At 62.8% G+C, this 163,311-nt stretch carries 149 protein-coding genes, 1 other RNA gene and 1 pseudogene (1 of these 151 only partly in view); 55 read left to right on the top strand and 96 right to left on the bottom strand.

Going from position 1 to position 163,311, the window contains the following annotated elements; all coding sequences use genetic code 11:
* The 3 genes from ACFY68_RS01735 to ACFY68_RS01745 all read left to right on the top strand — a co-directional run.
* On the top strand, positions 1–1,660 hold the 3' portion of the coding sequence (locus ACFY68_RS01735; RefSeq protein ID WP_387522819.1) for a primosomal protein N'. 560 nt of this gene lie to the left of the window's left edge; only the last 1,660 of its 2,220 coding nucleotides appear in the window; its start codon lies beyond the left edge, outside the window; its stop codon occupies positions 1,658–1,660.
* A 108-nt stretch (positions 1,661–1,768) separates the two neighbouring features.
* A complete protein-coding gene (gene argS, locus ACFY68_RS01740) occupies positions 1,769–3,505 on the top strand; it encodes an arginine--tRNA ligase (protein WP_387522821.1) in 1,737 nt (578 codons plus the stop codon).
* 1 nt (position 3,506) lies between these two features.
* Complete coding sequence (locus tag ACFY68_RS01745) at positions 3,507–4,205, top strand: SPOR domain-containing protein (protein WP_346614160.1); 699 nt, start codon at positions 3,507–3,509, stop codon at positions 4,203–4,205.
* Between the two features lie 47 nt (positions 4,206–4,252).
* Here ACFY68_RS01745 and ACFY68_RS01750 read toward each other — a convergent pair whose 3' ends face one another.
* Positions 4,253–4,672, bottom strand: coding sequence for a TM2 domain-containing protein (locus ACFY68_RS01750; RefSeq protein WP_346614161.1), 420 nt, complete (start codon positions 4,670–4,672; stop codon positions 4,253–4,255).
* Positions 4,673–4,848: 176 nt separating this feature from the next.
* Here ACFY68_RS01750 and ACFY68_RS01755 point away from each other — a divergent pair, with 176 nt between their 5' ends.
* Entirely contained in the window at positions 4,849–5,478 is a 630-nt protein-coding gene (locus tag ACFY68_RS01755; protein WP_387522823.1) for a C40 family peptidase, read from the top strand.
* Positions 5,479–5,621: 143 nt separating this feature from the next.
* Here ACFY68_RS01755 and ACFY68_RS01760 read toward each other — a convergent pair whose 3' ends face one another.
* Positions 5,622–6,620: a type IV pilus twitching motility protein PilT gene (locus ACFY68_RS01760; RefSeq protein ID WP_387522824.1), complete on the bottom strand. Its 999-nt coding sequence runs from the start codon at positions 6,618–6,620 to the stop codon at positions 5,622–5,624.
* A 65-nt stretch (positions 6,621–6,685) separates the two neighbouring features.
* On the opposite strand from ACFY68_RS01760, the gene ACFY68_RS01765 reads away from it, so the two are divergent.
* The 9 genes from ACFY68_RS01765 to ACFY68_RS01805 all read left to right on the top strand — a co-directional run bounded on the left by ACFY68_RS01765 (position 6,686) and on the right by ACFY68_RS01805 (position 13,256).
* Positions 6,686–7,372, top strand: a complete 687-nt coding sequence (locus ACFY68_RS01765) for a YggS family pyridoxal phosphate-dependent enzyme (RefSeq protein ID WP_387522825.1) — start codon at positions 6,686–6,688, stop codon at positions 7,370–7,372.
* Between the two features lie 38 nt (positions 7,373–7,410).
* Positions 7,411–8,229 (top strand): pyrroline-5-carboxylate reductase, encoded by an 819-nt coding sequence (gene proC / locus ACFY68_RS01770; protein WP_387522827.1) that lies wholly within the window; start codon positions 7,411–7,413, stop codon positions 8,227–8,229.
* Between the two features lie 10 nt (positions 8,230–8,239).
* Positions 8,240–8,830, top strand: coding sequence for a YggT family protein (locus ACFY68_RS01775; RefSeq protein ID WP_012053960.1), 591 nt, complete (start codon positions 8,240–8,242; stop codon positions 8,828–8,830).
* Between the two features lie 88 nt (positions 8,831–8,918).
* Positions 8,919–10,058, top strand: a complete 1,140-nt coding sequence (locus tag ACFY68_RS01780) for a homoserine O-acetyltransferase (RefSeq protein ID WP_346614166.1) — start codon at positions 8,919–8,921, stop codon at positions 10,056–10,058.
* A gap of 7 nt (positions 10,059–10,065) precedes the next feature.
* Positions 10,066–10,686 (top strand): methionine biosynthesis protein MetW, encoded by a 621-nt coding sequence (metW, locus tag ACFY68_RS01785; RefSeq protein WP_008092977.1) that lies wholly within the window; start codon positions 10,066–10,068, stop codon positions 10,684–10,686.
* Positions 10,687–10,708: 22 nt separating this feature from the next.
* The gene (locus ACFY68_RS01790) at positions 10,709–11,143 is read left to right on the top strand and encodes a DUF4426 domain-containing protein (RefSeq protein WP_346614167.1); all 435 of its coding nucleotides are present in this window, start codon (positions 10,709–10,711) and stop codon (positions 11,141–11,143) included.
* Positions 11,140–11,736: an RdgB/HAM1 family non-canonical purine NTP pyrophosphatase gene (gene rdgB, locus ACFY68_RS01795; RefSeq protein ID WP_387522829.1), complete on the top strand. Its 597-nt coding sequence runs from the start codon at positions 11,140–11,142 to the stop codon at positions 11,734–11,736. Before ACFY68_RS01790 ends, rdgB begins: the two co-directional genes overlap by 4 nt.
* Positions 11,733–12,920 carry a radical SAM family heme chaperone HemW gene (gene hemW, locus ACFY68_RS01800; RefSeq protein ID WP_387522830.1) on the top strand — a complete coding sequence of 396 codons (1,188 nt, stop codon included), beginning with the start codon at positions 11,733–11,735 and terminating at the stop codon, positions 12,918–12,920. Before rdgB ends, hemW begins: the two co-directional genes overlap by 4 nt.
* Positions 12,921–12,929: 9 nt before the next feature.
* On the top strand, positions 12,930–13,256 hold the full coding sequence (locus tag ACFY68_RS01805; protein WP_346614170.1) for a DUF3392 family protein: 327 nt from the start codon (positions 12,930–12,932) through the stop codon (positions 13,254–13,256).
* A 630-nt stretch (positions 13,257–13,886) separates the two neighbouring features.
* On the opposite strand, the gene trmB is transcribed toward ACFY68_RS01805, so the two are convergent.
* The 4 genes from trmB to ACFY68_RS01825 all read right to left on the bottom strand — a co-directional run bounded on the left by trmB (position 13,887) and on the right by ACFY68_RS01825 (position 16,158).
* Positions 13,887–14,609 (bottom strand): tRNA (guanosine(46)-N7)-methyltransferase TrmB, encoded by a 723-nt coding sequence (gene trmB, locus ACFY68_RS01810; RefSeq protein ID WP_346614171.1) that lies wholly within the window; start codon positions 14,607–14,609, stop codon positions 13,887–13,889.
* A 9-nt stretch (positions 14,610–14,618) separates the two neighbouring features.
* A complete protein-coding gene (locus ACFY68_RS01815) occupies positions 14,619–15,431 on the bottom strand; it encodes a thiazole synthase (protein WP_346614172.1) in 813 nt (270 codons plus the stop codon).
* Positions 15,432–15,482: 51 nt separating this feature from the next.
* Positions 15,483–15,683 (bottom strand): sulfur carrier protein ThiS, encoded by a 201-nt coding sequence (gene thiS, locus ACFY68_RS01820; RefSeq protein WP_313297868.1) that lies wholly within the window; start codon positions 15,681–15,683, stop codon positions 15,483–15,485.
* Positions 15,684–15,786: 103 nt separating this feature from the next.
* A complete protein-coding gene (locus ACFY68_RS01825) occupies positions 15,787–16,158 on the bottom strand; it encodes a DUF423 domain-containing protein (protein WP_387522833.1) in 372 nt (123 codons plus the stop codon).
* 64 nt (positions 16,159–16,222) lie between these two features.
* Between ACFY68_RS01825 and mtgA the strand changes: the two genes are divergently transcribed.
* On the top strand, positions 16,223–16,933 hold the full coding sequence (gene mtgA, locus ACFY68_RS01830) for a monofunctional biosynthetic peptidoglycan transglycosylase (RefSeq protein WP_387522834.1): 711 nt from the start codon (positions 16,223–16,225) through the stop codon (positions 16,931–16,933).
* A gap of 48 nt (positions 16,934–16,981) precedes the next feature.
* Here mtgA and rpoH read toward each other — a convergent pair whose 3' ends face one another.
* From rpoH to ftsY, 4 genes are all read right to left on the bottom strand, one after another.
* Complete coding sequence (gene rpoH, locus ACFY68_RS01835; protein WP_346614175.1) at positions 16,982–17,836, bottom strand: RNA polymerase sigma factor RpoH; 855 nt, start codon at positions 17,834–17,836, stop codon at positions 16,982–16,984.
* Positions 17,837–17,947: 111 nt separating this feature from the next.
* Positions 17,948–18,973 carry a permease-like cell division protein FtsX gene (gene ftsX / locus ACFY68_RS01840; protein ID WP_387522836.1) on the bottom strand — a complete coding sequence of 342 codons (1,026 nt, stop codon included), beginning with the start codon at positions 18,971–18,973 and terminating at the stop codon, positions 17,948–17,950.
* Positions 18,970–19,641 carry a cell division ATP-binding protein FtsE gene (gene ftsE, locus ACFY68_RS01845; RefSeq protein ID WP_060480077.1) on the bottom strand — a complete coding sequence of 224 codons (672 nt, stop codon included), beginning with the start codon at positions 19,639–19,641 and terminating at the stop codon, positions 18,970–18,972. Before ftsE ends, ftsX begins: the two co-directional genes overlap by 4 nt.
* Positions 19,638–21,251 (bottom strand): signal recognition particle-docking protein FtsY, encoded by a 1,614-nt coding sequence (gene ftsY, locus ACFY68_RS01850; RefSeq protein WP_387522839.1) that lies wholly within the window; start codon positions 21,249–21,251, stop codon positions 19,638–19,640. The genes ftsE and ftsY overlap by 4 nt, the downstream gene beginning before the upstream one ends.
* Positions 21,252–21,483: 232 nt before the next feature.
* Between ftsY and ACFY68_RS01855 the strand changes: the two genes are divergently transcribed.
* The 6 genes from ACFY68_RS01855 to ACFY68_RS01880 all read left to right on the top strand — a co-directional run bounded on the left by ACFY68_RS01855 (position 21,484) and on the right by ACFY68_RS01880 (position 28,768).
* Positions 21,484–22,839, top strand: a complete 1,356-nt coding sequence (locus ACFY68_RS01855) for a pitrilysin family protein (protein WP_346614178.1) — start codon at positions 21,484–21,486, stop codon at positions 22,837–22,839.
* Positions 22,832–24,316: a M16 family metallopeptidase gene (locus ACFY68_RS01860; protein ID WP_387522841.1), complete on the top strand. Its 1,485-nt coding sequence runs from the start codon at positions 22,832–22,834 to the stop codon at positions 24,314–24,316. The genes ACFY68_RS01855 and ACFY68_RS01860 overlap by 8 nt, the downstream gene beginning before the upstream one ends.
* Entirely contained in the window at positions 24,316–24,918 is a 603-nt protein-coding gene (gene rsmD / locus ACFY68_RS01865; protein WP_387522843.1) for a 16S rRNA (guanine(966)-N(2))-methyltransferase RsmD, read from the top strand. Before ACFY68_RS01860 ends, rsmD begins: the two co-directional genes overlap by 1 nt.
* Before the next feature lie 71 nt (positions 24,919–24,989).
* Positions 24,990–26,321, top strand: a complete 1,332-nt coding sequence (locus tag ACFY68_RS01870) for a M16 family metallopeptidase (RefSeq protein ID WP_387522845.1) — start codon at positions 24,990–24,992, stop codon at positions 26,319–26,321.
* Positions 26,318–27,715 (top strand): M16 family metallopeptidase, encoded by a 1,398-nt coding sequence (locus ACFY68_RS01875; protein WP_387522847.1) that lies wholly within the window; start codon positions 26,318–26,320, stop codon positions 27,713–27,715. The genes ACFY68_RS01870 and ACFY68_RS01875 overlap by 4 nt, the downstream gene beginning before the upstream one ends.
* Positions 27,716–27,775: 60 nt before the next feature.
* On the top strand, positions 27,776–28,768 hold the full coding sequence (locus tag ACFY68_RS01880; protein ID WP_387522849.1) for a hydrolase: 993 nt from the start codon (positions 27,776–27,778) through the stop codon (positions 28,766–28,768).
* A 41-nt stretch (positions 28,769–28,809) separates the two neighbouring features.
* On the opposite strand, the gene ACFY68_RS01885 is transcribed toward ACFY68_RS01880, so the two are convergent.
* Both ACFY68_RS01885 and ACFY68_RS01890 read right to left on the bottom strand, forming a co-directional pair.
* Positions 28,810–29,664 (bottom strand): sulfurtransferase, encoded by an 855-nt coding sequence (locus ACFY68_RS01885; protein WP_387522851.1) that lies wholly within the window; start codon positions 29,662–29,664, stop codon positions 28,810–28,812.
* Between the two features lie 35 nt (positions 29,665–29,699).
* Complete coding sequence (locus ACFY68_RS01890; RefSeq protein WP_387522853.1) at positions 29,700–30,365, bottom strand: TetR/AcrR family transcriptional regulator; 666 nt, start codon at positions 30,363–30,365, stop codon at positions 29,700–29,702.
* A gap of 150 nt (positions 30,366–30,515) precedes the next feature.
* Here ACFY68_RS01890 and ACFY68_RS01895 point away from each other — a divergent pair, with 150 nt between their 5' ends.
* The 3 genes from ACFY68_RS01895 to ACFY68_RS01905 all read left to right on the top strand — a co-directional run bounded on the left by ACFY68_RS01895 (position 30,516) and on the right by ACFY68_RS01905 (position 32,964).
* Complete coding sequence (locus tag ACFY68_RS01895) at positions 30,516–31,946, top strand: coniferyl aldehyde dehydrogenase (protein ID WP_387522855.1); 1,431 nt, start codon at positions 30,516–30,518, stop codon at positions 31,944–31,946.
* Positions 31,947–32,125: 179 nt separating this feature from the next.
* Positions 32,126–32,605 (top strand): pantetheine-phosphate adenylyltransferase, encoded by a 480-nt coding sequence (coaD, locus tag ACFY68_RS01900; protein ID WP_119146559.1) that lies wholly within the window; start codon positions 32,126–32,128, stop codon positions 32,603–32,605.
* A 107-nt stretch (positions 32,606–32,712) separates the two neighbouring features.
* Positions 32,713–32,964, top strand: a complete 252-nt coding sequence (locus ACFY68_RS01905) for a YfhL family 4Fe-4S dicluster ferredoxin (protein ID WP_016502084.1) — start codon at positions 32,713–32,715, stop codon at positions 32,962–32,964.
* Between the two features lie 57 nt (positions 32,965–33,021).
* Here ACFY68_RS01905 and mutM read toward each other — a convergent pair whose 3' ends face one another.
* Positions 33,022–33,834 (bottom strand): bifunctional DNA-formamidopyrimidine glycosylase/DNA-(apurinic or apyrimidinic site) lyase, encoded by an 813-nt coding sequence (gene mutM, locus ACFY68_RS01910; protein WP_346614185.1) that lies wholly within the window; start codon positions 33,832–33,834, stop codon positions 33,022–33,024.
* A gap of 3 nt (positions 33,835–33,837) precedes the next feature.
* A complete protein-coding gene (locus tag ACFY68_RS01915; protein WP_387523037.1) occupies positions 33,838–34,656 on the bottom strand; it encodes an HDOD domain-containing protein in 819 nt (272 codons plus the stop codon).
* A gap of 215 nt (positions 34,657–34,871) precedes the next feature.
* Between ACFY68_RS01915 and ACFY68_RS01920 the strand changes: the two genes are divergently transcribed.
* Positions 34,872–36,068 carry a class I SAM-dependent rRNA methyltransferase gene (locus tag ACFY68_RS01920; RefSeq protein ID WP_346614186.1) on the top strand — a complete coding sequence of 399 codons (1,197 nt, stop codon included), beginning with the start codon at positions 34,872–34,874 and terminating at the stop codon, positions 36,066–36,068.
* 465 nt (positions 36,069–36,533) lie between these two features.
* Positions 36,534–38,375, top strand: coding sequence for a dihydroxy-acid dehydratase (gene ilvD / locus ACFY68_RS01925; RefSeq protein ID WP_387522858.1), 1,842 nt, complete (start codon positions 36,534–36,536; stop codon positions 38,373–38,375).
* 173 nt (positions 38,376–38,548) lie between these two features.
* Here ilvD and ACFY68_RS01930 read toward each other — a convergent pair whose 3' ends face one another.
* A complete protein-coding gene (locus ACFY68_RS01930; RefSeq protein WP_387522860.1) occupies positions 38,549–39,604 on the bottom strand; it encodes a haloacid dehalogenase-like hydrolase in 1,056 nt (351 codons plus the stop codon).
* Positions 39,605–39,845: 241 nt separating this feature from the next.
* Between ACFY68_RS01930 and ACFY68_RS01935 the strand changes: the two genes are divergently transcribed.
* Complete coding sequence (locus ACFY68_RS01935; protein ID WP_387522862.1) at positions 39,846–41,237, top strand: L-cystine transporter; 1,392 nt, start codon at positions 39,846–39,848, stop codon at positions 41,235–41,237.
* Between the two features lie 34 nt (positions 41,238–41,271).
* Here ACFY68_RS01935 and ACFY68_RS01940 read toward each other — a convergent pair whose 3' ends face one another.
* Positions 41,272–41,787: a dihydrofolate reductase gene (locus ACFY68_RS01940; RefSeq protein ID WP_387522864.1), complete on the bottom strand. Its 516-nt coding sequence runs from the start codon at positions 41,785–41,787 to the stop codon at positions 41,272–41,274.
* A gap of 54 nt (positions 41,788–41,841) precedes the next feature.
* Between ACFY68_RS01940 and ACFY68_RS01945 the strand changes: the two genes are divergently transcribed.
* Together ACFY68_RS01945 and ACFY68_RS01950 are read left to right on the top strand one after the other, a co-directional pair.
* Complete coding sequence (locus ACFY68_RS01945; protein WP_387522866.1) at positions 41,842–43,233, top strand: DUF2868 domain-containing protein; 1,392 nt, start codon at positions 41,842–41,844, stop codon at positions 43,231–43,233.
* Positions 43,226–44,590, top strand: a complete 1,365-nt coding sequence (locus ACFY68_RS01950; protein ID WP_346614193.1) for a GTPase/DUF3482 domain-containing protein — start codon at positions 43,226–43,228, stop codon at positions 44,588–44,590. The genes ACFY68_RS01945 and ACFY68_RS01950 overlap by 8 nt, the downstream gene beginning before the upstream one ends.
* 95 nt (positions 44,591–44,685) lie before the next feature.
* Here the strand turns inward: ACFY68_RS01950 and ACFY68_RS01955 are convergent, their stop codons facing one another.
* The 5 genes from ACFY68_RS01955 to ACFY68_RS01975 form a co-directional block, all read right to left on the bottom strand.
* Entirely contained in the window at positions 44,686–45,711 is a 1,026-nt protein-coding gene (locus ACFY68_RS01955) for a putative 2-aminoethylphosphonate ABC transporter substrate-binding protein (RefSeq protein WP_387522868.1), read from the bottom strand.
* Positions 45,712–45,741: 30 nt separating this feature from the next.
* Positions 45,742–47,466 carry a putative 2-aminoethylphosphonate ABC transporter permease subunit gene (locus tag ACFY68_RS01960; RefSeq protein ID WP_387522870.1) on the bottom strand — a complete coding sequence of 575 codons (1,725 nt, stop codon included), beginning with the start codon at positions 47,464–47,466 and terminating at the stop codon, positions 45,742–45,744.
* A 1-nt stretch (position 47,467) separates the two neighbouring features.
* Complete coding sequence (locus ACFY68_RS01965; protein ID WP_387522872.1) at positions 47,468–48,526, bottom strand: putative 2-aminoethylphosphonate ABC transporter ATP-binding protein; 1,059 nt, start codon at positions 48,524–48,526, stop codon at positions 47,468–47,470.
* 216 nt (positions 48,527–48,742) lie between these two features.
* Entirely contained in the window at positions 48,743–49,612 is an 870-nt protein-coding gene (locus tag ACFY68_RS01970) for a LysR family transcriptional regulator (protein ID WP_387522874.1), read from the bottom strand.
* Between the two features lie 9 nt (positions 49,613–49,621).
* A complete protein-coding gene (locus ACFY68_RS01975; protein WP_387522876.1) occupies positions 49,622–51,874 on the bottom strand; it encodes a heavy metal translocating P-type ATPase in 2,253 nt (750 codons plus the stop codon).
* Positions 51,875–51,957: 83 nt separating this feature from the next.
* Between ACFY68_RS01975 and cadR the strand changes: the two genes are divergently transcribed.
* From cadR to ACFY68_RS01990, 3 genes are all read left to right on the top strand, one after another.
* Positions 51,958–52,401: a cadmium resistance transcriptional regulator CadR gene (gene cadR / locus ACFY68_RS01980; RefSeq protein WP_387522878.1), complete on the top strand. Its 444-nt coding sequence runs from the start codon at positions 51,958–51,960 to the stop codon at positions 52,399–52,401.
* 91 nt (positions 52,402–52,492) lie between these two features.
* On the top strand, positions 52,493–52,636 hold the full coding sequence (locus ACFY68_RS01985; protein WP_387522879.1) for a hypothetical protein: 144 nt from the start codon (positions 52,493–52,495) through the stop codon (positions 52,634–52,636).
* Between the two features lie 19 nt (positions 52,637–52,655).
* Complete coding sequence (locus ACFY68_RS01990; protein WP_346614201.1) at positions 52,656–52,853, top strand: hypothetical protein; 198 nt, start codon at positions 52,656–52,658, stop codon at positions 52,851–52,853.
* Positions 52,854–52,904: 51 nt separating this feature from the next.
* Here the strand turns inward: ACFY68_RS01990 and ACFY68_RS01995 are convergent, their stop codons facing one another.
* Genes ACFY68_RS01995 through ACFY68_RS02005 form a run of 3 tightly spaced genes read right to left on the bottom strand, consistent with a single transcriptional unit; the run spans position 52,905 to position 55,533 of the window.
* A complete protein-coding gene (locus tag ACFY68_RS01995; RefSeq protein WP_387522881.1) occupies positions 52,905–53,876 on the bottom strand; it encodes a thymidylate synthase in 972 nt (323 codons plus the stop codon).
* 48 nt (positions 53,877–53,924) lie between these two features.
* The gene (gene lgt / locus ACFY68_RS02000; RefSeq protein WP_012312269.1) at positions 53,925–54,734 is read right to left on the bottom strand and encodes a prolipoprotein diacylglyceryl transferase; all 810 of its coding nucleotides are present in this window, start codon (positions 54,732–54,734) and stop codon (positions 53,925–53,927) included.
* 16 nt (positions 54,735–54,750) lie between these two features.
* Entirely contained in the window at positions 54,751–55,533 is a 783-nt protein-coding gene (locus ACFY68_RS02005; protein WP_387522883.1) for a sulfite exporter TauE/SafE family protein, read from the bottom strand.
* A gap of 130 nt (positions 55,534–55,663) precedes the next feature.
* Here ACFY68_RS02005 and ACFY68_RS02010 point away from each other — a divergent pair, with 130 nt between their 5' ends.
* On the top strand, positions 55,664–56,410 hold the full coding sequence (locus ACFY68_RS02010) for an NRDE family protein (protein ID WP_387522885.1): 747 nt from the start codon (positions 55,664–55,666) through the stop codon (positions 56,408–56,410).
* 107 nt (positions 56,411–56,517) lie between these two features.
* Here ACFY68_RS02010 and ptsP read toward each other — a convergent pair whose 3' ends face one another.
* Both ptsP and ACFY68_RS02020 read right to left on the bottom strand, forming a co-directional pair.
* Positions 56,518–58,797 carry a phosphoenolpyruvate--protein phosphotransferase gene (gene ptsP, locus ACFY68_RS02015; RefSeq protein ID WP_346614206.1) on the bottom strand — a complete coding sequence of 760 codons (2,280 nt, stop codon included), beginning with the start codon at positions 58,795–58,797 and terminating at the stop codon, positions 56,518–56,520.
* A 22-nt stretch (positions 58,798–58,819) separates the two neighbouring features.
* Complete coding sequence (locus tag ACFY68_RS02020) at positions 58,820–59,299, bottom strand: RNA pyrophosphohydrolase (protein WP_003249017.1); 480 nt, start codon at positions 59,297–59,299, stop codon at positions 58,820–58,822.
* Between the two features lie 141 nt (positions 59,300–59,440).
* Between ACFY68_RS02020 and ACFY68_RS02025 the strand changes: the two genes are divergently transcribed.
* A complete protein-coding gene (locus ACFY68_RS02025; RefSeq protein ID WP_387522888.1) occupies positions 59,441–60,097 on the top strand; it encodes an HAD family hydrolase in 657 nt (218 codons plus the stop codon).
* 68 nt (positions 60,098–60,165) lie between these two features.
* Here ACFY68_RS02025 and ACFY68_RS02030 read toward each other — a convergent pair whose 3' ends face one another.
* Positions 60,166–60,591, bottom strand: a complete 426-nt coding sequence (locus ACFY68_RS02030) for a DUF2269 domain-containing protein (protein ID WP_387522890.1) — start codon at positions 60,589–60,591, stop codon at positions 60,166–60,168.
* 87 nt (positions 60,592–60,678) lie between these two features.
* Positions 60,679–62,193 (bottom strand): threonine ammonia-lyase, biosynthetic, encoded by a 1,515-nt coding sequence (gene ilvA / locus ACFY68_RS02035; protein ID WP_387522892.1) that lies wholly within the window; start codon positions 62,191–62,193, stop codon positions 60,679–60,681.
* A 134-nt stretch (positions 62,194–62,327) separates the two neighbouring features.
* Between ilvA and rpiA the strand changes: the two genes are divergently transcribed.
* A complete protein-coding gene (rpiA, locus tag ACFY68_RS02040; protein ID WP_387522894.1) occupies positions 62,328–63,002 on the top strand; it encodes a ribose-5-phosphate isomerase RpiA in 675 nt (224 codons plus the stop codon).
* A 103-nt stretch (positions 63,003–63,105) separates the two neighbouring features.
* Here the strand turns inward: rpiA and ACFY68_RS02045 are convergent, their stop codons facing one another.
* The 4 genes from ACFY68_RS02045 to ACFY68_RS02060 form a co-directional block, all read right to left on the bottom strand.
* Entirely contained in the window at positions 63,106–64,017 is a 912-nt protein-coding gene (locus ACFY68_RS02045; protein WP_387522896.1) for an SdiA-regulated domain-containing protein, read from the bottom strand.
* A 90-nt stretch (positions 64,018–64,107) separates the two neighbouring features.
* Positions 64,108–65,028 (bottom strand): SdiA-regulated domain-containing protein, encoded by a 921-nt coding sequence (locus ACFY68_RS02050; RefSeq protein WP_387522898.1) that lies wholly within the window; start codon positions 65,026–65,028, stop codon positions 64,108–64,110.
* A gap of 157 nt (positions 65,029–65,185) precedes the next feature.
* Positions 65,186–65,851, bottom strand: coding sequence for a fumarylacetoacetate hydrolase family protein (locus ACFY68_RS02055; RefSeq protein WP_387522900.1), 666 nt, complete (start codon positions 65,849–65,851; stop codon positions 65,186–65,188).
* A gap of 25 nt (positions 65,852–65,876) precedes the next feature.
* Positions 65,877–67,274, bottom strand: coding sequence for an FAD-binding oxidoreductase (locus ACFY68_RS02060; protein ID WP_387522902.1), 1,398 nt, complete (start codon positions 67,272–67,274; stop codon positions 65,877–65,879).
* A 170-nt stretch (positions 67,275–67,444) separates the two neighbouring features.
* Between ACFY68_RS02060 and serA the strand changes: the two genes are divergently transcribed.
* Complete coding sequence (gene serA / locus ACFY68_RS02065) at positions 67,445–68,674, top strand: phosphoglycerate dehydrogenase (protein ID WP_346614215.1); 1,230 nt, start codon at positions 67,445–67,447, stop codon at positions 68,672–68,674.
* 129 nt (positions 68,675–68,803) lie between these two features.
* On the opposite strand, the gene ACFY68_RS02070 is transcribed toward serA, so the two are convergent.
* On the bottom strand, positions 68,804–69,280 hold the full coding sequence (locus ACFY68_RS02070; protein ID WP_387522904.1) for a DUF4399 domain-containing protein: 477 nt from the start codon (positions 69,278–69,280) through the stop codon (positions 68,804–68,806).
* A 198-nt stretch (positions 69,281–69,478) separates the two neighbouring features.
* Here ACFY68_RS02070 and ACFY68_RS02075 point away from each other — a divergent pair, with 198 nt between their 5' ends.
* Complete coding sequence (locus tag ACFY68_RS02075) at positions 69,479–69,967, top strand: substrate-binding periplasmic protein (protein WP_387522906.1); 489 nt, start codon at positions 69,479–69,481, stop codon at positions 69,965–69,967.
* A 124-nt stretch (positions 69,968–70,091) separates the two neighbouring features.
* On the opposite strand, the gene ACFY68_RS02080 is transcribed toward ACFY68_RS02075, so the two are convergent.
* The gene (locus ACFY68_RS02080) at positions 70,092–70,595 is read right to left on the bottom strand and encodes a DUF523 domain-containing protein (protein WP_387522908.1); all 504 of its coding nucleotides are present in this window, start codon (positions 70,593–70,595) and stop codon (positions 70,092–70,094) included.
* Positions 70,582–71,217 carry a 2OG-Fe(II) oxygenase gene (locus ACFY68_RS02085; RefSeq protein WP_346615299.1) on the bottom strand — a complete coding sequence of 212 codons (636 nt, stop codon included), beginning with the start codon at positions 71,215–71,217 and terminating at the stop codon, positions 70,582–70,584. The genes ACFY68_RS02080 and ACFY68_RS02085 overlap by 14 nt, the downstream gene beginning before the upstream one ends.
* Before the next feature lie 110 nt (positions 71,218–71,327).
* Here ACFY68_RS02085 and ACFY68_RS02090 point away from each other — a divergent pair, with 110 nt between their 5' ends.
* Positions 71,328–72,080, top strand: coding sequence for a DUF2059 domain-containing protein (locus tag ACFY68_RS02090; protein ID WP_346615291.1), 753 nt, complete (start codon positions 71,328–71,330; stop codon positions 72,078–72,080).
* Here ACFY68_RS02090 and ACFY68_RS02095 read toward each other — a convergent pair whose 3' ends face one another.
* Positions 72,081–73,007, bottom strand: coding sequence for an alpha/beta hydrolase (locus tag ACFY68_RS02095; RefSeq protein WP_387522910.1), 927 nt, complete (start codon positions 73,005–73,007; stop codon positions 72,081–72,083).
* A 209-nt stretch (positions 73,008–73,216) separates the two neighbouring features.
* Here ACFY68_RS02095 and ACFY68_RS02100 point away from each other — a divergent pair, with 209 nt between their 5' ends.
* Positions 73,217–73,783 carry a DUF6436 domain-containing protein gene (locus ACFY68_RS02100; RefSeq protein ID WP_387522912.1) on the top strand — a complete coding sequence of 189 codons (567 nt, stop codon included), beginning with the start codon at positions 73,217–73,219 and terminating at the stop codon, positions 73,781–73,783.
* Here the strand turns inward: ACFY68_RS02100 and ACFY68_RS02105 are convergent.
* A complete protein-coding gene (locus tag ACFY68_RS02105) occupies positions 73,762–74,328 on the bottom strand; it encodes a sugar O-acetyltransferase (protein WP_387522914.1) in 567 nt (188 codons plus the stop codon). The genes ACFY68_RS02100 and ACFY68_RS02105 overlap by 22 nt on opposite strands.
* An 86-nt stretch (positions 74,329–74,414) precedes the next feature.
* Between ACFY68_RS02105 and ACFY68_RS02110 the strand changes: the two genes are divergently transcribed.
* Complete coding sequence (locus ACFY68_RS02110) at positions 74,415–76,802, top strand: penicillin acylase family protein (protein WP_387522915.1); 2,388 nt, start codon at positions 74,415–74,417, stop codon at positions 76,800–76,802.
* Positions 76,803–76,879: 77 nt separating this feature from the next.
* Here the strand turns inward: ACFY68_RS02110 and ACFY68_RS02115 are convergent, their stop codons facing one another.
* The 21 genes from ACFY68_RS02115 to ACFY68_RS02215 all read right to left on the bottom strand — a co-directional run bounded on the left by ACFY68_RS02115 (position 76,880) and on the right by ACFY68_RS02215 (position 100,315).
* Complete coding sequence (locus tag ACFY68_RS02115) at positions 76,880–77,665, bottom strand: MetQ/NlpA family ABC transporter substrate-binding protein (RefSeq protein ID WP_346615286.1); 786 nt, start codon at positions 77,663–77,665, stop codon at positions 76,880–76,882.
* 174 nt (positions 77,666–77,839) lie between these two features.
* Entirely contained in the window at positions 77,840–78,670 is an 831-nt protein-coding gene (locus ACFY68_RS02120) for a sigma 54-interacting transcriptional regulator (RefSeq protein ID WP_387522917.1), read from the bottom strand.
* A gap of 64 nt (positions 78,671–78,734) precedes the next feature.
* Positions 78,735–79,316 carry an alpha/beta hydrolase gene (locus ACFY68_RS02125; RefSeq protein WP_387522919.1) on the bottom strand — a complete coding sequence of 194 codons (582 nt, stop codon included), beginning with the start codon at positions 79,314–79,316 and terminating at the stop codon, positions 78,735–78,737.
* A 589-nt stretch (positions 79,317–79,905) separates the two neighbouring features.
* Positions 79,906–80,307 carry an ExbD/TolR family protein gene (locus tag ACFY68_RS02130; RefSeq protein ID WP_387522921.1) on the bottom strand — a complete coding sequence of 134 codons (402 nt, stop codon included), beginning with the start codon at positions 80,305–80,307 and terminating at the stop codon, positions 79,906–79,908.
* 1 nt (position 80,308) lies between these two features.
* The gene (locus tag ACFY68_RS02135; protein ID WP_346615282.1) at positions 80,309–81,028 is read right to left on the bottom strand and encodes a MotA/TolQ/ExbB proton channel family protein; all 720 of its coding nucleotides are present in this window, start codon (positions 81,026–81,028) and stop codon (positions 80,309–80,311) included.
* A gap of 43 nt (positions 81,029–81,071) precedes the next feature.
* Positions 81,072–81,866, bottom strand: coding sequence for an energy transducer TonB (locus tag ACFY68_RS02140; RefSeq protein WP_387522923.1), 795 nt, complete (start codon positions 81,864–81,866; stop codon positions 81,072–81,074).
* A gap of 336 nt (positions 81,867–82,202) precedes the next feature.
* The gene (locus tag ACFY68_RS02145) at positions 82,203–83,192 is read right to left on the bottom strand and encodes a sulfate/molybdate ABC transporter ATP-binding protein (protein WP_387522925.1); all 990 of its coding nucleotides are present in this window, start codon (positions 83,190–83,192) and stop codon (positions 82,203–82,205) included.
* A 3-nt stretch (positions 83,193–83,195) separates the two neighbouring features.
* Positions 83,196–84,068, bottom strand: coding sequence for a sulfate ABC transporter permease subunit CysW (gene cysW, locus ACFY68_RS02150; protein WP_346615279.1), 873 nt, complete (start codon positions 84,066–84,068; stop codon positions 83,196–83,198).
* Positions 84,069–84,081: 13 nt separating this feature from the next.
* Positions 84,082–84,900, bottom strand: a complete 819-nt coding sequence (gene cysT, locus ACFY68_RS02155; RefSeq protein WP_012274724.1) for a sulfate ABC transporter permease subunit CysT — start codon at positions 84,898–84,900, stop codon at positions 84,082–84,084.
* 199 nt (positions 84,901–85,099) lie between these two features.
* Positions 85,100–86,104, bottom strand: coding sequence for a sulfate ABC transporter substrate-binding protein (locus ACFY68_RS02160; RefSeq protein ID WP_346615278.1), 1,005 nt, complete (start codon positions 86,102–86,104; stop codon positions 85,100–85,102).
* A gap of 48 nt (positions 86,105–86,152) precedes the next feature.
* Complete coding sequence (gene oscA / locus ACFY68_RS02165) at positions 86,153–86,335, bottom strand: sulfur starvation response protein OscA (protein ID WP_003248957.1); 183 nt, start codon at positions 86,333–86,335, stop codon at positions 86,153–86,155.
* 231 nt (positions 86,336–86,566) lie between these two features.
* Positions 86,567–89,626: an efflux RND transporter permease subunit gene (locus ACFY68_RS02170; RefSeq protein ID WP_387522928.1), complete on the bottom strand. Its 3,060-nt coding sequence runs from the start codon at positions 89,624–89,626 to the stop codon at positions 86,567–86,569.
* Positions 89,623–90,690, bottom strand: a complete 1,068-nt coding sequence (locus ACFY68_RS02175; RefSeq protein ID WP_387522930.1) for an efflux RND transporter periplasmic adaptor subunit — start codon at positions 90,688–90,690, stop codon at positions 89,623–89,625. Before ACFY68_RS02175 ends, ACFY68_RS02170 begins: the two co-directional genes overlap by 4 nt.
* Complete coding sequence (locus ACFY68_RS02180) at positions 90,687–91,775, bottom strand: efflux RND transporter periplasmic adaptor subunit (RefSeq protein WP_387522932.1); 1,089 nt, start codon at positions 91,773–91,775, stop codon at positions 90,687–90,689. Before ACFY68_RS02180 ends, ACFY68_RS02175 begins: the two co-directional genes overlap by 4 nt.
* A 239-nt stretch (positions 91,776–92,014) precedes the next feature.
* Positions 92,015–92,908, bottom strand: coding sequence for an ABC transporter permease subunit (locus tag ACFY68_RS02185; RefSeq protein ID WP_387522934.1), 894 nt, complete (start codon positions 92,906–92,908; stop codon positions 92,015–92,017).
* Complete coding sequence (locus ACFY68_RS02190) at positions 92,905–93,825, bottom strand: ABC transporter permease subunit (RefSeq protein WP_346615272.1); 921 nt, start codon at positions 93,823–93,825, stop codon at positions 92,905–92,907. The genes ACFY68_RS02185 and ACFY68_RS02190 overlap by 4 nt, the downstream gene beginning before the upstream one ends.
* Positions 93,822–94,964, bottom strand: coding sequence for a polyamine ABC transporter ATP-binding protein (gene potA / locus ACFY68_RS02195; RefSeq protein ID WP_346615271.1), 1,143 nt, complete (start codon positions 94,962–94,964; stop codon positions 93,822–93,824). The genes ACFY68_RS02190 and potA overlap by 4 nt, the downstream gene beginning before the upstream one ends.
* Before the next feature lie 60 nt (positions 94,965–95,024).
* Positions 95,025–96,119, bottom strand: a complete 1,095-nt coding sequence (locus ACFY68_RS02200) for a polyamine ABC transporter substrate-binding protein (RefSeq protein ID WP_387522936.1) — start codon at positions 96,117–96,119, stop codon at positions 95,025–95,027.
* A gap of 159 nt (positions 96,120–96,278) precedes the next feature.
* Positions 96,279–97,376 carry a polyamine ABC transporter substrate-binding protein gene (locus ACFY68_RS02205; RefSeq protein WP_346615269.1) on the bottom strand — a complete coding sequence of 366 codons (1,098 nt, stop codon included), beginning with the start codon at positions 97,374–97,376 and terminating at the stop codon, positions 96,279–96,281.
* Between the two features lie 169 nt (positions 97,377–97,545).
* On the bottom strand, positions 97,546–98,907 hold the full coding sequence (locus tag ACFY68_RS02210) for an aspartate aminotransferase family protein (RefSeq protein WP_387522938.1): 1,362 nt from the start codon (positions 98,905–98,907) through the stop codon (positions 97,546–97,548).
* Positions 98,908–98,956: 49 nt separating this feature from the next.
* Positions 98,957–100,315 carry a glutamine synthetase family protein gene (locus tag ACFY68_RS02215; RefSeq protein WP_346615267.1) on the bottom strand — a complete coding sequence of 453 codons (1,359 nt, stop codon included), beginning with the start codon at positions 100,313–100,315 and terminating at the stop codon, positions 98,957–98,959.
* 574 nt (positions 100,316–100,889) lie between these two features.
* Between ACFY68_RS02215 and ACFY68_RS02220 the strand changes: the two genes are divergently transcribed.
* Complete coding sequence (locus ACFY68_RS02220; RefSeq protein ID WP_346615266.1) at positions 100,890–102,266, top strand: glutamine synthetase family protein; 1,377 nt, start codon at positions 100,890–100,892, stop codon at positions 102,264–102,266.
* A 72-nt stretch (positions 102,267–102,338) separates the two neighbouring features.
* On the opposite strand, the gene argA is transcribed toward ACFY68_RS02220, so the two are convergent.
* Both argA and argE read right to left on the bottom strand, forming a co-directional pair.
* Positions 102,339–103,637: an amino-acid N-acetyltransferase gene (argA, locus tag ACFY68_RS02225; RefSeq protein WP_387522941.1), complete on the bottom strand. Its 1,299-nt coding sequence runs from the start codon at positions 103,635–103,637 to the stop codon at positions 102,339–102,341.
* 125 nt (positions 103,638–103,762) lie between these two features.
* On the bottom strand, positions 103,763–104,905 hold the full coding sequence (gene argE, locus ACFY68_RS02230) for an acetylornithine deacetylase (protein WP_387522943.1): 1,143 nt from the start codon (positions 104,903–104,905) through the stop codon (positions 103,763–103,765).
* Positions 104,906–105,020: 115 nt separating this feature from the next.
* Here argE and ACFY68_RS02235 point away from each other — a divergent pair, with 115 nt between their 5' ends.
* Positions 105,021–106,397 carry an inorganic triphosphatase gene (locus tag ACFY68_RS02235; protein ID WP_387522944.1) on the top strand — a complete coding sequence of 459 codons (1,377 nt, stop codon included), beginning with the start codon at positions 105,021–105,023 and terminating at the stop codon, positions 106,395–106,397.
* A 61-nt stretch (positions 106,398–106,458) separates the two neighbouring features.
* Here the strand turns inward: ACFY68_RS02235 and ACFY68_RS02240 are convergent, their stop codons facing one another.
* Positions 106,459–106,929 (bottom strand): Lrp/AsnC family transcriptional regulator, encoded by a 471-nt coding sequence (locus ACFY68_RS02240; RefSeq protein WP_346615262.1) that lies wholly within the window; start codon positions 106,927–106,929, stop codon positions 106,459–106,461.
* Between the two features lie 126 nt (positions 106,930–107,055).
* Between ACFY68_RS02240 and ACFY68_RS02245 the strand changes: the two genes are divergently transcribed.
* The 3 genes from ACFY68_RS02245 to ACFY68_RS02255 all read left to right on the top strand — a co-directional run bounded on the left by ACFY68_RS02245 (position 107,056) and on the right by ACFY68_RS02255 (position 109,561).
* On the top strand, positions 107,056–107,373 hold the full coding sequence (locus ACFY68_RS02245; protein WP_387522946.1) for a hypothetical protein: 318 nt from the start codon (positions 107,056–107,058) through the stop codon (positions 107,371–107,373).
* Between the two features lie 98 nt (positions 107,374–107,471).
* Entirely contained in the window at positions 107,472–109,157 is a 1,686-nt protein-coding gene (locus tag ACFY68_RS02250) for a GspE/PulE family protein (RefSeq protein ID WP_387522948.1), read from the top strand.
* Between the two features lie 89 nt (positions 109,158–109,246).
* Positions 109,247–109,561, top strand: coding sequence for a DUF2388 domain-containing protein (locus ACFY68_RS02255; protein ID WP_387522950.1), 315 nt, complete (start codon positions 109,247–109,249; stop codon positions 109,559–109,561).
* A gap of 84 nt (positions 109,562–109,645) precedes the next feature.
* On the opposite strand, the gene gcvP is transcribed toward ACFY68_RS02255, so the two are convergent.
* From gcvP to ACFY68_RS02305, 10 genes are all read right to left on the bottom strand, one after another.
* A complete protein-coding gene (gcvP, locus tag ACFY68_RS02260) occupies positions 109,646–112,519 on the bottom strand; it encodes an aminomethyl-transferring glycine dehydrogenase (protein ID WP_387522952.1) in 2,874 nt (957 codons plus the stop codon).
* Positions 112,520–112,695: 176 nt separating this feature from the next.
* Positions 112,696–113,079 carry a glycine cleavage system protein GcvH gene (gene gcvH / locus ACFY68_RS02265; RefSeq protein WP_387522954.1) on the bottom strand — a complete coding sequence of 128 codons (384 nt, stop codon included), beginning with the start codon at positions 113,077–113,079 and terminating at the stop codon, positions 112,696–112,698.
* A 47-nt stretch (positions 113,080–113,126) separates the two neighbouring features.
* Positions 113,127–114,209, bottom strand: a complete 1,083-nt coding sequence (gene gcvT / locus ACFY68_RS02270; RefSeq protein WP_387522955.1) for a glycine cleavage system aminomethyltransferase GcvT — start codon at positions 114,207–114,209, stop codon at positions 113,127–113,129.
* 123 nt (positions 114,210–114,332) lie between these two features.
* Positions 114,333–115,955 carry an ABC transporter permease gene (locus ACFY68_RS02275; protein ID WP_387522957.1) on the bottom strand — a complete coding sequence of 541 codons (1,623 nt, stop codon included), beginning with the start codon at positions 115,953–115,955 and terminating at the stop codon, positions 114,333–114,335.
* Positions 115,956–116,098: 143 nt separating this feature from the next.
* Positions 116,099–117,100 carry an extracellular solute-binding protein gene (locus tag ACFY68_RS02280; RefSeq protein ID WP_387522959.1) on the bottom strand — a complete coding sequence of 334 codons (1,002 nt, stop codon included), beginning with the start codon at positions 117,098–117,100 and terminating at the stop codon, positions 116,099–116,101.
* A 97-nt stretch (positions 117,101–117,197) separates the two neighbouring features.
* On the bottom strand, positions 117,198–118,415 hold the full coding sequence (locus ACFY68_RS02285) for a 2-octaprenyl-3-methyl-6-methoxy-1,4-benzoquinol hydroxylase (RefSeq protein WP_387523040.1): 1,218 nt from the start codon (positions 118,413–118,415) through the stop codon (positions 117,198–117,200).
* A 9-nt stretch (positions 118,416–118,424) separates the two neighbouring features.
* A complete protein-coding gene (locus ACFY68_RS02290; protein ID WP_387522960.1) occupies positions 118,425–118,907 on the bottom strand; it encodes a DUF4442 domain-containing protein in 483 nt (160 codons plus the stop codon).
* Positions 118,904–120,103 carry a 2-octaprenyl-6-methoxyphenyl hydroxylase gene (ubiH, locus tag ACFY68_RS02295; RefSeq protein ID WP_387522962.1) on the bottom strand — a complete coding sequence of 400 codons (1,200 nt, stop codon included), beginning with the start codon at positions 120,101–120,103 and terminating at the stop codon, positions 118,904–118,906. Before ubiH ends, ACFY68_RS02290 begins: the two co-directional genes overlap by 4 nt.
* The gene (gene pepP, locus ACFY68_RS02300) at positions 120,100–121,434 is read right to left on the bottom strand and encodes a Xaa-Pro aminopeptidase (RefSeq protein ID WP_387522964.1); all 1,335 of its coding nucleotides are present in this window, start codon (positions 121,432–121,434) and stop codon (positions 120,100–120,102) included. The genes ubiH and pepP overlap by 4 nt, the downstream gene beginning before the upstream one ends.
* 22 nt (positions 121,435–121,456) lie before the next feature.
* A complete protein-coding gene (locus ACFY68_RS02305; RefSeq protein WP_346615250.1) occupies positions 121,457–122,011 on the bottom strand; it encodes a YecA family protein in 555 nt (184 codons plus the stop codon).
* Positions 122,012–122,193: 182 nt separating this feature from the next.
* Here ACFY68_RS02305 and ACFY68_RS02310 point away from each other — a divergent pair, with 182 nt between their 5' ends.
* From ACFY68_RS02310 to ACFY68_RS02325, 4 genes are all read left to right on the top strand, one after another.
* Entirely contained in the window at positions 122,194–122,376 is a 183-nt protein-coding gene (locus tag ACFY68_RS02310) for a TIGR02449 family protein (protein ID WP_042112137.1), read from the top strand.
* Positions 122,373–122,693 carry a cell division protein ZapA gene (locus tag ACFY68_RS02315; protein ID WP_346615249.1) on the top strand — a complete coding sequence of 107 codons (321 nt, stop codon included), beginning with the start codon at positions 122,373–122,375 and terminating at the stop codon, positions 122,691–122,693. The genes ACFY68_RS02310 and ACFY68_RS02315 overlap by 4 nt, the downstream gene beginning before the upstream one ends.
* A gap of 17 nt (positions 122,694–122,710) precedes the next feature.
* Positions 122,711–122,890: non-coding RNA, 6S RNA (ssrS, locus tag ACFY68_RS02320), on the top strand.
* A 69-nt stretch (positions 122,891–122,959) separates the two neighbouring features.
* Entirely contained in the window at positions 122,960–123,568 is a 609-nt protein-coding gene (locus ACFY68_RS02325) for a 5-formyltetrahydrofolate cyclo-ligase (RefSeq protein ID WP_387522966.1), read from the top strand.
* A gap of 17 nt (positions 123,569–123,585) precedes the next feature.
* Here ACFY68_RS02325 and ACFY68_RS02330 read toward each other — a convergent pair whose 3' ends face one another.
* The gene (locus tag ACFY68_RS02330; protein ID WP_346615247.1) at positions 123,586–123,735 is read right to left on the bottom strand and encodes a hypothetical protein; all 150 of its coding nucleotides are present in this window, start codon (positions 123,733–123,735) and stop codon (positions 123,586–123,588) included.
* Between the two features lie 177 nt (positions 123,736–123,912).
* Between ACFY68_RS02330 and ACFY68_RS02335 the strand changes: the two genes are divergently transcribed.
* On the top strand, positions 123,913–124,365 hold the full coding sequence (locus tag ACFY68_RS02335; RefSeq protein ID WP_387522968.1) for an EVE domain-containing protein: 453 nt from the start codon (positions 123,913–123,915) through the stop codon (positions 124,363–124,365).
* A gap of 69 nt (positions 124,366–124,434) precedes the next feature.
* On the opposite strand, the gene ACFY68_RS02340 is transcribed toward ACFY68_RS02335, so the two are convergent.
* Positions 124,435–124,839 (bottom strand): flagellar basal body-associated protein FliL, encoded by a 405-nt coding sequence (locus tag ACFY68_RS02340; protein ID WP_387522970.1) that lies wholly within the window; start codon positions 124,837–124,839, stop codon positions 124,435–124,437.
* Between the two features lie 157 nt (positions 124,840–124,996).
* On the opposite strand from ACFY68_RS02340, the gene ACFY68_RS02345 reads away from it, so the two are divergent.
* On the top strand, positions 124,997–125,974 hold the full coding sequence (locus tag ACFY68_RS02345; protein WP_387522972.1) for an NADPH:quinone oxidoreductase family protein: 978 nt from the start codon (positions 124,997–124,999) through the stop codon (positions 125,972–125,974).
* 110 nt (positions 125,975–126,084) lie between these two features.
* Here ACFY68_RS02345 and ACFY68_RS02350 read toward each other — a convergent pair whose 3' ends face one another.
* From ACFY68_RS02350 to trxA, 5 genes are all read right to left on the bottom strand, one after another.
* Positions 126,085–126,735, bottom strand: a complete 651-nt coding sequence (locus tag ACFY68_RS02350) for a gamma-glutamylcyclotransferase (RefSeq protein ID WP_387522974.1) — start codon at positions 126,733–126,735, stop codon at positions 126,085–126,087.
* Positions 126,736–126,980: 245 nt separating this feature from the next.
* Positions 126,981–127,949: a CDP-6-deoxy-delta-3,4-glucoseen reductase gene (locus ACFY68_RS02355; RefSeq protein WP_387522976.1), complete on the bottom strand. Its 969-nt coding sequence runs from the start codon at positions 127,947–127,949 to the stop codon at positions 126,981–126,983.
* Positions 127,949–129,415 (bottom strand): 4-hydroxy-3-polyprenylbenzoate decarboxylase, encoded by a 1,467-nt coding sequence (gene ubiD, locus ACFY68_RS02360; RefSeq protein WP_387522978.1) that lies wholly within the window; start codon positions 129,413–129,415, stop codon positions 127,949–127,951. The genes ACFY68_RS02355 and ubiD overlap by 1 nt, the downstream gene beginning before the upstream one ends.
* A 204-nt stretch (positions 129,416–129,619) precedes the next feature.
* The gene (rho, locus tag ACFY68_RS02365) at positions 129,620–130,879 is read right to left on the bottom strand and encodes a transcription termination factor Rho (RefSeq protein WP_003253661.1); all 1,260 of its coding nucleotides are present in this window, start codon (positions 130,877–130,879) and stop codon (positions 129,620–129,622) included.
* A gap of 227 nt (positions 130,880–131,106) precedes the next feature.
* A complete protein-coding gene (gene trxA / locus ACFY68_RS02370; RefSeq protein WP_009684153.1) occupies positions 131,107–131,436 on the bottom strand; it encodes a thioredoxin TrxA in 330 nt (109 codons plus the stop codon).
* A gap of 243 nt (positions 131,437–131,679) precedes the next feature.
* Here trxA and ppx point away from each other — a divergent pair, with 243 nt between their 5' ends.
* Positions 131,680–133,182, top strand: a complete 1,503-nt coding sequence (gene ppx, locus ACFY68_RS02375; RefSeq protein ID WP_387522981.1) for an exopolyphosphatase — start codon at positions 131,680–131,682, stop codon at positions 133,180–133,182.
* On the opposite strand, the gene ppk1 is transcribed toward ppx, so the two are convergent.
* On the bottom strand, positions 133,169–135,409 hold the full coding sequence (gene ppk1 / locus ACFY68_RS02380) for a polyphosphate kinase 1 (RefSeq protein ID WP_387522983.1): 2,241 nt from the start codon (positions 135,407–135,409) through the stop codon (positions 133,169–133,171). The two genes, ppx and ppk1, sit on opposite strands and share 14 nt — an antisense overlap.
* A gap of 215 nt (positions 135,410–135,624) precedes the next feature.
* Here ppk1 and ACFY68_RS02385 point away from each other — a divergent pair, with 215 nt between their 5' ends.
* On the top strand, positions 135,625–136,269 hold the full coding sequence (locus ACFY68_RS02385; protein ID WP_346615238.1) for a DedA family protein: 645 nt from the start codon (positions 135,625–135,627) through the stop codon (positions 136,267–136,269).
* A 501-nt stretch (positions 136,270–136,770) separates the two neighbouring features.
* On the opposite strand, the pseudogene ACFY68_RS02390 reads toward ACFY68_RS02385, so the two are convergent.
* Positions 136,771–137,397, bottom strand: a pseudogene (locus ACFY68_RS02390) (sterol desaturase family protein); the annotation flags it as partial.
* A gap of 113 nt (positions 137,398–137,510) precedes the next feature.
* Between ACFY68_RS02390 and elbB the strand changes: the two are divergent.
* Positions 137,511–138,176 (top strand): isoprenoid biosynthesis glyoxalase ElbB, encoded by a 666-nt coding sequence (gene elbB / locus ACFY68_RS02395; protein ID WP_387522985.1) that lies wholly within the window; start codon positions 137,511–137,513, stop codon positions 138,174–138,176.
* Here elbB and ACFY68_RS02400 read toward each other — a convergent pair whose 3' ends face one another.
* The 4 genes from ACFY68_RS02400 to ACFY68_RS02415 all read right to left on the bottom strand — a co-directional run bounded on the left by ACFY68_RS02400 (position 138,177) and on the right by ACFY68_RS02415 (position 141,416).
* Complete coding sequence (locus ACFY68_RS02400) at positions 138,177–138,629, bottom strand: YaiI/YqxD family protein (RefSeq protein ID WP_387522987.1); 453 nt, start codon at positions 138,627–138,629, stop codon at positions 138,177–138,179. It abuts the gene before it with no gap.
* Positions 138,630–138,763: 134 nt separating this feature from the next.
* On the bottom strand, positions 138,764–140,704 hold the full coding sequence (locus ACFY68_RS02405) for an FTR1 family protein (RefSeq protein WP_387522989.1): 1,941 nt from the start codon (positions 140,702–140,704) through the stop codon (positions 138,764–138,766).
* Positions 140,705–140,904: 200 nt separating this feature from the next.
* Positions 140,905–141,120, bottom strand: a complete 216-nt coding sequence (locus ACFY68_RS02410) for a DUF3077 domain-containing protein (RefSeq protein WP_346615297.1) — start codon at positions 141,118–141,120, stop codon at positions 140,905–140,907.
* Positions 141,121–141,152: 32 nt separating this feature from the next.
* Positions 141,153–141,416 (bottom strand): hypothetical protein, encoded by a 264-nt coding sequence (locus tag ACFY68_RS02415; RefSeq protein ID WP_387522991.1) that lies wholly within the window; start codon positions 141,414–141,416, stop codon positions 141,153–141,155.
* A gap of 527 nt (positions 141,417–141,943) precedes the next feature.
* Between ACFY68_RS02415 and ACFY68_RS02420 the strand changes: the two genes are divergently transcribed.
* A complete protein-coding gene (locus ACFY68_RS02420; RefSeq protein ID WP_387522993.1) occupies positions 141,944–142,399 on the top strand; it encodes a transposase in 456 nt (151 codons plus the stop codon).
* A 157-nt stretch (positions 142,400–142,556) separates the two neighbouring features.
* Here ACFY68_RS02420 and ACFY68_RS02425 read toward each other — a convergent pair whose 3' ends face one another.
* The 6 genes from ACFY68_RS02425 to ACFY68_RS02450 all read right to left on the bottom strand — a co-directional run bounded on the left by ACFY68_RS02425 (position 142,557) and on the right by ACFY68_RS02450 (position 148,619).
* The gene (locus tag ACFY68_RS02425; RefSeq protein WP_387522994.1) at positions 142,557–143,975 is read right to left on the bottom strand and encodes an efflux transporter outer membrane subunit; all 1,419 of its coding nucleotides are present in this window, start codon (positions 143,973–143,975) and stop codon (positions 142,557–142,559) included.
* Positions 143,972–144,847, bottom strand: a complete 876-nt coding sequence (locus ACFY68_RS02430; RefSeq protein WP_346615232.1) for an HlyD family secretion protein — start codon at positions 144,845–144,847, stop codon at positions 143,972–143,974. Before ACFY68_RS02430 ends, ACFY68_RS02425 begins: the two co-directional genes overlap by 4 nt.
* Entirely contained in the window at positions 144,844–145,056 is a 213-nt protein-coding gene (locus ACFY68_RS02435; RefSeq protein ID WP_274908143.1) for a DUF1656 domain-containing protein, read from the bottom strand. The genes ACFY68_RS02430 and ACFY68_RS02435 overlap by 4 nt, the downstream gene beginning before the upstream one ends.
* On the bottom strand, positions 145,053–147,140 hold the full coding sequence (locus ACFY68_RS02440) for an FUSC family protein (RefSeq protein ID WP_387522997.1): 2,088 nt from the start codon (positions 147,138–147,140) through the stop codon (positions 145,053–145,055). The genes ACFY68_RS02435 and ACFY68_RS02440 overlap by 4 nt, the downstream gene beginning before the upstream one ends.
* Positions 147,137–147,589, bottom strand: coding sequence for a MarR family transcriptional regulator (locus ACFY68_RS02445; RefSeq protein ID WP_346615230.1), 453 nt, complete (start codon positions 147,587–147,589; stop codon positions 147,137–147,139). The genes ACFY68_RS02440 and ACFY68_RS02445 overlap by 4 nt, the downstream gene beginning before the upstream one ends.
* A 235-nt stretch (positions 147,590–147,824) precedes the next feature.
* Positions 147,825–148,619 carry a tetratricopeptide repeat protein gene (locus tag ACFY68_RS02450; RefSeq protein WP_387522999.1) on the bottom strand — a complete coding sequence of 265 codons (795 nt, stop codon included), beginning with the start codon at positions 148,617–148,619 and terminating at the stop codon, positions 147,825–147,827.
* 206 nt (positions 148,620–148,825) lie between these two features.
* Between ACFY68_RS02450 and ACFY68_RS02455 the strand changes: the two genes are divergently transcribed.
* Entirely contained in the window at positions 148,826–149,383 is a 558-nt protein-coding gene (locus tag ACFY68_RS02455) for a WYL domain-containing protein (RefSeq protein WP_387523000.1), read from the top strand.
* A gap of 117 nt (positions 149,384–149,500) precedes the next feature.
* On the opposite strand, the gene ACFY68_RS02460 is transcribed toward ACFY68_RS02455, so the two are convergent.
* The 6 genes from ACFY68_RS02460 to ACFY68_RS02485 form a co-directional block, all read right to left on the bottom strand.
* Positions 149,501–150,364, bottom strand: coding sequence for an ABC transporter permease (locus ACFY68_RS02460; protein WP_387523002.1), 864 nt, complete (start codon positions 150,362–150,364; stop codon positions 149,501–149,503).
* 14 nt (positions 150,365–150,378) lie between these two features.
* Entirely contained in the window at positions 150,379–151,242 is an 864-nt protein-coding gene (locus tag ACFY68_RS02465; RefSeq protein ID WP_387523004.1) for an ABC transporter ATP-binding protein, read from the bottom strand.
* A 6-nt stretch (positions 151,243–151,248) separates the two neighbouring features.
* Complete coding sequence (locus ACFY68_RS02470; protein ID WP_346615225.1) at positions 151,249–152,268, bottom strand: ABC transporter substrate-binding protein; 1,020 nt, start codon at positions 152,266–152,268, stop codon at positions 151,249–151,251.
* A gap of 17 nt (positions 152,269–152,285) precedes the next feature.
* Positions 152,286–153,185: a TauD/TfdA dioxygenase family protein gene (locus ACFY68_RS02475; protein WP_387523005.1), complete on the bottom strand. Its 900-nt coding sequence runs from the start codon at positions 153,183–153,185 to the stop codon at positions 152,286–152,288.
* 222 nt (positions 153,186–153,407) lie between these two features.
* Positions 153,408–153,749 carry a tryptophan synthase subunit beta gene (locus ACFY68_RS02480; RefSeq protein ID WP_387523042.1) on the bottom strand — a complete coding sequence of 114 codons (342 nt, stop codon included), beginning with the start codon at positions 153,747–153,749 and terminating at the stop codon, positions 153,408–153,410.
* Between the two features lie 154 nt (positions 153,750–153,903).
* The coding region (locus ACFY68_RS02485) for an immunoglobulin-like domain-containing protein (RefSeq protein ID WP_387523007.1) at positions 153,904–163,311 on the bottom strand (9,408 nt) is incomplete at its 5' end.

Raw genomic sequence — 163,311 nt, forward strand, 5'->3', positions numbered from 1 at the left:
GCCGGCGCAGCGCCATGAGCATTGGCTGGCCCAGCCGGAGCTGCCGCTCAACGACGAACAGCGCGAAGCTTTTGACACCGTGCGCGAAGGCTTTGACAGCTTCAATGCCTTCCTGCTGGCCGGCGTCACCGGCAGCGGCAAGACCGAAGTCTACCTGCAGCTGATTCGCGAAACCCTGGAAGCCGGCAAGCAAGCGCTGGTGCTGATCCCCGAGATCAACCTCGGCCCACAGACCCTGGCGCGCTTCGAGCAGCGCTTCAACGCCCGCATCGCCCTGCTGCACTCGGCGGTGAATGACCGCGAGCGCCTCGACGCCTGGCTGGCGGCGCGTGATGGCGAGGCGGATATCATCATCGGCACGCGCTCGGCGCTGTTTACACCGATGAAAAACCCCGGCCTGATCATCATCGACGAAGAGCACGACGGCTCCTATAAACAGCAGGAAGGCCTGCGCTACCACGCCCGCGACCTGGCGCTGGTGCGTGCCCATCAGGAAAACATCCCGATCCTGCTCGGCTCGGCCACCCCGTCGCTGGAAACCTTGCACAACGCCCTGACCGGCCGCTACCGCCTGCTGCGCATGAACCAGCGCGCCGGCGGTGCAAGGCCGCCGCGGATGATCCGCCTGGATGTAAAAAGCCTGCCGCTGGACAGCGGTATCAGCGGCCCGCTGCAGCAGGCCATACGCCAGACCTTGGAGGCCGGCCAGCAGGTACTGGTGTTCCTCAACCGTCGCGGCTTCGCGCCGACCTTGCTGTGCCATGACTGCGGCTGGCTTTCGGAATGCCCGCGCTGTGACGCGCGCATGACCGTGCACCAGCGCTCCGGGGTGCTGCGCTGCCACCACTGCGGCTACGACGAACGCCTGCCGCACCAGTGCCCCAAGTGCAACCACGTTGACCTGCGCGCGGTGGGCGCGGGCACCGAACGTGCCGAGGAACGGCTGAAGGTGCTGTTCCCCGACTACCCGATTCTGCGGGTGGACCGCGACAGCACGTCGCGCAAGGACGCCATGCACAACCTGTTCAGCACCATCCAGCGTGGCCAGCCAAGCATCCTGGTCGGCACGCAGATGCTGGCCAAGGGGCACCACTTCCCGCGGGTTACCCTGGTTGCCATCCTCGATGCCGATGGTGGCCTGTTCTCCGGCGATTTCCGCGCCACCGAGCGCATGGCCCAGCTCATCGTGCAGGTGGCGGGGCGCGCCGGGCGGGCCGAAGAGCCCGGCAAGGTGGTGATCCAGACCCACCTGGCTGACCATCCACTGCTGGTACAACTGACCGAGCAAGGCTACTTCGCCTTCGCCGAGCAGGCCCTGGACGAGCGCCGCGCCGCCGGCTTGCCGCCCTTTTCCCACCTCGCCCTGCTGCGCGCCGAAGCGCACAAGCCAGGGCAGGCCGAGGGCTTCCTCGACGAGGCCTGCAACGCAGCGGAACGGCTGGTGGCCGAGCAACGCCTGCCCGGTATTGAACTGTTGGGCCCGGTACCTGCTCCGATGGAGCGCAAGGCCGGGCGCTTCCGCGCGCAACTGTTGATCCAGGCCAACACGCGGGCACCCTTGCATCGACTGATCAGTGCCTGGTTGCTAGTGTTGGAGCAGCTGCCAAGCGGGCGGCAAGTACGCTGGTCGCTGGACGTCGACCCAGTCGACCTTTATTGAGCTTGCCGCCCAAAGGTTGGCAACCCGGCCCCGGAAACGGATAATGCCCAGTTTTTCCACCTGCGCACCCAGGCGCTCCACCGCGCTAGCGGTCGAAAAGAGATCCCCATGAAAGACACCATTCGCCAGCTGATCCAGCAAGCCCTCACCCAACTCGTCACCGACGGTGTGCTGCCTGAAGGGCTGTCGCCGGCGATCCAGGTGGAAAACGCCCGGGACAAGACCTACGGCGACTTCGCCAGCAACATCGCCATGATGCTGGCCAAACCGGCCGGTATGAAGCCGCGCGACCTGGCCGAAAAACTGATCAACGCCCTGCCGGCCAGCGCCGACATCAGCAAGGTCGAGATCGCCGGCCCCGGCTTCCTGAATTTCTTCCAGAACACCGACGCCCTGGCCAACCGCCTGGACGCAGCCCTGGCCGACGGCCATTTGGGCGTGCGCAAAACCGGCCCGAGCGAAAAAGTCGTGATCGACATGTCGGCGCCGAACCTGGCCAAGGAGATGCACGTCGGCCACCTGCGCTCGACCATCATTGGTGACAGCGTCGCGCGCGTACTGGAGTTCCTGGGTGACAACGTCATCCGCCAGAACCACGTGGGCGACTGGGGCACGCAGTTCGGCATGTTGATGGCCTACCTGCAGGAAAACCCGATCACCAGCGACGAGCTGTCGGACCTGGAAAACTTCTACCGCGCGGCGAAGAAGCGCTTCGACGAATCGGAAGAGTTCGCCACCCGCGCCCGCGGCCTGGTGGTCAAGCTGCAGGCTGGCGACCCCGACTGCCTGGCCCTGTGGACGCGCTTCAAGGATATTTCCCTGTCCCACTGCCAGAAGACCTACGAGCTGCTCAACGTCAAGCTGACCATGGCCGACGTGATGGGCGAGAGCGCCTACAACACTGACCTGGCCAACGTGGTTGCCGACCTCAAGGCCAAGGGCCTGCTGGTCGAAGACCAGGGCGCGCAGTGCGTGTTCCTCGAAGAATTCAAGAACAGCGAAGGCGAGCCACTGCCGGTGATCGTGCAGAAGGCTGACGGCGGCTACCTGTACGCCACCACCGACCTGGCTGCAGTACGCTACCGCAGCAACGTGCTCAAGGCCGACCGCGCGTTGTACTTCGTCGACCAGCGCCAGGCCCTGCACTTCAACCAGGTGTTCGAAGTAGCGCGCCGCGCCGGTTTCGTCGGCCACCCGATGCAGATGGAGCACATGGGCTTCGGAACAATGAACGGCGCCGACGGCCGCCCGTTCAAGACCCGTGACGGCGGCACCGTAAAGTTGATCGACCTGCTCACCGAGGCCAAGGAGCGCGCTTATGCCCTGGTCAAGGAGAAAAACCCGAGCCTGACCGAAGACGAACTGCGCCACATCGGTGAAGTGGTTGGCATTGGCGCGGTGAAATACGCCGACCTGTCCAAGCACCGCACCAGTGACTACAGCTTCAACTTCGAGCAGATGCTCAATTTCGAAGGTAACACCGCGCCATACCTGCTGTACGCCTACACCCGTGTGGCCGGCGTATTCCGTAAGCTGGGCAAGGGCTTCGACGAAGTCGAGGGCAATATCGTCCTGCAAGCGGCGCACGAGCAGGACCTGGCCGCACGCCTGGCGCAATTCGGCGAAGTGCTCAACAGCGTCGCCGACAAAGGCACCCCGCACGTGCTGTGCACATACCTCTACGACCTGGCCGGCCTGTTCTCCAGCTTCTACGAGAACTGCCCGATCCTCGCCGCCGAAACCCCAGAGCAGCAGCAGAGCCGTCTGCGCCTGGCTGCCCTGACCGGTCGCACCCTCAAACAAGGTCTGGAACTGCTCGGCCTGGAAACCCTGGAGCGCATGTAAGTTGGCAGCCAAGAAAAAACCAGCACCCAAGCGCGGCGCCAGCCGCACTCAGGCACCGGCCAAACAGCCGATCCCAGGCTGGGTATGGTTGGCGGTCGGCCTGACCGTCGGCGCGTTCATCGTCTTCCTGATGAAGCTCGAGCCGGGGGGTGGCGATATCAAGCGCACCAAGCCCGAGCAGCAGAAGCCGGAGAAGGTCGCCGAGGCCAGCAAATCCACGCCTGCCACCGTGCAGCAACCGGTGAAGCCGAAGTACGACTTCTACACCCTGTTGCCAGAGTCGGAAGTGATCGTGCCACCAGAGGCAGTGCCTGAGAAGACGCCACCTGTGCCAGCACAACCGGTGACCCCGGTGACGCCAGCAGAAGCGGCGAAGATCGACACGGCACGTGCCCAGGCCGCCCTGCTGGGACAAACACCACCACCTGCGCCGCCGGTGATCAAGCCTGCAGCCACTACGCAGTTCTTCCTGCAGGCCGGCTCGTTCCGCAAGCAGGCCGATGCCGACAAGGTGCGCGCGCAGATCATCCTGCTCGGCCAGGCGGTGAAGGTGGAGTCGGGGACCGTCAAGGATGAGACCTGGTACCGCGTACTGGTGGGGCCGTTCAGCAATCGAGAACAGCTGACCGGGGCGCAGAAGCAGCTGGCGGGGGCAGGGTTCAGCAACCTGCTGCTACAGCAGCGACAGACCCGTCAGTAACAAAAAAAAGGCCTTGCCGCTCAGCGCGACAAGGCCTTTTTTGTGCCTCAGCGGCGCTCGGCGTTGGCCTGCGAGATCTGCCCGTTCAGGGTCCAGAAGTCATACAGCACGCCCACCAGGAACAAGCCACCGGTGAAGAAGTAGATGATCGCGGTGATCCATTTGCCTTGGTACAGGCGATGCACGCCGAAAATGCCCAGGAAGGTCAGCAGAACCCAGGCGATGTTGTAATCGATGCGCCCGGAATGGAATCGCAGATCAGCCTCCCGGTCCATGGCCGGGATGAGGAACAGGTCGATCAGCCAGCCGATGCCGAGCAGGCCCAGGGTAAAGAACCAGATAGTCCCGGTGATGGGCTTGCCGTAGTAGAAACGGTGCGAGCCAGTGAAGCCGAAAATCCACAGCAGATAGCCGATCACCTTGCTGTGGGTGTCGTGCAGCGGCGCCCCCTGTTCATAACTGTTCATTCGTAGCCCTCGTGGGTTATCCAAAAATTTTCTAAAAAAAAATGTGACTTTTCTGGCGAAGGCCGACGTACGGCAGCATGACAATCGACCAACGGATCAGAAATTGATCAAAAAGCTGTTATAAAGTTGCGCGCCAACACCAAAACCAAAATCAAAACTTCACAAGAGCTTCATCTATGCCGCCTTTGTTCAAGACATGGCTGACCCTCTGCCTATTATTGCCCCTGGCCGCCCACGCCACCAACCGTGAGCAACGTCTTCCCAACGGTTTCACCGGCTATACCACCAATGCCTCGGTGAAACACGCGCCTAGCAAGCACAGCCCGCTACGCGCACGCCCGAGCAGCAGCGCTGCCAAGGCTCACAATCTGCCTGTTGCGGCCATGTCGCCGAAACAGAGCAGCGATGTGCTCAGCCGTGCCGTCAATGTGCTCGGTACCCCATATGTTTGGGGCGGCAGCAGCCCTAAAAAAGGCTTCGACTGCAGCGGGCTGGTGAAATACGCCTTCAACGATGTGGCCGATGTCGACCTGCCGCGCACCTCCAATGCCATGGCCCAGGGCCACGGCGTGAAGGTGGCCAAAAGTGACCTCAAGCCGGGCGACCTGATCTTCTTCAACATCAAGAGCCGCCGGGTAAACCACGTTGCCATCTACCTGGGCAACGACCGCTTCATCCACGCACCGCGCCGCGGCAAGCGGGTGAGCATCGACAACCTGAGCAAGCCCTACTGGCAGAAGCACTATGTGGTGGCCAAGCGGGTGTTGCCGAAGGAACAGCAGCAGTTGGCGCTGGCCAAGCGGTGATCGTCCGGGCTGTTCTGGCCTCTTCGCGGGGCAAGCCCGCTCCCACAGTGGTTATGTGGCCATCATGCCAAGCACACTCCCACAGTGACCAAGCACATTACTTGTGGGAGCGGGCTTGCCCCGCGAAGAGGCCAGAGCAGGCACTACAAAGTCCCGATCACACCCCTGTCACGTAGCCTCTGCATCGCCCCCTCCATCGTCAGCATCCCCTCCGCCGCCCCCGTCTGCATCACTGAACACAGCTGCGCCATGCGCCCTTCGCGGATCAGGTTACGCACCGCAGGGGTGGCCACCAGCACCTCTCTGGCAGCCACCCGCCCACCGCCCACGCGCTTGACCAACACCTGTGCCACCACCAGGCGCAGCGACTCCGCCAACATCGCCCTCACCAACGGTTTCTCCTCAGCAGCAAACACTTCGACCAGCCGATCAATGCTCCCCGCAGCAGAACGCGTATGCACTGTCGCCAGCACCAGGTGCCCCGTTTCGGCGGCCCGCAGGGCCAGGCGAATCGTCTCCAGGTCACGCAATTCGCCGATCACTATCACGTCCGGGTCCTGTCGCAGCGCGCTGCGCAAGCCTTGGGAAAAGTCGCGACAATGCCGACCGATCTCGCGCTGGTTAACCAGGCTGCGCTGGCTGCTGTGGATAACCTCCACAGGGTCTTCAAGCGTGATGATGTGCGCAGATCGCTGGCGACTGAGCTGATCGATCAGCGTCGCCAGCGTGCTGGACTTGCCACTGCCGGTGGGCCCGCCGATCAGAATTAGCCCATCCGTGCACTGCGCAACAGCTAGAAACAATTCTTCAAGGTCAAGTTGGTCCAACGTCGCGATTCGGCTTGGGATCAGGCGCAGGGTGGCCGCCGGGCCATTGAGCTGACGGAACAGGTTCAGGCGAAAGCGGCCAAGTGAAGGCAGCTCCAACGCCAGATCCAGCTCATCGCCTTGTGCCCACTGCTGGCGCTGTCGGTCATCGAGCAGCGGCGCCAGGCTATCGGTCAATGACGCCGGCACTAAATTCGGCAGGTCCATGCGGCACAACTCGCCATCCACGCGCAGCATCGGTATCTCGCCCGCGGCCAGGTGCAGGTCACTCGCCCCTGCATCACGGGCCCGGGCCAACAGGTCGGTCACGTCCATGAGACTCCCCAACGGCCATCAAGCAGGTAGAATGCCGCAGACCCCAGAGCCGACGGCATCGATCCATGTCCACCATAGCAGACAACCTTTCCGCCCTCGCCGCCCGCATCCAACGTGCAGCCGAGGCCGTCGGGCGCGACCCGGCCAGCGTCCACTTGCTGGCGGTGAGCAAGACCAAACCGGCAAGTGCCATCCGCGAAATTCATGCAGCAGGCGTGCGCGATGTCGGCGAAAACTACCTGCAGGAAGCCTTGGGCAAACAGCAAGAGCTGGGCGACCTGCCCTTGATCTGGCACTTCATCGGCCCCATTCAGTCGAACAAGACCAAGGCCATTGCCGAGCATTTCGACTGGGTACATTCCGTGGACCGCCTGAAGATCGCCCAACGCTTGTCCGAACAGCGCCCTCAGGGCTTGCCGCCCCTGAACATCTGCCTGCAGGTGAACGTCAGCGGGGAAGACAGCAAGTCAGGCTGCGCCGCGGCCGACCTTCCCGCGCTGGCCCATGCCGTGGCCGCCCTGCCCAATCTGCGCCTGCGCGGTTTGATGGCAATCCCCGAGCCGAGCGAAGACCGCGCCGAGCAAGAAGCCGCCTTTGCCACCCTGCGCCAGTTGCAAAACACCCTGAATCTCGGCCTGGACACCTTGTCCATGGGCATGAGCCACGACCTGGAAGCCGCGATTGCACAGGGCGCGACCTGGGTTCGCATCGGCACCGCCTTGTTCGGGGCGCGCAACTACGGCCCCGTCTGATCCCATGCTTTACTCACTCTTTCCCTCAAGGACCTGACATGAGCAAGACACGTATTGCCTTCATCGGCGCCGGCAACATGGCCGCCAGCCTGATCGGCGGCCTGCGCGCCCAGGGCCTGGACGCCGCGCAGATCCGCGCCAGCGACCCTGGCGCCGATACCCGCACCCGGGTCCAGGCCGAACACGGCATCGAGGTTTTCGAAGACAACGCGCAGGCCATCACCGGGGCCGATGTAATCGTCCTGGCGGTCAAGCCGCAGGTAATGAAGGCCGTCTGCGAAACGCTGCAGCCAAGCCTGCAAAATGGCCAGTTGATCGTGTCCATCGCTGCCGGCATTACCTGTGCCAGCCTGCAAGCCTGGCTCGGCGCCCGCCCGGTGGTGCGCTGCATGCCCAATACCCCGGCACTGCTGCGCCAGGGCGTGAGCGGCCTGTATGCCACTGCCGAGGTTTCCAGCACACAGCGCGAGCAGGCCGAGCAGCTGCTGTCGGCTGTCGGCACCGCCCTGTGGCTGGATGAAGAACAACAGCTGGATGCAGTCACCGCCGTTTCCGGCAGTGGCCCGGCGTATTTCTTCCTGCTGATCGAGGCCATGACCGCCGCTGGCGAAAAACTCGGCCTGCCACGCGAGACCGCCTCCAAGCTGACCCTGCAGACTGCGCTGGGTGCAGCACACATGGCCGTGGCCAGTGATATCGACGCCGCCGAACTGCGCCGCCGGGTGACATCGCCGGCCGGCACCACCGAGGCAGCGATCAAGTCGTTCCAGGCTAACGGTTTCGAAGCCATCGTAGACAAGGCACTGGCAGCAGCGGCGACGCGTTCCGCCGAGCTGGCCGAGCAATTGGGCAAATAAGGAGTTCCAGATGAATGCACTGTCCGGCGCCGCGATCTTCGTGGTGCAAACCCTGGTCAGCCTGTACCTGGTGATCGTCCTGCTGCGCTTCGTACTGCAGCTGGTAAAAGCCAACTTCTACAACCCGCTGTGCCAGTTCGCAGTCCGCGCCACCCAGCCGCTGCTCAAGCCAATCCGGCGCATCATCCCAAGCGTCGGCGGCCTCGACACCTCGTCGCTGCTGCTGGCGGTGGTCATCCAGGCACTGCTGATGGGCTTTGTGCTGATGGTCACCTACGGCACCTTCGGCGACGTCCTGCACCTGCTGATGTGGGCGATCATCGGCATTACCTCGCTGTTCCTGAAGATATTCTGGGTGGCGATGATTGTCATGGTGATCGTTTCCTGGGTGGCGCCGAACAGCCACAACCCAGCAGCCGAGCTGGCCTACCAGATCAGCGAACCGGTATTGGCGCCGTTCCGCCGCCTGGTACCTAACCTGGGCGGCATGGACATCTCGCCGATCTTCGCCTTCCTGGCGATCCAGGTGATCCAGTCGTTCGTCATGCCCCCGCTGGCCGCCTACGCCGGTATGCCACAAGAACTGTGGCGGATGATCTGACCCCTGTTGTTCCCAGCGGCAAGCCTTTGCTTGCCGCTGGGGGTAGCGCTCTTTAGACTTACGCCTCCGTCAAGCGTGAGCAGGGTCGATGTCCACTGTCCTTCCCGAAGATTCCGTCGGTCTGGTTACACCGCAAACAGCCCAATTCGATGAACCGCTGGCCCTGGCCTGCGGCCGTTCGCTGGCCAGCTACGAGCTGGTTTACGAAACCTATGGCACCCTGAACGCCAGCGCGAGCAATGCCGTGCTGATCTGCCATGCCCTGTCTGGCCACCACCATGCCGCCGGCTACCATGCCGCCACCGACCGCAAGCCGGGCTGGTGGGACAGCTGCATCGGCCCAGGCAAGCCGATCGACACCAACCGTTTCTTCGTGGTCAGCCTGAACAACCTCGGCGGCTGCAACGGCAGCACTGGCCCGAGCAGCGTCAACCCCGCCACCGGCAAACCCTATGGCGCGGACTTCCCGGTACTGACCGTGGTGGACTGGGTGCACAGCCAGGCGCGCTTGGCCGATCGCCTGGGCATCCGGCAATGGGCCGCCATCGTCGGCGGCAGCCTGGGTGGCATGCAGGCCCTGCAATGGACCATGACCTACCCCGACCGCGTGCGCCATTGCGTGGATATCGCCTCGGCGCCCAAGCTTTCGGCGCAGAATATCGCCTTCAACGAAGTGGCACGCCAGGCAATCCTCACAGACCCCGAATTCCACGGCGGTTCGTTCCAGGACCAGGGGGTGATCCCCAAGCGCGGCCTGATGCTGGCGCGTATGGTCGGGCATATCACCTACCTGTCCGACGACTCGATGGGTGAAAAATTCGGCCGTGAGCTCAAGAGCGACAAGCTCAACTACGACTTCCACAGCGTTGAATTCCAGGTCGAGAGCTACCTGCGCTATCAGGGCGAAGAGTTCTCCGGCCGCTTCGACGCCAACACCTACCTGCTGATGACCAAGGCGCTGGACTACTTCGACCCGGCCGCGGCCAATGGCGGGGACCTGGCCGCAACCCTGGCCAATGTCACGGCGGACTACTGCATCATGTCGTTCACCACCGACTGGCGCTTCTCGCCGGCCCGTTCGCGCGAGATCGTCGACGCCCTGATGGCAGCACGCAAGAACGTCTGCTACCTGGAGATCGACTCGCCTTACGGGCACGATGCCTTCCTGATTCCCACGCCTCGCTACATGCAGGGTTTCTCGAACTACATGAACCGCATCGCCATCTGAGGACAGCATGAGAGCCGACCTGGAAATCATCCACGACTGGATTCCCGCCGGCAGCCGGGTACTCGACCTGGGCTGCGGCAGTGGCGAGCTGCTGGCTTCGCTGCGTGATCGCAAGCAGGTCACCGGCTACGGCCTGGAGATCGACGCCGACAATATCGCCGCGTGCGTGGCCAAGGGCGTCAACGTCATCGAGCAAGACCTCGACAAAGGCCTGGGTAACTTCGCCAGCAACAGCTTCGACGTGGTGATCATGACCCAGGCCCTGCAGGCCGTGGAGTACCCTGACCGCATCCTCGACGAGATGCTGCGGGTGGGCCGTCAGTGCATCATCACCTTCCCGAATTTTGGCCACTGGCGCTGCCGTTGGTACTTGGCGACCAAAGGCCGGATGCCGGTTTCGGACTTCATGCCGTACACCTGGTACAACACGCCGAACATTCACTTCTGCACCTTCGCCGACTTCGAAGAGCTGTGCCATGAGCGCCACGCCAAGGTCCTCGACCGCCTGGCTGTCGACCACCTGCACCGCAACGGGTGGGGCGGCCGGCTTTGGCCTAATCTTCTGGGTGAAATCGGCATTTACCGCGTCAGCAGCCCAGGCTTGCAGGAGCACCAACTGGCGGTCTGACGCTCAGCAGAGGAATCGCACCATGCGTCGCCTAACCCTGTTCCTGATCAGCCTGTGCCTGGCCCTGCCGGTACTGGCTGCCGATGCCGCCAAACCCGAGCGCAAGGAAGTTTTCGGCGACGTGACGGTGCACTACAGCGCCTTCACCTCAAGCATGCTGCAGCCGGATATCGCCGCCGCCACGGGGCTGACCCGCAGCAAGAACCAGGGGGTGCTCAACGTTGCCGTGCTCAAGGCCAGCAAGCCCGCGATGGCGGTGGTCAGTGGCACGGTGCAGGACCTCACCGGGCGCAGCAACCCGCTGTCGTTCAGGCAAATCACCGACCGGGGTGCGGTGTACTATATCGCCCAGTTCAAGATCGAACAGGCCGAGACGCTGACCTTCGACCTGAATGTCGAAACCGGCGGGGTCAGCCATAAACTCAGCTTCAACCAGGAAGTGTTCCCAGGCGAATGATGAATTTCCAGCAACTCGTATTGGCCAGCCACAACGCCGGCAAACTCAAGGAACTCCAGGCCATGCTCGGCCAGGCCGTGCAACTGCGCTCGATTGGCGAGTTCAGCCAGGTAGAGCCTGAAGAAACCGGCCTGTCGTTCGTCGAGAACGCCATCCTCAAGGCGCGCAATGCCGCTCGTATTTCCGGCCTGCCGGCACTGGCCGACGATTCGGGCCTGGCGGTGGACTTCCTGGGTGGCGCACCGGGCATCTACTCGGCGCGTTACGCCAATGGCCAGGGCGACGCAGCGAACAACGCCAAGCTGCTAGAAGCACTCAAGGACGTACCGGAGGATCAACGCGGCGCTCAGTTCGTCTGCGTGCTGGCGCTGGTACGCCATGCCGACGACCCGCTGCCGATCCTGTGTGAAGGGCTGTGGCACGGGCGCATCATGACCGCAGCCAGCGGCGAACATGGCTTCGGCTATGATCCACTGTTCTGGGTGCCTGAACGCAGCTGCTCCAGCGCCGACCTCGCCCCGGCCGACAAGAATCAGCTCAGCCACCGCGCCCGCGCCATGGCCCTGCTGCGCCAACGTCTGGGCCTGGCATGATCGAAACGTTGTCCACCCAGCCGCGCCAGCCAGGCGTGGCGGGTTTCGCCACGCTGCCGCCTTTGTCGCTGTATATCCACATTCCGTGGTGCGTGCGCAAATGCCCTTATTGCGACTTCAATTCCCACGCTGCCGGGCCTGAGCTGCCAGAAGAGGCCTATGTCGATGCCTTGCTGACCGACCTCGACCAGGAGCTTCCAGCGGTTCAGGGCCGGCCGATTTCGTCGATATTCTTCGGCGGCGGTACCCCGAGCCTGTTCAGCGCCAATGCGCTTGGCAGGCTGCTGCGCGGTGTGGAGCAGCGCATTACGTTCGCACCGGATATCGAGATCACCCTCGAAGCCAACCCCGGGACGTTTGAGCAGGATAAGTTCAAGGCCTACCGGCAAACCGGCATCAATCGCCTGTCCATCGGCGTGCAGAGCTTCCAGCCAGCCAAACTGGAAGCGCTGGGCCGCATCCACAATGGCGACGAGGCGGTTCGCGCAGCCGGCATGGCGCGCGCGGCAGGTTTCGACAACTTCAACATGGACCTGATGCACGGCCTGCCTGACCAGTCGCTGGACGACGCGTTGGGTGACCTGCGCCAGGCCATCGACCTGGGGCCTACTCACCTGTCCTGGTACCAGCTGACCGTCGAGCCGAACACGGTGTTCTGGAACCAGCCGCCGGAGCTGCCCGAAGACGACATCCTGTGGGACATCCAGGAAGCCGGCCAGGCACTGATGGCGGCGAATGGCTTCAAGCAGTATGAAGTTTCGGCCTATGCCCAGCCAGGCCGCCCTGCCCGGCACAATCTCAACTACTGGCGCTTTGGCGATTTCATCGGCATTGGCGCCGGCGCACACGGTAAGCTGACCTTCGCCGACGGCCGCATTCTGCGCACCTGGAAGACCCGCCTGCCCAAGGACTACCTGAACCTGGCCAAGCCGTTCAAGGCTGGCGAGAAATTGCTGCCGGTCGACGAGCTGCCGTTCGAATTCCTGATGAATGCACTGCGCCTTACCGATGGCGTGGAAGCCGAGCTGTTCAGCCAGCGCACCGGTTTGCCACTCGCGCAACTCGCCGAGGCACGCCGTGCAGCCGAACAAAAAGGCCTTTTGCAGGTCGAACCGGATCGATTGGCGGCCACGCCGCGCGGCCAGTTGTTCCTCAATGACCTGCTGCAGTATTTCTTGACCTAAGGATGACCCATGGATCTGGTACTTGATCTGCTGGCGACGGTTTCCCGCTGGAGCCGTAGCAACCTGTCTGAGATTTCCCTGGCCCTGGTAGGCTGCCTGCTGGTGCTGTTCGGCACCGATATCAAGGCCTGGGTGGAGCAACGCCTGGGCGGCCTGGCCGGTGCCCTGCGCGTTCCGTTCATGGCGGTGCTGGTGATGATCGGCAGTGGCGCGGCGCTGATCTATGCCACACCGTGGGTGGTGAAGGGGCTGAGCCAGTTCAACAACTATGCGCTGGCACCGGTGCTGTTGGTGGTGCTGGTGTTGATCGGCGTGGTGGCTGATCGGCGGGGATGAGATAGCTAAAAGCTGCCCCGGAGAACCAGGGCAGCCCTATCGCTCCGGCTATCCCTTAAAGGGAATCGTCGAAGTGATCACGCATGAAATCCATTGCGGTCTTTAATACGAACAAGATCCGAATGAGCTTCCATACGTGGCTCAGCGCATCAAGCAAACGCTTCATATGCCTTGGCCTCCGTGATGGCGGGCCAATCTTCCAGCATCTAACCGGTACTTCGATGCCTTCGAAAACTATGTGGGTGATTTCGGTGAAGTGGCCGGGTTAATGGCCCTTCGAAGTCAACAACCGGCACGGTTCTCAGGCCATGTCGAAGGGGCCGGAAAGCAGAATTCTTCTCTCTACCCGGCCCATCACCGCTTTGACCCACACAGGAGCAGCGCGATGATACTTGGGATACACGGCCTAAGCTGTTAACTGCTCCGACACACATGATGCTGAATATTTCTCATCATTGACGCAAACTTTCGGGCTGCCTATGATCCACTGACTGTGTGGGGATTTTCGGTGAAGTCCCGGAGCGAAGGATACTCAGTCCTGTCGCTCGCATAAAAAAACCGCTCTTGTCAGAGCGGTTTTTTTTCGCCTTCAGTTGTGAAGACATCACTACATCGATGGCTCAATTCGCCTCAACCCACCTTCTCGAACTTCAAATCCCACACCCCATGCCCCAAGCGCTCACCACGGCGCTCGAACTTGGTGATCGGACGCTCTTCGGGACGCGGCACATAAGCCCCATCCGCCGCCTGGTTGCGGTAACCCGGCGCGGCGCTCATCACTTCCAGCATGTACTCGGCATAGGGTTCCCAGTCGGTCGCCATGTGGAACACGCCACCCGGTTTGAGCTTGCGCCGTACCAGCTCGGCGAACTCCAGCTGCACGATGCGGCGCTTATGGTGGCGCGCCTTGTGCCATGGGTCGGGGAAGAACAGCATCAAGCGGTCGAGGCTGTTGTCGGCCACGCAGCGGTTGAGCACCTCGATGGCGTCGCAGTCGTATACCCGCAGGTTCTTCAGGCCCTGGGTCAGCACGCCGTTGAGCAGCGCGCCAACACCCGGACGGTGCACTTCAACACCGATAAAGTCCTGCTCCGGCGCGGCAGCGGCCATTTCCAGCAGGGAATGGCCCATGCCGAAGCCGATTTCCAGGGTGCGCGGTGCCGAACGGCCGAATACCTGGTCGTAGTCCACCGGGCTCTCAGCCAGCGGCAGGATGTACAGCGGGCCGCCCTGGTCCAGGCCGCGTTGCTGGCCTTCGGTCATGCGCCCGGCGCGCATCACGAAACTCTTGATGCGGCGGTGTGGGCGCGCTTCGCCGTCGGTGGTGGTCGGCGTATCTTGCGATTCAGTCATCAGGGGCTCTTACTTGATCAGACCATCCAGCGGCGAAGAGGCGCTGGCATAGAGTTTCTTCGGCATGCGGCCGGCCAGGTAGGCCATGCGCCCGGCGAGGATTGCGTGCTTCATGGCTTCGGCCATCATCACAGGTTGTTGGGCGTGGGCAATGGCCGAGTTCATCAGCACAGCCTCGCAGCCCATTTCCATGGCGATGGTGGCGTCGGAGGCGGTGCCTACGCCGGCATCGACCAGCACTGGCACCTTGGATTCTTCCAGGATGATCTGCAGGTTGTACGGGTTGCAGATACCCAGGCCGGTGCCGATCAGGCCAGCCAGCGGCATGACCGCGATGCAGCCCGCTTCGGCCAGCTGACGGGCGATGATCGGGTCATCGCTGGTATAGACCATTACGTCGAAACCGTCCTTGACCAGCACTTCGGCGGCCTTGAGGGTTTCAATCACGTTCGGGAACAGGGTCTTCTGGTCGGCCAGGACTTCCAGTTTCACCAGCGTCCGCTCTTCATGCGACTTGCGGCCATCGAGCAGCTCGCGGGCCAGGCGGCAGGTACGGACCGCTTCGACCGCGTCAAAACAGCCTGCAGTGTTCGGCAGGATGGTGTACTTGTCGGGTGACAGCACGTCGAGCAGGTTCGGCTCGCCCGCATTCTGGCCAAGGTTGGTGCGGCGCACGGCGACAGTGACGATTTCGGCACCCGAGGCCTCGGTGGCCAGGCGGGTTTCTTCCATGTCACGGTACTTGCCGGTGCCGACCAGCAGGCGCGACTGGAAAGTGCGCCCGGCCAGGATAAAGGGCTTGTCGCTACGAACGTTGCTCATCGTTGTTCCTCGGGAAAGATTGCTGGGCTTAAATGAATCGCCAGGGCGGGATCAACCGCCACCGATGGCGTGGACCACTTCGACCTGGTCGCCGTCATTCAGCTGCGTGCTGTCGTGCTGGCTACGCGGCACGATATCCAGGTTGAGTTCCACCGCCACCCGGCGCCCTGCCAGCTCCAAGCGGGTCAGCAGGGCCGCGACGCTTTCGCCAGCGGGCAATTCGTAAGGCTCACCGTTCAGTTGAATGCGCATGCGCACGGCCACCATTATGCTTTTCGGGCCCGCATTCTAGCGCCGATCAACGCGTTAACCCAAGGGCAGTGCGCGCCATTAGTCGCGATTGTGGACCGGTTGGTCAGCCCAAGCGCCAGGCTGCCAGGCCCAGGCACAGCCAGCCGGCGAGGAAGCACAAGCCGCCGATGGGGGTAATGATGCCAAGCTTGCTGACCCCGCTCAGGGTCAACAGGTACAGGCTACCGGAGAACAATACGACACCCACGGCGAACAGACCGCCGGCCCAGCCCACCAGGCGCCCCGGCAAATGCGCAGCGAGCAGCGCAACACCGAAGATCGCCAGCGCATGCACCAGCTGATAGGTCACGCCGGTGTGAAAAATCGCCAGGTAGTCGGCTGTCAGGCGGTTTTTCAGGCCGTGGGCGGCAAATGCGCCAAGGGCGACACCGGTAAAGCCGAAAAAGGCGGCGAGCATCAGGAAGCTGCGAAGCATGGGACGACTCCTCGTATCGGGTCTGTATAATGGCCCGTTCCAACGGTCCGGCCAAGCCATCGCCATGCTGTCATCCCTTATACGTCGCCTCGCTCGCGCCCTGCTCTGGTTCGCTGCCGGCAGCATCGTCGTGGTGCTGGTGTTCCGCTGGGTCCCACCGCCCGGCACGGCATTGATGGCCGAGCGCAAAGTGCAGTCGTGGTTCAGCGGCGAACCTATCGACCTGCAGCGCGACTGGGAACCGTGGGAAAAAATCTCCGATGACCTCAAGGTGGCGGTCATCGCCGGCGAGGACCAGAAGTTCGCCAACCACTGGGGTTTCGACATCCCGGCTATCCAGGCTGCGCTGGCCTACAACGAGCGTGGCGGCAACATTCGAGGCGCCAGCACCCTGACCCAGCAGGTCGCCAAGAACCTGTTCCTGTGGTCGGGCCGCAGTTGGTTCCGCAAGGGGCTGGAGGCCTGGTTCACGGCGCTGATCGAGCTGTTCTGGTCCAAGGAGCGCATCCTTGAGGTGTACCTGAACAGCGCCGAGTGGGGTAAGGGCGTTTTTGGCGCCCAGGCGGCGGCGCGCCACCACTTCGGCATCGATGCCAGCCGGCTGAGCCGCCAGCAGGCCGCTCAGTTGGCGGCGGTGCTGCCCAGCCCGATCAAGTGGAGCGCCAGCCGGCCAAGTGCCTACGTCGCCAGCCGGGCCGGTTGGATTCGGCGGCAGATGAGCCAACTGGGTGGGCCGAGCTACCTGATGCAGCTGGATGCTTCACGCAGGCAATAAAAAACCGTGCCCTGCAGGGCACGGTTTTTAAATTCAGCCAGGCACCAATCAGGCGGCAATCAACGCCTTGACCTTGTTCATCGCATTCTTCTCCAGCTGACGAATACGCTCAGCCGAAACGCTGTACTTGTCCGCCAGCTCATGCAATGTCGCTTTTTCCTCAGCCAACCAGCGCTGGTAGAGAATATCGCGGCTACGATCGTCCAGGCCTTGCAGAGCTTCATGCAGGTTGCTGGTGGAATTGTCGCTCCAGTCAGCGTCCTCAAGCTGCACAGCCGGGTCGTAACGGTGGTCTTCCAGGTAATGCGCAGGCGACTGGAAGGCGCTGTCGTCGTCAGCCTCGGCTGCCGGGTCGAAGGCCATGTCCTGGCCGCTCAGGCGGCTTTCCATCTCGCGCACTTCACGCGGCTCGACGCCGAGGCTTTCGGCCACACGATGCACTTCATCGTTGTTCAGCCAGGCCAAACGCTTCTTCTGGCTGCGCAGGTTGAAGAACAGCTTGCGCTGAGCCTTGGTGGTAGCCACCTTGACGATGCGCCAGTTGCGCAGGATGAATTCGTGGATTTCAGCCTTGATCCAGTGCACGGCGAAGGACACCAGGCGCACACCCATTTCCGGGTTGAAGCGCTTGACTGCCTTCATCAGGCCGACGTTGCCTTCCTGGATCAGGTCGGCCTGGGCTAGGCCGTAGCCTGCATAGCTACGGGCGATGTGTACGACGAAACGCAGGTGTGCCATCACCATTTGCCGAGCGGCCTCGAGATCCTGCTCATAATAGAGACGCTCGGCCAGATCACGCTCCTGCTCGACAGTCAGCAGCGGGATGCTGTTGACCGTGTGCACATAGGCTTCCAGGTTTGCACCGGGTACCAGGGCATAGGCAGGTTGCAACGATGTGGTCATTCAAGAACCTCCGACTTACTAAACTCGCGCCTTGTGAGCACTGCCAACATTGACCCGGAACGACGGTACGAGTTCCAAAATGAAAAAAATGTCAATGCTGGCACAGAAAAACTATCGTGGTGCCAACTCGTTCAAGTGACGAGCGACCGCGATCCATGCACCGATATACCCCAACAGCACCGCCCCGATCAAGAGCGACAGACCATCGGATGCTGGCACCCCGCCCAAGGCGAAGTCACTGCCATACAGCCCGGACAGCCCTACCACGGCCTCGTTCAGCCAGTTCAGGCCGAATGCGAGAATACCCCAGGCCAACAAGCCCGCACCCAGGCCGTACAAGGCGCCCATGTACAGGAAAGGCCGGCGTACGTAGCTGTCGGTGCCGCCAACCAGCTTGATCACTTCGATCTCGGTACGGCGGTTTTCAATATGTAGACGAATTGTGTTACCGATTACTAACAGCAAGGCAGAAATAAGCATCACAGCCAGCCCGAAGACGAACCGGTCGCCCAGTTTGAGGATGGCTGCGAGGCGCTCCACCCACACCAGATCGAGCTGGGCGTTTTCTACCCGTGGCAATTGAGCCAGGCGTTGACGCAAGGCTTCCAGGGCCGGCTTGTCGACTTCTGTCGGGGTCACCACTACCACGCCAGGCAGCGGGTTGTCGGGCAGCTCACGCAAGGCCTCGCCCAACCCGGACTGCTGTTGGAACTCCTCCAGCGCCTGCCCAGGGCTGACGTATAGCGCGTCGGCCACGCCGGGCATGCCCTTGATCTCTTCGCGCAGCGCCTCGCCCTCCTTGCTGCCCGCATCGAGCTTCAAGTACAGCGAAATCTGCGCCGCGCGCTGCCAGGAGCCGCCCAGTACCTCGACATTCTTCAGCAGCAGCGACAGCCCCATGGGCATGCTCAGCGCGACGGCCATGACCAGGCAGGTGAAGAAGCTGCCGATCGGCTGCTTGCCCAGGCGGCGCAGGCTGTCGGCCAGGCTGGCCCGATGGCTCTCCAGCCAGGCATTGAGCAGCGTGCGGAAGTCTGGGCCGTCATCGTCATGCTCGCCGCGTTTTTTCCTGGTATCGGCGTCGGCGGCCTTGGGCGCAACCCGCTCGGAAACCTTGGGTGTACGTGTAGTGCTCATTGCCCGGCCTCCCCATCGCCGATCAGTCGGCCGCGCTGCAGGGTCAGCATGCGGTGGCGCATGCGCGCGATCAGTGCCAGGTCGTGGCTGGCGATCAATACCGTGGTGCCCAGGCGGTTGATGTCTTCGAACACGCCCATGATCTCGGCGGCCAAGCGCGGGTCGAGGTTACCGGTCGGTTCGTCGGCCAGCAGCAAAGCCGGCTGGTGGACGATGGCACGGGCGATACCGACACGCTGTTGCTGGCCGGTGGACAGGTCGGCCGGAAACAGCTCGCCTTTGTCTGCCAGCGACACACGCTCCAGCGCCGAATCCACCCGCTTGGCGATCTCGGCCTTGGACAGGCCGAGAATCTGCAATGGCAGCGCAATGTTGTTGAAAACGGTCCGGTCGAACAGCAACTGGTGGTTCTGGAAAACCACGCCGATCTGCCGACGCAGGAACGGGATCTGCGCGTTGCTGATCTGGCCCAGGTCCTGCCCTGCCAGCAGCAGTTTGCCGCTGGTCGGGCGCTCCATGGCCAGCAACAGGCGCAGCAAGGTGCTCTTGCCGGCGCCAGAATGGCCGGTGACGAACAGGAATTCGCCCCGGCGCGCCCGGAAACTCAGCTCATGCAAGCCGACATGGCCGTTGGGATAGCGCTTGGCAACCTGTTCGAATCGGATCATGGATGCTCTCGCTCGGCGAACAGAGCCTTGACGAACGGCTCGGCTTCGAAGGTGCGCAGGTCGTCGATGCCTTCACCGACACCGATGAAGCGGATCGGGATATTGAACTGCTTGGCCAGGGCAAAGATCACCCCGCCCTTGGCGGTGCCATCCAGCTTGGTCAGGGCCAGGCCGGTCAGCTCGACGCTCTGGTTGAAGTACTTGGCCTGGCTGATAGCGTTCTGGCCGGTACCGGCATCGAGCACCAGCAGCACCTCGTGCGGCGCCTCGGCGTCGAGTTTGCCCATGACCCGGCGAACCTTTTTCAGCTCTTCCATCAGGTTGTCTTTGGTGTGCAGACGGCCGGCGGTATCGGCGATCAGCACGTCGGCACCACGTGCCTTGGCGGCCTGCACGGCATCGAAGATCACCGACGCGGAATCGGCACCGGTGTGCTGGGCGATCACCGGGATCTGGTTGCGCTCACCCCAAACCTGCAACTGTTCGACGGCAGCGGCACGGAAGGTGTCGCCTGCTGCCAGCATGACCTTCTTGCCTTCAAGCTGCAGTTTCTTGGCCAGCTTGCCGATGGTGGTGGTCTTGCCGGCGCCGTTCACGCCCACCACGAGGATCACGTAGGGCTTGTTCTGCGCTTCGATTTTGAGAGGGCGCTCGACCGGGCGCAGCAATGCAGCCAGCTCGTCCTGCAGGGACTTGTACAGGGCATCGGCGTCTGCCAGCTGCTTGCGGGCGACCTTCTGGGTCAGGTTCTGGACGATGATCGAGGTCGCTTCCACACCGACGTCGGCAGTCAGCAGGCGGGTTTCGATTTCGTCGAGCAGGTCGTCATCGATGACCTTCTTGCCCAGGAACAGGCTGGCCATGCCTTCGCCAATGCTGGCGCTGGTCTTCGACAGGCCCTGCTTGAGGCGGGCGAAGAAGCCGGGTTTGGCCTGTTCGCTGGCGGCCTGGGGGGCAACGACCGCGGCTGGCTGGGCTTCTGGCTCTGGCTCGACAAGCGTTGAGACTGTGGCAGGTTCTGGCGCCGGGCGCTCGGGGATCGCAGGCGGGGCCTTGGGTTCCAGGTCCGGGACCAGGGCGACGGGCTCTTCGGCTACGGGCAGGACCAAGTTGCTGACCGGGGGCTCGACCGCTTCGATTACCGGGGCCTCGGGGGATACGGCAACCGGAGCAGGGTTTTCGGATTGCGGGACGGCAGGCTCGCCATTCGCAGGCAAGCCCGCTTCCACAGGGGCCGGAGTAGGCTCAGCAACCCGCACAGCCTCGGGGGCCCGGGCAGGTTCAGGAACCCCTACAACCTCGGGGGCTGGAACAGGTTCTGGGGCCGGGGCGGGCTCAAGGGCAGGGGCGGATTCGGGCGCCGGTGCAGGCTCGACGGGGCGTGGGGCCTCGGCGGCTGGCACAGGGGCTTGGGCGGCGTCCGGCTCAGCCGGAGCAGCTTCAGGCTGCTCGACGGCCGGCTGCGGCGCTAGCGGCTCTGCAGGCTGCTCATCGGGGGCTTGTGGCTGTTCGGCGACAGGTTGCTGCGGCTTCTTGCGAAACCAGCTGAACAGGCCTTTTTTCTCGCCAGCCTCTGCCGGCGCTTTTTTGTCGTCGTTGGAACCAAACATGGAAGACGGCTATCTCAGGGTAGCGATGGGCCAGCAGCGGCACATCGGGAATTCTCTTAACGCAGAACAGACTATTTTGAATCCGGCTGGTTCATGCGCAATGTTTTGTCTTGATAGACCTGTGGGCCAGAACGGCGACAGGCATGGTCGCCAGGCAACCGGATCAGTATCCTAGCACCTCCTGGCCCGCCGACGCTAAACCCAGCGGGCCGCCGAACAGGTTAAACACCTTATGAATGCTCTAGCCCGCCGCGCCGCTGGCCTGTTGCTCAGCACGCTCTGCCTGCCGCTCGCGGCTTTCGCCGCCGATGTGCAACCCACCCATGAATTCATCCTCGACAATGGCCTGAAGGTCGTCGTGCGCGAGGACCACCGTGCGCCGGTGGTGGTTTCGCAGATCTGGTACAAGGTTGGCTCGAGTTACGAAACTCCAGGCCAGACCGGCCTGTCCCACGCCCTGGAACACATGATGTTCAAAGGCAGCGCCAAAATCGGCCCAGGCGAAGCCTCGCGCATCCTGCGCGATCTGGGCGCTGAGGAAAACGCCTTCACCAGCGATGACTACACCGCTTATTACCAGGTGCTGGCCCGCGACCGCCTGCCGGTTGCCTTCGAGCTTGAGGCCGACCGCCTGGCCAGTCTGCGCCTGCCGGCCGACGAGTTCGCCCGCGAAATCGAGGTAATCAAGGAAGAGCGCCGCCTGCGCACTGACGATCAGCCCAGCTCCAAAGCCTTCGAGCTGTTCCGCGCCATGGCCTACCCTGCAAGCGGCTACCACACGCCGACCATCGGCTGGATGGCCGACCTCGAGCGCATGAAGGTCGAGGAGCTGCGCCACTGGTACGAGTCCTGGTATGCGCCGAACAACGCCACCCTGGTGGTCGTAGGCGATGTCACTGCCGATGAGGTCAAAGGCCTGGCGCAGAAGTACTTCGGCAGCATCCCCAAGCGCAGCGTGCCGCCTGCCAAGCTTCCACTGGAACTGGCCGAGCCGGGCCTGCGCCAGCTGACCTTGCACGTACGCACCCAGCTGCCCAGCCTGATCTACGGCTTCAACGTGCCAGGCCTGGCAACCGCCAAGGACCCACGCACCGTGCACGCCCTGCGGCTGATCTCGGCCCTGCTCGACGGCGGCTATAGCGCCCGCCTGCCGGCCCGCCTGGAGCGTGGTCAGGAGCTGGTGGCCGGCGCGTCGTCCAGCTACAACGCCTTCACCCGCGGCGACAGCCTGTTCCTCGTTTCGGCCACGCCGAACGTGCAGAAGCAGAAGACCCTCGCCGATGTGGAGAAAGGCGTTTGGCAGCTGCTCGACGAACTCAAGACCACCCCGCCAAGCGCCGAAGAGCTTGAACGCGTCCGCGCCCAGGTGATCGCTGGCCTGGTCTACGACCGCGACTCCATCAGCAGCCAGGCCACAACCATCGGCCAGCTGGAAACAGTCGGCCTGTCCTGGAAGTTGATCGACAGCGAACTGGACGAGCTCAAGCGCGTGACCCCCGAAGACATCCAGAACGCCGCGCGCACCTACTTCACCCGCGAACGCCTGAGCGTTGCCCACGTACTGCCTGAGGAGTCCGCTCATGAGTGATCGCAGCGCACCACGCTACACCCTGATCGGCACGGGCCTCATCGCGCTGGTAGTGGCCGTCGCCGCGGTACTCGCGCGCCCGGCCCATTCCGAGGCCGACAGCACCGCAGCGCGGCCGGCCAATACCCTGCAGTCGCTGGCCGACCTGGACGGCAAAGCCCCTAGCCGGCGCCAGCTGAACATCCAGAACTGGACCACCGCCGAAGGCGCGCGCGTACTGTTTGTCGAAGCCCGCGAGCTGCCGATGTTCGACCTGCGCGTGACCTTTGCCGCCGGCAGCAGCCAGGACGGCAATACGCCGGGCTTGGCCACCCTGACCAACGCCATGCTCAACGAGGGCGTGGCCGGCAAGGACGTGACCGCTATCGCCGAAGGCTTCGAAGGCCTCGGTGCGGACTTCGGTAATGGCTCTTACCGCGACATGGCCGTGGCCTCGCTGCGTAGCCTCAGCGCGAAAGACAAGCGCGAACCGGCCCTCAAACTGTTCGCGGAGGTGGCTGGCAAGCCGACTTTCCCGGAAGACGCGCTCAAGCGCATCAAGAACCAGCTACTCGCCGGTTTCGAATACGAAAAGCAGAACCCCGGCAAAATTGCTGGCAAGGCGCTGTTCGCCAAGCTTTATGGCGACCACCCGTATGGCCAACCCAGTGATGGCACTGCTGAAAGCATCCCGGGCATTACCCTGGACCAGCTGCGCGCCTTCCACGCCAAGGCTTACGCGGCTGGCAATGCGGTAATTGCCCTGGTCGGCGACCTCAGCCGCGAAGAGGCCGAGGCCGTCGCCGCCCAAGTCTCCGCCGCCCTGCCCAAAGGCCCGGCGCTGGCCAGCCCAGCCCAACCGGTCGAACCGAAAGCGGGTGCCAGTCACATAGACTTCCCGTCCAAACAGACCCACCTGATGCTCGCCGAACTGGGCATCGACCGTCAGGACCCGGACTGGCCTGCGCTGTCGCTGGGCAACCAGATTCTCGGTGGCGGCGCCTTCGGTACTCGCCTGATGAGCGAAGTCCGCGAGAAGCGCGGCCTGACCTACGGCGTATACTCGGTATTCAGCCCGATGCAGGTAAGCGGCCCGTTCATGATCAACCTGCAGACACGCGCCGAGCTCAGCGAAGGCACCCTGAAACTGGTCCAGGGTATTCTCGCCGATTACCTGAAGAGCGGCCCGACCCAGCAAGAGTTGGACGACGCCAAGCGCGAACTGGCCGGCAGCTTCCCGCTGTCCAACGCCAGTAATGCGAGTATCGTCGGGCAACTGGGCGCCATTGGCTTCTACAACCTGCCATTGACCTGGCTGGAAGACTTCATGCAACAGTCCCAGGCGCTGACCGTCGAACAGGTCAAGGCCGCGATGAACAAGCACCTGACAGCCGATAAACTGGTGATCGTCACCGTCGGCCCGAGCGTGCCGCAGAAACCGCTGCCGGCCCCCACTGACAAACCCGCCGAGCAACCGCTCGGCGTACCGGAGCACTAATGCCTAGATCCACCCCTCCCGCCCGCCCGCAGCAGGGCCAAAGCAAGGGCCAGGGTCACCTGCGCATCATCGCCGGCGAGTGGCGCAGCCGCCGCCTGGCGGTGCCTGAAGGCGACGGCCTACGGCCCACCACCGACCGCGTGCGCGAAACCGTATTCAACTGGCTGGCGCCCTACATCGAAGGCGCCAGGGTGCTGGATGCCTTCACCGGCAGCGGTGCTCTGGTACTGGAAGCGTTGTCCCGCGGTGCCGAAGATGCCGTGGCGCTGGACAGCAACGCAGCGGCAATCAGCAACCTGAAGAACAACCTGGAAATCCTGCGCTGCCCGCGCGGGCAAATCCTCCAGACCGACGCCCTGCGCTACCTGCAAGGCCCGGCCAAGCAGCAGTTCGACGTCGTATTCCTCGATCCGCCGTTCCACCAGGATCTGCTGGCCAACACCTGCAACCTGCTGGAACAGAACCAGTGGCTTCGCGACCAAGCCTGGATCTATACCGAAAGCGAAGCGGCACCGTCGACCCTGCAACTACCGGGTAACTGGCGCCTGCACCGCGAGAAGAAGACCGGCCAGGTGCACTACGCGCTCTGGCAGCGGGGCTAACTATGTAGCGCTGCCTGCATGGGCATTTCGCTGAAGCTGTTGCGGTTCACTGCAACCGGAGCACTTCAGCGATGACTTTACCTTCTCTAGGCCTCGATCAGGTCTCGGCAGGCTTGGCTTCTGTGGTTTCAGCCGCGCCCCTGCCACTGCAACACTTCACCCTGGACAACGGGTTGTCCGTTTACCTGCGGGCAGATCACAGCAGCCAGATGGCCGCCGTGCAACTCTGGTATCACGTGGGTTTCAGTGATGAGCCTGCGGGCCACAGCAACCTGTCCCACCTTCTGGAGCATTTGATTTTCGAGGGCAGCAGCAAACTGGCCGCAGGCCAATACTCACGGGTGATCGCTCGACTTGGCGGCAATGCCAATGCCAGCACCCATGAAGATGCTACTGCGTACGAGATAGCGCTACCGACCTCTCGATTGCCCATCGCCCTGGAGATCATGGCCGATGCCATGAGCAGCGCAACTTTCGGCCAGGCAGAACTGAATCGGGAAAAGAAAGCGGTCGAAGACGAACGACGACTTAAATTCGATAATCAGCCAGATCAACAGGCTTTTGATAGTCATTGCGCGCTGGCCCTTGGCAGCAATCCCTATGGGCAACCGAACTTCGGCCTCCCGGAAGACCTTGGCAATATCCAGCTGGAGGCGCTACGCACCTGGTATCACACCTGGTACCGGCCCAATAACGCCACGCTTGTAGTGGTTGGCAACATCGACCTGCCAACGCTCCGCCAGCAGATAGAACCGTACTTCGCCAGCTTGCCGAGTGCGCCATTGCCGGAGCGGCCCATACCGCGGCAAGACGTGCGGTTGCAGGAGCGCGAGCAAACCGTCAGCCTGCCGGGCTTACGCGACGGTTTATTCATGTCGTTCAATGTCCCTGGCAAGGCCACCGCCGCTGACGCGGCCACCGCACCGGCCCTGGAGTTGATCCGCGAGCTGCTTGCAGAGGGGTTCAGCGCCAGGCTCTACAGTGACCTGGTGAGGAACAAACGCCTGCTTGCCAGCATCAGAATCGACTATCAGCCGCTGGTGCGCGGTGACACTCTGCTGACCATTTCCGCATATGTAAACAGCACGAACAATTCGCCGGAACAGGCTGCGCAAGCCGTCTATGAGCACCTGGACGAACTGCGCAATACGCCAGTGCCCATGGCAGACCTCGAGCGCGCAAAACTGCGCATGCTCGCACGCCGACTGTTCGCTGACAGCCTGGTATCCCAGGCTGAGCAGATAGGTGCAGCCGCTGCTGCAGGCTTACCCGTCGAAGTTATTGACCAAGATGCCCAAATCATCCGCGACCTCGATTGCATCAAGGTGCAGCAAGTGGCACTTGCCTACCTGGGGCGCGAGCGGTTGACCACCACCTACCTACGGCCAGGAGCATCAGCATGAACCAGGCACATTCCCCGGCCCCATCGCCGCTGACCTGTAACGGCCCCGCTGAAGACACCGCTCTCGCGGCCATGGCTAACCTCCAATCAGCGCAGGGTACGGAACTTGGCAAACTTCCGCCCCTGCAAGCCGTCCCGGAGCAGTGGCAAACTGCCGAAGGCAGTAACGTCAGCTTCCTCGCACGCCATGACCGCCCGATGTTCGACCTGGCACTGCGCTTTCGCGCGGGTAGCGTGCTCGACGGCACCACGCCGGGGCTTGCGGCACTTGTCCTGTACAGCCTCGATCAAGGCACCGGGCAGCTGGATGCCACTCGATTCGCCGAAGAACTGGCAGGGGTCGGCGCGATATTGGGAAGGAAAATCAGCGACGACTGTGCCCTCATCACACTACGCGCCCTCAGCCTGCCTGCGCTACGTGCTGGCGTGATGCAGCTGCTGACCGACATGGTGGCGCGCCCGGCGTTCAGGCCGGCCGATGTGGCCAAAATCGGCGAACGGCTGGTGTTCAGTCACGCCAGATACGGCAACCACCCGATATGGCGGATTAACAAGGCAACAACGGCGCATATCTTCAATGCCCACCCCTACGCTGCCACTCTGACTGCAGAAACCATCGGCAATATCAGCGAGGATCAGATCAGGGATTTTCACAAGCGGGCGTACTCGGCCAACAACCTCGACATCGGCCTGGTGGGAGACCTCACTCGCGAAGCAGCAGAGCAGCTTGTCAATGATCTGGTTGGGGCTCTGCCGCAAGGCTGGGCGGCGCAAACCACGCCCCCCCTACCTGAATACCAGCCACTGGACCAGAACCTCGTGGCCGCTAGCAGCGCCACTCAGTCAGCGCTAACCCTCGCAACCAAAGTGTCACCGCACGACCCGGTATTCCCCGCATTGCATCTGCTCAACACGATTCTTGGCAGTAGTTATGAATCGCGTCTGACTCAAGAATTGCGCACGCTACGCAACTTGACCTATGCCATATCCTCCGATCTGAGACCGCTGGACGCCGCCAGCCAGCTGCAGATCCATTGGGATATCGCGCCCCAATATCGCGATGCTTCTGGCGCGCTGGTGTCGGGGATACTGGCGTGCCTGGGTGAGCGAGGCCCCAGCCAGGCAGAATGCGATATGGCGGTAAACCAGATTGCCGGAAGGCTGCACGAACGCCTGGCAGACAGTGGCGCACTGGCCGTGGCGCTGGCGAAATACAACCACCAGGGCCTACCGCCGGATCATCTTGCCACCTTCATCGACAAACTGTCGGTACTGACGCCGGCCGAACTACGTGAAGCGGCGCAAGTGTGGTTGAGTGCCCCACAGGTATTCATCACCACAGGTCCGGCTACCGAACAGTTGCCGTTGCCCACCCCGCCTCCGCTCGACCAATAGCGCAGGTACAAGGGCGCTGTTTCATGGCACTCTAGGCTGGCACATCACGAGTCGCCCAGTATGCCCAGCACCAGCGCCCCTTTCCGTCCGGCCGTCGGCCTTTCCAATCCTCACCTGCAAACGCTGTGGGGGCCACTGTGGCGCAAGCTGCCGGAACTGCAGCGCAACCGGGAGCGCTTGTGGCTGGCCGATGGGGACTTCCTTGACCTCGACTGGCATGGGCCGCACCAGCCGGATGCACCCCTGGTGCTGGTGCTGCACGGTCTGACCGGGTCCTCGCATTCGCCTTACGTCAAAGGCCTGCAACAGGCGTTACAGCACCGTGGATGGGCTAGCGTCGCAGTGAACTGGCGCGGCTGCTCGGGAGTACCGAACCTGCTGGCGCGCAGTTACCACTCCGGTGCCAGCGAAGACCTGGCTGAGATCATCACCCACCTGCGCGCCCAGCGCCCATTGGCGCCGTTGTACGCGGTGGGCTATTCGCTGGGTGGCAATGTGCTGCTCAAGTACCTGGGCGAGACTGGGGTCGCCAGCCAACTGGAGGCGGCGGTGGCGGTATCGGTGCCGTTTCGCCTGGACCACTGTGCCGACCGTATCGGTCAGGGGTTTTCCAAGGTTTACCAGGCGCACTTCATGCGCGAAATGCTGGCGTATGTGCAACTCAAGCAGCGGCACTTTCACGACAACGGTCAGCATGAAAGGCTGGAGGCGCTCACTCGCCTGGGGCCGCTGACCCGCTTACGCACGTTTTGGGACTTCGATGGCAAGGTTACTGCGCCGCTGAACGGCTTCCGCGACGTGCACGACTACTATCGCCGCTCATCGAGCCATTTCTTCCTGGGCCAGAACCGCACACCCACACTGATCATCCACTCCAGCGATGACCCGTTCGTCGCCGGCCATAGCCTGCCTACCGCCAGGGAACTGGCCCCACAGACCCGTCTTGAACTGCACAGCCACGGCGGCCATGTGGGCTTTGTCGATGGCAGCCTGCGCAACCCCGGGTATTACCTGGAGCGGCGCATTCCGAGGTGGTTGGTCGAGGGCCAGTAGCGAACCGGCTCCCCGGCACGCTCCTTGAGCAATCCGAGCCGCTACTCGCCGGTGGCAACACCATGCGCGGGGTTGTTGATCCACTCACTCCACGACCCGGCATACAGCTTGCCCAACGGGTACCCTGCCAGCGCCAACGCGAACAGGTTATGGCAAGCCGTCACGCCAGACCCGCAATAAGACACCAGCTGCTCCGGCGCCCGCCCCGCCAGCTTCTCGGCAAAGCGTTGCTTCAACTGGTCCGCCGGCAAGAAGCGCCCGTCAGGGCCCAGGTTGTCGGTAAACGCTGCACATTGGGCCCCAGGGATATGCCCCGCCACCGGGTCGATCGGTTCTACTTCACCACGGAATCGCGGCAAGGCGCGCGCATCGATCAGGGTCATTTCGGCTTTGCCCAGCTGCTTGGCCAAGTGTTCGCCGTCGATCAGCAACTTTGCGTCCGGTTCGCCGCTGAACGAGCCTTCACGCCGTGCTGGCGCATCCAGGCTCAATGGCAGGTGCGCGGCGTGCCAGGCCTTGAGGCCGCCGTCGAGGATGGCCACGCCGCTGCGCTTGCCCAGCCAGGCCAGCAGCCACCAGGCACGCGCGGCAAATGCACCGGGGCCGTCATCGTAAAGCACCACTTCGCTGTCGTTATCCACCCCCCAATCACGCAGGCGCTCGACCAGGTCATGCGGATCAGGCAGCGGATGGCGCCCCGTCCTGCCCTTGCTTATCGGGCCACTCAGATCACGCTCCAGGTCGGCAAAGTGCGCCCCGGCGATATGCCCCTGCGCATAGCTGCGTTGGCCGTAATCCACGTCTTCCAGGGCAAAACGACAATCGAGGATCACCAACTTGGGCGAGTTCAGACGCTCGGCCAGCTGCTGCGGGGTGATCAATTGCGCAAGGGGCATGACAATCTCCTGATCGATGGCACGAAGGCCCTGGGCTATGGCTCGAGGGCCTGGTTGAACGGAACATGGAATTCCTGGCATAGCGCATCCACGGCACTGCGGGCCTTGGCGGTGACGAAGCCGAGCTCCAGCACCAATACCTGATAGACGCCGCGCTTGAAGGCTTCTTCGCCCAAATGGGCGGAATGCTCGCGGGTGGTGCTGAGAAAACGCACCCAAGAGGTCAGGACGATCCAGGCATTGATAGTCAGCGATTCGATCTGAGCAGGCGCCATGGCCAGGATCCCGGCCTCGATGAAGCCGCGGTAGATCGCCTGGCCTTGGTGCAGGCAACGTTCGGAAAAACGCCGGTAACGGGCGGCCAGCTCGGCATCGCTGTCTAGCAGGTGCTCAAGGTCGCGGTGCAGGAAGCGGTAGTTCCACATCGCCGCGAGCAGCGCCTTGAGGTAGAAACGCTTGTCTTCGACCGTGGCGGCGCGGCCTTGCGGCGGGCGCAGAAAGCTGTCCACCAGTTCTTCGTACTGGTTGAACAAAACGGCGATGATCGCCTGCTTGTTGGGGAAGTGGTAGTACAGGTTGCCGGGCGAAATTTCCATGTGCGCGGCAATGTGGTTGGTACTGACGCTACGTTCGCCCTGCTGGTTGAACAGCTCCAGGCTGTTCTGCACGATGCGCTCTCGGGTTTTCATGCGCGGGGCCATGCTTAGCTCCCAGTCTGCAGGCTTGCGGTAATGGCCCATCTTACGGCGTAAAGCGGCCTGGATGCACGGTTCGCACAGGTGAAAAAGTCGCACCATCGTGCTAGTTAGCGTATAGGCTCGAGGTGTCCTCAGCCCACTCAGGGAGCCTCCGTGACCACGCCCATCGCCCTGCCTCTCATGCATTCCGACAACGAACTGGCGGCCATGTTCGCCACCCAGCGCAAGGCATTTGCAGGCAACCCCATGCCGCCAGCAGCGCAACGCCGGCAGTGGTTGGCAAGCCTGCGCGAGGCCTTGCTGGCAGATCAGCAGCGGCTGATCGAGGCGATTGATGCGGACTTCGCTGGCCGCAGCGCCGACGAAACCCTGCTGGCCGAACTGCTGCCCGCAGTGCAGGGCATTCGCCACGCCGAGCGCCACCTGCGACGCTGGATGCGCCCGGCCAAGCGTACCGTCGGCCTGGCCTTCCAGCCCGCCAGCGCACGCGTGCTGTATCAGCCATTGGGCGTGGTTGGCATCATCGTGCCGTGGAACTACCCGCTATTTCTCGCCATCGGCCCGCTGACCTGCGCCTTGGCCGCTGGCAACCGGGTCATGCTCAAGCTCAGCGAGTCCACGCCCGCCACAGGCCTGGCGCTGAAAGCGCTGCTTGAGCGGGTGTTCCCGAATGACCTGGTCAATGTGGTGCTGGGCGAGGTGGAAGTCGGTCAGGCCTTCGCCAGCCTGCCTTTCGATCATTTGCTGTTCACCGGCGCCACCAGCGTCGGCCGCCAAGTCATGCTGGCTGCCGCGCAAAATCTCACACCTGTGACCCTGGAGCTGGGCGGCAAGTCGCCGGCCATCGTGTCGGCCAGCGTGCCGCTGGCCAGCGCCGCCGAACGCATCGCCTTCGGCAAGGGCCTGAACGCCGGCCAGACCTGCGTCGCCCCTGACTACGTGCTGGTGCCCCGCGAGCGTCTGGGCGCCTTCTGCGATGCCTATCGCAATGCCATGCGCCGCCTGTACCCGCGGATCGCCGACAACCCCGACTACAGCGCCATCATCAACCCGAGGCAGCTACAGCGCTTGCAGCGCCTGCTGGACGACGCCCGCGACAAGGGCGCGCAAGTCATCGACCTGTACCCCGACGAACCCCGTGAGGGCCGGCGCCTGCCGCCACAGCTGCTGCTGGAGGTGAGCGATGGCATGCTGGTAATGCAGGACGAGATCTTCGGCCCGCTGCTGCCCGTAGTGCCCTACGACAGCCTCGATGGCGCCCTGGACTACATCAATCAGCGCCCACGCCCGCTGGCCCTGTATTACTTCGGCTACGACCGCGCCGAGCAGGAACATGTGCTGCAACACAGCCACTCCGGCGGCGTCTGCTTGAATGACACCTTGCTGCAGGTAGCCCAGGACGACCTGCCATTCGGTGGTATCGGCCCCTCCGGCATGGGTCACTACCACGGCCACGACGGCTTCCTGACCTTCAGCAAAGCCAAGGCGGTGCTGGCCAAGCAGCGCCTGAATGCAGCCCGGTTGATCTACCCCCCGTACGGCAAGGCCTTGCAGCGCCTTGTCTACAAATTGTTCATCCGCTGAGGCCGGGGCAACCATCCGCGCCACGCTCACCGACGCCCTGCTCGCACGGCTGGCACACAGTGCATGACAACAAATGCCCGCGCTGTCTATAGTGCCATCAGCTGGCCGCATGACTTGGCCGGGCGCTATCGCTGCGCTAACATCCGACTCCCCAACGCACTCCAAGCCAGGATGACGCGATGAACCGAGTGTTGTACCCGGGTACTTTCGACCCCATTACCAAAGGCCATGGCGACCTGGTCGAGCGCGCCTCGCGGTTGTTCGACCACGTGATCATCGCAGTGGCGGCCAGCCCGAAGAAAAACCCCCTGTTCCCGCTGGAACAACGGGTAGCGCTAGCCCGTGAGGTCACCAAGCACCTGCCCAATGTCGAAGTCATCGGCTTCTCTTCGCTGCTGGCGCATTTCGCCAAGGAACAGGGCGCCAACGTCTTCCTTCGTGGCCTGCGCGCGGTGTCCGACTTCGAATACGAGTTCCAACTGGCGAACATGAATCGGCAACTGGCGCCCGACGTCGAAAGCCTCTTCCTTACGCCGTCGGAGCGTTATTCGTTCATTTCCTCGACCCTGGTCCGGGAAATTGCTGCGTTGGGGGGCGACATCACCAAGTTTGTCCACCCGGTGGTGGCTGAGGCACTGACTGAACGCTTCAAGAAGTAAGCCAGACTGCTGATTATCGCGCCCGCGTGCACTGCGGGCGCGAATGCGGCACAATTGTGCCCATTGCGTTGAACATGCCCGGGCCGAGAGCCCCGGCCGGAGTCCCCATGTCCCTGATCATCACCGACGATTGCATCAACTGCGACGTCTGCGAACCCGAGTGCCCGAACGAGGCTATCTCCCAAGGCGAAGAGATCTACGTGATCGACCCTAACCTGTGCACCCAGTGCGTTGGGCACTATGACGAGCCGCAGTGCCAGCAGGTCTGCCCGGTCGACTGCATCCCGCTGGATGAAGCGCACCCGGAAAGCGAAGAACAGCTGATGGCCAAGTACCGCCGGATTACCGGTAAGGACTGAACCCTTCTGGCTTGCGATGGCCCTGTCACCGGCTTGCCGACGACAGGGCCAGTTGCTTCAGCGCTGGCAGCGCGGGCAGTAGACACTGGCCCGCTGGCCCAGCTTAACTTCGCGCAAGGTCGTCCCGCATAACTTGCACGGCATCCCGCCGCGGCCGTACACGAACAGTTCCTGCTGGAAGTACCCCGGCTGCCCGTCGCCGCCAATAAAGTCGCGCAAGGTCGTGCCGCCCTGCTCGATGGCGGCTGCCAGCACGCGCTTTATTTCGATGGCCAACTTCAGGTAACGCGCCCGCGAAATGCCTCCCGCTTCCCGGCGCGGGTCGATACCGGCGGCAAACAAGGCCTCGGTCGCGTAGATGTTGCCCACCCCCACCACCACCGCGTTATCCATGATGAACGGCTTGACCGCCATCGAACGCCCACGTGACAGCTGGAACAGGCGCTCACCGTCGAACAGGTCGGTCAGCGGCTCTGGCCCCAGGCGCAACAGCAACTCGTGGTTGAGCGGGTCGAGGCTCCAGAGCATGGCGCCGAAGCGGCGCGGGTCGGTGTAGCGCAGCATCAACCCCGACTCCAGTTCGATGTCGACGTGCTCATGCTTGGCAGCTGGCACCCCCAGTTCCACCAGGCGCAGGTTGCCCGACATCCCCAGGTGGCTGATCAAGGTACCCACCTCGGCATTGATCAGCAGGTACTTTGCGCGCCGCTCGACGCTGACGATCCGCTGCCCGGACAACCGGATATCCAGGTCTTCGGGGATCGGCCAGCGCAAGCGCCGGTCACGCACCACCACACGGCTGACGCGCTGGCCTTGCAGATGCGGCGCGATCCCGCGCCGGGTCGTTTCGACTTCAGGTAATTCCGGCATGAATCAATGCCCACCCAGTTCGCGAATATTCTGTTTGAGGTTCTCGAAGTCGTACTCCGACAAACCGATATAGTCGAGTACCAGCGGGCCGACTGCGTTCCATTCGTGGTCGACGCCCTGGTTGCCCAACACCCGGTACGACGCGCAGATGTGTTCAGCCATCTTCAGCACCGCGAGCAGGTGCTTCAGTTGGCTCTGGGCGTTGCGCGACGATTCCTCGCGGAACACCGCCAAGGCGTTGTGGTGGTTGGCAATGGCCGAGCTGATGTGCTCCGGCAGGCGCCAGGACTTGGCTGTGAAGTAGCCGACCACCGAATGGTTGGTGTTGAAGGTACGGTTCTCGGTATCGACCACACGGGTATCTGCATCGGCCTTGGCGTAGGCCTCTTCCAGCACCTCCATATAATTGGGGAAGCGCTTGAGCATCAGCGGCACGCCACAGTCATGGAACAGCCCCAGGGTGTAGGCCTCGTCGGCCGCCTGCAGCCCCGTGCGCTTGGCCAGCGTGAGGCAGGTCATGGCCACGTCCTGGGCGGTGTCCCAGAAGCGGTTGAGGGTGACGATGGTCTCGTCGCACATCTCGCCCTTGATCGACTGGGCATTGATCAGGTTGATGATCGAGCGGCTGCCCAGCAGGTTTACCGCGCGCTGGATCGAGCCGATCTTGTTGGCCAGGCCGAAATGCGGCGAGTTGACCAGCTTGAGCAGTGCACCGGACAGGCCCGGGTCTTGGGAAATCAGCTTGGCGATGGTTTCCAGGTCCGGGTCGGGCATGTACTGCTCGAACTGCAGGTCGACCATGATCTGCGGCTGCGGCGGAATGGTAATGCCTTGCAAGGCTTGCTGGATCTGTTCGGCGCTGAGTTCTTGGGACATACGTACACACTCGTTGGGGACCGGGGATTCTAACCCAGGGGCTGTACTGCAGTCCCCGTGAACGCACGCTTGCCAGCGCAGGTGCCAGCACTTTGTCGTGCCCTGCCCCGATCCACAGGCCAACACGCTATACTCCCGCTCTTTTTTCCCGGAGCGACGTCATGTCCCTGCCCAGCCTTCGCCTCAAAGCCAATGCCGACCGCCGCCTGCGCGCCGGCCACCTGTGGGTCTACAGCAACGAAGTCGATGTCACCGCGACCCCGCTGCAAGGCTTCCAGGCCGGCCAACAGGCGGTTCTCGAGGCCGCCAACGGCAAGCCGCTGGGTATCGTGGCACTGAGCCCGAACAACCTGATCTGCGCCCGCCTGCTGTCGCGCGACATCAAGCTGCCACTGGACAAGTCCCTACTGGTGCACCGCCTCAACGTCGCCCTGTCACTGCGTGAGCGCCTGTTCGACAAGCCGTGCTACCGCCTGGTCTACGGCGACTCCGACCTGCTGCCGGGCCTGGTGGTCGACCGTTTCTTCGACATTCTCGTGGTCCAGCTGGCCTCGGCCACCATGGAACTGCACAAGGACGACGTGATCGCCGCGCTGGTCCAAGTCCTCAAGCCGAGCGGCATCCTGTTCAAGAACGACTCCGCCGCGCGTGATGCCGAAGGCCTGCCGCGCTATGTCGAAACCGTCTATGGCGAAGTGCCGGACTGGGTCGCCCTGGAAGAGAACGGCGTCAAGTTCGAAGCCCCGGTACGCGAAGGTCAGAAAACCGGCTGGTTCTATGACCACCGCATGAACCGTGCGCGCCTGGCACCCTACGTCAAGGGCAAGCGTGTGCTCGACCTGTTCAGCTACATCGGTGGCTGGGGCGTGCAGGCCGGCGCTTTCGGCGCCAGCGAAGTGTTCTGCGTGGATGCTTCGGGCTTTGCCCTGGACGGCGTCGAGCGCAACGCCACGCTCAACGGCATCAGCGAAAGAGTGACCTGCATCGAAGGCGACGTGTTCGAGGCGCTGCGCGAGCTGAAGGCCGCCGAAGAGCGCTTCGACGTGATCATTGCCGACCCACCCGCGTTCATCAAGCGCAAGAAAGACCTGAAAAACGGTGAAGCGGCCTACCGTCGCCTCAACGAACAGGCCATGCGCATGCTGACCAAGGATGGCATCCTGGTCAGCGCCTCGTGCTCCATGCACCTGCCTGAGGACGACCTGAACAACATTCTGCTGACCAGCGCCCGCCACTTGGACCGCAACCTGCAGCTGCTCGAGCGCGGTGGTCAGGGCCCGGACCATCCGGTACACCCGGCCATCGCCGAAACCCGTTACATCAAGAGCATCACCTGCCGGTTGCTGCCCAACAGCTGATCAGCGAACCCTGGGGGCTGCCGTGCAGCCCCCAGGGTCATCTCAGATATCCCTGGCGGCGGCGCGCTCAGTGCCAATTTGCGAGTTCGGTATGAACTGAAACTGGGAAGGTCCATTGAGTTTGTGTCTCGTGACGCCGCACATGCGGCGGGCGGATCATAGTCAGTCTGGGCCGGCAGGTTAGCCGTTGGCACAGCGTTTCAGAACCGTCCTACACGCTACCGGCCATGCGGCCAAAGCCACCGCCCAGACACATCGCCATTCCCTCGCCGCGCCAGCGGTGTAGAATCGGGCTATTCATCGCCAGTCATCCCCCGGCGGGTTTATGAGCTCTGGTCGAGCACACGGCGATCCCGTGATGTCTTCGGCCCCATCCGTGCCAGTGGCAACCGGCCTAAGGCGCATAGGACAAGAGAAGCTCACTTCCCTTTTTTTGTGACCTGATCAAGCCGCCAGGAGTGCTTCATGCCTGATTATCGTTCCAAGACTTCCACACACGGCCGCAACATGGCCGGCGCCCGTGCCCTGTGGCGCGCCACCGGCATGAAGGACGACGATTTCAAGAAACCGATCATCGCCATCGCCAACTCGTTCACCCAGTTCGTCCCAGGGCACGTGCACCTGAAGGACCTGGGCCAGCTGGTTGCCCGCGAGATCGAGCGCGCCGGTGGCGTGGCCAAGGAATTCAACACCATTGCGGTCGACGACGGCATCGCCATGGGCCATGACGGCATGCTGTACTCCCTGCCCAGCCGCGAAATCATCGCCGACGCAGTGGAATATATGGTCAACGCGCACTGCGCCGACGCCATCGTGTGCATTTCCAACTGCGACAAGATCACCCCCGGCATGCTGATGGCCGCCCTGCGCCTGAACATCCCGGTAATCTTCGTCTCCGGCGGCCCGATGGAAGCCGGCAAGACCAAGCTGGCCAGCCACGGCCTGGACCTGGTCGACGCAATGGTGATTGCCGCCGATTCCACGGCGTCCGACGAGAAGGTTGCCGAGTACGAGCGCAGCGCCTGCCCGACGTGCGGTTCCTGCTCGGGCATGTTCACCGCCAACTCGATGAACTGCCTGACCGAAGCACTGGGCCTGGCCCTGCCGGGCAACGGTTCGACCCTGGCCACCCACTCCGACCGTGAGCAGTTGTTCCTTACTGCCGGCCGCACCATCGTCGAGCTGTGCAAGCGCTACTACGGCGAGAACGACGAGTCGGTACTGCCGCGCAGCATCGCCAACTTCAAGGCGTTCGAAAACGCCATGATGCTCGACATCGCCATGGGCGGTTCGACCAACACCATCCTGCACCTGCTGGCCGCAGCCCAGGAAGGCGAGGTGGCATTCGACCTGCGTGACATCGACCGCCTGTCGCGCAAGGTGCCGCAGCTGTGCAAAGTGGCGCCGAACATCCAGAAGTACCACATGGAAGACGTCCACCGCGCCGGCGGCATCTTCAGCATCCTCGGCTCGCTGGCCCGTGGCGGCCTGTTGCACACCGACCTGCCGACCGTACACAGCGCCAGCATGGAAGAAGCCATCGCCAAGTGGGACATCACCCAGACCGATGACGAAGCCGTGCACACCTTCTTCAAGGCAGGCCCGGCGGGCATCCCGACCCAGACGGCCTTCAGCCAGTCAACCCGTTGGGAAACCCTCGACGACGACCGTGAAAACGGCTGCATTCGAAGCTTCGAGCACGCCTATTCGCAAGAAGGCGGCCTGGCCGTGCTGTACGGCAACATTGCCCTCGACGGCTGCGTGGTGAAAACCGCCGGTGTGGATGAATCGATCCACGTGTTCGAAGGCAACGCGAAGATCTTCGAAAGCCAGGACAGCGCCGTGCGGGGCATTCTCGCCGACGAAGTCAAAGCTGGCGACATCGTCATCATCCGTTATGAAGGCCCGAAGGGCGGCCCGGGCATGCAGGAGATGCTCTACCCGACGTCGTACCTGAAATCCAAAGGCCTGGGCAAAGCCTGCGCCCTGCTCACCGACGGCCGCTTCTCGGGCGGTACTTCCGGCCTGTCGATCGGCCACGCTTCGCCAGAGGCCGCTGCTGGCGGCGCCATCGGCCTGGTGCGCGACGGCGACAAGGTGTTGATCGATATCCCTAACCGTTCGATCAACCTGCAGGTCAGCGACGAAGAGCTGGCTGCACGCCGTGCCGAGCAGGACAAAAAAGGCTGGAAACCAGCCGAAGTACGCCCGCGCAAGGTGACCACCGCACTGAAGGCCTACGCGCTGCTGGCGACCAGTGCCGACAAGGGTGCTGTGCGTAACAAGGCGATGCTCGAAGGGCTGTGAGGCCTTCTGGTGTGAATGAAGAACCGGCGCCCTGAGCGCCGGTTTTTTTATGCCTGTGCCGGCCCCATCGCCGGCAAGCCGGCTCCTACAGGCACTCCACAGCCTTCAAGTACTGTGATTTACCTGTGGGAGCCGGCTTGCCGGCGATGGGGCCGCTACAGGCGGCAAACGGCCTACTGAATCTGCTCCGGCGTCACGATCACCCAGTTCTTGTCGGCCGTCACCGGCAACCCTTCCTTCGCCTGGGCTGCTGCGTTCTTGGCGATCATCCCGTTCAACTGGTCCATGTACTTGGCCTTGCGGTTTATCCACAGGTGGATGCCGCCCTTGCCCACATCCACACCATGGAATTGCATATAGCCATCGCTGGTCGGGGTGTCCCCGCCAACCAGCACGGGCTTTTTCCATTCATCGATGTAGGTGAGGATTGCCGCCTGCTTGCCCGCCATCCAGGTCGCCGGGGTCCACAGATAAGGGGTCAGTTCCAGGCCTTCGTTGGCTTTGGCATCGTAATGCCCCGCAGTAATCTGCTTGCGTGCCGTGGTCAACTGGCCGCTGGCGCGGTCCTTGAGCAGCAGGCTGACGCCGATCACGTTCTCAGGCTTCACGTTGTAGCCGTATTTGGGGTCCGAAGCGACCATGCGCACCAACTCTTCGGAGGCAGCAGAGATCACATAGACCTCGATGCCGTTCTCCATCAGTTTGTTGAACAGCTCGGCCTGGCCGGTGAAGACCTTGGGTGGCTGCACTTCGATGGGTTTGACCTGATCCCCTTCTGAGTAGGTGGTGGGGATTGGCCTGGTAGAAGCCATCAGCTCATCGACCTGAACTTTGAGTTCTTTGAGGGTAAAACCCGAAAAAACCTGGGCAACCCACGGGTAGCAGACCATGTCGTCGAGTTCGCACAGGCGGTAGTAATAACTGAACAGACTCTCCTTGTGCTCCGCGGTGTCCTTGAACGGGATCAGCTTCAGCGACGGGTCGAGCTTGTCCCGGCTCAGCAGCCCTTTGTTTTCCATGAACGGCAGCAGCGCTTCCTCCAGGTCGTAGCGGTAGCTGGTGTTGTCCATGTCGAAAACCGCGTAGTTACCCTTGTTGGCGTTGGCGGCAATCATCGTGCCGAGCTGATTGGCCGCCTCAGCAGGCCAATGTGTAAGTTCGGCCGCCCAGATTTCGATACTGAACAGCAGCGACAAAGCGCCGGCCAAGGCTTTCGGAGCGAACGTCATGTGCGAATCTCCTGAAATGATCGGGAAAAACTAGACCAATCTTTCAGGCAAGCGGGACGCCACAGCGACGTTCATAAAGTTGTAAACGTCGTGTGCATTGCTATCTGCGACAACTTGTTATTCCATAAACGACTAAGCAAATTACTTTTGGGTATAAATTCGTTTCTTTTCAGGCTGTTAGCATTTCCGTTCGCAATCGCTCACAGAGGCGATGCCTCTTCTGCTTTTTCCTGGAGCTTCAATGAACCTGCCGCTGTCTCTCAACCTGCTGGCGTTCCTGGCCCTGCTGCTGGGCCTGGCGCAAACCCGCCGTACCGACTGGAGCCTGGCCAAGAAGGTCCTGCTCGGCCTGGCACTGGGCGTAGGTTTCGGCCTGGTGCTGCACACCGTCTACGGTGCTGGCCACCCGGTGCTGAAAGCCACCATCGGCTGGCTGGACCTGGTCGGTAACGGCTACGTCGGCCTGCTGCAGATGATCGTCATGCCGCTGATCTTCGCCTCGATCCTCAGCGCCGTGGCGCGCTTGCACAATGCTTCATCGCTCGGCCGCATCAGCGTGCTGAGCATCGGCACACTCCTGCTGACCACCGCCATCGCCGCGCTGATCGGCATCGTGCTGACCAACCTGTTCGGCCTTAGCGCCGAAGGTTTGGTCGCCGGCGCCCAGGAAAGCGCGAGGATGCAAGTTATCCACAGTGATTACGCGGGCAAGGTCGCAGACCTCAACATCCCGCAATTGCTGCTGTCGTTCATCCCGAGCAACCCGGTGGGCGACCTGGCACGGGCCAAGCCAACCTCGATCATCAGCGTGGTGATCTTCGCCGTGTTCGTCGGCCTGGCCGCGCTGCAACTGATCAAGGACGATGCCGAGAAAGGCCAGCGCGCCCTGTCGGCCATCGACACCCTGCAAGCCTGGGTAATGCGCCTGGTGCGCGTGGTGATGAAACTGACCCCGTACGGCGTGCTGGCGCTGATGACCAAGGTCGTGGCCAGCTCCAACCTGGATGACATCCTCAAACTGGGCAGCTTCGTGGTGGTGTCGTACATCGGCCTGGGCCTGATGTTCGTGGTGCACGGCATCATCCTCGCCGCCACCGGCGTCAGCCCGCTGCGCTTCTTCCGCAAAGTGTGGCCGGTGCTGACCTTCGCCTTCACCAGCCGCTCCAGTGCGGCCAGCATCCCGCTGAACATCGAGGCCCAGACCCGTCGCCTGGGCGTGCCTCAGTCGATCGCCAGCTTCAGCGCATCGTTCGGTACGACCATTGGCCAGAACGGCTGCGCGGGCCTGTACCCGGCGATGCTAGCGGTGATGGTGGCCCCGGCAGTGGGCATCGACACCTTCGACCCGCTGTGGATCGCAACCCTGGTGGCCATCGTCACACTCAGCTCGGCAGGCGTTGCCGGCGTGGGCGGTGGTGCAACCTTCGCGGCGCTGATCGTGCTGCCAGCCATGGGCCTGCCGGTAGAACTGGTGGCCCTGTTGATTTCGGTCGAGCCGTTGATCGACATGGGCCGCACGGCGTTGAACGTCAACGGTTCGATGACTGCAGGCGTGGTGACCAGCCAACTGCTCAAGGAGACCGACAAGGCTGTGCTGGCTGACGATGAGCACGCCGAGTTGAGCCACTCCTGAAACAGCTGGGGCCGCTGATGCGGCCCCAGCATCATCACACCTTGTTCCACACCTCGAAGTGATACGCAGGCTTGTCCGCCTCTGCCTGCGCTTCACTCGACGCCAGTTGCCACTGCCTCTTGTCGAACTCGGGGAACCAGGCATCGCCTTCCGGCTCAAGCTCCACCCGAGTCAGGTACATGCGGCTCACCAAGCCCTTCTCCAGCGCCTGTGCATACAGCTGCGCGCCGCCGATCAGCATCAGCTCAACCACGCCCTGCTCGCGTGCCCACTGCTCGGCGCGCACAATTGCGTCTTCCAGCGAGGCGAAAACCTCGGCGCCGGCCAGTCGCAGGCCCGGTTGGCGGCTGACCACGATGTTCAAACGCCCCGGCAGCGGTCGGCCGAGCGAGTCCCAGGTCTTGCGGCCCATGATGATCGGCTTGCCCAGGGTGGTGGCCTTGAAGTACTTGAAGTCCCCCGGCAAGTGCCAGGGCATGGAGTTGTCGATGCCGATCACGCGGTTCTCGGCGAGCGCCGCAATCAGGCTGAGGGGAAGTGAAGTAGTCATGCCGGCGAGGATAGCAAACCCGCGGTGGGTTATGCTTCTGCCCTGAACCGTGCAATGGAAGACCTTGTGACTGGACCGACTCCACTGGACACGCGCTGGCTCACCGAAGCGGTACGCCTGCGCGAGGAACACGCCGGCCCCCTTGAGGACCAGGAAGCCAACCGCCACGCACGCCAACAGGGTGGCGACCTGGCCACGCGCATAGAGGCGCGCGCACTGTTCCTGGCCGAACGTGACGGCATGACCACCGCCCTGCTTCACTGGAAGCAAGGCGCGCGCCTGGCGCTGCTGGCGTTGCTGCTGCTGGCCGTGCTCAGCGGCGCGGGCCTGGCCTTTGCCGCCCTTGGCGATGGGCAGCGCCCGGTCAACGTATTCTGGGCGTTGGGCAGCCTGCTCGGGCTGAACCTGCTGATGCTGCTGGGTTGGGCTGCGGGCCTTGTCTTGAGCGGCGAACACGGCGCCAGCCTTGGCCGCCTGTGGTTGTGGCTGAGCGAACGTTTTGCCCGCGACGCCAAGGCCGCGCATCTGGCGCCAGCACTGCTGGTGCTGTTGCAACGCCAGCGCCTGAACCGTTGGCTGTTGGGCCTGCTGGTGCACAGCCTATGGGCCCTGGCCATGCTCAGTGCGCTGGCGCTGCTGCTGGCGCTGCTCGCCACCCGGCGCTATGGCTTCGTCTGGGAAACCACCCTGCTCGCTGCAGAGCCCTTTGTGCACCTGACCCAAACCCTCGGCGCGCTGCCCTCGCTGCTCGGCTTTGCCGTGCCGGACGAGAGCATGATCCGCACCAGCGGCGACACCCTGCCGGCTCTGGATGTGGCCCGCCAGGCCTGGGCCAGTTGGCTGCTCGGCGTGGTACTGGTGTATGGCCTGCTGCCGCGCCTGATACTGGCCGGGCTGTGCCTGTGGCGCTGGCGCCAGGGCCGTGAACGCCTGGCCCTGGACCTCAGCCTGCCCGGTTACGCCCAACTGCGCGAAGCATTGATGCCACGCAGTGAGCGTATCGGCGTGCAGGACGTAGCCCCGCAAACCCTGCCGCAGTTCCAGGCCGGCCAGTTGGAAACCGGCAGCAGCGGTGCCCTGCTGGTCGGGCTGGAGCTGGACGACCAGCGCCCATGGCCCCCTGCTCTGCCCAAAAGTGTGACCGATGCCGGCGTGCTCGACAGCCGCGAATCGCGCAATCGCCTGCTGGAACAGCTCAGCCGCTTCCCCCCGGCGCGCCTGGCCATCGCCTGCGACCCCCGCCGCTCGCCCGACCGTGGCAGCCTGGCATTGCTGGCGGAGTTGGCGCGCAACGCCGCGGCCACGCGCATCTGGTTACTGCAGGCGGCACCCGGCCAGGCCCTGGACGCCGAGCGGCTGGGCGACTGGCACGAAGCACTGGACCGCCTCGGCCTGCCCCACGCTGACACCTCACCGCTGACCTGGCTGGAGCATGGCCATGACTGAGCCGCTGAAACTGGCCGTGGTCGGCCACACCAATGTCGGCAAAACCTCGTTGCTGCGCACGCTTACCCGCGATGTGGGCTTCGGCGAGGTCTCCCATCGCCCGAGCACCACCCGCCATGTCGAAGGCGCACGCCTGTCGGTGGACGGCGAAGCGCTGCTCGAGCTCTACGACACTCCTGGCCTGGAAGATGCCATCGCCCTGCTCGATTACCTGGAGCGCCTTGAGCGCCCGGGCGAGCGCCTCGACGGCCCGGCCCGCCTGGAGCGCTTTCTGCAAGGCAGCGAGGCGCGCCAGCGCTTCGAGCAGGAGGCCAAGGTGCTGCGCCAGTTGCTGGCCAGCAACGCCGGCCTGTATGTGATCGACGCCCGCGAGCCGGTGCTGGCCAAGTACCGCGACGAACTGGAAGTGCTGGCCAGTTGCGGCAAACCACTGCTGCCGGTGCTCAACTTCGTCGCCAGTAGCCAGCACCGCGAGCCCGAATGGCGAGATGCCCTGGCCCGCCTGGGCCTGCATGCGCTGGTGCGGTTCGACAGCGTGGCGCCCCCGGAAGATGGCGAACGCCGCCTTTACGAAAGCCTGGCCTTGCTGCTGGAGGACGCCCGCCCGGCCCTGCAACGGTTGATCGACGACCAACAGGCGCAACGCCTCGCGCGCCAACAAAGCGGCAAGCGGCTGATCGCCGAGTTGCTGCTGGACTGCGCCGCTTGCCGGCGCAGCGTTGCAGCCGAACCTGCCGCCGAGGCACAGGCTATCGAAGCACTGCGCCAGGACGTACGCCAGCGTGAACAGCGCTGTGTAGAAGCGTTGCTCAAGCTCTATGCGTTCCGCCGCGAGGATGCCAATGCCGCTGACCTGCCGTTGCTGGATGGGCGCTGGGGCGATGACTTGTTCAACCCCGAAACGTTGAAGTTGCTCGGGGTGCGCCTGGGCAGCGGCGTGGCGGCGGGTGCTGCGGCCGGAGCGGGCGTCGACTTGCTGGTCGGTGGCCTGACGCTAGGTGCTGCCGCACTGGCCGGCGCCATTGCCGGGGGGGCGCTGCAGACCGCACGCAATTATGGCTCACGGCTGATGGGGAAACTGAAGGGGCAGCGGGAGCTGACAGTTGACGACACCGTGCTGCGCTTGCTCGCCCTCCGCCAGCAGCAACTGATGGCAGCGCTGGATAGCCGCGGGCATGCGGCGCAGAACAGCATCCGCCTGGGTGAGTTGGATGAAAAAGCCTGGCGCGAAGGCAAGCTGCCCGAAGCTTTGAACAAGGCGCGGGCGCATCCGCAGTGGTCGACGCTCAACCCGGGGGCGCGGGTGAATCAGGCTGAGCGGCAGGAACAGCTGGAGGCACTGGTTTTGCAGATTTGAGGGTGCCTGTCAGGGCCTCTTCGCGGGCAAGCCCGCTCCTACGGGAGCACGCGAAGAGGCTGGCTCAGGCAGCCGGGGTATCGTCCATCGGCCAATTACTGCTGAGCGACCTTCTCCGACTTGCCGTCATAACGCTTGCGCCACTCGGCCAGGATCTCGTCACGGTTCCTGGAGGCCCAGGCAAAGTCGTTCTTGATCAGCCGCTGTTCATAGTCGGCCGGCAGCTCGGTCTGCGGCTTGGCGATGCCCGGTGCGGCGAGCACGGCGAAGTTTTCCTTGTACAGCTCCATGGCCGCAGGGCTTGCCGAGAAGTCGGCCAGGCGCTTGGCGGCTTCAGCCTTCGGCGAGCCTTTGATCAGCGCGGTCGCCTCGATCTCCCAGCCTAACCCTTCTTTGGGCAATACGATGTCCAACGGCGCACCCTGGCGCTTGAGCTGCACGGCGGGGTACTCGAACGAAATACCGATGGGGAATTCGCCCGCCGCCGCCAGCTTGCACGGTTTGGAACCGGAGTGGACGTACTGGCCGATGTTCTGATGCAGAGCGTCCATGTAGGCCCAGCCCTGCGGTTCGCCGAAGGTCTGCAGCCAGGCGCTCACGTCCAGGAAGCCGGTGCCGGACGATGCCGGGTTGGGCATGACGATCTTGCCCTTGTACTCCGGCTTGGTCAGGTCCTGCCAGCTCACCGGTTTGCTCAGGCCCTGCTTCTCGGCCTCGATGGTGTTGAAGCAGATGGTCGCGGCCCACACGTCCATGCCGACCCAGGCCGGCGGGTTGGCGGCGTCGCGGTAGTTGCCGGAGATCTTGCCAAGGTCCTTCGGTGCGTAGGCTTCGAGCATGCCGTTCTGGTCGAGAATGGCCAGGCTGGAGGCGGCCAGGCCCCACACCGCGTCAGCCTGCGGGCGGTCTTTCTCGGCCAGCAGCTTGGCCGTGATGATGCCGGTGGAGTCACGCACCCACTTGATCTCGATGTCCGGGTTGGCCTTTTCGAAGGCTTGCTTGTAGCTCCTGAGCTGCTCGGCTTCCAGGGCGGTGTATACGGTCAGCTGCGTGCTGGCGGCCGAAGCCTGCAGGCTGAATACGGCGGATACGGCAGCGGCAAGTGCGAGGGGCTTGAACATGATGCGGTTCCTGTCAGTGTGGGCAGTCGGTCAATGGCCAGGCGCGCGCTGGCGCCAGGCCTGGGAGCGGCGCAGCAGGCCGCGGGAGGCACCGGCCAGCAACAAGGAGGCAGCGGCGCTGGTCAGCAGGATCAGGGTGGACATGGCGGCAGCGCCGCCGACGTTGCCGGCATCGTCCATATTCAGCACGGCGACGGCGGCAAGGATGGTGTCGGGGCTATACAGGAAGATCGCTGCCGAGACGGTGGTCATCGCCGAGACGAACAGGTAGCGGATGATGTCCAGCAACGCGGGCAGGCAGATCGGCACGGTGACCCGCACGAAATGCTTGTATAGCGGCACCTTGAGCGACAGCGCGGCGGCCTCGAACTCACCGTCGAGCTGGCGCAACGCGGTGGTGGCGGTCATCTGCGCAGTGGTCAGGTAATGGGCGATGGTGCACACCACCAGCAGCCCCATGCTGCCGTAGAACACGTGCAACGGGTTGCCGTTGAGGTTGAAGAAGAAGACATAACCCAGGCCCAGCACCAGGCCGGGCACCGCCATGGGGATGAAGCTGAGCAGGCGCAGGGCTTGGTTGAGCAGGCGCTGGCCCTGGGTCTTCTCCATCAGGTAGGCACCCGCAAAGATCACGAGGCTGCCGATCAGCGCCGTGCCGATGGCCATGGTCACGCTGTTGCGATACGCCAGCCAGCCACCCCCTGCGGTGTCCTCGAACATGTAGTGCTTGAGCGACAAGGTCATGTTGTAAGGCCAGAAGGTCACCAACGACGAGTACACCGCCATGCCGATCACCCCGAGCAGCACTGCGCATACCAGCATCACGATGGCCAGGTAGCAGGCATCACGGCTGCGCGAAGGCTTGGGCTCGAATGCCTGGGCACGGCCGCTCAGGGCGTCGCCTTGGCGGCGGCGCAGCCAGGCGTCGACGGCAAAGCTCAGCAAGGCTGGCACCAGCAGCACCATGCCGATCAACGCGCCACGGCCGAACTGCTGCTGGCCGACCACCGCTTTGTAGGCCTCCAGCGCCAACACCTGATAATCGCCACCGACCACCACAGGTACTCCGAAGTCGGTGATGGTGAGGGTGAACACCAGGCAGAACGCCGCGAACACGGCCTGGCGCGTAGCCGGCCAGGTAATGCTGCGAAACGCCCGCCAAGGCCCGGCGCCCATGCTGGAGGCAGCGTCGAACAGGCGGGCATCGGCCAGCGACAAGGCCGAGAGCAGGATCATCAGCGCATGCGGAAAGGTGTAGATGGCTTCGCCCAGGACGATGCCCCAAAAGCCATAGATGTTGTCGCTGAGCAGCCCGCGCAACAGCCCTTGGTTACCGAACAGATAGACCAGCGCAATGGCGGGCAACATCGATGGCGCCAGCAGCGGCAGCAGCGAGATCCCCCGCCACACGCCCTTGGCTGGGATCAGCGTACGCTGCAGGGCGTAAGCGAACAGATACGCCAGCGGTACCACAATCGCGGCAACGGTGAAGGCCACCGACAGGCTGTTGCCGAGCAGCCAGTGGAAGTTCTCGCTGGCAAACAGTTCACGGGCCGCCAGCAGGCCGCCGCCCTGGCCGGCGTCGCCACTGAAGCCACGCCAGAAGATCGCCAGCAATGGCATCAGCACTGCCAACAGCAGCAGAATCAGCAGCAGGCTCTTGCCACCGACGACGAACAGCCGATCACCCAGCGCGACATCACTGCGCGCTGCGGGCTTGGCCTGGCTGAGCGGCAGCGAAATTGGCGCGGCCATCTCAGGCAAACACCTGCAGGCTCTGCGGCGGCAGCGCCACCCAGATGTCCTGCGAGCCCAGGCGCGGCATGGCTTCTGGGGTCAGCTCGGCCAGCAGGGAATGCCCTGGCAGGGCTTCGAGCTCGAAGCTCATGCGGCAGCGGTTACCGAGGAAAGTGATTTCGTGGACCTTGGCCGGGAACAGGTTTTCTTCGTGCATCACCGGGTTGACGGTGATCGCCTCCGGGCGGCAGAACAGGCGGCCGCTGCTGGCACGCGGCGCACCGGGGGCCAGGCGCATGCGCATGGCGCCAACTTGGGCATGGCTGTCGCCATTGCGCTGAAACGGTAGCCAGTTGCCCTGGCCGACGAACTCGGCAACGAACGGCGTAGCCGGTTGATCGTAGATCTCCTGCGGCGTGGCGTATTGCTCGACCTGGCCGTTGTTCATCACTGCGATGCGGTCGGCCATGAGCATGGCTTCGTCCTGGTTGTGGGTGACCATCAGCGTGGTAATGCCCAGTTGGCGCTGCAACTGGCGCAACTCGGTGCACAGGTGCTCACGCACACGCGCATCCAGCGCCGACATCGGCTCATCTAGCAACAGCAGCGAAGGCGACGGAGCCAGCGCGCGGGCCAGGGCCACGCGTTGCTGCTGGCCACCAGAGAGCTGGCCGGGGTACTTCTTTTCGCTGCCGGCCAGGCCCACCAGTTCGAGCATTTCGGCCACACGCTGGCGGCTCTGGTCACGGCTACTGCCGGCCAGGCCGTAGGCGATATTGGCTTCGACGGTGAGGTTGGGGAACAGCGCGTAGGACTGGAACAGGATGCCGTAGTCACGGGCCTGGGGCGGCAGTTCGGAGATATCGCGCTCGCCGATGTACAGCTCACCACGGTCCTGGCGCTCAAGCCCGGCGATGCAGCGCAGCAGGGTGGTCTTGCCGCAACCCGAAGGGCCGAGCAGGCAGACCAGTTCGCCGGCGGCGATATCCAGGGAGACATCGTTCAGCGCCGTGAAGGCGCCGAAACGCTTGTGGATGCCGCGCACTTTCATGTGTGCGCCTGGGGTAGCGGGGTTCATGGCAAGGCCTCATCGAACGGATGGGGCCATGCTAGGAAGGCTGTGCGAAGGTTCTGTGGCGTTCAGGCAAAAGCGGGTGATAGTGGTATAGGCAGACTTTGTAGTGGCCTGGAGGCCCTATCGTCGGCAAGCCGGCTCCTACAGGTTCGCCACAGGTCTCCAAGCCAGTGGGCTACCTGTGGGAGCCGGCTTGCCGGCGATAGGGCCGCCGCACATCTAGAACCGTGAACCCACCACTTCCTGCGCCACCCCTAGGAAAGCCGCCGGCAGACGGGCCTGGCGCCGCTCCTTCAGGCAGTACAGGTACTCGTGCATCAGCGGTGCATTATCCAGCGTCAGCACTCGCAACTCCGGGTTGTGCGGCACCTCGTGCCGGGCAATCACGCTGATGCCGATATTGCGCAACACCGCCTCGCGGATCGACTCGCGGCTGCCGATCTCCAGCAACGCCGAGGCCTTCACACCGGCATCCGCCATCATCTGTTCGGTGAGCTTGCGAGTGGTCGAGCCCTTTTCGCGCATCAGCAGGCAGTGCCCCGCCACCACGTCGATGGACACCGCCTGGCGGTGCGCCAACGGATGATTGCGATGCATGGCCACCACCAGTGGGTCGGTGCCCAGCACGCGCCGTACCAGGCGGGCGTCTTCAAGCAACTGCGACGATGCGGCGATATCCACACGGTAATCCTCGAGCATCTCCAGCACCTGCTGCGAGTTGCCGATCTCAACCGCCACTTCCACCTGGGGCAGGCGCTCGCGGAAGATCTTGACCAGGTCGAGGATGTAATAAGGCGCGGTGGCGGCAATACGCAGGCTACCCTGGGAGTGGCCGCTGTTGCGCAGTTCGAACTCGATGTCGGCCTCCTGCTGCAGCAGCGCCTTGACCATCGGCAGCAGGCGCACGCCCTGCTCGCTCAACACCAGGCGCCGGCCACCGCGGTAGAACAGCTCTACCGCGTACTGGCTCTCCAGGTTACGGACCTGCGTGGTCACCGTCGGCTGGCTCAGCCCAAGCTTCTTCGCCGCCAAGGTGATACTGCCCAGGCGGGCCACCATGTAGAAAGCTTTGAGCTCGGCGCTCAGCATTGCATAACCTCATTTGCGCAACAGGCGCAGACCGTTGAACACCACCAGCAGGCTGACGCCCATGTCGGCGAACACCGCCATCCATAGGGTGGCCATGCCGGCAAAGGTCATCGCCAGGAATATGGCCTTGATGCCCAACGCCAGAACGATGTTCTGCGTCAGGATCGCCGCACTTTGGCGCGACAGCCTGACGAACGCCGGGATTTTGCGCAAGTCATCATCCATGAGCGCCACGTCGGCAGTCTCGATGGCGGTGTCGGTCCCGGCAGCGGCCATGGCAAAGCCGATCTCGGCACGGGCCAGGGCCGGCGCATCGTTGATGCCGTCCCCCACCATGCCCACCCGGTGGCCCTGGGCATACAGCTGCTCGATGGTGGTCAGTTTGTCAGCAGGCAGCAAGTTGCCCTCGGCCCGGTCGATGCCGACCTGGGCAGCGATGGCCTGGGCGGTATGCGGATTGTCGCCGGTCAGCATGACAGTCTTGATGCCCAGCGCGTGCAACTCAGCGATGGCCTGGCGACTGGTGTCCTTGACGGTGTCGGCCACGGCAAACAGCGCCAGCGGGCCAGAACGGTCGAGCAACAGCACCACGGTCTTGCCCTGACGCTCAAGTTCATCCAGTTGCGCTTCGAGCTGCGGCGAGCACAGGCCCAGCTCCTCCACCAGGCGATGGTTGCCCAAGTGGTAGGTGTGGCCGTCGATGTCGCCGCGCACGCCCCGCCCCGCCAGGGCGGCGAAGCCGCTGACCTCACTCAGGGCCAGCCCCTGCGCCTTGCCAAACTGGGCAATTGCAGCTGAAACCGGGTGGTCGGAGCGGTCGGCCAGGCTGGCCGCCAGTGCCTGGGCGCGGCCTTCGAACAGCGGGTCGAGTACCTTGGCATCGGTTTGCACCGGCTTGCCGTGGGTGAGGGTGCCGGTCTTGTCCAAGGCCAGGAAGTCCAGCCTGCGGCCCCCTTCCAGGTAGACGCCGCCCTTGATCAGGATACCCTTGCGCGCGGCAGCAGCCAGGCCGCTGACGATGGTCACAGGAGTGGAAATCACCAGCGCACACGGGCACGCCACCACCAGCAGTACCAGTGCGCGGTAAACCCAGTCGAACCAGGCGCCGGCCAGGAACAGGGGTGGGATGATCGCCACCGCCAAAGCCAGGGCGAACACCACCGGGGTATAGATGCGCGAGAACGTATCGACGAAACGCTGGGTAGGTGCACGGGCCCCCTGCGCTTCTTCGACGGCTTTGATGATCCGCGCCAAGGTGGAGTGCCCTGCGGCAGCAGTGACACGGTATTCCAGCGCGCCGGCCTGGTTGATGGTGCCGGCGAACAGCTTGTCGCCTGCAGCCTTCTCGACCGGCAGGCTTTCGCCGGTAATCGGCGCCTGATCGACGCTGGATTGCCCACTGGTCACTTCGCCATCCAGGCCGATACGCTCGCCGGGGCGTACCCGTACCTGCGCACCGAGCGCCACCTGGCGCACTTCAACCTCGCGCCACTGGCCATCGGCCTGCTGCACCGTGGCCATGTCCGGCGTGAGCTGCATCAGCCCGCCGATGGCATTGCGGGCGCGGTCCAGGGAGCGCGCTTCGATCAGTTCGGCGATGGTGAACAGCACCATGACCATCGCCGCCTCCGGCCACTGGCCGATCAGCACGGCGCCGGTCACGGCGATGCTCATCAGTGCGTTGATGTTGAGGTTACGATTCCTCAGGGCAATCCAGCCCTTCTTGTAGGTGCCTAAACCACAACCGAGGATCGCCGCCAGCGCCAATGCCGCCACCACCCACTCAGGTGCCAGGGCGCTGAAGTGGACGATTTCGGCAGCGACCGCCGCAGCGCCGGACAGCGCCAGCGGCAACCAACGGGTTTTGACCGGTAGTGGCGCTGCAGCGCTGTCTTCCTGATCATCGGCCAAGGGTTCAGCCTTCATGCCCAGGCTGTCGATGGCCCGCTCGATGTCGACGGTGCCGGCCAAGGTGTGGCGCACGCCGAGCACGCGGTTGATCAGGTTGAACTCCAGCTGCTCGATACCGGCCAGCTTGCCCAGCTTGTCCTGGATCAGCGTCTGCTCGGTGGGGCAGTCCATGGCCTGAATACGAAAACGGCTGAGCCGGGCCGTATCGCTGGCCTTTTCGCTCAGTTGCACGAGGGCCGGTGCGGCACTGGAGCCGCAGCAGCTGTGAGCATGGGCGTCGTGGCAGTGGCTCTCGCCGCCATGCGCGTGGTCGTGCTCGTGCGAATGGTTGGGGCTGACAGGCTGGTTCATGGGGTCATCCTTAATGTGCGCCTGTTGCCAAGTGAACACCCTGTAGCCACTATAGGGTCAAGCCACTTGCTGGAGATTTCGCAATGAAGATCGGAGAACTGGCCAAAGCCACCGACTGCGCCGTGGAAACCATCCGCTATTACGAGCGTGAACAGCTGCTGCCGGAGCCGGCGCGCACCGACGGCAACTATCGGCTGTACACCCAGGCCCACGTCGAGCGCCTGACATTCATCCGCAACTGCCGCACCTTGGACATGACCCTGGACGAAATTCGCAGCCTGCTGCGCCTGCGCGACAGCCCGGAAGGCTCGTGCGGCAGCGTCAATGCGTTGATCGACGAGCACATCGAGCATGTGCAGGCGCGCATCGACGGGTTGGTCGCATTGCAGGAACAACTGGTGGAATTGCGTCGGCGCTGCAATGCCCAGGGCACAGAATGCGCGATATTGCAGCAGTTGGAGGTAAACGGCGCGGTCACGGTGCCTGAGGGCGAGCCCTCCCACGTCGGCCGCAGCCACGGCCACTGATAGCACTGTGCTTCTAGGGCATCAGCCCTACAGTCACGTGTGGGTGATGGGCAGATAATCGGGGGGCTTTTCTCAACAGGGAGTACTACCGATGAGCACAACCCTTGGCGCACTACGTGAACTGAGCGAAGAGGAAGCCGAACAGGCAAGCGGCGGCGAGCATCGCCCCAGCGACCCGCCGCTGCAGTTTCCCGAATGGCCTGACGAGCTGTTCGGTTGGACCGGCGACCTCTGACTACACAGGAGTGACAACCATGCCTTGCGAAACCCTGCCTACCCCACGCACGCTCAGCAGCGAAGAGCTGGAGCTGGTCGCTGGCGGCCATGACGCGACCATCATGCCGGTGGTTCCACCAGTGACCCTCAAGCCTGACGTGCCACCACCGCACCTGCCGCGGGTACCGGATGTACCACCGCCGAATGACATCAGAGGGCCGAACATTCCGCTCTGAAGGATGCCCCCGCAGCCCATCACCGCTGGCGATGGGCTGCCGGCGTGTCAATCAAACCGCCATCGGCGCCGTCATCGGCGCGTGGTGCTCATACCCTTCCAGGCTGAAGTCACTCGGTTCGATCTTCTCCAGCCACTCCGGCTCGTACTTGCCGGTCTCGGCAAACGCCGGCACGCGGTCGCTGATCACCAGCTTCGGCGCTTCCAGCGGCTCGCGCTTGAGCTGCTCGTTGAGCATGTCCAGATGGTTTTCGTACACATGGGCATCGCCGATGAAGTAGGTGAACCAGCGCGGTGTATAACCGGTCAGGCGGCCGAACAGCGACAGCAGCGCCGCGCCTTCGGTGAGGTTGAACGGCGTGCCCAGGCCCAGGTCATTGGAACGGATGTAGAGGGTCAGGGAGATTTCCCTGGTCTCGACGTTAGGGTGGAACTGGTACAGCAAGTGGCACGGCGGGAGCGCCATTTCGTCCAGCTGGGCGCAGTTCCAGCCGTGGAACAGAATGCGGCGGCTGCCAGGGTCGTTGGCAATGGTGTCCAGGCACTGACGTACCTGGTCGATGGCCTTGTACAGGATGACGAACGCCTGGCCGTCTTCCTCGTCCTGGGCAATTTTGCGGAAACCGGCTTTTTCAGCCATCGCGATAGCTGCCGGGTTGTTCAGCGGAACGCGCTTGTAGCCCGGCCACTGGCGCCATTGCACGCCGTAGATTTCGCCGAGGTCGTCATGGCCCTGGCGGAACGGGTTGGCCAACCACTGGGCATTCTCGTTGGCGTTCTGGTCCCAGACCTTGCAGCCCAGCTCGCGGAACTCACCGGCGTTTTTCACGCCCCGCAGAAAGCCGACCATCTCGCCGATTGCCGACTTGAACGCCAGTTTGCGTGTGGTGATGGCCGGGAAGCCCTTCTGCAGGTCGAAACGCAGCATGGCACCTGGCAAGCTGATGGTACGGATGCCGGTGCGGTTTTCCTGCAGGGTGCCGTTTTCGATGACGTCGCGGACCAGATCTAGATACTGTTTCATGACTTTCCTGTAACAAGAACGGCAGGGGGATCGCCCCTGCCGTGAAAATCATACGGCTGGTTTTGCCGTAGGTTTGCGGTTGTAGGCCAACCAGATCAAGAACAGGCCACCGACGATCATCGGCACGCAGAGTAATTGACCCATGGTCAGCCAGCCGAAGGCAATGTAGCCAAGCTGGGCGTCAGGCACTCGCACGAACTCCACAATAAACCGGAAAATCCCGTAGAACAGCGCGAACATGCCGGAAACGGCCATGGTCGGGCGCGGTTTGCGCGAGTACAACCAGAGAATCACGAATAATGCCACACCTTCCAGGGCAAACTGGTACAGCTGCGACGGATGACGGGGCAACTGGGCCGGGTCGCTGAACGGCGGGAAGACCATCGCCCACGGCACGTCGGTTGCCTTGCCCCACAGCTCGGCATTGATGAAGTTGCCGATACGCCCTGCACCCAGGCCAATCGGCACCAGCGGGGCGACGAAGTCCATCAGCTCGAAGAACGACTTGTTGTTGCGCTTGCCGAACCACAGCGCTGCCAGCATCACGCCGATGAAGCCACCGTGGAACGACATGCCGCCCTTCCACACCTCGAAGATCAGCGTCGGGTTGGCCAAGTAGGCGTGCAGGTCGTAGAACAGCACGTAACCCAGGCGCCCACCGACGATCACCCCCATCGACAACCAGAACACCAGGTCGGAGAGCTTTTCACGCGACCAGGTGGGGTCGAAACGGTTGAGCCGGCGCGAGGCAAGCAACCAGGCGCCGCCGATGCCGATCAGGTACATCAGGCCGTACCAGTGGATTTTCAGTGGCCCGAGGGCCACGGCCACGGGGTCTATCTGCGGGTAAGGCAGCATGCATATTCCTCTCGATTCAAATCAGAAAGCTCAGGCCAACGCAGAACAGCAGCGCGGCGAACAGACGCTTGAGCAGGCGCGGCGACAGCTTGTGCGCCAGGCGCGCGCCGAAGCGGGCAAAAAACATGCTGGTCAGGGCAATGCCGACCAGCGCTGGCAGGTACACGTAGCCCATGCTGTGGGCAGGCAGGTGTTCTTCATGCCAGCCCAGCCACATGAAGCTCAGGGCGCTGGCGATGGCGATCGGCAGGCCGCAGGCCGACGAGGTGGCCACTGCCTGCTGCATCGGCAGGCTGCGCCAGGTCAGGAACGGCACGGTCAACGAACCGCCGCCGATACCGAAGATCGCCGAGGCCCAGCCGATGACCCCACCGGCACCGATCAGCGCAGGCTTGCCAGGGATGCCACGGCTGGCCTTGGGCTTGAGGTCCAGGGCCATCTGCGCCGCGATGATCAGAGCGAATACGCCAATGATCTTCTGCAACTGCGGGCCCTGGATCAGCGAGGCGGTCTTGGCCCCCACACCGGCGCCGAGCAGGATGCCGACGGTCATCCAGGCGAAGATCGGCCATTGCACCGCGCCCCGGCGATGGTGCTCGAGCACGGCGTTGATGGAGGTGAAGACGATGGTTGCCAGCGAAGTACCGACCGCCAGGTGGGTAAGCACCGAGGCGTCGAAGCCCTGCAAGGTGAAGCTGAACACCAGAACCGGCACGATGATGATGCCGCCGCCCACGCCGAACAGCCCTGCCAGCACGCCTGCGCAGGCGCCCAACAGCAGATAGAGTGCGAACTCCATTCGTCGTCCCCGAGAAAAACAATCCGGCATGGTAACGGAAGCCGGGCTCGAGGCTCTAGTGAACTCTGTGACAGGATGGATCGCCACCGTCGCAGTGGGTAGAGTGGCAGAAAACACAGAGGCCCAACCGATGTGCCTGATCGTATTCGCCTGGCGGCCGGGGCATGCCCTGCCGCTGATCGTGGCGGCCAACCGCGACGAGTTCTATGCCAGGCCCACTCAAGCGCTGACGGCCTGGGAAGATGCGCCCGGCGTGCATGCCGGGCGCGACCTGGAGGCTGGCGGCACGTGGCTGGGCGTGGGGCCGCAGGGGCGTTTTGCCGCGCTGACCAACATACGCGACCCGGGGCAACCCTTGGGTCCGCGCTCAAGAGGCGAACTGGTGGCCGGGTATCTGCAGGGTGAACTTGGCGTCGAGGCCTACCTGGACCAGGTCGCAAGCCGCAGCAAGCAGTATTCGGGGTTCAACCTGCTGGTGGGCGATGGGCGCCAGCTGGGGTATTTGCATGCCCGCGAAGCGGCGCCACGCCTGCTGGAGCCTGGGGTGTACGGGCTTTCCAATGCCGGGCTGGATACGCCGTGGCCGAAGCTGGTCAAGGCGCGCGATGGGCTGGAGAGGTTGCTGGGCTCAGCTGAACCGCAGCAACTGCTGGCGTTGCTGGCTGATGCTGAGCCGGCGTCGGACGGGGAACTGCCAGAAACTGGCGTGGGCCTGGCAACGGAAAAGCTGTTGTCGAGTGTGTTTATTGCCAGTCAGAACTATGGAACAAGGGCCAGTACAGTGCTGATTGTGGATGATCAGGGGAATAGACGGCTGATCGAACGCAGTTTCGGGCCGTTTGGCGGGCATCTTGGCGAGGTAGAGCTGCGGGTTTGAGGTGTTTGTTCCGGCCCTTTCGCGGGGCAAGCCCGCTCCCACAATGTTCGGTGTTGGCAGAGCCATAGTGGGAGCGGGCTGGCCCCGCGAAGGGGCCGGTAACGATCTCAAAGGGTCTTGTTGGCTCCAGGCCCGATCATCCGCGCCAGCCCAAGGTTTTTCAGCGCCAGCTGCAGGGAGCTGTGGATAACCTGAGGGTTGTCATGGCTCATGGCATCGGCCAGCAACTCCTTGGCCTTGCTCATGTTGATCTGGCGCAGCATCCACTTCACCTTCGGCAGGTTGGTGGCGTTCATCGACAGGCTGTCGAAACCCATGGCCATCAACAGGATTGCCGCGGCGGGGTCACCGGCCATCTCGCCGCAGATACTCACCGGCTTGCCTTCGCCGTGGGCATCGCGCACCACGGTATTCAAGGCCTGCAAAACGGCCGGGTGCAGGTAGTCGTACAGGTCGGCTACCCGCGGGTTGTTGCGGTCGACTGCCAGCAAGTACTGGGTCAGGTCGTTGGAGCCGACCGACAGGAAGTCCACCTGCCGCGCCAGTTCCTTGGTCTGGTACACCGCAGCCGGAATTTCGACCATCACCCCCACCGGCGGCATCGGCACGTCGGTGCCCTCGTCGCGCACCTCGCCCCAGGCACGGTGGATCAGGTGCAGCGCCTCTTCCAGTTCGTGAATGCCAGAAATCATCGGCAGCAGGATGCGCAGGTTGTTCAGGCCCTCGCTGGCCTTGAGCATGGCGCGGGTCTGGACCAGGAAGATTTCCGGGTGGTCGAGGGTGACGCGGATGCCGCGCCAGCCCAAAAACGGGTTTTCTTCCTTGATCGGGAAGTACGACAGCGACTTGTCACCGCCGATATCGAGGGTGCGCATGGTCACCGGCAGCGGGTGGAAGGCCGCCAGTTGTTCGCGATAAATCGCCAGCTGCTCTTTCTCGCTCGGGAAGCGCTGGTTGATCATGAACGGCACTTCGGTGCGGTACAGGCCGACGCCTTCGGCGCCACGCTGCTGGGCACGGGCCACATCGGCGAGCAGGCCGGTGTTGACCCACAGCGGCATGCGGTGGCCGTCCAGGGTGACGCACGGCAGCTCACGCAGCGCGTCGAGGCCCTGGGCCAGCTGGCGCTCTTCTTCGACCACTTCGCTGTATTGCTTGCGCAGTACATCGCTGGGGTTGGTAAACACCTCGCCCTTGTAACCGTCGACGATCAGCTCTATGCCGTCGACCTTGGAATACGGCAGGTCGACCAGGCCCATGACCGTTGGAATGCCCATGGCACGGGCCAGGATGGCAACGTGAGAGTTGCCCGAACCCAGCACCGACACCAGGCCGACCAGCTTGCCTTCCGGCACTTCGCCGAGCATTGCCGGGGTCAGTTCTTCGCTGACCAGAATGGTGTTGTCGGCATACACCAACGACTGCGAGCGGGCTTCCTGCAGGTAGGCCAGCAGGCGGCGGCCGAGGTCCTTGACGTCCGAGGCGCGCTCGCGCAGGTAATCGTCGTCCATCAATTCGAAGCGGTTGACGTGCTCGCCAACCACCTGGCGCAAGGCGCCCTGCGCCCACTGGCCGGTCTTGATGACTTCGGTCACCTCACCGCCCAGGGCTGCGTCTTCGAGCATCATCAGGTACACGTCGAACAGCGCACGCTCTTCGGGGCGCAGCTGGGTAGCCAGCTTGGCCGAGAGCTTGCGCATGTCGGCGCGCACGCCTTCGAGGGCGTTGTTGAACAGTTTGAGTTCGGCGTCGATGTCTTCGACAGTCTTGTCTGGCACCACTTCCAGATCGGCCGGTGGCAGCATGACCACCGCACGCCCGACAGCGGCACCCGGCGAGCCGGGCACGCCAACGAAGCGCGCTTCCTGGATGCCCTTGCCCTGGCGGCCCAGGCCACGAATGGAGCCGGTAGCCTCGGCGTGGGCGATAACCCCGGCGAGCTGAGCACTCATGGTCACCAGGAAGGCTTCTTCGCCCTCGTCGAACTGACGGCGTTCTTTCTGCTGGATAACCAATACGCCGACCACGCGGCGGTGGTGGATGATCGGCGCACCGAGGAATGAGGCAAATTTCTCTTCACCGGTTTCGGCAAAATAGCGATAACGCGGGTGGTCCGCAGCGTTTTCCAGGTTCAGCGGCTCTTCCCGGGTACCGACCAGGCCCACCAGGCCCTCGTTGGGGGCCATGCTGACCTTGCCGATGGAACGCTTGTTCAGGCCTTCGCTGGCCATCAGCACGAAACGGTTGGTTTCCGGGTCGAGCAGGTAGACCGAGCAGACCTGGCTGCCCATGGCTTCCTTCACGCGCAAGACGATGATGCCCAACGCCGTCTTGAGATCTTTGGCGGAGTTCACTTCCTGGACGATCTTGCGCAGCGTATTGAGCATGGCTCGGGGTCGAACTCCGTCGTCAGTCGCGCGTCAAAAGACGCGGTGCAAGCTCTTTCAGGGCACGGCGGTACACTTCACGCTTGAAGGTCACCACCTGGCCCAGCGGATACCAATAGCTGACCCAGCGCCAGCCGTCGAATTCGGGCTTGCCGGTCAGGTCCATCCGCACCCGTTGCTCATTGCTCACCAGGCGCAGCAAAAACCATTTCTGCTTCTGGCCGATGCACAGCGGTTGGCTGTGGGTACGGACCAGTCGCTGGGGTAAACGATAACGCAACCAGCCGCGGGTGCAGGCAAGAATTTCCACATCATCGCGTTCAAGGCCAACTTCTTCGTTCAGCTCGCGGTACAGGGCATCTTCCGGCGTCTCGTCAGGGTTGATACCACCCTGCGGGAATTGCCAGGCATCCTGGTTGATCCGCCGAGCCCATAGCACCTGCCCGGCATCATTCGTGAGAATGATCCCGACATTTGGGCGAAAACCATCCGGGTCGATCACGGCAGCAACCTCGCAAACGCATGTCACCGCATTGTTCCACAAAGCCTGCGAGCGCAGCAACGCGCCCACCAAGCTTATGTGCAGCGCGGTGAAAACTCCGTATTCTGCGGGCCTACCCTGTGGCTGATGCGAGTGACCACGATGCGCCTGGCTTTATTCGACCTGGACAATACCCTCCTTGGTGGCGACAGTGACCACGCCTGGGGTGATTATTTGTGCGAACGGGGCATTCTGGACCCGATCGCCTATAAACAACGCAACGACGCCTTCTATCAGGATTACCTGAACGGCACCCTGGACCTGCAGGCCTACCTGGCCTTCTCCATGGAAATTCTCGCGGCGACCGAGCCGGCCCAGCTCGACCAATGGCACCGCGAGTTCATGCGTGACTGCGTCGAACCGATCATTCTGCCCAAGGCATTGGCCTTGCTGCAGCAGCACCGCGATGCCGGCGACCAGCTGGTAATCATTACGGCCACCAACCGCTTCGTCACTGCACCGATTGCCCGCCGCCTGGGCGTGCGGGTGCTGCTGGCGACCGAATGCGAGATGCAGGATGGCCGCTATACCGGGCGCAGTACCGATATACCGTGTTTCCGTGAAGGCAAAGTGACGAGGCTTGAGCGCTGGATGCTGGAGAACGGCTTCGATCTGGAGGACAGCTATTTCTACAGCGATTCGATGAATGACCTGCCCCTGCTGGAGCGCGTGACGCATGCGGTGGCGGTGGACCCGGACCCTAACCTGCAGGCCGAGGCCGAACGGCGCGGCTGGCCGGTGGTTTCTTTGAGAGATTGAGGCAGTTCTGTTCAGGCCTCTTCGCGGGCTTGCCCCGCGAAGAGGCCGGCCGGTGTAGCAGAAGGCTGTCAGACCGGCTTGGCGCCCATCAACCCGGCAATGGACAGAAAGCAAACACCGCTGAAAACGGCCAGAGCCAGGGTAAACCGCAACCCTACCGCTTCGGCCTTGCGCAGCCGATTGAGGCGCACCAGCAACCACCACACGGCAAACGCGCCCACCGTATAGATGACGCTTGAAGCCAGCACCCAGGTCTGCCCCAATGGCCAGCCCACCAGGTGCACCAGCCACCAGCCGGTGAACGGCATGCTCACCAGGCACGCGCCCATCACCAGCCAGACAAACACCAGCGGCCGGCGCAGCAGTTTTGCATAGGCCTCGGCATCGCCCTGGCGGCGCGCGCGAACGGTCCAGATCGCCAGGCCCAGCGCGCCCAGAAGCAGCAGCGCGGTAGCGACGATGTGCAAGGCCTTGATGGTGGTCAGGTGTTCCATCTTCAAATTGTCCTTAAGCAGGCTATTTCGCGTCGCCCCTTTCGCGGGTAAGCCCGCGAAAGGGGCCATCAGCCCAAGCTTAGCCGCTTAACCCAGGAACAGCCGGTAGGCCGGGTTGTCGGTTTCATCCCAATACGGGTAACCGATCTTGGCCAGCGCTGCCGGCACCAGGTGGCGCTCGTCTTCTGGCACCTGCAGCCCAGCGACCACACGGCCGTCAGCCGCACCATGGTTGCGGTAGTGGAACATCGAGATATTCCAGCGCCCGCCCAGCTTGTTGAGGAAGTTGAACAACGCCCCCGGCCGCTCGGGGAATTCGAAGCGCAGCACGATCTCGTCGCTGGCACCGGCCGAATGGCCGCCGACCATATGGCGGATGTGCAGCTTGGCGAGTTCGTTGTCGGTCAGGTCGGTGACCGGGAAACCCTGATCGATCAACTGTTGCACCAGTGCAGCGCGCGGGTCGTTCTCCGGGTGGGTCTGCACGCCAACGAAGATGTGGGCTTCGTCGGAGGTGTGCTTGCGGTAGTTGAATTCGGTGATCTGGCGTTTGCCGATGGCCTCGCAGAAGGCCTTGAAGCTGCCCGGGCGCTCTGGGATGGTCACAGCAATGATTGCTTCGCGCTTCTCGCCCAGCTCGGCGCGCTCGGCGACATGGCGCAGGCGGTCGAAATTGACATTGGCGCCCGAATCGATGGCGACCAGGGTCTGCCCGCTCACACCGGTGAGCTCCACGTACTTCTTGATACCGGCGACGCCCAACGCGCCGGCAGGTTCGGTGATCGAGCGGGTATCGTCGTAGATATCTTTGATTGCGGCACAAATTTCGTCAGTACTGACAGTAACCACGTCATCTACATACAGCCGGCAGATATCGAAGGTATGCTGGCCAATCTGCGCCACCGCCACGCCATCGGCAAACAGCCCGACCTGCGGCAGCACCACGCGCTCGCCAGCGGCCATGGCCGCCTGCAGGCAGTTGGAGTCATCCGGCTCGACACCGATCACCTTGATTTCCGGGCGCAGGTATTTCACGTAGGCAGCGATGCCGGCGATCAGGCCGCCGCCGCCCACCGGCACGAAGATCGCGTCCAACTGGCCTGGGTGCTGGCGCAGGATCTCCATGGCCACGGTGCCTTGGCCGGCGATAGTGTGCGGGTCGTCATAAGGGTGGACATAGACCAACCCCTTCTCATCGACCAGCTTCAGCGAGTAGGCCAGCGCCTCCGGGAACGAGTCGCCATGCAAGACCACCTTGCCGCCCCGCGAACGCACACCTTCGACCTTGATCTCCGGCGTGGTCTTGGGCATCACGATGGTGGCCTTGATGCCCATTTCACGCGCGGCCAGGGCCAGGCCCTGGGCATGGTTGCCGGCCGAAGCAGTAACCACGCCACGCGCCAACTCTTCAGGGCTCAGTTGCGCCAGCTTGTTGTACGCCCCACGGATCTTGAAGGAGAACACCGGCTGCAGGTCTTCACGCTTGAGCAGAATATGGTTGCCCAGGCGCTTGCTCAGCTGCCCGGCGTTCTGCAGCGGGGTTTCGACAGCGACGTCGTAGACGCGCGAGGTGAGGATCTTCTTGACGTACTGTTCGAGCATCGGGAAAGCATCACTGGCCGCGGGACAAGGGCTGCGAGTCTACCCCAGCGCTACGTCGGGCGACCACAGCAAAGCCGCCCGAGCCGTTATACTAGGCAACTTTGAAAACCGCCCTGCCCCTTTTCGGAGCCCGCATGACCCAGGACCAACTCAAACAGGCCGTCGCCCAGGCCGCTGTCGACTTCATTCTGCCCAAGCTGGATGAAAAGAGCGTTGTCGGCGTCGGTACCGGTTCGACCGCCAACTTCTTCATTGACGCCCTGGCCCAGCACAAGACCGCCTTCGACGGTGCAGTCGCCAGCTCCGAGGCCACTGCCCAGCGTCTGAAGGGCCATGGCATCCCGGTCTACGAGCTGAACAGCGTCAGCGAGCTGGAGTTCTATGTGGACGGCGCCGACGAAAGCGACGCCCACCTGAACCTGATCAAAGGCGGCGGTGCGGCGCTGACCCGTGAGAAGATCGTCGCGGCCGTGGCCAAGACCTTCATCTGCATCGCCGATGGGAGCAAGCTGGTGCCGGTGCTGGGCGCCTTCCCGCTGCCAGTGGAAGTCATCCCGATGGCCCGCAGCCACGTGGCGCGCCAACTGGTGAAGCTGGGCGGCGACCCGGTGTACCGTGAGGGTGTGGTCACCGACAACGGCAACGTGATCCTCGACGTTCACAACCTGCAGATCACCAACCCGGTGGAGCTGGAAGCGCAAATCAACGCGATTGTCGGCGTGGTCACCAACGGCCTGTTCGCGGCGCGGCCGGCGGACTTGCTGCTGCTGGGTACTTCGGAAGGCGTAAAGAACCTTACTGCCGAGTAAAGCCATCGCCGGCAAGCCGGCTCCCACAGGGTCTCCACGGCCTTTGATAACTGTGGATTACCTGTGGGACCCGGCTTGCCGGCGATTGGGGCCAGAAGAACACTCAATCAACCGGCTGCTTGAACACATAAAACAGGTTCGGCTCACTGACCAGATAAATGGTCCCCGCTTCATCCATCGCAATCCCCTCCGCCTGCGGCACAGTCTGTTTCAGCCCCTGATACCCCTTGCGCAACGACAGGGTACTCAGCGGCTTGCCTTTCACGTCCAGTTCAATCACCAGCCGCGACTCATCCGACAACGCCAGCAAATGTCCACTGCGCTCGTCGAACTGCAGGCTCGAAAGATCCCTCACGAACAACCGCGCATCACGTTTGCGATCCTGCACCACATGCACCGCATAGGGTTGCTGAGGGTTGGAATGGGGAAACCCGTGAATCTCGTAGATCACCATCGGGTCGCGCTCCTTGGCCACAAACAGGCGCTTGCCCGCAGAATCGTAGGCCAGGCCCTCGAAGCCCTTGTTGCCGTTCAGGCCGATCCCCAGGCTCAGCTGCTCGGCATCCTGGGCATCGAGAAACAACGTGTCGTCATCCAGGCGCACGCGGATCAGCCGCTGCGTGCGCTCGTCGGTGATCACAAAGCTGTTGGGGCCGACATACTCCACCGCCTCCGGGTCGCCAAACCCGGTCAGCGGAACGCGGCGCAGAATGCGCCCGTCCAGGGACAGTTCGATCAGCTCGGAACGCTTGTTGGTGACCGTGAACAAGGTCTTGCGGTCGGGGTCGTAGGTCAGTGCCGAAATATCATCGTCCAGCCCTTCCACCGGCTGCGCCTCGATCACCACCCGGTAGCGGTCCAGGCCCATGCTTTGCTCAGCAGGCTGCCACCAGGTCTTGAGGTTGAACCAGCCGCGCTCGGCCAGGCGAAACTGCTGCTCGGCCACGCCCAGAGCGAGCACGGCGAGCAGGCCACAGGCAGCCAGGACAAGGGGCAAACGGACATAACGACGCATAGAGGCAGACTCGGTTTGAGGACGGCGAATCTAACCACGAACAACTGAAGTAAAGCTTAATGCCAGCATCAGAATGATCTGATTCTGATATCAGTTTTTTCTGAAGCGGTAGAACAACGCGGGCTCGCTGACCATGTACAGGTTGCCTTTGTCATCCATGGCCACGCCTTCGGCGCGTGGGATGGTGTCCTTCAGGCCGTTGAAGCCGCCCAGCAGCGTCATGAAGCTGACCTGCTGACCCTGCTCATCGAGCTCGAGCAGCATGTTGGAATCGGCCGAAAGCACCAACAGGTGGCCCGTGCGCGGGTCTACACCCAGGGCCGACAAGTTGCGCAGGTCGAGTTCGTCGCTGGCCAGCACCTGCTTGCCACCCTTGAGTGGGCTGCGCCCATCGGTGCTCCAGGTGTAGAGCTTCGGCGGGCGCTCTTCGCCAATCACCAGGCGCTGGCGCAGCGGGTCCCAGGCTATGGCTTCGAAGCCTTTGTTGCTCTTTACCGACGTGCCCAGGTCATGGCTCGGGAAATCGGCATGGTTCAGCGATCGGGTCTGCGCATCTACCTTGACCACGGTCAGGTCATGCAGGCGCTCATCGGTGATTGCCAACTGGCCATCTTCCAGTACGGCGACACCTTCCGGGTTGTTCCAGCCCACCAGGGGGATCTGCCGCAGCACATCGCCATCGAGGTTCAGCTCGACGAGGAACGGGTTTTTGCCCATTACCACGAACAGGGTGCGGGTATGCGGGTTGAAGGCCACGTCTGAGGCTTCGTCATCTTCCATGCCGGGCATAGGCTTGGCATCGATGTCGACCTGGTAATCCGGCAACCACACGCTTTCGCTACGTTCGGCGCTGGTTTCAAAGCTCTCTTTCATCCACAGCAGGCCACGGTCGTCCCAATGCATCGCCACGGCCACGCCATAGCCGATCACCGCAGCCACGGCCAGGCCAAACGGCCAGCGCAGGTAGAAGCGGCGCTTGGGGGATGCGGGAGCGGTGGAAGGCGATGGCATGCAGGGGTTCCTGAAGATTGGGCGAAGGTTCGCGCATTATCCGGATGGGTTGTGAAAAATCGGTAAATTGCGTTGCCTTCATCGCGGGCAAGCCCGCTCCTACAGGCGGCACTGTACGAGTAGGAGCGGGATTACCCGCGAAGGGCGCGGTATCAGATCAGAGCACGCGGCTTTCGAAGCGGCTCACACCCGGCAATTCCAGCACCAGCTCATCACCGACGTTGAACGGACCGACGCCTGCCGGCGTACCGGTGAGGATCACATCGCCCGCCTGCAGCGAGAAATGCCGGGCCATGTACTGGATGATCGGGACGATCGGGTTGAGCATCATCGAGCTATTACCCTCCTGACGCACTTCGCCGTTGATGGTCAGGCGCACCGGGATATCGGTCACATTCTCGAACGCGGCAGCCGACACGAACGGCGGCAGCACGCAGGCACCGTCGAAGCTCTTGGCCAGTTCCCACGGCAGGCCCTTTTCCTTCAGCTTGGCCTGCAGGTCGCGCAGGGTCAGGTCCAGCGCCGGGGCATAACCGGAGATTGCATCCAGCACTTCCTCTTCCGAGGCGTGGGCAGACAGCGACTTGCCCAACAGCACGGCGATTTCCGCTTCGTAGTGTACCGAGCCACGGTCGGTCGGGATCTTGAACCCACCTTCCAACGGCACCACGCAGCTGCCCGGTTTGATGAACAGCAGCGGTTCACTCGGAATAGGGTTGTCCAGTTCCTTGGCATGCTCGGCATAGTTACGGCCGATGCATACCACCTTGCCCAGCGGGAAGTGAATGCGCGTGCCGTCTACGTACTGGTGCTGGTAACTCATGGCCGACTCCTTTGCTTACTGCTTTTTATTCAGGAGCGAAGATCTTACCCGGATTCATGATGCCGTTAGGGTCGAAGACGGCCTTAATTGCCTTCATGCAGGCAATTTCATCCGGCGAGCGGCTGTAGCCCAGGTAGTCGCGTTTGGTCATGCCCACGCCATGCTCGGCAGAGATCGAACCGTTGTAACGCTGGACGATCTCGAACACCCACTTGTTGACCTTGGTGCACGAGGCGAAGAAATCATCCTTGCTCATGTGCTCGGGCTTGAGGATGTTCAAGTGCAGGTTGCCGTCGCCGATGTGCCCGTACCAGACCACCTCGTAGTCGGGGTAGTGCTGGCTGACGATGGCATCGATGTCGCGCAGGAACGCCGGCACCTTGGAAACCGTGACCGAGATGTCGTTCTTGTAGGGCGTCCAGTGCGAGATGGTCTCGGACAGGTATTCGCGCAGCTTCCACAGGTTTTTCAGCTGGGTCTCGCTCTGGCTCATCACCCCGTCCAACACCCAGCCCTGCTCGACACAGTGTTCGAAAGTGGCCAGTGCTTCGTTGGCCACGTCCTCTGTACTGGCTTCGAATTCCAGCAACGCGTAGAACGGGCAGTCGGTGGAGAACGGCGCCGGCACGTCGCCACGGGCCATAATCTTGGCCAGGCCCTTGTCGGAAAAGAATTCGAACGCAGTGAGGTCGAGTTTGCCCTGGAAGGCATGCAGCACGGGCATGATCGAGTCGAAGTCCGGCGTGCCCAGCACCATCGCAGTGAGGTTGCGCGGGGCGCGGTCCAGGCGCATGGTCGCCTCGACCACGAAGCCCAGCGTACCTTCGGCGCCGATGAACAGCTGGCGCAGGTCATAGCCGGTGGCGTTCTTGATCAAGTCCTTGTTCAGCTCCAGCAACTCGCCCTTGCCCGTGACCACCTTCAGGCCGGCAACCCAGTTGCGGGTCATGCCGTAGCGGATCACCTTGATGCCGCCGGCATTGGTGCCGATGTTGCCGCCGATCTGGCTGGACCCGCTGGAGGCGAAATCGACCGGGTAATAAAGGCCCTGCTCTTCGGCGAAGTTCTGCAACTGGCGGGTGATGACGCCTGGCTGGCAGACCACGGTGCGGTCGAAAGCATTGAAGTCGACAATCTGGTTCATGTAGTCGAAGGCAACCACCACCTCGCCATTGGCCGCCACGGCACCGCCGGAGAGCCCGGTGCGGCCACCGGATGGCACCAGCGCTACGTGATTGCGATTTGCCCAGCCGACGATGGCCTGCACCTGCTCCACGCTTTTGGGGAACACGATGGCGCTGGGTGCGGGCGGGTAATGCTTGGTCCAGTCCTTGCCATAAGCTTCCAAGGAAGCCGCGTCAGTCAGGACCTTGCCAGGGTCGACAAGGGTCATCAGTTCATCAATTACAGCGGGGTGGGTCATCGCTGGAACTCTCGACTTATTCATAGTCACCCTGAGCACTCTTCACCTGTCGGGATAAGCTCAGATTGTGTCGCGTATGCTAGCATAGCCCTCCCGCTGTTCATGCTAAGGCCCACGCCGCGCCTAGCATCACCCCTCGCCATTTTTCTCCGGGATACAGGTTTACGCAGATGAGCAAGACTTCTCTCGACAAGAGCAAGATCCGCTTCCTTCTTCTTGAAGGTGTGCACCAGAACGCGGTCGATACTCTCAAGGCTGCCGGCTACACCAACATCGAATACCTCACGGGTTCGCTGCCGGAAGCCGAGCTGAAGGAAAAGATCGCCGATGCCCACTTCATCGGCATCCGTTCGCGCACCCAGCTGACTGAAGAGATCTTCGACTGCGCCAAGAAACTGGTCGCTGTGGGCTGCTTCTGCATCGGCACCAACCAGGTCGACCTGGAAGCTGCCCGCGAGCGCGGTATCGCCGTATTCAACGCCCCGTACTCGAACACCCGTTCGGTAGCTGAGCTGGTGCTGGCCGAAGCCATCCTGCTGCTGCGCGGCATCCCCGAGAAAAACGCCTCCTGCCATCGTGGCGGCTGGATCAAGAGCGCGGCCAACTCGTTCGAAATCCGTGGCAAGAAGCTGGGCATCGTCGGCTACGGCTCGATCGGTACTCAACTGTCGGTACTGGCTGAAAACCTCGGGATGCAGGTGTACTTCTTCGACCCGCTGACCAAGCTGCCGCTGGGTAACGCCGTTCAGGTCGCGAGCCTCAACGAGCTGCTGGGCCTGGCCGACATCGTTTCGCTGCATGTGCCTGAGCTGCCATCCACCCAGTGGATGATCGGCGAGAAAGAAATCCGCGCGATGAAGAAGGGCGCGATCCTGATCAACGCCGCCCGTGGCACAGTTGTCGAGCTGGACCACCTGGCCGCCGCGATCAAGGACAAGCACCTGATCGGCGCCGCCATCGACGTGTTCCCGGTAGAGCCGCGTTCCAACGACGAAGAGTTCGAAAGCCCGCTGCGCGGCCTGGACAACGTGATCCTGACCCCGCACATCGGTGGTTCCACCGCCGAAGCCCAGGCCAACATCGGCCTGGAAGTGGCCGAAAAACTGGTCAAGTACAGCGACAACGGTACCTCGGTATCCTCGGTCAACTTCCCTGAAGTGGCCCTGCCGGCGCACCCAGGCAAGCACCGCCTGCTGCACATCCACGAAAACATCCCAGGCGTGCTCAGCGAGATCAACAAAGTCTTCGCCGAGAACGGGATCAACATCTCCGGTCAGTTCCTGCAGACCAACGAGAAAGTGGGTTACGTGGTCATCGACGTCGATGCCGAGTACTCCGACCTGGCGCAAGAAAAACTGCAGCACGTCAAGGGCACCATCCGCTCGCGCGTACTGTTCTGAGCTTGATTGCGGTATAGAAAAGGGAGGCCCAGGTGGCCTCCCTTTTTCGTTCTTCTGTGAACCCCTGGGCCCGCTTCGCAGGCCTTTCGCGACGCAAGGTCGCTTCTACAGAAGATAGGGTCGCAATGGTTACTTCACCTCAACGGTGATCTTCTTCGATTCGACGCTTGGCTTGAACGGCACGTGATACTGGTCGCCCAGCACCAACTGCAAGGTGTGCTTGCCCGGCGTCAGGGTAATGGTGGCCTCGGTCTGTGCCTTGCCGAAATGCAGCACCTGTGGGCCCGCCGGCAGCGCAACACCGCTCTCGGGCATCAGGCTGGTGGGCAGTGGCTGGTCAGCCAACGGCTCCTTGTCGACATCCACCAGCAGGTGGTGGTGGCCGGTGTGTGGCGTCTGGTCGCCCGCAGGCTTGAGCCCCATGCCTTCGATGCCGAACTTGACGGTGAAGGTCTTGTCGACCGTTGCACCATCGGCGGGGGAAACGATGAAGACCTTGGCATCCTTGGGCGGCTCCTGGCTCTTCAGCGCATCCGCAGCGCTGGCCAATAGCGAGGCCCCCATCAGCAGACCGGCAACGGCAGCACGCGAAAATAGGCTGTTCATTCACTTCTCCTGTGATTCACTTGAAAGCCGCCGCCAGAAAATTCCTACGGCGGCGGCTGTTCACCATAGCCCACAAAGAGAAATATTTCAGTTAGGGTTAAACCTCGCCAAGGCTTCAAGGTCATAGGCTGCGCTCGACCACGACGAGGAAGAAAGTCGTGGCGAAAGTTATTCATTTGCCAAAGAAAGGGGCTTTACATGCGTTCGACCATAGGCGTACTGCTGGCAGTACTCATCACGCCATTGGCTCAAGCCGAGCTGATAGACGAAATAGCCGACCGGGGCGAACTGCGCATTGCCGTGCAGGCCGACAACTCGCCATATGCCTTCAAGGAAAACGACCACCTGACCGGTTTCGACATCGAGTTCGGCCAGGAGCTGGCCAAAGAGCTGGACCTGCGGGCCGAATTCATCGAAACCCCTGCCGCCGAAGCGTTGCCAGGGGTGCAAAGTGGAACCTACGACATCACCCTGACGCCGGCAGAAAGCGCACCCAAGGCCGACACCCCGTTCGATGTCAGCCAGCCATTCGGCGAGAAGAAACTGGTGATCCCGTTCCAGAAAGGCAACCCCGCGTTCGAGGGCGCAGTGAACAATGCGCTGCAGCGGCTCAAGGACAGTGGCCGTACTGCAGAGCTTGAGCAGAAGTGGTTCAAGGGTGTGCAGGAGACTGCTGCCGGGCAATAACTGATTTGTCGCCTGTACCGGCCCCTTCGCGGGACAAGCCCGCTGCCACAGATATGTCACAGTTCGCCAGAATTGCGCGGTATTTGTGGGAGCGGGCTTGCCCCGCGAAGAGGCCGGAAGAGAATTAAGCTAAAAGTCCAGCCAGCGCTCGCTGCGCTTCTTCCAGCTCCAATTCGCTGAACACCAGCACTCCCTCGCGCCGCAACAGCGCCGTAGTCACCCCTTCACCCGGCACCTTCACCCCGGCAAACGCGCCGTCGTAGGTCAACCGGTTGCCACACGAAGGGCTGCCAGCCTTGAGCACCGCCACCCGGATACCATGCCGACGCACCAGCGCCAGCGCCTGCTGCGCACCGGCCAGGAACGCAGCACTGACAACCTCGCCACTCACCGTGATCACCTGCGCGCCACCGTCGAGCACAGCGCCACCCTGCCCTCCCGGGATTTCCGCCGCCGGGCGCGGTGTCGGCAAACCGCCAGCCACTTCAGGGCACAACGGCACCACACGCCCTTCGGCCTGCCAGCGCTGCAACAGATCAGGATGGCCGCTGGCTCGGCCGTCATAACGCACCGGCTGCCCTAGCAGGCAAGCGCTGACCAGCACCCTGGGCAAGTCAGAACGGGTCATTGCCACGGCGCCGGAACCAGCCCGTCAGCGATAGCCTTTCGCGTCCGGCCGGCAAGACTTCGTGCGGCACCTCGCCCGACAGGAAAATCACCAGGCTGCCGGCCACCGGCTGCACGTCGTGCACCACATCGTCAGCCAGGAACATGCGCAACTGGCCGCCATCCTCCGGCTGCCAGTCTTCATTGAGGTAAAGCACCGCCGAAACCATGCGCCGGTCGTCATCGCGAAAACGGTCCAGATGCCGGCGATAAAACGCCCCCGGTGGATACAGGGCGAAATGGCACTCAAAGTCTTCAAGCCCGAGGAACAAGCCCTGATTGATGGCCAGCCGCACGTGGTCCATAGCCGCCAGGTATTGGTCGCACGCCTCGGCCTGGCCGGGGTCGATCCACTCGATCTGGTCGCCACGGATCGCCTCGCGCACCTCCTGGGAAACGCCGCGCCCAACCCCGGCAGGGTTAAGCTGGCCTTCTGCATCACGGCGCCGACATTCGGCCGCTAGCGCACGCACCAGTTCACCAGGCAGAAAAAGGGCCTGCTGCGACCAGCCATGGGTGGCCAGATCGTCGACGACGGCCGCAAGCATCGGGTGTTCAGGGGATATGTGCATGGCGCGCATCATATCCATTAGCCCTGCACTCGCACAGCGCCACTTGGCCGAGAATCACGCGCGTATCTCGACAAACCGACGCCGAGCCAAGGACAATAGCCATCTGCCGACAGGAGTCCTGAATGCGCCGTCTGTTTTCCCTGCTTCTGCTGATGATCTGCACCATGCCTGTCTGGGCAGACAGCCTCGATCAACTGTACAAGGCCGCCGGCTGGCCCGACCAGCGCGCCCATTTCAATGATGCCGTGAGCGCCGCCCAGCAGCGCTACCGCAACAGCCTGCCGCCTGCCGTTTACCAGGCGCTGGTCAACAACAGCAACCAGCGCTTCCAGGCCGAGGGTATGGATCGCCGTGCCCTGGCGCAGCTGCGTAGCGCCTTGCCCAACCCTGCGCCGGCGCTGGCCTTCTTCCAGTCGCCGCTGGGGCGCAAGATCGTCGCCGCCGAATTGCTGGCCACGCGCAAGGACCAGTTGGCCAAGAACGCCAAAGGCCTGCCGAAGATCCAGGCCAGTGACAACCGCCTGCTGATCATCGGCCACCTGGCCCAGGCACTCCCGGCCCGCGAAGCCGGTGCCGAGGTTAGCCTGGCGATCGCCGGGGTGGCTGCCGACAGCTTGAGCTCGATGATCCCCGGCCTGTTCGGTGGCGGCCAGGCCCAGGGCCTGCTCGACGGCCAGCGCCAGCGGCTGATGAGCCAGATTGGCGAAGACCTCAACAACACCTTGCTGTACGTCTACCGAGACTTGTCAGACGCCGAACTCGAGCAGTTCGCTACCTTTGCCGAATCGCCGGAAGGCAAGGCGTATTACCAGGCTGCCGTGGCTGCCGTGCGCGCAGGGCTGGCGGTCGGCCAGAACGGCGCCAACCTCAAGTAATCAGCCCAGGCGCTGATCGATGAAGTCGAAGTAGCGCTGGCGAATGCCCGGCAGCTCGTTGGCCAGGTGGTGGCGAGCCTCGGGCAGCATGAGGATCTGCGCTTCGCTGAACTTGGCCTTGAGCACCTTGAGGTTATACGGCCAGTCCACGGTGCCATCCGCCTCTCCCTGAATGATCAAAGGCTGCCGCGTGCTGCACGGGGCGGCTTCGATACGCTTGACCCAGGCCATCAGCGCGCCAACCCAGGCGGTGGGCAAGCGACGCGGCTGCAGCGGGTCGGCCTGCAGAAACGGCAAGAACGCCGGGTCGTTGGTGTTTTCGCTGAAGCGCCGTTCGATGCCATTGACGAAATGGCGCAGCACCCGATAACTGACTTTCGACCACAGCCAGGCACGTGGGCGCACCAGCGGCGCCAACAGGATCACCTGGCCATCGATCGGACTTTTTGCGCCCTGGTGCAGCAGGTGGTCCACGGCAATCGCCCCGCCCGTGCTTTGCCCGCACATGTGCCACGGTCGCGGCAGGTCAAGGCTCCGCGCCTGCTCGAACAAAGCGTCCAGCACCTGCTGGTACAGCGCGAAATCAGTGATGCTGGCGCGCTCGCCGCTGGACAACCCATGCCCAGGCAGGTCGCAACTGATGACCGTGTAGCCCTGCTTCAACGCCCATTCGATCACATGCCGGTACAGGCCCATGTGGTCGTAATAGCCATGCAGCAGAAACAGCGTCGCAACAGGCTGCGGCGGCAGCCAGGCTTGCCCGACCAGCTCGAAACCCGCTGCCTGGAAGCCACCCAGCCAGCTCTGCGCCGACAGGTTCAGGCCATAGAAACGCTGGTAGTCCTGGGCCGGCGCAGACAGGGGCTGGCGAGCGCTCAAGGGCTCGAGGGTGGGGCGCAGGCGGTCGGGCTGAAAAGCAACAGGCATCAGGTACATCCAAAGCGAAGCGAGTATTGATCTGGGATATTCAGCTCTTGGCCCCATCGTGGCAAGCTTGGGCACTTTTATTGCCTGAACTGGCCTCATCGCCGGCAAGCCGGCTCCTACAAGGGCCGCATGTTTTCCACAGCCGCCGCTGTACCTGTGGGAGCCGGCTTGCCGGCGATGAGGCCAGCAAAAACAACAGCGAATTCTTCATGCAGACGCCAATCAAACGGGTAATCATGGCCACCGCGGTGCTGCTCGGCGCCGCCGTGCTCTGGTGGGCCTATGACAATTTCCAGTCCCGCTACCTGCGCCCCTTCGACAACCAGGCCACCCTGTTCGACGGCAGCCAGTTGCGCCTGCCCGCGGCACTCGCAGGCCCTGGCCCGATCCGCGTGGTGCATTTCTGGGACCCGGCCTGCCCCTGCAATGTCGGCAACCAGCAGCACCTGGCCGACCTGGTCAGCCACTTTGCAGGCGCTGATGTAACGTTCCACTTCGTGCAAAAACCCGGTAGCCACGGCCAGTTGCCGGCCAACCTCACACGCTTGCAACCCATCGCCAACCTGCCTGGTAGCGAGCATCTGCCCGCCTCCCCCGCCGTGGCGATCTGGGACCGTCAGGGCAACCTTGCCTATTTCGGCCCCTACAGCGAAGGCGCGGTGTGCAATGCCAGCAACAGCTTCATCGAGCCGATCCTCAAAGCGCTGCTCGATGATCGCCAGGTCAGCGCATCCAATACGCTTGCAGTTGGCTGTTACTGCCCTTGGGCCGGCTGACGCACCCGCGCCGGGTTACCCACCACCACCGCGCCCGCCGGCACATCGCGGGTTACCACACTGCCCGCGCCGACCACCGCGTTGTCGCCGATGGTCACCCCGGGCAGGATGATCGCCGCACCGCCAATCCACACGTTGTTGCCGATGGTCACCGGCCGCCCGCTTTCCAGCCCGCTGCGGCGCTGCTCGGGGTCAAGCGGGTGGTCGGCGGTGTAGATCTGCACCGCTGGGCCGATCTGGCAGTCATCGCCGATGCGCACCGGCAGCACGTCGAGAATCACGCAGTTGAAATTCATGAAGGTATTGCGGCCGACACTGATGTTGTAGCCATAGTCACAGAAGAACGGCGGGCGAATCACGGTGCCCTCGCCCACATGGCCGAAGTGCTCGGCGAGCAAGCCGTTGCGGGCTTCATTGAGCAACTCGAAGCTGCTGTTGTAACGGTGCATCCAGTGCTTGCTGGCAATTTGCTCGGCCTGCAGCTCGGGGCAACTGGCATGGTAGGGCTGGCCGCTGAGCATTTTCTGTTTTTCGCTGAGGGACATGGAATCTCCTGTCGGGGGCTATGCTCTGTTCGCGAATACGTCGAAGATCGGACCACAGTTTCCGCTCGAATGCACAAGGAGTCTCGATGAAGCGCAGCCTGACCCTGTTGGCCGTGGTCGTGGCCGTAGCTGCCGGCGCTGGTTACTGGTACGTGCATGGCAAGCTGCCGCAGCGTGACGGCGAGGTGGTGATCGCCGGCCTGCAGGCCCCGGTCAGCGTGCGCTATGACGCCCGCGGCGTGCCGCACCTGCAGGCGCAGAACGAAGCGGACCTGTACCGCGCCTTCGGTTACGTGCATGCCCAGGACCGGCTGTTCCAGATGGAAATCATGCGCCGCCTGGCGCGTGGCGAGTTGGCCGAAGTGCTGGGCGACAAGCTGCTGCCCACCGACACCCTGTTTCGCAGCCTGCGCATCCGCGACCAGGCTGCCTTGATGGTGCAGCGGCTGGACCGCCAGTCACCTGCATGGCAAGCCCTGCAAGCCTATCTTGACGGCATCAACGCTTGGCAGGCCAGCCACCCCAAGCCCATGGAGTTTGACCTGATCGGCATCACCCCCAGGCCGTTCACCGCCGAAGACACCTTGAGCATTGCCGGCTACCTGGCCTACAGCTTTGCTGCCGCGTTCCGCACCGAGCCTGCGCTCACCTACATCCGCGATCAGCTCGGCCCGCAGTACCTGAAGATCTTCGACCTCGACTGGCGCCCTGACGGTGCGATCCGCACGCCACTGGCCGCCGCAGACTGGCAAAGCCTGGAAGCCCTGGCGCGGCTCAGCCACGAGGCCCTTGGCGATGCAGGTATCCCGCAGTTCGAGGGCAGCAACGCCTGGGCCATTGCAGGTAGCCGTACCCGCAGCGGCAAGCCATTGCTGGCCGGTGACCCGCACATCAGCTTCGCGGTGCCGGCCGTGTGGTACGAGGCAGAGCTGTCGGCGCCTGGCTTCAACCTGTATGGCTATTTCCAGGCGCTGAACCCGTTCGCGCTGCTCGGGCACAACCGTGACTTCGGCTGGAGCCTGACCATGTTCCAGAACGACGATGTCGACCTGATTGCCGAAAAGGTCAACCCGGCCAACAACGACCAGGTCATGGTCGATGGCCAATGGCGGCCCCTGGAAAAGACCGAGCAGAAGATCGCCGTCAAAGGCCAGCCGCCCGTCACCGTCGAACTGCGCCGCTCCCCTCACGGGCCGATCGTCAACGAGGTGCTGGGGGCAACCGCCGGCGCCACACCCATCGCCATGTGGTGGGCATTCCTTGAGACCGACAACCCGATCCTCGAAGGTTTCTACCAACTCAACCGCGCCGACACCTTGGCCAAGATGCGCGAAGCGGCCGCCAAGGTACACGCGCCGGGGCTGAACTTCGTCTGGGCCAACGCGCGTGGCGATATCGGCTGGTGGGCAGCGGCGCAACTGCCGATCCGCCCGGAGGGCGTCAACCCGACCTTCATCCTCGAGGGTGCCAGCCCACAGGCCGACAAGCTGGGGTTCTACCCCTTCAACGTCAACCCACAGCAGGAAAACCCGGCCAGTGGCTACATCGTTTCGGCCAACTACCAGCCACCAGCGGTGGTGCCAGTACCAGGCTACTACAACCTTGCGGACCGGGGCCGGCAGCTGGACCGCCAGCTGGCCAACGCGCAAGTGAAATGGGACACCGAAAACAGCCAGGCGCTGCAACTGGACACCGCCAACGATTACGGCCCTCGCACGCTGGCGCCGTTACTGGCGACCCTGCGCGGCGTCGCCCAGGGCGATGAGGAAAAGGAGCTGGTCGAGCAACTGGCGGCCTGGCGCGGTGACTACCCGCTGGACTCGACCAGCGCCACCCTGTTCAACCAGTTCCTGTACCAGCTGGCGTATGGCGCGCTGCACGACGAGCTCGGCGATACCTGGTTCCCGGTGCTGATCAGCACCCGCGCCATCGACGCCGCCCTGCCACGCCTGGCCGCCGATGCCGAATCGCCGTGGTGGAACACCCGCGGGGCCACTCAACCAACCGACCGCACCGCCGTCGTGCGTGGCGCCTGGCAGCAGACGCTCAAGCACCTGCGTGAAACCATCGGCAAAGACCCGGCCAGCTGGCAATGGGGCAAGGCGCATACGCTGACGCACAACCATCCGCTGGGGGTGAAGAAGCCGCTGAACCTACTGTTCAACGTAGGGCCGTTCGCGGCGCCCGGCACCCATGAAGTGCCCAATAACCTGTCTGCGAAGATCGGGCCGGCACCCTGGCCAGTGACGTATGGACCTTCGACACGGCGGCTGATCGATTTTGCCGATGCCGGGCAGGCGCTGACCAGTAACCCGGTAGGGCAAAGTGGGGTGCCGTTCGACAGGCACTTTGCGGATCAGGCCGAGGGGTACGTCGAGGGGCGCTACCAGCGCGCACAGATGGGGGTTATTCCGGCGCAAAGCACACTCAAAGCGGTGCCTGTAGGAGCGGGCTTGCCCGCGAAGGGCCGCTAAATCCACCCCATCAACCACTGCCAGCACCAAAAAAAAACGCCGACGCAATGCGCCGGCGTTTTCCATGCAGGGCCGAATCAGAACGCCGGTAGCACCGCACCGCTGTACTTCTTGGCGATGAATTCCTTCACCTCTGGGCTGGTCAGGGCCTTGGCCAGCTTCTGGATAGCCTCGCTGTCCTTGTTGTCCGGGCGGGCAACCAGGAAGTTCACGTACGGCGAGTCGCTACCCTCGATTACCAGCGCATCCTTTGCCGGGTTCAGGCCAGCTTCAAGCGCGTAGTTGGTGTTGATCATGTCCAGGTCGACCTGGTCCAGTACCCGCGCCAGCATGGCCGATTCAAGCTCCTTGAACTTCAGCTTCTTCGGGTTCTCTGCAATGTCCTTCGGGGTGGCCAGGGCGTTTTTCGGGTCTTTCAAGGTGATCAGGCCAGCCTTCTGCAGCAGGATCAGGGCACGGCCGCTGTTGCTGCCTTCGTTAGGGATGGCAACGGTTGCGCCGTCCTTCAGCTCGGACAGGTTCTTGATCTTCTTCGAGTAGCCACCGAATGGCTCCACGTGCACGCCGATCACGGTTTCCAGGTGGGTGCCTTTACCTTCGTTGAAGCTCTTCAGGTACGGGAGGGTCTGGAAGTAGTTGGCGTCCAGGCGCTTCTGGTCAACTTGCACGTTAGGCTGCACATAGTCGGTGAAGACCTTGATTTCCAGGTCCACGCCCTCTTTGGCCAGGGTCGGTTTGATCAGCTCAAGGATTTCAGCGTGGGGTACCGGGGTGGCGGCAACCACCAGTTTCTCGGCGGCAGCAGCCAGGCCGGAGAACGACAGGGCGGCGGCCAGGGCCGTGGTCAGCAGGGTCTTCTTCATGGTGGTCCTTGTTCTGTTTCTGGCCATCGGCGATGGCGAAGTCGGTGCCCAACCGTTTCATCAGCGGGCGTGAGGCGGAAGATACCGAGATTTTTTATTCCGCAACAATACCTTTTAATTAGCTACTTATTCCAAAAACAAACTGCCATTACCGACTTTGCTTATGAGCGATGTCTAGCCTGCGGGGTTGGGCAGGTCGAGGTCTTCTGGCTGGATCTCGTCACTGTCATTGACCAGCAGGGCGAAGTGGATGATGTTCTCCAGCTCGCGGGTGTTGCCGGGCCAGGCGTGGGCTTCCAGTACCTGCTGGGCCGCTTCGCTGATCAGTGGTACCGGGCGTTGCAGGCGTGCGGTGTAGATACCCACGAAGTACTCGGCCAACGGCAGGATATCGCCGCGGCGCTCACGCAGCGGCGGCAGCTCCAGGGCACCCTCGCGCAGGTACTGGTACAGGCGTTCGTTGAACCTGCCGGCCTTCACCACCCGCGCCAGGTCGATACTGGTCGCCGCCACCAGGCGCACATCTACCGGCTGCGGCTGTTGCGCACCGACACGGGTGACTTCGCGGTTTTCCAGTGCGGCCAGCAGCTTGCCCTGGATAGCCAACGGCAAGTCGGCGATCTCATCCAGGTACAGCGTGCCGCCGTTGGCCGAGCCGAACCAACCCGCACGGCTGCTGGCAGTCCCCCCGTGAGCACCGGCGCTGTAGCCGAACAGCTCGGCGTCGGCGTAGGTGTGGCTGATGGCCGCGCAGTTGACCGAAACAAACAGCCCGCCGCGGTCGCTGGCGCGATGGATCTGCCGGGCCAGCAGCTCCTTGCCGGTGCCGGTCTCGCCGCGGATCAGCACCGGCAGCGGTTGCGGCGCCAACAGTTCGAGGGCCTTGCGCAACTGCTGCGAGCGCGGGTCGATGAACACCAGTGCCTTGGCACGAATGCTCAGTGGGCTCTTGTCCAGTTCAGGGAAGGTCAGCAGGGGCTGGCCGAACGGGTTTTGAAAGGTCATGACGAACTCCCGCCCCAGGCCTCCAGCGGCCGGGCGTCAGGCTAACGATAAACAGTAGGGCCGATCAGGCGCGGCGCAGTGCGCGCTGCTCAACCCGGCTTTGCAGGCGATACAGGTAGGCGAAGCCCTGCTCCCAGCGTTCATGCCCAGACTTCACGTTGATGTGCCCGGCGTTGCTCAGCAACCCTGCTTCAGCCCCCCAGGCCTGAGCCAGGAACAGCGCGCGCGGCACGGTCACCGCCGGGTCGTTGTCGGAGCTGACCACCTGGCTTGGGAATGGCAACACCTGCAGCGGGATCGGCGCGAAGTTGCGCAAGGCGGGCGAGCAGGTCGGCCGCTCGACGTCGGCCGGTGCCACCAACAGCGCGCCACGCACCCGGCGCAGCAAGGCCGGGCTGGCCTGCTCGGCCCAGTGGGCGACCGTGATGCAACCCAGGCTGTGGGCGATGAGAATTACCGGCGAGTGTTCAGCGGCGATTGCCTGCTCCAACGCCTGCACCCAGTCCTGGCGCTGCGGAGTCAGCCAGTCCTGCTGCTCGACCCGGGCGCTGTTGGGCAAGGTGCGCTGCCAGTGACTCTGCCAATGGTTGTCTGGCGATCCTTGCCAGCCCGGCACAATCAGGTAGCGAATCGACTCATTGCGCATGGGGACGCCTCCAGTAAGTTTGCGTGCTTGGAGACAAGTATAGGGACGGGTTTATATTCGTAAAGGAATAAGAAGCTATTTATTAATAACTTTTAGTATAAAGCTGAGCGAGGCTCGCCAAGGCATGTTTAGCGCCTGTGAGATCGAGCGCCGCCCGCGCGGCGCTTCGCGGGGCAAGCCCGCTCCCACATTTGTTGCAACGTGCCATGGCCTGATGGGCCATAGTTGTTAGCCTTGGTGGCTCGACGAGGTTTTTCGGCTGGCACTGCTGCCGCCTCACCTGTCTTCAGCCATGCGCCAAGGCGGACAACCATGGCCTGACTGGAATGGCACGTTGCAACAAATGTGGGAGCGGGCTTGCCCCGCGAAGCGCCGCGCGGGCGGCGCTCGATCTCAAGAGCACTGAAGATCCCAAGGCAAGCGCTTCGCGAAGCGCCGCGCGGGCGGCGCTCGATTTGTGCATCACCACAGAACCCAAGCCAGGCCCCAGGTGGAGCCACGCTTGCAACATTTCGGGACGAACAAAAAAAGGGCCTACCCCTGCCAAGAGATAAGGCCCATAAGCACTTGCCTGAAGAGGGTTTGCCGATCAGCGCGCGGTGATCACCGCCAATTTGCTGATACCTGCACGTTCGATCGCGGCCATGGCTCGCGCCACCTCGCCGTAGTTGACGCCGTCGTCAGCCTGCAGCTGCACACGCACTTGTTCGTCCTTGGCCTTGGCCGCCTTGAGGCTGGTTTCCAGCAGGTCCGGCTGGATCTCGTCCTTGTTGATGAACAGCTTGCCGCCGCCATCGATGCTCACCACCAGCGGGTCCTTCTGCTCCACCGGGGCCACGGCCTCGGTCTTGGGCAGGTTGATGGGGATGGCGTTGGTCAGCAGTGGTGCAGTGACGATAAACACCACCAGCAGCACCAGCATGACGTCTACCAGGGGCGTGACGTTGATTTCACTGAGGACTTCGTCGTTGTCCTGGGTCGAAAAGGCCATATCAGGACGCCTCCTTCACCGGCTGGGTGAAACCGGTTTGCGCCTTTTGCACGGCGGGGTGCACCAGTACGCGGAAGGCACTCTTCTGCGCCAGGCTATAGAAGTCGTGGGCGAAATCATCCAGGTCGGCGGCGGTCAGCTTGAGCCGGCGCAGGAAGTAGTTGTAGACCAGCACCGCAGGCACCGCGACAGCGATACCCACACCCGTGGCGACCAGTGCCGCGCCGATGGGGCCCGCCACGGTTTCCAGGCTGGCCGAGCCTGCCGCGCTGATGCCCTTGAGGGCTTCCATGATGCCCCACACGGTACCGAACAGGCCGATGAACGGCGACGTACTGCCGATACTGGCCACCACGGCCAGGCCGGTTTCAAGCGAGCGGCGCTCACGCACGATCTGCTGGCGCAGGGCACGTTCCAGGCGGTCCTGGTGATTGATCGCGTGGCTCAGGTCGTTGGCCTGGGCCTCGCCGACGGCAATCGCGGCATAACCAGACTGGGCGACGCGGGCCGCCGGGCCAGGCAGCTCATGGCTGATTTGCGCCGCCGCATCCAGGCTCGAGGCTGCCCAGAATTGCTGGTGGAAGCGTTTGTCCTGATTCTTCAGCCGCACGAACTGCACGACCTTGACCAGGGCCAAGCCCCAGGTAGCGACAGAAAAACCTACCAGCAGCCAGATGACTGCGCTTTCAACGGACTCGAGGGGGGATGCCAACAGGCTCATGAGAGTGTCTTCCTATGCTCTGCAAATAATGTTCTGGCGAAAATCAACGAAGCTTGAAATCGATCGGCACACTGACCCAGCCGGCCTGGGCCACATCGCCCTGCTTGGCGGGCACGAAACTCCAACGCTTGACCGCAGCCAGGGCGGCGGCGTCGAGGGCATCGCGACCGCTGCTTTTCTGCAGCTGGATCTGCCCTGGCTTGCCGCTGGGCAAGACCTCGACTCGCAGCAGCACGGTGCCTTCCCAACCGCGGCGCTGGGCCATCTGCGGGTACTCCGGCGCCGGGTTCTTCAGGTACGCGGCGTTGGCCGAAGCGGGCGTTACCGGAGCCGGCGCGGGTGGCGCAGGCGGTGCGGGGGCCGCCACCGGCGCAGGCGCAGGGGGTGGTGCCTCGACGGGTTTGGGCTGCGGCTTGGGCGCCTGCTTGACCACGGGCTTGGGCAGCGGCTTTGGCTTGGGTTTAGGCTTGGCGGCCAGCTCGTCAACGACCGGCGGCGGTGGCTCCACCACCGGCGGTGCCGGGGCCGGCGGAGGCGGCTCGACCACGGGCGGCGCAGGTGCCGCGAACTCGATGGTCATGGGCGGAATCTGTGGTGGTACCACCGGCAGCTCAGGCGTCGGGGCTTGGCTTACCCAGTAAGCGGCGGCGCCGTGCAAGGCCAGCACCAGAAAGCCCAACGCCAGCTTGTCGCGGCGCTTGAGGCCGCTGACCGGCGTGCGTTGCAGCCGCAGCTGGCCCAGCGGCAGGCGAAGTGTCCGTCCAAGCTCGACCAGGTCACCCGGGGCCGGGCGCCATGGCTGGTCGTAGGCCCTGACGGCCGTCTGGACATTACCCATTGATCAAACTCCTGGGGTTCTTGATTCAGGTGTGTGGCTGAATCATCGGGGCCAGAGGCTTATCTCTTAAAGTAATGTTTAAAATTAAAGTTAGATCGTTTAAGCATATTGATTTTGGGTGGCTGCTTGGAAGCCACGTGATTCGCGGGATTCGTAATAGCAGCGCAAAACCGATGCATTGCAGGCATGGAAAATATTCGTGCAAGGCATCGAATTGCCGCGAGGGCTGCGCCCTCGATCGCGGGTAAACCCGCTCCTACAGGAGTTCGGCGGCGATTCTTACACGGGTAATAAAAAGCCCGGGACCATGCCCGGGCTTTTCGATGATCTGAGGGATCAGATATCCGCCACCTTCTGCCAGACCTTCGGCCTGAAGAACAGCGTCTCGCCCCGCGCCAGCCCAGTCAGGCTGTCGTGGTCCTTGACCACCTCGGCCTCGATCAACTCGCTCTGCCCTTCCACCTTCAACGTCACCCGCGTAGTCGCCCCCAGCGGGCGAATATCACGAACCTCGGCGGCATGGTGCCCTTCAGTCTCATGGCGAGACAACGACACCTCGTGCGGGCGGAACAGCACGTGATTGCCTTCGCTGAGCGCCAGGCGATTGGAGTCGCCGAGGAAGTGATAGACGAAGTCGTTGGCCGGCTTCTCGTACACTTCGCCCGGCGAGCCGATCTGCTCGATCACGCCCTTGTTCATCACCACGATGCGGTCCGCCACTTCCATGGCTTCTTCCTGGTCGTGGGTCACGAATACCGAAGTCAGGTTGATGTCTTCATGCAGCCGTGCCAGCCAGCGGCGCAGCTCCTTGCGCACTTTGGCATCGAGGGCGCCGAACGGCTCGTCGAGCAGCAGCACCTTGGGCTCCACCGCCAGGGCACGGGCCAGGGCGATACGCTGGCGCTGGCCCCCGGAGAGCTGCTCAGGGTAGCGGTCGGACAACCAATCCAGCTGCACCATGTTCAGCAGATCATGCACCTTTTCGGTGATCTTGCTCTCGCTCGGGCGCTCGCCCTTGGGCTTCATGCGCAGGCCGAACGCGACGTTGTCGAACACGCTCATGTGGCGGAACAGCGCGTAGTGCTGGAACACGAAACCGACGTTGCGATCACGCACATCGTGGCCCGACACATCCTCGCCGTGGAACACGATGCTGCCGTCATCCGGCGTTTCCAGGCCAGCGATGATACGCAGCAGGGTGGTCTTGCCGCAGCCAGACGGGCCCAGCAGGGCCACCAGCTCGCCGCTGTGGATATCCAGGTTGATGTTGTCCAGGGCCTGGAAGCTGTTGAAGCGCTTGCTGACGTTACGAACTTCGATCGACATGAATCATTCCTCCGCGGCGCTATGGCGCAGGCGGTTAATACGGTTCTCGCTCCACTGCTTGAGCAGCAGGATGAAGAGCGCCAGGATCAGCAACAGGCTGGCCACGCTGAAGGCCGCGACGTGGTTGTACTCGTTGTAGAGGATTTCCACGTGCAGCGGCAAGGTGTTGGTGACGCCGCGGATATGCCCCGATACCACCGACACCGCGCCGAACTCGCCCATGGCCCGCGCGGTGCACAGCACCACGCCGTAGATCAGGCCCCACTTGATGTTCGGCAAGGTCACGTGCCAGAACATCTGCCAGCCGTTGGCACCCAGCAGGCGTGCGGCTTCTTCCTCCTGGGTGCCCTGCTCCTGCATCAGCGGGATCAGTTCACGGGCAACGAACGGCACAGTGACGAAGATGGTCGCCAGCACGATGCCCGGCAGGGCAAAGACGATCTGGATATCGTGGTCCTGCAGCCAAGGCCCAAACAGCCCCTGGGCGCCGAACATCAGCACGTAGACCAAGCCGGCAATGACCGGCGACACCGAGAACGGCAGGTCGATCAGGGTCACCAGCACGCTCTTGCCACGGAAGGTGTACTTGCTCACGCACCATGCAGCGCTTACGCCGAACACCAGGTTCAGCGGCACGGAAATGACCACCGCGAGCAAGGTCAGCTTGAGCGCAGACAGCGCGTCAGGCTCGAAGATCGCCTCGAAGAACGTACCAAAGCCGTTCTTCAAGGCCTGCGACACCACAATCACCAGCGGCAGCAACAGGAACAGCGCGAACACCAGCCAGCCAAGGCCGATCAGGATGCGCCGCGAGGTGGCACTGCCACGCCGTGCGGCGTTGGCGGCGGCGGTAGCGCTCAGGGATGAACTGGACATAGCCGGGCCTCCTTCAAGGGGTTTCGATGCGGCGCTGCAGCAGGTTGATCAGCAGCAGCAGGATGAAGGAAACCACCAGCATGAGCACGCCGATGGCGGTCGCGCCGGTGTAGTCGTACTGGTCGAGCTTGACCATGATCAGCAGCGGCAGAATCTCGGTTTTCATCGGCATGTTGCCGGCAATGAAGATCACCGAACCGTACTCGCCGACGCCACGGGCAAAAGCCAAGGCAAAGCCGGTGAGCCAGGCGGGCAACAGAGCCGGCGCCAGGATGTGGCGGAACACCTGCAGTGGTTTTGCGCCCAGGCAGGCCGCAGCCTCTTCGACTTCACGCGGGATATCTGCCAGCACCGGCTGCACCGTACGCACCACGAACGGCAGGGTGACGAAGGTCAGTGCCAGGGTAATGCCCAACGGTGTGTAGGCGATCTTGAAGCCCAGGTCGGTAGCGAACTGGCCCACCCAGCCAGCAGGGGCGTACAAGGCGGTCAGGGCGATACCGGCTACGGCGGTGGGCAGGGCAAACGGCAGGTCGATCATCGCATCGATGATCTTGCGCCCAGGGAAGGTATAGCGCACCAGCACCCAGGCCAGCAGGGTACCGATGACGCCATTGATGATGGCGGCGAACAGGGCGGTGCCGAAACTCAGCTTGAGCGCGGCGATGACCCGTGGCGCGCTGATGATGTTCCAGAACTGCTCCCAGGTGAGCTGCGAGGCATGTATGAACATGGCCGCGAGCGGTATCAGCACGATCAGGCTGAGGTACACCAAGGTGTAGCCCAGTGTCAGCCCGAAGCCGGGTATGACGGGGGAAATGCGACGTGACATAAATATCCCTGGTTGAACGCACGAAGCCCGGAAATAATTCCGGGCTGGTGCAAGCTTCTGAATCCCGGGGCAGCTGCGCAGCCCTTCGCCGGCAAGCCAGCTTCCAAAGGATTACCACAGGCCAGAGCACTGCGCGATTCCTGTAGGAGCTGGCTTGCCGGCGATGGGCCGCCAAGCGGCCCCGCTTTTCCTCGGCCAGTTACTGGGCCTGATAGATCTGGTCGAACACACCACCGTCGTTGAAAAACTTGGGTTGTGCAGTCTTCCAGCCACCGAAGTCCTTGTCGATGGTTACCAAATCCAGTTTCGGGAACTGCTTGCCGAATTCGGCAGCGACTTTCGCGTCACGTGGGCGGTAGAAGTTTTCGGCGGCAATTTTCTGGCCGGCCGGGCTGTACAGGTGCTTGAGGTATTCCTCGGCGATCTGTTCGTTACCCTTTTTCTGCGCGTTCTTGTCGACCACAGCCACTGGCGGCTCGGCAAGGATCGACAGCGAAGGCACGACGATTTCGAACTTGTCGGCGCCGCCGTCTTCCTTCAACGCCAGGAACGCTTCGTTTTCCCAGGCCAGCAGCACATCGCCCTGGCCGTTGTTGACGAAGGTGATGGTCGAACCACGGGCACCGGTATCCAGTACAGGCACGTGCTTGAACAGCTCCTTCACGTATTCGGTGGCTTTGGCTTCGCCACCTTGCTTCAGGCCATAGGCCCAGGCTGCGAGGAAGTTCCAGCGGGCGCCGCCGGAGGTTTTAGGGTTCGGAGTAATGACCGAGACGTCCTTCTTGATCAGGTCGCCCCAATCCTTGATGCCTTTCGGGTTGCCCTTGCGTACCAGGAACACGATGGTCGAGGTGTACGGGGTGCTGGCGTCCGGCAGGCGGGTCTGCCAGTTCTCCGGCAGGGTCTTGCCGAGCTTGGCGATTTCGTCGATGTCGCCGGCCAGGGCCAGGGTCACTACGTCGGCGCGCAGGCCGTCGATTACCGCACGGCCCTGTTTGCCCGAGCCGCCGTGGGACTGCTGGATCTTCACCTTATCGTCCGGGTGCGCTTGCTGCCAGTGCTTGATGAATTCGGCGTTGTACTGCTGATACAGCTCGCGCGTCGGGTCATAGGACACGTTCAACAGTTCGTAGTCCTTGGCGATGGCGGAACCGGCAAAAACGGCACTGGCCAGGGCGGCGAGCGCATAACGGCGGATGGACATGGTGAAGCTCCCGATTGGCATTTTTCTAGTTTTGAGTGTGATGCGGTATCAGCCGGGCTTGTTGCCGGGCTGCTGCAGGCGGAACTTCTCCTTGCGCTCGATCTGCACGACCTGAGCGTTATGCACGGTAATCTCCACCGCACCGAAACGCAGATCGCGCAGGGCGCTCTGGATCTCCCGCAGAATGGTGGCTTCGTCCTGACCGTCGATGCTACGCAGAGATGCACTCATGCTCGTTCTCCTTGGAGTGAGGGTGCCGGGCAGAGGTTTGAAGGGTTTGCGCCTGGCTTGAGGGCAATAGTAGTGAGGCGCGGATATTCTTAAAAATACTGTTTAAGAATGTTTATATAACCATTTTAGAAAATTGCCATGAACACTTGTGGGAGCGGGCTTGCCCCGCGAATGCGATGGTGAATTCACCTAAGCATTCGCGGGGCAAGCCCGCTCCCACAGGGTTCAGAATCAGGTTTTACTAGCGTTTTCAGGCTCGCGGATTTTGTACCAGGCCACATACAGCGCCGGCAGGAACAGCAGCGTCAGCAGCGTCGCACTGATGATGCCGCCAATCATGGCGTAGGCCATCGGGCCCCAGAACACTTCGCGGGCAATCGGGATCATGCCCAGGCTGGCTGCCGCGGCGGTCAGCAGAATTGGCCGGCGCCGGTGGTTGGTAGCTTCCACCACCGCATCCCACGGTGAATAGCCCTGGGCTTCGAACTCGTCGATCTGGGTCACCAGGATCACCGAGTTACGAATGATGATGCCGGCCAGGGCGAGAATCCCGAGAATCGCCACAAAGCCCATCGGCGTGCCGGTCGGCACCAGCGCCAGCACTACACCGATCAATCCCAGGGGCGCCACGCTGACCACCAGGAACAGCTTCTGTGTGCTGTGCAGCTGGATCATCAGGAAGGTTGCCATCAGGAACAGCATCAACGGGATGACCTTGCGGATCGGTCCTTGGGCCTTGGCGCTCTCCTCCACCGTACCGCCAGTAGCCACTTCATAACCGACCGGTAACTGACTGGCGAACTCATCGATCTTAGGCTTGAGCTGCGCCACCAGGTCGGTGGGCTGGATTTCGCCGCTGACCGAGGCCTTGATGGTGATGGTCGGCTTGCGATCGCGGCGCCACACCAGCGGCTGCTCCAGCTCGTAGCGCACGGTGGCGAAGGCGAGCAGGGGTATCGAGGTGCCGCTTGGGGTGACTATCTGCAGGTTCTGCAGCGTGTCCGGCGAGCCTCGCTCGCTGTCCACGGCGCGGGCAACCACATCCACCAGGTAGATATTGTCGTTTACCTCGGTCACCGGCGCGCCACTGACAATGCTGTTCATCACGTTGGCCACGTCTTCGGACGACAGGCCCAGCTGGCGCGCCTTGTCCTGGGCGATTTCGATGCGCAGGACCTTACCGGGCTCGTTCCAGTCGTAGATCATCTCGCCGATGTGCTGGTTGGCATCAAGCAACGTGGCCAGCTCGATCGCGTGCTTGCGCACCTGGTCGATGTCCTTGCCGCTGACGCGGTACTGGATCGGCCGACCTACCGGCGGGCCCATTTCCAGCGACTGCACGTTGGTGCCGATGCCGACGAACTCTTCATGCAGCAGCTTCTGCAGGCGCGCCATCATGCCCGCGCGCTCCTCGAAGCCTTTGCTGACGATGACCAGCTGGGCGTAGTACGGGTTCTGCAATTGCTGGTCCAGGGGCAGGTAAAAGCGGATCGCGCCTTGGCCGATATAGGTACTCCAGCGCACAAGGTCCGGGTCGTCCTTGATTCTGGCTTCGAGGCGGTCGACCACCTTGCGTGTCTCTTCAATCGAGGCGTTTTGCGGCAGGTTGAGGTCGACGAGGATTTCCGGGCGGTCGGAAGACGGGAAGAACTGGTTCTGCACGAAGCGCATGCTGACCAGCGAAAGGACGAACAGCAGGATGGTACCGATGATGGTCAGCCAGCGGTGGCGCATGCACCACAACAACCCACCCTCGAACGCCCGCCCGACACGGCCAGGCTCTGCCTCGTGGGCCTTGAGCTTGTCGGCCTTGAGAATATGCACCCCGAGCACCGGCGCGAAGAACACCGCCACCACCCACGACACGATCAACGCCACGGCGATCACCGCGAACAGGGTATAGGTGTACTCGCCCGCTGAACTGGCATTGAGGCCGATCGGCACGAAGCCGGCCACGGTCACCAGGGTACCGGTAAGCATGGGAAATGCGGTCGAGGTATAGGCAAAGGTCGCGGCATCTTCCTTGCTCTCGCCCATCTCAAGGCGCGTGACCATCACCTCGACGGTGATCATCGCATCGTCCACCAGCAGCCCCAGGGCAATGATCAACGCGCCCAGCGAAATCCGCTGCATGGTGATGCCGCTGTACTCCATGAACACAAAGACCATGGCCAGCACCAGCGGGATCGAGCAGGCCACCACTAGCCCGGCGCGCACGCCCAGGCTGACGAAACTCACCGCCAGCACGATCACCACCGCTTCGAACAAGGCGCTGGTGAAGCCACCGACCGCCTGCTTGACCACCACCGCCTGGTCGGACACGGTGTGCACACCTACGCCCACTGGCAGCTCGCTGACGATGCTTTCCATCTTCTGCTTCAGCGCGGCGCCGAAGACCTGAATGTTACCACCGGCCTTCATGCCGATCGCCAGGCCAATCGCGGACTGGCCGTTGTAGCGGAACATCGGCGAAGGCGGATCGACGTAGCCGCGCTCGATATCGGCGATATCGGCCAGGCGGAAGAAGCGGTCGTTGATCCGCAGGTTGACGGTTTGCAGGTCTTTCTCGGAGGCGAACTGCCCGGTCGTACGTACCGAAATGCGCTCTGGCCCGGCTTCGATCACCCCGGCCGGGGTTACCGTGTTCTGTTGCTGCAGCGCCTGCATGACTTGGCGCTGGTCGATGCCCAGGGCCGCCAGCTTACGGGTGGAGAATTTCAGGTACAGCACCTCGTCCTGGGTGCCGACCAGTTCGATCTTGCCGATATTGGGGACTTCGCGCACCTCGGCTCGGGCCTGCTCCACGTAGTCGCGCAGCTGGCGCATAGTCAGGCCGTCGGCGGTAAAGGCGTAGATGGAACCGAACACGTCGCCGAATTCATCGTTGAAGCCAGGCCCCTGGATGCCCTGGGGGAATTCGCCGCGAATGTCCTGGATCTTCTTGCGCACCTGGTACCAGATGTCCGGTATGTCGCCGGCCTTGGTGGTGTCGCGCAGGTAGACGTAGACGGTGGACTCACCGGGGCGGGTGTAGCTTTTGGTGTAGTCGAGGGAGTCGAGCTCTTCGAGCTTCTTCTCGATGCGGTCGGTGACCTGGTAGAGGGTCTCGTCCTGGGTCGCACCGGGCCAGCGGGTCTGGATCACCATGGTCTTGATGGTGAACGACGGGTCTTCCTCACGGCCCAGGTTGAAATAGGAAAAAATCCCCATCAGCAAACCGACGAACATCAGGTACCAGACGAAGGACTGGTGGCGCAGCGCCCATTCGGACAGGTTGAAGCTTCCTTTCATTGCGCGTCCTCGTCGAATGTAACTTTCTGGCCGGGCTTGAGGCTGTTCACGCCGGCGGTCACCACCCGCTCGCCGGGTTGCAGGCCGGCGCTCACCAGGACGCTGTCGCCTGTGCGCTCGGTCAGCGTAACGTCACGGGTGGCGACTGTTTTCTGTTGGGGGTCGATCACCCAGACCTGGGTTTTGCCATCACGTTCAAGCAGCGCGCTCAGGGGCAGTTCGCTGCGCGGGGTGATCGCCGAGGTCAGGGTTACGCTGATCGCCGTGCCCAGGTGGAACGCAGCCGGGGTGCTGGCCAGGGTCAGCCGGGCACGGCGGGTGCGCGTGGCGGCGTCGGCCTGGGGCTCCAGCTCGCGCAGGGTAGCCGTGGTGTTGATGCTGCTCTCCAGCTGCGAGGCAACGGTGAACGTAAGGTCCTTGCTCAACACTTCGGCGATGCTGATGGGCAGGTCGATGACCGCTTCCTTGACGTCTGGACGGGCCAAGGTGACCACGGCCTCCCCGGCCGTGACGGTCTGCCCGGCTTCGGCCTGCCAGGCGGTGATCACCGCCGCATGGTCGCTGCGCAAGGTGCTGTAATCGAGCTGATCGCGCGCCTGGCTGACCGCCGAGCGGGCCTGCTCCAGGCTGGCACCGGTGGTTTTCAGGTCGGTCTGGGCAATATCCAGCTGGGCCTGGGCGCCGACGCCGCGGTCATACAGCTGCTGCTGGCGACGTGCGTTGGCCTGGGCGTTGATCCACTGCGCCTGAACCCTGGCCAGGTCGCCCTCGGCGGCGCGCAGCTGGTTCTGCTGGTCGGTCGGGTCAAGGGTGGCCAGGGTATCACCGGGCTTCACCTGGGCGCCGACATCCAGCCAACGCCGGGCGATGCGCCCGGATACGCGAAAGCCCAAGGTGCTTTCGAAACGCGCCTGAATGGTGCCGGCGAAGCGGCCCAGTTGTGACTGCGCCTGGGCCTCGACCAAGGTCGACAGCACCGGGCGCACGGCTTCGGGTTGCTCTTCTTCGCTGCCACAGGCAGTCAACAGCAGGCCGGCCGCGCACAGCAGCAATAAACGTTTCATGGCGCGGAGCCTCCATCCTTGGCATCGACTTTTTCAACCTGCATGCCCGGATGCAACAGCTGGCCACCACTGACCACCACCGTCTCACCACCTTTCAAGCCTTGGGCGACGACGATCTTGCCGGTCAGGTAGCGGGTAACCTGGACCTTGCGCAATTCGACCTTGTCGCCCTCACCTACCACCCATACCGCTGGCGCGTGCACCTCCTTGGTCAAGGCCGACCAAGGCAGTTCGATGCTAGGCCTCCCCTGGGCATTGGTCGTGGCCGTCACCGGCGAGCCTAACTGCATGGCTGGCGGCACATTGCGCAGGGCCACCTTGACCTGCACCGTGCCACTCTGCGCGGATACCGTCGGGGTAACTTCGCGGACAAAGCCCTGGGCCTGAACCTTGGGGTCGTCGAGCAGGCTGACGATCACGCCAGCGTCGCTGGGCGGTGCCACCAGCAGCGATTCGTAGACGTTGAACACCGCATCGCGGTCGCCATCGCGGGCCAGGCCGAAGATCGGCTGGGTGGCCTGCACCACTTGGCCGACCTCGGCCTGGCGCTCGGTAATCACCCCATCGGCTTCGGACACCAACGCGGTATAGCTCAGTTGTTCCTTGGCGTTGGCCAGTTGCGCCTGGGCAGCCTTGAGCGCGCTCTGGTTACTGCGCAGCGCGGCCTCGGCGGCGTCGTACTCGCTCTGGCTGGTGTAGCCCTTGGGCAGCAGTTTTTGCTGACGCACAAAGGCGGCGGCGGTCTGCGTCACCCGTGCCTGGGCGGCAAACACTTCGGCCTTGGCCGAGTCGACATTGTTCTGCAGGTCTTTTGGGTCGAGCCGCGCCAGCACCTGGTTGGCCTTGACGTGATCGCCCACATCGACGCTGCGCGAGATGATCTTGCCGCCGACACGGAACGACAGGTCGGTCTGCACCCGCGCCTGCACATCGCCGGTCAGGGTCACCCTGGCAGCAAAATCGGTAGATTGCACCTGCAGCACGCCGACCCGCGGCATGACCTCGGGGGCTTCTTCCTTGCTGCAGCCGGTGAGCATGCCCAGCAGCCCCAAGCATACGACCAACAGTGGACGCGTCACCCTCATGCAGGCTCCTAGCTTGCGCACAAATGATTCGTGGGATGCGACTGTTAGCGTAGATCAGGGTTCAGAAAAAACACTGACGGGGGTCAGTTGGGCGGTGATGGGGGCCTTGCGCGGGCGCGGGGTGCATGCCTTGAATCTTATGCAATTGCAGAAATCGAGCGCCGCGCGGGCGGCGCTCGATCTTATGAACGACACTGGAACATCGGCGAGCCCATTCGGCCCCCAACCAACATCGGACGTCAGGCCGACGCAGCTGCAGCCGTCGGGCGCTTGACCTGCGGCTGCGACACGTTCGCCGCCGCACCTTCTTCGATCGCCTGCTGGATCGCCTTGCGGCGACGTTCTTCGGCCCGGCGGCTGAAGAACCAGACGAAGAAGGTAACCAACGACACCGACAGCAGGATCAGGCTGGCCACGGCGTTGATTTCCGGTTTGACGCCCAGGCGCACCGCCGAGAACACTTCCATCGGCAAGGTGGTCGAGCCAGGGCCGGACACGAAGCTGGCCAGTACCAGGTCATCCAGCGACAGGGCGAACGACATCATGCCACCCGCCGCCAGCGACGGCGCGATCATCGGGATGGTGATCAGGAAGAACACCTTCCACGGTTTGGCTCCCAGGTCCATGGCAGCTTCTTCGATCGACAGGTCCAGCTCACGCAGCCGCGCCGACACCACCACCGCCACATACGCCGCGCAGAACGTGGTGTGGGCGATCCAGATGGTGACGATACCGCGCTCCTGCGGCCAGCCGATCATTTGCGCCATCGCCACGAACAGCAGCAACAGCGACAGACCGGTGATCACCTCGGGCATCACCAGCGGCGCGGTGACCAGGCCACCGAACAGCGTGCGGCCCTTGAAGCGGGTGACCCGGGTCAGCACGAAGGCCGCCAGGGTACCCAGCGCCACCGCTGCCACCGCCGTATAGCAGGCGATTTCCAGCGAACGCATCACCGAACCCATCAGCTGAGTGTTGTCGAGCAGGCCGACGTACCACTTGATCGACCAGCCACCCCACACTGTGACCAGTTTGGAGGCGTTGAACGAGTAGATCACCAGGATCAGCATCGGCAGGTAGATGAACAGCAAGCCGAGCACCAGCATCAGCTTGGAGAAACTGAAGCGTTTCATGCGCGGCCCTCCATTTCTTTTGCCTGGCTGCGGTTGAACAGCAGGATCGGCACGATCAGGATCGCCAGCATCACTACCGCCAGGGCGGATGCCACCGGCCAGTCGCGGTTGTTGAAGAACTCCTGCCACAGCACTTTACCGATCATCAGGGTTTCCGGGCCGCCCAGCAGTTCCGGGATCACGAACTCGCCCACCACCGGGATGAACACCAGCATGCAGCCGGCGATGATGCCGTTTTTCGACAGCGGCACGGTGATTTTCCAGAAGCTGTTGAAGGTGCTCGAGCCCAGGTCCGATGCTGCTTCGAGCAGACTCTGGTCATGCTTCACCAGGTTGGCGAACAGCGGCAGGATCATGAACGGCAGGTACGAATAGACCACGCCGATATACACCGCCAGGTTGGTGTTGAGGATCTGCAGCGGTTGGTCGATCAGCCCGGTCCACATCAGGAAGCCGTTGAGCAGCCCGTTATTGCTGAGGATGCCCATCCAGGCATAGACGCGGATCAGGATCGCAGTCCAGGTCGGCATCATGATCAGCAGCAGCAGAACCGTCTGGGTTTCTTTCTTGGCGTTGGCGATCGAGTAGGCCATCGGGTAGCCGATCAGCAGGCACAGCAAGGTGCTGAAGAAGGCCATCTTCAACGAGCCCAGGTAGGCCGAGATGTACAGCTCATCCTCGGTCAACAGGCCGTAGTTGGCCAGGTTGAGCACCAGCTGGATCTTGTCTTCGACGTAGCTGTAGATCTCGGTATAGGGCGGGATCGCCACGTCGGCTTCGGCAAAGCTGATCTTCAACACGATGAAGAACGGCAGCATGAAGAACAGGAACAGCCAGATGAACGGCACGCCGATCACCAAGTGCCGCCCCTCCGGGGTCAAGCGCTGGAAGGCTCGCTTGAGCTTGCGCAGTTTCATGACCGCAGTACCACGCCGCTGTCATCTTCCCACCACACGTACACTTCATCGCCCCAGGTCGGGCGCGCGCCCTGGCGCTCGGCGTTGGCGACGAACGACTGCACCACCTTGCCGCTCGGCAGCTCGACGTAGAACACCGAGTGGCCGCCCAGGTAGGCGATGTCGTGGACCTTGCCGCGCGACCAGTTGTGCTCGAACTCTGGCTGCTTGGTGGTTACCAGCAGCTTCTCCGGGCGCAGCGCATAAGTGATGTGCTTGTCTTCCACCGAAGTGGTGATGCCGTGGCCGACGTAGATCTTGCGTTCCAGTTCCGGGCTGGCAATGATCGCGTGGCCTTCGGCGTCGTCGACCACGTCACCCTCGAACAGGTTGACGTTGCCGATGAATTCGCACACCAGGCGGCTGGTTGGCGTCTCGTAGATATCCACAGGCGAGCCGATCTGGGCGATCCAGCCCAGGTGCATGATGGCGATGCGCTGGGCCATGGTCATGGCCTCTTCCTGGTCGTGGGTCACCATCACGCAGGTCACGCCTACGCGCTCGATGATTTCGACCAGCTCCAGCTGCATCTGCGAACGCAGCTTCTTGTCCAGCGCGCCCATCGGCTCGTCGAGCAGCAGCAGCTTGGGACGTTTGGCCAGCGAACGGGCCAGGGCCACACGCTGACGCTGGCCACCGGACAGCTGGTGCGGCTTGCGCTTGGCGTATTGGGTCATGTGCACCAGCTTGAGCATTTCGGCCACGCGGGCGTCGATGTCAGCCTTGGGCAGTTTGTCCTGCTGCAGGCCAAAGGCAATGTTCTGCGCCACGGTCATGTGCGGGAACAGCGCGTAAGACTGGAACATCATGTTGATCGGCCGCTCGTAGGGCGGCATGTCGGTAATGTCGACGCCGTCGAGCAGGATGCGCCCTTCGGTAGGCCGCTCGAAACCGGCGAGCATACGCAGCAAGGTCGATTTGCCGGAGCCGGAGCCACCCAGCAGGGCGAAGATCTCGCCTTTACGGATTTCCAGCGATACATCGTCTACGGCGATGGTTTCGTCGAACTTCTTCGTGACCCGGTCGATCTTGACCAGCACCTGCTTGGGTTGCTGGCCACCCTCGAGGGCTTTCTTATAGGCACCGGAGGCAACTGCCATGAGTGAAACTCCCAACAAGATTTGTGTGCCCGCCCCCGCTTTGGCGGCGGGCCTGGATTGTTACTTGCCCGACTTGACCTTGGTCCAGCTGCGGGTCATCAAACGTTGCACCTTGGGCGGCAACTCACTGTTGACGAACATCTTGTCCAGCACTTCCTGCGGTGGGTAAACCGCGGCGTCAGTCCTCACGGCCTGGTCCATCAGGTCGCCAGCCTTGGGGTTCGGGTTGGCGTAACCGACGTAATCACTGACCTGGGCGATAACCTCAGGTTTCAGCAAATAGTTGATGAAGGCATGGGCCTCTTTGACGTTCTTGGCGTCCTTGGGAATCGCCAGCACGTCGAACCAGAGGTTGCCGCCTTCCTTGGGAATGGCGTAGGCCAGGTTCACGCCCTTCTTCGCTTCTTCAGCGCGGGCCTTGGCCTGGAACACATCACCGGAGAAGCCTGCCGCGACGCAGATATCGCCGTTGGCCAGGTCGGTGATGTACTTGGACGAGTGGAAGTAGGTCACGTACGGGCGCACCGCCAGCAGCTTCTTCTCGGCCTTTGCATAATCCTTGGGGTCGGTGCTGTTGGGGTCGAGGCCCATGTAGTTGAGCACCGCTGGCAGCATTTCGTCCGCCGAGTCGAGGAAGGCCACACCGCACTTGGAGAGCTTCTTCATGTTCTCGGGTTCGAACAGCACGGCCCAGGAGTCGATGGTGTCCACGCCCAGCGCGGCCTTCACCTTGTCGACGTTGTAGCCGATGCCATTGGTGCCCCACAGGTAAGGCACGGCGTACTGGTTACCCGGGTCGTTCTTTTCCAGGCGCTTCATCAACGCCGGGTCGAGGTTGGAATAATTGGGCAGCAGGTTCTTGTCGAGCTTCTGGAACGCGCCCGCCTTGATCTGCTTGCCGAGGAAATGGTTGGACGGCACCACCACGTCATAGCCGGTGTTGCCGGCCAGCAGCTTGCCTTCCAGGGTTTCGTTGGAGTCGAAAACGTCCTGCACGGGTTTGATCCCCGTGGCCTTTTCGAAGTCCGCCAACGTGGTCGGCCCGATGTAATCGGACCAGTTGTACAAATGCACCGTAGGCGCCGCTTGGACGCTGCATGCCAGCGTCAGGCCCGCTCCAGCCATCAAGGCTTTGCGTAATACAGAAATAGACAAGTGGGTGTCCTCACAATCAGTGCCTTGGTAACGGCGCAGCGCTGCGGCGCAGGCAAAACCGGCGCGCAACTTACCTTCGCAGCCTCGATGCCGCAATCATCAATTGCCATTCACTGGCTCTGGGCCGGAAAACCCCGGCCCAGAGGTTGTGCATCAGGCTTACTTGCCCGACTTGATCTTGGTCCAGCTGCGGGTGATCAAACGCTGGGCGGCAGCTTCGGGAGCGGCGATCGCGTACAGTTGTTTTTTCACGTCAGCCGGCGGATAGATGCTCGGGTCGCTGGTGATGGCTTTGTCGACCAACGGGGTAGCAGCCTCGTTGCCATTCGGGAAGCGCACGGCGTTGGTGATTTCAGCCATGATTTCCGGCTGCAGCAGGAAGTTCATGAACTGGTAGGCGGCATCCTTGTGCTCGGCATCTTTCGGAATGGCGACCATGTCGTAGAAGGTACCTGCACCTTCTTTCGGAATGACGTAGTCCACTTTGACCTTGTCGCCAGCTTCATGGGCGCGGGCCTTGGACTGCTCCAGGTCACCCGAGTAACCGACGGCTACGCAGATGTTGCCGTTGGCCATGTCGCCGATGTACTTGGACGAGTGGAAATAGGTGATCGAAGGACGGATCTTGAGGAACAGGTCCTCGGCGGCCTTCAGGTCCTCTTTGGTGGTGCTGTTGGTCGGCTTGCCCAGGTAGTGCAGCGCGGCCGGGATCATCTCGGTGGGTGCATCCAGGAAGCTTACGCCGCAGCTTTTGAGCTTGGCGATGTTCTCAGGCTTGAACACCACGTCCCACGAATCGATCTTGTCCACGCCCAGTGCGGCCTTGACCTTCTCGGGGTTGTAGCCGATGCCGATCGAACCCCACATGTACGGGAAGGCGTGCTTGTTGCCCTGGTCACTGGCGTCACCGACGGCCTTGAGCAGGTCTGCATCGAGGTTCTTCCAGTTCGGCAACTTGGAGCGGTCGAGCTCTTCGTAGACGCCAGCCTTGATCTGCTTGGCCAGGAAGTTGTTGGACGGTACGACCACGTCATAACCCGACTTGCCTGCCAGCAGCTTGGCTTCCAGGGTTTCGTTGCTGTCGAAGACGTCGTACTTGACCTTGATGCCGGTCTGCTTTTCGAACTTCGCGATGGTGTCCGGAGCGATGTAGTCCGACCAGTTGTAGACGTTCAGCACCTTGTCTTCAGCCTGTACAGCGGTGGCCATGGCACCCATCAGGGCGGCGGCCAGCAACGTCTTGCCCATTTTCTTCATGCGTCATGCTCCAGAATTTTTATTTAGCCATCTGTTCAGCAGCCAAGACCTACGGTGCAGAGCGCCGGGCGACTGGAACAGCCGCTAGTCTGGCAAGTTACAAGGCGCTGTTTCAAGGAAAGCAGCCCCTTGTAACCAACTAATGTCACAACGCTAGCCTAGCAAAGGCTCACCGGATCGCTTCGAGGGTCAGGTCCAGGCACTTGCGCGCCTTTTCCACCAGCTCATCCACCTCTGCATGGGTGATCACCAAAGGCGGTGCGATGATCATGGTGTCGCCCACCGCGCGCATGATCAGGCCGTTGTCGAAGCAGAAGTTGCGGCAGACCATGCCCACGCCTTTGCCTTCGTAACGGCTGCGGGTGGCTTTGTCCTTGACCAGCTCGATCGCGCCGAGCAGGCCCAGGCCGCGCACTTCGCCCACCAGCGGGTGGTCCTGCAGCTCACGCAGACGTTTTTGCAAGTAGGGTGCCACTTCCGTGCGGGCCTTCTCGACGATCTTCTCGTCACGCAGGATGCGCAGGTTTTCCAGGCCCACCGCGGCCGCCACCGGGTGGCCTGAATAGGTGAAGCCGTGGTTGAAGTCGCCACCTTCGCTGATCACCTTGGCCACCTTGTCACGCACGATCACACCGCCCATGGGGATGTAACCGGAGGTAAGGCCCTTGGCGATGGTCATCAGGTCGGGCTTGAGGTCGTAGTAGTCGGAGCCGAACCACTCGCCGGTACGGCCGAAACCGCAGATCACTTCGTCGGCGACGAACAGGATGTCGTATTTCGCGAGAATCTCCTTCACCTTCGGCCAGTAGGTCTCAGGCGGGATGATCACGCCGCCAGCGCCCTGGATCGGCTCGGCGATGAAGGCGGCAACATTGTCTTCGCCGACTTCCAGAATCTTTTTCTCAAGCTGCTCGGCAGCCCATACGCCAAATTCGTCGGGGCTCATGTCGCCGCCTTCACCGAACCAGTACGGCTGCGGGATGTGCACGATGCCCGGGATCGGCAGGCCGCCCTGTTCGTGCATGCCGCTCATGCCGCCCAGGCAGGCACCCGCGAAGGTGGAGCCGTGGTAGCCGTTGATGCGGCCAATGATGGTCTGCTTGTGGGGTTTACCCTTGAGTGCCCAGTAATGGCGGACCATGCGCAGCACGGTGTCGTTGCCTTCAGAGCCGGAGCCGGTGAAGAACACATGGGTCATGCCCTCGGGCGCCACGTCGGTGATGGCCTTGGCCAGCTCCAGCGCAGGCGGGTGGGCAGTCTGGAAGAACAGGTTGTAGTACGGCAGCTCGCGCATCTGCTTCTCGGCAGCCTGCACCAGCTCTTCACGGCCATAACCGACCGCCACGCACCACAGGCCGGCCATGCCGTCGAGAATCTCGTTCCCCTCGCTGTCCCACAAATGCACGCCCTGCGCCTTGGTGATGATGCGCGGCCCCTTCTCCTTCAGCTGCTTGTAGTCACTGAAAGGTGCAAGGTGGTGCTCGCCGCTCAGGGTTTGCCATTCACGGGTTTGCGGGTTTTTGACGCTCATGTGCTTCTCCATGTTCCACAGGCCGCCGGTGGGCGGCCTCAGGGGTTGATCACACAGCAAACAGCAGGAACTCACGCTCCCAGGAGCTGATGACTCGCTTGAAGTTCTCGTGCTCGGCGCGTTTGGTGGCGACGTAGCCGGTGATGAATTTCTTGCCCAGGTACTGGGTCAGCGCGCGGCTGACTTCCATGCGCTCCAGAGCATCTTCGATGGTCAGCGGCAGGCGCAGGTTGCGCCGCTCGTAGCCACGCCCCTGCACTGGCGCGCTGGCAGCGATACCTTCGACCATGCCGATGTAGCCGCACAGCAGGCTGGCGGCGATGGCCAGGTAGGGGTTGGCATCGGCGCCGGGCAGGCGGTTTTCAACGCGGCGGTTCTGCGGGCCGGCATCCGGTACGCGCAGGCCGACGGTGCGGTTCTCCTCGCCCCATTCGACGTTCACCGGCGCCGATGTGTCGGGCAGGAAGCGGCGGAACGAGTTGACGTTGGGCGCGAACAGCGGCAGCGCCTCGGGGATGAACTTCTGCAGGCCACCGATGTGGTTGAGGAACAGCTCGCTCATGCTGCCGTCTTCATTGCTGAAGATGTTCTTGCCGGTGACCGCGTCGACCACGCTCTGGTGCAGGTGCATGGCGCTGCCTGGCTCGCCGGTCATCGGCTTGGCCATGAATGTCGCGGCCACATTGTGCTTGAGCGCCGCCTCGCGCATGGTGCGCTTGAATACCAGGATCTGGTCGGCCAGGTGCAGGGCGTTGCCGTGACGGAAGTTGATTTCCATCTGCGCCGTGCCATCTTCGTGAATCAGGGTGTCGAGGTCCAGCTGCTGCAATTCGCACCAGTCGTAGACGTCCTCGAACAGCGGGTCGAATTCGTTGGCTGCCTCGATCGAGAACGACTGGCGGCCGGTTTCCGGGCGGCCCGAACGGCCAACCGGCGGTTGCAGCGGGAAGTCAGGGTCTTCGCTGCGTTTGGTCAGGTAGAACTCCATCTCTGGCGCGACGATCGGCTGCCAGCCCTTCTCGCTATAGAGCTGGAGGACCTTCTTGAGGACGTTGCGCGGCGACAGCTCGACGGGGTTGCCCTTCTTGTCGTAGGTGTCGTGGATAACCTGCGCGGTTGGCTCGATGGCCCACGGCACGAGGAACACGGCGTTCTCGTCAGGGCGGCAGATCATGTCGATGTCGGCCGGGTCGAGCAGTTCGTAATAGATGTCGTCATCGACGTAATCGCCGGTCACGGTCTGCAGCAACACGCTCTCGGGCAGGCGCATGCCTTTTTCGGCGATGAACTTGTTGGTCGGTGAGATCTTGCCGCGGGTGATGCCGGTCAGGTCGCTGATCAGGCATTCGACTTCGGTGATCTTGTGCTCTTTCAACCAATCGGTGAGCTGGTCGAGGTTGTTACTCATAGATACCTCAGGAGGTAATGTGGTCCGCGCATTGATTCTGGATGGAGTGAGTTGCTAAAGCAAAAACCCCCACGCAGGAGCACAGTGGATACACTGAAAACAAGCGTGTCCGAAATGAGTTTGAAGGGCAGCAAGACAACGAAGGAAGCGAAACGGTGCTACGAGGGGTGTGCAAGGCGCGCAAAACGTCAATTATTGCGGCCACGGCGGCCACAGCGCTATTGCTGCTTGCAGGAACGACAGGGATGCCCGAGCACACTGCAAAGGCAGTGCTTTCAGGTCGCGACAAGCGGACCATGTGACCCTCGTATTATTGTGTTTTGGGTTGTGACCGAGCTTAGCCTTGTTCATTTTTTTACACAACCACTCCGTAAAAAATAAAACACGGCATGTCGGAGATAGCCCTTTCACAGGGAAATAGCGGATAATGGCACGCCCCGATATGCAGCAAATCTGCCGTAGATGTGCCATTTCAGGGCATCATGTGGTTGGCTTGACATCAGTAGGGCTTTTCGATTGACTGGTCCTGCAAGCCCCCCTTGATTGATATTTTTAACAACAAAGGTGTTGCATCATGTCGGTACCCCCGCGTGCCGTTCAGCTTAACGAAGCGAACGCGTTCCTTAAGGAACATCCTGAGGTTCTCTACGTTGACCTTCTGATTGCAGATATGAATGGTGTGGTGCGTGGCAAGCGCATTGAGCGCACCAGCCTCCACAAGGTTTACGAGAAAGGCATCAACCTGCCGGCCTCCCTCTTTGCCCTGGACATCAACGGTTCCACCGTCGAAAGCACTGGGCTCGGCCTGGACATCGGCGATGCTGACCGCATCTGCTATCCGATCCCTGACACGCTCTGCAACGAGCCGTGGCAGAAACGCCCCACCGCCCAGCTGCTGATGACCATGCACGAGCTCGAAGGCGAGCCGTTCTTCGCCGACCCGCGTGAAGTGCTGCGTCAGGTAGTGAGCAAGTTCGACGACCTGGGCCTGACCATCTGCGCTGCCTTCGAGCTGGAGTTCTACCTGATCGACCAGGAGAACGTGAATGGCCGCCCGCAGCCACCCCGCTCGCCGATCTCGGGCAAGCGCCCGCAATCGACTCAGGTGTACCTGATCGACGACCTCGACGAATACGCCGACTGCCTCCAGGACATCCTCGAAGGTGCCAAGGAGCAAGGCATTCCGGCCGATGCCATCGTCAAGGAAAGCGCCCCGGCGCAGTTCGAAGTCAACCTGCACCACGTTGCCGACCCGCTCAAGGCCTGTGACTACGCAGTGCTGCTCAAGCGGCTGATCAAGAACATCGCCTACGACCATGAAATGGACACCACCTTCATGGCCAAGCCCTACCCGGGCCAGGCAGGCAACGGCCTGCATGTACACATTTCCGTGCTGGACAAGGATGGCAACAACATCTTCACCAGCGAGGATCCCGAGCAGAACGCCGCGCTACGTCACGCTGTCGGCGGTGTGCTCGAGACCCTGCCAGCGTCCATGGCGTTCCTCTGCCCGAACGTCAACTCGTACCGCCGCTTTGGCGCACAGTTCTATGTGCCGAATGCACCGAGCTGGGGCCTGGACAACCGCACCGTGGCCCTGCGCGTGCCGACAGGTTCGGCAGACGCCGTACGCCTGGAGCACCGCGTGGCCGGCGCCGACGCCAACCCGTACCTGATGATGGCGGCCGTGCTGGCTGGTGTTCACCATGGCCTGACCAATAAAGTCGAGCCGGGTGCGCCGATCGAAGGCAACTCGTACGAGCAGCTCGAGCAGAGCCTGCCGAACAACCTGCGTGATGCCCTGCGCGAGCTGGACGACAGCGAGATCCTGAACAAGTACATCGATCCGAAGTACATCGACATATTTGTCGCGTGCAAGGAGAGCGAGCTGGAAGAGTTCGAGCACTCGATCTCCGACCTCGAGTACAACTGGTATCTGCATACTGTGTAACTGAAAACGCCGCCCTCTGGGGCGGCGTTTTTGCTTGGGATTGGTGTCGCCCGCGAAGCGGCCGGCACGCGCTTACAGGGTCTTCTCGAAGATCTTCGAATTACGCTGGTAGTTGTACAGCGAAGCCCGCGCCGCCGGCAGCCGCTCCACCCCACTCGGCGCAAAGCCACGCTCGCGGAACCAGTGCGCGGTCCGCGTGGTAAGCACGAACAGCGTATTCAGGCCCATCTGCCGCGCCCGGCTCTCGATCCGCTCCAGCAGTTCGTCACCGCGCCCGCCATGGCGGTACTCTGGGTTAACCGCCAGACAAGCCAGTTCACCGGCCTGCGAATCGGCAATCGGGTACAGCGCCGCGCAGGCGATGATCATGCCCTCGCGCTCGACCACACTGAACTGTTCGATCTCCCGCTCCAGCACTTCACGCGAGCGCCGCACCAGGATGCCCTGCTCTTCCAAGGGGCTGATCAGCTCCAGCAAACCACCCACATCTTCGATGGTCGCCTCGCGCACCACCTCGAACTGCTCCTGCGACACCAACGTGCCGCCACCGCCGCGGGTAAACAGCTCGGTGAGCAGCGCGCCGTCTTCGGCGTAGCTGACGATGTGGCTACGGGCAACGCCGCCCTTGCAGGCCTCGGCTGCGGCATCCAGCAGCTCAGCCTGATAATCGCTGCCCAGCCGTGCCAGGTGCGGTGCGATGTGCTGCGGACGCAGCTCGCGTACCAGCTTGCCTTGCTCGTCCAGCAAACCGGGCTCGGCGCCGAACAGCAGCAGTTTGTCGGCACCCAGCTCGATGGCTGCACGGGTGGCCACGTCTTCGCAGGCCAGGTTGAAGATCTCGCCGGTTGGCGAGTAGCCCAGTGGCGACAGCAAGACGATGGAACGCTCGTCGAGCAGCCGGCTGATGCCCTTGCGGTCGATGCGACGGACTTCGCCTGTGTGGTGGTAATCGACCCCTTCGAGCACGCCGATGGGGCGGGCGGTCACCAGGTTGCCGCAGGCCACGCGCAGGCGCGAACCCTGCATCGGTGAGGCCGCGATGTCCATCGACAGGCGGGCCTCGATGGCCAGGCGCAAGGCACCCACGGCGTCGATCACGCAGTCCAGGGTGGCCGCATCGGTGATGCGCAGGCCGCGGTGATAATGCGGGGTCAGGCCACGGGCCGCCAGGCGGCTCTCGATCTGAGGGCGCGAACCATGCACCAGCACCAGGCGCACGCCGAGGCTGTGCAGCAACACCAGGTCATGGACGATATTGCCGAAATTGGGGTGTTCTACCCCATCGCCGGGGAGCATGACCACAAAGGTGCAGTCGCGATGGGCATTGATGTACGGGGAGGCATGACGCAGCCAGTTGACGTAATCGGGCATGACAGGGCCTGTGGATAAAGTGGACGGAGAACGTTGGATCACACGGCGTTCAGGATCATCGTCGGAACAGGCTTGCGGTCACGCGCGGTCTCCTCTAGGCAAGAACGAATAAGCAAGGTGGACGTTTAATTCAGGCAATAGTGCCGGATCAGCTCACGCAATAGACGCACGGTAGGCTCGATTCGTGACATTTCAAGGTATTCGCCGGGTTGGTGGGCGCAGGCGATGTCACCTGGGCCAAGCACGATAGTCTGGCAACCCAGCTGCTGAAGATAAGGCGCTTCGGTGCCGAACGCCACCGCTTCGGCGCGATGGCCGGTGAGCCGCTCAGCCACTTGCACCAGCTCGGCATCGGCCGCCTGCTCGAACGGCGGCACCTCGGGGAACAGCGGCGCGTAGTCGATGCGCACCTCATGGCGCTCGGCAACCGGCCGCAATTTTTCACGGATTGCAGCACGCAGCTGCTCGGCGTCCATGCCCGGCAGCGGGCGCAGGTCGAATTCCAGCGCGCACTGGCCGCAGATGCGGTTGGGGTTGTCGCCGCCGTGGATGCAGCCGAAGTTCATGGTCGGCATGGGCACAGTGAACTGCGGGTTGCGGTAGGTTTCCTGCCACTGCCGGCGCAGGCCCATCAGCTCGCCCATCACCTCATGCATGGCCTCCATCGCGCTGCGGCCCAGGCTGGGGTCGGACGAATGGCCGCTGCGCCCGAGGATGTCGATGCGGTCCATCAGAATGCCCTTGTGCATGCGGATCGGCCGCAGGCCGGTCGGCTCGCCGATCACCGCGGCGCGGCCTAGCGGCTGGCCGGCCTCTGCCAGGGCGCGGGCGCCGGACATCGAACTTTCTTCATCGCAGGTGGCAAGGATCAGCAAGGGTTGCTTGAAGTCATGCTCAAGCAGTGGAATCACCGCCTCGATAACCAGCGCAAAAAAGCCTTTCATGTCGCAGCTGCCCAGGCCCACCCAGCGGCCGTCGACCTCAGTCAGCTTGAGCGGGTCGCTGGCCCACAGCTGCTCGTCATACGGCACCGTGTCGCTATGGCCGGCCAGCACCAACCCACCCGGGCCAGTGCCACGGCTGGCCAACAGGTTGAACTTGCCAGGGCTGACCTGCTGTATGTCGCAGTTGAACCCCAGGTCACCCAGCCAGCCGGCCAGCAGGTCGATGACCTGGCGGTTGGACTGGTCCAGGGCGGGTTGGGTGCAACTGACCGAGGGCGCGGCAATCAAAGCGGCAAACTGGTCTTTCAGCGTTGGCAACGGCATGCGCGTACTCCTCGAAAGCGTTGCCCATCATAGGGCCATCCGCCGTAAGGAATAAACCGTAGCCGGCCCAGTCCTGTAGACTGCACGGCAATCACGCCCTCCCTTCGAGCCTGCGATGCACAAAGAAACTGAACTCAAGCTTCGCGCCAGCCGCGACACCCTGGCCGCACTGCGCGAGCACCCTCTGCTGAAAAAGCGCAACAAGTCCGGCTGGCAGACCCGCGAACTGCTCAACCAGTACTTCGACACCCCGGAGCGCGACCTTGCTGCCGCCCGTGTCGCGCTGCGCCTGCGCCGCGATGGCGAGGCAATCATCCAGACCTTGAAATGTCGCGGCCAGAGCGTGGCGGGGCTGTCCGAGCGCAACGAATTCGAGTGGAACCTGGACAAGGTCAAGCTCGACCTGAAAAAGCTCGACGCCACCTGCTGGCCCGAGCAGCTGGGTGAGCTGGACAAGAAAACCATCAAACCGCTGTTCACCACTGATTTCACCCGCGAATTCGCTGAAATCGCCTGGGGCCGTGGCAAATCCAAAGTGGTGATCGAAGCCGCGCTGGACCAGGGCTTCGTGATCGCTGGTAAACGCAAGGAAGAGATCTGCGAGCTGGAGCTGGAACTGCGCGAAGGCGCCCCGCAAGCCCTGCTGGAACTGGCTGCCGAGCTGGCTGCCAGCCTGCCGCTGATGCCATGCGACATCAGCAAGGCCGAACGGGGCTACCGCCTGTTGCAGCCGGACAGCTACGAGCTGGGCCTGCCAAGCACCGAACTGGACGCCGAAATGGCCCTGGACGATGCCTTCACCGCCCTCGCCTGGCAGTTGCTCGGCAGCAGCCAGCGCCTGGCCGAGCAATACCGCCACAATGGCCACTGGCGCCTGCTGCAGGATTGGGTACAGGCCCTGGCCGAACTGCGTGCCCTGGTCGCCAGCCTAGGCCAGGCCGCCCCGCGCGCCACCACCCGTGACCTGCGCGCGAGCCTCGACGCGCTGCTGGAAGACTGGCGCCCATTGGTGCAGGCCGGCAATGACGATGAAGACATCCGTCGCGCAGCACCCGAACAATTCCTCGAAGAGCTCGAAGATGTGCGCTGGGGCCAGTTCTCGCTGGAAACCTCGCGCTGGCTGCTGGCCCGTGCCTGGACCACAGAGCGCAAGGGCCGTGGCGAACGTCAGGGCAAGGCACAATTGGCCAGCTGGCTGGCACACCTGCTGGGTGAAGAAGGGCGCGCACTGAAGTTGCCGCTGTATACCCAGCGCCCGGAAGACCTTGCTGAACAGCTGCCGCGTATCGAGCAGTTGCTCGCCTGGCTGCACCATGCACGCCAGGTGCTTGAAGCGCCGCAGATGGACCGCCTGTATGGCGACCTGAAAAAGCTGCATGAGCTGGCTGAGCTGCCACTGGGCGAAGAGCCTGGCCAATTGCTGGAGGCCCGTATCGAGCAGGCGCGTGCGATTGATCAGAGCCGTGGCTGGAAGCATTTGTTGAAGGCTTGACCGCCTCTGCAGGAGCAGCCTTGCCGGCCCCCCGGACCGGCAAGGCCGCTTCCATCCAGTTTCAGCGCCCCAGCGGCAGGCTGGTGGTGGACTTGATCTCCGACAGCGCCACTATCGAATTGACCTCCTGAATCCCCGGCACATTCGACAGCTTTTCGAAGAAGAACCGCTCATAGGCTTCGATATCCTGCGTGACGATACGCAGCAGGAAGTCGACCGCACCCATCAGCACATAACATTCCAGTACCTCCGGAAAGCCACGGATCGCCTCGGTGAATTCGGTGAAATTGGAGCGGCCGTGGGCGTTGAGTTTCACCTCGGCAAAAATCTGCGTGTTCAGGCCGACCTTCTTGCGGTCGAGCAAGGTGACCTGGCCACGGATCACACCCTCCTCCTTCAGCCGCTGAATCCGCCGCCAACAGGGCGACTGCGACAAGCCCACGCGCTCGGCAATCTGCGCGCTGGAGAGTGAAGCGTCCTCTTGCAGCAGTTCAAGAATGCGCCGATCGTAGGCATCCAGTTCGCCTTGCATTATTAAACCCTCTAAACGCACTTAATCGAATCAATCAATCTGCGCAATAAGCAAATTGATCGGATCATAGCGAAAAAATGCCCGGAAAGACGTGCAAGAATTTCTCCCACCATTGCGGAGATCAGCATGAACGCACTCGAACGACCCCTGCCCCGATCCGATGTCTGGGCCGCCAACGCCAGCCACAGCACCGTGCGTTACCACCTGCAGGCCGAAGCCGAGCCAGACACCCTGTGCCGCGTACTCAACCTGTTCGCCCTGCAATTTCTTACACCGCACAGCGTGCAAGTGAGCCAACAAGAAGACCTGCTCGATGTCGAAATCGGTATCGGCGGGTTGAGCTGGCATCGGGCCGAGGTAATTGCGCAAAAATTGCGCAATCTGGTGTGTGTCGCAGAGGTCAGCCTGGAGAACCAGGCACGTGTGGAACTGGCAATCGCCTGAGCATCGTTCGGCAAGATCCCGAAACCCTTTACCAGCGCGCGCTTACGCTGCCCCGGCTAGCCTTCACCAGGAACTCATCACCTGGCACGGATGCCGCCATGCATAATTGCAACGATCAATCCCTTGATCTCAACCGCCTGCTGGATGCCCTGCAGGCCGACCAGCACCTGAGCGCCCGCGACGCAGGCCAGGTACTGGAACTGGCTACCACCCACCCTGGCCGCCATCCCCTCGAAACCATTGCTGCCCTGGACCTCGAAGACCGCCAGCGCACCGGCCAGCGGCTGCATCTGGACACCCTGTGCCAATGGCTTGCGAATAAAGTGGGCCAACCCTTTCAGCGCATCGATCCCCTGCAGCTCGACCTATCCCAGGTGAACGGGCTGATATCGCCGGCCTTCGCTCAGCGCCACGGCATTCTGATCCTGGCCAGCGACAGTGGTGGCATCACCGTGGCCAGCGCCCAGCCCTACCAGTGCGACTGGCAAACCGACCTGGCCCGCAGCCTGGGCAAGCCGATTCGACGCGTGCTGGCCAGCCCGCTGCAGTTACGCCAGCTGGGCCAGTCGCTGTTCCGCCTGGCCCATTCGGTGCAGGGCGCACAGCATCAACAGTCGGCCAGCCTGGGTGAGCTCGAGCAGTTGCTGGAACTCGGCAAACGCCAGGCCGATGCTACCGCCGACGATGCGCATATCGTGCACATCGTCGATTGGCTGCTGCAATACGCCATCGAACAGCGCGCCAGCGATATCCACCTGGAGCCACGCCGCGAGCAGGGCCGGCTGCGCTACCGCATAGACGGCCTGTTACACACCGTTTATGCCTTCCCGGCGAGCGTGACGCTGTCTGTCGTGAGCCGCTTGAAACACCTGGGGCGGATGGATGTAGCGGAAAAACGCCGCCCGCAGGACGGCCGCGTGAAGACCGGCCTGCCAGGTGGCAATCAAGTAGAACTGCGCCTGTCGACCCTGCCCACGCCCTTCGGCGAAAAAATCGTGCTGCGCCTGTTCGATCCGCGGCAGCTGCAGGAAGACTTTGACCGCCTGGGCCTTGAAGGTGAGCAACTGGCGCAATGGCAAGCATTGTTGCAGCGCCGCCAGGGCATCCTGCTGGTCACCGGCCCCACCGGCTCGGGGAAGACCAGCACGCTCTACGCCAGCCTCAAGCTGCTGGCCACGCCCGAGGTGAACCTGTGCACCATCGAAGACCCGATCGAGCGCCTTGAACCGGCGTTCAACCAGCTGCAGGTGCAACCGGCGCTGGACCTTGGCTTTGCCAACGGCGTGCGAGCACTGCTGCGCCAGGACCCTGACATCATCATGATTGGCGAAATCCGCGATCGCGAAACCGCCCTGGTGGCGGTGCAGGCGGCCCTCACTGGGCACCTGGTGCTGTCGACCCTGCACACCAACGATACCTGTGGCGCCATCACCCGCTTGCTGGAACTGGGCGTGGCCGATTACCTGATCAAGGCCACCCTGGGCGGGGTAATGGCCCAGCGCCTGGTGCGCTTGCTGTGCCGCGAGTGCCAGGGAAGCGCATCGTCGGCCAGCAGCCAACCCTGCCAGCTATGCCGGGGTACCGGCTTTCATGGCCGCACAGGCCTGTTCGAGTTGCTGGTGCCGAGTGAAAACCTGCGTGCCCGAATCGGCGCCGGGGTCGATCTGGCCAGTTTGCGGCAACAGGCCATGGCTGAAGGCTTAGTGGATCTGCGCCGCTGTGGCGAGGCCAAAGTGGCTCGGGGGCTGACCCTTTACGAGGAAGTGTTGCGGGTTTGCGCGTGAGCGAAAAACCCTTGTGCACAAGGAACTTGCGCCCGTCAGGCACGATCAAAGCGGGCAACATCAGCCCTCACCCTTCGAGGTGTTTCATCATGCGTCTCAAAACCGCCATCGCAGCCGCTGCCCTGCTTTCGCTGCCCATTGGCTCCGCCTTTGCCGATACCTTCTGGCGCAACGTGATTTCTTCCGGCGCGACCACGGGATCGACCTACCTGACCTCCAGGGACCACAAGCTGGTCCTCGCGGCACAGGATGACGCCGGCAGCTTCGTCGCCAGCGAGGGCGCTATTCGCGGGCCCTACCTTGAAGCAGCGATGCGCCAAGTACGGACCGAGAACCCAGGGTTGCAAGCCAGCGACATGGAGCTGGCCAATGCCATTCTGGCCAAGAATTCGTTAGCCGAATAACCGCGCCGCCCTTTTCGCGCGCAAGCCCGTTCCCACAGTACCCCTGTGGGAGCCGGCTTGCCGGCGATGAAGCCAACACCGATATCAGCGATACGCCTCCACCGGCACACACGCGCAGAACAGGTTCCTGTCCCCATACACATTGTCGACCCGGTTCACCGCTGGCCAATACTTGTGCTGGCGTACGTGAGCGCTGGGGGCCACGGCCTGCTCCAGGCTGTACGGCCGGTCCCACGGTGCCAGCACATCAGCCAGGGTATGGGGGGCATGCTTCAGCGGGTTGTCCTCCGCCGGCCAGTTGCCCTCCTGCACCTGGGCTATCTCCGCGCGGATCGCCAGCATCGCTTCGACGAACCTGTCCAGCTCAGCCTTCGACTCGCTCTCGGTCGGCTCGACCATCAGGGTGCCCGGTACCGGGAATGACATGGTCGGGGCATGGAAGCCATAGTCCATCAAGCGCTTGGCGACATCCTCCTCACTGATCCCGGTCTGTGCCTTGAGCGGCCGCAGGTCAAGAATGCACTCATGCGCCACCCGTTGGTTGCGGCCCCGGTACAACACCGGGAAGGCACCGCCCAGCTGGCTGGCCAGGTAGTTCGCCGAGAGAATCGCCACTTCGCTGGCATCCGCCAGTTGCGGGCCCATCATGGCGATGTACATCCAGCTGATCGGCAGAATGCTGGCACTGCCCCAGGGGGCGGCGCTGACCGCAGTGTTGTTCGGGTCCAGGCCCGGTACCGGCACCACCGGGTGGCTGGCGACGAAGGGTGTGAGGTGGGCGCGAATGCCAATCGGCCCCATGCCAGGGCCGCCACCACCGTGGGGGATGCAAAAGGTCTTGTGCAGGTTCATGTGCGACACGTCGGCACCGATGTCGGCCGGCCGCGCCAGGCCGACCTGGGCGTTGAGGTTGGCGCCGTCCATGTACACCTGGCCGCCGTGCTGATGCACGACTTCGCAGATTTCACGAATACCTTCTTCGTAGACGCCATGGGTCGAAGGGTAGGTGACCATCAGGCATGACAGCTTGTCGCCGGCGGCATGGGCCTTGGCCTTGAGGTCTTGGAGGTCGACGTTGCCGGCATCGTCACAGTCGACGATCACCACCTCCATGCCAGCCATCTGCGCCGAGGCCGGGTTGGTGCCGTGGGCCGACGACGGGATCAGGCACAGGGTGCGCTGGGGCTGATGACGACTGCGGTGATAGCGAGTGATCGCCATGAGCCCCGCGTACTCACCCTGGGCGCCGGAGTTGGGCTGCATGCAAATGGCGTCGAACCCGGTGATGGCACACAACCAGCTCTCCAGCTCGTCGATCATTGCCTTGTAACCCGTAGCCTGCGCGGCTGGGGCGAAGGGATGAAGGTTGGCGAACGCTGGCCAAGTGATGGGGATCATCTCGCTGGTGGCATTGAGTTTCATGGTGCAGGAGCCCAGCGGGATCATCGACTGGTTCAGCGCCAGGTCCTTGTTCTCCAGCTGCTTGAGGTAGCGCAGCATCTCGGTTTCGCTGTGGTGCAAATTGAATACCGGGTGGGCTAGAAACGGCGTGCGCCGCACCAGCGCGGCGGGAATGCCCTCCGGCAGGGCCTGTTGATCGAGTGCGGTGATGTCCAGGCCGTGATCCACGCCGAGGAAAATGCCGAACAGCCGCAACACGGTGGCCTCATTGCAGGTTTCATCCAGGCTCACGCCCAGATGGCCGCGCCCGAGAATGCGCAGGTTGATCCTCGCCGCTTCCGCGCTTTCGATGATCGCCGCCTGCGCGCCGCCGACATCCAGGGTAAGGGTGTCGAAGAAGTGCTGGTTGAGGCGTTTGATGCCCTTGGCTTCGAGGCCGGCAGCCAGCACGAAGGTAAGCCGGTGTACACGCTGGGCGATGCGCTGCAAGCCTTCAGGGCCGTGGTACACAGCGTAGAACCCAGCGATATTGGCCAGCAGCACCTGCGCCGTGCAGATGTTGGAGTTGGCCTTCTCGCGGCGAATATGCTGCTCGCGGGTCTGCAGGGCCATGCGCAGAGCCGTGTTGCCACGCGCATCGCGCGAGACACCGATGATGCGGCCCGGCATGGCCCGCTTGTAGTCGTCGCGGCAGGCAAAATAGGCGGCATGCGGGCCACCGTAGCCCATGGGCACGCCAAAGCGCTGGGTCGAGCCCAGCACCACATCGGCACCGAGCTCGCCAGGCGGGGTCAGCACCACCAGGCTGAGCAGATCAGCCGCCACGCAGGCCAGCGCCTGCTGGTTGTGCAACTGGTCAATCAGCGGGCGCAGGTCGCGCACCTCGCCGTGGGTGTCCGGGTACTGCAGCAAGGCGCCGAATACCGCATGCTTGCCCAGGTTATCCACAGAGTCGACGATCAACTCGAAGCCAAACCCCTCGGCACGGGTTTTCAGTACCGAAAGCGTCTGCGGGTGGCAATGCTCGTCTGCGAAGAACGCATTGCTCTTGTTGCGCGCCACGCGCTTGGCCAGGGCCATGGCTTCGGCAGCTGCAGTAGCTTCATCGAGCAGCGAGGCATTGGCCAGGGCCAGGCCGGTCAAGTCGATGACCATCTGCTGGAAGTTGAGCAGGGCCTCCAGCCGACCTTGGGCGATTTCCGGCTGATAAGGCGTATAGGCGGTGTACCAGCCAGGATTTTCCAGCACGTTGCGCAGGATGACGGTGGGCGTGACAGTGCCGTGGTAGCCCATGCCGATCAGGCTGGTCCACACCTGGTTCTGCTCGGCGTAGCCGGCGAGCTTGGCCAGCGCGGCCTGTTCGTCCAGTGCCGGCGGCAGGTCGAGTGCGCGGTTGAAGCGGATGCCCGGCGGGACGGTCTGCTCGATCAGCTCGCTGCGGCTGGCGAGGCCAAGGGCGCTGAGCATGGCCTGCTGCTCCGAGGCATCGGGCCCCAGGTGGCGGCGCAGGAAAGGGTTGAGCTCTTGCAGTTGATGCAGGGATGGCGACTGGGACATGACGACGCTCTCTTCCTAGACCAGGTCTCATGGAGACTTATAAGTCTAGGAAGGATTGCCGATACTGCGGGAAAACTTGCTTTGGCAGTACCGGCCCTTTCGCGGGCAAGCCCGCTCCTACAGGCCAGAGGTGAACCTGTAGGAGCGGGCTTGCCCGCGATGAAGCCAGCGCGGTATCACTCGCCGATAGCGGCTTTGTAACCGGCAGCATCCAGCAGCTTGTCCAGCTCAGCCGGGTTGCTTGGCTTGAGCTTGAAGATCCACGCGGAGTAAGGGGCTTCGTTGAGCTGCTCCGGGCTGTCGGCGAGCTCTTCGTTGACGGCGATCACTTCACCACCCACCGGGGCGTAGATGTCCGAAGCCGCCTTTACCGACTCGACCACGCCCGCCGCATCGCCAGCGGCGAACACCTTGCCAACCTCTGCCAGTTCAACGAACACCACATCACCCAGGGCTTGCTGAGCGTGGTCGCTGATGCCAACGGTCACTGTGCCGTCACTTTCCAGGCGGGCCCATTCATGGCTTTCGGCAAAACGCAGATCGGCGGGGATATTGCTCATGTCTTGTATTCCTCGATTGGGTCAGCGGTCGGCCCGCCGTTAAAGTTTCAGATCAGAATCTTGCCGTGGCGCACGAAGGTCGGCTTGACCACCCGCACCGGGTACCATTTACCGCGAATTTCGACCTCGGCACGGTCGCCGGTGGCCATGGGTACACGCGCCAGGGCAATGGATTTGCTCAGCGTAGGGGAGAAACTACCACTGGTGATCTCTCCTTCGCCAATCCCGGCCACACGAACCACCTGGTGGGCACGCAAAACACCGCGCTCTTCCAGTACCAGGCCGACGAGCTTGCCCTGCACGCCTTGTTCGATTTCCGCCAGTAAGCCAGCGCGGCCGATGAAGTCGCGCTCAGCCGGCTCCCAGGCGATGCTCCAGCCCAGGTTGGACGTCAGCGGGGTGTGGCTTTCGTCGATGTCCTGGCCGTAGAGGTTCATACCGGCCTCCAGGCGCAACGTGTCGCGGGCGCCCAGGCCACTGGGGGCGATACCGGCGCCAACCAGGTCGTTGTAGAACGCCACGGCCTCATCCCCCGGGAAAATGATCTCCAGCCCGTCCTCACCGGTGTAGCCGGTGCGGGCAATGAACCAGTCCCCGTCGACCAGCCCTTCGAACGGGCGTAGCTCCCGAATCAGCGCGGCGCGCGAGGCGCTGAGCAAGGCTGCAACCTTTTCGCGGGCCTGGGGGCCCTGGATGGCGAGAATGGCCAGGTCGGGACGGACCTCGATACCGACCGAAAAATCGGCACTCTGGCTTTCCAGCCAAGCCAGTACTTTGGCGCGGGTGGCGGCGTTGGTGACCAGGCGGTAGCCATTTTCCATACGGTAGACGATCAGGTCGTCAATCACCCCGCCCGCTTCGTTGAGCAGCGGGCTGTAGAGTGCTTTGCCGACACTGTCGAGGCGGGCAACGTCGTTGGCCAGCAGGCGCTGTAGCCAAACGGTGGCATCGCTGCCATCGACGTCGATCACGGTCATGTGTGAAACATCGAAGACCCCACAGTCACTGCGCACCTGATGGTGCTCCTCGACCTGCGAGCCATAGTGCAGGGGCATGTCCCAGCCACCGAAATCGACTGTCTTGGCACCAAGCGCCAGGTGCAGGTCGTATAAAAGCGTGCGCTGTCCCATGGGTTTCTCCTTCCGGGCGTGGCGAAGCGGCGGCGGTCGATGACGTTTGGTCGTCAGCTCTTCTTGTAGGACCCGTCGCGCGAATGCCGCGCATTGTAGCCGCATGGGCGCAGGCTGGCACCCTCAGTGACTGTGACCTGGGCGTTTGGCTGAACGGCGGATCAGGCCGATGACTGGCAGCAGGCCCACCAGCACCAAGGTCAACGCGGGCAGCGAGGCCCGGGCCCACTCGCCTTCACTGGTCATTTCGAACACGCGTACGGCGAGGGTGTCCCAGCCGAACGGGCGCATCAGCAAGGTGGCGGGCATTTCCTTGAGCACATCGACAAAAACCAGCAGCGCGGCGCTGAGTGCGCCGGGGACCAATAGCGGCAGATACACCTTGAAAAACAATCTCGCACCACCGACGCCCAAGCTGCGCGAAGCCTCCGGCAACGACGGGCGGATACGCTCCAGGCTGCCTTCCAGCGGCCCGTAGGCCACAGCGATGAAGCGTACCAGGTAGGCCAGCAGCAAGGCCGCCAGGCTGCCCAGCAGCAGCGGCTTGCCAGCTCCGCCGAGCCACGAGGAAAGCGGAATCACCAGGTGATTGTCGAGGTAACTGAAGGCCAGCATGATCGACACTGCCAGCACCGAACCGGGCAACGCATAACCCAGATTGGCCAGGCCAACGCCGGCACGGATACCGCCGGTTGGCGCCTGACGCCGGGCAAATGCCAGCAGCAATGCCACGCAGACCGTGATCAAGGCCGCCATGCCCCCCAGGTACAGGGTGTGCAGTACCAACCCGATATAGCGTTCATCCAGGTCATGCCGCCCACGCTGCCAGAACCACGCGAGCAACTGCAGCAGCGGGATGACGAAGGCACAGGCGAACACCAGCAGGCACCAGCCGCTGGCCAGCAGTGCCTTGATGCCACGCAGGTGGTACAGCGCCTGCCCACGAGGGCGTTCGTTACCGCTGCGCGTAGCGCCGCGGGCACGCCGTTCGCCGTACAGCACCAGCATCACCGCCAGTAACAGCAGGCTGGCCAGCTGAGCCGCGCTGGACAGGCTGAAGAACCCGTACCAGGTCTTGTAGATGGCCGTGGTGAAGGTATCGAAGTTGAACACCGCGACGGCACCGAAATCTGCCAGTGTCTCCATCAGCGCCAGCGCGATGCCGGCGCCAATGGCCGGGCGGGCCATGGGCAGGGCGACCCGCCAGAAGGCTTGCAGTGGCGACAGGCCCAACACCCGCGCCGCTTCCATCAGGCCCTTGCCCTGGGCCAGGAAGGCAGTGCGCGCCAGCAGGTAGACGTACGGGTAGAACACCAGCACCAGAACGATGATCACCCCACCGGTGGAACGCACCCGCGGCAGGCGCATGGGGCCGAACACTTCGCGCAAGGCGCTTTGCACAGGGCCGGCAAAGTCCAGCAGGCCGACAAAGACAAATGCCAGCACGTAGGCCGGGATCGCAAACGGTAACATCAGTGCCCAGTCCAGCCAGCGCCTGCCGGGGAATTCACAGAGGCTGGTGAGCCAGGCCAGGCTTACGCCGAGCACGGTGACGCCTACGCCGACACCCAGCACCAGCGTGAGGGTGTTGCCGAGCAGGCGGCTCATCTGGGTGTCGAGCAGGTGCGACCAGATTTGCAGGTCTATCGACTGCCAGGACAGCAGCAGGACGCTTATGGGCAGGAGCACCAGGGCGGCGGTCAGGGTGACCGGAAGGTACCAGCGGCGTTGGGGGGTGTGGGGCAAGGCGAATGTCTCGGTGGCGGTTTGCGACCGCTGCGCGGTCGTTCGCGGGCAAGCCCGCTCCTACAGGGATAGGCGCTGGCCTGTAGGGGCGGGCTTGCCCGCGATAGGGCCTTTGCAGGCCCCGGAAGGATAAGCCCTGGCGCTTAGTTCCAGCCAGCCCGATCCATCAGACGAATCGCCTCTGCCTGGCGCTTGCCAGCGATTTCCACCGGAATGCTGTCAGCCTTGAAGCTGCCCCATGCCGCAACTTCATCCGATGGCTTGACCTTCGGGTTGGCCGGGAACTCTTGGTTGATGTCGGCAAACAGCTTCTGCGCCTCTTCGCCGGTCATCCATTCCACCAGCTTCCTGGCGGCCTCCGGGTGCGGGGCATGTTTGGTCAGGCCGATACCCGACAGGTTGACGTGCACGCCACGGTCGCCCTGGTTAGGCCAGAAGATCTTCACCGGCAGGCTTGGGTTCTGCTTGTGCAAGCGGCCGTAGTAGTAGGTATTGACCACGCCCACGTCGCACTGGCCGGCCTCGATGGCCTGGATCACCGCGTTGTCATCGGAGAATACATCGGTGGACAGGTTGTTCACCCAGCCTTTGACGATCTGTTCGGTCTTGGCTTCGCCGTGATTTTCGATCAGGGTGGCGGTCAGCGACTGGTTATAGACCTTCTTGGCCGTGCGCAGGCACAGGCGGCCTTCCCAGTGCTGGTCGGCGAGCGCTTCATAGGTGCTCAACTCTGTCGGTTTGACCCGCTCGGTGGAGTAGATGATGGTCCGTGCGCGCAGGCTCAGGCCGGTCCAGTCGTGGGACGAAGCACGGTACTGCGGCGGGATGTTCTGGTCGATGACGTCCGACTTGATCGGCTGCAGGATGCCCATCTGCTCCGCCTGCCAAAGGTTACCGGCGTCAACGGTCAACAGCAGGTCGGCCACGCCATTTTCGCCCTCGGCCTTGATGCGCTGCATCAGCGGGGCTTCCTTGTCGGTGATGAACTTGATCTTGACGCCGGTCTTGGCGGTGTAGGCGTCGAACACCGGCTTGATCAGCTCGTCGATGCGCGAGGAGTACACCACCACTTCGTCCGCCGCCTGGGCTGTACCGCCGAACAGGGTCAGGGCCAGGGCGGCCAGTAGGGGCTTGCGTGGCAACATGGAAAGCACTCCTCGGATCGTATGAGAGGCGCAAATGGTAGTGAATCCCATTTTACGACTCATCCACCCAGCAGTTACCGGATGTTGCAGATGACCTTCAGGGCTTGGCCAGTTCTGGCAGATCCCCTGTCAGGCCCAACGCCTGCCGCACGAACAACGCCTTGGCCTCCGGCAGTTTTTCGACCATTTTCAAGCCACTGTTGCGCAACCAGCGCAGCGGCAGCGGGTTGGCCTGGAACAGCCGCTCAAAGCCCTCCATTGCCGCCATCAACGCCAAGTTGTGCGGCATGCGCCGGCGTTCATAACGGCTGAGCACCTTTACATCCGCCAACCGCTCTGCGCGGTCACAGGCATTGACCAGCACCTCGGCCAGCACCGCGGCATCGAGGAAGCCCAGGTTGACGCCCTGCCCGGCCAGCGGGTGGATGGTGTGTGCGGCATCGCCGATCAGCGCCAGCCCTTCGTCCACATAGCGCTTGGCGTGGCGCTGGCGCAGCGGCACGCACACTCGCGGGTCGGCCTGCAGCACATCGCCCAATCGCCCCTCAAAGGCGCGTTCCAGCGCCCTGAGGAAGGCTTGATCATCCAACGCCATGAGCTGCTCGGCGTGCTCCGGCGTGGTCGACCATACAATCGAGCACCAGTCCTGCTGGCCGTCACGCGCCAGCGGCAGGAAGGCCAGCGGCCCTTCATCGGTGAAGCGTTGCCAGGCCGTGGCCTGGTGAGCCGCGCTGCAGCGCACGCTGGTAACGATGGCGTGGTGCAAGTAGTCCCACTCGCGCGTCTCGCAACCGGCCAGGCGCCGCACCGCCGAGTTGGCACCGTCGGCAGCCACCACCAGTGGTGCGCGCAGGCGGCGGCCGTCGGCCAAGGTCAGCAGCCACTCATCGCCAGAACGGCGCATCTGCTCCAGGCGGGCATTGGGCAGCAAGCCGATATCGCTGTCGTGCAGGCGTTCCAGCAGGCCATCCTGGACCACCCGATTCTCGACGATATGGCCGAGCACCTGCGCATGCACGCTGGCCGCCGAAAAGTGGATCTGGCCGGTGCCGCTGCCGTCCCACACATGCATGTCCGAATACGGTGAAACGCGGCGCCTGGCGATGCCATCCCAGGCGCCCAGGCGCTCGAGAATGCGCTGGCTGGCCGCCGACAAGGCACTGACCCGCGGCTCGAACGGTGCAGCGCCGTCGAACGGCTTCACCGACAGCGGGCCACCGTCGAGCAGGAGAATTTCCAGGCCGCTGTGGCGCAATGCCAAGGCCAGGGCGCTGCCGACCATACCGGCACCGACAATCAACAGATCTGCGCGCATTTCCATGCCTTACGCCTGCCTCGCTTGCGGCTTGAGCCGCACGTATAAAGTTTTATCGACCCGCGCCACCAGTTCGCCGGCGCCGTCGCGGATATCGACCTGCAAACGTGGCAGGTACTTCTTGCCGCTGGCCGTCTGCAGGCGAATTTCTTCCAGCAGTGCGTCATCGACGTGGAATTCGGCGTACACCGGCCCCTTGCCCGGGCTGATGAAGTCGATACTGGCAGCCTTGTCCCAGACGATGTACTCACGCCCCAGCTGTTCGATCAGCAGCAGCATGTAGAACGGATCGACCATGGAGTACAGGCTGCCACCGAACTGGGTACCGACGTAGTTGCGGTTCCAGCGGGTGAGTTTCATGCGTACCTTGATGCTGCGCATGTCCGGGCTGATGTGCTGGATGCGAATGCCAGCGCCGAGGTACGGCGGGTAGACATTCAGCAGCCAACGCAACATGCGCGCCCGACGCGCCAGCCGGCGCGGGCTGCTCATGCCTGGCCTCGCGGATCTGGGCGAGTGCCCAGGCCCATGGCCTGGCGGGCGAACCAGCTTTTGGCCGGTGGCAGCAGGTCGAGCCCGAGCAAGCCGATGTTGCGGCCAGTAGCCAGCAGCGGCTGGTTGCTGCCGAACAGCCGCGTGACCTGGTCGGAAAAGCCGATGGTCAGGGCCTGATCAAGCCGCTGACGCTGGTGGTACGCCTGCAGGGTTGCAAGGTCGCCTGGCTGCTGGGGGCCCTTGAGCAACGCGTCGGCCAGCGACTGCACATCGCGCAACGACAGGTTGAACCCCTGCCCGGCGATAGGGTGCAGGCTATGCGCGGCATTACCCAGCACCACCAGGTGCGGGCGCACTTGTTCATCGGCCTCGACCAGCGCCAGCGGGTAGAGGTGCCGCACACCGACTTGGCGCAGAGCGCCAAGGCGATAGCCAAAGGCGTTTTGCAGCTCACGCAGGAAGCTGCGTTCGTCGACCTCGGCCAGGCGTTTGGCGTCCATCCCCTGCCGGGTCCATACCAGTGCGCAGCGGTTATCAGGTAGAGGCAGCAGGGCCATGGGGCCTTGCTCGGTGAAGCGTTCGAAGGCTTGCCCACAGTGGGCTTCGCCCGGGGTGATATTGGCGATCAGCGCACTCTGCTCGTAGGGCGTTCGGCGCACATGAATACCCAGTTGCTCGCGCAACCCGGACCGGCCACCGTCAGCCAGCACCGCCAGGTCGCATTCCAGGCTGGTGTCGTCGTCCAGTTGCAAGCGATAACCACCGGCAATCGCCTGCATCGCCTTCACTTCAGCCGGGCAACGCCAGCTCACCACCTCACTGTCCAAGCCTTGCCACAGGCATTGGCCCAGCCAGGCGTTCTCCACCACGTAGCCCAGCGCCGGCACGCCTTCTTCCATCGCATCAAGGCGGGTGGAGCCGAAGCGGCCACGGTCGGAAACCTGAATCTGCCGAATCGGCTCGGCACGCGGGCTGATGGCCTGCCACAGGCCCAAATGCTGATAGATTTGTTGGGTACCGAACGACAATGCCGAAGAGCGCGCGTCGTAGCTGGGCTGGAAACTGTCGCCAGGGGCGAAAGGCTCGATCAGCAGGATTTTCCAGCCACGCGCCTTTGCCCCGGCCTGCAGGGCCAGGGCCAGGCTGGCGCCGACCAGGCCGCCGCCGATGATCGCCAGGTTGACTCGGTTCATGCTGCGTCCTTACGTGCCGCCTGCATCAGCGCCTCGATCTCGGCAACCGTCCTGGGAACGCCCGAGGTCAGAATTTCACAACCATGCTTGGTCACCACCACGTCGTCCTCGATCCTTACCCCGATGCCGCGCCATTTTTTTGCGACACTCTGGTTGTCGGCGGCAATATAGATGCCCGGTTCGACGGTCAATGCCATGCCTGGCTCCAGCACCCGCCACTGGCCACCTACCTTGTATTCGCCCACATCATGCACATCCATGCCCAGCCAGTGCCCGGCGCGGTGCATGTAGAACGCGCGATGGGCTTCGCTGTCGATCAGCGCCTGCACCTCGCCCTTGAGCAGGCCCAGCTCCACCAGGCCTTCGGTGATGACCCGCACGGTCGCTTCATGGGCGTGGTTCCAGTGCTTCCCCGGGGCGATCTCGGCGAATGCGGCGGCCTGGGCCTTTAGCACCAGCTCGTAAATGGCCTTCTGCTCGGGCGAAAAACGCCCACTGACCGGGAAGGTGCGGGTGATGTCGCTGGCATAACAATCGATTTCACAGCCAGCGTCGATCAGCACCAGGTCGCCGTCCTTGAGTGGCGCATCGTTCTGCTGATAGTGCAGGATGCAGCCGTTACGACCAGCGGCGACGATCGAACCATACGCCGGCATCTTCGCCCCGCCTTTACGGAATTCGTAGTCCAGTTCGGCTTCGAGGCTGTACTCGTGCAGGCCCGCACGGCAGGCCTGCATCGCCCGCACATGGGCGCGCGCAGAAATGTCCGCCGCGGCGCGCATCACCTTCACCTCTGCCGCCGATTTATACAGACGCATGTCATGCAGCAGGTGATCCAGCGCAACGAACTCGTTCGGTGGCTGCGCGCCGAGGCGGGCCTTGGAGCGGATCACGTTGATCCAGTCCATCAGCCGGCGGTCGAACTCGGGGTTGCTGCCCATGGCGCTGTACACCCGCTCGCGGCCTTCGATCAGGCCCGGCAGGATCTCGTCGATGTCGGTGATCGGAAAGGCATCATCCGCGCCAAAGTCGCGGACTGCACCTTCCTGGCCGGCACGCAGGCCGTCCCATTGCTCGCGCTCAGGGTTGCGCTCGCGGCAGAACAGCACGTACTCGCCATGCTCGCGCCCCGGGATCAAGGCGATAACCGCCTCGGGCTCGGGAAAGCCGCTGAGGTACTGGAAATCGCTGTCCTGGCGGTACACATGCTCGACATCGCGGTTACGGATGGCAACTGCGGCCGCCGGCAGGATGGCGATGCTGTTGGGGACCATCTGCGCCATCAGCGCCTTGCGCCGACGGGCATACTCGGCCTTGGGTATATGGCTCATGGGCAGAACTACCCCCGGTTGATCAGTGCAGCGATGGCTTGGACGCGGGTGCCGCCGGCTTGGCCAGCTCGGAGAACAGCAGCAGAGGCGCCACGCGCAGGTATTCCATGACTTCCATGTAGTCGCTCTCGCCGTCTTCGGACTCTTCGAGGGCTTCCTGAACCTGGGAAATCGCAACCAGGTCCTGCAGGACGTCCTTGGCTTCGGTGGAAAGGTCCTTGCCACCGGAGTTCAGGCCGAAACCGGTGATGAAACCTTGGCACCACTGGCCCAATGCGGCAGCACGGTCGGCCAGCGCGGCGTCATCGGTCGGCAGCAACAGGACGATGGCCATGTCATCGCTGGTCAGCTCGCCCTTGACCATCTCTTGCAGGCCGATCAGGGCGTTGCGGACAGTGTCACCGGGCTCGATTTCAAGCAGTTGGGCGGCGTCGGCCAGCCAGGCATCGGCATCGAAGCCGGCACCGGCGCAACTGCGCCCGACCAGCAAGCCGTGCAGCTCGGCAGGAGTGACAGGATGGCCATTGCTCGAAAGCAGCATGGCGAAGGCAACGTAAGGCGATTGGGTATTAGGCATGGTCGGCTAGGCGCCAGGCGGCGCATTTGACTAGAATGAAGGCCTTGTATCCTAGCACCGGCAGGCGCGCCAAGACCATCGGCACTGGCCGTCACCGCTCAGGGAGAGGCATCATCGACGGGTGATTCAATGACGGAGCGAATCGAGTGCAACCCACGCAAGAGAATGACCTGCAAGCATTGATGAGCCGGTTTGAGTCGCTGATCGAACGCGTCGAGCAACTAAAACGGCAGAATGCACTCCTAGTAGCTCAGGAAAAATCCTGGCGCGAAGAGCGCGCCCACCTCATCGAAAAGAACGAGATCGCCAAGCGCAAGGTCGAGTCGATGATCTTACGCCTCAAGGCCCTGGAGCAAGACTCATGAGTTCAAGCAATAGCGTCACCGTGCAGATCCTGGACAAGGAGTACTCGATCATCTGCCCGCCGGAAGAACGCAACAACCTGGTCAGCGCCGCACGCTACCTGGACGGCAAGATGCGTGAGATCCGTAGCAGCGGCAAGGTGATCGGTGCCGACCGTATCGCTGTGATGGCCGCATTGAACATCACCCACGAGATGCTGCACCGCCAGGAAGATCGCACCGACGCCCCCGCTGGCAACGCCACCCGCGAGCAGGTCCGTGACTTGCTCGATCGCGTCGATAAGGCGTTGTCCGACGATGCGGATACCAAAATCGGCTGAGATTGGTATACTGGCGCCACTCCCTGGGGGATGCGCCAGTCGGTTATGTCCCTGAGCCGATACGCACAACCACGGGGGTTGCACGCTGGGGCCGGTGTGCATGTCCGCCCGACGGAAAGCCTTAACGCCCCCTGCAATCTCCACCTTGAACTTTCGGGTTCAAGGGCTACACCGATAGCGGTCTTATCGGGGAGCCTTATTCTTCTTTGCCTGCCCTGCCGCAGGCAGATTCCACACCAGTAGCGACAACTGGGAACGCCTGTGCCATGACCGACACCGCGCCGCTCACCCGGCCCCAGCTTCGTCGCCTGCTGCGCAATGCCCGCCGCGCACTCACCCCCGCACAGCAACAGCAAGCCTCTCTGGGCCTCTATCGCCAACTGGCGCAGAACCCACTGTTCCGGCGCGCCCGGCACATTGCCCTGTACTTGCCCAACGACGGTGAAATCGACCCCCAGCTGCTGCTGCGCGAGGCCCAGCGCCGGGGTAAGCGCGTTTACCTGCCGGTATTGCACGCCTGGCCGCGCACACGCATGGTGTTTCAGCGTTTTGAAAAGGGTGAAAAACTCAAGCGCAACCGCTTCCGTATTCCAGAGCCATTGGCCGACCGCAGGCGTCAACGCCCTGTCTGGGCACTGGACCTAATTCTGCTACCGCTGGTGGGCTTTGATGAAGTCGGCGGGCGGCTCGGCATGGGCGGCGGTTTCTACGACCGCAGCCTGGCTTACCAGGCACGCCGCAAAACGTGGAAAAAACCGCTGCTGCTGGGGCTGGCGCATGAATGCCAGAAGGTCGAGCGACTGGCGCAAGCCAGTTGGGATGTACCACTGCAGGGCACGGTCTCGGACCGTGGCTGGTACCTGGCACCGAACTGAGCGGCGCCAGCAGGGGATCAGCGCTGCGGCTGGCCGGCGTCGACCGGGGTTTGGTAGGCGGTATCGAGCTTGCGCTCCCAGATACCCTGAGCATAACCGGTGGTGACCACACCCAGACCAAAGATGAAGACCAGGACCCAAAGGAGGTCCGGTTTACGTTGATTCATCGAAGAATGCCCCCCGGCATACTGTTCTGGCTCGACGACTTTTTTGGTGTCGCCGGAGCAGCTAGCGTTAAAATCGGCGCATTTTCCGACAACCTGAGCCCACACGCAAACGTTGACGCCAACCGGCTGTCGGTTTCGTGCTACAGGTTATTTCAAACCTTTTCAGGAGCAGCATCCATGGCCTACTGGCTGATGAAATCCGAGCCCGACGAGCTCTCGATCGAAGGGCTGGGCCATTTGGGCGAGGCGCGCTGGGATGGCGTACGAAACTACCAGGCCCGCAACTTCCTGCGGGCCATGAGCGTAGGTGATGAGTTCTTCTTTTACCACTCCAGCTGCCCGCAACCTGGCATTGCCGGGATCGGCCGCATCATCGCGGCGGCCTACCCGGACCCGACCGCACTCGATCCGCAAAGCCACTACCACGACGCCAAGGCCACTCCCGAGAAAAATCCGTGGAGCGCAGTGGATGTGGCGCATGTGAAGACATTCAGGCAGGTATTGGGGCTGGGGCTGCTCAAGCAACAGAGCGCACTGGCGGAGTTGCCGCTGGTGCACAAAGGGACGAGGTTGTCGGTGATGCCCGTGACCGAGGAGCAGTGGGCGGCGATTGTCGCACTGGCGCGGTGAGCGGCGGCCCCTTCACTTATCGCATGGGCAGTGCACGCCCAGGGACCGCGCAAACCCGGTTTGCTCAGATCACTGCACAATCAGATTATTGAACAGCAGGTCCTCGACAATCGGCTTGCCCTCTTCCGCTTCCATCACCTGCTGCACCTGCTTCAGTGCTTGCTGGCGCAGCGCCTCCTTGGCTTCGACGTTGCTCATGTTATCCACACCCTGTTGGGTGAACAGCGCCACCAGCTGGTTGCGAATCAGCGGTTCGTGGTGCTTCACCGCCTTGGCGGCTTCGTCACCGGTCACGCGCAGGGCCACGTCAGCCTTGTACACACGCAGCTTGGGGCCACCGTCGAGGGCGTAGTTGCCGACGAAGGGCGGGCTCAGGCTGATGTAGGAAACCTTGGGGGCTCCTTCCTTGGCTTCTTCGGCCATGGCCGCCGCTGGCAGCATCAGGGCCAGCACCATCAAGATCCACGCTTTCACTCATTCGCTCCTCAAAACAATTGGCGCCAGCTTACCCAGCACACCGCTCAAACCCAAGCCCCGGCTTATGCCAGCCCATCAGGGCGGGCCATGCTCGTTGACCCGGCCGGCGGCCCTCTTACACTTATCGGCCACTACACGCAAAGGAATAGCCCCGATGAAAGCTGTGTTGTGCAAAACCCTGGGCCCGGCACGCGACCTGGTGCTGGAAGAGGTGGCCAGCCCGGCGCCGAAAAAAAACGAGATTCTGCTGGATGTGCAAGCAGCCGGGGTCAACTTCCCCGACACCTTGATCATCGAAGGCAAATACCAGTTTCAGCCGCCACTGCCGTTCTCGCCGGGTGGCGAAGCTGCCGGTGTGGTTGCCGCGGTGGGTGAGCGCGCTGGGGCGTTCAAGGTGGGCGACAGGGTGATGGCCTTGACCGGCTGGGGGGCATTTGCCGAACAGGTGGCCGTGCCGTTCTACAACGTGATGCCCATTCCCGAAAGCATGGACTTCACCACCGCCGCCGCCTTTGGCATGACCTACGGCACCTCGATGCATGCACTCAAGCAACGCGGCCAACTGCAGCCTGGGGAAACCCTGCTGGTGCTGGGTGCATCCGGTGGGGTCGGCCTGGCGGCAGTGGAAATCGGCAAGGCCATGGGCGCCAAGGTGATCGCTGCGGCCAGCAGCGCCGAGAAGCTGGCCGTCGCCAAGGCGGCGGGGGCGGATGAGCTGATCGATTACAGCCAGGCCAGCCTCAAGGAAGAAATCAAGCGCCTGACCGGTGGCCAGGGTGTGGATGTGATCTATGACCCGGTTGGGGGTGAGCTGTTCGAGCAGGCCGTACGCGGGCTGGCGTGGAATGGCCGGCTGCTTGTGGTGGGCTTTGCCAGCGGGACGATCCCGCAGATGGCGGCTAACCTGGTGCTGCTCAAGGGCGCAGCGGTGCTCGGGGTGTTCTGGGGGTCGTTTGCCCAGCGCCAGCCGGAGGATAATGCGGGCAATTTCCGGCAGCTGTTCGCCTGGCATGCCGAGGGCAAGCTGAAACCGCTGATTTCTCAGACTTATCCACTGGCCGAGGCGGGTGCTGCGATCGAGCAATTGGGGCAAAGGAAGGCTGTGGGTAAGTTGGTGGTGCTGGCCAGGTAAGATTGCTGATTGATCGTGCCCCCACCGGCCCTATCGCCGGCAAGCCGGCGCCTACAGGTGCCGGCGTAATCCTAAGCGACTCGCCGGCGATAGGGCCGCAACAGGCTGGTTCAAACCTCGCGCAGGTTATGGCAGCGCCTGAAGCGCGCCTCCAGGTTGCGATCCGGCATCTGGTGATTGCGCAGTGCATTCAACGTCTGCTCTACATACTCGCGCGTGGTGCCATACCGCCCCTTGGCGCTTGCCAGGATCTGGCTGAGCAAGGTGTCCGGCAGGTTACCGGCGTAGCACGGCAGGTGCCGTTCCAGCACAAAACCAAGTGCCTGAACCTTGCTGCCATCACCCAACCGGCAACTGAGCCAATGCGGACGATAGGCGGGGAACGGCATCTCCCTTTGCCACAGAGCCATCAGCGAGTCATCGAGGTTGCTTTCATCCAGGCGATAGGCAAAACCACTGCACGAACCGCCGCGGTCCAGGCCGAACACCAGGCCTGGGGTTTCCGGGGTGCCCCGGTGCTCGTGCGACCACAAATACAGCCCACGGTGATAGCCATGCACGCGCGCGCGCTGGCGTTCGACCGAACTGCATTCCGGGCGCCAGATCAACGAACCATAGGCAAACAGCCACACCGGGCCACCTTCATGGCGTGACATGGTCATTTGCATGGAGTTGATCAATTGCTCGCGGGTCAATTGCTGGCCGAAGTCGAGCGCCGGAGGATAAGAACTTTTCCAGGACAAACTTTCAATTGCCGACATAAGCTGCCGCCATTATTCCCTGTGAACTACCGATATAGCGAAAGTCGCTGCGTGCCGGGCCCAGGCCCCACACCTTGTGTGCTTGCCTTCACCTTAGGATAGAAACACGCCAACACTCAAGCCCCGAGACCTAAGTTTTACGCGAACTTCCGACGATTGGAGAGCATTGTTTGGAGTATAGTGAAAGTTATTAGTCAAGGCGGTAATAATTACCGCCTTATACCCACTACCTGAAACTTTGGTTATTAACCACGCGGCGCGTAGGCAAACACATCGGCACGCATGCGGTGGGCATCCATACCGGCTTCGACCAGGGCGTCGAGGGTGGCATAGACCATGTTAGGTGAACCGCTGGCGTAGACGTGGACCGTGTTGAGGTCCTGAACGTCTTCACACACCGCTTCGTGCAGCATGCCGCAGCGGCCTTCCCAACCGCAAAGATCACTCACCACTTTGTGCAGGAACAGGTTGGGCAAGCGTTCCCATTCGTCCCAGTGTTCGATGGCGTAGAAGTCTTCGGGGCGGCGCACACCCCAGTAGAGGTGCACCGGGTGCTTGAAACCCTGGGCGCGGCAGTGTTCTACCAGGCTGTGCATCTGCCCCATGCCGGTACCGGCGGCGATCAGCACCAGCGGCCCATCGGGTAGCTCGGCCAGATGAGTGTCACCGAAAGGCATCTCTATGCGTGCCAGGCCGTTGCGCTGCAACTGCTCGAGCAACTGCAAGGCGCTGGCTTCACGCGCCAGCACGTGCAGCTCCAGATCACGCCCGCTATGGGGTGCCGAAGCCAGCGAAAACGCCGCCTGCTTGCCACCTTCGCGCTCGATCATCAGGTACTGCCCGGCGTGATAGCGCAGCGGCTTGCCAGCTGGCGCGCGCAAACGCACGCGCCAGACGTCGCCGCCGACATCAACGCATTCTGTGACGCTGCATGCCAGCTTTCGCACTGGCAGCTCGCCCAGGGCCAGCACACCATCCCAGAGCAAAACACAGTCCTCCAGCGGTTCGGCAATGCATGTGAACAGCTCGCCATGGTCGCGCTCTTCACCGTTCTGTAGAACGCGACCTTCGACCAACAATGCGGCGCAGACATGGCAATTGCCATTGCGGCAGCTGTTCGGGCAGTCATAGCCCAGCCGCCGCGCTCCATCCAGGATCCGTTCCCCGGGTTCAAGCGCCAGCACTGCCCCGGACGGCTGCAACGTTACCTGCATCAATCTATTCCCAACTGATCCCACAGCTCATCGATGCGGCGGGTGACGGCTTCGTCCTTGACGATGACCCGGCCCCATTCGCGTGTCGTCTCGCCTGGCCACTTGTGTGTGGCATCCAGGCCCATCTTCGACCCCAGGCCCGATACCGGCGACGCGAAGTCGAGGTAGTCGATCGGCGTGTTGTCGATCATCACCGTATCACGCTTGGGGTCCATGCGCGTGGTGATGGCCCAGATCACGTCATTCCAGTCACGGGCATTGATATCGTCGTCGGTGACGATAACGAATTTGGTGTACATGAACTGTCGCAGGAACGACCACACACCCAGCATCACGCGCTTGGCGTGGCCTGGGTACTGCTTCTTGATGGTGACCACCGCCATGCGGTACGAGCAGCCTTCCGGCGGCAGGTAGAAGTCGATGATCTCCGGGAACTGCTTTTGCAGGATCGGCACGAACACTTCGTTCAACGCCACACCGAGGATCGCCGGCTCATCAGGCGGCCGCCCGGTGTAGGTGCTGTGGTAGATCGGTTTTTGCCGATGGGTAATGCGCTCGACAGTGAACACCGGGAAGCTGTCCACTTCGTTGTAGTAGCCGGTGTGATCGCCGTAAGGGCCTTCTGGCGCCATTTCGCCTGGGTGGATCACGCCTTCGAGGATGATCTCGGCAGTTGCCGGCACCTGCAGGTTGCTGCCACGGCATTTCACCAGTTCGGTACGGTTGCCGCGCAACAGGCCGGCAAAGGCGTATTCGGACAGGGTATCGGGTACCGGCGTCACGGCACCGAGAATGGTCGCCGGGTCGGCGCCCAGGGCCACGGCAACCGGGAACGGCTGGCCAGGGTTCTTTTCGGACCACTCGCGATAGTCCAGCGCGCCGCCCCGGTGGCTCAACCAGCGCATGATGACCTTGTTGCGGCCGATGACCTGCTGGCGATAGATGCCCAGGTTCTGGCGGTCCTTGTTGGGGCCGCGGGTCACGGTCAGGCCCCAAGTGATCAGCGGGGCTACGTCACCAGGCCAGCAGTGCTGGATCGGCAACTGGCCGAGGTCGACATCATCGCCCTCGACCACGACTTCCTGACACACCGCATCCTTGACCACTTTCGGCGCCATCGACACGACCTTCTTGAAGATCGGCAGCTTCGACCAGGCATCTTTCAGGCCCTTCGGCGGCTCCGGCTCCTTGAGGAAGGCCAGCAGCTTGCCGATCTCGCGAAGCTCATCGACCGATTCGGCGCCCATACCCATGGCCACCCGCTGCGGGGTGCCGAACAGGTTGCCGAGCACCGGCATATCGAAGCCTGTGGGCTTTTCGAACAGCAAGGCCGGGCCCTTGGCACGCAGGGTGCGGTCGCACACCTCGGTCATTTCCAGGACAGGGGAGATAGGAACCTGGATGCGCTTGAGTTCGCCGCGCTGCTCCAGGCCACGGATGAAGTCGCGCAAATCGCGATACTGCATGCATGAGCCTCGTGTTGGCCGTATCGGTCGGGGTGCAGAGTGTAGCGCCGAACGGCGTGCAATGGCCAAAAATGACTTGGGGCCGCTTCGCCCCCCATCGCCGGCACGCCAGCCCCCACAAGGATCGCAGAGGACCTGTGGGAGCCGCCTTGCCGGCGATGGGCTGCGAAGCAGCCCCAATCATTACTTGACCGATCTAACCGCTTACTTGCGCTTCATCGACAGGAAGAACTCGTCGTTGGTCTTGGTCTGCTTGAGCTTGTCGACCAGGAACTCGATGGCGGCGATCTCGTCCATCGGGTGCAGCAGCTTGCGCAGGATCCACATGCGCTGCAGTTCGTCGTCGGCAGTCAGCAGCTCTTCGCGGCGGGTGCCGGAACGGTTGATGTTGATGGCCGGGAACACGCGTTTCTCGGCGATGCGGCGGTCCAGGGGCAGCTCCATGTTACCGGTACCCTTGAACTCTTCGTAGATCACTTCGTCCATCTTCGAGCCGGTTTCTACCAGCGCGGTGGCGATGATGGTCAGCGAACCGCCTTCCTCGATGTTACGTGCGGCACCGAAGAAGCGCTTCGGCTTCTCCAGGGCATGGGCGTCGACACCACCGGTCAGTACCTTGCCGGAGCTCGGGATCACGGTGTTGTAGGCACGTGCCAGGCGGGTGATGGAATCGAGCAGGATGACCACATCCTTTTTGTGCTCGACCAGGCGCTTGGCCTTCTCGATGACCATCTCGGCAACCTGCACGTGACGGGTCGGCGGCTCGTCGAAGGTCGAGGCGACCACTTCGCCGCGCACGGTGCGCTGCATTTCGGTCACTTCTTCCGGGCGCTCGTCGATCAGCAGAACGATCAGGTGGCACTCGGGGTTGTTACGGGTGATGTTCGCCGCGATGTTCTGCAGCATGATCGTCTTGCCCGCTTTCGGCGGAGCTACGATCAGGCCACGCTGGCCTTTGCCGATCGGGGCGCACAGGTCGATGACGCGGCCGGTCAAGTCTTCGGTGGAGCCGTTGCCGGCTTCCATCTTCAGGCGCTTGTTGGGGAACAGCGGCGTCAGGTTTTCGAACAGGATCTTGTTCTTCGCGTTTTCAGGGCGATCGAAGTTGATCGTGTCGACCTTCAGCAGGGCGAAGTAACGCTCCCCTTCCTTTGGCGGGCGGATCTTGCCGACGATGGTGTCGCCGGTACGCAGGTTGAAACGGCGGATCTGGCTAGGCGAGACGTAGATGTCGTCAGGGCCGGCCAGGTAGGACGCATCAGCCGAACGCAGGAAACCGAAACCATCCTGGAGAATCTCCAGCACGCCGTCACCCGAGATCTCTTCGCCGCTTTTCGCGTGCTTTTTCAGCAGGGCGAAAATCACGTCCTGTTTGCGCGAACGGGCCATGTTTTCGATGCCCATCTGTTCGGCCATTTCCAGCAGATCGGTAATCGGCTTTTGCTTGAGTTCAGTCAGGTTCATAAGGGGAGTGACGTAATCATGTATGAAGGGAGGATTAAGCTTCTGGCTTAATGAAGCCGCGCCGCTAGAAGGCGATAGGATCGCGCACAGATTCTAATTAGGAGTACGTCGGCGACGGCGTGCAGGGGGCACTGGAGAAGCAGTGCGAGGCCGAATGTAACACTTGCTTTTTTCGACGTCTAGTGGGTTGGAAAAGAAAAGCCCCGGGGTTTCCGGGGCTTTTCACATCACAGGTGGGCGTCGAGGAACGCGGCCAGCTGGGATTTGGACAGTGCGCCCACCTTGGTGGCCTCGACGTTGCCGTTCTTGAACAGCATCAGCGTCGGGATGCCACGCACGCCGTGCTTGGCCGGGGTTTCCTGATTGTCGTCGATGTTCAGCTTGGCGACGGTCAGTTTGCCCTCGTAGGTGGAAGCGATGTCGTCCAGGACTGGAGCGATCATCTTGCATGGGCCGCACCATTCAGCCCAGTAGTCGACCAGCACCGGGCCTTGGGCTTGCAGGACTTCGGCCTCGAAGGTGGCGTCGGTGACGTGTTTGATCAGATCGCTGCTCATGGATATCTCCAGGGTCGTAAGCAAAAAACGTGGCCCATCATAGCCGCACCCACGCCCTACAGGAAGTCGCGGACGATTGAGTGTCACTATAGTTGTGCAAGACGCCACGAATCGAAACTGTCACATAAGTGTCATAGCATCGAATGGCACATTGCCTTGCATCAACCCTTGGCGTGCCGCGCGTTGGCGACAGCCAAGTATCGTGGCACGATTGCCAGGTTAACGACCGAGAACCCTCAGATCATGCCGCATACCTCCGCGAAGAACCTGTCTCTGATCGCCGCCATCGACCTAGGCTCCAACAGTTTTCACATGGTCGTGGCCAAGGCTCACCACACCGAGATCCGCATTCTCGAGCGTCTCGGCGAAAAGGTTCAGCTGGCCGCCGGCATCGACGACGCGCGCAAGCTCAGCGAAGAAGCCATGGAACGGGGCCTTGAATGCCTCAAGCGCTTTGCCCAGCTGATAAACGGCATGCCCGCAGGCGCCGTACGCATAGTTGGCACCAACGCCCTGCGCGAGGCCCGCAACCGCAACGAATTCATCCAGCGTGCCGAGGCTATTCTCGGGCACCCTGTCGAAGTGATTTCCGGCCGTGAAGAGGCGCGCCTGATCTATCTGGGCGTATCCCACACCCTGGCCGACACCCCTGGCAAACGCTTGGTGGCCGACATCGGCGGTGGCAGCACCGAGTTCATCATTGGCCAACGGTTCGAGCCGCTGCTGCGTGAAAGCCTGCAAATGGGCTGCGTAAGCTTCACCCAGCGCTATTTCCGCGACGGCAAGATCACCCCGGCCCGCTACGCCCAGGCTTACACCGCTGCGCGCCTGGAGCTGATGAGCATCGAGAATGCCCTGCACCGCCTTACCTGGGACGAAGCCATTGGTTCGTCCGGGACCATCCGTGCCATTGGCGCCGCGATCAAGGCCGGCGGCCTGGGCAGTGGCGAGGTCAACGCCGAAGGCCTGGCCTGGGTCAAGCGCAAGATGTTCAAGCTGGGTGAAGCCGACAAGATCGATTTCGACGGGGTCAAGCCCGACCGCCGCGCCATCTTCCCGGCTGGCATGGCGATTCTCGAAGCGATCTTCGATGCACTGGAACTGCAGCGCATGGACCACTGCGATGGCGCCCTGCGTGAAGGCGTGCTGTTCGACCTGCTGGGCCGCCACCATCACGAAGACGTGCGCGAACGCACCCTGAACTCGCTGATGGAGCGCTACCACGTTGACCAGGGCCAGGCTGCACGGGTCGAGCGCAAGGCATTGCATGCCTTTGACCAAGTGGCCAAGGCGTGGGACCTGGAAGATGGAAATTGGCGCGATCTACTGGGATGGGCCGCTAAAATTCACGAAATAGGGCTGGATATCGCCCACTATCACTACCACAAGCACGGCGCCTACCTGATCGAGCACTCCGACCTGTCGGGCTTCTCCCGTGAAGACCAGCAGATGATGGCCCTGCTGGTGCGCGGCCACCGTCGGAACATTCCCAAGGACAAGTTCGCCGAGTTGGGCGATGAAGGCGTCAAGCTGCTGCGCCTGTGCGTGCTCCTGCGTTTCGCCATCCTGTTCCACCACATCCGTGGCACCCAGCAGATGCCGAAGGTGCAGCTCGAGGCTGCCGATAACAGCCTGAACGTGGTCTTCCCGAAGGGCTGGCTGGAAGAGAACCAACTGACCCAGGCCGACTTCGCCAACGAGGCGGAGTGGCTGGCCCGGGTCAATTTCGTCCTCAGCGTACGTTAAGTACCGGGTTGCTCAGGCGCTCCAGCAGGGTCGCCTGGGCACTTCGCGGGTTCTGGTTACCGGTCGGCGTGCTGCGCAGGTAACGCCCGTCAGGCTGCAGCGTCCAGGCGTGGGTGTTGTCGGTCAGGTAGCCTTCCAGCTCCTTCTTCACCCGCAGCAGTAGCTTCTTGCCCTCTACCGGGAAGCAGGTCTCGACACGCTTGTCGAGGTTGCGCTCCATCCAGTCGGCGCTGGACAGGTAGATCTGCTCTTCGCCGCCATTGAGGAAGTAGAACACCCGGGTGTGCTCGAGGAAGCGGCCAATGATCGACCGCACCTGGATGTTGTGCGACACCCCCGGAATGCCTGGGCGCAGGCAGCACATGCCACGCACCACCAGGTCGATCTTCACGCCCGACTGGCTGGCCTTGTACAGCGCCTTGATGACCTTGGCATCGGTCAACGAGTTGAACTTGGCGATGATGTGCGCGGGCTTGCCCTCGAGGGCGAACTGCGTTTCCCGGGCAATCATGTCGAGCATGCCCTTCTTCAGGGTGAACGGCGCGTGCAGCAGCTTTTTCATGCGCAGCGTCTTGCCCATGCCGATCAGCTGGCTGAACAGTTTGCCGACGTCCTCGGTGAGCGCGTCGTCAGAAGTCAGCAGGCTGTAGTCGGTGTACAGGCGGGCGTTACCGGCATGGTAGTTACCGGTACCCAGGTGCGCATAGCGCACGATCTCGCCCTGCTCACGGCGCAGGATCAGCATCATCTTGGCGTGGGTCTTGAAGCCGACCACACCGTAGATCACCACGGCGCCCGCGGCCTGCAGGCGGCTGGCCATCTGCAGGTTGGACTCTTCGTCGAAACGCGCACGCAACTCGATCACCGCGGTGACTTCCTTGCCGTTACGCGCGGCATCGACCAAGGCGTCGACGATCTCCGAGTTGGCGCCGGAGCGGTATAGGGTCTGGCGCACGGCGAGCACATGCGGGTCCTTGGCGGCCTGGCGCAGCAGGTCGACCACCGGGGTGAAGGACTCGAACGGGTGCATCAGCAGGATGTCCTGCTTGCTGATCACACTGAAGATGTTGTCGGCATTCACCAGCAGCTTGGGGATCGCCGGAGTGAACGGCGTGTACTGCAGCTCCGGGTGGCTGTCCAGGCTGGTGATGCTGAACAGGCGGGTCAGGTTGACCGGGCCGTTGACCTGATACAGCTCGCTCTCGCTCAGGCTGAACTGCTTGAGCAGGTAATCGGACAGGTGTTTCGGGCAGGTATCGGCCACCTCCAGGCGCACCGCATCGCCATAACGGCGCGAGAACAGCTCGCCGCGCAGGGCGCGGGCGAGGTCGTCGACCTCTTCCGAATCCAGCGCCAGGTCGGCGTTACGGGTCAGGCGGAACTGATAGCAACCCTTCACCTTCATGCCCTGGAACAGGTCGTCGGCGTGGGCGTGGATCATCGATGACAGGAACACGTAGTTGTCGCCAGCACCGCCGACCTCTTCAGGCACACGGATAACCCGCGGCAGCAGGCGCGGCGCCGGGATGATCGCCAGGCCCGAGTCGCGGCCAAAGGCATCGACACCTTCGAGTTCGACGATGAAGTTGAGGCTCTTGTTTACCAGCAACGGGAAAGGGTGCGTAGGGTCGAGGCCGATCGGGGTGATGATCGGCGCGATCTCGTCGCGGAAGTAGCGGCGCACCCAGGTCTTGAGTTTGGGCGTCCAGTAACGGCGGCGGATGAAGCGGATGGCGTGCTTCTCGAGCTCCGGCAGCAGCACATCGTTGAGGATCGCGTACTGACGCTCCACTTCGAAGTGCACCAGCTCGCTGATGCGCGCCAGCGCCTGATGCGGCTGCAGGCCGTCGGCACCTGCCTGCTCGCGGGCGAAGTTGATCTGCTTCTTCAGGCCCGCCACGCGGATCTCGAAGAACTCGTCGAGGTTGCTGGAGAAAATCAGCAGGAATTTCAGCCGCTCGAGCAGCGGGTAGGACTCATCCAGCGCCTGCTCCAGCACGCGAATGTTGAACTGCAACTGCGACAGTTCGCGATGAATGTACAGGCTGCTGTCGTCCAGGCTCGGGGTGGCGATGGCGGGCGTGGGCGCATGCACAGGGGCAGGCGCGACGGCGGCCTCGACTACAGGTTCCGGGAGCTCTGGCAGGTCTGGTGGGGTCTGCACCATTTCTTCAGGGACTGCCTCGGCATCCTTGATCACGACAGGTGTTAGCACTTCATTATTCATCTGGACGTTCCTGGAGGACGTTAACGCCCTATCATCAATTGAGCGGGACGATAAGCAGCCATTATGACGCCTGTGTTACAGACTGACGCAAGCCGCAGCTTGAGGGCAAAGCCATTGTCCTTGTAGGAATTGTTCACGTCGAGACACATTTGGACACTTTCACGAATGCCCGCGAAGGGGTAGGCTGCGCGTTCATTTCGCCAGCACCTCAGAAAATGCTTCAACAATTCCTGCAGGATTTCGGCTATTTTGCCCTTTTTCTAGGCACCTTCTTCGAAGGCGAGACCATCCTGGTGCTTGCAGGATTTCTCGCGTTCCGCGGGTACATGGACATCAGCCTGGTGGTGATCGTGGCGTTCTTCGGCAGCTATGCCGGCGACCAGCTGTGGTACTTCATGGGCCGCCGCCACGGGCGCAAGATTTTGGCACGCAAGCCGCGCTGGCAGGCCATGGGCGATCGCGCGCTTGAGCATATTCGCCGCCACCCCGATATCTGGGTGTTGAGCTTCCGCTTCGTGTACGGCCTGCGCACGGTCATGCCCGTGGCCATCGGCCTGTCTGGCTACCCACCACGCCGCTACCTGCTGCTCAATGGTATCGGCGCTGCTGTCTGGGCCTTGGCACTGGGCGCTGCCGCGTACCACTTCGGTGCCATTCTCGAAGGCATGCTGGGCAACGTGAAGAAGTACGAGCTATGGGTGCTCGGTGGCCTGCTGCTGCTGGGCGCCCTGCTCTGGCTGCGCCGGCGCTTTCGCACGTTGCGCGCGGAGCGCAAGGCGGCGGCAGAGAGCAAGGCCACAGAGGCTGAGCACGCTGTAAAACACGAGCAGGAACCAGGCCAGCGGCGTAACCGCCCATAAGCCCAAAGCGCCCGCCATATACAGGGCCGGCGCATTCGACAGCAGGCGCGCCAGTTCCAGGCGCCCTGCCCACGGCCTGTCCTCCAGTGCCGCCCCCAGCGTGAACAGCCCGAACGCCATCACCGACCAGCCCAGCACCAAGGCCGCTGCCGGCACTCGCTCGGCGGCATCCATCAGGTAACTGCCCAGCGCCACATAAACGGCGAATTGCAGCACCACATACACCTGCTGCGCCCGCCCCAGAGCAATCTCGAATTTGCGGAACAGGGCCAGGTTCTGCTTGGCCTGTGGATAACGCGCGGCCACATCGGCCGGGCGCCATCCGGTGGGCATGAACCAGATACGCAGCTTGTCCCAGAAGCGCTCGGTGCGCCGGGCGTCGTCCCAAAGCTGGGCGTAAAACTGCAGGTTGGCCCACAGCGGGTTCCAGCTGGCCAGCGGCGTGGTCACGCCAAACACCACGGGTTCGGCCGGGTCTTCTTCCTTGAAGGTGCCGAACAGGCGGTCCCAGAAAATGAACACACCGCCGTAGTTACGATCCAAGTAAACAGGATTTTGCGCATGGTGGACGCGATGGTTGGACGGCGTGATCAGCACCCATTCGAGCCAGCCCAACTTGGGAACGTGCCGGGTATGCACCCAGAACTGGTACAACAGGTTGAGCGAGGCCACGGTGATGAACACCAGTGGCGGCACGCCGATCAGCGCCAGCGGCAGGTAGAAGATCCACGAAAAGATGAAGCCGCTGCTGGTCTGACGCAGTGCTGTGGTGAGGTTGTATTCCTCGCTCTGGTGGTGCACCGAATGGGCTGCCCACAACACGTTGCGCTCGTGACCCAGGCGGTGCAGCCAGTAGTAGCAGAAGTCGTACAGCACGAAGGCCAGCAACCAGACCCACCAGGCACCCTGCGGCAAACGCAGCAGCGCCAGGTGCTCCCAGGCCAGCGCATAGGTCAGCAGCCCTACCCCTTTGGTCAGCAACCCGGTGCTGGTGGACAGCACGCCGGTGCTCAGGCTGTTGATCGAGTCGGCCAGGGTGAAATTGCGCTGGCCGCGGACACGGTCGGCAACCAGCTCAACCGCAATCAACACGAAGAAGAACGGCACGGCCAGCAATATCAGGTCCATGGACAGCAGCCTCGAAGGGTGTCCACAGAGATTAGGATGCACCCATGGGAATCCCTATGGCCACATCTGCCAAACTAGAGGACATTTAGCGCCTCGACACGGGAGTAATGAGCATGACGAAAAAAGTAGCGGTGATTCTTTCCGGCTGTGGCGTCTACGACGGCGCCGAAATCCATGAAAGCGTGATCACCCTGCTGCGCCTCGACCAGCGCGGCGCACAGGTGCAGTGCTTTGCGCCGAACATCGCGCAGATGCACGTGATCAACCACCTGACCGGTGAGCAGATGCCCGAGTCGCGCAACGTGCTGGTGGAATCGGCGCGCATTGCCCGGGGCGAGGTGAAAGATATCCGTGAAGCCAACGTTGAAGACTTCGACGCGCTGATCGTGCCGGGCGGTTTCGGCGCAGCGAAGAACCTGTCCAATTTTGCCGTGGAAGGCTCCGAGTGCACGGTGCAGCCGGAGCTCCTGGCTTTGGCCGAGGCCTTTGCCGAAGCCTGCAAGCCAGTTGGCCTGATCTGCATCTCGCCGGCACTGGCGGCGAAAATCTACGGCCCAGGCGTGGTCTGCACCATCGGTAAGGATGCAGATACCGCTGCGGCAGTGGTCAAGATGGGCGGCACGCATGAAGAATGCGATGTGCATGACATCGTCGAAGACACCCAGCGCAAACTGGTGACCACCCCTGCGTACATGGTCGCCACGTCGATCAGCGAGGCGGCTGGCGGGATCTACAAGCTGGTGGATCGCGTGCTGGAGCTGACCCACGAGGGTGACTGATCAGCTCTTGATCAGGCGCGTGAGGATACGGTCCAGCGCATTGGCGAACGCCTGCTTCTCGCGTTCGCCATAAGGCGCCTGCCCGCCCCCGACCTGGCCCTGCTCACGCAGTTCGGTAAACAGGTTGCGCACTGCCAGCCGATCCCCCATGTTGCGCTCGTCGAACTCACGGCCGCGCGGGTCCAGGGCCGCGACGCCTTTCTTGATCAGGCGGTCGGCCAATGGCACATCGCTGCAGATGACCAGCTCGCCGGGCGCGGCGTGTTCGACCAGGTAATCGTCAGCGGCGTCCATGCCGCTCGGCACGACAATCAGCCGCACCACGGCGAACGCCGGCTTGGCCACGGCCTGGCCGGCCACCATGATGACCTCGAGCTTGCGCTTGAGGGCGAATTTGACGATCAGGTCCTTGGCTGCCTTGGGGCAGGCGTCGGCGTCGATCCATATGCGCATGTGGCAATTCTCTCTTCAGAGCTGTACCGGCCTCTTCGCGGGCAAGCCCGCTCCTACAGGTTCGCGCCGCCTCAAAGCTTGCGCTGTACCTGTAGGAGCGGGCTTGCCCGCGAAGAGGCCGGCAGCATCAATAACTAAACCGCAGCCCGGCGCTTCTCGGCCAGGCGACTTCGCCCATAAAGCACCACAATCGCCAGCAACGCCAGCGCCTGTGCCGCCAGCGAGTACGCGTCGGCATGAATCCCCAACCAATCGAACTCGAAGAACGCCACAGGCCGGGTACCAAGCACGCCTGCCTCTTGCAACGCCTTCACGCCGTGCCCGGCAAACACTACCGACAGCGCACACAGCAGCCCGGCGTTGATGCTGAAGAACAGCGACAGCGGCAGTTTGGCCGAACCGCGCAGGATCACCCAGGCCAGGCCGACCAGCAGCACCAGCGCCGTTGCGCCTCCGGCCAGTACAGCTTGGTGCCCTGCAGGCCCAGCCTGCAGCCACAGGGTTTCGTAAAACAGGATCACTTCGAACAGCTCGCGGTACACCGAGAAGAACGCCAGCATGGCAAAGCCGAAACGCCCACCGCCGCTGACCAGGCTGCTCTTGATGTAGTCCTGCCAAGCCGCAGCATGGCGGCGGTCGTGCATCCACACGCCAAGCCACAGCACCATCACCGCCGCGAACAGCGCGGTGCACCCTTCGAGCAGTTCACGCTGGGCGCCGCCGACGTTGATCACATAAGCAGCCAGGGCCCAGGTTGCAAAACCGGCGATTAGCGCCAGGCCCCAGCCGATATTGACGCTGCGCACTGCCGACTGCTGGCCAGTGTTGCGCAGGAAGGCCAGGATCGCAGCTAGCACCAGAATGGCTTCAAGGCCCTCACGCAGCAGAATCAGCAGGCCGGAAATGTAGCTCAGCGACCAACTCAGGCCATCACTGCCTAGCAACCTGGACGCTTGATCGAGCTTGGCCTTGGCCTCAGCCAGCCGCTGTTCTGCCTGGGCCACCGGCAGGCCGTCCTGCAGCGCCTGCCGGTAGGCCATCAGGGTTTTTTCGGTGTCCTTGCGCGCCTGGGTGTCGATGTTGTCCAGCGAGCTTTCCACCAGTTCGAAGCCCTCCAGGTAGGCCGCTACCGACAGGTCGTAGGCCTGGTCGTGATCGCCTGCGCGGTAGGCTGCCAGGCTCTTGTCCAGGGTACTGGCGGTATATTCGAGCACCTGCGCCGGGCCACGCTTGACCTGTGGCGGCTGGGCACGCTGGGCGCGGAAAGCTTCCACGAACGCGGCACCTTCGTTAGCGGCCACTTCCGCCGGGGTCTGGCGGGCCAGGTCGGCCAGGTTCCAGGTCTTGTCACCCTTGGCAGCCTGCGGGTCGGCGGTGAAGCTGGCGATATAGGCGGCGACGTCCCAGCGCTGGCGGTCATCGAGTTGGTCGGCGAAGGACGGCATTTCGGTGCCGTCGATGCCAAGCGCCAGGGTGTTGTAGAGGTCGAACAGGCTCAACTGGTCAAGGCGTGCGACATCACGCAAGTTCGCCGGTGCCGGCTCCAGGCCGACGCCAGCCGGGCCGTCACCTGCGCCAGTGTCACCGTGGCAGATCGAGCAGTTCTGCGCGTACAGCGACGCGCCCCGGGCCGGATCAGGTGTAATCACCGGCGCCTGGCTGACCTCGTAGGCCACCGCCAGGCGAGCCCCCAGCTGACGGGCCTGCTTGGCGACTGCTGTGCCCTCCTGACGTTGCTCGATGGCCTGGCGCAGGGCTTGTACCCCTTGCTCCAGTTCAGCTTGCTCGGCATTTGCCGGCAGGCCTTTGACCAAGTCGGCCAGTACGGCGCTGAATTCCTGTTGCTCGCGGTACTCCCCGGTATCGATCACCTTGCCGTCGCGCACGGTCGGCGGGTAGTCGGCGCCGATGTAGTCCAGCAGGTGCAAGGCCTTGGTGGCCTCGGCGGGGGCTTCGGCGTGGGCCAAGCTGCTGCACAGCGCCAGCACCGGGCCTAGCAGTAATGCTGGAAGCCAGGCGAGCAGACGGGAACGGGTTTTCATGGCCAGACTCGAAGGGAATGCGAAAGAGAACATTGTTCACTTCCACTCTTCTTACCTCAAGGTTTGTGGGCGGATTTCATGAAAAACCTTGCTACAAAACAGCTTGGGTCTGCTTCGCAGCCCATCGCCGGCAAGCCGGCTCCCACACGTACAGCGCACCACTTGAGCTCGCAGCTGTAACTGCGGACGCCGGTTACCGGCCATGGGGCCTCGGAGCGGCCCCATAGACAAGCTCACTGAAGAGCCTTGCTCATCCCCCGCTCCAGATCATCAATCAATGCCTTGGCCATCTCACTGAGAATCCGCGCTGCACTGCCGGCGACACGATCGTTTTCCATCTCAGCTTCGGTGGTGAGGTGACGGATGCAGCCGAGTAGCACCGAGAGTTGCGAGAAAGCATGGTCGAACGGCACATCAGGTTTCAGGCTAAACAGGTCGAAGGTTTCAATGCCTGCCGTCGAGGCATGGCCTGGGCGCTTGCTCACGGTCTGGCTCCTTGAACACCTACATGCTCGTTCAACGCATTGATCATCCGGCATAGCAGGCGGATGTTCATGCCCATGGCGTCCCGCTGCGGCCCTTGCTGGCTGTCGAGCAGGACGCTGGTGGTCTGCTGCACGGCCTGGGTCAGTGCATGGATTAGCGCGCTGCACTCTTTGGCGGTGGGTGGGTCGGGGAGCGAGATGGTGGGTGGATCGAGCAGAAGCAGAACGGATGGGGGCGGATCGGGAACGAGTTTTTTCATGGTGAATCTCCGTATGAAGAGCTGAAACTGCCATTCCTCCTCGTCTCACGGATTTAGGTGGCAGTCGCGCACGGGGTGAGACCCGGGACATACGGTAACCCCGGCCAGACCGAAGCCTGCCCGTGCACGACCACCATTAAGCGGTGCTACCGAATGTAGACCGGGTGTCTCACGCCCGATCGCCTTGCGAGGCGACCCATGGACATTATTCCTGGAGCGCTTTCCAGCAAAGACGGCAGCTTCCGACAGGCGCCGTAGGATAATTCGACGCAGGAAGAGAACTGAAGCATTTGGTTTCAGGTTCGGAAATGTCTTACGGCTTAGTGGCCATGGCGAGGCCTTTGCCCTCAATCGCTGGCAAGCCAGCTCCCACAGGCTCGGCGCAGGGCTCAGGCTTGGTGCAATGCCTGTGGGAGCCGGCTTGCCGGCGATGAAGCCACCGCTGAAACACCAGGTGTCAATTGCACCCCGATCCATCAGCCCCATTCTTACTAGCCTGATGAGCAAACCATCATGAGGCAGGGCACATGGATCGTCCCCATTCAGACCAGTTGAGGGTCGGCCGCTTTTCAGAAAGAAATCGGCTGTATTTGCTCACTAGCACGACATTGCACAGAGCCCCGGTGCTGAGGGGCTTTCAGTCGGCCCGCCTGTTGGTCAGCCAGTTTCGCCAGGCTGAGGAAGAAGGTGCCGCCCGGTCTCTAGCTTGGGTGGTGATGCCTGATCACTTCCATTGGCTGATAGAGCTTGGGCCAGTGAGCCTCAAGACCCTGATGCGCCGGGTGAAGTCGCGTAGCACTTGTGCCATCAACCGGCACCAGGGGCGGTATGGAAGGCTTTGGCAGAAGGGGTTTCATGACAGGGCTTTGCGGCGAGAAGAAGATGTGCGGGCCATGGCGCGGTATATCGTCATGAACCCGAAGCGGGCGGGCTTGGTTGAGCGGGTAGGTGACTATCCGCATTGGGATGCGATCTGGCTTTGATTGGGGCGTTGCCTGTGATGGCCCCATCGCCGGCAAGCCGGCTCCCACAGAATGGACTGCCCTAAAGAGTGGGCTGCCCCCAAAAATTGGCCAGTTCCAAGCTGCAGCCTGAGAGCAGCGCTGAACCTGCGGGAGCCGGCTTGCCGGCGATTGGGCCTCAAGGTTTGGCGGTATCTTTCCAGCCACCACCCAGCGCCAGAAACACCCCAATCTGCCCCATCGCCACCTGGCTGTTGGCCGCCGCCAACTGCGCGCGCATGTCGGTGTAAGTGCGGGTCGCTTGCAGGTCTGCCAGGAACGACTCACGCCCTGCCTGGTAATAGCGATGCGTTTGATCCGCCGCTTCCTTGGCCGACTTTTCCGCCTCGGCCAGCGCATCACGCCTGTCCAGCAAAGCGCTGTATTGCGCAAGTCGGGTCTGGGTCTCGCGAATGGCGTTCAGCACCACCCCATCAAAATGCGCCAGCGCGGCCTGGGTAGAAGCCTCGGCCATACGGATGCGCGCACGGGTGCCATTGGTAGGGATGCTCCAGCTGATCTGCGGGCCAAAGCCCCAGCGGTTGGTCGAAGGCTCGCCGAGGTTTTCGAGGATACCGATGGTGCCCACCTGGGCGCCGATGCTGATGTCCGGGTACAGCGCACCCGTGGCCACACCGATGGTTGCTGTAGACGCCGCTAGCTGGCGTTCGGCCTGGCGCACGTCGGGGCGGCGCTTGAGCAATGCTGCGCCGTCACCGACCGGGACCAACTGGTTCAGGTGCGGAAGCTCGGCGCAATCGGCGGTGCCGGCAGGCAGTTTGTCCACCGGCCTGGCCAGCAGCGCGGCCAGAGTGTACAGGCCTGTTTCGCGCTCGGCCTGGAAACGCGGCAACTCGGCGCGCAACGATTTGAACTGGGTTTGCGAGCGGGTGACCTGGGTTTCATCGCCCCGGCCAGCATCGCGCAGGCGCTGGTTGAGCTGCACGCTCTGCTGCTGCAGGTCGAGCGACTCGCGTGCGATGTGGAATTCTTCATTGGCCGAGCACACCTGGGTGTAGGCCTTGACCACATCGGCCACCAGGGTGATGCGCGCGGTGTCGGCAGCAGCCTGCACGGCGTCGGCATTGGCCTTGGCGGCCTCGGTGCCGCGCTTGAAGGTACCCCAGAGGTCAAATTGATAAGACGCGCTGATGATTGCCTCGCCGATGTTGGCCACAGGTACCTTCTCCGGCTGCAGGAAGGCTTCACCCGACTCTTGCAGGCGTTGCGCCCCGGCTTTGATACCACCGTTGAAGCCGCCCTGCGACTCGGCCACTTCGACCTGCGCACGGGCCTTGGCGATGTTCGCCGCGGCCACGCGCAGTTCGGTGTTGGCGCTCAGCGCCTGGCGCACCAGTTCGTTCAAGCGCTGATCCTGATACAGCTGCCACCAGTCCTCGGGCACCGGCGCCGACACCACGCTATCGGCATCCTGGCGCAGCGAGCCATTGAGGTCGCTGCGCTGCACCGCAGCATCCTTTGGCACTTCGTAGTCCGGGCCGACCATCATGCAGGCACCCAAAGACAGGCAGAAGCCAGCCAGGATCAGCTGTTTCATGGCTGCTGACCCTCGATGATCGACACCGTGGCGGTACGCCCGGCAATCATGCGGAAGTCTTGCGGTACTTCATCGAAGGCGATGCGCACCGGGATGCGCTGGGCCAGGCGTACCCAGCTGAACGCCGGGTTGACGTTGGGCAGCAGGTTGGCACCGCTGCTGCGGTCGCGGTCTTCGATACCGGCGGCAAAGCTTTGCACATGGCCACGCAGGCGGGTGTTGTCGCCCATCACGCGGATGTCCACGGCATCGCCGATGTGGATGCCACCCAGCTTGGTCTCTTCGAAGTAACCATCGACGTGGTACGAAGCGCTGTCCACCACCGACAGCACAGGGCGCCCGGCAGTGACGAATTCGTGGTTACGCGGGGCGCGGTCGTTGAGATAACCGTCTACCGGGCTGCGCACCACCGAGCGGTCAAGGTTGAGCTGGGCGCTGTCGACGGCCACCTGGGCCTCGCTGACCGCCGAACGGGCGCGCGCCTCGCGGGACTGGCTTTCTTCCAGCTGCTCAGCCGCCACCAGGTTGCCCAGCTTGCGGTTGCGCTGTGCTTCGCGGGAAGCCTGGGCCAGGGTTTCCTGGCGCTCGCCGAGGGTCGCCTTGGCCTGGCGCAGCGCCAGGGTGAAGCGGTCCTGGTCGATGGTGAACAGCACATCGCCGCGTTTGATGGTCTGGTTGTCGCGCACCTCGACCTTCTGGATCAACCCGGACACATCCGGGGCGATCTGGATGACGTCGGCGCGGATATGGCCGTCGCGGGTCCAGGGGGCGAACATGTAGTACACCACCATCTGCCACACGAGCACGGCGGCGAAGGTCACTACCAGCAAGGTCAGGACCACGCGGCCCAAGGTCAGCAAAGGTTTTTTCATGGCAGCATCAGGCTTCGGCAAAAGTGGTCCACCGCGCCAAGCAGCACGGCATACAAAGCAACATTGAACAACGCCCGGTGCCAGACCAGGCGATAGAAATGCACACGCACCAACACGGCGTGCACCCCAAGGAACAGCAGGTAGGTGCCAAACATCATCACCAGCAGCGTGGGCAGGAACACCCCGCTGATATCCAGTTCACCGATCACAGGGGCGCTCCGTCCAGGCCGGGGGGCAGTTGCGGTTGTTCGGCTGGCTCGAGCATCACCTCGACACCCGGCAGCAGCGCCAGGCGCAGGCCGCTCAGGGCATGCAGCAGGTGGGTGCGGGCATCGCCGCGTTCGTACAGTTCATCGAGGTTCAGCGCCAGGCGTGCGCGCTCCATGTTGCGCAGAAGCGCCGCAGGGGCATGCAGGCGTTCACCGGCGCGCAGGCATGCGGCGTAATGGCCGCCGACTTCATCGATCACAGTTTGCAGGCGCTCGCGGGCCTGGCTGCCAGCACGCGGCAGGTAGGCCAGCAGGTCGAGCAGGTTCAGGCCCACACGCAGGTCGCGCAAGGCCACGCCGCTGTCCTGGCCGGTTTGCGACAGCCGCGGCAGGTGCTGCATCAGGCGGTCGAGCATCTGCACGCCGACCTGCCGATGTTCGGCCAGGGTGGCCGGCTCGGTCATCTCGACAATGTCGCGCCAGGCGAAGCGGGTCATGCGCTTGGCCGCCAGCTCCACACCGAACGGGCGCATCACCAGGGTCCAGATGAAGGCAAACAGCAAACCCACCGGACCCGCCAGGTTGGCATTCAGGAAGCTGAAGAAGTCGGCGTCGTAGGCGCCCTGGATGCTGATGAAGGTCGAGGTGTTGACGATGGTCAGCAAGGTGCCCAGGTAAAAACGCGGCTGCACGGTCAGGGTGCCGACGCAGATGAACGGCACAGCGAACGCCAGCACCAGCATCGGGAAGTCGTGAAGGTTGGGCAGCACCAGGAACAGGTACAGGCTGGAGAAGATCACCGACATCAACGTCCAGAAGAAGAACCGGTAGATCTGCGGCGCCGGGTCGTCCATGGCCGCGAAGAAACTGCACGATACCGCGGCCAGAATCACCGCGCTGGCGCCGTCGTTCCAGCCCAGGCCGATCCACAGGCCGCAGGCGACGATGATCGCAAGCACGGTGGACAACACTGAGTACAGCATCAACCCACGGTCGAAGAACGGCGTTAGGCGGCCCAGCCGCCAGTGACGGTACACCGCGCGCCACGGCTTGGGGTCATCCGCGCGCAAGGCATGCTGCAGGGTGCAGCAGTCCTGCCAGAGGTCGGCCCATTCGCTCAGGCGGTAAAGCGCATTGGACAGCAGCAGTTCGGCGCGCTGGTCGAGGGCGGCGGCACCGGGCTGCAGGCGATCTATTTGCTCGTGCAGGGCGGCCCAGCGTGCTACCGAGGCGCTTTCAGCAGTGCCCTTGAGCCACTCCCGGGCCGCGGCGAGTACCGGTTGCAACTGCTTGAACTGTGCAGGCGCGCGGCCTTCAAGCGCCACCAGGGCGTCATCCAGGGCGTCGATCACCGGCAACAGGTGGGTCATCCGCCCGCGCAGTTCGCGAGCGTTCTTCAGGGTATGCGGGCCTGCGCCCTCATGGCCGAGCTGGCCAATCATCAATTCGAGCGAGTTGAAGGTGGCAACCATGGCGCCACGCATCCCTCCCACTTTATCGGCCGCAACATCGCGGGCCAGGTAGGTATCGCTGTAGCGAATCGCCTCGGTAAACCAGCTGCCAGTGGCGCCGACCACCACAGGCGCGAGGCGGCGTGGCCAGAAAATCGCGCCGACCACCGCTGCGCAGACAATCCCCAAACAGATTTCCTGAGCCCGGGAAGAGGCCACATCGAACACCGCCAAGGGGTTGTCGACCACAGCCAGGGCAATCATCGGCAGCGTGTAGCCGGCCAGCATCAGCACGTAGTTGTTGGCCGTACGCAGGTTCAGCGACAAGTACAGCAAGGTGCCGGTCCACAAGGCGATGGCCACCGTCAGCAACAACGGCGACTGCACCAGCGGCGGTACCAGGAAGATGGCACCGCCGGCACCGAGCAGCGTGCCCACGGCGCGATACAGGGCTTTGGAGCTGGTTGGCCCGACGAAGGGGCTGGAGACGATGTAGACGGTCGCCATCGCCCAGTAGGGGCGCGGCAGCTGCATGAGTAGGGCGATGTACAGGGCGATCATCGACGCGGCAAAGGTGCGCACGCCATAGAACCAGTCGCGGGCAGGCGGTACCGAGCTGAAGAAACCGTTCATGCCACCCCGCCAGCGGTGCCCAGGCCGGCGGCCTCGAAGGCACGCAGCACCCGCAAGGCGGCTTGCAGGTCGGCCTCGTCGATGCCCTGCAGCACGTCGTGGCGCACGCGCACCAGTTCTGCTTCGATGGCTTCTGCCAAGGCGCGGCCTTCGGCGGTGAGGCTCAGGGCCTTGGCGCGGCGGTCCAGTGGGTCTTCGCTGCGGCACACCAGCCCGGCCTTGCACAACTGGTCGAGCAGACGCACCAGCGAGGGGCTTTCCAGGCCTGCAGCCTGGGCCACGGCAACCTGGTGCACGCCATCGCCCAGGCGCACGATCATCAGCAAGGGTGCGGCGCACGCCTCGGAGATACCGTAGCTGGTCAAAGCGCTATGGCAGATACGCCGCCAGTGGCGGGCAGCAACGACCATGCCGGTGCTGACTTGCAGGCGCAAGGAATCAAGCGTCATCTAAGAGAACCAAGGATATTCATAGTTTGCTAACTATCAATATACGCCTCGCCCTCCCCCTGTCGTCAACCCGAGGCGACGGGGAGCGTGGATGAATTGTTGTTCATCTTGATGGGAATGAGGCTGTCTGCACCGGCCCTATCGCCGGCAAGCCGGCTCCCACAGGGTACGGCGTCGCTGAGGTAACTGTGTGAGCCAGCTTGCCGGCGATAGGGCCGGTTCAGGCACAGCCAGTTCAGGGCTGGACCTGGTCTTCGAGCTTCATCGCCAACGCCAGGGTGCTGCCCATCTGCACCGCGCGGTCGCGCCAGTCCAGGTAGCGTGCGCCGTCACGCCTGCTGAAATGCACCGCCAGTTCCTCGGCTGCCTGCATTACCCCGGTCGCCGCCGCGAGTTCCAGCCAGTACAGCGCCGCCTTGGTGTCCGCCTCCACATGCAGGCCATGCAACAGCCGGTAGCCCACCTCGAACCGGCATCGCGCCTCGCCCCGTTCGGCGCCACGACGAAACCACTGGTACGCCTGAATCAGGTCTACCTGCCAGCCCAGTTCGGCGTCGCAGACTTCTTCCTCGAACAGATCACCGAGCGCAGCGGCGGCGTGCAGCATGCCGCGGTCAAAGGCCTGCCGGTAACATTCCGCAGCCTGCACGTAGGAGGTATCGATACCCTTGCCGAAGTAATGCTGCTGCCCCAGGTTGAACCAGGCAGCGGCATTGCCCTGCAAAGCGGCCATGCGCAGCAGATGCCCGGCGAGCACGGTGTCGGCGCGCCAGTACTTGCCATTGAGCCAGATCCAGCCGAGGTCGTTGAGCGCTGCCACATTGCCGGCCAGCGCCTGCTGCCGCAGGTCGGCGTACACCGCCTGCAGGTCCGGTGCTTCGTCCAGGCGGCTGACCAGCAGCGACCGCTGGCTCGGCAGGCCCACCCCGGCGAACAGCCGCTGGCGCCTCCCGGCTGGCGTCGGCGCGGCGATGACCTGCTCTGGCAGAAGACGGGCGAGCAGCGAGTGGATATTGCTGACAGCAGACATGTTCATCCTCATTGAACGGCCCACAGCCCCGACCGCGGCTGTGATGAGGCGTGATTCTGCGCGACGTCACGTCAAAACCTGTCGCGAACGATTCAGCGCAAGGCAACCAAATGGCGGAACCTTGATCTGAGGGGGTCGTGGCTAATTGCCATGACCTGCTCATGCCGCCATCCTGATGCGGCAAGCCTAGACAAGGACGTTACCTTTTGCCGTTCGCCACCACCCGCGCCACCCTCAGCCGTCAGTGGGCGCTGCTGCGCCAGCTACCTAGCCGCTCGCCAGGCATTACCAGTGCCGAGCTGGTGTGGCGCCTGCGTGATGTGGGCTTCAATGTCAGCAAACGCACGGTGGAGCGCGACCTCAACGAGTTGTCGCTGATTTTTCCGCTGGAGCGCAATGACAAGAGCATCCCGTTTGGCTGGCATTGGTCGGCGAATGGTGCGGGGGATTTGCGGGGGAATTTCGATCTGCTGGGGTATTTGCGCGGTGACACGCTACAGCCGGCGCAAGGTGATGGGCTGGAGCTGCAGGCCTGGGTCAGTGACCAAGTGGCGAAGCAGTTGCGCGATACACCCTTGAGCGTGGACATGCAGCTGACCGCGCTGGAGCACGGCCATCGGCTGCGGGCCACGGTCGAGGATGGTTGGGGGGTGCGCTTGTGGGTGTTGAGCCAGGGGGATGGGGTGAAGGTGGAGCAGCCGGTTGGCCTGCGGGATGAAATCGCCAAAACCCTGAGCAGTGCGGCTGCCCAGTACCAGAATTAGTTGCCCGTTCCGGCCCTATCGCCGGCAAGCCGGCTCCCATACATACCGCGCAGGGCTTGAAGCCGATACGGTTGAGGTGGGAGCCGGCTTGCCGGCGATAGGGCCATCACTGCGGATTTACCGCTGCATGCCCCAACGCCGAACCGTCAACCGCTCCAGGGTATTGAACACCAACCCCTCGACCAGCAAGCCGATCAGGATCACCACGGCGAGCCCGGCAAAAACCTTGTCGGTATACAGCTCGTTGCGGTTCTGGAAGATGTACCAGCCCAGCCCGCCCTTGCCGCTGCTGGCGCCGAACACCAGCTCGGCAGCGATCAGCGTGCGCCAGGCGAACGCCCAGCCGATCTTCAGCCCCGACAGGATCGACGGCAGGGCCGCGGGCACCAGGATGTGCAGCACCAGGCGCAGGCCTTTCAGGCCGTAGTTACGCCCGGCCATGCGCAAGGTTTCCGATACGCCGAGAAAGCCTGCGTAGGTATTGAGCGCCAGCGCCCAGAGCACCGAGTGCACCAGCACGAAGATCAGGCTGTTATCACCCAGCCCGAACCACAGCAGGGCAAGCGGCAGCAGGGCAATCGCCGGCAGCGGGTTGAACATCGAGGTCAGCGTGCCCAGCAGATCGCGCCCAAGTTGGGTCGATACCGCAAGGCTGGTAAGGCCGAATGCCAGGACGATGCCCATCAGGTAGCCCTTGAGCAGGATTACCAGCGACACGCCGACTTTGGCCGGCAATTCGCCGCTCACCAGGCCGTCCCACAGCGCTGCTGCGGTCTGCAGAAAGGTTGGCAGCAGCAGGTCATTGCCCTGGTAGCGGGCGATGGCTTCCCACAGGGCGGCGATGACTACAAGGATCACCGCCTTGCGCAACCAGCCTTGCTGCCACAGGCGCTGGGCCAGCGGCAGGTTGCGTTCCAGAGGCACACTGAGCAGCGGCTCCAGCTGCACCTCGTATTCCTGCCGTACAGGTGTAGTGGTCATGGCTGAAGCTCCTGTCAGTAGGCGATGCGGATGTCGTTGAAGCCCAGGTCGTCTGTTTGTTCGGGGGCTTCGGCCTCGTCGAACAGCAGGCGATGGATGCGCCGTGCGCAGGCCTGGAAGTCCCTGGCGCCGAGGCTGCCGAGGTCATACTGGTGGCTATGCACCTCGGCCCGCACCCGGCCTGGGTGGGGCGACAGCAGCAGGATGCGGTTGCCGACCACCAGCGCTTCTTCGATGGAGTGGGTGACGAACAGCAAGGTAAAGCGCACCTCCTCCCACAGCAGAAGCAGCTCTTCCTGCATCTTGCGCCGGGTGAGGGCGTCTAGTGCGGCGAACGGCTCGTCCATCAGCAGGATCTTCGGCTGTGTGGCCAAAGCTCGGGCGATGGCCACCCGGGCCTTCATGCCGCCCGACAGCGTGTGCGGGTAGGCGTCGGCGAAGGCGGCCAGGCCGACCTTCTCGAGGTAGTGCAGGGCGCGCTCCTCGGCCTCAGCGCGCTTGAGCTGGCCCGAGACCAGCAGCGGGAACATCACGTTCTGCTTCACCGTCTTCCACGGCGGCAGCTGGTCGAACTCCTGAAACACCACGATGCGGTCGGGCCCCGGGCCGCGCACCGGCTGGCCCTCGAGCAGAATCTGCCCTTCGCGTGGCTCGATAAAACCGGCCACGGCCTTGAGCAGGGTGGATTTGCCACAGCCCGATGGGCCCAGCAGTACAAAACGGTCGGCACGGTCGACTTCGAAGCTGACCTGGTGGGTGGCCCGCACCACGCGCTGCGCGGTGCGGTATTCGAGGCTCAGGTTGTCCACCTTGAGCAACGCCGGTGTTGCGACACGGCTCAGGTTGCTGGCCGTGTGGCCTGGCAATGGGGCGGTCATGGTCGGTCAGCTCCCCTGCAGCGGGCGTTCATCCTGGAAGAAGTAGTCCTTCCACGACTCCGGCTTGTGCTTGATGGCGCCTACCCGGTACAGGAAGTCGGCCAGCTTGTAGGTGTTCTTCGGCGTGACGGTGAACTCGTACTGCGGGTTGTCGATCAGCTTGATCAGCGCGTCGCGGTCGATCTTGGCCTTGGTCACGCGAATGTAGGTGTCGGCGGCGGCCGCCTTGTCCTTCTGGGCAAAGTCTGCGGCTTCGGCCAGGGCATCGACGAAGGCCTTGTAGGTCTTGGGGTTGTCGTTACGGAATTTCTCGGTGGCGAACAGCAGGGTGGGCGAGTTGGGGCCCAGCAGGTCATAGCTGTTGAGCACCACGTGCACGTCCTTGTTGGCCAGCGCCTGGTCCTGGAACGGCGGGTTGGAGAAGTGCCCGTTGAGCTCCGTGCCGCCCGCCAGCAAGGCTGCGGTGGCATCCGGGTGTGGCACGGCCAGGGTGTACTTGTCGAGGCGGTTGAATTCCTTGTCGCCCCACTGCTGGGCCGCGGCGTACTGCAGGAAGCGCGACTGCACCGAAACGCCCACGGCCGGTACGGCAATACGGTCTTTGTTGGAGATGTCGGCGATGGTCTTCACGTTGGGGTTGCTGCTGACCAGGTAGTACGGGAAGTTGCCCAGCGAGGCCACGGCCTTGACGTTCTGCCGGCCTTTGGTACGGTCCCACACGGTCAGCAGCGGGCCGACACCGGCGCCGGCGATGTCCACCGAGCCAGACAACAGCGCATCGTTGATTGCCGCGCCGCCAGACAGCTGGGCCCAGTCGACCTTGATGTCGATGCCCTGCTCCTTGCCGTGCTTCTCGATCAGGTGCTGGTCCCGCACCACGTTGAGCAGCAGGTAAACGATGCCGAACTGCTCGGCGATGCGGATTTCGCCTTCGGCGTGGGCCACGGTCGGCGCCGCGAGGCTACCAACGACCAGGCTTGCGCCCAGGCCGATACTCGCCGCCAGGCGGCTGATGGATTTGCGCATGATGGTTTCCTCAGTCGTCAGAACGGGGCATCGCCCTGGATGGTGGTGCGGAACAGTTTGCGCCGCAGGTGCGCAGGGCAGCCCGTGGCCAGGTGGATCAACGAACGGTTGTCCCAGAACACAAGGTCGTGGGGCTGCCATTGGTGGCGGTAGATGTTCTGGTCGAGCACGCTCAGGGCATACAGCTGCTGCAGCACGTCGCGGCTTTCATCGTCTGGCAGGCCGACGATGCGGGTGGTGAAACCTTCGCTGACGAACAGCGCCTTGCGGCCATTCTCCGGGTGGGTGCGTACCACTGGATGGATGACTTCCTGCACCTGCGCCAGCTGTTCGGCGGTCAGGGTCGGGCGCCAGCTACCTTCAAATTTGGTCTCGGCGTAACGGGCGGTGTAGGAATGCGCGGCATTGCGGCCCTCGACCACTTTACGCAGCGCATCGGGTACCGCGTCCCAGGCTTTGTGCATGTCGGCGAAAAGGGTGTCGCCCCCTTCGCTGGGCAGTTCCTGGGCGTGCAGCATGGAGCCGAGGCTGGGGAGCGGCTTGTACGACAGGTCCGAATGCCAGAATTTGCCAGCATCGCCCAGGCCGACGTTCTGGCCGTTCTCGATGATGTTGGAAACGATCAGGATCTCGGGGTGGCCGGCGAGCAGGAACTGCTTGAGCACATGGATCTGCAGTTCGCCAAAGCGGCGGCTGAAGCTGATCTGTTGTTCAGGGCTGATGCGCTGGTCGCGGAACACCAGCACATGGTGGTCGAGGTGAGCGCGATGAATACGCAGGAAATCCTCGGCGTTGACTGGTTTGGCCAGGTCCAGGCCGGTGATCTCGGCGCCGACGGCACCAGAGAACGGGCGGATTTCAAAGGTTTGCGGCTGGGCGCTGTCGATGGACGACAAGGCGTTCGAGGCGGCGGACATTTTTCACTCCCACGCAGTGCGCGACTTCAGGGCGCGCAACGATCAGAAACGCACGGGGTTTTCCCGTGTGGGTTCAAGTCGTGCGGCGCATCGATTGGTCGACGGGTACGCAGTGGGGGTGACTATAAAGTCATAAGAAAAATAGTTTAAATACCGTTAACGAATAACGATATGAAGGGGCGATTGCGCTGTTTTGGTGCTGGCCAGGCAGCACAGCGGGTTTCAGATCAACCCGCCCTCCTCTTCGTCTTCGATCAGGTTGTTCAAGCTACCGAGCGCCTTGCGCGCCGTGGAGCGGTTGAGCAACTTGGCCTGGGCGCCAGGTGGAAGGTCTGTAATGCTGAACACGCCCTTGGCAGTGAGAACCTCGATCAGGTCCTCGAGCACCCGGATCATGTCCAGGTCGCTCTGCTTGAGCTGCTTGAGGCTGTTCTCGACCACATCGTCGGCAAACCATTCCTGGATTTCGGCATTGTCGGCCGGAATGATTTCGGTGTGTTCTGCAAAGGCTGCAGGTTCTACCCGCAGCAAACGGCCCTCGGCGTCGCGTTGCACGTAGAACATGGCGTCGTCCCTCGTCACGATGATTCCTTGTTGGTAGACAGCAGCATAGGCAAAGTTCACCAGGCGTGACAGCCCGGCGCGTGAGTATGCGCTGCGCGAGGGTAGGAGAAAAGACCGCCCCGCGGTGGCCTGCTACGGCCACCGCGGGTATGGGTCAGTTGTTGTCGACCTTGATGGTTGGGTCGGCACCGCTGATCAGCGAGTTGATCGTGGTGTTTGACCAGTTGACCCCTTCCAGCTTGATCGAAACGTCGGCATTGGCCAGGCCACCGGCTGCATTGAGCTTGCCTTCAGTGCTCACCTGCAAGGTCGAGGAGCCATCGACGGTGGTGATCTTCAGGAAGTTGTCGATGGTGCTGGCCTTCTCGCCCTGCAGCAGGTCGCGCAGGTCGAGGCGGTCACCCTCGCTGACTTTGAAGTCCTTGATCACGTCATTGCCGATGTCGCCGGCCTTCCACACAAAGGTATCGGCACCGCTGCCGCCGATCAGGATGTCATTGCCCTGGCCGCCAATCAGCGTGTCGTTGCCACTGCCGCCCAGCAGGATGTCATTGCCTTTGCCGCCATCGAGGGCGTCGTTGCCACCCTGGCCGAAGATGATGTCATTACCTGCACCACCCATCAGCGTGTCGGCGCCGTCGTTGCTGCCCGAAACATCGAACTCGGTGTAGTGCTCGCTGATGTACTTGTGCATCGCGCGGGCATCCACATCACCGGCATCCACGCCCAGCTTGTTGGCTACGTAGCCCTGGATCGCCTCGACACCCGTGCCGGCCACCGAAGGGAAGGTCAGCAGGTCGCCAAAGATGATGTCGTTGCCGTCACCACCGTTGACCGTGTCGCTACCCGGCTTGGTGACCTCGGTATGGCCCAGAATCGCGTCTGCCAGTTTGCTTGGATCGATGTTGGTCTGCGGCTTGCCATCGGAGTCGAACGGCTTCAGGTCGCTGGTATTGACGTCGTTGTTGAGGCCGATGGCCTCGACATTGGACAGGCCAGACAAGATCTTGAAGCTGTCGGTCGAGTTGTTCCAGGTCGCATCGCTGGTGCTGCTGCCATTGCCACCGCGCGTTGAGAGCTCGTAACCACCATTGCCTTCGGCGCGGATATCACCGGACAGCGTGGTTGTCCACCTGCCTGTCCAGTAATTGTAGGTCTGGACCGTCAAGCCACCATCGCTGTCGATGCTCAGGTAATTGGTGTTGTCCAGGTACTTGCCGACCGTCATGCCTGCCTTGTAGTTGATCGAGCTCAGGTAGCTGTCAAAGGTCAGGCTGGTATTACCAAGGGTCGGGTTGCCTTGTTCACTGCCCTGATAATAAGTCGGCTTGCCGTCGGTGATGAAGAAAGTCTGATTGGACCCGGTGCTCCCCGCAGCCTTGAGGTTGGTAAACCAGTTGGCAGTGGTCTTGAACGCATCTTCATAATTGGTGCCGCCGCCAGCATTCAGCGTACTCAGCGCGTTCAGCAGGGTTTTCAGGCCGGCGTCGTTGAGGGTCACCGATACACTGCTCTTGACCTGGGTCGCGAAGTCGACCAGCAGGATGTTCACCGTACCCGACTGCGAACCCTTGACGCTCGCCGCCAGGGTCTTGAACACCGACTCCAGCGAAGACTTCGCCGCACTCACGCCCGACGAGCCCATGCTGCCAGAGGTGTCGACGATGAAGGCAATGTTGTAATCCTGCCCCGGCACCACATGCAGACCGCTGACATCGGCAACGACAATATCGTTGCCATCGGTGCCAGTGACCGTGTCGTTGTCAGCCGACAAGTTGCTGGTGGTGTAGCTCTGCGGGTAGACCGTGACCTTGATGCTGCCTTCGTTGGTCGCGGTGCTGCCGCCAACGCTCTCGGTGGAGGTGGAAGTGACCTTCACGTCGAACTGGCCGGCGTAGTAGGCCGGGGGTTTGATGGTCAGGCTGCCCAGGTTCCAGCCAGTGACATCCACCGCGCTTGAGCCAACGGTGAAGGTATGGCCTGCGTTGTCAGCCAGCACCGAGCCTGCCGGGATGCCACTGAGCTTGACGCTCAGGCTCTCCGAGCCGTCCGTGTCGGTCAGTGCGGTGCTGATGCTCACCAGCTTGACCGGTGCGCCGTTCTCGCCACCTTCGTTGAGCTTGTAGCCGTCGTAGTAACCCTGGCCATTGCTGCCGTGCAGGTCGGACACCGTCACCCCGGCGCCGGCCAGCGCAGAGAGGTTCGGGTACATCGGGATGTTGGCGCTGTTCAGGTCGGTGACCGCACCGTTGCCCACTTTGATGTTGACATCGAGGCTGCCAGGGCCGGCCTGGTTGGCGTTGTAGATCTCCAGCGTGTAGTAGCCGCTGGTGGTCGGGGTGAAGCTGCCCGAGATGCTGCCGTTTGCCGAGCCCCAGGTCGCGCCGGCGACGTTCTTGCCGCCGATGACGATCTGCAGGCTGTCGTCGGCGGTGCCGCTGAAGGTGTAGGTCTTGCCGGCTTCCAGGTAGATCAGGCCGGACGTCTTCGAGCCCGTGCCCGGGGTGACGGTGGCCGAGGTGTCGACCGTGGTCACCTGCTCGCTCTTGCTGGCGCTGCCGGAGTTGGCGAATACATTCTTCAGGGCATCGCCAGTGATGCCGTTGCCGTTCGTGCCCAGGCCGTTGAGGCTGGTCCAGGTTTCCTTGGTCAGGCCGAGCGAGTTGACGTTGTTGTTGCCAATGCTCAGGTCCGGCTTGTCGGCGACCGGCGTGATGTCGACCTTCAGCGTGGCTTCGCTGCCTGCATCCTTGCCGTCGGTAGGCTTGTACTTGATCTGCGCATAGTCAGCCTGCTTGTTGCCCACGCCGCTGCCGCCATAGCCGTCCACACCGGACTGGTTGGCCACCGGCACGAACTTAAGCTTGCCCGCGGTAATGTCGGCTTGGCTGATGGTCTGGCCGGCTTTCACATCGACCCAGCTGGTGCCGTTGAACAGCTTCAGGGTGCCAGCGTCCGGCAGCTTGGTGATGGTGACGCCCAGGCTGCTGATCGGCGAGTCGACATCGCTGACGTTGAAATCATTCCAACCCAGCACCAGGTCGGTGTCCTCCGTCCCGGTGACTGCACCACCCGTGGTGGTTGGCGCGTCATTGACGGCGATGACGTTGACCGTGGTGGTCGCGGTGTTCGAGGTGTTGACGCCATCGGTCACCGTGACCGTGATGACCCGCGGCGTGGTGCTCGGGTCTTCACTGGTGTTGATGAAGGTGATGTTCTTGATCGCCTGGATGTAGTCGGCCAGCGAAGCGGTGCCGCTCAGGGTCAGCACCACTTTACCGTCGGTGCTGTTCGCGTTGATCGAGATGCCGTTGACGCTGTTGCCCAGGTTTAGGGCATCGCCTGGCTGACGGTTGGTCAGGGTCACGGTCGCGCCGGTCAGCATCGAGCTGTCGAAGTCGGTGATCGAGACATCGATATCGCCGATCGACACGCCGCTGCCTGGCTGGTTTTCGGTGAAGGTGGCCTGGTAGTCGGCGCCGGTCTTGCCGCTCGAGTCGTTGGCGTCGAGGTCCAGCACGGGGGCCGGCTCGAAGATCTGCGTGGTAACGCTGCCAGCGCTGCCACTGATTGCCAGGTTCTCGAAGTTGCCGCCGGTGGCGGAATCGATCTTGACGGTGAACTGCTCAGTGCCCTCGGTGGCGTTGTCCTTGATCGTCGGGATGGTGAAGTTGGCCGAGTTGCTACCGGCCTTGATCGTGACGGTGGCAACGCCCGTGAAGTCGACGCCATCGGTAGCGGTGCCGGTATAGGTCAGCTTCACCGTTACATCGGTTTGTGCATTGTTGCTGAGGGTCACGGTATAGCTGGCGTTACCGCCTTCGGCTACGGCCGTGGTGCCACCGATGCTCAGGGTGGTGGTCTGGATGGTGTCGGTCACCGTCGTGACGGCAGCCGAGTTGCTGACGGCGAGGTTTTCAAAGTTGCCGCCGGTAGTACCGGTGATCTTCGCCGACACATCACCGGCATCGATGTATACATCGTCCGCCGGTGCGGCGACGATCACCGAACCCGACGTCTTGCCTGCGGCAATGTTGATGGTCTGGCCATTGCTCAAGGTCACGGTCATCGCCGTACCCGCCGGGTTGCTCAACGTGGCGGTATAGGTGATCTGGCCACCCTCGGCGACTGTCGGCGTGGCGCTGAGCGTCAAGTTGGTCGTGTCGATGGTGTCGGTGACCTTGGTGACAGCGTAAGCGCCGTCAACTGCCAGCAATTCGAAATCGCCGCCAGTGCTGCCGTCGATCTTGACCTGAACCGACCCTGCATCGATGTAGGGATCATCGCCGGGTGCGTTCAAGGTGATGCTGCCTTCAGTCTGGCCTTTGGCAATGGAGATGGTCTCGCCATTGCTCAACTTGATGGTCATGTCCGACCCGGCCTTGTTGGACAAGGTAGCGGTATAGGTGATCTTGCCGCCTTCGGCGACCGTCGACGTGGCGCTGAGGACCAGGCTTGTGGCGTCTTTGGTGCCCGCTACATCCGTTACGGTCGTTGACGGGGTGCCGGTGGTGACAAGCTTCTCATAGTTGCCGCCATCGACCTTGGTGATGCTGTTGGTCAGTGGGGCGTTGGTGTTGTAGACGTTGTTTGGCGCGGTGAAGTTGACCGAGCCGGACGACTCGCCGACACCGATGGTGATGCTTTGGCCGTTGGCCAGCGTGACCACCAGCGGGCTGCCGGTGACCGGTGCGCTGACGGACGCGGTATAGGTGACCACGCCGCCTTCGATCACCGAGGCATTGGCAGTGAGGGTCACTGTCGACGTATCGATGGTGTCGCTGACGTTGGTGACGGCTTCAGCCGGGTTGACTGCGAGCTTCTCGAAGTCACCGCCGGTGGTGCCAGTGATGGTGGCTTTGACCTGGCCGGCGTCTTTGTAGACGTCATCGGCTGGCGCCGCGACCGTTACCTGGCCACTCGTTTGACCGGCGGCGATGTTGATGGTCGCGCCGTTGCTCAGGGTCACGGTCATTGCCGTACCCGCCGGGTTGCTCAGGGTCGCGGTGTAGACGATCTGGCCGCCTTCGGCGACATCGCCGGTGGCGCTCAGCACCAGATTGGTGGTGGCTTGGGTGGCCGGACTGTCGGTGACGCTGGTTGTGGTGTTGCCAACAGAAACCAGCTTCTCGTAGTTGCCGCCATCGACCTTTGTGATGCTGTTGGTTAGCGGAGCGTTGGTGTTGTAGACGTTGTTCGGCGCGGTGAAGTTGACCGAGCCGGACGATTCACCGACACCGATGGTGATGCTCTGGCCGTTGGCCAAGGTCACCACCAGCGGGCTGCCGGTGACCGGCGCGCTGACGGATGCGGTGTAAGTGACCACGCCACCTTCCACAACCGAAGCATTGCCAGTGAGGGTCACGGTCGACGTGTCGATGGTGTCGCTCACGTTGGTGACAGCTGCGGCTGGGTTGACCGCGAGCTTCTCGAAGTCACCGCCGGTGGTGCCAGTGATGGTGGCCTTGACCTGGCCGGCGTCCTTGTAGACGTCATCGGCTGGCGCCGCGACCGTTACCTGGCCAGTCGTTTGACCGGCGGCGATGTTGATGGTCGCGCCGTTGCTCAGGGTCACGGTCATCGCCGTGCCGGCTGGGTTGCTCAGCGTGGCGGTGTAGACGATCTGGCCGCCTTCGGCGACATCGCCGGTGGCGCTAAGCACCAGATTGGTGGTGGCTTGAGTGGCCGGGCTGTCGGTGACGGTAGTAGTCGGGTTACCTGCGGTTTCGAGCTGCTCGTAATTGCCGCCTTCAACCTTGCTGATGCTGTTGGTCAGCGGAGCGTTGGTGTTGTAGACGTTGTTCGGCGCGGTGAAGTTGACCGAGCCGGACGATTCACCGACGCCGATGGTGATGCTCTGGCCGTTGGCCAGCGTGACCACCAGCGGGCTGCCGGTGACCGGTGCGCTGACGGACGCGGTATAGGTGACCACGCCGCCTTCGATCACCGAGGCATTGGCAGTGAGGGTCACTGTCGACGTATCGATGGTGTCGCTGACGTTGGTGACGGCTTCAGCCGGGTTGACTGCGAGCTTCTCGAAGTCACCGCCGGTGGTGCCAGTGATGGTGGCTTTGACCTGGCCGGCGTCTTTGTAGACATCATCGGCAGGCGCTGCAACGGTCACCTGGCCAGTCGTTTGACCGGCGGCGATGTTGATGGTCGCGCCGTTGCTCAAGGTCACGGTCATTGCCGTGCCGGCTGGGTTGCTCAGGGTCGCGGTGTAGACGATCTGGCCGCCTTCGGCGACATCGCCGGTGGCGCTCAGCACCAGATTGGTGGTGGCTTGGGTGGCCGGACTGTCGGTGACGCTGGTTGTGGTGTTGCCAACAGAAACCAGCTTCTCGTAGTTGCCGCCATCGACCTTTGTGATGCTGTTGGTTAGCGGAGCGTTGGTGTTGTAGACGTTGTTCGGCGCGGTGAAGTTGACCGAGCCGGACGACTCGCCCACGCCGATGGTAATGCTCTGGCCATTAGCCAGGGTCACGACCAGCGGGCTGCCGGTGACCGGCGCGCTGACGGAAGCGGTGTAGGTGACCACGCCACCTTCCACGACCGAAGCATTGGCAGTGAGGGTCACTGTCGACGTGTCGATGGTGTCGCTGACGTTGGTGACAGCTGCGGCTGGGTTAACGGCCAGCTGCTCGAAGTCACCGCCGGTAGTGCCAGTGATGGTGGCTTTGACTTGACCTGCGTCTTTGTAGACGTCATCGGCTGGCGCCGCGACGGTCACCTGGCCAGAGGTCTGGCCGGCGGCGATGTTGATGGTCGCGCCGTTGCTCAGGGTCACGGTCATCGCCATGCCCGCTGGGTTGCTCAGCGTGGCGGTGTAGACGATCTGGCCACCCTCTGCGACATCGCCAGTCGCGCTCAGCACCAGGTCAGTGGTGGCCTGGGTATCCGGGCTGTCGGTGACGGTAGTAGTCGGGTTACCCGCAGTTTCGAGCTGCTCGTAGTTGCCGCCTTCAACCTTGCTGATGCTGTTGGTCAGCGGGGCATTGGTGTTGTAAACATTGTTTGGCGCGGTGAAATTGACCGAACCGGAGGACTCGCCGACACCGATGGTGATGCTCTGACCATTAGCCAGGGTTACCACCAGCGGGCTGCCGGTGACCGGCGCGCTGACGGAAGCGGTGTAAGTGACCACGCCGCCTTCGATGACCGAGGCATTAGCGGTCAACGTGACCGTGCTGGTATCGATGGTATCGCTGACGTTGGTGACGGCTTCGGCTGGATTAACGGCCAGATTCTCGAAGTCGCCACCGGTGGTGCCAGTGATGGTGGTTTTGACTTGGCCGGCGTCTTTGTAGACGTCATCGGCCGGCGCGGCAACAGTGACCTGGCCAGTCGTTTGACCGGCGGCGATGTTGATGGTCGCGCCGTTGCTCAGGGTCACGGTCATTGCCGTGCCCGCTGGGTTGCTCAGCGTGGCGGTGTAGACGATCTGGCCACCCTCTGCGACATCGCCAGTCGCGCTCAGCACCAGGTCCGTGGTGGCTTGGGTCGCTGGGCTGTCGGTAACCGTGGTGGTCGGATTACCTGCAGTGTCGAGCTGCTCGTAGTTACCGCCTTCAACCTTGCTGATGCTGTTGGTCAGCGGGGCGTTGGTGTTGTAGACGTTGTTCGGTGCGGTGAAGTTGACCGAACCGGACGACTCGCCGACGCCGATGGTGATGCTCTGGCCGTTGGCCAGGGTCACAACCAGCGGCGAACCAGTCACAGGTGCCGACACCGAGGCGGTGTACACCACAGTACCGCCCTCGACCACGCTTGGAGTGGCGGTCAGGGTGACGGTCGACGTGTCGATGGTATCGCTGACGTTGGTGACGGCTTCGGCTGGATTAACGGCCAGATTCTCGAAGTCGCCACCGGTGGTGCCGGTGACACTCACTTTGACCTGGCCGGCGTCTTTGTAGACGTCATCAGCCGGCGCGGCAACAGTGACCTGCCCAGTCGTTTGACCGGCGGCGATGTTGATGGTCGCGCCGTTGCTCAGGGTCACAGTCATTGCCGTGCCGGCTGGGTTGCTCAGCGTGGCGGTGTAGACGATCTGGCCACCTTCGGCGACATCGCCGGTGGCGCTCAGCACCAGATTGGTGGTGGCTTGGGTGGCCGGGCTGTCGGTGACGGTGGTGGTCGGCGCGCCTGCGGTTTCGAGCTGCTCGTAATTACCGCCTTCGACCTTGCTGATGCTGTTGGTCAGCGGAGCGTTGGTGTTGTAGGCGTTGTTCGGCGCGGTGAAGTTGACCGAACCGGACGACTCACCCACGCCGATGGTAATGCTCTGACCATTGGCCAGGGTCACGACCAGCGGCGAACCGGTGACCGGTGCCGACACCGAGGCGGTATAGGTGACCACGCCACCTTCCACGACCGAAGCATTGGCAGTGAGGGTCACTGTCGACGTATCGATGGTGTCGCTGACATTGGTCACGGCTTCGGCTGGATTAACGGCCAGATTCTCGAAGTCGCCACCGGTGGTACCGGTGATGGTGGCTTTGACCTGGCCGGCATCCTTGTAGACGTCATCGGCTGGCGCCGCGACCGTTACCTGGCCACTCGTTTGACCGGCGGCGATGTTGATGGTCGCGCCGTTGCTCAGGGTCACGGTCATTGCCGTGCCCGCCGGGTTGCTCAGGGTCGCGGTGTAGACGATCTGGCCGCCCTCGGCGACATCGCCGGTGGCGCTCAGTACCAGATTGGTGGTGGCTTGGGTGGCCGGGCTGTCGGTGACGCTGGTTGTGGTGTTGCCAACAGAAACCAGCTTCTCGTAGTTGCCGCCTTCGACCTTGCTGATGCTGTTGGTCAGCGGGGCGTTGGTGTTGTAGACGTTGTTCGGCGCGGTGAAGTTGACCGAACCGGACGACTCGCCGACGCCGATGGTAATGCTCTGGCCGTTGGCCAGGGTCACGACCAGCGGGCTGCCGGTGACCGGCGCGCTGACGGAAGCGGTGTAGGTGACCACGCCACCTTCCACGACCGAAGCATTGGCAGTGAGGGTCACGGTCGACGTATCGATCGTGTCGCTGACGTTGGTGACAGCTTCAGCCGGGTTGACCGCCAGATTCTCGAAGTCGCCGCCGGTAGTGCCGGTGACACTCACTTTGACCTGACCGGCGTCCTTGTAGACGTCATCGGCCGGTGCGGCGACCGTCACCTGGCCAGTGGTCTGGCCGGCGGCGATGTTGATGGTCGCACCGTTGCTCAGGGTCACGGTCATCGCCGTGCCCGCCGGGTTGCTCAGCGTCGCGGTGTAGACGATCTGGCCACCTTCGGCGACATCGCCGGTGGCGCTCAGCACCAGGTCCGTGGTGGCCTGGGTATCCGGGCTGTCGGTGACCGTGGTGGTTGGCGTGCCTGCAGTTTCGAGCTGCTCGTAGTTGCCGCCTTCAACCTTGGTGATGCTGTTGGTCAGCGGGGCATTGGTGTTGTAAACATTGTTTGGCGCGGTGAAATTGACCGAACCGGAGGACTCGCCGACACCGATGGTGATGCTCTGGCCGTTGGCCAGGGTGACCACCAGCGGGCTGCCGGTAACTGGTGCACTGACGGAGGCGGTATAGGT

This window comes from Pseudomonas sp. NPDC012596 (genome assembly GCF_042902325.1).
In the GTDB taxonomy this organism is placed as follows: domain Bacteria; phylum Pseudomonadota; class Gammaproteobacteria; order Pseudomonadales; family Pseudomonadaceae; genus Aquipseudomonas.

Excerpts from the sequence above, each read along its gene's own strand:
- argS (WP_387522821.1), top strand. The coding sequence starts at position 1,769 with ATGAAAGACACCATTCGCCAGCTGATCCAGCAAGCCCTCACCCAACTC.
- ACFY68_RS01750 (WP_346614161.1), bottom strand. The coding sequence starts at position 4,672 with ATGAACAGTTATGAACAGGGGGCGCCGCTGCACGACACCCACAGCAAG.
- ACFY68_RS01755 (WP_387522823.1), top strand. The coding sequence starts at position 4,849 with ATGCCGCCTTTGTTCAAGACATGGCTGACCCTCTGCCTATTATTGCCC.
- ACFY68_RS01760 (WP_387522824.1), bottom strand. The coding sequence starts at position 6,620 with ATGGACGTGACCGACCTGTTGGCCCGGGCCCGTGATGCAGGGGCGAGT.
- ACFY68_RS01765 (WP_387522825.1), top strand. The coding sequence starts at position 6,686 with ATGTCCACCATAGCAGACAACCTTTCCGCCCTCGCCGCCCGCATCCAA.
- proC (WP_387522827.1), top strand. The coding sequence starts at position 7,411 with ATGAGCAAGACACGTATTGCCTTCATCGGCGCCGGCAACATGGCCGCC.
- ACFY68_RS01775 (WP_012053960.1), top strand. The coding sequence starts at position 8,240 with ATGAATGCACTGTCCGGCGCCGCGATCTTCGTGGTGCAAACCCTGGTC.
- ACFY68_RS01780 (WP_346614166.1), top strand. The coding sequence starts at position 8,919 with ATGTCCACTGTCCTTCCCGAAGATTCCGTCGGTCTGGTTACACCGCAA.
- metW (WP_008092977.1), top strand. The coding sequence starts at position 10,066 with ATGAGAGCCGACCTGGAAATCATCCACGACTGGATTCCCGCCGGCAGC.
- ACFY68_RS01790 (WP_346614167.1), top strand. The coding sequence starts at position 10,709 with ATGCGTCGCCTAACCCTGTTCCTGATCAGCCTGTGCCTGGCCCTGCCG.
- rdgB (WP_387522829.1), top strand. The coding sequence starts at position 11,140 with ATGATGAATTTCCAGCAACTCGTATTGGCCAGCCACAACGCCGGCAAA.
- hemW (WP_387522830.1), top strand. The coding sequence starts at position 11,733 with ATGATCGAAACGTTGTCCACCCAGCCGCGCCAGCCAGGCGTGGCGGGT.
- ACFY68_RS01805 (WP_346614170.1), top strand. The coding sequence starts at position 12,930 with ATGGATCTGGTACTTGATCTGCTGGCGACGGTTTCCCGCTGGAGCCGT.
- trmB (WP_346614171.1), bottom strand. The coding sequence starts at position 14,609 with ATGACTGAATCGCAAGATACGCCGACCACCACCGACGGCGAAGCGCGC.
- ACFY68_RS01815 (WP_346614172.1), bottom strand. The coding sequence starts at position 15,431 with ATGAGCAACGTTCGTAGCGACAAGCCCTTTATCCTGGCCGGGCGCACT.
- thiS (WP_313297868.1), bottom strand. The coding sequence starts at position 15,683 with ATGCGCATTCAACTGAACGGTGAGCCTTACGAATTGCCCGCTGGCGAA.
- ACFY68_RS01825 (WP_387522833.1), bottom strand. The coding sequence starts at position 16,158 with ATGCTTCGCAGCTTCCTGATGCTCGCCGCCTTTTTCGGCTTTACCGGT.
- mtgA (WP_387522834.1), top strand. The coding sequence starts at position 16,223 with ATGCTGTCATCCCTTATACGTCGCCTCGCTCGCGCCCTGCTCTGGTTC.
- rpoH (WP_346614175.1), bottom strand. The coding sequence starts at position 17,836 with ATGACCACATCGTTGCAACCTGCCTATGCCCTGGTACCCGGTGCAAAC.
- ftsX (WP_387522836.1), bottom strand. The coding sequence starts at position 18,973 with ATGAGCACTACACGTACACCCAAGGTTTCCGAGCGGGTTGCGCCCAAG.
- ftsE (WP_060480077.1), bottom strand. The coding sequence starts at position 19,641 with ATGATCCGATTCGAACAGGTTGCCAAGCGCTATCCCAACGGCCATGTC.
- ftsY (WP_387522839.1), bottom strand. The coding sequence starts at position 21,251 with ATGTTTGGTTCCAACGACGACAAAAAAGCGCCGGCAGAGGCTGGCGAG.
- ACFY68_RS01855 (WP_346614178.1), top strand. The coding sequence starts at position 21,484 with ATGAATGCTCTAGCCCGCCGCGCCGCTGGCCTGTTGCTCAGCACGCTC.
- ACFY68_RS01860 (WP_387522841.1), top strand. The coding sequence starts at position 22,832 with ATGAGTGATCGCAGCGCACCACGCTACACCCTGATCGGCACGGGCCTC.
- rsmD (WP_387522843.1), top strand. The coding sequence starts at position 24,316 with ATGCCTAGATCCACCCCTCCCGCCCGCCCGCAGCAGGGCCAAAGCAAG.
- ACFY68_RS01870 (WP_387522845.1), top strand. The coding sequence starts at position 24,990 with ATGACTTTACCTTCTCTAGGCCTCGATCAGGTCTCGGCAGGCTTGGCT.
- ACFY68_RS01875 (WP_387522847.1), top strand. The coding sequence starts at position 26,318 with ATGAACCAGGCACATTCCCCGGCCCCATCGCCGCTGACCTGTAACGGC.
- ACFY68_RS01880 (WP_387522849.1), top strand. The coding sequence starts at position 27,776 with ATGCCCAGCACCAGCGCCCCTTTCCGTCCGGCCGTCGGCCTTTCCAAT.
- ACFY68_RS01885 (WP_387522851.1), bottom strand. The coding sequence starts at position 29,664 with ATGCCCCTTGCGCAATTGATCACCCCGCAGCAGCTGGCCGAGCGTCTG.
- ACFY68_RS01890 (WP_387522853.1), bottom strand. The coding sequence starts at position 30,365 with ATGGCCCCGCGCATGAAAACCCGAGAGCGCATCGTGCAGAACAGCCTG.
- coaD (WP_119146559.1), top strand. The coding sequence starts at position 32,126 with ATGAACCGAGTGTTGTACCCGGGTACTTTCGACCCCATTACCAAAGGC.
- ACFY68_RS01905 (WP_016502084.1), top strand. The coding sequence starts at position 32,713 with ATGTCCCTGATCATCACCGACGATTGCATCAACTGCGACGTCTGCGAA.
- mutM (WP_346614185.1), bottom strand. The coding sequence starts at position 33,834 with ATGCCGGAATTACCTGAAGTCGAAACGACCCGGCGCGGGATCGCGCCG.
- ACFY68_RS01920 (WP_346614186.1), top strand. The coding sequence starts at position 34,872 with ATGTCCCTGCCCAGCCTTCGCCTCAAAGCCAATGCCGACCGCCGCCTG.
- ilvD (WP_387522858.1), top strand. The coding sequence starts at position 36,534 with ATGCCTGATTATCGTTCCAAGACTTCCACACACGGCCGCAACATGGCC.
- ACFY68_RS01930 (WP_387522860.1), bottom strand. The coding sequence starts at position 39,604 with ATGACGTTCGCTCCGAAAGCCTTGGCCGGCGCTTTGTCGCTGCTGTTC.
- ACFY68_RS01935 (WP_387522862.1), top strand. The coding sequence starts at position 39,846 with ATGAACCTGCCGCTGTCTCTCAACCTGCTGGCGTTCCTGGCCCTGCTG.
- ACFY68_RS01940 (WP_387522864.1), bottom strand. The coding sequence starts at position 41,787 with ATGACTACTTCACTTCCCCTCAGCCTGATTGCGGCGCTCGCCGAGAAC.
- ACFY68_RS01945 (WP_387522866.1), top strand. The coding sequence starts at position 41,842 with ATGGAAGACCTTGTGACTGGACCGACTCCACTGGACACGCGCTGGCTC.
- ACFY68_RS01950 (WP_346614193.1), top strand. The coding sequence starts at position 43,226 with ATGACTGAGCCGCTGAAACTGGCCGTGGTCGGCCACACCAATGTCGGC.
- ACFY68_RS01955 (WP_387522868.1), bottom strand. The coding sequence starts at position 45,711 with ATGTTCAAGCCCCTCGCACTTGCCGCTGCCGTATCCGCCGTATTCAGC.
- ACFY68_RS01960 (WP_387522870.1), bottom strand. The coding sequence starts at position 47,466 with ATGGCCGCGCCAATTTCGCTGCCGCTCAGCCAGGCCAAGCCCGCAGCG.
- ACFY68_RS01965 (WP_387522872.1), bottom strand. The coding sequence starts at position 48,526 with ATGAACCCCGCTACCCCAGGCGCACACATGAAAGTGCGCGGCATCCAC.
- ACFY68_RS01970 (WP_387522874.1), bottom strand. The coding sequence starts at position 49,612 with ATGCTGAGCGCCGAGCTCAAAGCTTTCTACATGGTGGCCCGCCTGGGC.
- ACFY68_RS01975 (WP_387522876.1), bottom strand. The coding sequence starts at position 51,874 with ATGAACCAGCCTGTCAGCCCCAACCATTCGCACGAGCACGACCACGCG.
- cadR (WP_387522878.1), top strand. The coding sequence starts at position 51,958 with ATGAAGATCGGAGAACTGGCCAAAGCCACCGACTGCGCCGTGGAAACC.
- ACFY68_RS01985 (WP_387522879.1), top strand. The coding sequence starts at position 52,493 with ATGAGCACAACCCTTGGCGCACTACGTGAACTGAGCGAAGAGGAAGCC.
- ACFY68_RS01990 (WP_346614201.1), top strand. The coding sequence starts at position 52,656 with ATGCCTTGCGAAACCCTGCCTACCCCACGCACGCTCAGCAGCGAAGAG.
- ACFY68_RS01995 (WP_387522881.1), bottom strand. The coding sequence starts at position 53,876 with ATGAAACAGTATCTAGATCTGGTCCGCGACGTCATCGAAAACGGCACC.
- lgt (WP_012312269.1), bottom strand. The coding sequence starts at position 54,734 with ATGCTGCCTTACCCGCAGATAGACCCCGTGGCCGTGGCCCTCGGGCCA.
- ACFY68_RS02005 (WP_387522883.1), bottom strand. The coding sequence starts at position 55,533 with ATGGAGTTCGCACTCTATCTGCTGTTGGGCGCCTGCGCAGGCGTGCTG.
- ACFY68_RS02010 (WP_387522885.1), top strand. The coding sequence starts at position 55,664 with ATGTGCCTGATCGTATTCGCCTGGCGGCCGGGGCATGCCCTGCCGCTG.
- ptsP (WP_346614206.1), bottom strand. The coding sequence starts at position 58,797 with ATGCTCAATACGCTGCGCAAGATCGTCCAGGAAGTGAACTCCGCCAAA.
- ACFY68_RS02025 (WP_387522888.1), top strand. The coding sequence starts at position 59,441 with ATGCGCCTGGCTTTATTCGACCTGGACAATACCCTCCTTGGTGGCGAC.
- ACFY68_RS02030 (WP_387522890.1), bottom strand. The coding sequence starts at position 60,591 with ATGGAACACCTGACCACCATCAAGGCCTTGCACATCGTCGCTACCGCG.
- ilvA (WP_387522892.1), bottom strand. The coding sequence starts at position 62,193 with ATGCTCGAACAGTACGTCAAGAAGATCCTCACCTCGCGCGTCTACGAC.
- rpiA (WP_387522894.1), top strand. The coding sequence starts at position 62,328 with ATGACCCAGGACCAACTCAAACAGGCCGTCGCCCAGGCCGCTGTCGAC.
- ACFY68_RS02045 (WP_387522896.1), bottom strand. The coding sequence starts at position 64,017 with ATGCGTCGTTATGTCCGTTTGCCCCTTGTCCTGGCTGCCTGTGGCCTG.
- ACFY68_RS02050 (WP_387522898.1), bottom strand. The coding sequence starts at position 65,028 with ATGCCATCGCCTTCCACCGCTCCCGCATCCCCCAAGCGCCGCTTCTAC.
- ACFY68_RS02055 (WP_387522900.1), bottom strand. The coding sequence starts at position 65,851 with ATGAGTTACCAGCACCAGTACGTAGACGGCACGCGCATTCACTTCCCG.
- ACFY68_RS02060 (WP_387522902.1), bottom strand. The coding sequence starts at position 67,274 with ATGACCCACCCCGCTGTAATTGATGAACTGATGACCCTTGTCGACCCT.
- serA (WP_346614215.1), top strand. The coding sequence starts at position 67,445 with ATGAGCAAGACTTCTCTCGACAAGAGCAAGATCCGCTTCCTTCTTCTT.
- ACFY68_RS02070 (WP_387522904.1), bottom strand. The coding sequence starts at position 69,280 with ATGAACAGCCTATTTTCGCGTGCTGCCGTTGCCGGTCTGCTGATGGGG.
- ACFY68_RS02075 (WP_387522906.1), top strand. The coding sequence starts at position 69,479 with ATGCGTTCGACCATAGGCGTACTGCTGGCAGTACTCATCACGCCATTG.
- ACFY68_RS02080 (WP_387522908.1), bottom strand. The coding sequence starts at position 70,595 with ATGACCCGTTCTGACTTGCCCAGGGTGCTGGTCAGCGCTTGCCTGCTA.
- ACFY68_RS02085 (WP_346615299.1), bottom strand. The coding sequence starts at position 71,217 with ATGATGCGCGCCATGCACATATCCCCTGAACACCCGATGCTTGCGGCC.
- ACFY68_RS02090 (WP_346615291.1), top strand. The coding sequence starts at position 71,328 with ATGCGCCGTCTGTTTTCCCTGCTTCTGCTGATGATCTGCACCATGCCT.
- ACFY68_RS02095 (WP_387522910.1), bottom strand. The coding sequence starts at position 73,007 with ATGCCTGTTGCTTTTCAGCCCGACCGCCTGCGCCCCACCCTCGAGCCC.
- ACFY68_RS02100 (WP_387522912.1), top strand. The coding sequence starts at position 73,217 with ATGCAGACGCCAATCAAACGGGTAATCATGGCCACCGCGGTGCTGCTC.
- ACFY68_RS02105 (WP_387522914.1), bottom strand. The coding sequence starts at position 74,328 with ATGTCCCTCAGCGAAAAACAGAAAATGCTCAGCGGCCAGCCCTACCAT.
- ACFY68_RS02110 (WP_387522915.1), top strand. The coding sequence starts at position 74,415 with ATGAAGCGCAGCCTGACCCTGTTGGCCGTGGTCGTGGCCGTAGCTGCC.
- ACFY68_RS02115 (WP_346615286.1), bottom strand. The coding sequence starts at position 77,665 with ATGAAGAAGACCCTGCTGACCACGGCCCTGGCCGCCGCCCTGTCGTTC.
- ACFY68_RS02120 (WP_387522917.1), bottom strand. The coding sequence starts at position 78,670 with ATGACCTTTCAAAACCCGTTCGGCCAGCCCCTGCTGACCTTCCCTGAA.
- ACFY68_RS02125 (WP_387522919.1), bottom strand. The coding sequence starts at position 79,316 with ATGCGCAATGAGTCGATTCGCTACCTGATTGTGCCGGGCTGGCAAGGA.
- ACFY68_RS02130 (WP_387522921.1), bottom strand. The coding sequence starts at position 80,307 with ATGGCCTTTTCGACCCAGGACAACGACGAAGTCCTCAGTGAAATCAAC.
- ACFY68_RS02135 (WP_346615282.1), bottom strand. The coding sequence starts at position 81,028 with ATGAGCCTGTTGGCATCCCCCCTCGAGTCCGTTGAAAGCGCAGTCATC.
- ACFY68_RS02140 (WP_387522923.1), bottom strand. The coding sequence starts at position 81,866 with ATGGGTAATGTCCAGACGGCCGTCAGGGCCTACGACCAGCCATGGCGC.
- ACFY68_RS02145 (WP_387522925.1), bottom strand. The coding sequence starts at position 83,192 with ATGTCGATCGAAGTTCGTAACGTCAGCAAGCGCTTCAACAGCTTCCAG.
- cysW (WP_346615279.1), bottom strand. The coding sequence starts at position 84,068 with ATGTCCAGTTCATCCCTGAGCGCTACCGCCGCCGCCAACGCCGCACGG.
- cysT (WP_012274724.1), bottom strand. The coding sequence starts at position 84,900 with ATGTCACGTCGCATTTCCCCCGTCATACCCGGCTTCGGGCTGACACTG.
- ACFY68_RS02160 (WP_346615278.1), bottom strand. The coding sequence starts at position 86,104 with ATGTCCATCCGCCGTTATGCGCTCGCCGCCCTGGCCAGTGCCGTTTTT.
- oscA (WP_003248957.1), bottom strand. The coding sequence starts at position 86,335 with ATGAGTGCATCTCTGCGTAGCATCGACGGTCAGGACGAAGCCACCATT.
- ACFY68_RS02170 (WP_387522928.1), bottom strand. The coding sequence starts at position 89,626 with ATGAAAGGAAGCTTCAACCTGTCCGAATGGGCGCTGCGCCACCAGTCC.
- ACFY68_RS02175 (WP_387522930.1), bottom strand. The coding sequence starts at position 90,690 with ATGAAACGTTTATTGCTGCTGTGCGCGGCCGGCCTGCTGTTGACTGCC.
- ACFY68_RS02180 (WP_387522932.1), bottom strand. The coding sequence starts at position 91,775 with ATGAGGGTGACGCGTCCACTGTTGGTCGTATGCTTGGGGCTGCTGGGC.
- ACFY68_RS02185 (WP_387522934.1), bottom strand. The coding sequence starts at position 92,908 with ATGAAACGCTTCAGTTTCTCCAAGCTGATGCTGGTGCTCGGCTTGCTG.
- ACFY68_RS02190 (WP_346615272.1), bottom strand. The coding sequence starts at position 93,825 with ATGAAACTGCGCAAGCTCAAGCGAGCCTTCCAGCGCTTGACCCCGGAG.
- potA (WP_346615271.1), bottom strand. The coding sequence starts at position 94,964 with ATGGCAGTTGCCTCCGGTGCCTATAAGAAAGCCCTCGAGGGTGGCCAG.
- ACFY68_RS02205 (WP_346615269.1), bottom strand. The coding sequence starts at position 97,376 with ATGAAGAAAATGGGCAAGACGTTGCTGGCCGCCGCCCTGATGGGTGCC.
- ACFY68_RS02210 (WP_387522938.1), bottom strand. The coding sequence starts at position 98,907 with ATGAGCGTCAAAAACCCGCAAACCCGTGAATGGCAAACCCTGAGCGGC.
- ACFY68_RS02215 (WP_346615267.1), bottom strand. The coding sequence starts at position 100,315 with ATGAGTAACAACCTCGACCAGCTCACCGATTGGTTGAAAGAGCACAAG.
- ACFY68_RS02220 (WP_346615266.1), top strand. The coding sequence starts at position 100,890 with ATGTCGGTACCCCCGCGTGCCGTTCAGCTTAACGAAGCGAACGCGTTC.
- argA (WP_387522941.1), bottom strand. The coding sequence starts at position 103,637 with ATGCCCGATTACGTCAACTGGCTGCGTCATGCCTCCCCGTACATCAAT.
- argE (WP_387522943.1), bottom strand. The coding sequence starts at position 104,905 with ATGCCGTTGCCAACGCTGAAAGACCAGTTTGCCGCTTTGATTGCCGCG.
- ACFY68_RS02235 (WP_387522944.1), top strand. The coding sequence starts at position 105,021 with ATGCACAAAGAAACTGAACTCAAGCTTCGCGCCAGCCGCGACACCCTG.
- ACFY68_RS02240 (WP_346615262.1), bottom strand. The coding sequence starts at position 106,929 with ATGCAAGGCGAACTGGATGCCTACGATCGGCGCATTCTTGAACTGCTG.
- ACFY68_RS02245 (WP_387522946.1), top strand. The coding sequence starts at position 107,056 with ATGAACGCACTCGAACGACCCCTGCCCCGATCCGATGTCTGGGCCGCC.
- ACFY68_RS02250 (WP_387522948.1), top strand. The coding sequence starts at position 107,472 with ATGCATAATTGCAACGATCAATCCCTTGATCTCAACCGCCTGCTGGAT.
- ACFY68_RS02255 (WP_387522950.1), top strand. The coding sequence starts at position 109,247 with ATGCGTCTCAAAACCGCCATCGCAGCCGCTGCCCTGCTTTCGCTGCCC.
- gcvP (WP_387522952.1), bottom strand. The coding sequence starts at position 112,519 with ATGTCCCAGTCGCCATCCCTGCATCAACTGCAAGAGCTCAACCCTTTC.
- gcvH (WP_387522954.1), bottom strand. The coding sequence starts at position 113,079 with ATGAGCAATATCCCCGCCGATCTGCGTTTTGCCGAAAGCCATGAATGG.
- gcvT (WP_387522955.1), bottom strand. The coding sequence starts at position 114,209 with ATGGGACAGCGCACGCTTTTATACGACCTGCACCTGGCGCTTGGTGCC.
- ACFY68_RS02280 (WP_387522959.1), bottom strand. The coding sequence starts at position 117,100 with ATGTTGCCACGCAAGCCCCTACTGGCCGCCCTGGCCCTGACCCTGTTC.
- ACFY68_RS02285 (WP_387523040.1), bottom strand. The coding sequence starts at position 118,415 with ATGCGCGCAGATCTGTTGATTGTCGGTGCCGGTATGGTCGGCAGCGCC.
- ACFY68_RS02290 (WP_387522960.1), bottom strand. The coding sequence starts at position 118,907 with ATGAGCAGCCCGCGCCGGCTGGCGCGTCGGGCGCGCATGTTGCGTTGG.
- ubiH (WP_387522962.1), bottom strand. The coding sequence starts at position 120,103 with ATGAACCGAGTCAACCTGGCGATCATCGGCGGCGGCCTGGTCGGCGCC.
- pepP (WP_387522964.1), bottom strand. The coding sequence starts at position 121,434 with ATGAGCCATATACCCAAGGCCGAGTATGCCCGTCGGCGCAAGGCGCTG.
- ACFY68_RS02305 (WP_346615250.1), bottom strand. The coding sequence starts at position 122,011 with ATGCCTAATACCCAATCGCCTTACGTTGCCTTCGCCATGCTGCTTTCG.
- ACFY68_RS02310 (WP_042112137.1), top strand. The coding sequence starts at position 122,194 with ATGAGCCGGTTTGAGTCGCTGATCGAACGCGTCGAGCAACTAAAACGG.
- ACFY68_RS02315 (WP_346615249.1), top strand. The coding sequence starts at position 122,373 with ATGAGTTCAAGCAATAGCGTCACCGTGCAGATCCTGGACAAGGAGTAC.
- ACFY68_RS02325 (WP_387522966.1), top strand. The coding sequence starts at position 122,960 with ATGACCGACACCGCGCCGCTCACCCGGCCCCAGCTTCGTCGCCTGCTG.
- ACFY68_RS02330 (WP_346615247.1), bottom strand. The coding sequence starts at position 123,735 with ATGAATCAACGTAAACCGGACCTCCTTTGGGTCCTGGTCTTCATCTTT.
- ACFY68_RS02335 (WP_387522968.1), top strand. The coding sequence starts at position 123,913 with ATGGCCTACTGGCTGATGAAATCCGAGCCCGACGAGCTCTCGATCGAA.
- ACFY68_RS02345 (WP_387522972.1), top strand. The coding sequence starts at position 124,997 with ATGAAAGCTGTGTTGTGCAAAACCCTGGGCCCGGCACGCGACCTGGTG.
- ACFY68_RS02350 (WP_387522974.1), bottom strand. The coding sequence starts at position 126,735 with ATGTCGGCAATTGAAAGTTTGTCCTGGAAAAGTTCTTATCCTCCGGCG.
- ACFY68_RS02355 (WP_387522976.1), bottom strand. The coding sequence starts at position 127,949 with ATGCAGGTAACGTTGCAGCCGTCCGGGGCAGTGCTGGCGCTTGAACCC.
- ubiD (WP_387522978.1), bottom strand. The coding sequence starts at position 129,415 with ATGCAGTATCGCGATTTGCGCGACTTCATCCGTGGCCTGGAGCAGCGC.
- rho (WP_003253661.1), bottom strand. The coding sequence starts at position 130,879 with ATGAACCTGACTGAACTCAAGCAAAAGCCGATTACCGATCTGCTGGAA.
- trxA (WP_009684153.1), bottom strand. The coding sequence starts at position 131,436 with ATGAGCAGCGATCTGATCAAACACGTCACCGACGCCACCTTCGAGGCC.
- ppx (WP_387522981.1), top strand. The coding sequence starts at position 131,680 with ATGCCGCATACCTCCGCGAAGAACCTGTCTCTGATCGCCGCCATCGAC.
- ppk1 (WP_387522983.1), bottom strand. The coding sequence starts at position 135,409 with ATGAATAATGAAGTGCTAACACCTGTCGTGATCAAGGATGCCGAGGCA.
- ACFY68_RS02385 (WP_346615238.1), top strand. The coding sequence starts at position 135,625 with ATGCTTCAACAATTCCTGCAGGATTTCGGCTATTTTGCCCTTTTTCTA.
- elbB (WP_387522985.1), top strand. The coding sequence starts at position 137,511 with ATGACGAAAAAAGTAGCGGTGATTCTTTCCGGCTGTGGCGTCTACGAC.
- ACFY68_RS02400 (WP_387522987.1), bottom strand. The coding sequence starts at position 138,629 with ATGCGCATATGGATCGACGCCGACGCCTGCCCCAAGGCAGCCAAGGAC.
- ACFY68_RS02405 (WP_387522989.1), bottom strand. The coding sequence starts at position 140,704 with ATGTTCTCTTTCGCATTCCCTTCGAGTCTGGCCATGAAAACCCGTTCC.
- ACFY68_RS02415 (WP_387522991.1), bottom strand. The coding sequence starts at position 141,416 with ATGAAAAAACTCGTTCCCGATCCGCCCCCATCCGTTCTGCTTCTGCTC.
- ACFY68_RS02420 (WP_387522993.1), top strand. The coding sequence starts at position 141,944 with ATGGATCGTCCCCATTCAGACCAGTTGAGGGTCGGCCGCTTTTCAGAA.
- ACFY68_RS02425 (WP_387522994.1), bottom strand. The coding sequence starts at position 143,975 with ATGAAACAGCTGATCCTGGCTGGCTTCTGCCTGTCTTTGGGTGCCTGC.
- ACFY68_RS02430 (WP_346615232.1), bottom strand. The coding sequence starts at position 144,847 with ATGAAAAAACCTTTGCTGACCTTGGGCCGCGTGGTCCTGACCTTGCTG.
- ACFY68_RS02440 (WP_387522997.1), bottom strand. The coding sequence starts at position 147,140 with ATGAACGGTTTCTTCAGCTCGGTACCGCCTGCCCGCGACTGGTTCTAT.
- ACFY68_RS02445 (WP_346615230.1), bottom strand. The coding sequence starts at position 147,589 with ATGACGCTTGATTCCTTGCGCCTGCAAGTCAGCACCGGCATGGTCGTT.
- ACFY68_RS02450 (WP_387522999.1), bottom strand. The coding sequence starts at position 148,619 with ATGTCTGCTGTCAGCAATATCCACTCGCTGCTCGCCCGTCTTCTGCCA.
- ACFY68_RS02460 (WP_387523002.1), bottom strand. The coding sequence starts at position 150,364 with ATGACCACTACACCTGTACGGCAGGAATACGAGGTGCAGCTGGAGCCG.
- ACFY68_RS02465 (WP_387523004.1), bottom strand. The coding sequence starts at position 151,242 with ATGACCGCCCCATTGCCAGGCCACACGGCCAGCAACCTGAGCCGTGTC.
- ACFY68_RS02470 (WP_346615225.1), bottom strand. The coding sequence starts at position 152,268 with ATGCGCAAATCCATCAGCCGCCTGGCGGCGAGTATCGGCCTGGGCGCA.
- ACFY68_RS02475 (WP_387523005.1), bottom strand. The coding sequence starts at position 153,185 with ATGTCCGCCGCCTCGAACGCCTTGTCGTCCATCGACAGCGCCCAGCCG.
- ACFY68_RS02480 (WP_387523042.1), bottom strand. The coding sequence starts at position 153,749 with ATGTTCTACGTGCAACGCGACGCCGAGGGCCGTTTGCTGCGGGTAGAA.